Origin of the sequence: Pigmentiphaga litoralis (assembly GCF_048632615.1) — a bacterium.
GTDB lineage: Bacteria > Pseudomonadota > Gammaproteobacteria > Burkholderiales > Burkholderiaceae_B > Pigmentiphaga > Pigmentiphaga litoralis_B.
On the sequence record NZ_CP184479.1, the window covers coordinates 1,439,991 to 1,670,676 of the forward strand.

Consider the following 230,686-nt stretch of genomic DNA (forward strand, 5'->3'; position numbering starts at 1 on the left):
GATCCCGCCTTGGCTGGCCTGACGATCCAGCGTGCCCGAGATGACACCCGTTGCAGTATCGATGGTCAGTCCGGCAGGCAGGCCGCTGGCGCCGTAGGTAAAGGTGTCGTTGCGGTCCACATCCGCAAAGGCGGCGGCAGTGGGCAGGCTGACCGTCGTGCTGTCGGCGCGAACCACTGCCGGCAGGGTGCCGACCGCCGTCGGGGCATCGTTGCTGCCCGTGACGGTGATCGTCAGCGTGCTGAAGGCCGTGCCACCGTTGCCGTCGCTGATCGCGTAGCTGAAGGTGTCGGTGGCGGTCTGGCCTGCGCCCAGCGCGTCCGCCGCGGCCTGGTCGGCCACATAGCGATAGCTGCCGTCGGCGTTCAGGGTCAGCGTGCCCAAGGTGCCGACCAGCGCCGTACCCGTGTTGCCAGACCCGACAGCCGCCAGGCTGCCAGCCGTGCCAGTCGTCACACCCGTGACCACCAGCGTGTCGCCGTCCACATCGGTATCGGTGCCGACCGCGCCAAGAATCACGCCATCGCCTGCTCCCACGACCAGCGTGGCGTTCTCGCCCACACTGCCGACGTCCGCCGCCGCGACCGGTGCCGGATTGGTGACGGTGAAGTCAAAGCGCTGCGTGACCGTTGCGCCCTGGCTGTCGGTGGCCGTGACGACGACGCCATGGACGCCAGCCGTGCCGCCCTGGCTCGCCTGATGATCCAGCGTGCCCGATATCAGGCCCGTAGCCGCATTGATCGTCAGCCCGGCGGGCAGGCCGCTGGCGCTGTAGGTAAAGATATTGTTGCCGTCCACATCCGCAAACGCTGCCGCCGTGGGCAGATTCACGGAAGTGCTGTCGGCGCGCACCACGGGCGGCAAGGTACCGACGGCAGTGGGGGCATCGTTGCTGCCCGTGACCGTGATCGTCAGCGTGCTGAAGGCCGTTCCGCCATTGCCGTCGCTGATCGCGTAGCTGAAGGTGTCGGTGGCCGTCTGGCCAGCGCCCAACGCGTCCGCCGCGGCCTGATCGGCCACGTAGCGATAGCTGCCGTCCGAGTTCAGCGTCAAGGTGCCCAAGGTGCCAACCAACGCCGTTCCGGTGTTGGCAGACCCGACAGCCGCCAGACTGCCAGCCGTGCCAGTCGTCACACCCGTGACCACCAGCGTGTCGCCGTCCACATCGGTATCGGTACCGATCGCGCCAAGGATCACGCCGTTGCTTGCGCCCACCACCAGGCTGCCGTTCTCGACCACCGTGTTGGTATCGGGCGCCGCGACCGGTGCCGGGTTGGTGACGGTGAAATCGAAGCGCTGCGTGACCGCCGAGCCCTCGCTGTCGGTCGCCGTCACCACGACGGCATGGACACCGCCCGTGCCGCCCTGGCTCGCCTGGTGATCCAGCGTGCCCGTGATGGCGCCGGTGGCCGGATCGATGCGCAGACCTGCCGGCAAGCCCGTGGCGCCATAGGTGAAGCGATTGTTGCCGTCCGTATCGGTGAATGCCCCCGCCGTCGGTACGTTGACCCGCGTGCTGTCGGCCTGCGTGACCGGTGGCAGAACGCCCACCGCCGTCGGCGCATCGTTCACGCCGGTCACGGTGATCGTCAGCGTGCTGAACGCCGTCCCGCCGTTGCCGTCGCTGATCGCATAGCTGAAGGTGTCGGTCGCGGTCTGGCCTGCGCCCAACGCGTCCGCCGCGGCCTGATCGGCCACGTAGCGATAGCTGCCATCGGCGTTCAGGATCAGCGTGCCCAAGGTGCCGACCAGCGCCGTACCCGTGTTGCCGGACCCGACAGCCGCCAGGCTGCCAGCCGTGCCGGTCGTCACGCCCGTGACCACCAGCGTGTCGCCGTCCACATCGGTATCGGTGCCGACCGCGCCAAGAATGACGCCGTCGCCTGCACCCACGACCAGCGTGGCGTTCTCGCCCACGCTACCCACATCCGGCGTTGCCACCGGCGCGGGGTTGGTGACCGTGAAGTCGAACCGCTGCGTGATCACCGCGCCCTGGCTGTCCGTGGCGGATACGGTGACCGCATGCACGCCGCCGACTCCGCCCTGGCTGGCATCGCGGGTCAGCGTGCCCGAAATGACGCCGGTCGACGCATCGATCGTCAGTCCCGCAGGCAATCCGGCCGCACTGTACGCAAAGGTGTTGTTCTGATCGAGATCCGTGAAACCGCCCGCCGTCGGCACGTTGACCACCGTGCTGTCGGCCTGCGTCACGGGCGGCAAGGCGCCCACCGCTGTCGGCGCATCGTTGACGCCGGTCACGGTGATCGTCAGCGTGCTGAAGGCCGTTCCGCCGTTGCCGTCGCTGATCGCATAGCTGAACGTATCGGTTGCGGTCTGCCCTGCGCCCAGCGCGTCGGCCGCGGCCTGATCGGCCACGTAGCGATAGCTGCCATCGGCGTTCAGGGTCAGCGTGCCAAGCGTGCCCACCAGCGCCGTCCCGATGTGGGCCGTGCCGACGCCGCCCACGGACGCCGCCGTGCCGGTGCCGACGCCGATGACCGTCAAGGCATCGCCGTCCACATCGGTGTCGGTCCCGACCGTTCCAAGAATCACGCCGTCGCCGGCGCCGACGATCAGCGTGGCGTTCTCGTTCACGCTGCCGGTATCCGGCGTTGCCACCGGTGCGGGATTGGTCACGGTAAAGGTAAAGCGCTGCGTCACGCTGGCGCCCTGGCTGTCGGTCGCCGTGACGGCAACGGTATGCACGCCGCCCGTTCCGCCCTGGCTGGCCTGATGATCCAGCGTGCCGGAGATGATGCCCGTCGCCGTATCGATCGTCAGCCCAGCCGGCAAGCCGGCCGCGCTGTAGGCAAAGGTGTTGTTCTGGTCGACGTCGGCGAAGCCGCCTGCCGTCGCCACGGAAACGACCGTGCTGTCCGCCTGCGTGACCGGTGGCAAGATTCCCACGGTGGTCGGCGCGTCATTGGTGCCGGTCACGGTAATGATCAGCGTCGTGAAAGCGGTGCCGCCCTTGCCATCGCTGATGGCGTAGCTGAACGTATCCGTTGCCGTCTGGCCCGCTGCAAGGGCTTCCGCCCCCGCCTGGTCCGCCGCGTAGCGGTAGCTGCCATCCGCGTTCAGGGTCAGCGTGCCCAGCGCGCCGACCAGGGCCGATCCGGTGTTGGCCGTGCCGACGCCCGCCACGGTCGTTGCCGTGCCCGTCGTCACGCCGATCACCGACAGTGTGTCGCCATCCAGATCGGTGTCCGTGCCGCTGCTGACCGCGCCCTGGATCACGCCACTTGCCGCCGTTGTCGTCAGCACTGCGTTTTCGGTCACGGCCCCGGTATCCGGATTGGCCACGGGTACATCATTGACGTCAGTGATGGCTATCACGCTGGTCACGGCGCTGCTGCGTGCCGCACCCGCGCCATCCGAATCGGCGTCCACCACGGTCCAGGAAATCGTGCGCGTGGCCGAGGACTGCGCGGGGGTTTCACTGGTCGATGCGTAAGTGACCGTGCGCAGCGCATCGCGGTACTGCGCCAGGGTGGCCGTGCCGGACAGGGTCAGCACGCCCGTGGGTGCGTCGTAACTGCCGCTGATGCCCGATTGGTTGACGAATGCAAGCACATCGCCTGCCGTCAGGCCGGCAGCGATGCTGACGGTCGCGCCGGTCAGTTGCGTGTCGTCGGCGTCGGTGATGGTCAGTGTGCCGTCGATAACGGCAGCCGCCTGATTCTCGGTGTAGTTGAGCGTGGCGCCGGCGGTCATGACGGGTGCGTCCTGCGCCGGGGTCACGGTCAGGCTGGTGGTGCGCACCAGGCTGGTCGTTGCCGCCGCGTCCGATCCGGCGTCCGTGACGGTCCAGCGGATGCCGCGCGTGGTGGCGGTGCCATTGACCGTCGGGTCGTCACTGCTCGACAGGAACGTGACCGATCGCAGCGCGGCCTGGTATTGCGCCAGCGTCGCGGTGCCGCTCAAGCTGAGCACACCCGTCGCGCTGTCGTAGCTGCCGGTAATGCCCGATTGGTTGACGAATACAAGCGTATCGCCCGCCGTCAGGCCGGTGGCAATCGCTACCGACGCCGCGCTGATCTGCGTGTCGTCCAGGTCGGACACCGTCAGATTGCCATCGAGCACGACGGCCGTCCCGTTTTCAATGAACTCGGGCGCGGGCAAGGCGCCGCCCAGCACCGGCAAGTCATTGCTCGGGGTCAATGTCAGGCTGCTGGTCACGACCGCGCTGCTGGCTGTCCCGGCGCCATCCGAATCGGCATCCCGGACCTGCCAACTGATCGTGCGAGTCGCCGAGGTGGCCGTGGGATCGTCCGACGTCGATGCAAACGTGACCGAACGAAGCGCCGCCTGGTACTGCGCCAGGGTCGCGGTACCCGTCAGCGTCAGCACGCCATTGGTATTGCTGACCACGGTGATACCGTTCTGCGCCGTGAAGCCCAGGGTATCGCCCGCCGTGTACCCACTGCTGATCGTGATGGTTGCGCCGCTCAACTCGGTGTCATCGGCATCACTGACCACTGTCACGCTGCTGTCGATGACCTGCGCCGCCGCGTTCTCCGCATAGGTCGTGGACCCGCCGGCCGTCAGAACCGGCGCGTCCTGCGTGGCCGTGATGGCGATGGTCTTGGTGGCCGTGCCGAAAGCCGCGCCCGCACCGTCGGAATCCGCATCCGTCAGGCGGTACGTGATCACACGGCTGGGCTTGCTGCCGTTGTCGGTCGGGTCGTCACTGCTGTTGCGGTAGGTCAGGCTGCGCAGCACCGTCTGGTAATTTGCCAGCGTGTCGGTGCCGGTCAGGGTCAGCACACCCGTGGCCGCATTAAAGCTGCCGGTAATGTTGCTGCCTGCCACCACAACGGCCAACTCGTCCGACGCCAGGGCGCCGGTGGTGATCGTGATGGTGCCGCCAGTGATGAGCGTATCGTCGGCGTCGCTGACCGTCAGGCCCGTGTCGACGGCAATGGCCGATCCGTTTTCGGTGAACGCCGCCGACCCCGCCTGTGGCGTCAGCACAGGCGCGTCATTGACGGCCGTCAGGGTGATGGTGCTGGTGACGACGGCGCTGCTGGCAACGCCCGCATCGTCCGAATTCGCATCACGCACCTGCCAGCTGACCGTGCGGGTGGCCGACGTGGCCGTCGGGTCTTCCGACGTCGACGCATAGCCCACCGAACGCAACGCGGCCTGGTACTGCGCCAGCGTGGCGTTGCCGGTCAGGACCAGCACGCCATTGGCGTTGCTGACGATGCTGATGCCGTTCTGCGGCGTGAAGCTCAGCACGTCGCCCGCGGTATAGCCGCCGCTGATCGTGATGGTGGCGCCGCTCAAGTGCGTGTCGTCGGCATCGGACACCACCGCCAGGGTGGCATCGATCGCCTGCGCCGGCGCATTCTCGATATAGGTCGAGGATCCGCCCGCGGTCAGCACCGGCGCGTCTTGCGCCGGAACGACCGTCACGCTGGTCGCGCGCGTGCCGCTGCCTGCCCCTGCCCCATCGGAATCGGCATCGGTCACCGTCCAGGTAATGCCGCGCGTCGTGGCCGTGGCATTGGCCGTGGGATCGTCGCTGGACGACCCGAACGTAATCGTGCGCAGGGCCGCCTGGTATTCGGCCAGCGTGGCCGTCCCGGTCAGGCTGAGCAGCCCCGTGGCTGCGTCGTAACTGCCGCTGATGCCAGACTGGTTGACAAAAGCAAGTACATCGCCTGCCGTCAGGCCTGACGAAATGCGCACCGATGCCGAGGCGATCTGCGTGTCATCGAGATCGCTCAAGGTCAGTCCGCCGTCCAGCACGACGGCCGTGCCGTTTTCCGTAAAGGTCGGTGAAGGCAGCACGCCGCCCAGCACAGGCGCATCGTTGACCGCGGTCAGGGTGACGGTGCTGGTCACGGCCGTGCTGGTGGCGACCCCTGCATTGTCGGAGTTCGCATCGCGGACCTGCCAGCTGACGGTGCGCGTGGAAGACGTGGCCGTGGGGTCATCCGAGGTCGACGAGAAGGTCACCGACCGCAGCGCCTGCGTGTACTGCGTCAGGGTCGCGGTGCCGGTCAGCGTCAGCACGCCATTGGTATTGCTGACGATGCTGATGCCGTTCTGCGGCGTGAAGCCCAGCGTATCGCCGGCCGCATAGCCGCCGCTGATCGTAATGGTTGCGCCGCTCAAGTGGGTATCGTCGGCATCGGACACGACGGTAACCGTCCCGTCGATGACCTGCGCCGGCGCGTTTTCCACATATGTGGACGTGCCACCCGCGCTAAGCACCGGGGCATCCTGCGCAGGCGTCACCGTCAGGGTCGTGGTGCGCGCGACACTGCTTGCCGCTGCCGCATCCGAACCCGCGTCGGTGACCGTCCAGCTGATGCCGCGCGTCGTTGCGCTGGTATTGGCGGTGGGATCGTCGCTGGTGGACGAAAACGTGACCGAACGCAGCGCCGTCTGGTACTGCGCGATGGTGGCGGTGCCGGTCAGGCTGAGCAATCCCGTGGCGGCGTTGTAGCTGCCCGTGATGCCAGACTGGTTGACGAAACCAAGCGTGTCGCCGGCTGTGAAATTGGACGAGATCGCGACCGACGCGGACGCGATCTGGGTATCGTCGACATCGACGATCGTCAGATTGCCATCCAGCGCAACGGCGGTGCCGTTCTCGGTATAGGTCGGCGCAGGCAAGGCCCCGCCCAGCACCGGCGCATCGTTCACCGGCGTCAGGTTGATGGTGCTGGTCACGACGCTGCTGCTTGCCACGCCGGCGCCATCCGAATTGGCGTCACGCACTTGCCAGCTGACCGTGCGCGTCGCCGACGTCGCCGTCGGGTCTTCCGACGTCGACGCATAGCCGATTGAACGCAGCGCGGTCTGGTACTGCGCCAGCGTGGCATTGCCGGTCAGGGTCAGCACGCCATTGGTGTTGCTGACGATGCTGATGCCGTTCTGCGGCGTAAAACTCAGCACATCGCCCGCGGTGTAGCCGCTGCTGATCGTGATGGTCGCGCCGCTCAGCTGCGTGTCGTCGGCGTCCGACACCACGCTCACGGTGCCATCGATCGCCTGTGCCGCGGCGTTTTCGGTGTACGCCAGCGTGCCGCCTGCGCTGATGACCGGCGCGTCCTGCTGGGGCGTCACGGTCAAAGTGGTCGTGCGCGTCAGACTCGTGGCAGCCGCGGCGTCCGATCCGGCATCGGTCACCGTCCAGTTGATGCTGCGTGTCGCTGCGGTGCCGTTGGCGGTGGGATCGTCGCTGTCCGAGAAGAACTGGACCGACCGCAAGGCAGCCTGGTATTCGGCCAGGGTGGCTGTGCCGGACAGCGTCAGCACACCGCTGCTCACGTTGTAGCTTGCAACAATTCCGTTCTGGCCCGCGTACAGCAGCGCGTCGAACATTTGCAACCCCGATGCAATCGTGACAGTCGCCGACGAGATCTGCGTGTCGTCGACATCGCTCAGGGTCAGGCCGCCATCCAGCACCACCGCCGATCCGTTCTCGACAAAGGTCGGTGACGGCAAAGCGCCGCCAAGCACGGGCGCATCGTTCACGGCGGTGATGGCGATCGTGCCGCTCAGCGCCGCCGTCAGCGCGCCGGTGCTGGACGTCGCACCCTTGCTGTTGCCGCCATCGTTCAAGGTGATCGTCAAGGCGCGGCCCGTCTGCGTGCCGTTGACGGTCGGGTCATCACTGGTGGAGCTGTAGCGCAGCTGCGCCAGCAAGGCGCTGACCGCCGCCGGCGTGGCGGTGTTGGACGTAAAGGTCAGCACCAGGTTGGCGGCTGATCCGCCAGTCATCGTGGCGAACGCCGCGCCGCCATACGACACGGTGCTGCCCGACACGCCGATCTGGCCCGCAGCGGTCCCCTGATTCGCGACCGACAGCACGTCGCCGGTCTGATAGCTGCCCAGGGCGACCGTCAGCGACCCGATGTTGGCCCCACCGTTGTAGAAGTTCGCGACCGCATCCGGATCGGACACGGCAATAGGGCCGCCCAGCAATGCCACTGCCGTCCCTTGCTCGGTATAGCCGGTGCCGGCCACCGACCCTGCCGTCATGACCGGCGCGTCGTTGTCGCGCACGATCGTGACAAGCACCGTCTGCGTCTGCGCCGTGCCGGTGCCGCCATCGTTGAGGGCCAGCGTCAGCGTGCGCGTCGTCGTGGGCGCATCCGACGTATTGGCAAAATTCAGTGCACTGACGACCGCCTGCGCGACATCACGGGTCGTGTTGGCATTGAAGCCGATGGTCAACGTGTTGCCGGCGCCGCCGGCGATCGAGCCTACCGTGATCCAGGCGCTGCCGTTGTAGTACTCGACCGTGGCGCCGTTGCGCTGCACCGCGCCAACGACGGCGGGCACGTTGCTGCCCAGGGACACGATGTCCTGTCCCGCCACCAGTCCCGATACGGTCAGGCTGCCGCCGGCGAAGCTCGCGCTGTCCACGTCGGCCACCACCACTGCGCCGTCGATGATCGCGGCGGACTGGTTGATGGCGTTTTCAAAGAAGGTGACCGGATCGAGACCCGAGATGACCGGCTGATCATTGGCAGGCACCACGGCGATCGTCGCCGTGGCGACGTTGCCGGCCAGCTTGCCGGTCGATGCCGCCGTATCCTCGAAGCCGGCGTCGGTCACCTGCAGTGTGACGGTCCGGTTGCCGGCCGTGGGGTTGTCGCTGTCATTGACGTAGGCCAGACCGCGCACCAGCGTCTGCAGGGCCCCGGTCGTCGCCACACCCGACACGGGCGCAACGGTAAAGGTGCCCGTCGCGGCCACATAGGTGATCGTGTAGGCGCCGCTGGTGTCGTTGATGAGCTGGTCGGCATTCAGCGTGAAACTGCGCCCGCCCAGCACGATGCGTTCGCTGGCGCCATCGACCACGCCCGCGACGACCAGACGCAAGCCGGTCAGGTTGCTGTTGTCCACGTCGGTCACCAGCGTGCCCGCGACGAATGGCAAGGCCACGTGGGCCGCGTTGGACGGTTCGGTCCACGTAAAGGTCACGTCCGTGCCCGCGGCTGCGCCGTTCAGGTCGATCACGGGTGCGTCGTTGACCGGGGCAATCGTCAGACGGCCGGTGATCGGCGCGCTGTCGAGCGCGGTCGGACCGCCCGCATTGCCGCCGGCTTGCTGGTTGTTGCCGTCACTGACGGTCACGCTGTAATCGCGCGTCGTGCGCGAACCGTTGACCGTCGGGTTGTCGCTCGTGCTGCGATAGGTGATGGCGTCAACCAGTTGGCCGACCTGCGCCAGCGTCGTGCCCGCCGCCAGCGATATGACCAGATCGGCGCCCGATCCGCCCGACACGCTGACACCGGCAGGCAGCGCACCACCCGGCAGGCTGGCAAGATCCACCCCCAGCACGTCGCCCGCGACGTAGCCCGCCGCATCGGTGATCCGCACCGTGATGCTGCCCTGGCCGAAGATCGTGCTGTCCAGTCCGGCCGATGTGGCCAGGTCAAGGTCGGCGATGGCCGATCCGGCGTTGACGAGCTTGACCGGGTCGACCGACACACCGCTGCCCGTCGTTGCGTTTTCGGTTTGGGTCGGAGACGCGGCGGTGCCAGTCAGCACGGGCGCATCGTTCTGCCGCGCAACCGTGGTGCCCAGCGACACCGCGGTGGACCAATGGCTGGTGGCGCCCAGGCTGGCCGAAATGTCGCTGCTCGCGGTGGTCGTCACGGCGCTGTCGGACACGTACACCACCAGGCTGCCTGGCGTGCCGTTGTAGTTCGCAACGTTGGGCAGGAAGCGCAGGCTGGCGGTGGTCGACAGCAGCAAGGCCGATCCATCGGCCGGCGCGGACGCACCGCTGCCTATCGTCACCCACCCCGAGCCCGCGTTGTCGTTGTATTGCCAGACACCTTCGGTCGCGGCGCTGGCGGCGTTGCCGACGATGGCAATCCCCCGAAGGCCGTGGATGCATTTCCGCCGCCGGGAATGTTCGCGCCGCCCGTGCTCTGGTTATCGGTCACGTCGCTATAGCCAAAACCCAGCCCGGCCACCGTCGCGCCGGACGGATTGGTGGCGTCCTCGACCGTGGCGGTCAGGGTGGTGTTGGCGCCCGTCGGCCGATCGTTGACATTGGCAACGGTCGTGCCGATGGTGCGGGGCGTGCCGGTATTGCTCCATGCGCCCGTGGCCGACGTGCCGCCGTTGCTTGCCAGGGACTTGGTATCCGATGCGCTGTTGCTGGTGGTGATGGCGGCGCTTGCGTCCGCGGCCACCACGCTCAACGTGCCCGGCGTTCCAAAAAGTTGGCGGCCGGCACGAAGCGGATGTCGCGGCTCGACGAAAACACCAGCGCATTGCTGGCGGTCAGCCCCGAGGGCGGGATGGTGATCCAGCCGCCCGCGCCATCGGACACCTGCCACGCGCCCTGCGCGGCGGTATACGAGGTCGAACCGATGATCGCAAGGTAGGAGAAGGCCGTGGCCGTGTTGCCCCCGCTGACGCCGGTGCCGGCGTTGGTCACGCCCGACTGGTTGTCGGTCGTGTCGCTATATCCCAGCGCCAGGCTGCTGATGGTCGCGCCGGTGCCAGGGACTTCTTCGGTGCCCGCCGGCAGCGTCACGTTGCTGCTGATCGTGGGCCGGTCGTTGGCGGACGTGATGGCGATGTCCAGCCGGCTGTTCGTGGTCTGCCGGTTGCCCGACACGCCGTCCAGCGAAGTGTCGGTTGTCGACACCGCGATGCTGGCGATCCCCACGGCACCTTGCAGGTTGGCGGTCGGCGTGAAGGTCAGCGTGCGCAGCGCGGTATTGACGTCGGTCTTGCTGCCCGTCAGCGTGATCGATGCACCCGACAAGGCGCCAGCCACACCGGTCGTCGTGCTGCGCGCCAGCGTGCCGTTGGTTGCCGTCAGCACCACCGTCATGGTCGACCCGAAGTCGTCCGCATCGGTGATCTGGATGTACTGGTTCGAGCCGTCGCGCACCGCGGTCGCGCCGGCATCTTCGGCCACGGTGAACGACGTTGGCAACACATTGACCGGCGCATCGTTGACTGATGAGGCGCGCAGCTCGACGCTGCCCACGGCCACGTTGTACAGCGCGGTCGCGGTCGCGGTTGGCGTGTTTACCGGGTCGGCCGCGAACGTGTCCGTGGCCGGCACGGCCGGCAGGCCCGGCTGCTGATTGACCGCGCCACCATTGGCGCCGCCCGTCAGCACACCGTTGGCATCGCGCGTCCGGTCATCGGCCAGGACCTGTACACGATAGGCGGCGTCCCGGTCACCTGTCACGGACACCGTCAATCCGGCCAGCGCCGTATTCACCGCGGCCACGGTGCCACGCAGCACCAGTGGCGCGGCCACGCCGCCATAGGTCGTATCGATAGTCGCGCCGCCGGCCACCGCGAAGGTCATGCCCGTGTAATCGGTGATCGGGGCGCCGGCCGTATCCGTCAGCCGCACGGTGACCTGGATGAAGTCCGTTTCGCCCGGCTGCACGCCGGCGGAATTGCCACCGAAGTCGTTGGCGTCCCCTACCGACACGCCAGTAATGGCCTGGGGCGTGCCATCGCCCGTCACCGCGACCGGCGAGCCGGGCATGGTGACCGTGGCCTGATCGTTCACCGCGATCAGGTCGAGCGCCACGGTGCGGGTGACTGGCGCATTGGCCACGCTGCCGCTCCCGACATCGCCGCCGATGGCCGCCTGGCCTTCCGTCAACGTGACGGTCAGGGTATCGGTATCGTTGAATTGCGACTTGCCGGTATAGGTAAAGCCGGCATCGAGCCGGGACTGGATGTCTGCCGCGGTGCCGACCAGCGTCACCGTTGCCGTGCCGCTGCCCGTGACCGTGACGCCGGTCTGGGCGCCCACGTCCAGCACGCCGTCCGTGACCGTCAGGGTCAGCGTGACCGGCAGCTTGAAGACATCCGATTCGACGTCGCTGATCTGTATGCCATTGCCGTTGGCCGCGCTGAACGTGAACGCGGTGTCCTCGGCCGGCGTTTGCGCACCCGGCACCGTGACTGTCTGCGGATCATTCTGGTTCGAAGCCCACACCACCACTGACTTGGCGCCGATGTTCGGATGGTCGGCCGGCACGGCGGCGCTGTACCAGTCGTACTCGGTGGCAGGCACCACGGTCGGATTGCCTGGCGGCGTCTGCGTCTGGTTGAGCGCGCCGCCGTTGGCCTTGACCTGCACGCCCGCCGTGCCGGCATCGGTGTCGACGAGCGCGCCGCTGGCCACATCGCGGACGCGGTCATCGGCCAGCACTTCGACCTGATAGATCGCATCGCGGTCATTGGCGAACGTGACGGTCAGTCCCGCCAGCGCACCGTTGACCTGCGCCCGCGTCCCCCGCAGCGTCAGCAGGGCTTGGTTGCCATTCTGCGTGGCATCGACCGTCGCACCGGCGCCGGCGCCATAGCCCAGCGTGACGTCGCTGTATGCCGCCTGATTGAAGGCGACGCCGGCTTCGGTCAGCAACCGCACCGTCACCTGCAGGAAATCGGTTTCGACGGGCGCCAGCGACACCAGATCCGCATCGGCCACGCTGAAGCCGACAACCGGGTTGTTCGCGGGCGTAAGACTGTCGATCACAATCTGCCCGGTCGGCGCGGTCACCACCGGCGCATCGTTGGTGGGCTGCACATAGATCCAGAAGGCGTTGCCGGTCTGTTCCTTGTCGCCGTCGGCAATGGTGAACTGGAAGGTGTCGTCGGGCGTGCCCGGATAGCCCGTACTGCTTGGCTCCGTGCCGTCATGGATGTAGTAGATCCGGCCGCTGGCGATATCCTGCTGCGTAAAGGACGAACCCACCCCGATGGTGGCAAAGGTCACGCCGTTGTCGGTCGAATACGCAATGCGGCCCTGCGCCGGCGCGGCGGTGATGCGGTATTGCACCTGCATCGCCGTCGAGTCCGGATCGTAGGCTTGCAACATCGCCGGCGTCAGCTGGACGAAGTCGCCTTCTTCCACGATGGTGAGCGGATTGTTGGCCGGCGCGCCGCCGATATTGTTGGGCGAGCGGCCTGCCGTGGTCGGGTCCGCCTGGGTCGGGTCGCGGGCGATTTCGGGCGCGTCGTTGATGCCCGTCACCGCAATGGCGACCGTGCCCACCGTGCTTTCGGCGCCGCGGTTGTCGCGGGCCACCACCGAGAAGCTGTCCGCGTTCGCTTCCGATCCATCGTGCACGTAGCGCAGGCCGGACGTGCCGGCGGCGCCGGTCACCAGGCTGGCAGCGAACAGACGTTGGCCCGTCACATCGGCAGCGGTCACGGCACGCCAGGTGCCGTTGTCATTCCATTGCAGTTCGCCATGCGTCGGCAGCGCCGTCACCCGAAAGCGCAGCGGATCCGAGCCGCCCGCGCCGTTGTTCAAGGCAAAACTGTCGTCGGCGCCGCCAAAGGTGACGTTTTCAAGATAGCTCTCGGCGCTGTTCGCGTCGTCGGGATCGCCAAAGCTCAATTGCCCGGTCGTGATGACCTGCGTGCCGCCTTCCGGCATCACGATGTTCGCGCCGCCCGTCGCGGTCGGCGCATCATTGACCGGGGTGACGTAGAAGTGGAACACGACGTTATCGGCGATCAGGGGTGCGCCGGTCGAGCCGCCACCCGCCGAGATCTTGAAGGTGACGCTGGACTCGAAGTCTTCGCCGCCATCGTGCGTGAAGGTGACGATGCCGTCGTTCAGATCCTGTTGCGTGAAGGTGCCGTAGGTTGCCAGCGGAACGCCGTTCTTGGCGATGACGCCGGCGGCATCCAGATTCGTGATCGTGTAGACGACCTGCGACGGCGACACACCGGTCGCCGTGTAATTGAGCATGATCGGCGTGGCGGGATTCCCGTCATCCCCCAGCAACACGACGCTGCCGCCTTCGGTCAGTTGGCCGATCGGCGTGCCGGTGGCCGGATCCGTGCCTGCATAGGCGGTCGTCAGTGTGCTGGCAGGCGCCGGGGTCGGCGCTACGGAACCGCCGGGGGCCGTGTAGACCGGTGTGGTCTGTACGAGGTTGACGGTAAACGCAAAGGTCGTGAACGCGGCGTTGGCGGCGGGGCTGTCATAGATGCCGCCTGGCCGCTCGAACTGCGCGCCCGCGCCGTCCCAGTGCAGCGCCACGGCGTTGTCCCGCACCTGGAAGCGGAACTGGTCCGACGGATTGGCGTCATTGCGCGTGGCGGTCTGCAGGTACTGCACCCGACCGTTGCGAACGTCATCCATCGTGAAGGTGGACCCGACATCCAGCTGCGCATTGTTGAGCAGGATCAGGCCGCTGGCCGGCAACTGGGTCAGCACGAAACTGAGCTGCGAATCGCCCGAATCCACATCCAGCGCCTGCACCATGGCGGATGTCAGCGTGACCCGGTAATCGTCGGCAGTCGACGCGGTGTTGTCAGCGCCCAGCGCGGTGACGGTGGCTTCGCGCGTGCTCGACGCCACCCAGGTCGGATCGTCGTCAACCGCGCGCACATTGATGGTGATCGTGCCGTTGGCCGTGGCCGGCACGCCCGTGCCGCCGCCCGCATCCGTCACCGAAACGTTGAAGCCGTCGGCGGGTGGCTGGCCGCCGGGACCGTCCACGCCGTCGTTGCTATAGGTCAGGCCTGATCGACTCGCATACGCCATCACGAAGCCCGCGCCTGTCAGGTCGGCCGCGGTCAGGTCGCGGTCGATGGTCGTCGTGACACCATTGATCGTGGCCGTTCCTGAAAAATGCAGCGTCCCATGCGTGGGCAGCGACGTGATCGCGATCGTCAGCGCAGCGTCATCGCCCGGATCTCCGCCACCGGTCGCCGTAATGAAATCGCCCACTACCGAGCGTGGCACGCCGCCGTCAGTCGCGTCGCGCGGCTGGCCTTCGAACACGCTTCCGCTGCCGCCAACGGTTGGCGCCTGGTTCACGGGCGTGATGGTCAAGGTCACGGTGGCCGTGTCGGAATTGGCCTGCGGCGTCGCGCCATCGTTCACGGACACGCTGAAAGTGTCGGCCGTATTCTGCGTGGCGCCCGTGGCAGTGTGGGTATAGGTCAGGCGATTGGCCACCACATCGGCCTGCGTGAACACCGAGCCCACGCCCAGCCGCGTACCCGACAGGCTCAGGTAACCCTGGGTCGTCGCCGACGTCAGCCGATACACGATCTGCGCGTTCATCTGCGTGCCGGCGGCCACTTCCGGATCCACCGGCACCAGCGCGGACGAGATGACCGTGCTGCCGATTTCGCTGACCGCCTGGTTGCCGTCCGCAACCAATACCGGATCGTTCGATGGCGTCACCGTCACCTCGATCGTCTTGGACGTGCTGAGCGGCGTGGCCTCGCCATCGGTCACGCGGACAGTCAGGCTGGTGGTTGCCGCCGTGGCGCCCAGCTCGACATCGGCCGCGGTAAAGGTGATCTGGTTGATCCAGGCATTCAGGTCCGCAGCGGTGCCGGTCAGGCGATAGCCGCCCGTGATCGCGGTGCCCTGCCCGCTCGCGTCGCCCAGGGTGCCCTTGGTCGTGTCGGCCAGCGTCACATCCACGGACAGGGTTGTCGACCCCAGTCCGTCATCGGCCACCGCCCAGCCGCTCAGGGTCGCGGTCGACGCACCGGGCCCGCCCGGATTGAGCACGCTGGGCTCGACCACACGAATCCCCGTCGTTGGCGCGGTGACCGACGGCGCGGCCAGCAGGTCCGCAAAGCTGGTCGCCCGAATCGCGGTGGTCTCGATCCCGCCCGTCTGGAATTCCAGCGTCCAGTTGCCGCCTCGTGACGCGGCGCCCGTGGCGTCCGTGGACGCGGCGACATCCGCACCCGTGGCCCGCGACAGGGCATCGAGGAAAGCCGCGCCCGAGCCGCCTTCGGCGATCGAGCAGCCGTACAGCAAGATATCGCCGTCGGTGGTCAGGTGGCTGCCGATCTCGGCCAGGCGCGTGGCCTCGCCGGGCAGGGACGCCAGGTTCACCGCGGCGCCGCCCAGTTGCAGTTCGCCTTCGGAACCGTGCGAAATGATGTGAATGGCGTCGACAGGCGCGCCGCTGGAGACGGTTTCGGCGATCTGTTCCAGCGCGTTGCGGCTGGCGTCGAGCATCACCACGTCGACGTCGGGCCGCACATTGGCGACGATCTGCTCCCAGCCCGTCACGGCCGGGTCGACGAATACGATTTCACGCCGTGGCGACGCGGCTTCATCCGATGGCGTGCGCGCCGCATCCTGCGCCGGTGTGCGGTCCGGGGCCTGGGTTGAACGCGCCTGGGTATCGGTGGGCGTGTCCTTGTGCCCGGCGCCGGCATCCTGCGGCTTGTCGGCCGCGACCGCTCCCGCTCCGTCAAACAGGGTCCGGGCTTCCAATGCCAGCAACTGCGTCCTTGGCGCAAACGCCGCATTCGACGAGGGTGAACGGGGATGTGCAGGCAAGGCGCGAGGCTGGGTCATGAAGCGGATCTGGGTAGCGGAATGCGTCGCACGTCCCTACAGGAATACGGTCCGTGCCTGGCATGTCGATTACGGAATAAGGACTACAGAAATTTACGTAGTCCAAATGGCGGAAGGGACTATAAGGCAACCGACCAAGCCTTCCTTTCGCTGTTACATGCCGGGTGTTGCGACATTCACGACTGCACGGATATCTGCACGAGGTTCTTGACGGATCGCGCAGAAATCTCACCGAAATCTCTGGAATTGCTGCAAAGCCAGTCTAAAACTGTCGCAAACCTGAATGCCCTGTTTCTTGCCGGCTTGTTACGAGGAAAAAAATTGCCTGACTAAACACTGACGATCGGCTTCCGCTTTTTCTTACAGTTTTTCTCAACACGCACTTGCTCGTTCGCACCATCGGTCCCGCCCACGCCGTCAGGGTCGCCGGTCCATTCCGCACGACCGGGACGCGGCTGCGTCCGATCGTTCGCGTCAACTTTCGCTACAGTGTCGCTTCTTCGACGGGACGGTTACGCATCGCATCCGCCTCGTGGATTTACTCATTCATTGACGCAAGGTGGCTCATGACGCCGACACATCCTTCCCCGCCACCCGCTGGCTTCACCCTCAAGGCCTTCGGCTGGCTCGCGCTGATCGTTCTGACCGTCGGCATCATCGCGATATCGATCGGCATCTATGCCGACGACCCAAGCAACGGCTACCCCTATGCGCTGAACGGCGCCACGCTGCCCGCCGCCTTTGTCATCTACCCCACCGCCTGGCGCGTCGGCGCCAGCATTGCCGTCCTGGCCGGCTTCATCACGTTCCTGGTCATGCGCCGGCGCATCCAGCGCGGGCAGCCTTTCCTGTCCCAACGCGCCCAGTCCGCCATCATGCTGATCGTTGCGACAGGGACCTTGTACGGACTGGTCAGCACGATGAATGTCGACAAGGTCGAAGAAACGGCCAAGCCGATCGTGACGTCGATGGCGCGGTAAGGCGCCGGCAAGGGCACTGCGCTTGGAGACTCCTTATCCAGATCTCGCGGCACCGTGACGTCATTCAGGCAATCGTTTGCCTGAAGACTTAATGTGCATACAATAAATCCGCGAATCACGTTCGATCCGGCCAAGGAAAGCGCAAACCTTGCCAAACACAAGACTTCGCTGACCGAGGCCGCCTATTTCGAGTGGGACACGGCAGTCACCCTGGAAGACGTCCGCCACTGCTATGTGGAAGAGCGGCTGATTTCGATCGGTTATATCGGCGCGCGTCTACATTGCCTTGTCTATGTCGTGCGCAATGGACAGTGTCGAATCATCAGCCTTCGAAAAGCCAACACGAGAGAGGTCAAGCGCTATGCCGAAACTTAAGCCTGGGACAATTCTGCCTACACCGGAGGAAGATGCGGCGATCGACGCTGCCGCGGCCGACGACTCCGCCGCTTACGTCATGACCGATGCCGAATGGGATGTAGCAAGTCGGAAGGCGCGCATCGGCCGGCCCAAAGCAGAAACTACGAAAGAGCGCATCACCATCCGGCTCTCCTCAGAGGTCCTTGCGCAGTTCAGGGCGACGGGCCCAGGGTGGCAGACGCGCATCAATTCGGCGCTCGAATCCTGGCTCGCAAGCCGCTGAAAGCGACAGCCCGCACAGACAGCCGCGCTAACAGCGCAGAAATACGACAGCTTGCACTCACACCAAAAGTTCGGGGCGTTGCTTGATCGCCCTCGGGTAATATGGCGACCGCTGTCCGCCCACGCCGGACGCCGCGCCGCATGTGCGCGAACGCAGCCCACCAAGGACGTTGCCGTTGCCCCGAGTCAGGTCGTCCCGTCGTCCCTTGTCATTGCGGCTCCTGCTGATCCTGCTGATCGGCGCGGGGCTGCTTCCGCTGGCGCTGCTCGGCATGTGGGGCATCAAGGCCGTCGTCAACCAGCATCACGCCGATCTGGAACGCGCCACGCTCGACATGTCGCGGGCGCTCGCGTCCGCCGTGGACGCCGAGATCGAAAGCACCGTCGCGGCCCTGGTCACCCTCTCCTACCATCCCTACCTGGCCGGCGGCCGGCTCGAAGAATTCTACGAAGTGACGCGCGATGCGGTGCGCGCGCGGCCGTACTGGCGCTCGGTCATCCTGACCGACGGCAAGGGGGGCATCATTTTCCGGTCAAGCATGCCTTACGGTTCGAACGGAGTGCGGCTGACGGACCCCGACAGTCTGAAGCAGGTGCTGGAGGAAAAGCGGTCGGTCGTGGGACAGGTCGGTGCAGGACAGTTCGGCGGCCTGGCGATGCCCGTGCGTGTGCCCGTCGTATCGGGCGGTCAGGTGCAGTACGTCGTGTCGGCGGCCTTGCTGCCCGACCGCATCCACGAAATCCTGCTGCGACAGGACATTCCGCCAGGCTGGGTGATCACCGTGGCCGATCCGCAAAATCAACGCCTGGCGCGTGCCCCGGAACACAGCGCCTTCGTGGGCAAACCAATCACCCCGTCCCTCATCGATCTGATGGCGGGCGTCGAGATCTCAGGCAACGGTACGGCATTGAATGGCGAGGGCATCGAGTCCGTCGCCGGCATTACCAAGCTCCCCCGCTGGGGGATATCGGTCATCGTCGGCGCGCCCACGTCCTTGCTTGACCGCGCCCTGTGGACCGCACTGGCCATGTACGCCGCCGCGCTGTCGCTATCCCTGTTCGCCTGCCTGCAGGCGGCGCGCGCCATCTCCCGCCGCATCATTGCGGGCATCAACGATCTGCAACAGCAGGCGGGCGACCTGGGCCAGGGCCGGCCGGTCCGCGCCCATCCTTGCGGCATTCGCGAGATCGACCAATTGGCCACCTCGCTGCAGGCCGCGTCGGTCGACCGTCTGGCGGTCGAGCAACAACGCGAAGCGCTGCTTGGCAACCTCAACCGGTCGCTGGGGTCGCTGCGCGTTGCGCTGGACCAGGCGCAGCAAGCCGCGCGCGCCAAGGACCACTTCCTGGCCGTGCTTGGCCATGAACTGCGCAACCCCTGGCGCCTATCGTCTCCACGCTGGACCTGATGGACCTGCGCGGCGGCGACATCTATCAACGCGAACGGCAGATCCTTCGCCGCCAGGCCACCCACCTGCACCGCCTGGTCGACGACCTGCTCGACGTGTCGCGCATCGTGCAGGGCAAGCTGTCCTTGAACACCCAGCCGGTGCTGCTGAACGCGCTGGTGACGCGGGCGCACGAGTCCATTCTGGCGACCGTACCAAGGCGGTCCGCGCCCCTGACGCTGGTGCTGCCGCCGCACGACGTCTGGGTGCAGGGCGACGAAGCCCGCCTTCAGCAACTGGTGGTGAACCTGCTTGGCAATGCCGTGCGGCATTCGCCGGATGCGCCCGTGCAGGTTCGCGTCGATGGCAGCGGATCGACCGCGACCATCGTCGTGACCGATGCCGGCACCGGCTTGAGCGCCGACGTCCTGGAAAAGATCTTCACGCCGTTCTATCAGGCGCCCCAGTCGATTGCACGATCGACCGGCGGCCTCGGCCTTGGCCTGACCATTGCCCGCAGCATCGTCGACATGCACGGCGGCACGATCACCGCGCACAGCGCCGGCCTTGGCCAGGGATGCGAATTTCGCGTCGACCTGCCTTTGAGCGGTGAAGCCATTCCCGCCGCGCCGTCCGTACCCTGGTCCCCACCGCGCCAGGCCGCGCGCATCCTGGTGGTCGACGACAACATCGATGCCGCCGCCACCATTGCCGAAGCCCTTGCTGTCTCCGGCCACGACGTGCGTGTCGCGCACTCGGCCACCGCCGCCCTCGCCATGGCCGCCGAATTTGCCCCTGCCATCGCCGTGCTCGACATCGGCCTGCCCGACATGGATGGCTTGACTCTGGCTCGCCGGCTGCGCGCCAGCGGCCTGCCCAGCGACCTGGTGCTGATCGCCATTACCGGTTACGGCCAGCTGGAAGATCGCCAACGCGCGATGCAGGCCGGTTTCGACCTGCACTTGACGAAGCCGGTCGCGATCGGCGCGCTGCTGGACGGGATCGAGACCATCAGGGCGGCGCCAGGGACCTAAGCGCGTCCCACAGGCGCGTCCACACGCCCGTCCCACAGGCGCGTCCCGCAGGGCGCGTCCCGCAACGCGGGGGATCACGCGCCGCGCCAGCCTGCGCATGCGATCAATTCCGTGCGCCGACCGGCTTGTCCTCCAGTTCCCCGATGCGCCGCGACGCGTCCTGCAGGCGCGGCACGACGCCGAGCACGGTCTCGCGCTCCTTTTCGGTGTTGGGCGACAACAGCAGCAGGCTGCCCACGACCTGCCCGGCCACGGTCAGCACCGGCACGGCCAGCGCCAGCACCTTGGCATTGCGCCGCCCCACGGTCGCGGCATAGCCTTGTTTGCGGATCGCAGCGAGCGCACCGCGGAAACTTTTCCAGTCGTCACCCAATCCGGCGTCACGGATTTCGGCAGCCTTGGCCAGGTACAACGCACGGATCTGATGGGGCGCCAGATAGGCCAGGATGGCCTGCGATCCGGCGCCCTGGAACAAGGGCAGCACCGATCCCCGCCCGCGATAGATCGGCATCTTTTCCTTGTTGTAGACAATGTCGTTCGCGCCGACCTGATGCGTGCACAGCACCCGGTCCTTGAACAAGGTGCACAGCAGCAGCGTACGGTTCTGGCATAGGTCCGCCAGATCCGCCATCACGACCTTGCCGGCGTTCAGCAGCGGATCGGAATTCTGCAGCAGCCGTTCCAGTTCGATCACTCGCGGGCCCAAGGCATAACGACCCTTGCCCCGCTGGACCAGGAACCCGCGCTCCCCCAGTTCCTGCAGATAGCGATAGGCCGTCGACCGGCCCACCCCAAGATGTTCGGCAACGCCGTCGATCTGGATGACCGTGGCGTCGGGGGAGAACAGGTCGAAGATGTCGAGCATCCGGGACAGTGCGCTGCCCCCGCCGCCGGGGTCGGCCGGACTGGACAGTGCGTCCACCGGATCCGAAGTGTCTGAAGTCGTGGCAATACGTGGGGACATCGGAGGCCGCAGTCTGGAAGAAGGGCCCAATGATCGCACAGCGCTGCATCCTGAAAACGCCTCTCGCCGCGAAAAACAATTTTTCTCGTCTTGTAGGAAATAATTTCTTCCGATATTCTTGGAAAACCTAATCGGAGGCAACATGACCCAGAACAGACAGGAAGTACTGAACGACTACGAGGAATACAAGGCCCAGGGCCGCATCTGGGGCCAGGTGCCCGTTGAACGCATCACGAAGATCAAGTTCCCGCGCACGCCCAAGGAGGTCATCGACCGCTACCTGGCGCTGCCGGACCTGACCACGACCGTGTCCGATCTGCTGGACGGATTTGGTGTGCAGAGCGTCATTGCGGCGTCCTACATCAAGCCGTTGATCGAGGGAAAAAATCGTCGGCAATGCCGTCACGCTGCGCTCGATTCCGGAACGCAAGACGCCCACCCAGGGCTACATCGACAAAGAACCAATCAAGATGTCGACGCGCGAGATCTACTATCTTTCAGAGCCGGGCGACGTGCTGGTCGCGGACTTTGCGGGCAACCTGGATGTCTCGAACATGGGTGGACAGTCGGCCCTGGTGGCCAAGACCCACGGCTTTGTCGGTGCGATCGTGAACGGCGCCGTGCGCGACCTGCCCGCCATCCGCGAGATCGACTACCCCGTCTGGGCCGCCGGCGTGACCCCGATTACAGGCAAGTTCCGCATGGAAGCCATGGAGATCAACGGACCGGTGCGTGTGCACGACGTGGTCGTGTATCCCGGCGACCTGATCGTGGCCGACGATTCCGGCATATGTGTGGTCCCGGCCGAGCATGTCGTCCCGCTGATCGACGAGGCCGAGCGAGTGGGTGGCGCCGAAGACCATATGCGCGCCCTGATCGAGTCCAAGGCGCCGATCTCCGAATTGCGTCCGTTTTTCCGCAAGCGTTACGACTAGACCTGCTCCAGCAGGCAGGGGCCGTCCGCGCCCCGCTTTCCCTTCTCCAGGAGACACCCATGTTCTCAGCTATCCGCATGCTGGGCGCCCTTGCATGCCGCGCCCTGCCCTTGCTGGCCGCGGCGGTCACGACAGCCGCGCTGCCCGCCGCCGCCGTGGCGCAGCCATATCCTTCATCTCCCATCAAACTGGTAGTGCCCTTTGCCCCGGCCGGCGGGACCGACGCCGTGGCCCGGGCCGTCGCGCAGTCGCTGTCCAGGCAGTTGGGCCAGACGGTCGTGGTGGAAAACCGGCCTGGGGCCGCGGGCGCGCTTGGCACCATGAACGTGGTGCGCGCCAAGCCCGATGGCTACACCCTGCTGCTTGGAAGCAACGGTCCGATAGCGGTCAGCCCGAGCCTGGATCCCAAGCTGCAATACGATCCCGCCCGCGACCTGGTGGCGGTGGCCGGCATTGCCGCCGTGCCCTTCCTGCTCGCCGCGAACAAAGACCTGCCCGCCAACACAGTGGGCGAATTGCTGGCCCTGGCCCGTAGCAAGCCCGGCGCCATCAACTTTGCGTCCCCTGGCACGGGCACGACCAACCACCTGGTGGGCGAACTGCTCAATACCATGGCGAAGGTCAACATGGTCCACATTCCCTACAAGGGCGCGGCGCCCGCCATGAACGACGTGGCGGGCGGCACGGTGCAGTTCATGTCCGGCGATATCAGCACCCTGTTGCCCATGATCCAGGGCGGCCGCTTGAAAGCCCTGGCGGTGACCGGCGCTGCACGCAGTCCCTTGCTGCCATCGGTGCCGACCGTGGCCGAAAGTGGCGTACCCGGATTCGAAGCCAACGGATGGTTCGGTTTGTTTGCACCGAAGGACACGCCCAGGGACGTGGTGACCACCTTGTCGGGCGCGGTCCGGCAGGCCCTGGCCGACCCCGAGGTGATGGAGCGCATCGCCACCCTGGGCGGCGTCACGATGCCCATGCCGTCAGACACCTTCACGGACTTTTCCGCAAAGGAGCGGACCAAGTGGAAAAAGGTGATCGACACCAATCAGATCAAACCGGGCGAGTAGGCGGGGCTGACTATCCGCCTACCCCGGAAGCGCCGGTCAGTTGCGAGATACTGCAGCCGTTCTTGAATGAGTCACGACCCGTCCACGAGGCCGGCATGCGCCCTTGATCGGCGCGCATGCCGGCCTCGTTCAGCTTAAATTTAGAATGATCATTCTAAACTCGCGTATAGAAGAGCCAAGAGGTGGCCACATTGAGACGGAACACACGGGCAGCGAAAACGGTGGACGCCGCGCCGAACGTTGAATGGTCGAGAGCCGACGCGCGTCGCAACCAGGTGCTGGAGGCGGCGGCCGAATGTTTTCGAAAAGACGGCTTTCGCGGCACCAGCATTCAGCGCATTTCGACCGTTGCCGGGATGAGCCCGGGCCACATCTATCACTACTTTGACAACAAGGAAGCGATCGTTGATGGCATCGTGCGCCGCTACACGGACGAGCGGCTGGCCATTGCCGACCGCATAGAACCGGCATCCGAAAGCGTTGGCGTGCTGCAGGCCGCGGCGGACCTGTTCACCGACGCCATGCAGTTGCGGCTGGGTCACGAACGCGCGTCGCTCGCACTCGAAGTGCTGGCCGAGGGCATTCGCAATCCCGCCATTGGCGCCGTGCTGCAACAGGCCGATGCCAGTGCCGTGACCCGTGTGTGCCATCGGCTCAAGGATGCGCCCGAGCTGCGGCCCATGACCGAGGCCGAGCTCAAGGCGCGCCTGTCCGTCATCCACACCTTGCTCGATGGATTGACCGTGCGTACCGCAGTCGACCCCACGCTGGACATGGCCACCATCGCACCGGTCATGGCCGAGGTCGTCCGCTTCGTACTTCAGGGCCTTGCCGCGCCCGATCCGGAATCGCCGACAACGGCGGGTCCGCCCGTTTGACCCGGGCAAGAATTGCGCATGTGCTTCTTGCCCTTACCAGGATGACGCAAGAAGCCAACGATGTCCGACTATTCCCTTCCCAACGCCTTGCCGCGCGTTTCGCGGCGAACCGTGCTGTTCGGCGGCGCCGCGCTGCTGGGCAGCTATCTTGCCGGCGCCTCGCTGCCGTCCTTGGCCTTGCCGGCTTCGGCGCGGCCCGCGCCCGATCCCACGCAACTGGCGCGCTTCATGCGCCTGTCGAACCTGCTGGTCAATCACCGGCTCGACCCGCGCGTGGGCGCGCGCATCCTGCAGACAGCGGCCAGCGATCACGCCGACCTGCAGGCGCTGACCGACGAACTGATCGGCATTGCCGAGCGCAAGCAGGCCACGATCGTTGAAGACTTCTTCGATGACATTCCCGACGGCAAAGCCAAGGATCTGGCGCACTGGATCATTTTTGCCTGGTACACGGGCGTGTCGTCGGCCAAGCCCACCGCCACGGTCTTTACGTTCGAACAGGCGCTGACCTTCCAGACCACGATCGACGTCGTCACCATCCCGTCGTACGGCATCTCGGGCCCCAACCAATGGCGCCAGGTCACCGTGCCGCTGAGCCCCCTGCCTCGCTTCTGAGCGCCCTCTTCCGGAATAACCCATGACTCAACCTTCCTCCGCCGATGTCGTCATCGTCGGCACCGGCGTCGTCGGCATCGTCATTGCCGAAGAGCTGCTGGATGCCGGCGTCTCGGTCCTGATGCTCGAAGCCGGCCCCCGCGTGTCCCGCGCGCAGATCGTTGAAAATTTCCGCAATCTGCCGCTGGGCCTGAAGGGGAGCGCGTCGTCGTCCTACCCGCCAAGGCCCTGGGCGCCGCACCCGATGCCGCCCACCGGCAATCCCGACGATACGTATCTGCAGCTGACCGGTCCGGACTCGTACGACCAGACCTTCATCCGCTATGCGGGCGGATCGACCTGGCATTGGGCCGGCACCTGCTGGCGCATGACGCCCGACGACCTGCGCCTTCAGTCCCTGTATGGCGTGGGCCGCGACTGGGCATTCGACTACGACACGCTCGAACCGTACTACGTCCGCACCGAATACCGGCTGGGCATCTGCGGCCCGTCCGACCCGGCGCTGCAATGGCCGCCCCGGCGTTCGAAGCCCTACCCGATGGGACCGCTGCCCTTCAGCCCGGGCGAACAGCGCTTTACCGAGGTTGTGAAAACGCTGGGCTACACCAACATTCCGACCGCGCAGGCCCGCAACAGCGGCGTGCCCTACGACGAACGGCCGGCCTGTTGCGGCAACAACAACTGCGTGCCGGTGTGCCCGATCGGCGCCAAGTACGATGGCGCCACCGCGCTGGCCCGGCTCGAAGCCAAGGGAGCGGTCATCCTCAGCGACGCGGTGGCCTACCGCGTGGAAACCAATGCGCGGCAACAGGTGGAAGCCGTCCACTATTTCGACCAGAACAAGGTCAGCCACCGCGTGACCGGCAAGCACTTCGTGCTGGCCTGCAATGGCCTGGAAAATCCCAAGCTGCTGCTGATGTCGGCCGACGACCGCAATCCCAAGGGCGTGGCCAACCGCTCGGACCAGGTCGGCCGCAACATGATGGACCACCCGCAACTGGGACTGTCGGTCACCCTGGCCGAACCGTACTGGTCGGGCGTCGGCCCGGTCGTGAACAGCGGCATCATGGAAACGTCGCAGGGCGCGTTTCGCAGCGAACATGCCGGCGCGTACTTCCGCTTCAACAACTTTGCCCGCAACCGGTTCGTCACGTTCAACGCGCTCAAGACCGGCCTGGTCGGCAAGGCGCTGGACCAGGAAATCCGCCGCCAGACAGCCTGCACGGCCGACATCATCCTGGCGCACGAAATGCTGCCGCATGCCGACAATCGGTTGACGCTGTCCAGCAAGAAGGACTGGCTGGGCCTGCCCAAACCATCCATCCACTACGACGTGGGCGACTACGTGCGCAAGTCGGCCGAGCAGTATTCACTGCCCATCGGACGCACAATCGCGGCCGCGATGGGCGCGACCGACGTCAAGGTCACCCCAAAATTCAATCAAAGCAAACACATCATGGGCGGCACCATCATGGGCAACGATCCCGGCAATTCGGTGGTCGATCCCGACTGCCGTTCGCACGACCACGCCAACCTGTTCCTGCCGGGCGGCGGCGCCATGCCCAGCACCGCCTGCGGCAACAGCACCATTACCATGGTGGCGCTGGCCTTCAAGGCCGCCGACGCGCTGGTCAAACAGGCGAAGGGGGCGTGATGCGACGTTCGTACATAGGGTTATCGGGATCAAGCATCTCGCTCGTGGCGCTGGCGCTGATGACGGCAACGATGGCGACCCACGCTGCGGATCCCTCCGCAGCCGCGCCTGCTCTTGCTGCGCCGGTGAATCGGTCCGTTGCCGCTTCTGCCGACCCGGCCATGATCGATCGTGGCCGCTACCTGGCGACGGCATCGGACTGCATCGCGTGCCACACCACGCACCACGGCAAACCCATGGCGGGCGGCCTCGTCATGTCGTCCCCCGTAGGCGACATCGTCTCGACCAACATCACGCCCTCAACCACCCACGGCATCGGCAACTACACCGAACAGCAGTTCTCGAACGCCGTGCGCAAAGGCGTACGGGCCGACGGCGCGCACCTCTATCCCGCCATGCCCTACCCGTCCTACGCGGTGATGACGGACCAAGACATCCACGCGATGTACGTCTACTTCATGCACGGCGTGGACGCGGTCGACACCGAAACGGCCGCCACCACCCTGCCCTTCCCCATGAACCTGCGCTTCCTGATGACCGGCTGGAACCTGCTGTTCGTGCCCGACGCGCCGCTGGTTGCCGATGTCAACAAGTCGGAGGAATGGAACCGTGGCCGCTACCTGACCCTGGGCGCCGCGCATTGCAGCACCTGCCACACGCCGCGCGGCTTCATGATGCAGGAGCAACTTGGCAAGAGCCTGGCCGGTGCGCAAGTCGGCCCCTGGTACGCACCGAACATCACGCCCGACAAGGCCACCGGCATCGGCACCTGGTCGCAACAGGACCTGGTGACCTACCTGCGGACCGGCCGCGTCGAAGGCAAGGCGCAGGCAGCCGGGAGCATGGCCGAAGCCATCTCGTTCAGTTTCAGCAAGCTGACGGACGCCGACCTGAACGCGATCGCCACGTATGTGCGGGACGTGCCGGCCGTGCGAATGGCCGGGGCGGCGGGCGATGCGGCAGCCTCGGCATCGGCAGCCCCGGCATCGGCAGCCCCGGCATCGGCAGCGTCTTCTAAAGGGTCGGCGGATTCGGCCGCAGACAGTCCGGCAGCCTCGGCCTCGGAGGCCCCGGCACCGCACAGGTCGGCGGCAAGCACCCGCTTCGAACACGGTGCGCCCGCCAACGACCTGCCGGACTTTCGCGGCGAAGGCTACGTCAACGGCATGCAAGGCCGCAGCCCAGGCGGCCAATTGTTCTCGGCCAACTGCGCGTCGTGCCATGGCTACAACGCCCAGGGCACCCCGGACGCCTACTACCCCAGCCTCTTCAGCAATTCGGCCACCGCGGGCGCCAGCCCCAGCAATCTGGTCGCTACCATCCTGTACGGCGTGGATCGCAATACCCCGTCCGGCCAGGTGTTCATGCCTCCATTCGGCGGGCAACCCAACGCCTTGACCGCATTGAACAATGACGAGATCGCGCAGTTGGCAAACTACGTGTTCGACCACCACGGCGATCCGGCGCTGAAGGTGTCGGCGCAGGACGTCCAGCAGATCCGCGAAGGCGGCCCGCGATCCAACCTGGTGACGCTGGCGCGGATCGGCATGGCGGCTGGGGTTGTGGCGATCGTGCTGCTGGCCGCAATCGCAACGCGGCTGCGGCGCCGGCGGAAGCCGTCAGCACGCTGATCGTTGATGCGGGCAACGTCTTGGAGAGCCAACCCTGAACCCTTCACAGGGTTCATCAGCAGCACAACACCTTCTGTCAAGAAAAGCAAAGTTGGGTCGCCCATATGAATGCGAATGTAAATTACTCGCATTCACAGCTAGCGGCGTGTCGACGCACGTCGCTACCTGCCATTCGCTTTCATGTATTCCGGAGTGTTGTGTCATGCCTGTTCGTTACCCGGTCACCCGTATCCACCCGCTTGCGCTGGCGATCAGCATGGCCCTGGTATCCATGCAGTCCGTCGCCCAGACGCAACCGGCCAGGGTGGCGGCCACCGACCCCAAAGAACTGTCGGAAGTGCAGGTGCTCGGCACGGCCGAAGAAGAACTGAAACAAGCGCCGGGCGTCTCGGTCATCACCCAGGAAGACCTGGAAAAGCGCCCGCCTGCCAATGACTTGTCCGAACTGATCCGCACCATGCCGGGCGTCAACCTCACGGGCAACAGTTCGTCGGGCCAGTACGGCAACAACCGCCAGATCGACCTGCGCGGCATGGGTCCGGAAAACACCCTGATCCTGATCGATGGCATTCCTGTCAGCTCACGCAACTCGACCCGCATGGGCCGCAGCGGCGAACGCAACACGCGCGGCGACAGCAACTGGGTGCCGGCCGAAGCGGTGGAACGCATTGAAGTGTTGCGCGGCCCGGCCGCCGCGCGCTACGGGTCGGGCGCCGCTGGCGGCGTCATCAACATCATTACCAAACCGCCTACCGACAAGTACGCCGGGTCGGTCACGGTGTACTCGCTGTTCCCGGAACACAGTGCCGAAGGCGGATCGAAACGTCTCGGCTTCAACCTGAGCGGACCGCTGGCCGACAAGTTGTCGTTCCGCCTGTTCGGCAACGTGGCCAAGACCGAAGCGGACAGCCTGGCGCTGAACCAGCAGTTCGCCACCGGCATCACCCCCGGCCGGCCGGGAAGGTGTGCGCAATCGGGACATCAATGCCCTGGTGCGCTGGGCCCTGACCGACAAGCAGTCCATCGACTTCAATGCCGGCCTCAGCCGCCAGGGCAACATCTACGCAGGCGACCGCGCGGTCAGCACCGATGGCACGGCCGAAGCCACGCAACTCGCGCAGGCCGGCGCCGAAACCAATACGCTGTATCGCCGCACCGCATCGGTCACGCATCGTGGCGACTGGGGCGCCGGCCATCGTTCCCGCCTGACCTTCTCTTACGAAGGCACCGACAACACCCGTTTCAACGAAGGCTTGGCGGGCGGTCCGGAAGGCAGCATCCAGGCCGCGCTGCGAAAGTCGACGTCCGAACTGAACAACTACCTGGTCAACGGCGAATACAGCATGCCCTCGCAGCTGTTCGGCACCAGCCAGGTGTTCACCTTCGGCTTCGATCACCGGACGGAAAAACTGAACGACCCGTATGGCAACTCGCAGGCCGACAACACGGGGCAGCTGGTGAACGCGGCCAGCCGCAACGGCAAGGCCGACGCGTCGTTGACCGGCCTCTTTGCCGAAGACAACATCGCACTGACCGACACGCTGACCCTGACGCCCGGCCTGCGTTTCGATCACCACGACAACTTTGGCGCCAACTGGAGCCCGAGCCTGAATACGTCGTATCAACTGACCAATGAGATCACCCTGAAGGGCGGCATTGCGCGGGCGTTCAAGGCGCCGAATCTGTATCAGTCGAATCCGAACTACCTGTACTACACGATGGGCCAAGGCTGCCCGGTCAACTTCCCGAATGCGGGCGCCGGCTGCTACATCCTGGGCAATGCCGACCTGGCTCCGGAAACCAGCATCAACAAGGAAATCGGGATTGCCTACAACAGCCGCGGCTGGGTATCGGGGCTGACCTACTTCCACAACTACTACAACAACAAGATCGCCGCCGACATGTTCGACCAGGGCGCACCCATCGTCATCGGCGTGCCCGGCGCGCAGTCACAAGCCTTCCAGTGGTTCAACGCCGGCAAGGCCATCGTGCAGGGCCTGGAAGGCAACCTGACCGTCCCGCTGATCGGTGAACAAGGCAACGTCCTGAAGCTGATCAACAACGGCACCTACATGATCGAAAACGAGCAGAAGTCCACCGGACAGCCGTTGTCAATGATTCCGCGGTACACCGTCAATTCGACGCTGGACTGGACCGTCAACGACAAGGTCTCGGCGCAGATTTACGCCACCTTCTACGGCAAGCAGAAAGCCCGCACCCTGACACAAGCCGGCGCCGCGTCGACGGGAAATGCGTTGAGCGATCGCGGATCGTATTCGCTGGTGGGCCTGAGCGCTGGCTACAAGTTCAGCAAGTCACTGTCCTTCCGCGCCGGGATAAACAACATTTTTGACAAGCGCCTATTCCGCCAGAACAACAGCAGCGGCGCGGGCGCCAACACCTACAACGAGCCCGGTCGGTCGCTATACGTCACGATGACGGCTTCCTTTTAAAGCACAAGGCCGACCGCTCATGACGCGTGACACGTTCGACGATGCTGACGGCGCGCGGGCTGGCGCGGGGCAGGCTGCGGGTCGGACCGCACTCTCTGATGCTGCCCACGCGGACCCGTCCCGCCCGGATACCGCCCATGCCGTTGCGGCCTGCCCCGGCGCCGCCTATCCGGATTTCTTCCACCGCGAAATGACGCCGACATGGTTGCGCGCAGCAACCATCGCGCTTGGCCGCCAGACACCGCCGGACAACGAACCGTTCGTATGGATGGAACTGGGATGCGGCGCAGGCATGGGCGCCCTGCTCACCGCCGCCGCGCATCCCGATAGCCGCTTCATTGCCGTGGACATCGACCCGCGGCACGTGGCGGTCGCACGCGAACGCGCAGCCGCAAGCGGCGTCGACAACATCGACTTCGTTCACGCAGACGTCGCGGACATGGCCCGCGCAGCCGATGACGCCTATCCCCACTGCGACTTCATCGTGCTGCACGGCGTGTATGCGTGGGTCACGTCAGACACCCGCGCCGCGATCCGCAAGGTCATGCAACGCTGGCTCAAACCGGGCGGCCTGGTGTACGTGGCCTATATGAGCCACCCAGGTGCGTCAGGCCTGGCGGCGGCGCAACGGCTGCTGCGGCTGTCGGCAGAGGCAGCAGCCGGGGCGGCGGCCTCTTGTTCGGCAGCTTCAGGCACATCGTCTTCCAGTGCCTTACCGGCAAGCACGACGCCCTTTCCAGCGGCACGCACTTCGCAGGTCGAAACAATCGGCGCCGCGCACGCGGGACTTCGCCACGGGGTTGCGCTGCTCCGGCAACTGGAACGATCGGGCGCCGGCTACTTTATCGCCACGCCCGACATGGCGCGCCAGCTTGGTCATCTTGAACAGGAAGACGATGCCTACCTTGCCCATGAATTCATCAGCGCCGACTGGCAGCCCCTGCATGTCGCCGACGTCATGCAGGACTTCGCCGCCATCGGCTGCACGTACATCGGCAGCGCCACGCTGATCGAAAACATTGACGCGATATCGATTCCCGCGCGCGTGCAACCCATGCTGCGCGGCGTCCACGATCCCGCGACAGCCGAAACCCTGCGCGACCTGGCCCGCAATCAAAGCCTGCGGCGCGACATCTATCAGCGTACGGATGATGGACAAGATCATCGACTTGCCGCCGACGCCCATCGCGCCCGGCTGCTGAACCAGAACATTGCTGCCCTGCCTGGCGCACCCGAGCACGGACCGCTGCAACTCGACACCCGCATCGGCGTCATTGAAGCGCCCCATGCCTGGTTCACGCCCCTGCTTCGGGCTCTGTCACTTGGCCCCGCGAGCTACGCCAGCATCGCCCGACAGGCGCCTTACTCGGCGCAGCCCGGGTTTCTGAACCAGGCGTTCCTGACACTCTTCTGGGCACGGTGCGCGCATCCTTTGCCCACGCCGACCACTCCAACAGCCAACATCGCGGGCGCATCTGCGGACACGGCGCGATGGCAACGAGCCTGGCAACTGAACGCCTGGCTCGGCGAACAGCCCGGTCCGAGGCATTGGCTGCTTGCGCCCGCGCTTGCCACCGCGCTCGAGGTGCCTGCCTGGCAAGCCGCCGTCGGCCATACCTTGATTGGCCAACCCGCCCTGCGCAGTGCCGCGCTTGCGTCACGGCACCCGGACATCGATCCGGCAACCCTGGCGGCCTTCGAGGCCGAGGTGCTGCCCCGGTGGACACAGTACGGCGTCGTGCCGGACACGGCGGCCACGGCAGCGCATTTACCAACTCCGTAAGCGATCGATCCCGGTCATCCTTCGTCCGCCGGCGTGGCATGTGCCTGCCCGACACGCGGCATGCGCCAACCAAGGACGCGACCGCCCTCTACGTGGCGGTCAATTCCTTCAACACCGCATAGAATTCGGCGAAGCGCGCCTTGCCTATCCGCGCTTCCCACTCCTTCTCCACGTCGTGCACGGCGCTACGCTGAATCTTGGCCACTGCCCAGCCCCGTTCCGTCAACGAAATGCGGCGTGCAGTCGTGCCTTCTGCCGCGACCCGCTCGACATACCCCATCTCTTCCAACTGGACCAGCAGGTAGTTCATCGCCTGCTTGGTCATGCCAGCCCGCTGCGCAAGGTCGATCGGTCGTTCGTTCTCGGGCGGCGGAAAGCGCAGCACCTTGAAATGCGCGACCTGAATATCGGCGTAGCCCGCTTCAACAAGGGCATCAAGAATGCGCTGCTCGACATACGACAGGCCGAAACGCAGCCGCGCCCCGATCAAGGGGTCATCGGGATCGGGATCCTCGGGAAACCGAGAAGTCGAAGATGATTGTATTTTTGCATGCATTTGGTAAAGTCACTTTACCCTAAATATGTCAGGAGTTCCACGATGACCACGCATGCCATGCAGCAGGCCGCCACGGGGCGCGGCGACCTGATCACCATCGGATCGCTATCAATGCAGTTTCTGGTGGACGGGCGGCACACGACCGGCCACATGGCCATGGCCGAGATGGTCGTCCAGCCGCAGGCCAAGGTGCCACCGCCCCATCGCCATGTCGATGTCGACGAAACCATCCACATGCTGGAAGGTTCGTTGACCTACCGAGTCGACGGCGAGAGCCGCGTGCTCAACCCGGGCGACTATTGTTTTTCGCCGCGCGGCAGCGTGCATCACTTTTCGAACCCTGGCACTGTACCAGCGCGGGCGTTGGTGGTCTTTTCGCCCGCCAATATCGGGCCGGACTACTTCAATGAAGTCGCAGGCGTATTGGGCGCTGGCGGGCCGCCTGACCTGGCCGCACTAAAAGGCGTCATGCAGCGGCACGGCCTGGAACTGGCGATGTAAGCAGTTGTGGCAGTGCAGAAGGCGGCTTCTATGGACGCCTTGTTTTCGCGCTCGTCGAAGTAGCGATCGGTTACGCGGGACGTGGTGCGTAAGCCACTCGGCGGATGGCCCGCCACACTGGCTGCAGTAAATTGGTGTCATACGGATTTCTTGCCCGCACCATGAGCAACGCTCCCCAGTGGTCTACACGCACCATCAAACTTGACGACGGCCACCTGCTGCACGAATGCAGCATTCAGACGCCAACCGGCCTGACCCATTGCACCGGGATCATTTCCGACCGTCGCGGCCGCTTCACACGCCGCTTTGCGGCGACCGGACGTTCCTCATTTGAAGCCGCGCTTGAACTGTCCATGATCGCGCACGACACGCTGGACCGGGGCGACGCCCAGTTCTATTCAAGTCGCCGCGACTGACGGCTGGACAAACTTCACGGCGACCATTTTGCCGCTTTGTCAGCGATGGCCGATGTGTCGCTTTGCCCGGCTTGCGCAGTTTCACGCATCCCCAGTTTTTGCCATGACGCTTAGCATCTGACTTCCCGTAGACGATTCACGAGGAAGACGATGCGACACTGCTTGGATCAGACAGTGTTGCCGGCCGTTGGGGTGGCCACTACCGCCAGCACGGGTTTCTGGATAAAGCAGTGACTTACGACAATCGTCTGAAGAAACCCAACGACTATTTGCGGGACCGCCAGACCGAGATAGTTGGCGGCAAAGAGGTTTGCCGCTCGCGTGCAGAAAGTATAGGATTTAATCCTACACTTCCCAAAAGAGAGCCCACTATGCGCTCGACTCAACAATTCAGCATCACCTTGCCGAACGAAATGGCCGATGTGGTCAAAGCCAAGGTTGCCGCTGGCGAGTACGCGACCGAAAGCGAGGTCATCCGCGACGGCTTGCGCGCGCTCCTGGCCCGGGATCGCGCCATGGAATCCTGGCTGCGCGAGCAGGTCGTCCCGGCGGCTCAGGCACTCAAAGACGCCCCCGAGCGTGCGCTGTCGGCCGATCAGGTGCGAGAGCATCTGGCCGCGAAGCGCCGCAACCGCGCGAGTAAGGCGGCTTGAATTACTCCGTCCGGTTCGCGCCCCAAGCGATCACACAGCTCGACGCAATCGAAGCGTACATCGCGCACGCAGGTTCGCCGCACACTGCGGCCCGCTACGTCGACGCCATCGTCGCCTATTGTGAGAGCCTGACGACGTTTCCGCAGCGCGGCATCCAGCGCGACGACCTGCTGCTGGGGCTGCGTATCACGAACTATGGACGCAATGCCGTCATTGCCTTCATGGTCGAGGCTGATATCGAAACTGTGTCGATCATCGGCGTTTTCTACGGCGGACAGGACTATGAATCCCTTCTGCCGGACGTGTACGACGAATAAGCATCGTTCGTCACGCAGCGGCGCATGTCAGGCTTGCACCCTCATCGACGCCATACTGTAGTCGCCAGGAACGAGCCCGGGCGAAGAAGGCCAAGCTACCGCAGCTCCTGAACCGAATAGCTTCGCTGACCACATCACCGCGTCCAAGAACCTTGTACGAAGCGTACAAAAACATCCTGGAAAACAAAAAACCCCGAAATCCAAAGCAGGAGGATTTCAGGGTTTTTTCATTGACGGTCTTTAAAACCAACTGGCCGCCAAACAGGAATTGTTGGCGGACAGGGTGGGATTCGAACCCACGATACGTTTTCACATATACACGCGTTCCAGGCGTGCGCCTTCAACCGCTCGGCCACCTGTCCATGCTGGCGGCTTGGACGTGTCCCAGCCGCTAACAGCCGCGCAGTATATCAGATCCCCGGACGCCAATCACGCGTGAGTTTTTCGACGCACGGCGACGATGCGGAATTACACCCAAGGATGGCTCGGCACCATGGCTGCGCACCAGTGGACACACAGGACGCACGAAACGATGCAGCCTTGCAAGGCACCGATGCGAAAGATTTTAGAGCTTGCCTGACTCGGCAGAGACCACGCGTGACCGCTGAAGCCAGAAGAACACCAGCGCAGCAGAACAGGGAAAGTACAGGGGGAGTACAGCAGAGGAGATCAAACAACAGCAGGAAAATTATTGCACCGGCGGCCGATCTACTTATGGATCGGCCGCTCGGGCGTTTTGCTCTTCTAGTGACTGCAGGGGTTTGTCTCCTCCACTGCATAACGATATTCTGCGCCTGGATTGTGCGACTTACACTAGGTGTTGACCCCTATGTTGGTGCAAAATGCACCATCCTTTTGGTGGAAAACGCACCAGAGCTGTGCAGATTATCGCGCAAATCAGAGCGCTTTGCCTAGCTGATCCAAAATGGCGGGATTTTCCAGGGTGGAAACGTCCTGGGTCACCTCTTCTCCCTTAGCCACCACGCGCAGCAGCCGGCGCATGATCTTGCCCGACCGCGTCTTGGGCAGGTTGTCCCCAAAGCGGATGTCCTTGGGTTTGGCGATCGGTCCGATCTCGCGGGCTACCCAGGCTCGCAAGTCCTTGGCAATCTCGGCCGCTTCGGCGTCGTCGGGACGTGCCTTCTTCAGCACCACGAATGCCACGATGGCCTCGCCCGTCAGGTCGTCCGGCCGGCCCACGACCGCGGCTTCGGCTACGAGGGGGTGCGACACCAGGGCCGATTCGACTTCCATGGTGCCCAGGCGGTGGCCCGATACGTTCAGCACGTCGTCCACACGGCCCATGATCCAGAAGTAGCCGTCGGTGTCCCGGTTGGCGCTGTCGCCAGCCAGGTAGTACGTGCCGCCCAGTTCTTCGGGGTAGTAGCTTTTCTTGAAACGTTCCGGATCGCCCCAGATGTTGCGGATCATGGCGGGCCAGGGGCGCTTGATCACCAGGAAGCCGCCCTTGCCCAGTTCGACGTCCCCACCGGTCTCATCGACAATGGCCGCCATGATGCCGGGCAGCGGCGTGGTGCACGATCCGGGTTTGAGCGGCGTGACACCCGGCAGTGGGGTGATCATGTGGCCACCGGTTTCGGTCTGCCACCAGGTATCCACGATCGGGCAGCGTTCGCCGCCGACGTTCTTGTAGTACCACATCCACGCTTCGGGATTGATCGGCTCGCCGACCGACCCGATAACGCGCAGGCTGGACAGGTCGTATTTTTGGGGATGATGTTCGGGGCTGCCTTCGGCGGCCTTGACCAGCGAGCGAATCGCGGTGGGCGCCGTATAGAAGATGCTGACCTTGTGCTTCTGGATCATGTCCCAGAACCGGCCGGCATTCGGGAAGGTCGGCACGCCCTCGAACACGACTTGCGTCGCGCCGGCGGCCAGGGGGCCATACGCGATGTACGAGTGCCCGGTGATCCAGCCGACGTCGGCCGTGCACCAGTACACGTCATCGGGCTTCAGATCGAAGGTCCATTTGACGGTCAGGTGCGCCCACAGCAGGAAGCCGGCGGACGAATGCTGCACGCCCTTGGGTTTGCCGGTCGACCCCGACGTATACAGGATGAACAGCGGGTGTTCCGCATTGACGATGACCGGTTCGCACGTGTCCGACTGGCCGGCCTCGACGTCGTGCATCCAGACGTCGCGGCCTTCTGTCCAGTTGCCGGCAACGTCGGCGCGCTTGTAAACCACGACCTTGCGGATGGCGTCGCAGCCGCCCAGTGCAAAGGCTTCCTCGACTGCGGGCTTGAGCGGAATGGTCTTGCCGCCGCGCTGCTGCGCATCGGCCGTGATGACCAGCGTGGCGCCGACGTCAACGATGCGTTCCTGCAGGCTTTTGGCCGAAAAGCCGCCGAACACGACCGAATGCGTGATGCCCAGGCGGGCGCAGGCCTGCATGGCCACCACCGCTTCCACCGACATGGGCATGTAGATGATGGACCGGTCGCCGGTCTTGTAGCCCAGCGCCGTAAGGCCGTTGGCGAAGCGGCACACGCGGGCCAGCAGGTCGCGGTAGGTGACCTGGGTGATCTTGCCGTCGTCGCTTTCGAAGATGATGGCAACCTTGTCGCCGCGGCCGTTGTTCACGTGGACGTCAAGGCAGTTGGCCGACACGTTCAATTCGCCGTCGTCGAACCACTTATAGAAAGGGGCGTTGCTTTCGTCCAGGGTGCGCGTAAACGGCTTGGCCCACTGGATGTGTTCGCGCGCCAGCCGGGCCCAGAAGCCTTCGAAGTCGCGTTCGGCCTCGTCGCACAGGGCCTGGTAGCCTTCCGGCCCCGACACGTTCGCCTGGGCGACGAAGTCTTTACTGGGCGGGAACACCCGCGTTTCTGTCAGAACTGAATCGAGGTTGGCCATCGCCGCGTGTCCTTGTAGTCATTGTTGGAAGTGCGCCATGCGCCGCGCGCCCGGCATCTGGATGCGGGGCGTGTCTCGGCGTGCACGGCTCCAGTCGCTATTTTGCGACGCGACACCGTCATGCCGGAACGGTGTTAGCCATAGGTTACAGAAAGCGGGCCGAGTCCGTCCGCCGCGGCGCAGCATCCGCAAGCACCGTACAATCCCGCGCGGTAATCCAATTTCCTCAACAGGCAGCACATGTCAGACCCCAGCAAGCCTCGCTCCGAATTCAGCCCGCCCCGCGCGCTGCGCCCCTTGCCCAACCTGATTTTCATGAGCCGGTGGCTGCAGCTGCCGCTATATCTCGGGTTGATCGTGGCCCAGGGCGTTTATGTCTTCCATTTCTGGGTGGAACTGGTCCACCTGATCGAAGCGGCCTTCGGCAACCAGCACGCCATCGAACTGCTGGCCCAGGCCGTCATGCCCTTCGTGCCGGGCCAGACGCCCATGCCAGTGCCGACGGTCCTGAACGAGACGACCATCATGCTGGTGGTGCTGGGCCTGATCGACGTGGTGATGATCTCCAATCTGCTGATCATGGTGATCGTGGGCGGCTACGAGACCTTCGTGTCGCGCCTGCATCTGGAAAACCATCCGGACCAGCCCGAATGGCTGTCCCACGTCAACGCGTCGGTGCTGAAGGTCAAGCTGGGCACGGCGATCATCGGCATTTCGTCGATCCACCTGCTCAAGACCTTCATCAACGCGGCGCACTACGACAGCAAGACGCTGATTGCCCAGACCAGCATCCACATTGCCTTTCTGCTGTCGGCGCTGGCCATCGCTTACACCGACCGCCTGATGGCGCCCACCCACGAACGTATCCAGAATGGCGGCCACTGACGCATCGCGTTCGCCCCTCCTCTTTTTGTATCGACCCGGAGAGTTTGCATGACTACCGTCATCAAGGAAGAAGACCTGATTCAATCGATCGCCGACGCTGTGCAGTTCATCAGCTACTACCACCCGGTCGATTACATTCGCCACCTGGCGCGCGCCTACGAGCGCGAGGAAAGCCCCGCCGCCAAGGACGCGATCGCCCAGATCCTGACCAATTCGCGCATGTGCGCCGAAGGCAAGCGCCCGATCTGCCAGGACACCGGCATCGTCAACGTGTTCCTGAAAGTGGGCATGGATGTCCGCTTCGACAGCAAGTTCTCGCTGCAGGAACTCTGTGACCAGGGGTGCGCCGCGGCTATCTGAATCCAGATAACCTGCTGCGCGCCTCCGTGCTTGCCGACCCGCAATTTGCCCGGAAGAACACCGGCGACAACACGCCCTGTGTGGTCAACGTCGAACTGGTCCCTGGCAACGTCGTCGACGTGCAGGTGGCGGCCAAGGGCGGCGGTTCGGAAAACAAGTCCAAGTTCGCGATGCTGAATCCAAGCGATTCCGTGGTGGATTGGGTGCTGAAGACCGTGCCGCTGATGGGGGCTGGCTGGTGCCCGCCCGGCATGCTGGGCATCGGCATTGGCGGCACCGCCGAAAAAGCGATGCTGATGGCCAAGCAGTCGCTGATGGAAGACATCGACATGTACGAGCTGCTGCAACGCGGCCCGAACAGCAAGCTGGAAGAAATGCGGATCGAGCTGTACACCAAGGTCAACGCCCTGGGGATCGGCGCGCAAGGCCTGGGCGGTCTGACCACCGTGCTGGACGTCAAGATCAGCATGTTCCCGACGCACGCCGCGTCCAAGCCGATCGCCATGATCCCGAACTGCGCGGCCACCCGCCACGCGCACTTCACGCTGGACGGCTCGGGCGTGGCCCGCCTGGATCCGCCGTCGCTGGAAGAATGGCCCGATGTGAACTGGGCGCCTGACTACAACAAGTCGGCCCGTGTCGATCTGGATACGCTGACCAAGGAAGAAGTCGCCTCGTGGAAGCCGGGCCAGACCCTGCTGTTGTCGGGCAAGATGCTGACCGGGCGCGACGCCGCGCACAAGCGCATCCAGGAAATGCTGGCCAAGGGCGAATCGTTGCCCGTGGACTTTACCAACCGCGTCATCTATTACGTGGGCCCGGTGGATCCCGTGCGCGAAGAAGTGGTAGGCCCCGCCGGCCCGACCACGGCCACCCGCATGGACAAGTTCACCGACATGATGCTCGAGAAGACGGGACTGATCTCGATGATCGGCAAGGCCGAACGCGGCCCGGTCGCCATCGAATCGATCCGCAAGCACAAGTCGGCGTATCTGATGGCCGTGGGCGGATCGGCCTACCTGGTGTCCAAGGCGATCCGCAGCGCCAAGGTGGTTGGCTTTGCCGACCTGGGCATGGAAGCGATCTACGAATTCGACGTGAAGGACATGCCGGTGACGGTCGCGGTGGATTCGACGGGCACCTCGGTGCACGAAACCGGCCCCAAGACCTGGTCGGCCAAGATCGCGGGCATTCCGGTGGAAGTCGCGTAAATGCGGCGTTGAACGGTCTGGGAGGGCGCGCGATGCGCCGTCCCGTGCTGGCAGAAAAACGGACAGCATGCGCTGTCCGTTTTTTTGCCTGGTCTGGCATGGCGGAGCATGGTGGCGCCGTACCCCGCCTGCGGCCGGCGATCTGGTGTCCGGCAGACAAGTGCCTTGGCAGGGCGCGCCTTGTCGGAGGAGAAATCTGCGCGGTCGGCCCTGACGGGGGCCAACTCGGCAGGGCGCGCCGTGCCTTAGCCCTGCCTGGCCCGCGCGACCCGGAGGGCTTCGCCCCGGCGCATGTCGATGCGGGTCAGCACCAGCAGGCCGATCACGAAGAACACGCCGGTAATCAGGATTCCCAGACGATGATTGCCGTCGGTGATCCACGTCACCATCCCGTAGGTCAGCGGCCCGATGATGGCGGCCAGCCGCGTCGCAAACGTCCACAGTGCAAAGAATTCGCCCAGGCGCGTGGCTGGCGCCAGGGCGCCCGTCATGGCCCGGCCGGCGCTCTGGCTTGACCCCATGCACAGGCCGGCCAGGGCCGCGGCCGCCCAGAAGCCGCCGCTGGTCTGCGCGAAATAGGCCGTCAGGACCATGATGATCCAGCCGACCAGGGTGGCGCTGAGCGCGGCCCGGTGGCCGATCCGGTCCTGCACGAAACCGAACCCAAAGGCCCCTGCCGCCGCCGTGATGTTTACCAGGAAGACCAGCATCATGATCTGGGCCTGCTGGAATTTCATGACCTGCTCGGCGTACACGGCGGCCAGGGTAATGACCACCGCGATGCCCGCCTGGTAGAACACGCCGCAGATCAGCAGGTTGCGAAAATCAGGAAAGGCCTTGGTGGCGCGCCAGGAGGCGCCCAGTTGCCGCATGACGCCCATGAAGCCCAGGGCCTGGCCCGCCGCAGACGGTGGTGCGCCCAGGGCGCCCGCGGTGGCGGCGGCCGCGGCGGTCGTCGTTGCGGCGTGCGCTGGCGCGGTTGCGGAAGCCTTAGTGTGCGGTGGCGCCGACCCAGGCGCCGCGGCGGTCGCCCCGCCGGGCTGCGGTGCGGATCGCTCTTTCAGAAAAACGAAAACCGGCACCGCCGCGATCGCGAAGATCCCGGCCGTCAGCAACATCGTCAAGGGCACGAAATGCGCGGCCGTTCCGCCCGCCGCCTGCGACTTCATGACGACCAGCAGCGACAGACCGAGCGTCAACATCCCGCCGAAATACCCGAAACTCCACCCCCAGCCGGATACGCGCCCCAGCGCTTCGGGCCTGGCCAGCTCGGGCAGAAACGCGGCGATGACCGATTCCCCGATGCTGAAGCACACGTTGGATACGATCACCGCCGCGACACCCAGCCACAGCCCGCCCGGTCCCACCAGCGCCAGGGATGCCGTGGCCGCGATACAGCCCACGCTGCTGACCGCCAGCAGCCGCTTTTTGGCGCCCCGCGCGTCGGCCCAGGCGCCCAGGCCCGGCATGGCCAGCATGACGATCAGGTAAGACACGGACAGGGTGCCCGTCCAGGCCAACGTCGCCCACGACGCATTGCCCGCCACGACGCTCACGAAGTAGGCGTTGAATACCGCCGTCAACACCACGGTGGTGTAACCGGAATTCGCGAAGTCGTACAGCGACCATGCGAAGACTTCGCGTGGTCGCACGCCGGCATTGAGCGCGCCACGAAAGCGCGAAGAGGTCGGGGTCGAATGCATGGGGACGGCCCCGCTTGGGATAAAGGTAAGAAGGTACCTGAAAAGCGGCAAGGCCCGTCATGGACGCGCCGGGGCGATGCCGGTCCGGGGCATGACTGCCCGCGCCAGTGCATCCACCGCCACGCACGCCGCAGCGACGCACGCCTCAGCCACGCACGCCCGAGCCACGCACGCCTCAGCCACGCACGCCCCAGCCACACGCGCCGTGTCCACGCGCCTCCGAAGCCCCACGCCCCAGACGCAACGAACCCCGACCGCACCTGAACGCGCGGCCGGGGTTCGTTTTGCACAGCGCAAGCGGCCAGATGGCGCAGCTGTTGCCTTTGGCCGACAGCAGCAAAGCCGACCGTGGCCCGTCAGGCCAGGCTTACGCGCCCAGAGCGGCGATGCCTGCCTTGGCGATCTGGGCGTCTTCGTTCGACTTGACGCCGGACACGCCGACCGCGCCGATCGTCTGGCCTTCGACGATGATCGGCACGCCGCCTTCGAGCAGGCCGTCCAGCGGCGCCGACAGGAAGGCGGTGCGGCCATTGTTGACGATGTCTTCGTAGATCTTGGTTTCGCGTTGGCCGAGTGCCGCCGTGCGTGCCTTGGCGGGTCCGATCATCGAGGAGATCGGCGCGGCGCCGTCCAGGCGTTGCAGATTCAGCAGGTGGCCGCCGTCGTCGACGATGGCGATGGTGACGGCCCACTTGTTGGCCAGCGCTTCGGCCTCGGCGGCAGCGGCGATCTTCTTCACATCATCGGAGGTCAGGACGTGCTTGGTCTTCATGGAGGATCCTTGTTGGGGGGCTCGGTCGCCGCGGGTACACCGCGCGCGGGTCGGATGACGCGCAAATTGTAGGCCCTGTGCAGGCCGCTCTTTTGCACCTTCAACGCATAAGTGCATTGACCTGCTCGACAGCAGCCGGTATCTTAGCCACTCTTTTGGACGATTGACTTACTTTTGGTCACCCCTGACACGGCATGACACATTCCTCCTTCGTCCTGGCCTGGTGCCGCAAGCCCCTGCTCATCGCCGCGCTTGCCATGGTTTCGGGCCTCACGGGCTGCGCTACGACCGCTCCCACCGCTGGCGACGACGGCATCATGACCACTGCGCAACTGCGGGCCCGTCTCCAGAATCCGCAAGTTGCCCGCGCCACTGCCAACAAGCCGCTTCCCCGCTACCCCAACACCGCCTGGCAGGACCCGTTCGCTGCCGCGGCCGAAGGCATGCTGGGCCTGCCTGACACCGATATCGACCCTCGCGCCAACGCACGCGACCCGGCCATGATCCTGTCCGGACAGTGGCACGCGCCTGACAGCCTGCTTGCGCCAACGTCGGAACTGGCGTCGCAGGCGCTGGGGTATCTGGGTATCCGCTATCGGATGGGCGGCTCGTCACCCGATACCGGCTTCGATTGCAGCGGACTCGTGTCTTACGTGGCTCGCCAGGTGCTGGGCTTCAACCTGCCCCGCAAATCGGAAGAAATCAGCCGCATGGGCCAGAACATCGAACCATCCGACCTGCAACCTGGCGACCTGGTGTTCTACAACACCTTGCGCCGCCAGTTTTCGCACGTTGGCATCTATCTGGGTGAAGGCCGCTTCGTGCACTCCCCGTCCGCCGGGGGCGTCGTCCGTGTCGAACGGATGGATATGGCCTACTGGAAAGCGCGCTTCAATGGCGCGCGCCGGATCGCCGCGACCGTGGCATCTGTACCCTGATTTCGGCGGGGGCGGCGTCGGCACGGGCACATGGCTCGTTGCCCGCCGCGCCACACAACCCGCAGGTTTCCAGCGCCTGCTGCATCGCATACACTGACCGCCGGCACGCAACCACGCGAATGCCCGAGCGTTGTGCCGCCTGTCGGAACGCCTTCATGACGTTGTGACCAAGGAAATCGGTCAGCAGGATCAGGACCTCGGTGCCCGAGGGCAACTGCAACGTCTTTTTCTGATGGGACGGGTCGCGGCCACTGATGTGGTGCGTGATCGCGATATTGTGTCCTTTGAGCAGGTCAGGAATGTTCCCGAGCCGGTCTGCCCCGACGATGACAGCGCTGAGCGTCATGATGCCTCCGGTAATTGATACGAGCCAGATCAGATGATAATGATTCTCGTTATAGAGTCAACATGAATGAGACGAGTTCTCATTTGATTATCAAATCGACTTTGCGGACGGGATAGGAGAATCAGAAATCCGGCGCGCTTTCCAAGGAAGTATCATCGCCCGGTGGGGACGCGGGCAGACGTGGCGGAACGGCAAATGTCCCAGCGAACAGCTCCGGATGGACCAAAACGACCGCGTGTCAGGCCGGGGCCGGCCGCAACGCTTCCTGCACTACCTCGCGCGTGAGCGCCGGGGCCAGCAGTTCCACGAACGTGTAGACGTAATCGCGCAGGAAAATGCCCGATTTCATGCCAATCCGGCTGGTGTGCACGCCAAACAGGCGTCCGACCGGAATGCCGACCAGATTGGTATCACGCTTGGCGTCGTAGGCGACCCCCGCGATGATCCCTATCCCCATGTTCAGTTCCACGTAGGTCTTGATCACGTCGGCGTCGATGGCTTCGAGCACGAAGTCGGGATGCACGTCTTGCGAGCTGAAGGCCTGGTCGATCGCCACCCGGCCTGCAAACGCGCGGTCATAGGTGATCACCGGGTACTGAGCCAACTGCTCCAGCGTCAGCTTCTTGGATTGCGCGGGCGTCAGCTGGGCCAGCGGATGGTCTTTGGGCACCACCACGACATGTTCCCAGGTATAGCAGGGCAAGGTCACCATGCCCGGCGTCAGCGCCAGGGCTTCGGTGGCCACCGCCAGGTCGGCCTGTTCGTTCAGGACCATCTCGGCAAGTTGGCCGGGACTGCCCTGGATCAAAGACAGATGCACCTTGGGAAACAGCTGGCGAAAGGCCGGGATGACGATGGGCAGCGCGTAGCGTGCTTGAGTATGGGTGCACGCAATGGTCAGGCCGCCTTCATCGCGGCGGGCGAATTCATCGCTGACTTTCTTGAGGTTGTCGACTTCGCGCATGATGCGGTCGACGATCTGCGAGACGGCCTGACCTGGCTTGGTCAGACCCTTGATGCGCTTGCCATGGCGCTCGAAGATCTTGACTCCCAACTCGTCTTCCAGCTCGATGATGGCTTTGGAGACACCCGGCTGCGACGTGTACAACATGCGCGCCGCTTCGGTCAGATTGAAGTCGCGACGAACGGTTTCGCGGACGAACTTGAATTGCTGGAGGTTCATGGGTGGTGTGTTCTTATGAAAATCAGCGGGCTATGCCCAGTTGACTAAGATCATAAGGTAATAAGCGCCACCCGCTTAATTCTATTTGGCTATATGTAAAGTCGGGCCGTGCAGAAGGAGGGGCGGCGTTCAGCGGAGGGGCCGCGTCCGGCCCCCACCCCCACCGTTCAGGCTGTTGCAGCCTTGGGCGCGCGAAGTCGCATGCGGAAGTACATGAGAATGGCGGTCAGCAGCGCGACCGTGCCATGCAGCGCGATCAAGGCCACGAACACGTCGGCCCGCCCGTTGTTGACCCACGCCTTGGCCAGATTGACCATGTTCAGATAGAACAGTGCCACCAGCAAGGCGATCACGACGTCCCCCGAGCGGCCCAGGCGCGGGTTGACGGCCCCCAGCGGAATCGCCAGCAGGGCCAGGTTGATCGCCAGAAGCGGCAGGCTGACGCGCCACAGCAGTTCGCCGCGCGCCTTCAGGTCGGGGTCCCGCAGCAGGTCCATGGTAGGGCGAGACTTGGTCGACGGATCGTCGGACGCGGCTTCGTTCTTGCGTTCCATGCGCACGCCATACTTTTCGAAGCTCATGAGCCGGAATTCAGGGGACCCGGGCATCAGTTCATAACGATGCCCCGACGACAGCACCATGAAGCGGTCGCCATTGGCTTCCTCTTCGATCGTACCGGTGCCGGACGTGAGCACGTTCAGGCGGCCATTCTCGATCCAGCGCACGAACACATTGCCGACCTTGTCTGCCAGGTCGGTGGCCGATTCGACGAAGAACACCCGGTCGACGCCATTGGATTCCAGGAACTGGCCCGGCGTGATCTTGGCGACGTCGGACCGCGCTTCATACCGGTCGCGGTAATCGTTGATCTGGCGGTACGCCCACGGCGACGCGAACATGGTGAAGGCAGCCACCACCAGCGCGGTGGGAATGGCAAAGCGCAGAATCGGCTTGAACCAGTCGAGCAAGCTGAGACCGCTGGCGAACCAGACCACCATTTCGGACTCGCGATAGTTGCGGGTCACGGTGGTCAGCACGGCAATGAAGGCCGACACCGCGATGATGGTCGGCATCGAATTGATCGACGAGAACGCCGCGATGCCCATCACCACGTCCGCGCCGATGCGGCCCGCGGCGGCTTCGCCAAGCAGGCGCACCATGAGCACACTGATCCACACCACGACGAGCGTCGAGAACACGACGCTGCCATGGCTGGTGAGTTCGTCTTTGACGGAGCGCTGGAAAAGGGACAAGGGAATGCTTTGTGCGACGGATCCGCATCTGCGGGATAATTGGGAATCTCGCGACTACATATAGGAAGAATCGCGCATGGACTTTAGCACACAGACCTCGTCACCCGAGAAGATCAAAACGGCCGCGCTGGTCGTCGGCGTGTTCGCCGACGGCGTGCTGACACCGGCCGCCGACGTGGTCGACCGGGCGCTTGCGGGCGCCATTCGCGACGTGGTCAAGAACGAATTCAAGGCGCGCCCCGGCGAGACCCTGGTGCTGCGCAGCCTGACTGGCGTCGCCGCCCAGCGGGTCGTCCTGGTGGGCCTGGGTCCGCAGCCCGGCTACACGGCCAAGGTGCTGGCCAGCAGCTACCGCGCGGCGCTGCAGGCCGTCGTGGCCACCGGCGCGGCCGAAGCGGTGCTGACCCTGGCCGCGCTGCCGATCGAAGGGTGCGACGTGCGCACGCGCGCCCGCCTGCTGGCGATCGCGGCCGGCGACGTCACCTACCGGTACGACGGCACCTTCGGCAAGCGCGAGCCGGTCGTCCGTCCCAAGCTGGCCAGGCTGCTGCTGGCCGTGGACAAGGCCGACGCCAAGGAAGCCGAAGCAGGCATGGCCCAGGGCCGCGCCATTGCCAACGGCATGACGGTCGCGAAAGACCTGGGCAATCTGCCCCCGAACATCTGCACGCCTACCTACCTGGGCGAGACGGCCAAGAAGATGGCCCGGGCGCTCAAGTTCCGCGTCGAAGTGCTGGACCGCCGTCAGATCGAAGCCCTGAACATGGGATCGTTCCTGTCGGTGGCGCGCAGCTCTTACGAAGCGCCCAAGTTCATTGTGATGCGCTACGAAGGCAGCAAACTGGCGCCGCCCGTCAAGGCGCCGCGGGGCAAGGCTGCGGCCGCGGCTGCGGCGGCTGCCGGCGGCGCGGCGGGCAGCGCCAACGCGCCCGTCGTGCTGGTCGGCAAGGGCATTACCTTCGATTCGGGCGGCATTTCGATCAAGCCGGCATCGGGCATGGACGAGATGAAGTACGACATGTGCGGCGCGGCCAGCGTGTTCGGCACATTGAGCGCCGTGGCGGAAATGCAGCTGCCCATCGACGTGATCGGCGTGGTGCCCGCGTGCGAGAACATGCCGAGCGGCCGCGCCAACAAGCCTGGCGACGTGGTGACCAGCATGTCTGGCCAGACCATCGAAATCCTGAACACCGACGCCGAAGGCCGCCTGATCCTGTGCGACGCGCTGACCTATGTGGAACGCTTCAAACCGTCGTGCGTGATCGACATCGCCACGCTGACGGGTGCGTGCGTGACCGCGCTGGGCCACGTCAACACCGGTCTCTTCACCAAAGACGACGCTTTGGCCGATGCCTTGACGGCGGTTTCGCGCCAGGCGATGGACCCGGTGTGGCGCCTGCCGATGGACGACGAATACCAGGATCAGCTCAAGTCGAATTTTGCCGACATGGCCAACATTGGCGGCCCCCCGGGTGGCGCGGTCACGGCGGCGTGCTTCCTGTCGCGCTACGCCAAGGCCTATCGCTGGGCCCACCTCGACATCGCGGGCACGGCATGGCGCAGCGGCAAGGACAAGGGCGCCACCGGCCGCCCCGTCCCGCTGCTGTCGCAATTCCTGATCAGCCTGGTGTGATGCGCCGGGCGCCCTTCCCTGCCTGGACGGTCGCGGCATGACCGAGATCGACTTTGCCTTCGGTGCGCCCGACCGCCTGCGGACGGCCTGCCAGGTCGCGGTCAAACGCGTCAAGGCCGGCCAGAAGCTGGTGGTGTACTGCCGCGACACCACCCGGCTGGACCAGTTCGACCGGCTGCTGTGGGCCTTCGACGATCTGGCCTTCGTGCCGCATGTGGCCGTCGACGATCCCCTGGCGGCCCAGACGCCGGTGGTGCTGACCTCGTCGGATGCCGACACCCCGCATCATGAATGGCTCCTCAATCTCGACGACAGCTGGCCGCCGATCTACACCCGCTTCCGGCGGGTGATCGAGATCGTGTCGAACGACGCGTCCGAGCGCGAGGCAGCCCGCGCCCGCTGGCGCTTCTATCAAGAATGTGGCCACCAGATCGTCAAGCACGATCTGGCGACCCAGGACCTGCCCTGACATGCCTATCGACCCCCTGATTTCCCGCGACGACCCGAGCATTCCGGTGCTGACCGAGGTGATCGACGTGCCCGCTGCGTCGCCTGCCGGCGACCCCGAGCCATCGGCCTCGGCCACCGCGCCCGCCGCGCCGCTGCCGCTGATCCAGCAGGCGGCGGACATGCCGCGCAGCGGCGGTGTCGTTGACGAAACCCTGTTCAATGACATGCGCACTGCGCTGCTCGAAGACGTGCACCGACGCATCGAACCCATCCTGCGCGCCCGCATGCAGCAGCACATTGCCGCCGCCGTCGACCGGGTCATGGACGACGTAGCCGATCAGCTGCGCGATGAAATATCCCGCATGCTGGACGAAGGCTTGAACAGGGAATTGATCCGCCAGACCGCCGTCGTCGAGCAGCAACGCCCCCGTCCGCGCAGCGACGATCGCTTGCCCTAGGCGCCCCGCCGCCGCGTCCGATCGCCTAAAATGGTCGGTTGACTCTGGCGCCCCGTGCATCGGCGCGCCCTGACCTGCTTTTCCGGAATGTTGATGACCCAAGCTGACACGACCCCTCCCATCGCGACCGACGAACTCCCCAAGAGCTTCGAGCCCGCGCCGATCGAAGCCCGCTGGTACCCGGAATGGGAAAAGCGCGGCGACTTCGCGGGCGGGACCCACGTCACGTCGGACAAGAATGCCGAGGCCTTCGCCATCCAGCTGCCGCCGCCGAACGTGACGGGCACGCTGCACATGGGTCACGCCTTCAACCAGACCATCATGGATGGCCTGACCCGCTACCACCGCATGCGCGGCTACGACACCGTGTGGGTGCCGGGCACCGACCATGCCGGCATCGCCACGCAGATCGTGGTCGAACGGCAGCTGGACGCGCAAAAGGTCAGCCGTCATGACCTGGGCCGCGACGCCTTCATCAAGAAGGTGTGGGAATGGAAGGAATATTCGGGCGGCACGATCACCGGCCAGATGCGTCGGCTGGGCACGTCCCCCGACTGGACCCGTGAATACTTCACCATGAGCGACGACATGTCGCGTGGCGTGACCGAGACCTTCGCGCGGCTGTACGAGCAGGGCCTGATCTACCGCGGCAAGCGCCTGGTGAACTGGGATCCGAAACTGGGTACCGCCGTCAGCGACCTGGAAGTGATCAGCGAAGAAGAAGATGGCCACATGTGGCACATCCGCTATCCGCTGGCCGATTCCGATGAATCCGTGGTGGTCGCCACCACGCGTCCGGAGACCATGCTGGGCGACGTGGCCGTCATGGTCCATCCTGACGACGAACGCTACACCGCCTTGATCGGCCGCCAGGTCCGCCTGCCGTTGACCGGCCGCCTGATCCCGGTGATTGCCGACGACTACGTGGATCGCGAATTCGGCACGGGCGTGGTCAAGGTGACGCCTGCGCATGACTTCAACGACTATGCCGTTGGCCAGCGCCACAGCCTGCCGATGATTTCGGTGCTGACGCTCGACGCAATGATCAACGACGAGGCGCCCGAGGCCTATCGCGGCCTGGAACGCTTCGAAGCGCGCAAACGCATCGTGGCGGACCTGGAAGCTTTGGGCCTGCTAATCGAAGTCAAAAAGCACAAGTTGATGGTGCCGCGCGGCGACCGGACCAACTCGGTCATCGAGCCCATGCTGACGGACCAGTGGTTCGTGGCGATGAGCAAGCCAGCGCCCGAAGGCACGATCAACCCCGGCAAGTCCATTACCGACGTCGCCCTGGAAGTGGTGGCCGACGGCCGTGTCAAGTTCTATCCCGAAAACTGGACCACCACCTATAACCAGTGGCTGAACAACATCCAGGACTGGTGCATTTCGCGTCAGCTCTGGTGGGGCCACCAGATCCCGGCGTGGTATGCCGAAGACGGCCAGATCTTCGTGGCGCGTTCCGAAGCCGATGCGCAGGCCCAAGCGCTGGCGGCCGGCGTGACCGGTCCGCTGACCCGCGACCCCGACGTGCTGGACACGTGGTTCTCGTCGGCGCTGGTGCCTTTCACGACCATGGGCTGGCCCGAGCAGACGCCGGACCTGTCCAAGTATCTGCCGTCGTCGGTGTTGGTCACGGGTTTCGACATCATCTTCTTCTGGATCGCCCGGATGGTGATGATGACGACCCACTTCACGGGTCAGGTGCCGTTCCGCCACGTGTATGTCCACGGGCTGATCCGCGATGCGGAAGGCCAGAAGATGAGCAAGTCCAAGGGCAACACGCTGGACCCTGTCGACCTGATCGACGGCATCGGGCTGGACGGACTGCTGGCCAAACGCACCACCGGCCTGATGAATCCGAAGCAGGCCGAAAGCATCGCCAAGAAAACGAAAAAGGAATTTCCGGAAGGCATTCCCGCGTTTGGCGCCGATGCGCTGCGCTTCACCATGGCGGCTTACGCGACTCTGGGCCGCAACATCAATTTCGACTTGAAACGCTGCGAGGGCTATCGCAATTTCTGCAACAAGCTCTGGAACGCCACGCGTTTCGTGCTGATGAACGTGGAAGGCAAGGACTGCGGGCTGGACGAGTCGGCCGAGATCGAACTCTCGGTGTACGACAACTGGATCATCAGCCAGCTGCAGCGCACCGAAGCCGACATCGCGCGCGGGTTCGAAGACTACCGTTTCGACAACATCTCGACGTCTCTCTACCGCTTCGTGTGGGACGAATACTGCGACTGGTATCTGGAACTGGCCAAGGTCCAGCTGCAACGCGGTACCGACGCGCAGCAACGCGGCACGCGCCGCACGCTGATCCGCGTGCTGGAAACCGTGCTGCGCCTGGCGCACCCGATCATCCCGTTCATTACTGAAGAACTGTGGCAGAAGGTGTCGGTCGTGGCCGGCAAGCGCAGCGCGGATGTGGCTACGTCGATCGGCGTGCAGCCCTATCCCGTGTCGCAGCCCGAAAAGATCGACGAAACCGCCGAAGCCGCCATGGCGGAACTGAAGGCGCAGATCGATGCCGTGCGCGCACTGCGTGGCGAGATGAACGTGCCGCCGTCCCAGAAGGCCCCGCTGAACGTGACCGGCGACCGCGCCACCCTGGAACGCAACGGCCCTTACCTGGCCGCGCTGGCCCGGCTGAGTGAAGTCAACGTCATGGACACCCTGCCCGACGTGGGCGCGCCGGTGCAGGTGGTCGGCCAGGCCCGTCTGATGCTGCATATCGAAATCGATGTCGCGGCGGAACAGGCACGGCTCGACAAGGAAATCGCGCGCCTGGAAGGCGAGATTGCCAAGACCACGGCCAAGCTGAGCAACGCGAGCTTCGTGGAACGCGCGCCAGCGGCGGTGGTGGATCAGGAAAAAGCCCGGATGGCCCAGTTCAACGACACACTGGCCAAGGTCCGGGAACAGCGTCAGCGCCTGAAGTAAGGCGGCTGACCGGAAACCACGAAACGGGTGCATCGCGAAGGCGGTCACCCGTTTTTTTATCGACCCGCGTCGGGGCTGAGCGTTGCGCCGCGCGATTGACGACATGACGAGGCAAACACATGAAAAGAGTGACGATCTACGGCGCCGGCGCCGTTGGTGGCAACGTGGCAGTCCGATTGGCGTCGGCCGGTGTGGCGGAGGTGTCGGTGGTTGCGCGCGGCGCGCACCTGGCGGCGATCCGGGAACGGGGCCTGACCTTGGTGCAGAACGGCCAGCGCACCACCGTTCAGCCGGCAGCGGCAACGGATGACCCCACCGACCTCCCGCCGCAGGACCTGATCATCGTGACGCTGAAGGCCACGTCCCTGCCCGAGGCCGCGCCCGCCCTGGCCGCCCTGCGCGCACCGGGCGCGCCGGTCCTCTTTTGATCAATGGCATTCCCTGGTGGTGGTCTCATGGGCTGCCGGCGGGTCACCCGGCGTCGGTCGTCCCAATGGATCTGATCGACCCCGACCGTGCCTTGCGGGACGGCCTGGGCGCCGACGCAGCGCTGGGCGGCGTGATCTATTCGCCCAACGAAGTGACAGCGCCCGGCGAAATCACCAACCGCGGGCACAGCCGTTTCCTGCTGGGCGAGCCGGACGGCAGCCTGTCGCCGCGTCTGTCCGCAGTGGTCGATCTGTTCGCGGGGGCGGGCATCGAAGTGGCCGCCCGGACCGATCTGCGCCGCGACGTCTTCGGCAAACTGGTATTGAATGTTTCGGTCAATCCGCTGTGCGCCCTGACAGGACTGACGGCGCGTGAACGCCTGCTGGAGCCCGGCATCCGGGATCTGTCGCGAGCCCTGATCGACGAAGTCATTGCCGTGTCCCATGCGTCGGGGTTCCCGGTCGCCGACGGCCTGGACGTGGAAGCCTTGCTCGATCCAGCGCGGGTGCCCGAAGCCCGGCCATCCATGCTGCAGGACGTACTGGCCGGCCGGCCTATGGAAGTGGACGCCTTGTTGGGCCAGGTGCAGGTGCTGGCGCGGTACGGCAAGGTGGCGACGCCAGCGCTGGATGTGGTGCTGCCCCTGTTGCAGGGGCTGAACCGGCGGGTGACGCGGCAAGGGTGAAATTGTTGGGGCGTCCCACTTGTCCGTCCACCGCGCGGCCCTATATATGTATCCGGCATTACAAAATCATGCCGCACTATTGCCGGCAGGCCGCGTTTGGGAGCAGACTCGCTGTCTGTTCAACCCTCGGTTCTGTCGTATTGACAGTTCGTCCAGCAACCACTTCATGAGATTGCCATGACCCGAAAGACCCCTATTGAACGCTACCGGAACATCGGAATCAGCGCCCACATCGATGCCGGCAAAACCACCACGACCGAGCGCATCCTGTTCTACACCGGGGTCAATCACAAAATTGGCGAAGTGCATGATGGCGCCGCCACCATGGACTGGATGGAACAGGAGCAGGAACGCGGCATTACCATCACGTCGGCGGCCACGACTGCTTTCTGGCGGGGCATGGCGGGCAACTATCCCGAGCATCGCATCAACATCATCGACACCCCGGGGCACGTGGACTTCACGATCGAAGTCGAACGTTCCATGCGCGTGCTCGACGGCGCCGTGATGGTTTACGACTCGGTCGGCGGCGTGCAGCCCCAATCCGAAACCGTATGGCGGCAGGCGAACAAATACGCCGTGCCCCGGATCGCGTTCGTCAACAAGATGGACCGGACCGGTGCGGACTTTTTCCGCGTGCAGCGCCAGATCGGCGACCGGCTGAAGGGCCGCGCCGTGCCGCTGCAGATTCCCGTGGGCGCCGAAGACCACTTCGAAGGCGTGATCGACCTCGTCAAGATGAAAGCCATCATCTGGAACGATGCCGACAAGGGCGTGACGTTCGAATACCGCGATATTCCCGAAGACCTGCAGGCGACCGCCGCGGAGTGGCGCGAAACCATGGTGTCCGAGGCGGCCGAGGCTACCGAGGAACTCATGGACAAGTACCTCAATGGCGACACGCTGACCGAAGAAGAAATCAAGCACGGTATCCGCCTGCGGACCGTGGCGAACCAGATCGTGCCGATGCTGTGTGGCAGCGCCTTCAAGAACAAGGGCGTGCAGGCCATGCTGGATGCCGTCATCGATTACCTGCCGTCGCCGGTAGACGTGCCCGCCATCAAGGGCATGGACGAAGACGACAAGGAAATCGAACGCCACCCGGCCGACGACGAGAAGTTTTCCGCGCTGGCATTCAAGATCATGACCGACCCGTTCGTCGGTCAGCTGATCTTCTTCCGCGTGTACTCGGGCATCGTCAAGACCGGCGACACCGTCTACAACCCCTTGAAGGGCAAGAAGGAACGCCTGGGCCGGATCGTGCAGATGCACGCCAACGAGCGGATGGAAATCAAGGAAGTGCATGCCGGTGACATCGCGGCGGCGGTCGGCCTGAAGGACGTCACGACGGGCGACACCCTAAGCGATCCCGATGCCGTCATCATCCTGGAACGCATGATCTTTCCCGAGCCTGTGATCTCGCAGGCCGTGGAACCGAAGACGCAAGCCGACCAGGAAAAGATGGGCATCGCGCTGAACCGGCTGGCCCAGGAAGACCCGTCGTTCCGCGTGCATACCGACGAAGAATCCGGCCAGACCATCATTTCCGGGATGGGCGAGCTGCACCTGGAAATCCTGGTCGACCGGATGAAGCGCGAGTTCAACGTAGAAGCCACCGTCGGCAAGCCGCAGGTGGCGTATCGCGAGGCCATCCGTTCCAAGGTGTCGGATGTCGAGGGCAAGTTCGTCAAACAGTCGGGCGGTCGCGGTCAGTACGGTCACGTGGTGCTGTCGCTCGAACCCCAGCCGCAAGGCAAGGGCTACGAGTTCGTCGACCAGATCAAGGGCGGTGTGGTGCCGCGCGAGTTCATCCCGGCGGTCGACAAGGGCATCCAGGAATCGCTGAAGGCTGGCGTGCTGGCGGGCTACCCCGTGGTCGACATCAAGGCGACACTGACCTTCGGTTCCTACCATGACGTCGACTCGAACGAAAACGCGTTTCGGATGGCCGGCTCGATGGCGTTCAAGGAAGGCATGAAGCGCGCCACGCCCGTGCTGCTGGAACCGATGATGAGCGTCGAGGTGGAAACGCCTGAAGACTTCATGGGCAACGTGATGGGCGACCTGTCGTCGCGCCGCGGGATGGTGCAAGGCATGGAAGACATTGCGGGTGGCGGCGGCAAGCTGGTGCGCGCCGAGGTGCCGCTTGCCGAGATGTTCGGGTATTCGACCGGCCTGCGGTCGCTGACCCAGGGCCGCGCCACGTACACCATGGAATTCAAGCATTACGCGGAAGCCCCGCGCAATGTGGTGGAACAGGTGGTGGGGCAGCGGCAGTCGCGGTAAGCATGCTGCAGTAGTCGGCTGACGCCGGGCCAGGCCGGACGGCGTCGGCCACATCGAAAACGGATCCTTCGGGGTCCGTTTTTTTATGGGCAGTATTTGCAGCGCTTCATGCTACGATCCCGCACAAATAATAATAGTTCTCATTCAATATAGGGGTGCGTGTTGGTGCAGCAGCAGGGTGCGATTAAAGCAGTCAGGGTGATGGGATTGGCCGGCATGTCAGTAGGTATGCTGACCGTTTCGATGGCGGTGACGGCGCAGACGCCGGCGCCGGACGCCGGGGTCAGTCCGGGGACGGCGACGGTGCAAGGCGCGGGGGCGGCCGCCACCACATTGCCCGCCATCACCGTGCAGACCGGAAGCGCGGCCGAAGAACGCGCGGCCTTCAATCCGGTTGCCCCGCCCCAGGTCAACAAATCGACCTTTGGACTGAACGAAACGCCGCAATCGATCACCGTCGTTCCCCGCGCCGTACTGGACAGCCAGCAGGCCCAGTCACTGTCCGACGCACTGCGCAACGTGCCGGGAGTCGTGGCGCAGACGTTCGGTCGGCGGGGGTGGGACGATCTGATCATTCGCGGCCAGGTGGCGTCCGACGCCCTCTTCCTGGACGGACTGCGTACTGGCGCCAACAACCGCGTGGCCGAAGAGTTGTATGGCATCGATCGTGTCGAGGTCGTCAAGGGTCCCGCGTCGCTGTTGTACGGCCAGGTCCTGCCCGGAGGCCTGGTCAACATGGTCAGCAAGCGCCCCCAGGCAAGCGCCTTTGCCGACGCCGATCTGACCGTCGGCAGCTATGGCCTGCGCCAGGGAACGTTCGACCTGGGGCGGCCGCTGTCCGAGAACGGCAAGGCGGCGTTCCGGCTGAATGGCCTTGTCATGAACAGCGACGACCCGACCGACCCCGTGTATTTCCGAAATCGACATATCGCGCCGTCCCTGTCGTTCGACCTCGGTCCGCGCACCGACTTCACCCTGCTCGCCAGCTATCAGGAACGCGAGTATCTGCGGCAGCAAGGGTTGCCCCTGTCGGGCTCCGTGCTGCCCAACGTCAACGGCCGTCTGCCACGGGATCGATTCACCGGCGAACCGGGACAGAAACCCTACCGCGCGTACCAGTCGCGCGTCGGCTACGCCCTGACCCATCGCTTCGATTCAGGGTGGACACTGCGCCAGACGGTCCGCAGGCAGGATTACACGATGTCCGGGCAGTTCGTGACGACCACTTCTCTGTCCGCCGACAGCGCAAGCCTGCGTCGCGGTGCGACCGACCAAGTCCTCAATGGGGCGACGAGCGGCATCGACACCCATGTCCAGCGCGTCTTTGCCACGCGGTTTGGCACGCATGAAGTCACCCTGGGCAACGACTACATCCACTCCCAGGAAACCGCTTTGCAAAAGACGTGCACAGTGGCCAACCTGAATGTGTTCAACCCGGTTTACGGCAGTCCCGTCGTCTGCCCGGCAACCTTTCGCACCGACAACGTCACCACGATCCGGTCGCTGGGGGTGTATGCACGCGATCAAGTGAAGTTCGGCGACCGGTGGACCGTCGTGACAGGTCTGCGGCGGGACCATACGGCTACCTATACGACCAACAATCTGAACGGCAGCTATCAGTCCAATCCCGCATCCAAGACCACCGGATCGGCGGCGGTGATGATGGAAGTGGCGCGCGGCGTCCGGCCTTATGTCAGCTACGCCACGTCCTTCTACCCGAACACCGGCACCGACGTCCAGGCGCGGCTGTTCGCCCCGGAAAGCGGGCGTCAGTGGGAAGCCGGCGTCAAAGTCGACCTGGACGACGGCGCGACGGCCGTGACCCTTGCCGCCTTCGACCTGCGCCGTCGCAATGTGCTGCAAGCCGACCCCGTGAACACAGGCTATAACCTTGCCATTGGCGAGCAGCGGACGCGCGGCATGGAACTGGGAGTCGCGTCTGACCTGCGCAACGGCCTGAGTCTGTTCGGCGGCTACGCCTTTACCGCCGGCGAGATCACCGAGGATGGCGCAAGCACCGCTGCCACCACCACGGCCGGGCAGCCTTTGAACAACGTAGCGCGCCACCACCTGACGGTGTCGGGACGGTACCGATTCAAGGACGCACTACGGGGATGGGAGGTGAACGCAGGCGTCCGCGGCGAGGCGAAACGCTACGCCTACGGTTACGAACTGCCGGGGTATCTGGTGGGAGACGTGGGCGTGGGCTACCACGCCGATGCCTGGCGCGCCGCGTTGACAATCCGGAACGTGCTGGATCAGACGTATTACGCGGGTGGCCTGGCGGCGGCGGTGGCGGCGGGCAATCCCCGCACGGTGATGCTCACGGTGGGATATCGGTATCGCTAAGGGTGCTTACCGCCGCTTCAGGAAGTGCGTGTACACGCCCTCGCCGTCATCGGTCTGCGCCAGCAATGCATTGCCTGTCTGCTTGGCGAACGCCTGGAAGTCGCGCGTTGACGACGTGTCGGTCGCAATGACCTTCAGCACCTGACCACTGGTCAGCGTCGCCAATGCCTTCTTCGCCCGAAGGATGGGCAAGGGGCACTTCAGCCCCTTGGCATCCACTTCCAGGTCGAACGACAGATCTCCATCACTCATGCGATTCTCCTGGAGGGTTACAGGCGGGATTCCACCCAGGCCTGCACGCCCGCCAGGGCCGTATCCAGACCGGAAGGATCGGTGCCGCCGGCCATGGCCATGTCAGGACGGCCACCCCCTTGCCGCCGACCTGCTGCGCCACGAAGTTCACCAGTTCGCCCGCCTTGACCTTGCCCGACGCGTCGGCCGTCACCCCTGCCACCAGGCTCACCTTCGAGCCTTCGACAGCGGCCAGCACGATCGCGGCCGAGTGCAGCTTGTCTTTCAGCTTGTCCACAGTCTCGCGCAGCGACTTCGGATCCACGCCATTCAGCACCGCGGCCAGGACCTTCACGCCCTTGACGTCAACCGCCCCCGCAGCCAGATCAGCCCCGGCGCTGGTCGCCAGCTTGCTCTTGAGTTGCGCCAGTTCCTTTTCCAGCTGACGCACCTGATCCTGCACCTGACCCAGTCGCGCAGGGACTTCGCCCGGCTGCACCTTGAGGGTGTTCGCCGCCGTGTTCAGCGTTGCGTTCAGGTTTTGCACATACGCCAGCGAGTTGTCGCCCGTGATGGCCTCGACCCGGCGGATCCCCGCGGCTACGCCCGTCTCGGTCACGATCTTGAACAGGCCGATGTCGCCCGTGCGCGCCACGTGCGTGCCGCCGCACAGTTCGCGGGAAAAGCCGATGTCCAGCACCCGCACTTCGTCGCCGTACTTCTCGCCAAACAACGCCACCGCGCCGTCCTTGACCGCCTCGTCGTACGACACCATCTTGGTCGTGACGGGCGTGTTGGCCAGCACTTCCTTGTTCACGATGGCTTCGACACGGGCAATCTCGTCCGACGTCATGGGCGCGTCGTGCGCGAAGTCGAAACGGGTCTTGTCCGGATCGACCAGCGAGCCCTTCTGCTGCACGTGGTCGCCCAGCACGATCCGCAAGGCCTTGTGCAGCAAGTGCGTCGACGAGTGGTTGCGGCCCGTGCGCGCGCGGCGCTCGGCATCCACTTCCGACTTGACGGTCTCGCCCAGCTCCAGCCGGCCGCTTTCCAGCTTGCCGTGATGACCGAACACTTCGGACTGCACCTTCAGCGTGTCGTCAACAATGAACTTGCCCTGGCTCGCGTACAGCACACCCGAATCGCCCACCTGCCCGCCCGACTCGGCGTAGAACGGCGAGTGGTCGAGCACGACGACGGCTGACTGGCCCGCCTCGATCGATTTGACCGGCGTGCCATCGACATACAGTGCCGTGACCCGGCCTTCGCCCAGCAGTTCGGAATACCCCACAAACACGGTCTTGGCGCCGTCATACGACAGGCCCGCCGACTGCTTGAACTTGCCCGCGGCGCGCGCCTGGTCGCGCTGGCGCTTCATGGCGACCTCGAAGCCCGCCATGTCCACGTCGATGTCGCGTTCGCGGCAAATGTCGGCGGTCAGGTCCGTCGGGAAACCATAGGTGTCATACAGCGTGAACAGCGTATCGCCATCCAGGGCCTGGCCTGGCTTGAGACCCGCCAGCGCCACGTCCAGGATCTTCATGCCGTTTTCCAGCGTCTCGCCGAAACGTTCTTCTTCCTGGCGCAGCACCTGCTCGACGCGCGACTGGTTGGCCACCAGTTCGGGATAGGCCTCGCCCATCTCGGCCACCAGGTCCTTGACCAGGCGATAGAAGAAAGGCTTTTTCTGACCCAGGTTGTAGCCATGGCGCAGCGCGCGGCGGATGATCCGGCGCAGCACATAGCCGCGGCCTTCACTGCCAGGAATCACGCCGTCGACGATCAGGAACGAGCATGCGCGGATGTGATCGGCGATCACCTTGAGCGAATTCTCGTTCAGGTCCGTGCAGCCCGTCTCGCGCGCGGCGGCCTTGATCAGGTTCTGGAACAGATCGATTTCATAGTTGGAATGCACGTGCTGCAGCACGGCCGCGATCCGCTCCAGCCCCATGCCGGTATCCACGCAGGGCTTGGGCAGCGGCGTGAGCGTGCCGGCCGCGTCCCGCTCGAACTGCATGAACACCAGGTTCCAGATCTCGATGTAGCGATCGCCGTCTTCTTCGGGCGATCCCGGAGGGCCACCCCAGATGTCCGGACCGTGGTCATAGAAGATTTCCGTACACGGACCACACGGACCCGTGTCGCCCATCTGCCAGAAGTTGTCGGACGCGTAACGCGCGCCCTTGTTGTCGCCGATGCGGATGATGCGCTCGACCGGCACGCCGATTTCGTCCCGCCACAGCGCGTAGGCCTCATCGTCTTCCTGGTAGACGGTGACCCACAGCTTTTCCTTGGGCAGGCCATACACGCCTGTCAGCAACTGCCATGCGTACTGAATCGCTTCGCGCTTGAAATAGTCGCCAAAGCTGAAATTGCCCAGCATTTCGAAAAAGGTGTGATGCCGCGCCGTGTAGCCGACGTTTTCCAGGTCATTGTGCTTGCCGCCCGCACGCACGCTGCGCTGCGACGACGTCGCGCGCTTGTAGCTGCGGGTTTCGGTGCCCAGGAACAGGTCCTTGAACTGCACCATGCCGGAGTTCGTGAACAACAGCGTCGGGTCGTTCCCGGGAACCAGGGACGACGACGGGACAATCGTGTGCCCCTGGGATTCGAAGAATTGCAGGAATTTCTGACGGATCTCGGCGGATTTCATCGCAGCGCTCATGGGCGGGGATGAATCGCAAAAGACCGCAGTTTGCATCCCCAGGGGTAAGAATCGAACCTCTGATTATAGAGGGTCGCGCGCCCGGAAGGGGTCGCCCGTGCGCGCCAGCGTGGCTCGGTGGCGAAAACGCTGATGGGCCAAGGCGGAGGGGCAGGTCGGCCGGCCAGGCGGCCGGGCAGATCAGCGCGGGAAGGCCGTGCGGATCTTCTGGTCGGTCTTGTACTGACTCAGGGCATAGACCGCCCAGATGGCCGCGGGGATCCAGCCGATGACCGTGATCTGCAGGATCAGGCAGAGGATGCCGGCGAACGGGCGGCCGATCGTGAAAAACAGCAGCCAGGGCAACAGCAGGGCAATGACCAAACGCATGGAAACGAACCTTTTTGCTAGGACAAAACTGTCCATGTGACGGCCGTACAGGCTACCCCGCCGCGTTAGGCTGTGTAAAGCCGGGTGGTCCGGCGGACCGCGGCGAGGGTTTCGCCGTTGATGTGGGGATAGGAATGAAGATTGTGGGGAAGGACATGGCGAGGGGTTGCGTGACGGGGCTTGGTGGTTGGGCGGTGGGGGGCAGAGGCCGGGCGGTGGCGGGTAGAAGAGGCTGGGCGGTGGCTGGCGGAGGCCGGGCGGTCGCGGGCGGAGGCTGGGCGGTGGCGGGCATCGCTGCCATGGCGGCTGGCATGGTGGTCGCGGGGTGCGGTGGCGGTGGGGATGAGGGGCCTGCCCCGGGCGGGTCAGCAGCCGTGTCGACGGAGAAGCCGGTCGAGCAACCAATCCTGACGATGCCGACATCAACGTATACGGGGATGCATGCCGAGGCGTTCAAGCGGATCAACGAAGCGCGGATCGCGGCTGGAGTGAGTGCGTTGAAGCAGAGTGTGGAGCTGGATCGGGCTGCGCAGGCGCATTCGGATTATCAGGTGCGGAATAATGTGTTCGGGCATGAGCAGAGCAGCGGGCAGCCGCTATTCACCGGCGTTGACTACATCCAGCGTGCACGACAACAGGCATATCTGAACCTTCCGCAAACCGAGGTTCTTGCAAGGATAGGGTCGACCAGGAGCGGCGCCAACCACATCAATTCGCATCTGAACTCCGTCTACCACTTAGCGGCGATACTCACCCCCAACGCGAACGAGCTAGGAATAGGATTTGCGGTCGAATCAGGAGGGGCGCCGAGCGTCATCAGTTCTATCACCATAGGAACAAGCGACAGACGTTTGCCACCGGTAATTGAACCCTGGACATGGCCCGTGAAAGACGCGACCGATGTCCCAACGACGTTCGTTCCGTACTCGGAGACGCCCAATCCGCTACCGGATGTCGCATCCAACTACAGTATTCAAGTGGGTCCACCCATCATGTATTGCACGCGGGTCATCCGAACCGTTGGGATGCAAGTTGACTTCTCAGGGCTTAACGACGTTGCACGCGCGCGAGTCGTGCCGGGGTGGATCCTAAAACACTCATCAACACAAGTCACAGCTCCAAGCGGAACTGACGTTCGTAACGACTCTAACCTGATTAAAGCGCCTCACTGCGTCTTTGTTATACCGAAGGAGCCACTACAGAAAGGAACCCAGTACGAACTTACGCTGAAAGTCGTATATGAGGGCAGGTCCAGCCAGACGCGATGGTCTTTTACCACCGCCTCTTAACGGCAACGTCTGGGATGTCCTGCAACGTCAATCGTTAGATCCCACATCGGCGTAGCAGGATGCCCATAATGAGTCTCGCTGCAGTACCCAGTGCTTATCAACCGCGCCTAATCCACCCAACTGAACAAAATCTGTCCATTTAAATTCCGCGCTCCCGCCTGCATTTCCATTGAGCCCACCACACCCTCTCCTAGTGACCGTCAAACCCTCTGGTGACAAAAAAATCAGGTGATTGCCGTGAACACAACGCGGCATGCGGTCGTCCGCACTGCAGCCGTCATACCAATTCCAAAGTGCAGTGAACTGGGTTTGCATTTTTCCGCTGCTGAAACGAAAGCGAAGCTGTTCGAAAGCTCCTGCGCGATCATTACCAGGCATCTCGAGCAGAACCCCGTCGAATGCGGCCAAGAGTTCGGCTATGGTCGAGGGCGCTTTTAGAGGGGCTCCATCACGCCGTCCAACTTGCTCGCAATCTCCGGCATCACCCGCTCCGCCGTCCCCGTCACATGCGTCGAGTCCATCGCGGGGCGGGTCCATTGCGGGGCGGCGAGTTGCGCGGCGGCGGGCACGGCGAACGTTGCAGCGCCCATTACGGCGGCAAGCAGGGAAGTCTTCGCTATGGCAATCGATAGCTTGGTCATGACAATGTCCTCAGTACTTGCAATAAAGATGCGCGAGCGCGGTGGCTTGCGCGGAGAGTGGCGTGCCGTCGTAGTCGACCAGCTGCACTTCCCAGTGGGCACCCAAGTCACGGGCGCGGCGGGTGAAGGCGGAAGCTTTGGATGACTCAAGTTGGGGAATCAGATAAATCAGTGGCACGCCGGTGCCGGTGCCCAACGGCCCGCAGGCGGGTTTGGGCACGATGGCGGCGTGGCTGACCAGCACGGTCGAGACGAGCACGTAGCTGGACAGCAGGTCGTCGACGCGGCCCCAGACACCGAGCCGGCACAACAGCCCGGTGCCGCTGGCGGTGTCGGTGGCGATTGCGCCGTTGGGGGTGCAGGCATTGCCGGTGGCCGCCAGGGAGGCGAGCGCGCGCCATACGCCCTGGCTGCACACTGCCAGGCCGCCTGACGCGGTCCGTGCGTATTCGGCCGAGGCACCCGCCGCCAAGGAGATGGTGCTTTGGCAGGCTTGGTCCGGGACGGCAAGGTCCCGCAAGCCAAGGCGTCGCGTCGAGACGTTTCCTTGGGCTACCGCGTCCTGGCCATCGACCGTCAGCGCCAGGCCCTGGGCGGTGGCCAGCAGCATCTGCCCCGCATTGACGCGCAGGGTCGGTGTGGCGTCGGCGGTATCGAAAACCGTGCCTCGCCGCGTCGACAGCCCGGCGTCGGCGTGCACGCGTTGGCTCGACACGATGCCAGTGACGGGGTTGATGACGACGCTGTCGCCTTGGTCGGACACGAACGCGCCGGTCTTGGCGTTGAGCTTGCCCGCGCAGCGCAGGGTGATCGACCCATCGGGATTGGCCGCGACGCAGGTCTGTCCATCGGGGCCGCGCAGGGCGAGCGTATTGTCCGCAGTGATTTTGCCTTTGACGGTCAGGTCGCCACGCAGGTCGGGGTCGCGGCGGTCGCGCAGGCGGACGAATTCGTTGAAGAGGGTCGTATCCAGGCTCGCGAGAACCCCGACGATCCCTGGCACGCCACCCAACGGGTTGGGTACTGAGAAAGCCGTGCCGCGCATGATGGCGGGCTGTTCGGGATAGACGGCGCCGCCATGCCCCGCCGTGGCCATCATGACTTGCGCGATCAGATCGGTGTTGGGCGCGGGCGATCCGGGCAATTGCACGGGCGTGCTCGTATAAGCCAGCGCGTCCAGCCGGCAGCCGGTGCCGGGGCAGGTGCCGGACATCGCTATGCGGGTGGCGACGCTTTGATTGAGGGGTGTCAGGTCAGGGAAGCCGCCCTGCAGAAGACCCAGGGCGCGCAGTTCCGCCAACCTTGGCGCGTAGGGATTGGCGACGGCCGATACGTCTGACGCGCCAGGCGTCGAGCTGAGCCGGTCGTAGTGGCGCACGAGGTAGGTGTCCAGCGCGCTCTTGACGGCAAGCAGGTAGGTGCCGGTGGCTTCGGCAGCGGCGTCGTGAACGCCTTGCAGAAGTTTGCCGACGGACAGCACCGTGACGATGCTCAGGATGCTCGCCGTGATGGCCAGTTCGACCAAGGTGAAGCCGCGCTGAAGTGACGGTCGCCGTCCCGCCGCCGGATTGGCTGGCACTGGAAAGGTATCCGTCGGACGTGTTGCCCTGTTCATCGCCGTTCCTATCGCGCGGTGAACACGAAGCGGTTGCTGTCGCCGCCGGTGCACAGGGCTTCGGCGCCGGTCGCATCGTAGATGCCGATGGCACCGCCTGCCGCCGGCTCCTTGACCGTGGTGCCGTTGATCTGGATGCGTTCGGACACGCGTTGCAGCACGGCGGCCAGGCCGGGGCATGCGGCTTCGTTGACACGCGTGAAGGTCAGCGTGAACGCATCGCCCGCCGCGGTAATGCCGCCTGGGCTCAGCACGAGCAAGCCATCGGTTGCACCAAGACCATGGCGCACTGTGGCGTTGGCGCCCTGCCCTTCGACCGTCAGTACACTGCTGCTGCGCAATCCATTGGCAAGTTGCGCCATGCCGATACCGGCGTAGGGCGTCGGCCCCAGTCCTTGCATCGCGGACTTGCTGCGCGCGACGAAGCGCTGCAACTCCTGTCCCACGCTGGGCACCTTGTTTTCGATGATGTAGCCATTGATGGCGGGTATGCCAAGGATGGCGGCGATCAGGATGATGGCAGCCACGATGGCAATCTCGACCAGGGTGAAGCCCTGTTGACGGCATGGGGTGGCTGTCCTGGCAAGCGATGTGGGCACGGCACGCGCGGATGCCGAAGCGGGCGCGGCCGGCGCAACGCGCGCCGTTGCTGCAGGTGACGGATGACAAACGTTGGGCATGGAGGCTCTCATCGACTGGAGTAGAAACGGGTCATCGCCATACGCATGTCGTTGACGACGGCGAAGTGCCAGAAAAGAATGCCGAAGAGCACCGCAACAGCCACCAGCAGCATGACCCACCGTGCCACTGCGGCCTTGCGGGCGACGTCGTGCACGGCGCGGGTTTCGACGCGGGACCGGGCGCGGAGCAAGGCATCATCCATGCCGCGCGTTGCGATCAGATCGGTCAGGAACCACAGGGTCTCGCGATCGACGACACCGGTATCAAAGGTCGCGCTGCCCACCTGGCCGTCGTCGATGCGCGCAATCATCTGTTCGATGTGCCACCGTTGCCATGCGTTGGCGCCGACGGCCTGCACCTCGAGCACGTCACGCAATCCGGGGCTGACGTTGCCCCGCTTCTTGACCAGGGTGGCCAGCGACGCCAGGAAACGGATGCCCTGGAAGTCCCGGTACAGGCGCCAGATCAGGTGCTCGTCCAGCCAGCGCCGAACCGGGCCGACCAGGTTGGGCAAGGACCATGCGATCAGCCACAGCAAGCCCGCGCTGGTGATCGCCAGCACCATGGCCCAGGCTTCGATGAAGTCCGACAGGCCGTAGAGCCGTGCCGCCTGGCGGCCCACGAATTCCGCCGGCAGCATGCCGAACGCCTGCTTCAGGCGGGGCACCGTGAACGCCGGGATGGCAAGGACCGTGGCGACCATCACCACCATGGCCACGACGCCGACCGCGGCAGTGCGGATAAAGGTGCTTTGCGCCAGTTCCACGATACGCGTCACCGCGGCCACGTCACGCAGGGTCTGCTCGAGTGCGCCTGCCCCGCCGCGCTGCCCCATGCGGATCAGCACCAGATCGTCATCTGGCAAGGTGCCACGGAAGGTCTCGTACAGGTCGCCGCCGACCTCCTGATGCAGATCCGCCCAATGGTGCGACAGGATGCCGCGCGGGTGCCGCCGGCCATAACGATCGGCATCGCTGCGGAAGACGTCGCGCAGGGTCTTGCGCCCGCCCGTGCCTTCCATGACATCGGCCAGGTACTCGTAATAGTCGGCGCGGTCCTTGCGGAACGAGACGGCTGCCAGGCGTGCCGGCGACAAGCGATGCCGCAAACGGGTGAGCAGCGTCATGACGCGTCCCTTGCTGCCGCCCGCCCTGGCGTGGCCGCCGACCGCCGGCTGGCGAATGCCGTGATTGGCCGGCGAGCCACCCCCACGGCTGAGCGTGCGCGGCGCGTCTGGTGCGACCGCTGCAGCGCCACCGTCTCGAAACTCATGAAGCGTGGTTCGATGTCGCGCGGGTCGACCTCCCCCACCGAGGCTTTATAGACGGCGCATTCCATTGCGGTCTTGCCCGTCATGTCGGGACTCGTGAAAGGAGTACTTCGGTGCGAGAGGAAATGCGCGCGCAGGCCCAACGCGTCGCCCTTGCGGATCAACCGCAACACCGTTTCGTCCGTCGTGGGTTCAATCATCTCGGCCACGACGGTGCGGCCGCTGATGCCGCTCAGCTCGGGCAACAGTTCTGTCCGGCAATGCGTGCACCCTTCCGGATTGCGTATGCGCAAGGCGTTCACGTCGATGCCATACAGACGGACCAGACGCTCGGCATAACGCTGCCAGTAAGCGGACGCGTCCCCATCGAATAGCGATGCGAACGGCAGACGGCAATGCGGGCACAGGGTTGGCAGCAGCGTCTGGTAGACGAGCAACTTCAGGATGCCTGGGGTGGCAAGCAGGTCGCGCGATATGCCGATGAAATCCGACGACAGGCGGTCGGGAATCAGGATGGCCGAGCCCGCGTGGGTGGTGGTGTAGAGGTTGCTGCCGGAACTGGCCAGGTCCATGAAGGCACGACCGGTTTCGTGATCGCGGATCTCGCCGATCAACAGATCATTCATGGCAGACCGCTTGATGGTCTTGAGCTTCGCGTCGAATTCCCCGCTGCCGCTTCCATCAAGCGTGCGCGTCACGGTGTTCTGCAGCGCGTTCGGTATCAGGTATTCGACCGGATCTTCCAGCGTGATGACCTTGCGCGTCCTGGGCACCATCGACATCATGGTTGCGATGGTCGTGGACTTGCCCGACCCCACCACCCCCGCCAGCACCACCGCGCCACCTTCCGACAGCAGCGCGCGATCGATCAACGCGATCTGACTGGGCAGATAGCCCAGCGAGGCAAAACCATCGAGCTGCATCTCGGCATCCAGATGCAGAATGCGCAAGGTTACGGACGGCCCGCAATCCGCCGACAGGGACGCCCATCGCAGCATGTAGCCGCGGTCATCGACTTCATGATGAATGCGCCCTTGCTGTTCAATGGCCGGGTCGAAGACGGCGCCGTTGCCGCCCTGAATGTCCATGTAGGCCACGGCAAGAACCTCCATCAAGGTGGCGGTCTGCATGCGCTGGAAGCGGTATGGCGTCACGTACTTGCCGCCTACCGTGTACTTGATCTCGGACTCGGGCTCGAGCAGACGGATGTTGATGTGCAGGTCGCTGGCGCCGTGCCGCACGCCCCACGCCACGATGTCATGGAAAGCCGCCGCCATCGAACTCTTGAGCGGGTCCATCAGCACCCGCCGCCGGTTGCGCAGGGTATCGCCGGTGATCTGTTCCCTTGCGATCGAAAGCAGCAAGGTGGCGGGAACGACGATGCGCGACGCCTGCGCCAAGGGCCGCGGGCGGCGGCGCACCATCCGTTCGATCTCTTCGATGTGCTCGCTGTCGACATACTCTTCGACCGTCAGGATGGCGACCGACCCGTCTTCGAATTCCACGGGGCATAGCTTGTTGACCAGAGTTCCGATGTCGAACTCGGCGCGTAGGGCGCGGCGGAACGCCGGCGACAGACGCGCCAGTGCGTCACGGCTGTCGATCCGTATCGGGGGCGCGGGCGGTGCCGTTGTCGTGGTCGTCGCCGAAGGCGCCAGCACGTCGGATGTGGGCTCTGCCAACTGGATCGGCGACGTCCCGAGCGACAGGGCGGCGTAACGGGGTTTCCGGCCAAACAGGTTCATGGCGTTCTCTGCAAAATCGTGGAAAAAAGGAAAACTCAATCCAGGGGAAATCACTTCGGGATGGATGGCACGCCGGGCGCCGCGCCATGCGGCGGAAGCATCTGCGTGCCGAGAGGGAAAGTCATGGACGTTCCGGGCGAGCCTGGAAAGCCCGCCGCCGGCGCCATCCCCGCCGCATAACACGCCACCCGTGGCGTTCGCTCTCCGGACCGCGTCAAATGCACGCACAGGTCATCGATCTTCGCCAACTGGAACGAGCCCGATCCCGTGCCCGAAGCGGCGTTGCGTGCCTGCGCCTGGCCCTGGCGAAAGTGCAGCCGTTCTCCGTTCACCAGCACATCGGCTTGCAGCGCACCGGCCAGTCCATAGATGGCTGCAACCGTTATCCGGTCGGGCCGCTTGACCGGCGGCGTCATCACATTGGCCGCAGGCCGGCCCGACTTTGCGCGCTCCGCTTCAAGCGCGCGTTCGGCATCCAGGCGCAACATGTCCCGAACCAGGTTCAGCTCGGTTTGCGCCCGCGGACTGCTTGCCGGCAGCGACGCGCCAGCGAGCAGAAGCAGCAGACCAGTAAGCGCCAGGTGCCTGCATCGCAGAACGCCCGTCGGGAGCCTCCCTTGCAGAGCCCCCTTCCGGTGCGCGCAGCACAATGCCCCATCCGGCCGGCGGATCCTCGCCACCGGCGCATTGGCATGACCCGGGCAAAAACCTTCAACAACATCGACATCAACGAAGTGCATACAAAGTTCCTTGCAGGCTGGCCATCCAGCGGCTGCGGTTGAGTGCGGGTTCGGCGGTCTCGTGCAGACGGGCATCCAGAAGGCGCCAAGCCACCTGTCCTGACAGCGATGCCGGCACCAGGGCGAGCGATCGCAGCGGCCCATCGAGCGACAGCGACCGTTCGTGGACCGAGGGCATGCCGGGCAGCGCAGGCATGGGCACACCAAAGCCGTCGACAGGCGGCTCGATGCGCAACGCTGTGGGTTCCCCGATCGCAATGGAGGCGAAAGCGGGCAGCACACTTTGCAGCTGGCTGAAGGTGTTGGCGTCGTGGGTGGAAAGGGGCTGCAAGCGGTCGATGGCGAGCGGCTCGGCGCCGTCCGCCAGCGCGAACGATGCGGTAACGCCATCGAGCGGATGCCAGCTTTCGGTCCACCCTTGCGGCCGGGCCGCCAGGAACGTGGCATTGGTCGCGCTACGGCGTTGCCGCTGGTAATGCGCCCCGCACTGCCAGCCAACGGCGGTGTGCGGCTGACATTGCGCGCCGCGCAACTGCCATCCGCCGAGATCCATCGGCAAGGCCACGATGGCCGCCAGCACGGCTGACACGCCTTCGTCGGTGTGCACGCGCGTCTGGGAAGCCAGACGCGCAAAGGCCTCGCGCCAGGCCACTTCGGGCGAAACACCCGACAAGGCGGAAGGACCTGGCTGCGCCGCCGAGCGCCAGGACCGGATCAGGTCCCACCCGGCCCGTCCGCCAACTGTCAGCATGCAGGCCGCCAGCGCCACGATCATGGGCGTGGGAATGACCCGGCCCACTGACCGCAGGCTGTTGGCAGGCGACAGTTGCGCGCCCAGTTGCGTCAGGTCGAACGGTTCGGCCGGCGACGCCGGTACCTGGCCATGAAGGGTCAATGCGGCCCCATGCCGGTCCATCAATGCCTGCAACGCCACATGCGCATCGGCAGGCGTGGCATACACGCGGTCCGTCTGCGTCAGCACCTTGCCTTGGTGGGCAGCCACCAGCCATGCGCGGCCATCGGGCAGATCGACGCAGCAGGCATGCAGCCCGCGTGCATGCCCCTGCGCAAAGGCCAGCGCCGCGCAATACCGCGTCGTGCCGCGTGCGGGCCGGTCTCCGCGCGGAAAGCGCAGGACGCCCACCGCCTCGGCACGCTCGCCGCCATGCGCGTAATGCGTGGCGCGGTGCTCGCGGGCCTTCTTTTTGCGCGCACCGTCAATTCGCTGCCCAGGATGGTGTGCCAGCGCAAGCCGAGCACCAGTTCGGCGCTACGACCTGGCAGCGCGACGACGGCATAGTCGCTGGACATCAGAAGCCCTCCTCGACCTGCGCGGTGACGATGACTACCGTCGTTGCGCGCTGTTTCGTCGCCTTGCCCGATCCGCCAAACAGAATCGACGCGTCTTCATCCACCCGCCGGCGGTCGTATTGCGCATGGCTGCGGTCAAAGCCGGAAATGACCACGGGCTGCCCGGGCCGCAGTTCGACCTGCTGGACCGTGCCCATGCCTTCGATGGTCTTTTGCTGCAGCTGGACCTGGTTGCTTGACGAGCCGAAGGTCAGCGTCTTGAGCGGCTGCGCGACGGTGTTGTCATAGGCGATCGACAGCAGGATCTGCCCATCGTCCTGAGCATCGGGGATCAGCGTCAGGAAGGAACCGACCGTCTCTTCCTTTTGCGTGACCGAGGGCGCCGTTGACGTCCCGGCCGACGAGGCGACGGTGGTGACCTGCACCTGATCGATGTAGCTGAAGGTGGTGCGCACCGCATGCGTGACGGGCCGGCGGTTCAACGTCTGCAGCGGCACCGACGTGCGCCGCACGATGGTGCCGACCTCGCTGATGGCTTTGATGACCAGTGCGGTCCCTTCCCATTCACGACGCCCCGAGGCCATCGACGAACCGGCTCCGGCCACGCTGGATACCAGCGACGTCAGGGGCGACAGCCGCAAGGCCGCTTCGGTGCGCGCGTACAGCACGTTCCAGTCGATGCCTTGCTCATTGCTGTTGTTGGAGACGACATCGACCTCTTCGAACACCAGCCGCACGCGCCGCGTCAGCGCCTTGTTCTCGCGATCCAGATAGGTGGCGACACGATCGAGGGCATCCCGGGTATCGGTTACGACGACCAGCCCCGATGCATCGTTGTTTGCCACGACGACGCCTGCGCGGGTCAGAAACGGTTCGAGCTTGGCCTTAACGGCGTCGATGGGCGAACCGCCTTCGCTTTCGATCCGTGTGCCCGACGAACTTTCGAAAGCGCCGCCGGACGTCTTGCCGCTGCGACCCAGGCTGGCCGAGGCCGACGACTTGAGCGTCAGCGCGCGCACGTCGAACACCCGCGTTTCGGTGCGGTAGAAGCGGATCACCGAATCTTCGTATTTCCAGTAGACGCCCAGGCGATGCGCCGCCAGGTCCAGCAACCGCGGCAAGGGATGTGCGCCGATCGGCACGGCAACCGTTGACGACATGACCTGCGGGGATGCAGACGCAGCGGACGGCGCCGCCGCGCCCCCGGCCGCAGTGGCCAGCCGCGGCGAAAACCCGTCGGCCGGCAACAAGGCTTCGGGTGAAATCCTGACCTGTATGCCGGTGGCAAGAAACACTTGTTCGCCCAGCGTGACCAGATCGACCCGGCCGCCCGGGAACATCAATGCGGTCTGCACGTCGCCCCGCAATGCCGCCGGCAACGAGACCTCGCGCGCCACCGGCTGGGGCGCGCCCGCCAGCCAGGGACGATCGACTTCCTGCTGCGCCCGGCGGGCACTCGCGGCGGCCAGCTTGGCGTCGAAGCCCGCGCGCAGCGCCGCCGCATCGGCCGCGGCGCTTGCGGCTTGCGTGTCGACCTGCTGCCCAAGCCGCACGTGCGCGCAGCCGGATAGCACGGTGGCCGCCACGAGGGGCAGCAGACGGAAAGACACCGTGTTCATCGCTTGCTCGCCACGGTTGCGGCGCGGTTGCAGGCTTCGGCCAGAGGCACGACGCGCAGGACCTGATTCGAATAGAAGCAGGGCTGCAACGGCCGGGTCGACAGTTCCGTGGCGGCGAGCAACTCGCGGACGGCGCTTTTGAAGTCGGCACCGAACGAGGCCGTTCCGGCCAGAGGGATATCGACATCGACGGTCCAGTGCTGCGGATCGAACGACCAGCCCGCCAGCTTGGCCCATCGGCTCAACACGGCACGCATGGTGGGATCGGCGCTCGACGCATCGAAGGCCACGGACGAGCGCACTGGCGCCGGAGTGGCGTAGGCGGTGTGTGCGGCGTAGGCGGCGACGGCTGCGGGCCGCGTCGGCATCGCCTGCCCGCCCGCCGCCGCCGTCCGGACGCCCCGCGCATCGGACGAACCGCTTCTGCCGCCCGGGCCTGTGCCCGCCGGTAGCGGCGCCGCGCCACGTCCTTGGCTGATCAGGCCCGGCGAGCCACCTGGCGAGTCCGCCGAAGAAGATGACCACGCCGTGTCGTCGGCAACGACGAGCGCATTGCCGCGCGCAACCGTTGTGCCCCGGCCATCCCTTGCGTCCCCCTCGTACTGCGCGGCCGAGACCACGCTGCCGATACGCATGATCCATTCATGGGCCGTGCCCGCGAGCACGACATACCCACCGCGCAGCGTGCTTGGCACGAGCTGTTCGCCGTCGTCCCCCACGCGGAAAATCGCGGGCACCGTCTGGCCTGCCTTGAACTGTACAAAGGTGGATTGCCCGTCATCGAACACCTGCACGGGCGCGACACGGCGGTCTCCGGACACGCGGTACGCAAAGTCGTACAGGCCCGGCGCGGTGGCTTGCGCGAGCACTGGCGACGCGGGTAACAACGGGATTAACAGACTGGCAACAATGAAGCGCATGACCATGGACATTCCTTGCGATGACAGCGCCATCGCAAGGGCAATGCGATAGCATGGAGCCATCGTGCCCGACCGCCGCAACCACCCGGAAGCGGGTCAATTACGTACCTTGGGACGCGTTTTGTCCTAGGTCCCCAGCACTGGAATTTGCGCGCATGCGACTTCTTATCCTGTCCGATCTGCACCATGAAACTTTCGGCGGCGAACGCCCGATTCCCGCGGCGGACGCCGATGTCGTCGTCCTGGCCGGCGACATCCACACGCAACGTAACGGCCTGGCATGGGCGGCGCGGCGCTTTCCGAATACGCCCATCATCTACGTCGCGGGCAACCACGAGTACTACCACGCCCACCTGCAAAAACTGGAAGCGCAACTGCGCATGGACGCGCGGCGCCTGGGCATCCACTTCCTGGAAAAAGACGCGGTGATCATCGATGGCGTGCGCTTTCTGGGTACGACGTTGTGGACGGACTTCGACCTGTACGGACCGCAGGGCTCCGTCGCGGCGGCCAACATGGCAAGCCAGGTCATGCCCGACTTTCGTATCATCGAAACTGACGACGGCGACTACACGCCTTTAATGAGCGTGGCGCGTCATCGGCAGTCCCGCAACTGGTTGCAGATGCAACTGGATACGCCCTTTGAAGGCAAGACCGTGGTCGTCACACACCATGCGCCCAGCGCCCGGTCGGTACCCGAGCAGTTCAAGGGCGACACCCTGTCACCGGCGTTTTCATCGAACCTGGACGCGATGGTCGAGCAGGCGGATCTATGGATCCACGGCCATACGCACACCTGCTTCGACTACCGCGTCGGAAGGGGCCGGGTCGTCGCCAACCCCGGCGGCTACCCCAATGAAAACGCCGCATTCGATGCGGCGTTGGTGGTGGAAATCTGACTGGCAGGTCAAGCGCCGGACAAAGGCGAACTGGGCATCCCGTCATGTCCGGGGTCCAACTGGCCTAGCCTTATGTGAAGTCAGGCCCGATCAGATCGATGCGATCCGTGCAGAACGCATCGACGCCCCACAACAACAGTTCGCGGGCCCGATCCGGCTCGTTGACCGTGTAGCAGAACAGCCCGTACCCCGCTGCCTTGACCTGCGCCGCCAGGCCGGGCGTCAAATTCCGATGATTGCAGTGCAAGGCGATCGCGCCCACCGCGTCCAAACGCGCCTGCCAATCCGCCGGCGGCGCAGACAACAGCAGGGCACGCGGAATGTCCGGCGCCGCGCACCGCGCCGCCAGCAAGGCATCGACCGAGAACGACGACAGCAGCGGTTTCAAGGCAAGGTCGTCAACGCCCGCAAACACCTCTTGCGTCATGCGCCCGACCACCGTGCCGGTCGCGACGTCGGCTCCCGGTGAGGGCTTGATCTCGACATTCATCCACACGCCTTGCTGACGCAACCACGCCACGACGTCGACATAACGCGGGACGCGCGCCAACGAAAAACGCGGGGCCAGCCAGCTCCCCGCGTCGAAGGTCGTCAACACGTCGGAAGGCAGGTCCGCAACCGGACCCGCTCCCGCCACCGTGCGGCCCAGCACATCGTCATGCATCAACACCGGCACGCCGTCACCGGCCAGCATCACGTCGAACTCGACTGCGACGTGCCCATGAAAAACGGCGGCATCCATGCCCACCAAGGTGTTCTCGGGAGCCAGGATACCGCCGCCGCGATGGGCCACGACCCGCGGATAGTGCCAGCCCCGGGGGCCGGTCCATGCACGGGTGCGGTCACTGTCATCGCGCCATCATGCTTACTTGCTGCTGCGTGCCGCCGGCTTCTTGGTCGCCGCGGCCGTGGCCGGTCCGGGCGGATTCATCAGCAGCGAAGCGCGCGACACGCCATCATCCAGACCTTGTTTCGGCGGCTTCTTGCCGCTCCAGACATCGTCCAGTTCCTCGTCGAGCACGCGGCTGACGGCGTAATAGTTGTTCAGGCGGAAGCCGCGCGTGTATTGCGCCGGCACGGCCGCCATTTCACGCACGACGCTTTCGGCGCCCGGAATGCTCTTGTAGTACGAGACGCCGGACGCGCGGTACGCCGCTTCGGTCAGCGGAAGGAAGCCGGTCTTCTGGCTCCAGTCCGCCGCCACCACGGGCGAGGCCAGGTAGGCGATGAACTGCGCCACGGCCTTTTGTTCGGCGGCCGAATGGCCAGCCAACGCCCACAGCGACGAACCGCCCACGAAGGGGTTGCTCGGCTTGGTGGCTTCTTCTTCGTAATAAGGCAACGGCGCGACGCCATACGAGAACTTCGCATCGGCCTGCACCTTGGCCAGCGCGCCGGTTCCCGTGGTCAGGATGGCGCATTCGCCGGACGCAAATTGCGCATCGGCCTGGTCGCCCTCGCTACGCACCGGGAACAACTTGCTGCGCACCCAGCTCATCATCAGCGCCAGATGGCGCACGTGCAGCAGGTCGTTCGCCAGCAGGACCGCGCCGTTCGAGCCGTCCAGCCCATTGTTCTTCGACGCATAGGGCGTGTTGTGCAAGGCCGACAGGTTCTCGAGATGGATCCACGTCTGCGAACTGGTCGCGTACGGGCAGCTGACGCCCGCACCCGACAACGCGATCAGGTGCTTCTGCATGTCACGCCATGTCTTCGGCGGCGCGTCGGGGTCCAGACCGGCTTGCTTGTACAGGTCGCGGTTGTACATATAGACCGGCGCTTCGGCCATGAACGGCAGGGCCAGCAGGCGGTTCTTGGAATCGCGCATGGTGCCGGTGGTCTGCGGCAGGAACCAGCGCAGATCCTTGATCGGATACTTGTTCAGCAGTTCGAACATCGGCAGCACGGCGCCTTGCTGGGCGATCAGTTCGGGCGAATGGTTGTCGCTGATCTGGATCAGGTGCGGCTGGCGCTTGGCGCGGATCGACGCGATACCGTCCTGGATCAGCTTTTCCTGGGTCGGTTCGGTACGGACCTTCACGGTGAAGCCGATGTTCTGCGCGTTGAAGCGGTCCACCAGCGCGTTGAATTCCTGGGACTGCTCTTTATTGAGCGCGTGCCAGACTTCCAGTTCGATCGGCCCGCCGCTGGCGGGCTTGGAACCGTCGGCCGCCAGCGCGGAGCCCGCGGCGGCTGCCGCAGCGGCGCCACCGGCTGCCGCGGCAGCCTTGCCCTTGCCCGTCGACTTGGCGGGGGCCGCGGCCTTGGCGGGCGCCGCCTTCGCGGCCGGCTTGGCGGCAGCCTTGGCCGACGGCTTGGCTGCCGGCTTGGTCTGCGCCTGGACAGCCGACAGGCCGCCCATCATGAATATGGCGGCCGCCAGGGCGGAAACGCCCGCGGAACGCCACGAATTCGGTTGCTGCATTGATCCGTCTCCGAATGGGGATATGGAGTTATAGAAAAGGGAAATCGACCTCGGGACGGCGCCCGGAGATCAGATCGGCAATCGCCCTGCCCGAACCGCATCCCATGGTCCACCCAAGGGTGCCATGGCCCGTATTCAGATAGAGATTCGGCAATTTGGTTCGCCCGATCAGCGGAACGTTCGACGGCGTGAGCGGCCGCAGGCCCGACCAGTACGACACCTTGTCGAAATCGACCGCGTCGGGAAACAGCTCGCGGGTCAGCCGGGTCAAGGCTTCGCAGCGCGTCGGATTCAACGCCCGGGAATAGCCGTTGAGTTCTGCCGTGCCCGCGACCCGCAACCGGTCGCCCAGACGGGAAATCACGACTTTGTGCGCACTGTCGGTCAGGCTCACTTCAGGCGCCCGGAGGGGGTCGGTGACCGGAAAGGTCGCCGAATAGCCCTTGGCGGGATACACCTGGCAAGGCACGCCCAGCGGGCGCACCAGCTCTGGAGAGTAACTGCCTACTGCCACGACAAAAACGTCGGCGTCGAGTTTACCGTAAGCGCCGGATGAGTCTATGGTTTCCACTGCCACAACCCGCCCCCTTCCGCAATCAGCCGTGTGGCCTGGGTCAGGAAGCGAAAACGCACCCCGGCCAGCTTGGCCTTGTCGGCCAGGTGCTGGGTGAACAGATGGACATCCCCGCTTTCATCCGCGGCCGTATAGTCGCCGCCAACGATCGCCTGCCGGTGCGCGGCCAACGCCGGTTCGATGGCCAGCACCTCGTCGGTCGACAGCACCCGCCGGTCGACGCCCACGTCGCGCATCATGTCGGCCGCCTTCTGGGACGCCTCGAACTGCGCTTCGTCGCGGTAGAAATTCAGGATGCCCCGTTCCAGATGGTCGTAGTGGATGCCCAGTTCGCGCCGCATGCCCTGCAGCGTGTCGCGGCTGTACTGGGCCAGGCTGACCAGGGCGCGGATATTCCCGGGCAGGCGGCCGGGCAGGCATTCGCGTAGAAAGGCGAAGGCCCACAGCCATTGATGAAGGTCGGCGCGAGGCCGGAACAGCAGTGGCGCGTCGGGCTGGGTCAGCCACTTCAAGATCTTCAAGGGGGCATCGGGATTGGCCCAGGGTTCGGCGTACGAGACCGAAATCTGGCCTCCATTGCCGAAGCTGGTCTCTTGCGCCGGGCCGAACTGCCGGTCGACGACGGTCACGTCGTGCCCTGCCCGGTTCAGCCACCATGCGCTGGCAGTGCCGATAATGCCACTGCCAAGTACGACAACTTTCATCCTGACTCCTGGTGCGGACCGCTGAATGTGGACTCCCTGGGGCGGCCGCCTTGCGCCGACATTCTAGACCCGTCCGCGACTCGTCACGCCGCGTGCCAGCGGTTATGCTGACGCCAACGCAAGGAACCCGCTTGGAAACCCTACTTCAGCAAATCTTGAACGGCCTGGTCCTGGGCAGCGTCTACGCGCTGGTCGCACTGGGCTACACGATGGTCTACGGCATCCTGCAACTCATCAACTTCGCCCATGGCGACGTGCTGATGGTGGGCGCCATGACGGCCATGGTCACGGTCCGGTGGGTCATGACGACGTTTCCTGACCTGCCCGGCCCGCTGGTCTTGCTGGCCGGACTGGCCGCCGCCATACCGACCTGCATCATCGTCAATGTCCTGATCGAGCGGATTGCCTACCGGCCCTTGCGCAACGCGCCGCGGCTCGCGCCGCTGATCACCGCGATCGGCATCTCGATCATGTTGCAGACCATGGCCATGATCGTGTTCGGCCGCGAATACCACCAGTTTCCCAATCTGTTGCCGAGCGAGTCGATCAACGTGGGCGGCGCGCTGGTCACGCCCACCCAGATCGGCATCCTGGTCATCGCGGCGCTGGCCATGCTGGGGCTGACCCTGCTGGTCGAGCGCACCCGGCTGGGCCGAGCCATGCGCGCCACCGCCGAGAACCCGAAAGTGGCCGCGCTGATGGGGGTCAACGCCAACCACATCATCGTCATGACCTTCGCGCTGGGCGCCGCGCTTGCCGCCCTCGCTGGCGTCATGCTGGCGGCCAACTATGCCGTCACGCACTTCTACATGGGCTTCCTGCCCGGGCTGAAGGCGTTCACGGCCGCGGTGCTGGGCGGCATCGGCAACCTGTACGGGGCGATGCTGGGCGGCCTCTTGCTGGGACTGGTGGAATCGCTGGGCGCCGGCTACATCGGCGACCTGACGGGGGTTTCCTGGGCAGCCACTACCAGGACATTTTTGCCTTCATCGTGCTGATTCTGGTGCTGACCATCCGGCCGTCGGGCCTGATGGGTGAACGGGTGGCGGACCGCGCATGACCGACGATCGCAAACGACACCTGTGGCTGGGCGCATTTGGCGTGCTGGTCATTGCCCTGCCGTGGATCATGGGATCGTTCGGCAACAGCTGGGTCCGCATTCTGGACATGGCGCTGCTGTACGTGATCCTGGCGCTGGGCCTCAACATCGTGGTGGGTTTTGCCGGCCTGCTCGATCTGGGCTACATCGCCTTCTATGCCGTAGGCGCGTATCTGTACGCGCTGCTGGCGTCGCCCCATCTGGTCCAGAATTTCGAATGGATCGCGCAGATGTTTCCCGATGGCCTGCACCTGTCGGTGTGGCTGGTACTGCCCCTGTGCGCCGCCGTGGCCGCCCTGTTCGGCGTGCTGCTGGGCGCGCCGACGCTGAAGCTGCGCGGCGACTACCTGGCGATCGTCACGCTGGGGTTTGGCGAGATCGTCCGGATCTTCATGAACAACCTGAATGCCCCGCTCAATATCACCAACGGTCCGCAGGGCATTTCGCGCATCGACCCGGTCAGCCTGTTCGGCACGTCGCTGGCGGGTCAACGCGGCAGCCGGGGCATGGTCGAGATCTTCGGTTTTTCCGTGTCGGGCCTGACCGCGTACTACTACCTGTTCGTGGCGCTGGCGCTGGTCATCCTGGTGATTTGCCTGCGCTTGCAGAACTCGCGCATTGGCCGCGCCTGGGTCGCCATCCGCGAAGATGAAGTCGCGGCCAAGGCCATGGGCATCAACACCCGCAACCTCAAGTTGCTGGCCTTTGCGATGGGCGCGTCGTTCGGCGGCGTCGCGGGCGCCCTGTTCGCGGCCTTCCAGGGCTTCGTCAGTCCGGAGTCGTTTACGTTGATGGAATCGATCGTGGTGCTGGCCATGGTGGTCCTGGGCGGCATGGGCCATGTGCCTGGCGTGATCCTGGGGGCCTTGTTGCTTGCCGGCCTGCCCGAGTTCCTGCGGCACTTCATCGTGCCGGTGCAGGAAGCGATCCTTGGCCCGGGCGGCGCGATCCTGGATGCCGAAGTCGGCCGGACGCTGATCTTTGGTCTGGCCATGGTGCTGGTCATGCTGTTCCGGCCCAAGGGGCTGTGGCCCGCGCCCTTGCATGGTGTCGGGCGCGCGGTGCCCAAGGCGGCGCAAGCCAACGATACGGTGAACAGCCTATGAGCACGCCTTTGCTCAAAGTCGCCCACATCAACAAGCGGTTCGGCGGCCTGCAGGCCCTGTCGGACGTCGGCATGGAAATCCAGCAGGGCCAGATCTACGGCCTGATCGGACCGAACGGCGCGGGCAAGACCACCTTCTTCAATGTCATCACCGGCCTGTACCAGGCGGATACCGGCAGCTTCGAGCTGGGCGGCCAGCCGTACACACCGTCCGCCGTCCATGAAGTCGCCCAGGCGGGCATTGCACGAACCTTCCAGAACATCCGCCTGTTCGGCGACATGACCGCGCTGGAGAACGTCATGGTCGGGCGCCACGTCCGGACCCGCGCCGGCCTGTGGGGCGCCATGCTGCGTACCACCGGCGTGCGGCGCGAAGAAGCGGCCATCCGCGAACGGGCCATGGAACTGCTGGACTACGTCAAGATCGCGCACTACGCCGACTTTCGCGCCCGCACCCTGTCCTATGGCGACCAACGCCGGCTGGAAATTGCACGGGCGCTGGCCACCGATCCCAAGCTGCTGGCGCTGGACGAACCCGCTGCCGGCATGAACGCCACCGAGAAGGTCGGCCTGCGCGACCTGCTGGACCACATCCGCAGCGATGGGCGCACGATTCTTCTGATCGAACATGACGTGAAACTGGTGATGGGACTGTGCAACCGCGTGACCGTGCTGGATTATGGGAAGCGTATCGCCGAAGGTACGCCCGCCCAGGTGCAAAGCAACCCGGCCGTCATTACCGCGTATCTGGGCACCGGCCAACAGGGGACGCCATGACCGATCTGGCCTCAACTTGGCCCCGGCCCCCGGGGATTGCGACCGACGTCGTGCTCGACATTTCCGGCCTGCAAGTCGCCTACGGCGGCATCCAGGCAGTCAAGGGCATTGATCTGCAGATCCGCAAAGGCGAACTGGTCACCTTGATCGGCGCGAACGGCGCCGGCAAGACGACGACACTCAATGCGATCGCGGGCTCACTGACGCCGCTGAAAGGCGAGATCGCCTACTTCGGTTCATCGTTGAAAGGGCGCCGCACCGACCAACGCGTCGCTGACGGCCTGGTCATGATTCCTGAAGGCCGCGGCGTGTTTGCACGCATGACGATCACCGAGAACCTGCAGATGGGGGCGTACCTGCGCAACGATACCGCGCAGATCGCGCGCGACATCGAACGTATGTTCACGCTGTTTCCCCGCCTGAAAGAGCGCGCAGCGCAACTGGCCGGGACCATGTCTGGCGGCGAACAGCAAATGCTGGCCATGGCGCGGGCCATGATGAGCCAGCCGAAGCTGCTGCTGCTCGACGAACCGTCGATGGGCCTTGCGCCCATCATGGTCGACAAGATCTTTGAAGTGATCCGCGAGATCGCCGCCGAAGGCGTCACGATGCTGCTGGTCGAGCAGAACGCCCGGCTGGCGCTCATGGCCGCGGATCGGGGCTATGTGATGGAATCGGGCGTGATCACCATGGCAGGCGACGCCAGGGGCATGCTGGACGACCCGAAGGTTCGCGCGGCGTATCTGGGCGAGGACGTGGACGGGATGCCGGTTGCCCCCTGAGTGGGCCGAGGATGCGGCCGGCCAGGGTGCGGCCGGCTAAGCCATCGCAACGTCGCGTTTGCCCGGGTAACAGATGGCAATTCCAGGCCCGGCCGCCAGCGGGTCCGTGCTACTTCTCTCGGCATAGACCCCGATCGTTACGGGGCATTCGTTGCCGGGAGACCGTTATGCCTATCTCGATGAATTCATCTGCCATTCGCCAGCCACGCCATGACCACAGGATCGGCGTGCTGACCCTGTCGGTGGTGCTGGCCTGCGCCGCCTGGACCGTGTCCGCACATGCGGACACCCGTGCCGACACCGTGACCCCCGCTCCGGCAGCCCGCGTGGCCGCCGCCGAAAGCCGCAGCTACAACATTCCGTCCGGCACCCTGCCGCAGGTACTCCAGGCCTTTTCGCAGCAAGCCGGGGTGCGCGTGTCGTTCGACGCCGCGAAGCTCAGCGGCCTGACCAGCCCGGGGTTGCAAGGCCAGCACACCCCCCAGGCTGCACTGGATGCGATCCTGGCAGGCAGCGGCTACGTGTCGAAACCCGAGGGCGATGCCTTCGTCCTGGTCCCTGCCCCGCCCGCGTCCGCGATGCTGAGCCAGCCGGTGGCTAGGGCTGACTAGAAGCGCTCAAAGTATTGCCTGCAAGCCTTTGTCGGCAATGATGTTCAAGAGCTTGAGTGCAGGGCCTGCTGGCCGGCTTTCTCCCTGTTCCCATTTTTTGACGGTTGACGCTGTCGTGTGCAAATGGTGTGCAAACACGGGTTGACTGACATTCAGGCTTTCGCGCAAGGCCTTGATGTCAGCGGCGCTGAAGGCCCTGACAGGTGCAGGGAAGCGAGTCTGGAACTCGCGCATCGTTACCTTGTTGATGGCGCCGGCCTGGAGCAACGCATCCATGTCCTCGCGGACGGACTCAATGATCCTGCTCGTCACACTCGATCTCCAATAAAATCCCCTGCTCAATGGCAGCGTCGAAAGCGGCTGGCATCAGGTTCAGCAACACCTGGCCCAAATGCTTCAGCGCGAGCAGTTCGTCGTTGTTGATATTTCCAACGTCGCTTTTGGCGAAGCCTTCCAGGAATACGGCCCGGTGCGGCATTCGCGCCGAAATCAGCACACGGAAACCATCGCGTTTTCCGCTATGTGGCCGTGCCACGCGCTTCTTGTACAGATCGCCGCCGAGCCTTGCATCGACCAAGCCCCGTTCCATCTCTCCAATCGCATGACATAGCTCGACATCCGTAAGACGTTGGCACGCCTGCCATCGCGCGAAGCGTTTTCTCTTTACCACTCGTCGCTGCATGTTGCCTCCAATATACCCGCTACGGGTATATCTTTCACACCTGACACACACCCTCAAGCCGAGGCTCGTCGGGAGCACAGTCGGACAACATAGCGTAGCCAGGCCCATCCAGGAGGGGTCGCCAGGACACCAATGTCCAGGTTTCACGCCCGTGCAGACCTGCGCATCGCGACCCGTTGCAGCAATGACATGTCATGCACGCCCAAAAAAACGCGCCCCGAAGGACGCGTTTCTCATTCCACTGACAGCAATTTACTTGCAGATCCGCTCCACCAGCACGTCCAGCTGCTTCAGCATGCTGTCCATATCCTCGGCGCTGACGTTCAGCGCGGGCATGAAACGGAGCAGGCTGGGACGTGGGGCGTTGAGCAGCAGGCCCGCAGGGTTCTGATCGCGCGCGGCGTCGACGATGGCGGGGCCGTGGTCGGTGCCGAGCTTTAGGGCGCGGAGCAGGCCCATGCCGCGTTCGCCCTTCATGCTGTACTTTTCGGACAGCTGCAACAACCCATCGGACAGCTGCTTGCCGCGGGCATTGACGCCTTCCAGGAAGCCCGGCGCGGTAACAGCGTCGAACACGGCGATGCCGACGGCGGTCATGAGCGGGTTGCCGTTGTAGGTGCCGCCCTGGTCGCCGTGCTTGAACACGCACACGTCCTGGCGCGCCAGCAGTGCCGCCAGCGGGGCGCCGCCGCCGATACCCTTGGCCAGGGTCATGATGTCGGGCGTGATGCCGAACTGCTGGTATGCGAACAGCGAACCGGTGCGGCCCATGCCGGTCTGGACTTCGTCGACGATCAGCAGCAGCTTGTGCTTGTCGGCCAGCTGACGCAGCGCCTGCATGAATTCCTGGGTGGCGGGAATCACGCCGCCTTCGCCCTGCACGGGTTCGAGCATGATGGCGACCGTCTGGTCATCGACCAGGGCTTCGACCGACGCGATGTCGTTCAGGTCGGCCTTGGGGAAACCTTCGACCTGCGGCGCAAAGATGGTGCTCCAGCCAGGCTTGCCCGATGCCGACATGGTGGTCAATGTGCGGCCGTGGAAGCTGTGGTCGAACGTGATGATCTTGAACGCGCCGTTCTTGTTGACCTGCCCCCACTTGCGCGCAAGTTTGATCGCGCCTTCGTTGGCTTCGGCGCCGCTGTTGGCAAAGAAGACGCGGTCAAAACACGACGCGCCGGTCAGGCGGTCGGCCAGTTCCACCATGGGCTGGTTGTAGAAGGCCGGCGACGGGTTGATCAGCGTGCGCGCCTGCTTGTCCAGCGCGGCGATGATTTCTGGCGGGCAGTGGCCCAGGGTGTTGACCGCCCAGCCCTGGATGAAGTCGAGATAGCGCTTGCCCGCATGGTCTTCGAGCCACGACCCCTGCCCTCGGACGAACACGATTTCCGGACGCTGCGTGATCTCCATAAGGGCGTTGACGTTGAACTGGCCGAATTCCATGACTAAAACTCCTAGGTGCCCGACTGGGCGAATGACACAACGAAATGACCCGGCGACCGCCGGGTCGGCACGCGCAACCGTGACTACCGGACGCGCATGATCGGGTAGGAAACCTTACACCGTGTTGGCTGCAATGTCTGCTTCAGACGTAAACGAATCCGCATAAAACTCTTCGAACGGCAGCCCGGCTTCGGCGCCGAAATCGCGGCCGGCCGACTCGACCACGATCGGCGCGCCGCAGGCGTAGACCTGGAAACCCGACAGGTCCTTGAAGTCTTCCAGGACGGCGCGATGCACGAAGCCCGTGCGGCCGGTCCAGTTGTCGTCGGGCAGTGCGTTGGACACCACCGGCACATAGGTAAAGTTGGGCAGTTCCTGCGCCCAGCCCTTGGCCATGGCGTCCGCATACAGGTCGTGCGGACGGCGGCCGCCCCAGTACAGCGTGACCGGGCGCGTGATGCCCTTGGCCTTGATATGTTCGACCATCGCGCGGATCGGCGCGAAGCCGGTGCCGCTGGCGACCATGACGATGGGCTTGTCGGAATCTTCCCGCAGGAAGAAGGACCCGAACGGGCCTTCGAAGCGCATGATTTCGCGCTCTTTCATTTGCGTGGCGCCAGCGCCGAACACGTGGTCGGTGAACGCGCCGCCGGGCAGATGCCGCACGTGCAGTTCAAGCGGGCCTTCTTCATGCGGCGCGCTGGCCAGCGAATAGCTGCGGCGGCGGCCATCTTTCAGGATCACTTCGATGTACTGGCCGGCGTTGAAGCGCAGCTTTTCGGTCGCAGGCAGTTGCAACTTCAGGATCACGACGTCGGGCGCCACCTTTTCGATGCCCTGGACGCGGCACGGCAGCTTCTTGATCGGGATATCGCCGATGCCCTGGACTTCGCGGATCTCGATGGTCAGGTCGGTCTGCGGCTTGGCCACACAGAACAGCGACATGCCGCGCGCGATGTCATCCGGCGTCAGTGACGCGGACTGGTGCGGGCCGAGTTCGACTTCGCCTGCAGTAATCTTGCCCTTGCACGATGAGCAAGCGCCATTCTTACAGCTGTAGGGCAACATGACGCCTGCCTGAAGGGCCGCGTCGAGCACGGTCTGGCCGGCTTCGACTGCAAATTGATGGCCGCTTGGCAGTACGGTGACCTGATGACTCATCACCTGGATCCTAAAAATGGAAGTTCTATGAAACCCGGACCGACTTCAGCCGGAACGCACGTTTTTCCCCACGTCCAACCCGCCTTGGAAAGCCGCGCCTGCTGATCGTCGGCTGTGGCGACACCGGCATGCATGTGCTGGCGCAACTGGCCGGGCGCCTGCGGGTATTCGCCCTGACCTCGCATCCGGAACGCGCCGGGGACTTGCGCCGCGCCGGGGTGGTTCCGCTGGTGGGGGACCTGGATCAGCCCCGCAGCCTGGCACGACTGCGCGGATTGGCCGGCTGGACCCTGATGCTGGCGCCGCCACCCTCGCAGGGGCCCGAGGACACCCGGTCGGCCAAACTGGCTACGGTGCTGCGGCGGCCTGCGGCCAGGCTGCGGGCCGGCATGACCCGGTCTTCACAGCCTTGCAGCGGACAGCGCCACCTGCGACACGCCCTGATTGTAGCCAAACCCGCCTGGACCGGCGCGCGCTGGGCAGGGGCGCCCCGCCAATGGGCGTCGCAGCAACAGCTGGGGGGCCGGCTCGGAAGCGGCCGGCATACCGGGCGCGCACCGTCTATGCCGCTGGCCGGAATCCAGTACGGCCCGTCCTTGCCGCCTGCGCGCCGTCTGGTCTATGCCAGCACGTCGGGGGTGTACGGCAACGTCGGCGGCGCACGGATCGATGAAACGCGCCCGACCCGTCCTCAGACGGACCGCGCCCGCCGCCGCGTCAGCGCGGAAACCACGTGGCGCGCAGTCGGGCCGGACAGGGCGCGGCTGGCGCGCGGCGTGCGCGCCGACGTGGCGCCCTGGCGCAGCAGCATCCTGCGGATACCCGGCATCTACGGCCGTGACCGGCTGCCGCTGGAACGGCTGCGGAAGGGGCTGCCGCGGCTCCATCCTTCGGAAGACGTCTATACCAATCACATCGAGATCCATGACCTGGCCCGCTGCGTGATCGCGGCCTTGTGGCGCGGCAAGCCGCAACGCGTCGTGCACGCGGCGGACGGCCAGGAACTGTCGATGGGGGATTATTTTGATGCGGTGGCGGATGCCGCCGGCATGCCCCGTCCACCCCGGCAGTCGGCCGACGAGGTCAAAGCCGCGGTCAGCCCGGCCATGTGGTCGTTCATGAACGAATCGCGCCGGTTGATGAACGGTCGATTGATCAAGGAACTACGGGTGACACTGGCCCATCCGACCGTAGAGTCGGCATTGACTGCCTGGTATGGCAAGGCGCATGCGGACGAATGACGCGCGCGGGGCTGGCCCCGGCTGGCGTGGGAACGACGTTCAAGTCAGGTGCGGCGGGGCGCTGGCGGCCGACTGAGCGGGGGCCCGATGCTCGCAGGCGGCAACCCAGTGTGCGTCAAGCGTGAGTGAGGAGTAAGCCGTAGCCGGTCAATAGCAACCCTCCATCACGACGACCACACGATCCGCAGCGCCAGCAGCAGGAACACCACCCCGGCCAGGCGATCCAGCCACACGGCGGCGCCGGGCCGGCGCTGCAGCCATTCGCCCACATAGCCCGCGCCCCAGGCGATGGCGCCGAACACCACGGCGGTCTGCACGGCAAACACCGCGCCCAATATCGCCATCTGCCCATCCGGATGTCCGAGCCACGGATTGACGAATTGCGGCAGGAAGACGAGGAAGAACAGCGTGACCTTGGGGTTCAGCATGTTCGCCAGCACGCTCTGGCGATAGATCCGCCACCGCGAGACTGGCGCACCCGACGCCCCGACCGACAGGCCGCCGCGGCTGCGCAGCGCCTGCACGCCCAGCCACATCAGGTACGCGGCGCCCGCCAGCTTGATGGCGTCGAAGGCCATGGGCGATGCGCGCAATACGGCGGCAATGCCGACCACGGCCAGCGTCGTATGGAAGACGCATCCGGACGCAAAGCCCAACGCCGCCGCCACGCCCGCTGCCCTGCCCTGGCTCAGGGCCCGCGCCAGCACCTGCAGGTTGTCAGGCCCCGGCGCGATCGTGACGGCCAGCGATGCCGCCAGGAACAGAAGGAGGTTGGGCAACATGGGCGATCAGGGCGTCGGGGTGGGTTGCTGGCGGTCGGAGTGGCTGGTGCGAGCGCTAAGACCCGCAGACCCCGAAGCCCGCCGGCCCGAAGCGTTCGAGGCGCGTAGCTTGCGGCGCGGGCTCCTGGGAACCATCAGCCGTTCGAGTTCTTCTCGATGATTTCCTTGATGCGGTTGTTTTCGTCAACGAGGATGACTTTGGGCTTGTGGGCGTGGGCTTCTTCTTCGTTCATCGGGCCGTAGGTGCAGATGATCATGAGGTCACCGATCTGAGCCCGCCGGGCCGCCGCGCCGTTCAAGGAGATTTCGCCGGATCCACGCTTGCCTTTGATGACGTAGGTGGAGAAGCGCTCACCGTTGTTGATGTTGTAGAGCTCGATGCGTTCGTATTCTTTCATGTCGGCGGCGTCGAGGAAGTCTTCATCGATACCGCAGGAACCTTCGTAGTTCAGATCGGCCTGGGTCACCGCCACACGGTGGATCTTGGCGCGAAGCATGACGCGTTGCATAAAGAGGGGTCCAAAGTTGCTGTGTTAGACCGGGTTTATAACTTATTGGAGGGGTGAGGGGGTTGCTTGGGGGTTTGTCTTGCGCGGGGGTGCTGGCTTGGAGTAAGGATGGGGTGGGGCGGAAGGTCTTGTGCGTCGAGCCCGGACGGAGCGGACAGTCCCCTGGGAAGGCCGAGCTCGCGAAGTCCCGGCCTACGCCGGGCCTTGCATAGCAAGTACCTCCCCAGGGGACTGTCCGCTCCGTCCCTGCTTGCGCGTAGGTCAAGGCATTCGTAGGGGGCGGCTGCGTCACCTAACTGCTGGCGCCAAAATGCTTGTGCAAAGATGCGGTGCCAATATGCTGGCGCAAAGATGCTGTTGCAAAGATGCGGTGCCAATATGCTGGCGCAAAGATGCTGTTGCAAAGACGCAGGTGCCAATAAGCTGGCGCCAAGATGCCGCACAGCGCATCGAACGTGGAGACGAACCTAAGGCTGGGGCGGGGGCTCGGGTTGGGAGGCTTTGCTAAGCCCAGGCCCGGCGTAGGCCGGGACCCAGCGAGCTCGGCCTTCCAACCCGAGCCCCCGCCCCGGCCGCGCAAGAACTCAAACAACGATCGCGCGCCGCAACCGCTCAAACTCAGACAACGATCACCAACACCTGACAACCGCCACCCAAGCCCTGACGACAGCGCTCGGTCACTCCCCTACTTTCCGACCGCCCGCAAATACCCCGGCTCCACCGGCTTGATCGCGGCAAAGCTCTCCCGCGTCGCGATGAACTCGGGTCGTGGCGTCAATCCGAACTTCGGAGACCCCAAGGCGTTGTCCACCGAGTTGTAGACCATGAACACATTCGACCGGGGCGACGGCGAAATGTTGGAATTCGAACCATGCATCGTATTGCAATCGAAAAACACCACCGACCCGGCTGGCCCCATCAACGTCTCCACGCCGCCCTGGTCCGCCAGCAGCTTCAGGCTCAAGGTATCCGGCACGCCGTACTCCTGCTTCTTCAGCGACGCCTTGTAATGTTCCTCGGGCGTCTCGCCCACGCACGAAACGAACTGCTTGTGCGACCCGGGCATCACCATCAGGGGGCCGTTGCCCGCATCGTTGTCACTCAACAGCACCGAACAACTCAGGGCCCGCATTGCCGGCATGCCATCTTCCACATGCCACGTCTCAAAATCCGAATGCCAATAGAACTCCTTGCCCTTGAAACCCGGCTTGACGTTCGCGCGTGACTGGTGGATGTACACGTCGGACCCAAGAATCTGCCGCGCGATGTTCACCAGCCGCATGTCTTGCGACAGGCGCGCCAGTACCTTGCTGAGCTTGTGCACCATGAACACGGACCGCACCGCGTCACTGCCGCGTTCGGTGATCGCTTCTTCGCGGCGGCGGATGGCGGGGTCGACGGTCAGGCGTTGCACTTCGTGCAGCAGCGCCGCGGTTTCCTGTGCGGAAAAGAAATGCTTGAGCATGATGAAACCATCGTGCTCGTACGCCGCCAGTTGCGTCGTATCGAGCCCGGATGCCGGGGCGTCGTCGGGCCGGCCGTACACCACGGGGTCGTGGCGCTGGACAATGGCCGCGCCGCGATCCGAACGGCTCGCGTATCTATCTCGTGCTGGGGTAATCAATATCGTCTCCTGTGATGAAACATCGGAGGAAGGCAGCCTCGTCGCAAGAAAGGCTGCCCGGGAATCAGGCCGGCTTGCAGGCTCAGGCGGCCTTGGCGTCGGGCAAGGGGTAGACGCCGTCGGCGTCATGCACTTCCTTGCCGGTCAGTGGCGGGTTGAACACGCAGATCACCCGCAGCGGCGCCTTGCCGCCACGCAGGTAATGCTCGTCGTTGTCGTTCAACGCGTAGACCACGCCCGGTCCCAACGCATATTTCCTGCCGTCGGCCACCGTCTCGATTTCTCCATCACCTTCGATGCAGAACACGGCTTCGACGTGGTTCTTGTACCAAATGTGGGTTTCGGTACCCGGGAAGATGATGGTCTCGTGAAACGAGAACCCCATCCCGTCCTGCTTGAGCAACACGCGGCGGCTGGTCCAGGTGTCGGTCGACACTTCGTTGTCGGTGCCAACGATATCCTTCATGTTCCTGACGATCATCGTGCTTTCCCTCCAAATTTGATGACGCGGGCGTTGGCCTGCTTCTGCTCGGGCTGGGCGGCCACGACGTCGGCCACGCTTCGATCCAGCACGTCCAGCGCCTGGCGCAATTGCACTTCTTCAATCGTCAGCGCGGGCAGGAATTTCAGCACTTCGTCGTTCGCGCCCGATGTTTCGATGACCACGCCATGTTTGAACGCCTGCGCGGCTACCTTGTTGCTGAAGCCCGGAATGTCGCTGACCAGGCCCTGGATCAGGCCGCGGCCACGCACCGACAGACCCGCTTCCGGATGGCTGTGCACCATGTTTTCCAGGAAGTCGCGCAGCAGCGTCGCCTTGCCGGCAATGCTCTGCGTAAAGCGGTCATCGGCCCAGTAGGTTTCCAGCGCCTTGGCCGCGGTCACGAAGGCCAGGTTGTTGCCTCGGAACGTGCCGTTGTGTTCGCCGGGTTTCCAGACGTCCAGCTCGGGCTTGATCAGCACCATGGCCATGGGCAGACCGAAGCCGCTCAATGACTTGGACAGCGTGATCAGGTCGGGCTCGATGCCCGCGGCTTCAAAGCTGAAGAAGGTGCCGGTGCGGCCGCAGCCGACCTGGATGTCGTCGATGATCAGCAGCATGTCGTGGCGGCGGCACAGGCGCTGCAGCTCTTTGAGCCAACGCTGGGTGGCGACGTTGACGCCGCCTTCGCCCTGCACGGTTTCAACGATGACCGCGGCGGGTGCGTCCAGGCCGCTGCTGCGGTCTTCGAGCATGCGTTCGAAGTAGGACATGGTGTCCACGTCCGGACCGAAGTAGCCGTCGTACGGAATGAAGGCCGTGTTGGCCAGGCTCACGCCGGCCGCGTCACGGTATTTCGAGTTGGCCGTCATGGCGAGCGAACCGCCGCTGACGCCGTGGAAGCCGTGCGTGAACGACACGATGTTCTGGCGCTGCTTGACCTTGCGCGCCAGCTTGAGCGCGGCTTCGACGGCATTGGTGCCGGTCGGGCCGGTGAATTGCATCGAATACTGCATGTTGCGCGGCTTCAGGATCACGCGCTCGAAAGTCTCGAGAAATGCTTTCTTGGCAGAGGTGGCCATGTCCAGGCCATGCACCACGCCATCGGACGCAACGTAGTCGAGCAGGGGCTGCTTCAAGACGTCGTTGTTGTGGCCGTAGTTCAAGGTGCCCGCACCGGCGAACAGATCGATGTATTGCTTGCCTTCTTCGTCGAACAGCAATGAGCCCTTCGCCTTGCTGAACACCACTGGAAACGAGCGCACATAGCCGCGCACTTCGGATTCGAGGCGGTCGAAAATATTGAGATCCATCGGTTATTCCTTCTGTCTTGCTTTGTGAAAACAACGTTCGGCATACCCGGCATGGCGCCGGGACAGGTACATGGCGTACCCGGCCTCGCTTAAAACGGACCGATCCGCAACAGTCGTTCGTCGTCGTGATCGGCCCCCCAAACAACGTGGGTGGAAACAGCGCCTGCTCATCAAGCGGCGCGTGCAGGGCGTCGGCCAGTCGCGCGAACATGCGGCGCGACGCGGCGTTGTCGGGAGAAACAGTCGTTTCGACATACCGCACCGGCGCTGCGGCATCGCGCGCCAGAAGCTCGGTCAGCATGGCCGCGCCCAGGCGCTTGCCACGCGCGGCAGGATGCACGGCGACCTGCCAGACGAAGAGCACATCGGGATGTCGGGGGGCACGTAGGCGGAGATGAAAGCCGCCAGTTGACCGTTCTGTTCCGCAACCGCACAGGTGTCGCGGAAATGAAGGCAGAGAAGCAGGTAAGCGTAGGTCGAATTCACATCGAGTGGCGGGGCATCCTGGATCAACTGCTGGATGGCCGCGCCGTCGGACAACTCGGGCTTCCTGATACGGCACCCTGTTGCGGGGGCCGGCACACCATTCGGTACTGCTGTGACGGGGGTCGTGTCTATCGCGTTCAGACCGTGATCCTCCTTTTACTTTGCCGCCGGTGGCGCAAGGCTGCCGGCGTGGTTCATGTGGCCAAGGTCACACCGCCAGGCCGGACTCCGGTGACTGTTCCGATGCATGGATGTCCAGCAAGGGGGACGAGTCCGCCTGCCGGGCCTCCATCAGGTCGACGATGCGTTCCAGTGACAACGTGATCGTGGCCTGCTCGAGTTCGGGCAGGGCGTTCAAGGCGTCGGCCAGCGTCTTCTGCAAAGGCGACGGCGCGTCGGCAGCCAAGGTCCGCCCTGCATCGGTGGCCGTAATGAACACCGTGCGGCGATCCTCCCGGCTGCGTTCGCGGCGGATCAGCTGCTTGTCTTCCAGGCGATCCAGAATCCCGACAACGGTGCTGGGGCTGACGCTGATAAGGCGGCTGAGCGCGGTGGCGGTGACAGGACCGGATTCGATCACCGCCAACAGGCACACCAACTGGGGCGCGGTGATGTGGCTATACGCCGCCAACTGCCTGGAATGCAGGGCAACGTTGCGCGTGATGCGGCGCAAGGCACGCAGGATGCGCAGGTCGTAACTGCCGGGGTGGGATGCGGTGGGCTGGTCCATCTGGGTCAAGTCGTGTTTGAGTCCAATCTTATGGCGTCGAATCATTTCAACTCGAATGATTCTAACGCGATGAATCCCGCGTTGTCAAAAGTGCAGCCGCCGGCAAAGACCAGATCTGGACTTACAAAGTAGAGCAATGGGCCGGGAAAACGGCGATAACTCCTGTCATCGCCATCCAATTGCAAGTCAGGCCTTGAAGGCGTCGGTGCTCAGGCCGAGCCGGTGCATCTTATCGTAGAGGGTCTTGCGCGGCATGCCCAGCATTTCACTGGCGGCAGTCGCCCTGCCCGCACAGGACTTGAGCGCATCTTCGATCAGGTGGCGTTCGAACAGGGACACCTGTTCTTCCAGCGACCGGGATGGCGCCAATGGGGCCACCGGTGTCTTGTCCTTGAGCAGGCCCAGCACGTACCGGTCGGCGGCATTGCGCAGTTCGCGCACGTTGCCCGGCCACGTCTGCGACATCAGCTCGCCCATCAGGGCGCTCGACACGGTCGGCACGTCGCGGCCGTAGCGCAGTGCGCCCTGCATCAGGAAATGTTCGAACAGTTGGGGAATGTCTTCGCGGCGTTCGCGTAGCGGCGGCAGTTCGAGCACGGCCACGCTCAGCCGGTAGTACAGGTCGGCGCGGAAGCCGTCGCGCGCCGCCAGGGCCAGCAGGTCTGCCTTGGTGGCGGCCACCACCCGGCTTGTCATGGGCAGCGGGTCGTTGGAACCCAGCCGTTCAAAGCTGCGTTCCTGCAGGGTCCGCAGCAGCTTGATCTGCAGCACCATCGGCATAGTTTCGATTTCATCCAGGAACAGCGTGCCGCCTTGCGCATACTCGATCTTGCCGATGCGCCGCTTGGCCGCGCCCGTGAATGCGCCTGCCTCGTGGCCGAACACCTCGCTTTCGAACAGCGACTCGGGCATGCCGCCGCAGTTCAGCGCGGCAAAGTGCTGGTCGCGGCGCGCGCTGTAGTCGTGCAGGCAACGGGCCACCAGTTCCTTGCCGGTGCCCGTCTCGCCCACGATCAACACGTCGGCATCGGTATCGGCCAGGTCAAGAATCGTGCGGCGCAGGGTCTCGACCGCGGGCGATCGGCCCAGGATCAAGGACTCGATGGCCTGCCGGTTCGCCAGTTGCTGGCGCAAGGTCTGGACTTCCAGCGTCAGGCTGCGTTTATCCAGCGCGCGATGCACGACCTCGGTCAGGTGTTCGGACGAAAACGGTTTTTCGATGAAGTCGTAGGCGCCCAGCCGCATGGCTTCCACGGCCATGGAAATGTCGCCGTGCCCGGTCACCAGGATGACGGGCAGGCTGGCGTCGATCTGCAAGGCATGGCGCAGCAAGGCCATGCCATCCATGCCGGCCATCTTCACATCGGTGACGAGCACGGCAGGCATGCCCGGGACGAGGTGGCGCGCGACCTGCTCGGCTGACTCGAACACCTGCACGGTCAGGCCGGCCAGCTGCAGCGCCTGCTTGCCACCCAGTCGCACCGCGGGATCGTCTTCGACGAACAGGACGGTCAGGTTGTCATGCATCCGCGCTTTCCTCGATAGTTGCAGATCGCAACTGTATGACAAATTCGGCGCCACCGTCCGGATGATTGCGGGCTTTCAGGGTGCCGCCGAATTCGCGGACGATGCCGGCTGAAATCGCCAGGCCCAGCCCCAGGCCGGCGCCCTGCTCTTTGGTGGTGAAGAACGGTTCGAACAGCCGTGGCAAGTGTTCTGGCGCAATGCCCGCGCCGCGGTCGCGCACCGCGATCCGGACCACTGGCCCGTCTTCCCGGGCCGACACCGTCACCACTCGCGTTTCGGACTGCGCCATGGAATCGAGCGCGTTGCCGAACAGATTGACGAAGACCTGTTCGAGCCGGTTGGCATCGCAGTACGCATGCATGTCGGACGGCACGTCCGACGTGTCCAGATCCGTGTGCGCTTCACGGAAGCGTTGGCCCATCAGGAACACGGCATCCGCGATCACGGTGCTGACCGACGTCGGCCGCAGTTCCGCTGGCGACTTGCGCGCGAACTTCTTGAGCTGTCCGGTGATCTTGCCCATGCGGGTGATCAGGTCGCTGATCAGTTCCAGATTGGCTTCGACCTCGATCGTCTGGCCCCGCTGCAGCAGCACGATTGCGTTGTCCGACAGCGTGCGCAGCGCGGCCAGCGGCTGGTTCAGTTCATGCGTGACGCCGGCGGACATCTGGCCCAGCGCCGCCATCTTGCCGGCCTGCACCAGTTCTTCCATGGCCGCCTTCAGCACGACCTCGGCGCGTTTGCGTTCCGCGATTTCCGTCTGCAGGTGCAGGTTGGCGTTGCTCAGGTCGCCGGTGCGCAGCGCCACCTTGCGCTCCAGTTCGTCATGCGCCCGCTGCAATGCTTCCTTGGCCGCCACGTTCTGCGCGATCGCGCGGCGGCGTTGCCGGACATACAGTGCGCTGATTCCCAGGAACGCCAGCGCAAAGGCCACACTGATGGCGCTGATGCGCGCGCGGGATCGGATGGGCCCCATGTCGGACAGGACGATCAGCTTCCACCCCGTGCCCGGGATCGCCCGGCTTTGCGCCAGATACAGCGGGTCGATGAATGCAGACGGACCCAGGCGGGTAGCGGACCCGCCCGCCGGATCCCGCAGGCCGGCGTGCCCTTGCACGCCACGCTGCGCAACCCGCACCACGCTTGCGTCATCCGCCAGTACGCGGACTTCATTCAACCCGATCGGCCCCGGCTCGCCAGCTAGATGGTATTGGCGGGTCACGGCCAGTTGCGCCTGCGTGCTGGCGCTCAGCGGCGCCAACGCCTTGAACTTCCAGTCGGGCACGGACGTCAGGAACACGATGCCGTTTTCATCCACGACCACGACCCGTTCATCGGCGCGCAGCCAGGCGTCGTCGAGCTTGTCCAGGTCGACCTTGAGCGCGGCGACCCCCACCATCCGGTTGTCGCGATAGATGCCGTACGAAAAGTAATAGCCCGGCGCCTGGCTGACCGTGCCAATGCCATAGAAGCGGCCCGGCAGGCCCTTGACCGCGTCAGTGAAGTACGGGCGATACGAAAAATTCTTGCCGACGAAACTGTTCGCGGCGTTCCAGTTGCTGGCGGCCAGGGTCAGTCCTTCCATGTTCATCACATAGATGTCGGACGATCCGGCTTTTTGATTGACGGTATGCAGGTAGCGGTTGACCCGATCCAGCATGACGGTGTCATCGGGCGATTGCAGCAGCGCGATCACATCCTTGTTCAGGGACAGGATGCCCGGCAAGTAGTCGTAACGGGTCAGTTCGCTGTGCAGCCCCACGGCGTATACATCCAGCCGGTGCGCCATGGTCTGGCGCAACGCGCGCACACCGGTCTGCTCGCCCCATAGATAGGCCAGCACGACACCGGTGGCGATCAGAAGGGCGGACAGGCCGCCTGTGATCAGGCGGCGGCGCAAGGACATCGACGGCGGGGCCCCGGGCAAGGTGTCTCCATGCATGTCGGGAGGGATGGGCATTCAACCTCCCGCGAAATTTATCATGATGGAGACACCGCGCCGGGACCGCGGCCAGCCCGACATGACGTCCGGACCGGCCGATGCCGTTGGCTTACCTGCGACGCAGGCTCAAGGCGTTGCAGTCGGGTTGGTGATGTCGAACACCAGGTTCTTCTTCGACGGGCCGAACGAGGCCCAGGTCGACTTCAGTCCCTGCTGTTCCACCCCCGGCTTGGACCAGTCGCACACGCCCGCGGCAAAGGTCGCGCGCAATGCCGCGGCCTGAGCATCGGTGAACGTGACCGGCGCGTAGTCGGCCAGATTGACCGGCTTGAGCTGACACTTGACGATGTCATCGGCCAGGGGTCCACCAGCGACCAGGCGCGGCGTGGTGCCGGCCGGATAGGCGGTGTTGCACTGTCCGGCGCCCGCGGCGGTCGATGGCTCGATCACCTTGGTCGTGCCGATCCAGCATGCGTCCACCAGCGCGGCAGGCCGTGCCTTGATCAGCTTCTCACGCTTGGCCGCGGCTGACGTGTCGGCCAGCATGCCCGACAGCCACGTGTCCATCAGCCCCAGCGTGTCGTCCTGAATGTTGCCCGGTCCGACGATGACATGATTGTCGAAATTGCCGTTGGCCTTGGTCAGGCGTTCCCGCACCGAATACGAATGGATCTTCTGGTGGATGTCGCCCCCGACGGCGTCGTCGAAGTAATCGCGGCGGTCGATGATGGCCGTGGTGGCCAGGCCGCCGCCTCCGTTCAAGATCCGGCCCGACTGGTAGGCCCGGCGGATCGCGCCCAGGTCACCCGTCGTGCGCGCGGTCTGCGGCTTCATGTCCGGGTCCAGGCCGCCGATACGGGCATTCAGGTCCAGGAAGTCATCCACCGTGATGGCGCCCGCCAGCAGGGCTTTCAGGCCGTACTGCACACCCACGTTGTCGATCGGGCGCTGCGCGAAGCCCCGCGCATCCTTGCCGTACACATTGACCGTGTGGTCATACACGGTGGCGCGGGTGCCGGTGGGGTTGGTGGTCGGGTTGTACTTCAGCTCGTTCGGGAAGCCCGCCGGGAAGGACACGACCGGATCCAGACGCGCCGCGCTGCCGCTCATGTTCGAGATCTGGTTGACCTGCAGGTAACCCGAAATCGCCTTCTTCTGGTCAACCGTGAACGTGCGCCCGCTGGTGTTGAAGTAGTTGTTGAGCAGGCGGGAGTCGAAGATCTTGAAGATCGTGGCCGTGGTCACATCGGGGAACACCGAGTTCACGATGATGCCGTCGAACAGGCCAGGATAATTATCGGAGGTCTGGTAGCTCTGGTATGCGCCGCCCGATCCCCCGGTGCCGATGGTATAGGTCGGCTTGCCGTAGGCTTCGGTAAAACGTTCCTTGGTCATGGCCACCGTTTCGGACGACAGCAGGTCATTGCAGTTCGTGCCGAAGGTGTTGAGCGTGGACGTAACTGCCGCATACCCGCGCTTGAACCACGTGTCGTTGATCGACAGCGACACGTTGTTGCCCTGCATGTACCAGCCGCCCTGGCAGCCGCCACCCAGCGGGTACATCAACTTGCCGTTCCAGTTGGCCGGGCGGGTCGTGGGGCTAGGTGCCGGTTCGGTCAGGGGATCGTGCAGAATGATCGACTGATAGATACTGCGGTTGATGGTGCCGGTCTCGACGCGCACCAGGTAGGGCACCCGCTTGTTGGTGCCATCCATCACCAGGAATTCCATGTCAGCCGGGTAGACCGGGTTGGCGGTCGGGATGCCGGTGGTCGGCGGCGCCCAGGCCACGACCGGACGGCCCGCGGCGGTGCTGCGATACACGTACGTGACGCGGGTCGGCACCGAGCAGTTGGCGTCCAGCGGATTGCCCAGGCCGGTGCTGCCCACGGGAATGCCGGCGAACGTGGCGGTGGCGCACACATAAGGCGATTCATGCGGACCTGAAATCATCGGGCCGGTAACGGGATAGTTGGTCAACGTCAACGATCCGGTGGCCTCGCCCATCCGGGCTGCCAGCGTATGTTCGCCCACCGCCATGCCTTCGACCTTGCCCAGGTACGTACCGGTGGATGTGGCCTTGAAGGCGGCCGAGACGTCGCGCCCATCCAGCGTCACGACGGGCGTGCCGGTCGCGCCCGCAGGTGGCGCGATCTCGACCAAGGCGTCGCCGCCGCTCACATATTCGGGCATCGAAGACACGGTGCTGACGCGCAGGGATTGCGCGGGCGTATCCGAATCATCGCTCCCGCCGCAACCGGCAAGGAACAGGCTGGCGATCCCCGTGGCCAGCAGGGTCTGACCCCGCGTGAAGCCGCGCCGTTGCGTACGTTGGTGCTGTCTCATCCCAATCTCCTGGACTTCTATTTGGTGTTATGGATACGGCGATACCGCAGGTCAGCGGAGACGATGCCGTGAGTCGCCCCGCCCGAAAGACTGCGGGAAGGCAAAGCAATCGGCATGCCATGGCGCGAGAATCCGTGAAGAATGGCGCCAAGGCCAAGGCCTGCGCGGCCGGCCAGCAGGTGGCATGTCGGAGGCGCGAAGCAGGTGTGCAGGAATCCGGAATTGACCTCGCGGCAATGTCTGCCTTTCCAGACAGGTTGGCGGCTCCATGCCAAGGGATAACCCGACTGGGCGCCGTCCGTGCTCCTTGCCTGACGCCGATCCGGCCCCACTTGGTAGACTGAGTCCCCGCCGCACCTCCCTTCGCTCCCTGCCTTCCTCGATGTCCCTCCCCTTAGCCTTCGTCGACCTTGAAACCACCGGCACCACGGCCGCCTTTGACCGCATCACCGAAATCGGCATCGTGCGCGTCGACGAGAACGGCGTGAATGAATGGCACCGGCTCGTGAATCCTGGCCGGCCGATACCGCCGATGATCCAGTCGCTGACCGGCATTTCGAACGAGATGGTGCGGGAGGCGCCGCCGTTCGCGGCCGTCGCCGCCGAGGTCGCGGAACGCCTGCAGGGCTGCCTGTTCATCGCCCATAACGCGCGCTTCGACTACGGCTTTCTTCGTGCGGAGTTCGAACGCGTCGGCGTGCCCTTCCGGCCCGACGTGTTGTGCACCGTGCGGCTGTCGCGGCGGCTGTACCCCGAGCACCGGCGTCACAACCTCGATTCATTGATCGAGCGCCATGGCCTGGTGATCGCCGAAAAGGATCGCCACCGCGCGTTGGGCGACGCCAAGCTGGTGTGGCAGTTCTGGCAGTCCATCCATGGCCACTTTCCGGCCGAACATATCCAGGGTATTGCCGACGTGCTGTCGGCCCGGGTGAGCCTGCCGGATCATCTGGACCCGGCGCTGCCCGACGTGCTGCCCGATGCCCACGGCGTATACGTGCTGTACGGCGACCAGCGCGAACCGCTGTTCGTCGGCCGGGCCGACAACATCCGCAGCAAGGTGCTCGCGCACTTCAAGGTGGCGGGGGCGCCGGCCAAGGCCGTGCGGATGGCCGAACAGACGCGGCACATCGAATGGAAGGAAACCGGCGGCGCGATCGGCGCGCTGCTGCATGAATTGGAGATGGTGCAACGGCTGGCCCCCCGCCACAACCGGCGCGGCCGCAGGGCGACCGATGTCACGGCTGACTGGCCCTACGCCGGCGCCATCGGCATCCGGGAAGGGCATGCCATTCATGTGGTCGACAATTGGCGCTTTCTGGGCACGGCGTATCAGGACGAAGGGCTGTGGGCCTTGCTCGACAGTGGCCGACCCGAGTTCGACTATGAGGTGTACCGCATCCTGCGGGACCGTCTGGCGCTGTTGCGGCTGGTGGACCTGAGCCGGTCCGACAGCAGCGACTTCTAGCTTCGCTTTCAGCGGCGCCTTCTGCGCGCGGGTGCGGCGCGCATTGCCGCGTACCCGTCGAACCTTGCCCTGTTCCGGCGGTCGAACCTTCATGGTGTCTTCTGGATCGCACATGGAACTCGCGGGTCACCCTGCACCCCCGGCCCGCGCCACCCGGCGCGGTGTCATCTTCCCCTGCTGCTCGCCTTGACCGCGTGGCTGGGCTGGCCGGTAATCGAGCACGCGCTCGAACTCCCCATCTACACCTATCGCCTGCTGCGCATGCCCGCGCCCGAGCGCGTGGCCGTGCCGGTCAAAGGCGTGCGCCCGGGCAACCTGCGTGACTCGTGGGGCGGCGCGCGCAGTGGCGGCCGTCGTCATGAAGGCATCGACATCTTCGCGCGCATCGATACGCCCGTCATCGCGTCGACCGAAGGGATCGTGACGCGAGTCGGCACCAATTCGTTGGGGGGAAAGGTGGTCTGGGTGATGGGGCCGGGTGGCCAGCGCCATTACTACGCGCACCTGAACGACTACGCGAATATCCGTGCCGGGCAGCGTATCGATGTCGGCACCGTATTGGGATTCGTGGGGAACACCGGCAATGCACGCGGCACGCCCCATCACCTGCACTACGGGATCTACAGCAGTAAGGGGGCAGTCAATCCCTACCCCTGCTGGTCCCGAAATGACAGTCGGTTGGCGACAGCGTGCTTACTTGCCGCCGGGGCCGGCGATGTCGATGCCGCTGCCCGAGGTCTTGTTGGTGCGGCCCGAACGACTGCCGTAATCGGCCGAGGTATTCTTGTCGTTGATACGATCCACGATCTGCTGTTCGCGTTCATGATCCAGGTTCAGATCATGCTCGGGATTCATTTCCTTGGGCGTGGACTTCTTGGGTTGGACGATAGTGGTCATGGTGGCTCCTTCGTGTCAAAGACGGCGTTGCGATCACGCCGGAGAACCCACTCAGCAGCATCATTCGTGCCCGCCTACCCCTCAAGGAGACCCCGATGAACGCTTCTCCCGACACCAATCGCCGCATCGTGCTGGCGCGGCGCCCGGTTGGCGCACCCACGCTGCTCGACTTCCGGCTGGAATACGGCCCGGTGCCCGAGCCTGGCGAAGGCGAGGTCCTGCTGCGCACGCGCTACCTGTCGCTTGACCCCTACATGCGGGGCCGGATGAGCGACGCCAAGTCCTATGCGCCGTCGGTTGCCCTGGGAGCCGTCATGGTCGGCGGCACCGTGGCCGAAGTGGTCCGGTCCCGTCATCCCGACTTCCAGCCCGGCGAACTGCTGCTCGCCAACAATGGCTGGCAGGACTACGCCGTGTCGAACGGCAAGGACCTGATGCGCCTGCCGGACAACCTGGCGCATCCGTCCTGGGCGCTCGGCGTGCTGGGCATGCCCGGTTTCACCGCGTACATGGGGCTGCTCGACATCGGCGACCCCCAGCCTGGCGAGACCGTGGTGGTCGCCGCGGCCACGGGCGCCGTGGGCGCAAACGTGGGCCAGATCGCGAAACTGAAGGGATGCCGGGTCGTGGGCATTGCAGGCGGCGCGGCCAAGTGCCAGTACGCCGTGCGCGACCTGGGCTTCGATGCCTGTCTGGACCATCGCGAAGCCGACCTGGCCGGGCGCCTGGCCCAGGCGTGCCCCGACGGCATCGACGTGTATTACGAGAACGTTGGCGGCAAGGTGTTCGAAGCCGTCTGGCCGCTGCTGAACCGCCACGCCCGCGTGCCGGTCTGCGGCCTCATCGCGCAATACAGCCAGATGCCCACGGCAGACGCCCCGTCCACGCCCGACCTGCGCCCGCAGATGCTGCGCGACATCCTGACCCGCAGCATCCGTATCCAGGGCTTCATCATCTTCGACAGCTACGGCCACCGCTACGGCGAGTTCGCGCAACAGATGGGCGAATGGGTCGCGCAGGGCAAGATCAAGTACCGCGAACATCTGGTGGACGGACTGGAAAACGCCCCCCAGGCGTTCATTGGTCTGCTCGAAGGAAAGAACTTCGGGAAGATGGTGGTGAAGGCAGACGCCTGAGCGGCGATCGCCTTGCGGGGCCGACGCGTGCAGGCCGATCGTTCAGGCCGCGTGCGGCCTGCGCACCGCCCCGCTTTCATACAGCCGTGCCCGCGCGTCCACGTCATACCCGGCTTCTTCCAGCACACCTTCCGCATCCTGTCCCACGGTGGGCGCCGGACGGCGCGGGGCGGGCTCGTAGGCCGACAGACGCGTCACGTCCTGCAGATCCCACATGCGGCCTTCGGTGGGGTGATCGACACGTTCCAGCAGGCCGGACGCAAGCACCTGCGGGTCGTTCATCAGGCTGTCCAGGGTGTTGTAGCGCATGCAGGGAATGTCGGCGGCCTCGAGCAGTTCGAGCCATTCGGTGGACGTGCGGGTCAGCATGGCGTCGGCGCGCAGCTTGAAGTAGTCGGCGCTGTTGGCCGCGCGGGCGGCCTTGGTCGAAAAGCGCGGGTCGTTGCGCAGGTCGGGGTAGCCCATCACCTCCATCAGGCGGAAGGCCTGGGCGTCGGTGTTGGTGGTCAGGCACACGTAGCCGTCCTTGGTCTGCACCGGCCGGGCCTGCGGGTCGATCAGGCGCAAGTCGCCGGGGGGCGTCAGGGCGGGGTCGTAGGTGGCGCCGTACAGATGTTCGCTCAATACCAGCGACACCATGTTCTCGAACATGGGGACGTCCACCGATTGGCCGCGGCCGGTGCGCTCGCGCTGGAACAGGGCCATCATGACCGCATTCAGGGCCATGAGGCCGACCGTGCGATCAGCCACCACATAGGGCACATAACGCGGTACGCCGGTGTACATCTCGTTCAGCGCCGCCAGGCCGGACCCGCCCTGGATGATGGAGTCGTAGGCGGGCTTGTCGCGATAGGGGCCGGGACCGAAGCCGCTCATGGCGCAGTGAATCAGCCGTGGATGGTGCGGCGCCAGGCTGGCATAGTCCAGCCGCAGGCGCTCGATGGGGCGAGGCCGCATGTTGATCAGCAGCACGTCGGTGCGCGCGATCAGGCGCGTCACCACGTCGTGGCCGGCCTGGGATTTCAGGTCCAAAGCAATGCTGCGCTTGTGGCGGTTCAGGTGGACGAACTTGCCGGACATGCCGGGGCCCGGCGACGGGCCGGCGATCCAGCGGATGACGTCCCCGTCTTCCGCTTCGACCTTGATGACGTCGGCGCCATAGTCGGCCATGATCTTGGCCGCATAGGGACCGACCACGGCCGACGTCAGGTCCAGGACGCGGATGCCCGCGAGCGGCGCGCTGGCCGGGTCCGGGCTCATGGCGTCACCCGGTGCTTGCGCGCAAGGCCTTGGTCGAACGCACGGCGTCCACGCGCCGTTGCTGCTGCCGATCTCATCGTGTCTCCTGAACGGGTCCGTGGCCGGACCAACTAGTTGTGAAACGCAATCATAATCGAAGCGCGGCTATTTGATCCCCAGGCGTTTGGCCAGCCGGTTCAGGTTGGCGCGGTCCAGCCCCAGCCCCCGCGCGGCCGATGCCCAGTTGTGGCCATGGCGCGCCAGCGCATCCAGGATCAGGCGGCGTTCGTAGTCATCGACGGCGGCCCGCAGTCCGATCGATGGATCGATGGCGGGCGCGCGGACTGGCGCAGGGGCGGCGGTGTCGGCGGTTTCTTCCTCCTGTGCCATCACGGGCCCCGTGCGAGGCAGGTCGATGTCCACTTCAGACAGGCTGAGGATGCGCGGCCGGCGCCCCTGTCTTGCCAACGCCTTCAGGACACTGCGGCTCAGCAGATGTTCGAGCTCGCGCACGTTGCCGGGCCACGCGTAGGACAGCAAGGCGGCCTGCGCGTCGGCCGTCAGGCGCAGGCCGCTCAGCCCCAGCCGCACGCGGTTTTCTTCAAGGAAGAAGCCGGCCAGCATCAACACGTCGCGCTGCCGGTCGCGCAGCGGCGCGACATGAACCGGAAAGACACTGAGCCGATGGAACACATCGGCCCGGAAGCGCCCTTCCTGCACATCGTCGGCCAGGTCGCGATGCGTGGCGGCGATCACGCGCACGTTGACGCGATGTTCGCGGTCGGATCCCAGCCGTTGCAACTGGCCATTCTGCAGGACACGGAGCAATTTGGCCTGGATCGGCAACGACAGTTCGCCGACTTCATCCAGGAACAGCGTGCCGCCGTCGGCCAATTCGAACTTGCCGCGGCGGTCGCCCACCGCGCCGGAGAAGGCGCCACGCACATGGCCGAACAGTTCGCTTTCGACCAGGGTTTCCGGCAGTGCCGCACAGTTGATGCTGATCAGGGGCTGACCGCCACGGCGTGATGCCGCATGGATGGCCTGCGCGACCAGTTCCTTGCCGACGCCGGTCTCGCCGGTGATCAGCACGGTCAGGTCGCTGTCGGCCACCACAGCGATGTCCTGCAACAGGCGCTGGTTGGCGGGGCTGTTGCCGATCAGGTCGCGTGGCGGTTGCTGGCCGGCCGCAAGGCGGTAGACCTCGGCCCGCTGCCGTTCGTCTTCGACGCGCGACGCCAGCGAGTGGATGCGGTCGGCCACCGTGACCGTCGCGGCGGCCAGGCTTGCGAATGCCTGCACCGAGGGCAGGTCCACCGTGGCGAAACGTTCGGGATCCAGGGCGTCCAGCGTCACCAGACCCCATGGCTGTTCGCCCACCATCAACACGCAGCCCATGCAGTCATGGACTTCAAGCACGTCGGGTGGACCGTCGACCAGGCCATCATAGGGATCGGGCAGATCGCAGTCCGGCGGGAAGCGCAGCGGGCCGTCGGCCTCGAGCAGCGCCTTGAAACGCGGGTGGTCGTCAATGCGAAACCGCCGGCCCAACGTGTCGGTCGACAGGCCATCGACCGCGAGCGGTAATAGCCATTCGCCTTCGCGTTGCAGCAGCGCTGCGGCGTCGCAGGGCAGCACGGCCCGCATGGCCTGCAACAGCCGCCGGTAACGCTCGCCTTCGGGCAGGTCTCGCGACAGGTCGTCGACCAGGGGCACCAGCGCGGCAAGGAGGCCGCCGGTATTCATGGCGAGACGGTGGGGCCGTTGATGCGCAAGGGGCGATGAAAAAGGGCGACATGAGGGACTCCTGTTCGGTAACGGTAAGGCGGCTCGGCATAGGGTCGATCCGACACGCGACTGGTCATTATGACCTCAAAGCGGCATGTGTCGAATCGACTCGCCAAACGTAAGAATTGGCGTCAACGCTTGCGCTGCGCGATGGCACGGATCGTGAAAAGGTGGTGTACGCCTTTACCCAGCCCATGTCATTGGAGACCTTCCCATGCTTTCCGTTCCACACCGCAACATTGTCAAGGCAACCGTGCCCGTGCTAGAACAGGGCGGGGTAGCGCTGACCACCCACTTCTATCGCATCCTGCTGCGGGACCACCCCGAGGTCCGTCCGCTGTTCAATCCGGCCCATCAGAGCGACGGCGCCCAACCCCGGGCGCTGGCCAATGGCTTGCTGAAGGTGGCGCGACACATCGATCAGCTGGACGTGCTGGGCGACCTGTTCGCGGTCATCGTGAACAAGCATGTCTCGTTGCAGATCCAGCCGGAGCACTATCCGGCAGTGGGCGCGTCGTTGTTGCAAGCCATCCGCGAGGTGCTCGGGCCCGATCTGGCGACCGATGACGTCGTGGACGCGTGGGCCGCAACGTACGGGCTGCTTGCGGGCATGCTGACGTCGGCGGAAGGCCAGGCCTATGATGCGCTTGCCGCGGCGCCCGGAGGATGGCGCGGCGGGCGGGCCTTCAAGGTGGTGGACAAGCGCAGGGAAAGCGCGGAGATCACGTCGTTCACCTTCGCGCCGGTCGATGGCCTGCCGGTCCTGGCCTCCCTGCCGGGGCAATACATCGGACTGCGGCTGTTCGTGAACGATGCCGAGGTGCGGCGCAACTATTCGCTGTCGGCAGCGGCCAATGGGCGCGACTACCGGATCAGCGTCAAGCGGGAAGCGGGTGGGGTCGTGTCGAATCATCTGCATGACCACATCGGGATCGATGACACCGTCCACTTGTTTCCCCCGCAGGCCATTTCACGCTGCAGGCCGGCACACGGCCGGTCGTCCTTATCAGTGGCGGCGTGGGCATCACACCGATGCTGCCGCTGATGTCCGCTGCACTGGACGCCGGCCGCGAGGTCCGTTTCATCCACTGCGCGCGGCACGCCGGCGTGCATGCGTTTCGCCAGTGGGTAGACAGCCATCTCGAGCGCCATCCGGCATTGCACACCTACTACTGCTACGAGCGCCATGACGACATGGTTGGCGATGACAACGTTGACCATGGCAACGATGGTTCACGGCGCGCAGCGGCGCCCCACGCGGTCGGCCGGCTGACCCGGAATCGCCTGGCCGACTGGCTGCCCAGCCATCGCGACGTGGATGCCTATGTGATCGGTCCCAAGCCGTTCATGGCGTCGGTGCTGGAGGACCTGCGCGCGCTGGAGGTGCCGCCCGCGCAATGTCACTACGAGTTCTTCGGGCCTGCCGAGGTGCTGTGAGTTTTCCTGACCGGCTGTGAAAGCTTGTCGATGGATCGTTCGACGGCCCGGTCGCACACTGCGACCTGTGTCATTCGACTGTCCTGAGGGGTGTCTCGCATGCTGTCCGATTTTCGCGTTCTCGATCTGACCTGGGTGCTGGGCGGCCCGTTTGCCGGGCAGTTGCTGGCGCAATTGGGCGCCGAGGTGATCAAGGTCGAGCCGCTGGAAGGCGACCTGTCGCGGCAGGTGTCGCGCCACGGGTCCGAATTCGAAGGCGACTCGGGCTTCTTCCTGTCCGTCAATCGTGGCAAGTCCAGCATTGCGATGGACCTGAAATCGCCCGAAGGACGCGAGGTGTTCTATGACCTCGTCCGGGAATGCGACGCGGTGGTCTACGGTTTTGCGCCCGGCGTGCCGGCGCGATTGGGCCTGGACCGCGATGCCTTGCTGGCCGTGAATCCGCGCCTGTGCATCGCGCAGATGATCGGGCTGCACGATCAGCCGCCCTACGCGGATGCGCCCGCCTTCGATCTGGTGGTGCAGGCGCTGAGCGGCGTCATGAGCATTACCGGCGAACCGGGTGGCGCACCGGTGCGGGTCGGCTATCAGGTGGCCGACCTGGCGGGCGGACTGTATCTGGCGCTGGCCTGCCTGGGCGGCATGCTCAAGGCCCTGAAGACCGGGCGCGGCGAACTGGTGCAGGTGTCGCTGCTGGATTGCCAGCTGGCGCTGCTGACGTGGCAGGCGCAGAACTATTTCGTGTCGGGCGAGGTGCCGCACGCCAACGGCGCACGCCACCCGGTGATTGCCCCCAGCGACATCTACCGCTGCCTGGACGACAGGTTCATTGCGATCTCCCCCACGGGGCAGCAGTTCTGGCGGACCTTTTGCGCCGCGATCGACCGCAAGGACCTGATCGACGACCCGCGTTTTGCGCTGCCCAAGGACCGCGTCAAGCATGTCGATGACCTGACCGCGATCCTGCAGGACGTATTCCGCCGCTACACGGCGGCGGAGTGGCAGGAACGCCTGTTTGCGTCCCGCGTGCCGGCGGGCGCGGTGCATGACGTGGCGCAGGCGGTGGATCAACCCCTGGCGCATCTGCGCCAGATGGTGGAAGCGCTGCCCCACCCCGCCACCGGCGAGACCTTGCGATTCCTGGGCAACCCGTTCAAGTATCCGTCGGCGCATCCCCTGTCCTATCCTCCGTCGCTGGGATCGGATACGCAGGCGGTGCTGTCGCGGGTGTGCGGCTACGACGCCGCGCGGATTGCCGACCTGACCGGCCACCGCGTGGTGGCGACGGGCAAGCCCGTCTGAGTGTGGACGGTGCCCAGTGGACGGCACCACGGAGGGCACCATCAAACGGTGCTGGCCGCCTGCCCGGCCGGCGCCCGCCAGTTCATCACAGTTCCGTCCCAAGAGGCGGACCAAGGAGACATCGCCATGCCCTACGTTCCGTCCTTGCTGCCCGCCCGGCGGCCTTCCACCCGGCTGCCATCAGGGCTGCGTGCCGCCCTGGTCGCGCTGGCACTACCCCTGGCGGCCCGGGCCCTTGTTGCCCTCCCCTTGCTGCCCTGCCCCTGGCGGCCCAGGCCCAGCCGGCGGCCTTCCCCAGCAAGCCGATCCGGCTGGTGTGCGCGCATGCGGCCGGGGGCGCCGCGGACCAGTTGTCGCGCATCGTGTCGCAGCAGCTGTCGAATACGCTGGGCCAGCCCGTGGTGGTCGAAAACCGGCCCGGCGCCAGCACCATGATCGCCGCCGAACAGGTGGCCCGATCGCCCGCCGATGGCTACACGCTGTTGATGGCGACCGTCACCACGCTGTCGATCAACCCCGCGCTCTACCCCAAAATGCGCTACGACCCGATCAAGGATTTCGCGCCCATATCGATCGTGGCTTCGACGCCCTTCTTTCTGGGCGTGAATGCGGCCCTGCCGATCACGTCGGTGAGGGAGCTGGTCGCGGCGGCCAAGGCATCGCCGGGCGGGCTGAACTACGGGTCGTCGGGCCAGGGCACCTCGTCGCATCTGGCGGGCGAGCTGTTCACGTCCATGTCGAACACGCAGATGGTGCACGTGCCCTACAAGGCGACCGCGACCCGGAACACCGACCTGTCGGCGGGTTCCATACAAGTAGTGTTCGGCAACGACCTGCTGGAGTTCGCCAAGACGGGCAAGGTCAGGATTCTGGGGGTGACGTCAGCCCAGCGCCTGTCCGGATATCCGGACATTCCCACCGTGGCCGAAGCGGGCGGCATGCCTGGTTATGACGCCAGTGTCTGGTACGGCCTGGTCGCGCCGGCCGGCACGCCGCCCGCGATCGTTGCGAAGATCAACGACGCGCTGCGCACCGCCGTGGCGGACCCGGCGGTGCGCCAGCAGATCATGAGCACCCTGGGTGGCGATGCCGTTGGCAGCACGCCCGAAGCGTTTGCATCGGTGATCAAGAGCGACCGCGACAAGTGGACGCAGGTGATCAGCCGGGCGCACATCAAGGCTGAGGAATAGGCACTGTCCGGCTATCCTCTGCATCGGCACGATCATGCGACGGGGACAACCGATGGAACGGCGGGCATTGCCTTTGAACGCGCTGCGCACTTTCGAAGTGGTGGCGCGCAACCTGAGCTTCACGCGCGCGGCGGCGGAGCTGGGCGTGACCCACGGCGCGGTCAGCCGGCAGATCATTGCGCTGGAAACGGCGATGCGCATGCCACTGTTCCACCGCGACGGCTCGCGCATCCGGCTGACCCATGAAGGCTCGCGCCTGTTCACGGGTGTGGCGCCCGCCCTGGACCGGATCGCCGCAACCATGGACAGCCTGCAGGACAGCACCGCCGCGCGCGTGCTGTCGGTCAATGCGCCGCCCACCTTCACCATGCGCTGGCTGATCCCGAGGCTGACCGGCTTTCAGCGCGCGAATCAGAACGCCGAAGTGCGGCTGGCGACCGGCACCGGGTCGCCCCAGACCTTGAAGATGAACGACTACGACGTGGTCATCCGGCGCATGGCGGCCGATGACGAGACCGATGCGCTGCGGTCCACGCCGTTTCTGTCGGGCGCTCTGGTCGCGGTTGCGTCGCCGGACCTGATCGGCGCCGGTCCGGTGCAGACCCTGGATGACATTGCCCCCTTCCGCCTGATCGAAGCGGCCACCAATGTCGTGGGCTGGCCCGACTGGTTCGCCCGCGCGGGCGGCAGCCTGCCGACACCCACCCGTTTTTTGCGCCTGGAAGAAATGTTCTATGCGGTGCAGGCCGCGCTGGATGGCCTGGGCGTGGCGCTGGTGCCGTCGGCCCTGGTGGTCGATGACCTGGCCGCGGGGCGGCTGCAGCGGATCCTGGATGTACCCGGCGTGTTCGAGCGCGACTACTGCCACCTGGTGTCGCCGGTGACCCGCAATCCGGAGCTGGCCCGCGCGTTCTGCGCCTGGCTGGATCATGAGGGGCAAGAAGCCCGCCGCCTGTCGTTGTCGGTGATGGGCGACGGAATGACGTAACGCCGTGGAAAGACGCCGTGGAACGACGCCGTGGAACGACGCCGCCGGACAATGCCGGAGAACAGTGCCGCGGGACGACGCTGCAGGACAACGCCGTGGAACGTCTCGCCGACCGCCTGCCGGATCAGTCGTCTTCCGGCGGCTCGTAGCGCACCGCGGCCTTGCTTGCGCGCCAGATGGCCCGGGCCGACGGCCTGGCCGCTTCTTCCAGCAGATGCCCCGCCAGTCCTCCCGCGCGCGACACCACCGAAAAGCTGCGCATGGCCGCGATCGGCACGCCGATCTCTAGCAGCAAGGCGGCAATGGCGCCCGTGGCATTGATGGTCAGGTGCCGGCCCGACGCCGCATCGACCGCCGCGCCGAAGCGCTGCAGTGTGTCGACATGCGCCCCGGAAACCCCGGCCAGGCGGCCGACTTCGAACAGCCGGATCGCGCGGGGATCATCGGGTTTGTGGGTCGCATGGCCGAAACCCGGAATGGGACTGCGGCTGTCGCGGAAGGCTTCCGCGCGCAGCCGCAACGCATCGGTATTGCCCGCCGCTTCGTCGGCCTGCAGTTCGACCAGCAAGGCCGCGCACTGCTCGGTGGTGCCGGCAAACACACTGCCAATGGCCAGCAAGCCGGACGCGATCGCGACCTGCGGCTCGCCCGGCACGCTGTCGGCCATCAGCCGCGCAATCACGGCGCTGGGCGTCAGGCCATGTTCCATCAGCGTCACCAGGCAGGCATCCAGCACCCGCACCTGGGCCGCATCGGGCCGGCGGTGGCAGGTCAGGAAGTACAGCATTTCGGTATAGCTGTACTCGCCGATCAGCTCGTTCACCAGATCTTTGCCGCCTACCGTAATGGACGTGGCGTCAGAAGTGGAAATGCGGGTGACGGGCCGCGTATCGGCTGCGCGATCCGCGGCGGGGCCGGTGTCTGCCATGGTGTCTCTTCCTTATCGGGTCAATGTGGCGGACCCCACCAACGTCGTGCCGAATTGCGAACGGCATTCGGCTTTGCCATCGTCGGCCAGCGTGACCTCCAGCTCATCGCCGGGGCATACCGGCGCCACGAACTTGACGGTCAATTCGCCGCGGTAGTGCCAGTCGGCGCCATACTTTTTCGCGGCCAAGTCGGCCACATAGCCGGTGTACATCAGGCCGTGGCCCAGCGTGCCGCGAAAACCGCGTTCCTTGGCATAGGCATCGTCGTAGTGGAGGATGTCGTTATCGCCGTTGAGCTTACCGTAGTTGTCGAACTTTTCCTGCGTCTGCGCAATCGTCTTCTTCAGCATGCTGATCTCCTGGAACGTGGGCAAGGTCACTCGGCGAAGGCCGACGTGTGGCGGACGCTGCACAGCCGCGTGCCGTCGGCGCGATGGAAGTCCACCTGATAGCAGATGTACTTGCGGCCCTTCTTTTCGTATTTGTCCGTCAGCCGCCCGCTTCCCACGACGTCGGTGGACTCGTCGGCCCAGATGGGATGATAGAAATTGAAGGTGTTGCCGATCATGATGCCGCCCTGCTGCGGCGGATACTTGCGGTACATCACGGCCATCATGTAGACGGCCAGGACGTTGGGGGCGCCGCCCGCCGGCCATCGATCAGGTAGTTCGCCGGGTCGCCATCGACCACCGACAGATATTCGTCGACGATATCGGGCGTGACGGTAAAGGCGAGTTCGGGAAACTCGGCGCCTACCTGCCAGTCCTTGTACAGGGCCGCGGGCAGGTCTCCTTCACGGGGTTTGACTTCGCTGGGTCGTGTCATGGTGTCTCCTCAAGAGACGCCATGGTGCGATACGCACAACGGCCGGACAATCGATTAGATTTGCCCGGCCGTCAGGAAAACTCACAGTCCTTGGTCTTTAGTCCTCAATCACCCACGATCTTCTTGGCCTGGATGATCGCGCCAAAGCGCTTGGCGTCTTCCATCGCCTTGTCGTGGAATTGCGCGGGGCTCATCGGCGCGGGATCTCCGCCCAGGGCCAGCATGCGTTCCTTGAAAGCCGGCGTCGCGATGATGCGATTGATCTCGGTGTTCAGGCGCGTGACGACGTCTTGCGGCGTACCTGCTGGCGCATAGAAGCCGAATACCGTATCGGCGTCGAAGCCCTTCAGCCCCGCCTCGTTCAAGGTCGGAACGTTCGGGAACAGCGGCGAGCGCGTCATGCTGCCCACCGCCAGCATGGTCAGGCGGCCGGCCTGCACGTGCTGCATGGCGATACCCGGATCGAACGCAAAGTCGATCTGGCCGGCCAGCAGGTCCACCAGCGCCGGCGCCGCGCCGCGATACGGCACGTGCACGGCCGTGACCTTGGCTTCGCTCTGGAACATTTCACCGGCCAGATGGGGCGAACTGCCATTGCCGGGCGACCCATAGGTCAGCTTGCCGGGATTGGCCTTCAGGTAGTCAATGAAGCCCTTGATGTCACCCGGCAGCTTGCCCGGCTTGGTCACCAGAAACACCTTTACGCGCGCGGCAGCGGCGACCGGCACCAGGTCTTTCGACGGGTCGAACGACATCTTCGGATAGATGAAGGGATTGACCGATACCATGCCGCCCGAGCTCATCAGCAAGGTGTAGCCGTCGGGCGCGGAACGCGCGACCGATTCGCCGCCGATGTTGCCGCCAGCACCGCCCTTGTTCTCGACCACCACCGACTGGCCCAGGGTTTCCTGCAACGGGCCGGTAATGGCGCGGGCGATCTGGTCGGCGGCGCCGCCCGGCGGGAAGTTGACGACCACCTTGACGGGCTTGTTGGGCCAGGCCTGGGCCTGGACGACGGCAGGCAGTGCGAGCGCCGCGACGGCCGCCGCGCAGCCCAGCACCATCGCGCCGACACGCCCGCCGAGCGAGCGGCAAGTCTTGGGGTTATGCATGTTCTGTCTCCTGCTGAAGGTCTTGTGAGCCGCGGCACGAATCGGCCGCGTGCGGGAATCCGGCAGGCGCGCGAGAACGCGCCTGCTTCGAAAGGGGCAAGGGCATGGTCCGGGGGCGGTCGCGTCGCCTGGCTGGCGCCGCGAACCGCCCCCGCGCGATCAGAACGGGTAGTGACGCGGCGTGTTCTGCAGCGTGATCCAGCGCAGTTCGGTGAACTCGTGAATGCCGGCCTTGCCGCCGAAGCGGCCGATGCCGCTGGCCTTGACGCCGCCGAAGGGCATCTGCGCCTCGTCGTGCACGGTCGGGCCGTTGACGTGGCAAATGCCCGATTCGATGCGCTGCGCGACGAGCATGGCGCGCGACACGTCGCGGCCGAACACCGCCGACGACAGGCCGTATTCGGTATCGTTGGCGGACGCAACCGCTTCATCGACGCCGCTGACGCGCACCACGGCCTTGACCGGACCGAAGGATTCTTCGGAATAGATCTTCATGTCGGCCGTGACGTGATCCAGGATGGTTGCGGGCATCAACGTGTTTTCCGCCTTGCCGCCGCACACCAGTTTGGCGCCTTTGGCCAGGGCGTCGTCGATCAACGCGTTGCAGCGTTCGACCGTGCTCATGTCCACCACCGAGCCCAGCACGCCCGGTCCCTTGCGCGGGTCCTGCAGCGGCAGCGCGCTGGCCTTGGCCGCGAACTTGGCGACGAATTCGTCCGCAATCGCGCGGTCGACCACGATGCGTTCCGTCGACATGCAGATCTGGCCCGAGTTGGCGAACGCGCCAAAGGCCGCCGCATTCACGGCCGCGTCGATATCGGCATCGTCCAGCAGCACCAGCGGCGCCTTGCCACCGAGTTCCAGCACCACCGGCTTCAGGTACTTGGCGCAGGTCATGGCAATGATCTTGCCGACCCGTGTGGAGCCCGTGAAATTGACGCGGCGCACGGCGGGGTGGGCCACCACGGCTTCCACCACGGCGCCGGCATCGGCCGGGGCATTGGTGATGAAGTTGACGACGCCCTTGGGGAAGCCGGCCTCATCCAGCGCGTCGACGATCAGGCCATGGGTGGCCGGGCAAACCTCGGATCCCTTGAACACGACGGTGTTGCCGCAAGCCAGCGGCACGGCCAGCGCGCGCACGCCCAGGATCACCGGCGCATTCCACGGCGCCATGCCGAGCACGACACCGGCGCCCTGGCGCACGGCCATGGCCACGCTGCCCGGCACGTCGGAAGGAATGATTTCGCCACTGATCTGCGTGGTAAGCGCGGCGGCTTCAAGGAACATGCCGGCGGCCAGGTGCACGTTGAACCCGGACCACATGGCCGACGCTCCGGTCTCGGCGGCCATGGCCGCAATAAACGCATCGGTCTTGGCTTCAAGGGCGGCGGCGGCTTTCATGAGCAGCGCGCGGCGCTCGCTCGGACCCACGTGGCGCCAGGTTTCGAAGGCGCGCGCCGCGGCATCGGCGGCACGCACGGCGTCTTCGACCGTGGCGGCGGGCGCTTGCGTCGCGACTTCGCCATCCAGCGGATTGCGCCGTTCGAAGGTGGCGCCATTGCCGGCGGCCACACGGGCGCCGTCGATCAACATCGTGATTGCGGTCATCAGAGTTCTCCTTGTTGTAGGGTGCGTGCGCGAGCGATCAGCCAATCTGGATATCGACCAGGATAGGCTCGGGGCTGGCCAGTGCCTCGCGCAGCACATCGTGCAGCGTGGCCGGATCTTCGACACGCACACCGCGCATGGCATGCCCGCGGGCAAGCGCCACGAAGTCCAGATCAGGCAGGGCCGTTCCCACCAGCGGGTCTTCGGGCTTGAACCCGAAGGTGGATGCAAATTCCTGCAGAGCCGCGTACCGCCGGTTGTTGATGATGATAAAGGTGATGGGCAGACGCAGACGCGCCGCGGTCCACAAGGCCTGGATCGAATACATGGCCGACCCGTCACCGATCAGCGCAATGATTTTCTTGTCGGGCTTGGCCAGCGCCACGCCCACGGCCGCCGGCATGCTGTGGCCCAGTCCGCCGCTGCACATGGTGTAGAAGGTTTCGCTGTGCAGCATGGGCAGGTAGCGGTGCATGACCGGCCGGGCGCTGGGCGACTCTTCCACGATGATGGAATGCGCATCGCGCACTTCCGCCAGGGTCTGCAGGGCAAAGGCGGCCGACATGACCGGCGTGGGTTCCGCGCGTGGCGCCGGCACCCGCAGCGGCGGCAGATCGCGTTGCGATGGCTTGCTCAGGTCCAGCAGGTCGCGCACGCCCGCCTTGATGTTGCCGACCGCCGACGTGCCCACAGGCGCCCAGGCAGCGATGGACGGATCGTCGATCAATTGCACGAGTTCCGCGCCTTCCGGCAGGTGCGGGCCAAAGCCTTCGACGTGGTAGGTGAAGGCCGGCGCGCCCAAGGCAAAGACCAGGTCGTGACCGCTCAGCAGGCTGACGATCTTTTCACGCATGGCGGGCAGGAAGCCGCTGAACAGGCGATGGTCTTCCGGAAAGCCGCAGCGGCCCGACATGGGCGCCACGAACACCGCTGCGTTGTGGCGTTCGGCCAGTTGCAGGACTTCGGCCCACGCGCCACTGCGATCCACGGCGGCGCCGATCACGAAGGCCGGGCGCTGCGCGCCATCCAGCTTGGCCGCGATGGTGGCCAGTACACCGGCATCGGGCCGGACCACCGTGCTGACCAGGCGCGGAGCCACCGGCTCGCAGGCACGCGCCCAGTCGTCGGCCGGAACCGACACCAGCACCGGGCCTTGCGGCTCCTGCATGGCGATGTAATAGGCCCGCGCAATGGCCAGCGGCACGTCTTCGGCGCGCGCCGGCTCGCAGCTCCACTTCACGTAGGGCTTGGGCAGTTCGGTCGCCTGATTCGAAAAAAGGAAGGGGTCGAACGGCAGGATGGAGCGGGCCTGCTGACCCGCCGTGATGACCATCGGCGTGCGGTTCTTGTGGGCGGTAAAGATGTTGCCCATGGCGTTGCCGACGCCGGCGGCCGAATGCAGGTTCACGAACGCGGCATTGCGTCTGGCCTGCGCATAGCCGTCGGCCATGCCGACCACCACCGCTTCCTGCAGACCGAGCACGTATTCGAAATCATCCGGGAAATCGAGAAACAGCGGCAGCTCGGTCGAACCCGGGTTGCCGAAGATGGTGGTCATGCCAAAGGCGCGCAGCAGATCCAGGACGGCTTCGCGAACGGTGGTCGGTGGGGCCGAGGAAGCCGATGGGGCGGCGCCGGGGGCGGTGCCAATAGCGGCGCGTGCGGACACGGGGGCAGTCGCGGTCAAGCGTGTCTCCTGAAGGTGAGTGGGCGTCGTCTGGCGACGATCTGTGCCCGCAGTATGGCGATCGCTCCCTTGCTTGAATATTGCCTTTTCGACCAAAAGTCATTACCGTTTTGCATGACTTTGGATATCCGACAGCTGGGCGCCTTCCTGTGCGTGGCGCACCACGGCACCCTGGGCCGCGCGGCTCAGACGCTCAACATCACGCAGCCCGCCCTCAGCCGCACCATCAAACGGCTGGAAGACCAGGTGGGAGCGCCCCTGTTCGAGCGTCACACCACCGGCATGGTGCTGACGCCCTTTGGGCATGCCCTGCTGCCCCATGCCAAGGTGTTGCAGCACGAGGCCGATCAGGCCACCGAAGAAATCGATGCCTTGCGTGGCCTGGCCAAGGGAACGATACGGGTGGGCGCCGTCGCCAGCGCCATCAGCCTGATCCTGCCGCTGGCCATTGCCCGGGTGCTGGCGCGCTGGCCCAACCTGCAGGTTCACATCGTGGAAGGCGTCGGCGACCTGCTGACCGATGCGCTGCTCAAGCATGAGATCGACCTGGCGATTGGCGTGTCCCTGACCGAGAACGAGGCCATCCGCGCGATTCCGGATGCCGAATGGCACGACACCAGCGAAGTGATTGCGGCAGTCAACCATCCCCTGCGATCACGCGGCCCCTTGCGCGTGATCGATCTGAGCGGCCACAAATGGGTGCTGCCGCCACAAGGCACCGCGCCGTTTGCCGAAGTCGTGGCGCTGTTTCGCGAGCAAGGCTTACCCGGTCCGGACGTCGTGGTCGAGACGCGCTCGATCATCGCGATCAAGAGCCTGGTCACCCATGCCGGATTCTTGAGCTGGATGCCCCGGCCCATGTACGACGCCGAACGCCTGGCCGGTCTGGTGCAGGCATTGAGCGTCAAGGGCACGCCACGGGATCGCCGCTTGATGGTGTTCAGACGGCGCCAGGGCGTATTGTCGGGGCCGGCGGTCAAGCTGCTGGATGCGCTGCGGGAAGTGGCGGCGCAAGGATGATCAGTCGTTCATGAACGCCGCGGGGTAGCCCCTGCCATGGTCGATCGCAGATGCTCGACGAAGCACTGGACCGCACGCGGCACTTGATGGCTGCGAGGGCGCAAGGCGTAGATGCGTTCGCCAAAGAAGCCGTGGGCGCGCCAGCCGGGCAGCACGGCCACCAGGCGGCGTGAGCTGTGGCCCGCGTGGCCTGCGCGTGTGTTACCTGTGTTGCCTGCGTTGGCCGTGTTGCCGGCCGTCACGCTGAAGTCCGGCAGCAGCCCGATGCCCAGGCCATCGAGCACGGCTTCGCGCAGCACTTCGCTGTTGTTCGCCTTCAAAGGGCCCGACACCGTCACGCTGATCGGCTCGACGGCCTTGCGGGCGGCGGGCCGCGAGAACGTCCAGGTGTCGGCCTGCCCGCCCAGATATAGCAGGCAGTCATGCTCCGCCAGTTCGGAGGGGTGCGCTGGCGTGCCGCGCCGGTTCAGGTAGGCGGGACTGGCGACCAGCAGGGACCGGGTATCGGACAGCACCCAGGCCACGAAGGTGTCGGGTGGCGTGCTGGTGTGGCGGATCGCCAAGTCGAAGCCTTCCTGGGCAAAGTTGACGAAGCGGTCGGTCAGTTCCAGTTCGACCGTGATCTCGGGATAGGCGCGCAGGAAGTCGGCCAGGCGCGGTGCGATGTGCTGACGGCCCAGCGCGACCGGAGCCGTGACGCGGACCACGCCGCGGGGCGAGCCGGCCTGATCCTGCACGGCGGTGAAACTGTCATCGATCCGGCCGAAGGCGGGGCGGGTGTCGTTGACCAGCTGCTGCCCGGCTTCGGTCAGGCTGACCGACCGGGTCGTGCGGCGCACCAGCGGCACGCCTGCGTGGCGTTCCAGGTCGCCAATGCGCATGCTGACCGATGCCTTCGATATGCCCAGGCGCTGCGCGGTCTGCGTGAAGCTGCGGGTTTCGGCCAGCACGGTCAGCAGGTGCAGATCGGCCACCAGGGTGGCAAGGGTGGCGGTAGACATGGTGATGTTTCCTTGAAAGTCGGCCGCGCCTGAAAGGATGCCGCGATCCGGGCTGGCGCTTGTTGGCGGCAGGATACCCGCCAGCACTTCACTGTTCAATCGTTTGAACAATCAAATCAGGAATTGGCGGATTATCAAAGCCCCGCGACCGCCCTACACTTGCCTGGCTCGGGAACCCAGCGCAGGCGCCCGCCACCAACGACAAGGAAGCGACATGAACATCTCTGCGAAAAACGATCCGGTGAATACGGTTGCCCAGGTGGCCCATTGGGTGTCCGGCCAGCCATCGCCGGGCACCAGCGGCCGCAGCGGCCCCGTGTTCAACCCGGCAACGGGCGCCCTGCGTGCCGAAGTCGCGATGGCCAACGCGGCCGATGTGGATCACGCGGTGGCGTCCGCCCGCGCGGCGTTCCCGGCCTGGGCCGACACGCCACCGATCCGCCGCGCGCGGGTCATGTTCAAGTTCGTGGAATTGCTGAACGCGCACAAAGATGAGCTTGCTCATCTGATCACCGCCGAACACGGCAAGGTGTTCACCGACGCGCAGGGCGAAGTGGCCCGAGGGATCGACATTGCCGAGTTCGCCTGCGGCATTCCACAGCTCTTGAAGGGCGACTACACGGATCAGGTATCCACCGGCATCGACAACTGGACGATGCGCCAGCCGCTGGGCGTGGTTGCGGGCATCACCCCATTCAACTTTCCGGTCATGGTGCCGATGTGGATGTTCCCGGTTGCGATTGCCGCCGGTAATACCTTCGTGCTCAAGCCCAGCCCGACCGACCCCAGCGCATCCTTGATGCTGGCCGATCTGCTCAAGCGCGCGGGCCTGCCCGATGGCGTCTTCAACGTCGTGCAGGGCGACAAGGAATCGGTCGACGCGCTGCTGGCGCACCCCGACGTCGCCGCAATCAGTTTCGTCGGATCGACGCCGATCGCCAATTACATCTATGAAACCGGCGCACGCCACGGCAAGCGCGTGCAGGCCCTGGGCGGCGCGAAGAACCACATGGTGGTCATGCCCGACGCGGATCTCGACCAGGCGGTGGACGCCCTGGTGGGCGCAGGCTACGGGTCGGCGGGCGAGCGCTGCATGGCGATCAGCGTCGCGGTGCTGGTGGGCGACGTCGGCGCGCGGCTGCTGCCGAAGCTGATCGAACGGACACGTTCGCTGAAGGTGCTGAACGGCACGAACCTTGACGCCGAAATGGGGCCGATCGTGACGGCCGCCGCCAAGGCGCGTATCACCGGCTACATCGAACTGGGCGAAGAAGAAGGCGCGGCGCTGTTGGTTGACGGCCGCAACTTTGATGGCAGTACGGCGGGCGACGGCTGCACCGACGGCTTCTGGCTGGGCGGCACGCTGTTCGACGAGGTCACTCCCGACATGCGCATCTACAAGGAAGAGATCTTCGGCCCGGTGCTGTCGTGCGTGCACGTGAAGGACCTGGCCGAAGCGGTCGACCTGATCAACGCCCATGAATTCGGCAACGGCGTGAGCTGCTTCACGCGCGATGGCAACGTGGCCCGCGAGTTCGGCCGCCGCATCGAAGTCGGCATGGTCGGCATCAACGTGCCGATTCCGGTGCCGATGGCGTGGCACGGGTTTGGCGGCTGGAAGCGGTCGCTGTTCGGCGACATGCATGCCTACGGCGAAGAAGGCGTGCGGTTCTACACCCGCCAGAAAAGCATCATGCAGCGCTGGCCGGAAAGCATTGGCAAGGGTGCGGAGTTCGTGATGCCGACGGCGAAGTAATCAGCGAGCCTGGTTCCGGTCAATGCTCTGCTCGATGGCATCGAGCAGTCGCATCGACGGGATCACCGAGTGGATGTCGCTTTCGGGCGTGCTTTGGTTGCGGACCGCATCGATGAACGCGCGGTCCTGCCGGTCGAACGCCGTTTCGGCATCGAGCGCAATGATCTGGTCGTCCGACCCGCGCAGTTCATCGCGCCACGCCCGGTAGGTATCTTCTTCGCCAATGTAGCGATAGAAGCCGCCGAACGGCCCCTTGTTGTTGAAGGACATGGCCATCGTGAACAGCACGCCCGTACGCGGCGACCGCATCACGATGCTCATGTCCATCGGCACGCCCAGTTCCGGATGATCCGGCCCCTGCTGCGCCTGCACGACAAAGTCCGGTTCATCCAGCAGCCACACCGCCAGGTCCACGGAATGGCAGGCGTGATGCCACAACAGGCTGTCCACCCAGGTGCGGGGCTGGCCGAACATATTCAGATTCGTGCGGCGCAGGAAGTAGGTTTCCACGACCATGTGATGCAGCGTGAAACTGCCGTCGCGGATCCGGTCGCGGATGAGCCGGTGCGGCGCCCCGAAACGGCGGCTGTGGCAGACCATCAGCGGCACGCCCGACGCTTCCTGCGCCGCCGCCAATCGCAAGGTGTCGGGCAGGTTCAGCGCGGCGGGAATTTCCAGCAATACCGGTTTGCCTTCGCCGATCACGCTCAATGCATGTTCGGTGTGCAGTCCGGACGGCGTCGCCAGCACCACGGCGTCGACATCGGGCCGGGCAACGCAGTCGGCCAGGCTGGTGGAGTGGAAGGGAATGCCGTATTTCGCGGCGAACGCCGCGCCTTGCACCGGGTCACCGACCGCGGCTGCCGTCAGCCGGACACCGGGCATGGCAGCCAGCACTTTGGCATGCGTCTCGCCCATCGCGCCTTCGCCGGCAATGCAGATGCCTACGGTGGATGTCGTCATGGTCCCTTCCTCGGTCGATGATGAGGGCAGCGTGCGTCGCCGCCTGGTTGCGCCATGATAGGGGATTCGGAAGGAAGAGATTCATGAGCACGCTCAACCGGTGCGTAGGCGCAAGTGACTGCAACCGCAGGGGTGGAGAGCAGTGGGCAGTGGCAGTAAGCAGTAACGGTGACATTGGGCGGTAACGGTGGGTGGGCGGCGCCCTGGCGGCGGGTGCTTGTTGACGCGGGCCGTCCGCGCTAAGGTCAACGCCTCATTCCTGCCACCGGATTGCCGTGCCCGACCCCTCACGCTTTCCCCGCCCTGACCCGCCGCCGCCCTTCCCATCCCCCGCAAGCCCGGGTCCGGGTTCCCGTCCGGACGCATCTCGTGCGCGCCCTGCCGGCCTGCTGCCCCACGAGCGCCCCGCCGTGGCTGCCGGCTTCCTGCTCTTCTTCTGTCTGTTCGCCGGCTACTTCATGTTGCGGCCCGTGCGCGAAACCATGGGCATCACGGGCGGCGTGCAGCACCTGCAATGGTTGTTTACCGCAACTTTCGTCGTCATGCTGGTGGCCGTGCCGATCTACGGCGCGTTTGCGGCCAGGGTGCGCCGGTCGCGGCTGGTGCCCTGGCTCTACGCGGCGTTCATGATCCAGCTGGCGGCGTTTGCTGCCGCCTTCCAGGTGGCGCACGACAGCGTCGTGCTTGCCCGCGTCTTCTATGTCTGGGTATCGGTCTACAACCTGTTCGTGGTGTCGGTGGCGTGGAGCTTTCTGGCCGACGTGTGCCAGCCTGGTCAGGCGCGCCGCCTGTTCGGGCCGATCGCCGCCGGGGCCAGTGTCGGCGGTCTGGCCGGTCCGGTGCTCGGCGGGCTGCTGGTTCGCGCAATCGGCTTTTCGGGGTTGTTGCTGCTGTCGGCCGCGTTGCTGGGCGCCAGCCTGGCCTGCGTCGCGTGGCTGCTCGGCTGGCGTACGCGGCATGGCGCCGCGGCAAACAGTGAAGCGGCAAACGGAGGAGCAGCAAATGGAGCGACCGCAAACCGCGGGACAGCAGACGGCGCGGCAGCAGATGGTAAACCGGCGGACGACAAAGCAGCGAAGGGCATCACTCTAAGCGGCAAGCCCGACAGCCCCGGGCAGCCCTTGGGCGGATCGTCGTGGGCGGGATTCGTCAGCCTGCTGCGCTCCCCTTACCTGCTTGGCATCAGCGCCTTCGTGATCCTGCTCGCCACCGCCAGCACCTTCCTGTATTTCGAGCAGGCGCGCATGATGGCCGAACGGTTTCCCGACCGGACGCGGCAGGCCGAGATTTTCAGCACCATCGACGCCGTGGTGCAGGCATTGACCATCCTGATCCAGCTGGGTGTGACCGGGAGACTCGCGCAGCGCTTTGGCGTGCGGGTGCTGCTCGCGGCCATCCCGCTCGCGATCGCGGCGGGCTTCATTGCCCTGGCCGTGATGCCGGCCTTCAGTGTGCTGGTGATCGTCATGATCGTGCGGCGCGTGGGGGAATACGCCTTGATCCGGCCCGGCCGGGAAATGCTGTTCACCGTGGTGGATGCCGAGACCAAGTACAAGGCCAAGAACGTGATCGACACGGCCGTGTACCGCGCGGGCGATGCCGTGAGCGGATGGGCGAAGGCAGGGATCGACGCACTGGGTGCCGGCGCCGGACCCGCCGCGTGGGTGGGCGCGGCGCTGGCGCTGCTGTGGGCGGGATTCGGGATCGGCCTGGGTCGGGCCTATGCCAGGCGGCTACGTGACCCGCGATGATGGGACGGGTCTTTTCGCGACCCGCCCTTTGCGTTTCTTCCACCACACATACACGCCGGTACAGGACAGCATCGCCGCCACCAGCCCTGCCAGACTGATCAGCACTCGCCCGGGCAGTCCCGCCACCTGGCCTGTATGCAGCGGATATTGCCAGGCCAGGACGGTGTCGCCCGTTGTGCCGCGGTCATACCCCACGCTGGCCTGCAGCGCGCCGGTATCGGCATCGACAAAGACCTGCTCATAGGCCACACGAGGCAGGCGATCCCTGTCCGGTGGCGGCCGAAAGTACGCGTAATAGCTCCGGGAAGCTTGCAGGTAGCCGATGATCGAAGGCTCGACGCGCCGTCCCTCTGTTGGCAGGTGAGATGTCGCGGCGGCCAATGCCCGGTCGAAACCCAGCCGGGGCGGCGACCGGGTGTCGGCCGAGGCCGGCAACGTCTCGAACGGCGACGGCGTGACGTCGCCAAACTGCTGCAACACGGGCCTGACCCACTGCAGGTTCAAATGCACGCTGGTCAACGCCAGCACGAAAAACACCCCCACAGCCACAGCCCGGCCGCGCGGTGCAGGTCGAACTGCGTTCGGTAGAAGCTGGCGCCGCGTTTGATCTGCCAGGCGGGCTTCCAGCGCCGCCACCATGTCTTCGCTGGCGGCTCGGCCTGCACACCCGGCCTGGGCAAGGCAGCGACAGTCCTGGCCAAAGGGGCGGCCTTGCGCCCCGACGCAACCGGCAAGGTCAGGTAGAAGCCCACAAAGCTGTCCAGCATCCACACGAACGCAATGATGCCCAGGAACCACTTTCCTATTGGTCCCGCCAGCAGGGTGCGGTGCACTTCGTAGATCACGGGCAGGATCTGCGTGCGAAGCGGGCTCTCGCCGATACCACGACGCTTGCGCTGACCCAGCACCTTGCCGGTGTAGGGATCGACAAAGACCTCGTCATACGCCAGCGAGACACGTTTGCCGGTCGCCGGATCCCGGCCGCCCTGCACCAGCACGCGGGTACTGTGGCCAGGCTGGGCGCCCAGGAAGATGAAGGCAGCGCGTGCGGCCGGAAGCGCCGCTTCAACGCCCGCGGCAAGCGCGCTTGGCCCCAACATGGGTTCGGCTCGCGCGGGCACCCGGTACAGGTCGGGGTTGATCAGCGCATCGAGTTCTTCTCGGAACGCGATGATGCTGCCGGACAGGCCGGTCACGACGATGAAGACGGCAATCGCCAACCCCGCCCAGCGGTGCAAGGGCACCCATGCAGCGCGCTTCATGCGCGATTACCAGCGATAGCTGACGGTGGCGATGACGCTGCGCGGTTCGCCATACCGGCAACCCGTCGCCACCGTGCACTGTACATATTCCCGGCCGAGCAGATTCCTGGCGTTCAGGCGGACCAGTGCGCCGCGCAAACGCGGATCCACGCGCTGCAGGTCATACGACAGCATCGCGTCGAACAGCAGGCGGCCAGGAATGTTGGTGGCCTTGCCTGCCGAGGTCGTGATGGGCGACTCGCTCAGGTAGCGCGCGCCCAGGCCGGCCTGCATGCCGGGGACGCCCATCCCGGCCAGATCGTAGCGGCCCCAGACGGATGCGGTATGGAAAGGCACGCCGTTGGTGCGTTGACCGATGTCCGCCGGCACGCTGCTGGCCGTGGTTCGCACATCGGTGTAGGCGTAGTTGGCGATCAGTTCCAGCCGGTCGAGCCGGGTGCGGGCTTCCAGTTCGACGCCGCGTGATCGCAGGCCCGCCGTCTGAACCGAAAACGTGGTGTCGACAGGGTCTGCCGACAGGCCATTCTTCTGTTTGATCTCGTACACCGAGCCGCTCAACAGGGTGGAAGAGCCGGCCGGTTGATAGCGGATGCCCAGTTCATACTGGTCGCTTTCGGTAGGCTGGAAGCGATTGCCCAAGCGGTCACTGCCTGCCTGCGGCACGAAGGATTGACCAAAGCTGGCGTACGGTGCGAGCCCGTTATCGGCCAGATACACCAATCCCGCGCGGCCCGTGAATGCATGGTCCTTGGCGTCGGTGTCGAGGCGTGTCCGGTAGTTGGTCGACGTGCTGTCCACCCAATCCTGGCGCCCGCCAAGCACGAACACCCACTTGTCCGACAGCTTCATCTGGTCCTGAAGATAGATGCCGAGCTGATCGGACTCGGTCCGCGTGCCGTTGTCGATGCCCTTGTTCAGCGCGGGCAGCGAGCCGTACACCGGGTTGTACAGCGACAGTGGCGACGCCGTGCCTGCATAGCGATGGGTGTCGTAGGTGCTGCGGAAGTAGTCGAACCCGGCCAGCAGCTTGTGGTCGAGCCCGCCGGTGCGGAAGTTGATTTCCATTGACGTGTCCGCCGCAAGCCCGTCCGACTGTTCCGTGCGGTTGACCACGCCGCGCGAAAAGATGTTTGCCGCGCTGAGCGTGCCATACGACAGGTAGTTGAACTTGGCCGACGAATTGAAATAGCGCAGGTTGTGGCGGATTTTGACCTGGTCATTCAACGCGTGCTCGAACAGATAGCCCGCCGAAAACACATCGCTGTCGTACCGGTCGTACCCCGGCTCGCCAATGAAGAAGCTGCGGGGAATCCGGCCGTTGACCGTGTAGTCGTAGCGTGCGGGCGCGACGAACCGGGTCCGCATTTCCTGGTAGCTTGCCAACATCGTGAGCGACGTGCGTGCGGACGGCCGCCAGGTCAGCGCGGGGGCAATGTACCGCTTGTCGTCATTGATGTAGTCGACCGACGTGTTGGCCTCGCGCAGCAGACCCGTCACGCGATAGCTCCACACGCCGTCTTCCGTCAGCGGGCCACCGAAGTCGCCCGTGACCTGCCTGCGATCATGGTTGCCGATATCGGCGGTCAGTTCGCGCAGCGGGTCGAGCGTGGGCCGTTTGCTGACGGCGTTGATGATTCCTCCGGGGCTGAGTTGTCCATACAGCACCGACGCGGCGCCCCGCAACACCTCGATCCGCTCCAGGCCATACGGTTCCTGCGATCCGTCATACACACTGGGCTGGTACTTCATGCCATCGCGCAGCATGCCGGTGTTGGCATTGGCCAGATTGAAACCCCGCACGCGCACGTCATCGACCATGCGGTTGAAGGTGGATGCCTGACTGACCACCCCCGGCGTGTACTCCAGGGCATCCGAAAGCGATTGCGACTTGGTGACTTCGATCTGGTCGGCCGTGGCCACCGACACCGATTGAGGCGTTTCGCGGATGGGCGTATCGGTCTTGAACGCCGACGCCGCGCGCGTCGCGACGACGCCCGCCAGCGGACCGGTGGGGCTCTCGCGTTGGGCGGCGCCTGTCACCACGACCTGCGGCAAGGTTGCTGCCGACGCCGCCGCGCCCCGGGCGGCGGGTGTATTGGGCGCACCGGGTGCCGCGAGCAGCGCGTATCCCCCATCCGCCCGCAAGGTGGCCTGCAGACCGGTGCCTGCCAGCAATGCGGCAAAGCCTTCCGGCACGGAATAGGCACCTGCCAGGCCCGGACTGCGGCGGCCATCGGCCACGGCCGGGTCGAACGACAGCAGCACCCCCGCGCGGCGCGCGAACTCGGTCAACGCGCCGTCCAGCGGGCCGGCTGGAATGGCAAAGACAGTACGCGCGGCAGGCGCCTGCGCCTGGACGGACGCCATCGGGGCAGCGGCAAGCAGGCCGGTTGCGAGGCTGCGTAGCGCCGTCCGCAGGGCGCGGTCCAGCGTCCTGGCCGGTAATCGTGGAAACGCCAGCGTCTGCAAGGATGCGGGACGGCGGCCGGCAAGCGGTTGTGGCGTGGAGCGGGATGTCGTCGTCATTCTGGGTCCGGATTGATAGAGGTGCTATCAGGTAGACCGGACGAGATTCAAGAACCTGCAGAATTAAATTTGGTTCAGGCGGGCGAACCCCTAACCGGCCGCCCGCACCGTGATCCAATATGGCGTCAGCGCCTCCATGCGGACCGGCAAGGTGCGCGCAATGGCCGCCAGCACACGAGCGGGGTCGTCGAGCGGAAAGACGCCGGAAATCTCCAGGTGCGCCACCGCCGGATCGCAGCGCAATTTGCCCCAGTAGTACCGGTCGAGTTGCGCCACGAGCGATCCGAGCGGCAGTCGCCGCGCGACGATCACACCGTCCACCCACGCCATGCCGTCCGGGTCGGCCATCGTCTTGGCCAGGCTCGTCTCGCCGCCAAACATCCATTGCTCGCCGGCATTCACGCGCAGCGGACCCGCGTGGCCCAGCGGCCTGACCTCGACCGCGCCTTCATACACGGCGACCAGCGTCGTCCCGTCGCGGTCCTGCACAAGAAAGCGCGTGCCCAGTGCATGAATGGCGCCCTGCCGCGCATGCAGGGTGAAAGGACGGTGGCGGCCCGCCACGTCCGGCGCGGTGGTCACCAGCACCTCACCCCGGTGCAGCCGCACGCTCCTTTGTGTGTCGTCGTAGCGGGTATCGATGGCCGTGCGTGTGTTGAGATCCAGCCGCGTGCCGTCCGCCAGCGTCAGGGTGCGCCGTTCGCCAGTGCCTGTGGCGACATCGGCCAGATAGGCACGCCAGGCCGCGGGCGGGTCGCCAGACATTGCCAGCCACCCCGCGCCGCCGGCCGCCCCCAGTACCCCCAGGATCTTGAGGGCGTCGCGTCTGCCATGGCGGCGGCGTACCGCAGTGGCGTCACCCAAGGTGGCATGCGCGATCCGGGACGGCAGGGTTTGAACCCTGGCGGTCAGACCCTCGAGCCGCGCCCACGCCTGTTCGTGATCGGCCCGCGCGGCGCGCCAGCGGCGGCAGGCATCCACGTCGTCGGGTGTGGCGGCGCCGGATTGAAGGCGTACGCGCCAGGCGATGGCTTCCTGGACCACCTGCTCGTCCGGCACGGATTCGGCAGTGACAGGCGCCATCAGGCCGGATACTGCGCGCGATAACATGCCGTGTAAGCGCGCGTCATGTATTGCTGTACCGAGCTGACCGACACCTTCAATTCGACTGCGATATCCGCGTAGGTCAGGCCGTCGAGTTGCGACAGCAGGAAGGCCCGCCGCACCTTGGCAGGCAGGCCATCGAGCAGCGTGTCGACCTGAACGAGCGTTTCAAACACCAGCAGTCGGGCTTCGGGTGACGGGGCATGAGCTTCGGGCAAGGCGGCCAGTGCTTCAAGAAAGCTGGTTTCAAGCGCCCGCCGCCGATAGTGATCGACCACCAGCCCGCGAGCGATAGTGGCGAGCAGCACCTTGGCTTCCGTGATGTACAGGGAGTCACGCGCCGTCAGGACCCGGGCGAAGGTGTCCTGCGCCAGATCGGCTGCACTATCGGCGCAGTGCAGCCGCTGCCGCAGCCAGCCAAGCAGCCACCGATGGTGGCCGGCACACAGCTGTCCGATCGCGTCGGGAGTAAGAGAAGGTGCCGGAACCATGCCGCCAGCGTTATGAAATAAGAATTGTTCTCATCATATCTGCGGACACATCGACGCGGCAATCAGGCCGGAAGAAGGATGTTGTTTCGGACACCACGTAGCCAGCATGCTTGCCGCATGCTCGCTTGGTTACTGCGCCAGCCTTGCCTGGGCAAGGACAAGGCCATGGCCACGCCGCGTGCGGGTCTCAGTCCACCTTCAGATTGGTGTCCTTGACCAGCTTGCTCCACTTGCCCGCTTCTTCCCTCAGGAACGCGCCGAACTGCGCCGGCGAAATCGGCGTCGGCTCGGCCGCCATCTCGACGAACCGCGCCTGGATCGCGGGTTGCCCCAGCGCGTCGTTCAGTGCTTTGTTGAGGGTCGCAACCACCGGCGCGGGTGTCTTGGCCGGTGCGCACAAGCCCCACCACTGGATGGCGCTGAAGCCCGGAAAGCCCTGCTCGGCAACCGTCGGCACGTCGGGCGCGGCCGGGTCGCGCGCTTCCGATGCAACGGCCAGCGCGCGAAGCTTGCCGCTCTTGATGTGCGGCAAGGCAGTGGTCAGGCTGGGGAACATGGCATCGACCCGGCCGGCCAGCAGGTCCTGCATGGCAGGCGCGGCGCCTTTGTAGGGGATATGGGTCAGGTCCACCTTGGCCTGGTTTTCCAGGTATTCCATGATCAGGTGAGTGGCCGATCCCGCGCCCGCCGACGAAAAATTCAGCACGCCGGGCTTGGCCCGCGCCAGGGAAATGAAGTCCTGCAGGGTTTTGGCCGTGGAGTCGCTGCTGACGACCAATACGTTGGATGTCTTGCCCATCATGCCGACGGGTGCGAAGTCGGCAATCGGGTCGTAGCTCAGTTTGAGGACGGCGGGATTGGTGCTGTGGGTGGCGACATAACACTGCACCAACGTGTAGCCGTCGGGCTCGGCCCGGGCGACTTCGATGGACGCGATCGACCCGGATCCGCCTGCCTTGTTCTCGACGACGATGGTCTTGCCCAGGGATTGCGACATTCTGTCGGCCACCATCCGCGCGACGGCGTCGGCGCCGCCACCGGGCGCCACCGGCACGATCATCTTGATCGGGCGGTTGGGGAACGGGCCGGTCTGGGCGTGGGCGGCAAGTGGAACCGCGATACAGGCTGCGCCTGCTGCGAGCAGGCATACGGTGGTGTGGAAGAAACACGTTTGGTGCGTGGTCATGGCAGCCGTCCCCAATCTGATTGTTATGTCCCGGGATTGTCACTACCCTGCCGCGACACTAATAGTAGGCACTTACCCTCGGCAAGACCGCGACGTAGCCAGATGGAATGTTGTGGAACCTTGCCCTGTGTGGTCCGGCCCTGGTGGTCGCGGCGTGGGCGCGGCGACCTGGGGCCGCGTGCCCTGCCCAACCGGCTGCCGCCTACCGTTTGCTGCGCCGCGTCCGCTCGTAGAAACCGGGGGCTTGTTGCGGACCCACTTCACGAATCGCCGGATCGCGTCGTTCGTCATCAACGCGTCGATCGTCGCGTAATCGTGCGCCAGTTCGCTTTCGGTGAACAGGGCATGGATCTGGCGGTGGCAGATCCGGTGAAGGACAGCCGTTTCCTTGCCACCCTCGGACTTGGGAATCAGATGATGTTTGTCGCGCTGATCGTCCGGCACGACCCGGCCGCAAAGCGCGCAGCGCTCTTCGACAGGCGGGTGGTACCAGGGTTCGGTGACGCGTTTGGCCATGCCGAAAAGTGTATCCCTGTGCGGCGCGGCCTGTCGGGCTGGAGCACGTCTCGGTTACTCTCGGCAGCATGCGCAACACGAACCCCGACATCACCGATGCCGACCTGGCCGACCGCATCGTCGCGTTGCTGGCGGAGCGCCGCCCGGACGTGTCGATCTGCCCGTCGGACGTGGCCCGTTCGCTGTCGGATGACGAGGCCACGTGGCGGGGGCTGATGCCGCGGATCCGGGACGTGGCGGCACGACTGGCGGATGACGGAGTGATCCGGGTGACGCAGGGGCAGACGACCATTGACCTGAATCAACCGGTGCGGGGGCCGATACGGCTGCGCCGGGCTGGCAGGTTCGGCTCGACAACCTGAAGCCAGGTGCTTGCCGCTCATGCGCCGACTGGACCGGTCGTATGCGGTACCTGCCTTCGTGGGCCGCGCAAGGCTGGAGTAAACTCCCGGCCATGCATGCGCCTTCTTCCCTTCCAAACCGCCCGGTCAGCCCGCCCTGACACGTTGATCCAGTGTCATGCCGGCCCGCTGCGCTGAGTTCGACGCGTCGGCGCCACCACGCGCGACACGTCCGCGCTTGTGACCTGATGCCGCGTTGCTACCGCCCTGCCCTGCCACCGGCCTGCTCTGCTTTCGGCCTGCCGTCCTGGCCGACCTCGCGTGCATCCCTTCCTTTGCTCCTGTATTGCTTCTGACGCGCCGCTGCTTCGTGCACCGGCCAGGTGATTCCATGTTCTCTTCCCACTCTTTCCGCCAGGACTGGCTATCGAACGTCCGTGGCGATCTGCTGTCTGGCATCGTGGTCGCGCTGGCGCTGATTCCCGAGGCCATCGCGTTTTCCATCATCGCGGGCGTGGACCCCAAGGTGGGCCTGTATGCCTCGTTCTGTATTGCCGTGGTGATCGCCTTCGCAGGCGGGCGGCCGGCCATGATCTCCGCTGCGACGGGGTCGATGGCGCTGGTGATGGTGACGCTGGTCAAGGACCATGGCCTGCAGTATCTGCTTGCGGCGACCTTGTTGACCGGGGCGCTGCAGATCGTGGCGGGCCTGATGCGGCTGGGCGTGCTGATGCGGTTTGTCTCCCGTTCCGTGGTCACAGGCTTCGTCAACGCGCTGGCCATCCTGATCTTTGCCGCGCAACTGCCTGAATTGATCGGCGTGTCATGGGTGGTGTATGCGATGACGGCGGCTGGCCTGGGCATCATCTATCTGCTGCCCTACGTGACGAAAGCAGTGCCCTCGCCGCTCGTCTGCATCGTAGTGCTGACGGCGGTGTCGATGTTTCTGGGGCTGGATATCCGCACGGTGGGCGACATGGGTCAGTTGCCCGACAGCCTGCCGATCTTCTTGCTGCCTGATGTTCCTTTCACGCTGGATACGCTGTGGATCGTCCTGCCGTATGCCTGCACGCTGGCGATCGTGGGTCTGCTCGAATCGTTGATGACCGCAACAATCGTCGACGACATGACGGACACCCCCAGCAACAAGAGCCGCGAGTGCGCGGGTCAGGGCATTGCCAACATCGCATCTGGTCTGCTGGGCGGGATGGCGGGTTGCGCAATGATCGGGCAGTCGGTGATCAACGTGCGGTCGGGCGGACGCACGCGTCTGTCCACGCTGGTGGCGGGCGGGTTGCTGCTGGTGATGGTGGTGTTTCTTGGACCGTGGGTGGCCCGCATTCCGATGGCGGCGTTGGTGGCCGTAATGATCATGGTGTCGATCGGCACGTTCAGCTGGGCGTCGCTGCGCAACCTGCGCACGCATCCCGCCAGTTCCAGTGTGGTGATGATCGCCACGGTGATCGTCACGATCGCAACCAACGACCTGGCCAAAGGGGTAGGCACTGGCGTGGTGCTGAGCGCGCTGTTCTTTGCCAGGAAAGTCAGCCGCCTGTTCCGGGTGGAAAGCCAGCTGTCGGGCGACGGACGGCAGCGCGATTACCGCGTGCGTGGCCAGGTGTTCTTTGCGTCGGCCGATGCGTTCGCCGATGCGTTTGACGTCAGGGAAGCGCTGGCTCGCGTCACCATCGATGTCAGCCAGGCGCATTTCTGGGACATTACGTCGGTGGGCGCCCTGGACAAGGTGGTCATGAAGTTCCGCCAGGCCGGCACGCAGGTGGACGTGACGGGGCTGAATGAGGCCAGCAGCACGCTGGTGGAAAAGTTTGGCGTGCACGACAAGCCCGATGCAGGTGAACGCATCCTCGGGCACTGAACCTGCGCGCGGGTGAAAAAACCCCGGCGGCGACACAGGGTCGACGCCGGGGCGGGTCCATGCTGAACGAACGTTACACCGGCACTTGGGCAGGCTGCTGCATCTGGGGAGCAGGCTCGCCGTTATTGGGAGCGCCGTTGGGGGCGTTGCCGGGGGCGCTGGTGTTGCCGGGGGCGCTGGTGTTGCCGCCATTGCCGCTACCGGCGTCGGCCGGAGCGTTGCCCACGACGCCATTGTTCGATGCGTCCCCGCCATTCGTCGCCGGCACGGCCAGCGTCGAATTGTTGACCGGCGCAACCGGATTGTTGACCGGCGCCATGGTGTCGACGGATGCAGGCGCGGATACAGGTGCCGATGCAGACGCAGGGGTCGATGCGGCCGCGGGCGCGGCATCGGCGTTCAGCGGCGGCGCCGAAGTACCCGCATCTGCCGGCGCGGCTGGCGCCGGCGCATCACCCACCGCCGCCGCGCCGTCCGGCGTGGAACTCGGCCCCAGGTTTTGGCCCTCATTGTTCCCCATGCCGTCCCCTTGCGATTGACCGGCATCGCCCTGCTCTTGCGTCTGCTGGTTCTGCAGTGCGGCGGCGCCCGCCATCAGCGTCGGTTCCTCGATCGTCACGGCCACGGTCTCGTCACGGCTGACCTGCTCGCTGCCGGCCTTGACCACGCGGTGGATGAACTGCAGTTTGCCGACCACCGGCGCCGGCAGAACGAAGGGGTAGAAATCGCGCTGGCCCATGGCACGCGACAGTTCATTCAGCACGCCGGTCAGTGCCACCCACGCGTTCACGATCCGCAGGAAGTCCTGCGCCGACGGATCGTCGGGATCGGTCAAGACGGCCTCGGTGAATGGCTCGTAGTCACGCTGCACGGCCTTGGGCGAGATGCCATAGCTCAGTGCGGTGTCCACCGTGTCCATCATGTGCAGGTAGTGGGCCCACGTTTCGGCCCAGTCTTCCCAGGGATGCGACGACGCATACGTGCTGATGAAGTGGTTGGCCCAATCCGGCGGCGCGCCATTTTCATAGTGCACTTTCAGGGCTTCGCCGTAGTCGATGCGCTCGTCGCCAAACGCCTTGCGGTAGTGTTCGAGGAAGGGGCCGTCGGCAATCAGCACGTCCCAGTAGTAGTGGCCGATTTCGTGACGGAAATGGCCCAGCAGCGTGCGATAGGGCTCGTGCATCTGCTCGCGCATCTTGGCGCGTTCGGCGTCGTCCGCCTCTTTGATGTTCAGGGTGACAAGGCCACTGGCATGGCCTGTCAGCGGCGCCACGCCGTCGGCGGATGTACCCAGGAAATCGAAGGCCAGACCGCCATCGCCTTCTTCGACCATGGGCTTGACCGGCAGGCCCAGCGTCAACAACTGTGCGACCAGCAGCCGCTTGGCCGCTTCGATCTTGCGCCAGAGTTCGCCGTTTTCAGGCACCGACAGATCGGGAATCGTGCGGTTCAGCTGGCACGCCAGACACAAGGTCTCTTCCGATTCGGCGGGCAACAGCCAGTTGCACGCAGCCGGGGTGTGCAGATTGCCGCAACGCTTGAAGACCCGGCCTTGGGGCTGGGACGCCAACACCCAGGTGTCGGGTTCCGTGCCTTCGGCCAGCGACCGCACTTCACCCAGGTCGGGCTCGTAGCCCAGTTGCGCCTGGCACGCCAGGCAGGCGGTATTGTGGAAAAACACGGGCTGGCCGCAATCGCAATGGAAAATCTTGCCGCGGGAATTGTCGCGTTTCCTCTTGCCGGAGTCGGCCACGCGGGCGCTGATGGAATCGAAGAAACTGCTCATGGGGGTGCCTTGCGCGATGGTGTATCAGGGCGCGCCTGCCGGTCGGCAAGCGCGTGATGTCGAGAATGCACTGTAAAGAGCCGCCTGCCGCCAGGGTGTAAGCAAGCATGTGCAACTGTCAGTAGATCACCGCGCTGAAAGCCCGATGCATCGGGCTTTTCGGCTCATCGTCACACGCCGATACGTTCGAATTCAGCGTAGGTCCGGTTGAGCCAGCTCTTGATGCGCTGGCGCTCGAGCAAGCCCACCTGGCTGGGCGACGACGAGTGCGTGACCGCCCAGAAACTGCTGCTGTGCGCGTCGATCTTCTGCATGGTGCTGTCCTGCAGACGGCGCAGGGTGATGACCTTGGCGCCCATGGTCAACGCACGTTTCAGCTCGGCCGACGCGTCCAGCACCTGGAAGTCGCCGCCGCGCACTTCGTTCTTGACCAGCACCAGGTCCAGCCGGCCACCAACGGTGTCGAGCAATTTGCGCAGCAGGTCCACCGAGTCGCGTCCGGTGTCCATGACGTGCCAGTAGGTCAGCGGCAAGTCCATTTCCGACGCCAGTTCCAGCAGATTGGATTCTTCGATCCAGTGCAGCAGCGCATCCTGTGTCTGCGCGGCCAGGTCCACCAGCACGTCGGATTCGGGCTGGGCCACGGCTGTCTCCACGATCCGGTCCAGGCTGTCGTATTGGTCGGTCCGCACCGGCGACGTGTAATCGGCGTAGAAGCGCATGAGCGCGCCGTGTGACGGGTCCGCATCGAAGCCGACGAACGGACGTTCGCGATCGATGAAGTATTGCGCCAGGACGCGAGCGACCAGCGACTTGCCTACCCCGCCTTTTTCGCCGCCGATGAAATGCAGATGACTCATGGTGTGTCCTGTGAGTGTTGCGATGGTTGTTGCGTGTGTTGTTGCGACGCTTGCTGCGTTTGTCGTTGTGTCTGTCCGATCATTTCGTGGTCGGGCGCGACCGTGACTCGCACGGTCAGGTCGTGGCCGCCGCCACCGCGGATCACGCCGCGCAAGGGCGTCACATCGCCGTAGTCGCGGCCCCACGCCAGCATGGCGTGGCTGGCAGCCGGCACCATGCCGTTGGTCGGGTCCAGGTCGAGCCAGTCGTCGTGCCTTCCCAGGCCGGGACAGTGCACCGCCACCCACGCATGCGATGCATCCGCACCGATCAGGCGCGCCTGCCCGGGCGGCGGCTGCGACATGAGGTAGCCACTGACGTATCTTGCGGCCAGCCCCATGGCGCGCAGGCAGCCAAGCATGACGTGCGCGAAGTCCTGGCACACGCCGCGCCGCTGCGTGAACGCGTCGATCATGGGCGTCGAGACGTCGGTGCTGCACGAAGCATAGGTGAAGTCCTGATACACCCGCTGCATGAGGTCCAGGGCTGCCTCGGCCACCGGCCGGCCGGCGGTGAAGGACGCGAGCGCGTATTCCCGCAAGGGCGACAGGATGGCGACGTACGGTGACGCGAATGTGAATTCGACTTCACGGCGGAAACCGCCCCCGGCGACATACCGCAGCGCGTGCGCGACCTCCTCCCAGGGCTGGGTGGCTTCCGGCGCGATGCCTTCGAAGCGCGGACGCACGATGACCCGGCTGGTCGCGCTGACGCGCAGGGCATCGTGCGGCGCATACATCTCGAAAATGCTGCGGGCGTTGCCGTAGACGTCGGTTTCGGTCGTGCAGTGCGACGGCTCCGGCTCGATATCCAGCGTGAACGATTCGAGGCGCTGGCACGGCTGGTCCAGCGGCTTCAGGTAGGCCAGATGATGCGCCTGTTCCACCCGCGCGGCGTAGTGGTAGAGCGTCTCGTGGATGATGGTGAGCGCGACACTGCCATCGCCGGAGGACGGCCGGTTTGGCGGCGCCAGACCATCCAGCGGCGGCAACGGGTCAAGCGGCACGATGGGATCCATTGCCGTCATGCGCGCACCGCTCGCGGAAAGTCGACGGCATGGCTGAAATACCGCCGGCCGATTTCGTCGGAGATGCTGCTGGCGGCGCGTGTCAATTGCGCGGCCAGCGCCAGCACGGCGGCATAGCGGCCGTCGGCATCACGCTCGCACAGGGAGGACAGGGTCACGCCGAGCCCTTCCGGCGGCAGGAGGGCCAGCACGGGATCGGGCCGCGCCGGGTCGCTTTTGGTGAAGCGCGCGAGTTCGCTGCGCAATTCGCCGACGATGCACGCCAATGACCGGGGGTTGTCTTCGTCCAGCACCAGCAGATTCAGCAGCACCGGGATTTCATGCCGGCTCTGGAAGTACGCGCGAAAGGTGATCGTGCTGTCGAACACGTCGAGCAGCAAGGCAAAACCGGATTCGAGCAACACGGCATTGTCGGCAAACAGGCAGTCCAGCGACCGCGACATGACCGACAGGCGTTCGGTCTGCCGGCCGATGGTCAGCAGACGCCAGCCGTCGTCGCGGGTCATGCGGTCGGCCTGCGCCCCCGTAATGGCGGACAGCCGCGTACCCAGCCGCTGCAGCGCTTCCTGAGCGCGCAGGGCCGAGTAGTCGGCGCGATCGTCTTCATCCGGATCACCGGCCAGGTCGGCGCTGAAATCTTCCCCCGCGACCAGGATCAGCCGCCAGTGATCGGGCGACAGCCGATCACGGATCTGCCCGGCCGAGCTGGCCAGGGCGCGCAGGTTGTACCGCACGCCCATGGTGGCCGTATCGTCGGCCAGGTACTTGAGCAGGCCCTGCTCGAACGCACGTGGCGAATCGATTGGGGCGGGAAACGGAATGAGGCCGTTGCGCTCGCACAGCCGGGCCAACGCCGCGAACATCTCGCCGGAATCGACGGCGCCGCTGCCGACCCGTTCCAAGGTGATCCGGCACAGTCGCACGCCCGTGTCCGCACGTTCGGTATAGCGGCCCAGCCAGAACATGTTTTCGGCGGACCGGCTGGAAACTGGCCGGCGCTTCTGCGACAGGTCTTCGGGGCTGAGCTGCTCGGGCAGCATCGAGAACGTATCGACCTCGCCCGACGTCATCACCCAGGTGTCGACGCTGCTGCCCCCGCTCTGCATCGACACGACGCGCTGGTCGCGCCCGCCCACCCGGGTCAGGCCGCCGGGGACGATACTCCAGCCGCCCCGCCCGTCGGCCACGGCGAACATGCGCACCATGGCCGCCCGAGGCAGCAGATGCCCGCCGCTCCAGACCGGCGCCTGCGACAGCGGCAGATAGGCCTGCAACGTAAAGGCGTCGGGGTCCGCGGCGATCCGCTCGCGAAGCGCATCCAGTTCCTCGGGCGACGCATAGGCGCCGATGATAGGCTCGAACGCCGCGTTGGCCTTGCGTTCCGGATAGGTCGGCTTGATGACCAGCGTGGACAGGTAAGGCAGCACCTGCTTGAGCGCGGCTTCTTCGCCGCACCACCATGACGCCAGCGACGGCAGGGTCAGTTCCTCGCCCATCAGCCGCTGCGCGATGGCGGGCAAAAAGCCGTTGAAGGCAGGCGATTCCAGGAAGCTGGTGCCGAGCGAGTTGGCGACCAGCACATTGCCCGCGCGCATTGCCTGCAGCAGGCCGGGAATGCCCAGCGTGGAGTCCGATCGCAATTCCAGCGGGTCGCAGAAGTCGTCATCCAGGCGGCGCAGCACGGCGTGCACCCGTTCCAGCCCGTGCAGCGACTTCAGGAAAAGCTGGTTGTCGCGAACCGTCAGGTCGCCGCCTTCGACCAGCGTCAGGCCCAGGTAGCGCGCCAGGAACGTTTGCTCGAAGTAGGTCTCGTTGTACGGCCCCGGGGTCAGCAGCACGATGCGCGGCGGGGTGCCCGGCGCCAGGTTCAGCGGGCTGAGCCGGTACAGCATGTCGACCAGGGTACGGTAGCTGGCCGCCAGATGCTGCACCCGCAGTTCGTGAAACGCCTCATTGAACAGGTTGGAAATGGCCAGCCGGTTTTCAAGCGCGTAGCCCATGCCCGAGGGCGCCTGGGTACGCTGCGAAACGACCCACCACTTGCCATCGGGCGCGCGCGCCAGATCGAACGCCACGATGTGCAGGTAGGTGTCGCCCGGCGGCCGGAAGCCGCACAGGGGCCGCAGATAGCCCGGATGGCCGTAGACCAGCGCCGACGGCACCAGCCCTTCGGTCAGCAATTGCTGCGGCCCGTAGATGTCGGCGACGATGCGGTTGAGCAGCGTGGCGCGCTGGGTCAGCCCGGCTTCCAGCCCCTGCCATTCGTGGTCGGGAATGATGAAGGGCAGCAGGTCGAGCGACCACAGCCGGGTGGGGCCATCGGCATCGGCATAAATGTTGTAGGTGATGCCGTTTTCGCGGATCTGACGCGCGACCGCGTCGGCACGTTCGTCGAGATCCGAAAAGCCGGCGGGGCCCAGATGCTCGAAAAAGCTTTGCCAATGCTGACGCAGCGCCTTGCCGCGCGCCGCATCGCGAAGTTCGTCGTAATGACCGGTGCGTGCCGCCAGCGCCAGATGCAGCGCAGTCGCCACGGCGTCCTGAGACGCCTCGGTCGGAAAAAGCAAAGAAGCCATCGTCTACTCGGTGTGCTTGGGCGCCGGGGAGCAAGCCCTGGCGTTTCCCTCGGAACGGATCCGGATGGCGGCGCGGCGGGCCATGCCGCCGCCCTGCCCTCGGGTCAATCGTGCCGCAGATCGAGCGAATAGGGGAATTCACGTCCGGGGATGGCCGGTTCGACCACCATGCGCCCGGCCGTGTGGCCCATTCTAAGGAAGCGCGCCAAGCGCCGGCTTTCGGCTTCGTACGAATTGACGGGGAAGGTTTCAGGATTGCGCCCGCCCGGATGCGCCACATGATACTGGCAGCCGCCCAGCGAACGCTGCGTCCAGGTGTCGACGATGTCGAAGGTGAGCGGCGTGTGGATCGGGATGGTCGGATGCAGCGCGGTCGGCGGCGCCCAGGCCTTGTAGCGCACGCCCGCCACGAATTCGCCCACGCGGCCGGTCGGCTGCAAAGGCAGCGCGCGGCCGTTGACCGTGATGACGTAGCGGTTGTCGTTCAGTCCGGTGACCTTGACCTCGATCCGTTCCAGCGACGAATCCACGTACCGCGCCGTGCCGGTGGACGAGCTTTCTTCGCCCATGACGTGCCAGGGTTCCAGGGCCGACCGGATCTGCAACTGCACGCTGCGTGCCGCCACTTCGCCGAAGAGCGGGAAACGGAATTCGAAGTGCGGGGCGAACCAGGCGCGATCGAAGGCATAGCCGGCCTCGTTCAGCTCGTCCAGCACGTCGTCGAAGTCCATGGCCACATAGGTGGGCAGCAGGAAACGGTCGTGCAGTTCGGTGCCCCAGCGCGTGATCCGGGCCTTGTAGGGCCGCTTCCAGAAGTAGGCGACCAGGGCCCGCAGCAGCAATTGCTGCGACAGGCTCATGCGGGCATGCGGCGGCATTTCGAACGCGCGCAACTCCAGCAGGCCCAGGCGGCCCGTGGAACTGTCGGGCGAGTACAGCTTGTCGATGCAGAATTCGGACCGGTGCGTGTTGCCGGTAACGTCGATCAGGATGTTGCGCAGCGCGCGGTCGACCATCCAGGGTGGGCAGTGGCCCCCGTGGGCGGCCATCTGCTTGTCGATTTCCTGGATGGCGAGTTCGAGTTCGTAGATCTGGTCATTGCGGGCTTCGTCCACCCGCGGCGCCTGACTCGTCGGCCCGATGAACATGCCCGAGAACAGATAGGACAAGGACGGGTGGTTGATCCAGTAGGCGATCAGGCTGGTCAGCACGTCCGGACGCCGCAGGAACGGGCTGTCGGCCGGCGTGGCCCCACCCAGCACGAAGTGGTTGCCGCCGCCCGTGCCCGTGTGGCGGCCGTCCAGCATGAATTTTTCGGTGGACAGCCGGGTTTCGAACGCCGCCTGATACAGGAATTCGGTGTGGTCGACGAGGTCGGCCCAGTTGCTGGAGGGGTGGATGTTGACTTCGATCACGCCCGGATCGGGCGTGACGGCCAGCAGCTTCAGGCGCGGATCGCGCGGGGGCGGATAGCCCTCGATCACGATGCGCATGGCCAGCTTGCGGGCCGTGGCTTCCACGGCCGCGACCAGCTCCAGGTAGTGTTCGACATCGGCCAGCGGCGGCATGAAGATGTAGAGGATGCCCTGGCGCGCTTCGACGCACAGCGCCGTGCGGTTGATCCACGAGGCGGACTCGAAGGGAGCCGGCATGCGGTCGGCGCCGGGCTCGGTCGAACCTGCATCTGCACCCCCGCCACGCTTGCGCCGTCGCGGCCGGCGATGCCCGTTCCGGCATTGCGGCCGGCATCGGGGCCACGGCCGGGCGCCGGCACCGCTGCGCTGCCGCGCGACGGATCGCCCGCCCCGTTGCGTTCCGCGGCCATGCCCGGCAATTGCGCCCGGATCTGCACCGGGTCGGCCAGGCCGCCGCGCGGTGCAAAGGGATCACGGTCGAACTGCTGCACGGCGTCGGCTTCGGACACCCAGGGCAGCGAATCGAGTGGCAGGCGATAACCCATGGGCGAATCGCCTGGGAACAGGTACATCCGTTCGTCCCGGAAGAACCACGGTCCGGTCAGCCACGCCGGGCCGGTGGCGGCGTCATTGCGGCGGATGGGCAGTGTGTAGCCGACGACCTTGTCGAGCTTCTGCTGGAACACCTTGCGCAGACGCGCCCGTTCCATTTCGTCGTCCAGCCGCGCGTCGAACGGGTCGACGTTGACCGGCAGGCGGCGTTCACGCCACAGGTAATAGAAGACGTCTTCATACCCCGGCGCGATCGTGCCGGTGCCAAGACCCAGCAAGGTCGTCAGGCTTTCGATGAAGCGCTTGGCGTCGGCTTCGGTATAGCTGCCGGGTTCACGTTCGTCGGCAAACAGGGAAGGATCTTCCCAGCACGGCTTGCCGTCGGCGCGCCAGTAGATCGACAAGGCCCATCGGGGCAGTTGTTCGCCGGGATACCACTTGCCCTGGCCGAAGTGCAGGAAGCCGCCCGCGCCATATCGGGCGCGCAGCTTGTGCACGAGTTCGGTGGCAAACCCCCGCTTGGTCGGGCCCAGTGCGGCAATATTCCATTCGGCGCCGTCGCGGTCATCCACCGAGACGAAGGTGGGCTCGCCGCCCATGGTCAGGCGCACGTCCATGGCCTTCAAGTCGGCATCGACCTGTTCGCCCAGCTTCAGCACCGATTGCCACTGGTCTTCGGTGTACGGCTTGGTGACCCGGGGCGTCTCGAACACCCGCGTGACTTCCATGGTGTGTTCGAACACGACCTCGGCCTTGTCGACCGCGCCCGTTACCGGGGCCGCACTGCTTGGTTCGGGTGTGGCGGCCAGCGGAATGTGCCCTTCGCCCGCGAACAGGCCCGACGTGGGGTCCAGACCCACCCATCCCGCGCCCGGCAGGTAGACCTCGCACCAGGCGTGCAGATCAGTAAAGTCGGCCTCGGCGCCCGACGGGCCGTCCAGCGACTTGACGTCGGGTTTGAGCTGGATCAGGTAGCCCGACACGAAACGTGCGGCCAGGCCCAGCTGGCGCAAGGCTTCGACCAGCAGCCAGCCGGAATCGCGGCAGGATCCCGCCGCCAGTTCCAGGGTTTCTTCGGGCGTCTGCACGCCCGGTTCCATGCGGATGAGGTAACTGATGTCGTCGTGGACCTGCTGATTCAAGGCAACGAGGAAATCGATGGTGCGGCGCGGTGTGACGTCGATGCGGTCGACAAAGGCTTTGAAGCGCGGCGTCAGTTCGCCCTTGACGAGGTAGGGCGCAAGTTCGCGCGCAAGGGCCTCGTCGTAGGTAAAGGGAAATTCTTCGGCGTCGGGTTCAAGAAAGAAGTCGAAGGGATTGAGCACCGACATTTCGGCGACCAGATCGACAGTGATCTTGAATTCGGTGGTCTTGCTTGGAAAGGTCAGCCGCGCCAGATAGTTGGCGAACGGGTCCTGCTGCCAGTTCACGAAGTGTTCGGCCGGGTCGATCGTGAGCGAATACGACAGGATGGGTGTGCGGGAATGTGGCGCGGGACGCAGCCGCACGACTTGCGGCGACAGGGTAACGGGGCGATCGTAGCGGTAATGCGTGACGTGTTTTAAGGCAACTTGAATGGCCACGAGCGGCTCCGAGGGTGACGATACCGTTAAGACAAGAGCGTGGATTCAAGCAGAAAGCATGCCAATCCAGACCACGCACGCGGACCTTCCGCGCGCACTTGGGCATAGTACGGTGACCCGGGGCGCAAGTGGCGGTGCAGCATGGGCAAATCTGTCCTGGGCCCGATTTTTTGAATCAAATGCCACGATGTCTGGCCTTGACGGCCCAGCCTGGGGGACACTGAGAAGGCTTGCGCCGGCCCTGCGCACCGCCCTAGTGCGATCACCGGCTGCCAGAACAGTCAGGAGATGATCATGGAAAAGATGACGGCACACACCGCACACGTTCAATTGGCCAGCCTGCCACAGTGGCATTTCGACGAGGCCCGGGGCGCCATTACCCGCGACTTCAGATTCAAGGATTTTGCGCAGGCGTTCGCCTTCATGACGCAGATCGCCATGGCCGCCGAAAAGCGCGACCATCACCCCGAATGGTCCAACGTCTACAACAAAGTCCATATCCTGTTGACGACCCACGAAGCCAACGGGCTGACGCATCGGGACATCGACCTGGCCAGATATGCCGATGACGCGTACGCACGGTTTGCGCGCTGACCATCATGCGTATGCCGACGCCCCCCGCGGACAAACACGGCCTGGCTGCCGCCGACGCCCCGCCGCCCGGCCGGCCTGACTGGACCATCCCGCAAGACTGGTCCGGTTACGGGCCGGAAGACCATGCCACCTGGAAGACGCTGTTCGAACGGCAATCCCGGCTGCTGCCGGGGCGGGCCTGTGACGCATTCGTGCAAGGCATGCGCGACCTGCCGATCGCGGCCGACCGGATCCCGGAATTCGATGCGCTGAGCGAGGTGCTGATGGCTCGGACTGGCTGGCAGGTGGTGGCTGTGCCGGGCCTGGTCCCCGACGAGGTGTTTTTCGATCATCTGGCCAATCGCCGCTTTCCTGCCGGGCAGTTCATCCGCCGGCCCGACCAGCTCGACTATCTGGAAGAGCCCGACATCTTCCATGATGTGTTCGGCCATGTGCCGATGCTGCTCAATCCGGCCATTGCCGACTTCATCCAGGCGTATGGCCTGGGCGGCCTGCGCGCGCGGCAGTTGGGCACCCTGGCGCAGCTGGCACGCGTCTATTGGTACACGGTCGAATTCGGCCTGGTGCGCGAAGCCGGTGGGCTGCGGATCTACGGCGCCGGGATCGCTTCATCGTTGACCGAGACGCGCTTTGCCTTGGAAGACCCGTCGCCCCACCGCGTGCGGTTCGACCTGGACCGGGTGATGGCGACGCGCTATCGCATCGACGATTTCCAGGAAATCTACTTTGTGGTCGACAGCCTGGACGCCGTACTGGATCTGGCCGCCATCGACTTTGCGCCGGTCTATGACAGGGTGCGCCGACGCGACGAACTATCGCCCGGACAGCTGCTGCCTACCGACGCAGTCCTTACGCGCGGCAACGGCTACTACCACCGGTAAGTGCTTGTGAGCCTTCGTATGCACGCCGTGAGAACTGGTTGCATTTGGTCTTGAATGATCGCGTTTACCCCTGCATCTGATTGATAACGCCGTGGGTAGGATCCCCTACCGACACCGGCCCGCCCGAGCCGGCGCCTTGCCTTGCACCGCCAATGCAACGCGCTACCCGGACCCGTCTGCGCCTGGCACGCCATCCGGCGGAAGAGACCTCAGCGCCCTTGCGCACGCGTCTCTAAGTGAGTTCTCAAGGAGTATCCACGATGTTCCAGAACGACAACGACAATGCCATCATCGACCTGCTCGACAAACGGGTTCGCAAACAAGAACAACGCCGCCACTTTTTTCGCAAGACCGCCGGCCTGACCGCCGGGTTGGCCACCGGGGTGGTCCTGGGCGCTTGCGGCAGTTCGGGCGACGACGCCGTCGCGCAGACGGGCCCGACCGATCCCGAAATCCTGAACTTCGCGCTCAACCTGGAATACCTGGAAGCGCAGTTCTATCAGATGGCGGCCTATGGCCGGACCCTGCCGGCCAATTTGCTGACGGGCACGGGACGTCAAGGCGCGGTCAGCGGCGGACATATCGTTCCGTTCAAGGATCCCCTGGTGGCGGCCTATGCGAAGGAAATCGCCGATGACGAAGTGGCACACGTCGCGTTCCTGCGCGCCGCACTGGGCTCGGCTGCCGTCGCACAACCTGCCATCAACATCGATGGCGCCAGTCCGACCGGTGCATTCTCGGTCGCAGCGCGCGCAGCCGGCCTGATCCAGGCCGGCCAGACCTTCGATCCCTACGCCGACGACAATAGCTTCCTGCTGGGCGCCTATATTTTTGAAGACGTGGGCGTGACGGCGTACAAAGGCGCGTCCCCACTGATCCAGAACAAGACCTTCCTGGAAGCCGCCGCCGGCATCCTGGCTGCGGAGGCCTACCATGCCGGCCTGGTCCGCACGGTGCTGTACGCCAAGGGCCTGACTTCGCAGGCGCAAGCCATTTCGGACGCCCGTGATTCGCTGGATGGCGCCACTGATCTGGACCAGGGCATCGGGACCTCCACCGTGGCCAACATCGTGCCGCTGGACGCCAATGGCGTCGCCTTCAGCCGCACGCCGGGTCAGGTGCTGAACATCGTGTTCCTGAACAAGGCGGCCGTGACGCAGGGTGGGTTTTACCCTTCAGGCGTCAACGGAACCCTTGCGATGAGCGCGCCCAACTGATCAGATGACGCTGTCGTTCCGCTGAAGCCGGGCGCGCCGCATGGACTTACCACGCAGCGCGCCCTGCCCGCTTTCTTCCTTGATGTTTCCCCGCACACCCTGACCACCCGTCAGCGAGGAGCCCGACATGGACAGCTCTGCCCTGGAGTCTTCCGGTAAACGCCCGGGTCATCCGCCCGCCTGGACCTGGCGGCGGCTGCTTGGCTTCGGCATTGTCGCCGCCGGTGTCCTGATAGTGCTGGGAGACGGGTACGGTTGGCTTGCGGCGCAGAATCCGCATGTGCGGGACGCATTGCTGGCGGGCTCGCTCGCCGCTTTTGCCACTGCCCTGGGCACGGTGCCGGTGGCGCTGTCCCAGACCTTTTCCCAACGCGTGTCCGACTCCGTCATGGGCTTTGGCGCGGGCGTCATGCTTGCGGCCAGCGCGTTTTCGCTGGTGATCCCCGGCATTGCCGCGGCCAAGGCGCAAGGTGCCGGCGCCTGGGGTGCGGGCGGTATCGTGGGCGGCGGCATTCTGGTGGGCGCCTTGCTGCTGTTGCTGCTGGACCGGCTGGTCCCGCACGAACACTTCGTCAAGGGGCTGGAAGGCCCAAGCGCCCGGGCGATGAAACGGGTGTGGCTGTTCGTCCTGGCCATTACCTTGCACAACCTGCCCGAAGGCATGGCGATTGGAGTGGCCTTTGGGGGCACCGACGCGTTGGGGGCCCAAGCGCTTGCCACGGGCATCTCGATCCAGGACATGCCGGAAGGCCTGGTCGTCGCCATGGCGCTGCGGGGCGTGGGCTACCGCAAGCTGACGGCGGTGGGATTGGGCATCCTGTCGGGTCTGATCGAACCGATCGCGGCGGTGTTTGGTGCGGCGGCGATCGGCCTGTCAGCCGGACTGCTGCCTTGGGGACTGGCCATGGCGGCGGGCGCCATGCTGTTCGTCATCAGCCACGAGATCATTCCGGAATCGCATCGCCAGGGCCACGAAACCTGCGCCACCGTGGGCCTGATGCTGGGCTTTGTGGTGATGATGCTGCTGGACACGGCCCTGTCATGAATCACGACCGCGACAGCAAGGCTTCCCACGAATTTTCCGATCTTGCGCAATCAAATCGCTTGACATTAGATCGTGCGCTATCTAGTATGCCAACCATGGACACCAAGACATTGCCCGACCCGGCAACCCGCAACCTTCTGGCGCTGGATGGCCAGCTGTGTTTTGCCCTGTATTCGACCTCGCTGGCCATGAGCAAGGTCTATCGCAAGCTGCTCAAGGATTTGAACCTGACTTACCCGCAGTACCTGGTCATGTTGGTGCTGTGGGAAAAAGATGGCGTGACGGTGTCCGAGATCGGCGAACACCTGTTCCTGGATTCGGCCACCTTGACTCCGCTGTTGAAGCGCCTCGAAGCGGCTAGTCTGGTCAGCCGGGTGCGGGCCGCGCATGACGAACGTCAGGTGATCGTGTCGCTGACCGACGCCGGGCGGGACCTGCGGGAGCAGGCCATCGCGGTGCCCACGGGGGTGTTCTGCGCCACCGAATGCAGCATTGATGAACTGGACACCATGACTCGCCAACTGGCGGGGCTACGTGCCCGATTGATCCAGAACGGCTGACCGGGCCTTGCACGACCGGTTTCTTGACCTATTTAAATAGCACGCGATTTATTCATCAACGATACACTCTGACAAAGGAATCACCATGTCGCTCGATAAAGTCCTCTACACCGCCAACGCCACCGCAACCGGAGGCCGTGAAGGTCGCGCGGTGTCTTCCGACAAAGTGCTCGACGTCAAGCTGACCACCCCGCGCGAACTGGGCGGCAACGGCGCCGAAGGCACCAATCCGGAACAGTTGTTCGCGGCAGGTTATTCGGCCTGCTTCCTGGGCGCCATGAAGTTCGTTGGCGCGCGTGACAAGATCACCGTTCCAGGCGCGACCAGCGTCCATGGCGCAGTCAGCATCGGCCCGATCCCGACCGGCTTTGGCATCCAGGTCGAACTGCAGATCGCCCTGCCCGGCCTGGCGCGCGACGAGGCGGAACGCCTGGTGAACGCCGCCCACATCGTGTGCCCGTATTCGAACGCAACGCGCGGCAATATCGACGTGACGCTGACGATTCTGTAAAAAGCCAGCGGACACGGGTCAGGCGCCGCGGCAAGCCTTCAAGGCTTGCCCTGATAGTCGCGAACAAAGGCGTCGACGTCGGACGCGGGAATCGGCCGCGACAGGTAATAGCCCTGCGCTTCGTCGCAGCGCCAGTCCTGAAGCAGGCGCAGGGTGCGCGCATCTTCCACGCCCTCGGCCACCGTGCGGTAGCCGAGGTCTCGTGCCAGATCCAGAATGGCGCGCGTGATCCGCTGGTCGCGCAAGGTATCGGGCAAGTGCCGCACCAGGCTCTGGTCCAGCTTGATGATGCGGGCCGGGATGTCGCTCAGGTAGCCAAAGTTGCTGTAGCCGGTGCCAAAGTCATCGATCGCCAGGTTGACCCCATCGGCCACCATGTCGGCCAGTTGGCGCGCCACGGACGCACTGCGGTACAGCCACTCCCCCTCCGTCACCTCGACTTCCAGCCGATCAGGCGCGATGCCGTGCCGCGCGCAGGCGTCACGCAAGGCCTGTGGCAAGGCGTCCCCGTCAAAGTCCCGGGCAGACAGGTTGACCGACACGCGCAGGTCCGGGCACGCGGACGACCAGCGGGAGAGTTGCGCCAGGGCCGCGTCCACGACCCACAAGGTCAGCGGCTGCATGAGGGCCGTGCGCTCGACGACAGGAATGAATTCCGCCGGGCCGATTTCCCCCAGGTCCGGATGCGTCCACCTCAGCAAGGCCTCGACCGCCGTCACGCGGCCCAGGGTCAGGTCCACGCGCGGCTGGTAGACCAGGTACAGCTGATGCTCGGCCAACGCTTGCGGCATGTCGACGGCAAGCCGGAAATTGCGGCGGAACCGGGCGTCGCGGTCCGCGTCGTACCAGGTCCACGGGCGGTTTTCCTTCAACGACGCAGTGACTGCGCTCATGGCCTGCCTGAGCGCATCGCCCACGCCGCCTTCTTCCAGCCGCAGTTCGACCAGGCCCAGGTGCGCATCGGGCCGCAGCGGCACCGATTCAATGATCAGCGTGCGGCTGGCCACGGCAATCAGTTCCGTCAGGAATGCGTGCTGATCCGTCGCACCGTCATCCGCCATGACAAAGGCGTAGCGGCTGGTACCCACGTGATACAGCGTGGCAATGCCGGCCAGATGATTGCTGACGTTGACGCCCACTTCATAAATCAGGGTTTCGACCGCCTTGATGCTGAGCGCCTGCCCCATGTCGATGGCACGCGCAAGGTCCATGACTTCGATCAGCACCAGAAGCCGGTCCTCGCCGGGATACAAGGCTGGCAGGGCTTGCAGATGCCGCACGAATTGCTGGCGGTTGGGCAGACCGCTGACCGCGTCGCGGTGGCCGACCACCTGGCGCAGCGCCACCTGCGTCATGACCATCTGCGCCAGGGCAAGCAAGTGGGTGCGCTCGGTGGGCGTCAGCGAGCGGGGGCGAAAGTCGATCAGGCAGAGCGTGCCGATGGCATGACCCGATTCGGTCACCAGCGGGGCGCCGGCATAGAACTGGATTCCGGGGCTGTCGACGACCAGGGGGTTGCTGGAAAACCGGGTGTCCGTCGTCAGGTCGGCCACTTCGAACAGGCCGCGTTGCCGGATGGCATGAGCGCAGATGGAGACGTCGCGCGGCGTTCCGGTCAGATCGGTCCCGACGCGGGACAGGAACTGCTGCCGGTCTCGATCCACCAGCGAGATAAGCACGACCGGCATGTCGAAGCAGAAGGACGCCAGGCGGGTGATCTGGTCGAAATTCTCGTCATGCACGACATCCAGCAGATCGAGCGCATGCAAGACATTCAAGCGCGCCTGTTCTTTTTCTACATCGTCGCGCATGGTGTCCTGGTGGTGTCCACTGATGGCAACCGCAAGGATAGTCCATCATGGAAACAGGATGAAGCCGGTGCGCAGCGGTATGCCGGCAAATCAACGTCATTCGAGTGGTCGCGAGCACACACTGGCCCCGCCGTTACTGCATTCCGCACGGATGAGCCAGGTCAGGCATGGCCCCGCAGCGGAGCGGCCGGTGTTGCGCCGCTGCCTAATTCGCGCGATGCATCCGGCCGGGCGCACACGTCCTGGCACCAGGTCTGATGCTGATGGATCGCCGTGTCCGACCAGGCGCCCGCGCGCAGCAGGGTGCCGATCAACGCGTGCAGCTCGGTATCGGACAAGGGGCATTCGGGATCGCCGGGGGCGTCTGGCGCATCGAAGGGGTGGGTCGTGCCGTCCGTCAGGGTGATCAGCAGCCGCGCCCCAAAATGCGCGGGGTAGGTCTGCGCAATGGCCGGCAACACCGTCAAGGTGACCTTGGCGCGCAGGGTGGCGACATCCGGATCCTGGCGCGCGCCGGCTTCGAAGGCATCGAAACCCGGAGCGCCGCGCAGCAAGGTCACCGCCACGGCATGCTGGAGGCTGAAGCGGGCCTGTTGCAGGTCCGCGGGCGCCGGGGCGTCACAGAAGGCGATGGCATCGGGGTAGGTCTGCACGTCGATCGCGGCGATGGCGGCAGCGGGTGCGGTCGATGCGCCCCGACCTTGCGGCCCCGCCAGACCGAGCGTCGCTCGCGCCGCCAGCGCCGCGGCAATGGCCGGATGCGCGTGGCGGCAGGCGGGCCAGGGCTTGAAGCTGGTTTCATGCAGCCGCCATGCACCCTGCGGATCCGCCGGCAATTGTTCGGGCCGCGCGTCGGGACACATGACCGTGAAAAACCCTTTGGCGCCCTCGAACGCATGCGCCGGACCGCGCAGGCCGGCGCGGGCCATCCCGGCGGCGGCCAGGCCAAGCTGGCTTGCCTGCGACGTATGCCACGGCTTGCCGTCGCTGGCTTCCAGCCGGATCTGCCACAGGCCGGACGCCCGCGTCGCGGCCAGCGCCAAGGCGTGCGCGGTAGCCGCGGCATCCAGGCCGAACATCGACGCCGCGGCGGCGGCAGCGCCGAATCCCCCGCAGGTGGCGGTGGTGTGCCAATGGACATAGTGGGCCGGGCCGACCGACAGGCCGGTCCGGATCGTGGCTTCATATCCACGGACAATCGCATCGGCCATGTCAGCGGCCGAACTGCCCAAGACTCGGGCCAGGTGGCGCACGACCGGAATCACGACGGGGCCGGGGTGCACCAGCGCTGCGCGGTGCGTGTCGTCCAGTTCGTCGAGGCTGCCCAACGACGCCTCGAACAGGAAATGCGCGGTGTCGGTGGGCGAATTGACCGGCAGGCCCAGGCTCGCGGCCTGCCACAGAGGCTCGCCCAGGTCGGCGGCGGCCACGCGCGCCGCGGCACCGGTCCAATACGACAGATGCCGGAAGGCGCGGCGGCGATCGTCGTCGCCCACCGGCCGGGCCAGAATGTCGGCCAGCTGGCGGGCCAGCGGCAAGGCGCCCACCGTCATCCCCGCAGCCATCCCGTCAGTGCCGCATCTTTTGCAGGATGTCCCGCTTCAGCTCGTTGAACACGTCGCCCGTGATCAGGTCGAGCGTGCGCGGCCGTTCGATCGGCACGGGAATCCGCGTGGCGATCCGCCCCGGCCGGACCGACATCACATAGATGGTGTCGGCCAGCAGAATGGCTTCATCGATATCGTGCGTGACGAACACCACCGTGGTCCGCAAGTTCTGCCACACCGACAGCAGCAACTCCTGCATGGTCAGGCGGGTCTGGGCATCCAGCGCGCCAAAGGGCTCGTCCATCAGCAGAACCTGCGAACCCAGCGTCAGCACCCGGGCGATGCCCACGCGCTGGCGCATGCCGCCCGACAGCTGCACGGGCAAGGCTTTGGTGAACGCCGACAGGCCCGTGATTTCGAGCATGTCCTTGGCCCGCTGTTCATACTGGGCCTTGGGCAGGCCCGCCGTCTTGGGCCCGAAGATCACGTTCTCCCACACGTTCAGCCAGGGGAACAGCGCGGCTTCCTGGAACACCACGCCCCGTTCCGGACCGGGCCGGGTCACGGGTTTGCCCCCGACCAGCAAGCTGCCGCCGGACGCCGATTCGAAGCCGGCGATCATGTTCAGCAACGTGGACTTGCCGCAGCCCGACGGCCCCAGCAGGGCCACGAATTCGCCCGCCTGCACGTGCAGGTCGATGTTGTCGAGGGCGTGGACCGGCGTCGCGCCAGGATAGGTCTTGCTCAGTTGCGAGATGGAAATGTCTGACATCTGGAACTCAATGATTTTGCAGAATGCGCCAGACCAGCACGCGACGTTCGATGAGCACGATCAGCCGGTCACTGATGAAACCCATCAGGCCGATCGACACCATGTCGGCCAGCACGATATCCATGCGGCCCACGTAATACGCGTCCCACAGCACATAGCCGAGGCCCGACTTGACCGCAACCATCTCGGACACGATCACGGCCGTCCACGAAATGCCCAGGCCGATCCGCAGCCCCGTGAAGATGGAAGGCATGGCTGCCGGCAGCACCACGCGGCGCAGTACCTGTCCCGACGACGCGCCCATCATGCGGGCGGCACGGACCAGATTGCGGTCGACATCGCGCGCGCCCTGGGTGGTATTGACGATGATGGCGTAGAAGCCGCCCAGGAAAATCAGGAAGATCGAGCCCATGTCACGGATGCCGAACACGGCGATCGAGAACGGCAGCCAGGCGGTGATGGGAATCGGGCGCATGCCCTGCACCAGCGGGTCCAGCATGAGGGACGTGATGCGGCTCCAGCCAATGGCCAAGCCAATCGGAATGCCGAGCACCATGGCCAGGATGAAACCTTGCGCGACACGCATCGTGCTGTATTGCACATTGCCGAACCACGTGCCCAGGTACGGATTGAGACCCATGCCCGGATCGCCGAACATCCAGTCATACCAGGCGCGGCCGACCTGCATCGGAACGGGCACGACGCCCGACATGGCGCTCGATTGGCCCACCAATTGCCAGAGCACCAGGATCAGCACCGGCACGCAGGCGCCCAATGCGAAGCGGCCCAGCGCGCGGCTCGACCCACCCCAGGCGCGGGTCGGCACGGTGGCCGGTTTCAATACGGAAGTGGTCATTCAACGTCTCCAGAAGCGCGGCCGGAAATCGGCCGCGCAATGGCAACCGGCCGCATGTCGCCATGCCGCCCGGTTGCCGTACGACTTGCTCAGCGCTTCATGACCGCGTCGGCCAGCGACGGGTCCCACACCGTGTTGACCGTACCGCTCACGTCCTTGGGAATGATGCCCAGCGTGTTGAAGGTCTTGGCCTGGCGCTGCAATTGCGGCAGGTCCAGCACGCCGCCAAGCTTGATCAGCTTGACCGACTCGCGCGTGACTTCGATCGGCAGGCCGGTGTACTTGGCATAGGCCTGCGCAAACCCTTCGGGGTCCTTCGCCATCTTTTCTTCGGCGCTCTTGTAGGCCCACATGAAACACTTCATGGCTTCGGGCTTGTTCTTGAGGGCTTCGCGGGTCGCGGCCAGCAGGCCCAGTTCCGCGCCCACGGCCTTGGACTGGCTGTATTCGATCTTGCGCGCGAAGAAGGCGGTGTTCTTGGCCACCAGTTGCGATTCGAACGGTTCCCACACGGCGACCGCATCGACATCGCCCCGTTCCAGCGCCTGCACGAACGCCGTGCCGCCGCCCTGGATGTTGACGGCCGTGAAGGTCGTGTACGGAATGTTCTTTTCGGTCAGCGTCGCGGCCCACTGGAACCACACGGCCGATCCCGGTGCAATGCCGATGCGCTTGCCTTTCAGGTCGGACCAGTCTTCCAGCTTCACGCCTTTCTTGACCACCAGGTACTTGGGCGACGACGCCACGCCCGACAGGCCGACGATACGATCGCTGCCTTGCGACAGCGCGATCGCCAGGTCGGCCGGGCCGATGCCTGACACGTCCACCGACCCCGACAGCAAGGCAGTGCGCGCATCGGCGTAACGGACGAACTCGACCGGCTTGACCTCGACGTTGCAGGCCTTGAGCGGCTCGGCCACGTCCATCATCGGCGACAGGTGGCCAACCTTCACGTAGCCGATCGTCAGGGTTTCCTTGCGCGGCGACGGAGCCGGCTGGGGACCGACCGCAAAGGCGCCACCGGCGTAGACGGCGAGGAGTGCAATGCTCAGTACACGGTGCTGGATGGTCATGCCTTACCCCTGGTTCTTATCTAAGGAATGGAAACGCCGGCGCGTCGTCAGGACGGGCCGGCGGTACAGCAGATGGTGCGGTGGCGGCAGCGATCAGAATTCGGCGAACAGACGGCCGTAGCCTTCCTTGCGATCCTGGATGCCGATGCTGCGCAGGGCGTTCCAATAGGTGGCGACGTTCACGCCGATCAGCGGCTTGCCGCTTGTCTTTTCGATCTCTTCGGTGATCGCGCTGACGGGCAGGTTGGTGCCCACGTGCACGAAGGCTTCGGCATCGGAATGGTCCAGTTCCACGAAGGCCTTGCGAATGGTGTCCAGCGACGTGCGCGCCACATTGGTGGGGCCCTGGCACTTCAGGCCGACCTGCGACACGACGTCGTAGCCGCTGTCGACGAAGAAGGAACGGATCAATTCATCGGCCGGGGGCCAGTACGGGGTCAGCACCGCAATGCGCTTGATGCCCATGGCTTCCAGGCCGCGCACCACCGACACCGACGGCGTCATGAAGGGCACGCCCGCCAGTTGCGCCAGGCGGTCCTGGTCGGCCTGCGCGCGGTCGATGTTGCCGCGGAAGGAATGGATCGAATGCCCGTGCGCGATGACGTCCGGCTCGCAGTTGACGAGCAGGCGCACCGCTTCGGCCAGATTGCCCTCTTCCGTGTCCAGCGCCTCCCGATACTTCTTCATGTCGTCGTACGGGCGGACCGGCAGCTCCATGCGCATGACGTGGTTGGTCACGCCGGGCACGCGCATGCCTTCGTATTCAGGCTGCACCACCGTGTTGGTGGACGGGACGATCGCGCCAAGAATGGCGCGGTAGCCAAGGGTATCGGGTATCGGGGAGGACTTAGCCATGGTTCATTCCACTTTCAGGTTGGCCGCCTTGACCGCATCCGACCAGACGTCGATGTCGGTCTTGATGGTCTGGGCAAAATGTTCGGGTGTGTCGGCAACGATGTCGACGCCGAAATTGGTCATGCGTTCGATATAGACAGGATCCTTGGCGATCTTCTGCACTTCACGGGCGATGCGCTCGACGATCACGCGCGGAGTGCCGGCCGGCGCCATCAGGCCGTTCCACGTTTCGGTGCGAAAGCCGGGATACGACTCGGCAATGGTCGGCACGTCGGGGAATTGTTTCGACCGCTTGTCGCTCGACACGCCGATCAGGTGGATCGCACCGGACTTGGCCTGCGGCGCCAGCGCCGAGAAATTGCCGAAGTACATGGTGACTTCGCCGCCGATCAGGCCTGCCATGGCGGGGGCGTCCCCCTTGTAATTGATATGCATCATGTCCAGGCCGGCCCGCTTCTGGAACAGCGCGCCCGACAGGTGCGACACGCTGCCCGACCCGCCCGAGGCAAAGTTGTACTTGCCCGGCGCCGCCTTGACCATGTCGACGAATTCCTTGACGTTCTTGGCGGGCACGTTCTTGTTCACGCCCAGCACGAAAGGATTGCTGCCGAGGTTGGTGACCGGCACGAAGTCCTTGATCGGGTCGTAGGGCACCGCCGAAATCTTGGGCAGGATGGCGATGACGGGCATGGCCGCCACCAGCAGCGTGTAGCCGTCCGACGGCGCGCGCTGCACCTGTTGCGCGGCGATCATCCCGTTGGCGCCCGGCTTGTTTTCGACCACGACGGTCTGGCCCAGCGCGTTGGTCAGGCGTTCGGCGGTCACCCGCGCGATGCCATCGGTATTGCCGCCGACCGCGAACGGAACGATGAGGCGGATCGGACGTTGCGGCCATTCCTGCGCGTGGCTGGCCGAAGCCGCCCCCAGCAGACAGAGCGTTGCGGACAGAGTGAAGAAATGCCTGAATGTCATGCTGCTTCCAAGTTGAGTGAACCCACGTGTTTCGTCAACGCCTCCAGCCCTCGCACCGCTTCTTCTTATGGGGTCGTGCAGCCCGGCATCATTGCCACGGCGTCATTCGATCTCGGCCGCGCGGCGCAGACTCATCATCATCGAGCTCTGCATCAGGAACGGCAGCGCCGACTTGGGATCGGACGCCTGGGCGCGCAGTTCGTCGAAACGCTGCGCACGCACGGCCGGATCGTTTTCTTCCAGCATGCGTTTGTTGCGGATCGAATTGGCCTGGACGAACTCGATGTTGGTGGTGCGGCGCTGGCGCACATAGCGGTCCAGCAGGGATACGTCCGCATCCTTGCGCCACACCTTGCCCAGCTTTTCGGCCAGGTTCATGGCGTCGTGCAGCCCGCCGTTCAAGCCGAAGGCGCCCAGCGGGTTGTTGACGTGGGCCGCGTCGCCAGCCAGCAGCACGCGGTTGACACGCCAGTCCTTGGCCACGCGCTGATGCACCCGGTAGATGCTGGAATACGGCACGTGATAGCGGTCCTGCCAGGGCATGAAGCCGCGCAGGCGCGCCTGCGTTTCCGCATCGGACAACACTTCTTCATCGGGCTGATCGGCATTGGCGATCGGGAAGACGGCGCGCCACAGCCCCGGCGGGCCGTTGTGCGGCACGCAGAACACGGCCACCCATTCGGTGGGATCGGCAATGTAGGCATTCATGGCGTAGCCATGCTGCGCCAGGTCGTAATCGGTGCTGATGACGGCGAAACGTTCCGGCCAGGTAAAGCCTTCGAATTCCGTGCCGATCGCCTTGCGGGTAAAGCTGCGGCCGCCGTCACAGCCGATCAGCCAGTCGGCGGTCAGGGTGATGTCTTCGCCGTTCTGCGTCACGGTGGCGCGCACGCCGTTCTCATCCTGCTCGATGCCGCTCAGGGCAGCGCCGAACATCACCTTGGCATGCGGATAGGTCGCCAGCTTGTCCACGATGATGCGGGCCAGCTTGTGCTGCTCCAGATGCAGGCGGTACGGATAGGGCGTGATGTCGGACATGACACTCATGTCCCATTCGGCGATCACGCCTTCCTTGCGATCGCGCACCTGCCACACCGGCACCTTGATGCCCTGTTCCAGCATGGTGGCCGTCACGCCGTAAGGCGCCAGCATTTCCATGGTGGGCGGATGGAAGGTGCCGGCGCGCAGGTCGTGCTGCAGTTGGGGCTCGGATTCGAGCACCGTCACCGGGATGCCCTGATCCGCCAGGGCCACCGCGGCAGCCAGTCCGACCGGACCTGCGCCCGCCACGATGACGCCCGGATTGTGTTGATGCGCTGCCATGCAAACTCCAAGGATGAGGGCCTGGACGCGCGCGGTGCGCACCCCGAGTCAGGCGGTCACGACCCGTCGCAGTGCGAGAGCCGTGATGATTTGTGTTGATAAATATATTTGAATTAACTATAAATATACGGACGACGCAGTGTCAATATTTTTATAGCCGGGGAAATAACGATGATGGATGCTCATCCCGAGCTGACTGCCAGGCCGGATGCGATGGCATGCATGGCGGTGGCGGCGCGTGCCGGCGTCGTATTGACGCTGCCGGAGGCCACGGGCGTGGCCAAGGCGCTGGGTCGGTTGCAGCCGATGGAAGCGGATGCGGCCTACAGGGATACCGCGTCAGCCCCCGCTTGGCTATCCAGACAAACTCGGTTGACGGGTCGGGGGATCCGGTGTCGGACCGGCGGGCGGCGTTTGCCGCGCTGTTGAGGAAACTGGCGTGACGCAGGCATCACCCCCTTGCGCGCGGCCGATCGTGGTGCACCGGCACCCTTGCACCCGGATGATGCAAGGACCTTGCCAGCGGATATCGCGGGCCTGCGCGACGAGCTGCGCACGGGCCGCCTGTCGAGCGCCGAGGCGCTTGCCGCGCAGTGGGCGCGGGCCCGCGCGGCCGATGCGGCATGCCAGTCGGTGGTGCGTTGGCACGAAAGCGGTGCATGCAGCGTTACCTCCGCTGCCGCAGGGCCAGACACCCCGACCGACGGTCCGCTGACCGGCGTCGCCCTGGCGCACAAGGATATTTTCGCGATTGCGGGCCAGCAGGCCGGATGCGGTCGCGATCAGGCGCCCGACCCCGTTGCAGACCGGGATGCCGACGCACTGACCCGCCTTGCCCAGGCCGGCGCCACGAATCTGGCGGCGCTGTCGATGGCAGAACTCGCCTGCGGGTCCACCGGCGAGTCGCCCTGGTCACCCCGGCCCGTGAATGCGGTTTCAGCCGACGCCGTGGTGGGCGGATCCTCCGGCGGGTCGGCGGCTGCCGTCGCGGCGGGCCTGTGTTACGCGTCGCTGGGCACCGATACGGCAGGTTCCGTGCGCATCCCCGCCGCCACTTGCGGCCTGATCGGCCTGAAGCCGACCTGGGATGCGATCTCGCGCCAGGGGTGCATCCGCTGGCCCCGTCGCTCGACACGGTCGGCGTCATTGCCCGGACCGTGGCCGATGCCGCCGTGGTGTACGCCTGCGCGGCGCAGGCCGCGCCGCCTGAGCTCGTCCATGCCGCCGCGACGCCGCATGGCATGGCCGACTGGCTGTCGATGCCGGCCCGTTTGCGCATCGCCACGCATGTGCCCCCGGCTCCGCCTGATGATGAAGTCATTGGCGCACTGCAGGCATTCATTGACCGGGCCAGCGGCGATCACGACGTCCACGCGGTCGAACTGCCGCAGCTCGACGCGCTGTCCCGGCTCGCCCATGTCGTGCTGCACGCCGAAGCCGCCGCCGCGCATCGCGCCTTGCTGCAGGACCCGGCTGCGCACCTGGGCGCTTCCGCGCGCGCCGTGCTGGTCCCGGGCGCCGCGATGCCCGAGGCCTGGTATCACGACGCCATCGCGCAGCGGGGTGCCCGCCTGCAAGCCTTCGTCGACACGGTGTTTGCCAAGGCCGACGTGTTGCTGGTGCCTGCCCTGTTCCGCCCCGTGCCCGACTGGGACACCGTCACCCCGGGCGCGCCCGGCTTCGACGTGCACCAGTTGCTGGCCCTGCACCGCTGGATGCCCTTCGTCAATTACCTGGGGCTGCCCGCCTTGGTTTTCCCGATAGGCCACGATCGCCGCGGCCGTCCCATTACCGCGCAAGCCGTCTCGCGCCCCCACGCCGAAGCCGTGCTTCTCGCCTTCGCCCATCGGTATGACCGCGGCGCTGCCAGCCTGTCCATACCCTCCCCCTCCGCCCGCTCTTCGTCGGCGACTCTTCGATAGATCACCATGCCCAAGATTTCCGCCTCCAAAGCCTTGTCCCGATTTCGCGTGCTCGACCTGTCGCGCGTGCGTGCCGGCCCGACCTGCGTCCGCATGCTTGCCGACTTCGGCGCTGACGTGATCCGGGTCGAACCGCCCCCGGGTGTGGACCCGAACGAAGCCATGTTCGCCGCCGACCGGCTGGGCGGCGACTTCCAGAACCTGAACCGCAACAAGCGATCGCTGACGCTGAACCTGAAAAAGCCGGAAGCGCTCGAGATCATCAAGCGCCTGGTCAAGGACGCCGATGTGCTGGTCGAGAACTGGCGGCCGGACGTCAAGGCGCGGCTGGGCCTGGACTATGAATCGCTCAAGAAGATCAACCCGCGCATCATCCTGGCCAGCATTTCGGGCTTCGGCCAGGACGGCCCATACGCCGGCCGGCCCGGCTTCGACCAGATCGTCCAGGGCATGGGCGGCCTGATGTCGGTCACCGGCCATCCGGACCAGGGCCCCGTGCGCGCGGGCCTGGCGGTGGCGGATTCCAGTTCCGGCCTGTATGCCGCGCTGGGTATCATGACCGCGCTGCTGGAACGCGAAAAGTCCGGTGTCGGCCAGTGGGTGCACGTGTCGCTGCTGCATGCGCAGATCGCGATGATGGACTTCCAGGTCGCACGCTATCTGAACGATGGCGACATTCCGGTGCAGGTCGGCAACGACCATCCCACCAGCAGCCCGATGGGCCTGTTCAGTGCGTCCGACGGCTACTTCAACCTGGGCGCATCCGGCGAAGGCAGCTGGGTCCGCTTTGCCAAAGCCGTCGGCAAGGAAGACTGGCTGAACGACCCGGAATTCAAGACCGAAAAGCTGCGCGTCAAGCACCGTGAACGCCTGAACCGCGAGATCCAGGAGATCTTTGCGCCCAAGACGGTGGCGCACTGGGTGGACCTGCTCAACGAAGCGAGCGTGCCGGCCGGCCCCGTCTATTCGGTGCCGCAACTCTTCGACGATCCCCAGGTGCAGCACCTCCGGGTCGTTGCCGAATCCACCACGCCGCAGGGTCCGACCAAGCAGTACATCACGCAGCCCGTGCATCTGGAACGCACGCCGTCGGCCATTGCGCGATCGGCGCCGGATTGGGGCGAGCACACCGACGAGATCCTGAAAGAAATCGGGTTCGATGACGACGCAATCCGTTCCATGCGTGCCAGCGGCGCGGTCTGACCATAAAGGAATTCCCATGAGCCAGGTCGACCTGACCCTGACCGACGGCATCGCCCGCATCACGCTGTCGAATCCCGCCAAGTACAACGCCATGAGCTTCGGCATGTGGACCGGCCTGGGCGACATTGTCGAATCGCTGCTGGGCCGCGATGACGTGCGGGTGCTGGTGCTGCGCGGCGCGGGCGAAAAAGCCTTTGTGTCGGGCGCCGACATTTCCGAATTCGAAACCCAGCGCGGCAGCGCCGATGCGGTTGACGCCTACAACGCCGCCGTGGCGCGCGCGCAGAATGCGCTGACCGATTTCCCGCTGCCCGTCATCGCGCACATCCACGGCGTATGCATGGGCGGCGGCATCGGTCTGGCACTGGCGTGCGACCTGCGTTACTGCGCGCGCACCTCGCGCTTTCGCATGCCGGCCGCGCGGCTGGGGCTGGGCTATGGCTTCGATGGCATCCGCCATACCGTGGATGCCATAGGCGCCGCGCGCACTGCCGAACTGTTCTACACCGCGTCCACCTTTGACGGAGCCGAGGCCGAACGGATCGGCCTGGTCCACCGCGCGCACGACGCCGAGGCGCTCGATGCCGAAGTGCATGCGGTCGCCACGGCGATCGCCGGCAACGCGCCGCTGACCCTGCGCGCCGCCAAAATGGCGATTGCGCATGCGCTGCGCGATCCAGCCGACCGTGACGCCGCGGCGGTGGACGCCGCGGTCGACGCGTGCTTTGCCAGCGCCGACTATATCGAAGGCCGCCGCGCCTTCATGGAAAAACGTCCGCCCGCATTTACGGGCAAGTAGAGCGGCGTCGCGATCGCCGGCGGGCGCCTGCCTGCCAGCGACCTCGTCCCCGCGCTCCAGGCATCCGAACCTTTACATTTTGACAAGGCAGCATTCGATGGCCAACCCCCGCGTTCCCTATCGTTTCTCCGACGACCGCCGGCCGCTCACGGCCCACCCCAAGGGCCGCATCATGGTCCACCTGGTGGTGAACGTGGAGCACTGGCAGTTCGAGAACGCCATGCCCCGCACCATCATCACGCCGCCGCACGGCAAGGAAACCGTGCCCGACGTGCCCAACTTCAGCTGGGTCGACTACGGCATGCGGGCTGGCCTGCCGCGCATCATCCGCGCGATCGCCGACCGTGGCCTGCCCGCATCGACCAGCTTCAACGCCAGCGTGATCGACGCCTACCCGCGCGCCGCGGCCGCCATGCACGAAGCCGGCTGGGAATTCATCGGCCATGGCCTGCACCAGAAATCGATCAACCATGCGGGTTCCGAGGCCGAACTGATCGATGCCACGCTGAGCAAGATCGAGGGCTTTACCGGAACGCGTCCGCGCGGCTGGCTCAGCCCCGGCCTGCGCGAAACCGTCGACACGCCCGAGCTGCTCAAGGCCGCCGGCGTGGACTACGTTTGCGACTGGGTCATCGACGACCTGCCCGACTGGCTGACGACGACGAAGGGGCCGCTGCTGGGCCTGCCCTACAACCTCGAAATCAACGACTCGATCATCTACGCGATTGAAAAGCATTCATCGCCCGAAATGCTGCTGCGCTTGCAGAACACGCTGGCCCTGTTCGAACGGGAATCGGCCCACCGCCCCCGCGTGCTGGCCCTGGGGCTGCATCCGCACCTGATCGGCGTGCCGCATCGTTTCGGTTACCTGGAACAGATGCTGGACCTGCTGCAACGGACCCCGGGCGTAGGCTTTTTCACCGGCAGCGAAATCGCTGACTGGTATGCCGAACAATCGCCAGCCGACAAGGACTGATATGGATCTGCAACTGAACGGCAAACGCGTGCTGGTGACCGGCGCATCGCAGGGCATCGGCTATGCGTGCGCGCTGGCCTTTGCCCAGGAAGGCGCCACGCCCATCCTGGCCGCGCGCGACCCGGCCAAGCTGGACCAGGCCGCCGCGGCGATCGCGGCCGCCACCGGGATCACGCCGGCATGCATTCCGGCCGACCTGGGCCAGGAAGGCGCCGCGCAGCGCCTGGCCGACGCGGCGGGCGAGGTCGATATCCTGGTCAACAATGCCGGCGCGATTCCCGGCGGCTCGCTCGACAAGGTGGACGATGCCCGCTGGCGCGCCGCCTGGGAACTCAAGCTGTACGGCTACATCAACCTGGTGCGGGCCTGCCTGCCCGGCATGCAGGCCCGTCGCAGCGGGGTCATCGCCAACATCATCGGCATGGCCGGCGCCGAACCGCGCAACGAATACGTGGCGGGCAGCACCGCCAACGCGGCATTGATGGCCTTTACCAAGGCCGTCGGCGGCGCATCCCCGCGCGACAACGTGCGGGTGTTCGGCATCAACCCCAGCCAGACCCGCACGCAGCGTATCGTGTCGGTCAGCAAGGACCTGGCCGCCACCCGGCTGGGCGACAGCGACCGGTGGGAAGAACTGACCAAGGGCCTGCCCTTCGGCCGCCTGATGGAACCGGAAGAAGTGGCCAGCATGGTCGTGTTCTGCTGCTCGCCGCGCGCCGCGTACCTGAGCGGATCGGTCATCGACCTGGATGGCGGACAGGCGAACGCCACGCCAGGTTGAGTCGAAGGTCAGGCAGGTAACCGACTGTAGGACCTGCCAGCCGAGGCTTGCGCAGGTCCTGTCCGATCGACTATCTTGAATCGTCGACTCAACGACCGCGCAGAAGAGTCCGGCCTCGTGCCGGCGCCGAAGGAGCAACCACCCCGGAATCTCTCAGGCAACCAGGACTGCGCGGGACAGACGATCTGGAGAGAGATGCCTTTGCGGCATCCACCGAAGGGGAACCGGCCTGTTGCATGTCAGGCCGGTGAAGCTCTCAGGTAACAGGACAGATGGGGTGATCCGTGGCAACACGGCCATCCACCTCTACGTCCTGCGAGTGCCCTCATGTCCCGTATCGCCATCATCGGCGCCGGCATTACCGGCGTCACATCCGCCTACGCGCTCAGCAAGCTCGGTCACGACGTGACCGTCATCGACAGGCACCGCTATGCCGCGATGGAAACGTCGTTCGCCAACGGCGGCCAGCTGTCCGCCAGCAATGCCGAAGTCTGGAACCACCGCAGCACCCTCATCAAGGGCCTGAAGTGGATGACCCAACGCAACGCCCCCTGCTCTTCAATCCGCTGCCCAGCGTGCACAAATACCTGTGGGTCGCGCAGTTCCTCAGCCACATCCGCGACTACCGCAGCAACACCATCGCCACCACCCGCCTGGCCATCGAATCGCGCAAGCATCTGTACCAGATGGCCGCCGACGAGGGCATCGACTTCGACCTGGAACAGCGCGGCATCTTGCACATCTATCACGACAAGGCCAGCTTCGACGCTGCCGGTCTGGTGAACCAGCTGCTGGTCGAAGGCGGCCTGGAACGTCATGCCGTCACCTCGGCCGAGGCGCGCGTCATCGAACCGGCCTTGGGCCGCGACTGCTATGGCGGCTACTTCACGCCGTCGGACGCGACCGGCGACATCCACCGCTTCACGCGCGGCCTGGCCGATGCGTGCGCGCGCCGTGGCGTGCGCTTTGTCATGGACACCGACGTGCAGGCCATAGCCCGGCCTGGCGACGGCGGCTACCGTTTACGCGTCGCGCGCAGTCCCACCCAGGACGGCATGACCCAGCAAGCCGCAGCCGTGCAGCGGGCCGACACGCTGAGCGCGGACGCGTCCACCCCGGCCGCGCAGGGCGATGCCGGCCACGATGACCTGATCCAGGCCGACGCCGTCGTCATCTGCGCCGGCGTCGCCAGCCGGCGTTTTGCGGCCATGCTGGGCGACACGGTCAACATCTATCCGGTCAAGGGCTACTCGATCACCCTGGACCTGGACACCGACGACGGCCGCGCCGCCGCCCCGTGGGTCAGCCTGCTGGACGAATCCGCCAAGATCGTGACCAGCCGCCTGGGCGCGAATCGCCTGCGCGTGGCCGGCACCGCCGAATTCAATGGTGAAAATCATGACATCCGCGCCGACCGCATCGCGCCGCTGGTGGCCTGGACCCGCCGCGAATTCCCGGGTGTTCCGACCCACCACATCTCCCCTTGGGCGGGCCTGCGTCCGATGATGCCGGACATGATGCCGCGCGTCAGCCCCGGCCGCCTGCCCGGCGTGTTCTACAACACCGGGCACGGGCACCTGGGCTGGACCCTGTCCGCCGCCACCGCGCAGATCCTGGCCGTGCAGGTGGAAGCGGCAGAGCGGGCATTGATGGCGAAAAGCCCGATCGTACAAGCGGCAAGGGAGACCACGGCGGATCTGCATGGGCTGGGTTTCGTCAACAGACCAAAGTAGCAACGGCCCCGGAGCGGCCAAAAGGTCTGCTCTGCACTGTTTTGGCACGACGCCAACGTGCGGGCACCACGGCGGCGCACGCGATTCGATGATGGTCGGGCGCGCCCGCTGGCGTGGCCTTGTGACGCAGAAGGAAAGCGTCGGCCAGCACTAGCACGGATATTGCTTCGTTCCTTGTCTCAAGCCGACGCGCGCTTTCCGGCCCGTCGGCTCCCGAACAAGGAATGCAATGACCCTCGCCGTACCTGCTGTTTCGACACCTGCCCACCGCCTTGTAAACCGTCTGCGCCTGACCACCGTGGCCGGCGCACTGATCGCCGCAACAATCAGCAGCATTGCCATCGCGGCCTACCCTGACCGGCCCATCACCGTCATCATCTCCTTCCCACCCGCGGGCGCAACCGACGTGCTCGCGCGGGCCATCGGCCAGCAACTGGGCGTCGAACTGAAGCAGACCGTGGTGATCGAAAACCGTCCGGGCGCAGGCGGCGCCATCGGGCTGGGCGCGGCGGCCCGCGCGGCGCGCGATGGCTACACGCTGCACCTGGCCGCGGTCACCAACCAGGCCATCGCGGCCAGCATCTACAAGAATCAGCCCGTCAGCCTGGTGGACGATTTCGTGCCGATCGCCGGGGTCGGCAACGTGCCGCACGCGGTCGTGGTGCCGACGTCCTTGCCGGTCAAGGACGTGGCCGGGTTGATCGCGTTGCTCAAGGCCGCGCCGGGCAAGTACAACTTTGCGTCGCAGGGCACGGGCACGCTGTCGCATCTGGAATCCGAACTCTTCGCGCTCAAGACCGGCGTGTCCATGACGCACATCCCCTACAAAGGCAGCGTGCAGGCCCTGCCCGAACTCGCCAACGGATCATCGTCAATGATGTTCGACAGCATTCCGGGTTCGATGCCGCTGGTGCAGGCCGGCAAGCTCAAGTTCCTGGCCGTGGCCTCCACCACGCGCGTCACGCTGTTGCCCGATGTGCCGACCATGGCCGAAGCGGGCGTCAAGGGCGTCGAAGCCAACAACCTGTTCGGCTTTACCGCGCCCAAAGGCACGCCCAAGGAAGCGCTCGACACCATCGAAAACGCGCTCAAGAAAGTGCTGGCCTCGCCCGATCTGAAGAAATCCCTGGCCGCGCAGGGCGCCGAACTCATCTACACCCCGGCCGACGCCTTTGGCCAGATGATCCGCCAGGAACACAAGACGTGGGCCGACGTGGTGTCCGCCGCGAAGGTAACCGTGGAGTAAGACGGGTCGATTCCCCGGGGGAGTTGACCTATCATGACGCGTTGCGCCGGTCTTGCCAGGCCTGTTGGCGCGTTTTCTCGATGGCCCGACACCATGTCTTCTTCCCCCGATCTGCTGTCCTATCCCTATCCCTCCCAACGCATGCCCGTGCTGGCCGACAACGTCGTCAGCACGTCGCAGCCGCTCGCGTCGGCCGCCGGCCTGCAGATGTTCCATCGGGGAGGCAACGCGGTCGATGCGGCGCTGGCGACCGCCATCGCGCTGACCGTGGTCGAACCCTGCATGAACGGCATTGGCGGCGACGCCTTCGCCATCATCTGGGACGGCAAGGAACTGCATGGCCTGAATGCCAGCGGCCGTGCCTCGCGCCATTGGACCAGCGACCGTTTCGCCGGTCTGGACAGCATGGCGCCGCGCGGCTGGGGCAGCGTCACCGTCCCCGGCACCGTGTCGGCGTGGAAAGCCGTGTCCGACAGGTTCGGCACCCTGCCTTTCGAAACGCTGTTCGAACCTGCGCTGCGTTATGCCCGCGACGGCTTCATCGTGTCGCCCACCGTGCATCGCCAGTGGCAGGCGCAGGTGGCCGACATGTCGGCGCAGCCCGGCTACAAGGAGGCTTTCGCGCCGCAGGGCCGCGCGCCCTTGCCTGGTGAACGGTTCATCTGTCCAGGCCAGGCCGATACGCTGGAAAAGATTGCGCGGACGGGGGGCGAAGCCTTCTATCACGGCGACCTGGCCAAGGCGATTGCCGACCATGCCCGCAACACGGGCGGCCTGATCGACGAGCAGGACCTGGCCGCGCACAAGCTGGACTGGGTCACGCCGGTGCGCATGGCGTACCGCGACCTTGAATTGGTCGAGATCGGCCCCAGCGGCCAGGGCATTGGCGCGCTGATGGCGCTGGGCATGCTCGACAGCCTGGACCTGTCCGGCGTGCCGGTCGATTCGGCGCAGATGCTGCACCTGCAGATCGAGGCGATGAAGCTCGCATTTGCCGACATGTACGCCTATGTGGCCGATCCCGATCACATGCTGACCGTGACCAAGGAACACCTGCTGGACCGCGACTACCTGGCGCGCCGCGCGCAGGCCATCGATTGGAACGAAGCGCGTTATCCGGGCCCCGGCACGCCGCATCAGGGCGGCACGGTCTACATGACCGCAGCCGACAGCAAGGGCATGATGGTTTCGTTCATCCAGTCCAACTTCAAGGGCTTCGGATCGGGCGTGGTGGTGCCGAACACCGGCATCGCGCTGCACAACCGGGGCTGGGGCTTCAGCACCCAGGCCGGTCACCCGAATCAGGTCGCACCGAACAAGCGGCCGTTCCACACCATCATTCCGGGCTTCCTGATGCGCGACGGCAAGCCGTTGATGAGCTTCGGCCTGATGGGCGGATCCATGCAGGCGCAGGGCCACGTCCAGGTGGCCTGCCGCATTGCCGACTTCGGCCAGAACCCGCAGGCCGCAAGCGATGCGCCGCGCTGGCGCGTCAAGGACGACAACCGCGGCGTGGCGGTCGAATGGAACATGCCCGAAACGACCGTGGCCGGGCTGCGCGAGCGCGGTCACGACATTACCGTGGCGCCGCGCTTCGATACCGAATTCGGCTGCGCGCAGATGGCCATGCGGCTGGATGGCGGCGGCTATGTGGCCGCGTCGGATCACCGCAAGGACGGGATCGCGCTGGGGTATTGAATGGCGGGCCGGCGTCGGCGCGGCGCGCCGGAAGTTCCGTGCGTGCAGGCGTGCGGGCATCGACGCCCCCGTGCCGCGGCGTCTTGGAAGCGCCCTGTCTAACCGTGCAGCGGCAGCGCCGTCTTGTAGCGCACCTGCTTCAGCGCAAAGCTGGAGCGGATCTTCTCGATCTCGGCAATCGGCGACAGGTGTTCAAGAATGAAGCTTTCCAGCGCCGGCATGTCGGGCACGGCAACGCGGATCAGGTAGTCCGCGTCGCCGGTCATCAGATAGCACTCCATCACTTCTTCGCGGGCGCAGACGGCATCTTCAAATGCCTGCAGCGCCTGCCGGCTCTGCTGCTTCAGGCTGATCGAAATGAACACGTTCAAATGCAGGCCCAGCTGTTTCGGGTCCAGCAGCGCCACATACTGACGGATCAGCCCCGCCGCTTCCAACGCGCGCACGCGGGCCAGACAGGGTGATGGCGACAGATGCACCCGCCGGGCCAGTTCCACGTTCGACAGGCTGGCGTCCGCCTGCAAGGCATCCAGAATGCGGCGATCGGTGTCATCCAGCGTCATCGTGCTGCTCCAAGGGTAAATCACGGCACATTGTGCTGACGATCGCGCGTTCGCGCCACTGATTCAGCGCCCTATGCGGACCACTCAGGCATAAACTTTTCCGCTGGACCGACGCATCCCACGGAGACCGCAGTGAAAGACGACGCGCGCCAACCCGCCTTCCTTGCCCACCTGTCCCTGGAAGGCGCCAACGACCCGGATCCGCAGGAAACCGCCGAATGGCGCGACGCGCTGGCGTCGCTGCTGCAGGCAGCGGGTCCGGGGCGTGCCCGGCAGATCCTGGATCGGCTGGCGGCGGACTGCCGAGCGGCAGGTGCACCCTGGACCGGTCCGCGCGGCACCCCGTACGTCAACACCATTGCGCCCGAACACGAACCGGCCTTTCCGGGCGACCTGGCGATCGAAGAAAAACTGGCCTCGACCATGCGCTGGAATGCGCTGGCCATGGTCGTGCGCGCCAATCAGGCCTATGGCGACCTGGGTGGTCACATTGCCAGCTATGCCAGCGCGGCCGACCTGTTCGAGGTCGGCTTCAACCACTTCTTCAAGGCAGGCGCGGCGGCCCAGGCCGACCTGGTGTTCTTCCAGCCGCATTCGGCCCCTGGCGTGTACGCGCGGGCCTTCCTGGAAGGCCGGCTGGAAGAGCGTGACCTGGCCATGTACCGGCAGGAAATCACCGCACGCCATCAAGGCACGCGCGGCTTGTCCAGCTATCCGCATCCCTGGTTGATGCCGGACTTCTGGCAGTTCCCGACTGGGTCGATGGGCATCGGTCCCATCAGCTCCATCTACCACGCGCGTTTCATGCGCTACCTGGACCATCGCAGCCTGCTCGATACGGCGGACCGCACGGTCTGGGGCGTGTTCGGCGATGGCGAGATGGACGAACCGGAAAGCATGTCCGCCCTCACTCTGGCCGCACGCGAAGGGCTCGATAACCTGACCTGGGTGGTCAATTGCAATCTTCAACGACTGGATGGGCCCGTGCGTGGCAACGGCCGCATCATCGATGAACTGGAGACCCTGTTCGGCGGCGCGGGCTGGAACGTCATCAAGCTCGTATGGGGCGCCGACTGGGATCCGCTGTTTGCACAAGATGTGACCGGCGCCTTGGCGCGAGCTTTCTCCACGACCGTCGACGGGCAGTTGCAGACCTTTGCAGCAAAAGACGGCGCCTTCAACCGCGAACACTTCTTTGGCCAGTCGCCCGCCCTGCAGGCGCTGGCGGCCGGCCTGACCGACGCGCAGATCGACCGCCTGAAACGCGGGGGACATGACCTCGCCAAGATCCATGCGGCCTACGATGCGGCGCGCCGCCATCGGGGCGCGCCCACGGTCATCCTGGCGCAGACCAAGAAGGGCTACGGCATGGGCGATGCGGGCCAGGGCCGCATGACCACGCATCAGCAGAAGAAGCTGGACCGCGACGCCCTGCTCGCCTTTCGCGACCGCTTCGACCTGCCCCTGTCCGACGAGGCGACCGAGTCGCTGACCTTCTACAAACCGGCCGCCGACAGTCCGGAAATGCAGTATCTGCATGCCCGCCGCGCGGCGCTGGGCGGCAGCCTGCCGGTCCGCGCCGTGGGCGCCCCGGCGGTACCGGTGCCGGCGATCGGCAGCTTCGCCACGTTTGCGTTGCAGGCCGACGGCAAGGACATGTCGACCACCATGGCCTTCGTGCGGATGCTGACGCAACTGCTGAAAGACACGCGGCTTGGACCACGCATCGTGCCGATCGTGGCGGACGAAGCCCGCACCTTCGGCATGGCGAACCTGTTCAAGCAGATCGGCATCTACTCCCGCTCAGGTCAACAATACGAGCCCGAAGACATCGGGTCGGTACTGAGCTATCGCGAAGCGCGCGACGGCCAGATCCTGGAAGAAGGCATCAGCGAAGCCGGCGCCATCAGCTCGTGGGTCGCGGCGGCGACCAGTTACAGCGTGCATGGCCTGGCCATGCTGCCCTTCTACATCTACTACTCCATGTTCGGCTTCCAGCGCATCGGCGACTTGATCTGGGCGGCGGCCGATCAGCGCGCGCGGGGCTTCCTGCTTGGCGCCACCGCGGGCCGCACGACCCTGGGCGGCGAAGGACTGCAGCACCAGGATGGCAGCAGTCACCTCGTGGCGGCAACAGTGCCGAACTGCCGGGCCTATGATCCGGCGACCGCGGGCGAACTGGCCGTGATCCTGGACCACGGCATGCGGCAGATGCTGGAAGAACAAGTGGATGTCTTCTACTACCTGACCTTGATGAACGAGAGCCTGCCGCAGCCCTCGTTACCCGACGGGGTCGAGGTGGGCGTGATCAAGGGGATGTATTGCGTGCGCGGCAGGGGCGAAGCGGGGGCCGAGAGCGGGGCGGGAATCGGAAGCGAGGCTGGCGCCGGAAGCCGGGCGGGAACCGGTAGTGGGGCTGGGGTCCGGAGCGGTGCTGGAACCATCCGCAAGACTGACACTGGACCTGGCGGCGCAGCGGTGCGTCTGCTCGGGTCCGGCGCGATCCTGGCCGAGGTGCTTGCCGCCGCCGACCTGCTGGCCAATGACTGGGGCATCGACAGCGAAGTGTGGAGCGTAACGAGCTACAGTGAACTGTCGCGCGATGCGGCCGAAGGCGCGCGCCATGCCCGCCTGCATCCGAATCAGCCAGCGGGCCGCAGCCATGTCGCGGCCTGCCTGGAAGGCGACGCGCCGGTGATCGCCGCTACCGACTACGTGCGCGCCGTGCCGCAGATGGTTGCGAATGACATCGATGCGCCGATGACGATTCTTGGCACCGACGGCTTTGGCCGCAGCGACAGCCGAGCGGCCCTGCGCCGGTTCTTTGAAGTGGATCGGCACCACGTGGCGCTGGCCGCGCTGGATGCCTTGCGGGTCAAGGGAGTGGTGTCAGCGGACCTGTGTGCGCAGGCCATCGTTGCCTATGGCATCGATACGAATGCGCCGTCGCCGTGGACGTGCTGAGGCCCTAGCCGGGCCGCCGCCAGCTCAAGGCATGGTCGGACCCGGGGCCGGGGCCGGTGCCGGCTGCTGGCTGCTGGCCGCTGGCACCCGGCGGTACTGGCAACGCCGCTTGCCTTCAAGCCTCGAACTGCCGCTTCAGATACGGCGCGGTCTTGCTCTCCTCGACCCCGCACACCTCCTGCGGCGTACCGGCAGCCACGATGCGCCCGCCGCCCTCACCCGCGGCGGGGCCGACGTCGATCACCCAATCCGCATCGGCCACCACGCGCATTTCGTGTTCGACCACGATCACGGTGTTGCCCGCATCCACCAGGCCATTGAGCTGCGCCATCAGCTTGTCCACGTCCGACGGATGCAGTCCCGTGGTCGGCTCATCCAGCACATACAGGGCATCGCCGCGCTGGGCGCGCTGCAGCTCGGTCGCCAGCTTGATGCGCTGCGCCTCGCCGCCCGACAATTCGGTGGCGGGCTGCCCCAACCGCAAATAACCCAGGCCGATATTCCGCAGCAAGGTCAAGGGACGTGCCACGGCGGACTCGTCCGCAAAGACGTCCACGGCCTCCTCCACCGTCATGCCCAGCACGTCGGCAATCGTCTTGTCATGCCAGGTAATGGCAAGTGTGTCGGCGTTGTAGCGCGCGCCATGGCAGGTCGGGCACGGCGCATACACGCTGGGCATGAACATCAGTTCGACGCTGACAAAGCCTTCGCCTTCGCACGTTTCGCAGCGGCCCTTGGCCACGTTGAACGAGAACCGGCCGGCATCGAACTTCTTCTTGCGCGCGGCGGGCGTGGCCGCGAACAGCTTGCGCACGTGATCGAACAGGCCGGTGTAGGTCGCCAGATTGGACCGTGGCGTGCGGCCGATCGGCTTCTGATCCACCCGCACCAGCCGCTTGATGTGCTCGATGCCGGCGTGGATATGGCCCCCACTGCGCGCAATCACCTGCGGCTCGCCATCGTCCGACTCGTCCTCCTGCTCGGCCGCATCCTCGCCAAAGTGGTCCTGCACCAGTTCCACCAGCGCCTGGCTGACCAGGCTCGACTTGCCGGAGCCCGACACGCCGGTCACTGCCGTCAGCACGCCCAAGGGAAATGCCGCATCCAGCCCATTCAGGTTGTTGCGCGTCACGCCGCGCAGTTCCAGCCATGCCGTGGGCGCGCGCGGGGTGCGCCGCACGGAGGCGGCGTCCGCGAACAGGTATCTGGCGGTGGTGGATTCGGCCACCCCGCGCAGGCCTTCTGGCGGACCGCTGTACAGCACGTGTCCTCCGCGCTCGCCCGCTTCGGGTCCGACATCCACCAGCCAATCCGCGCGGCGCATCATGTCCAGATCATGTTCCACCACGAACAGGGAATTGCCCGCCGCCTTCAACTGGGCCAAGGACTGGATCAAGGCTTCGCCATCGGCCGGATGCAAGCCGGCTGATGGCTCATCCAGCACGTACACCACCCCGAACAGGTTGGACCGGATCTGCGTGGCCAGACGCAACCGTTGCAACTCGCCGGGCGACAGCGTCGGCGTGCTGCGCTCCAGTGACAGGTAGCCCAGGCCCAGGGCCTGCAAGGTCGCCACGCGTGACACCAGATCCTGCGTGATGCGCTGCGCGGCCAGGCGCTTTTCTTCGGACAGGTTGGGCGTGCGCCGCACGTCGGGCGCGGCCTGATGCGCCGACCCGCCCGCCGCCACCCGCCGCGCCGTATCGGCCTTCGCGGTGGCGCGGTCAAGCACGGCGGCGTCCAGAGCCTTGGCCTTGGCGGCGCCCTTGCCTGCGTTCTCGCGCGGCACCCCGTCATCCTCGAAACGCCCTTGTGCAAACGGCGCCAGCACGTCGGCCAAGCGATCCATCGACAATGCCGACAACTCCCCGATATCCAGACCCGCAAAGGTGACCGACAAGGCCTCGCGCTTGAGCCGCTTGCCATCACACACCGGACACAGGCTGCCCACCATGTAGCGCGACACGCGCTTCTTCATCAGGGCGCTTTGCGTGGTCGCAAAGGTCTGCAGCACATACTTGCGCACGCCGGTAAACGTGCCCTGATAGCTCGGCTCCAGCTTGCGGCGCAGCGCGGCCTTGGTCTCGGCGGGGCTGAAACCCGCATACACCGGCACGGTCGGCTGCTCTTCGGTAAACAGGATCCAGTCGCGATCCTTGCGCGGCAGGTCGCGCCACGGCGTGTCCACGTCGTAGCCCAGCGTGACCAGAATGTCGCGCAGGTTCTGGCCATGCCACGCGGGCGGCCACGCCGCGATCGCGCGTTCGCGGATCGTCAGGCTGTCGTCGGGCACCATGGAAGCCTCGGTCACTTCATATACCCGGCCCAGCCCGTGGCAATTGGGACACGCACCTTGCGCCGTGTTGGGAGAAAAATCTTCCGCATACAGCATGGGCTGCTTCGCGGGGTAGCTTCCGGCGCGCGAGTACAGCATGCGGACCAGGCTCGACAACGTCGTCACACTGCCCACCGACGACCGCACGCTGGGTGTGCCGCGTTGCTGCTGCAATGCCACGGCGGGCGGCAGGCCATCGATGGCGTCCACGTCGGGCACGCCCACCTGGTCGATCAGGCGGCGCGCATACGGCGCGACCGATTCGAAGTAGCGGCGCTGCGCTTCGGCGTACAGCGTGCCAAAGGCCAGCGACGACTTGCCGGATCCCGACACGCCCGAGAACACGACCAGCGCATCCCGGGGAATATCGACGTCAACGTCGCGCAGATTGTGTTCACGCGCGCCGCGCACGCGCACGAAACGATGGGTATCGGCGGGGTCGATGGCGGGCTTGGCTTGTGGCCTGGTTGGGGTCGTGGCTTTGGTCATACGCCAGTGGATCAGTTGCCGGCCTCTTGCACAACGGCGCTTTGCAACAGATTGATCTGCCGTGGCTCGCTGCGTTACCCCCTGTGACTACCCCGGCGATGCGGCCGCCGGCAGCGCTGCCGCCAACGCCTCCCGGAAGTCCGATGCGGTCTCGGTCTCCTTGATGCCGCGACGGCTGACCAGATACAGGCTCAATTCGACCGCTGGGTCTACCAGCAGGTCGGTCGTGACGCGATGCCGGTGGCAGGCGGCCAGCGCAAACGACGGGATCACCGCCGTGCCCATGCCCGCCTCCACCATCGCGATCAGGGTATTGAAGAAGTTGAAGGTGGGCCGTTCTTCGTCCCCCGGCCAATGGCAGCCAGATGCGTCTCCACCAGCTTCTGAATGGGGTTGCTGGCGGGCAGGCTGATCAACGCTTCATGTTGCAGGCTGGCCCATGGCGCCGACCCCGTGGAAAAGTCCTGCGGCCCACCCGCTGCCGCCACCCGCATCAGCCGGAAGGTCCCGACCGGCGTGCGCACGATCCCCGGCATCTGCTTGAAGAAAAAGCCCAGGCCGAGATCCACGTCGCCCGCGCTGACCATGGCCTGGATCTGATTGAGGTCGGCATCGGTCAGGCGCAGTTCGACATGGGGATGGCTGCGCCGAAACTGCGCGAACAACCCGGGCAGGATGTTGGACGACACCAGCGGCGTGGCCGCGATACGCAAGGTCTGACGCGCCTTGCGGCCGCTTTCGCCCAGATGCGCGACCACGCCATCGATGTCCGCAAGGACCCGCTGCGCCACAGGCAACAGGTCCCGCCCGCATCGGTCAGCACGACCATGCGGGTCGTGCGGTCGAACAGCCGGCAGTCCAGCTGCTTTTCCATCTCACGCATCATGATGCTCAGACCCGCCTGGGTCATGTGAGCCTGCTCGGCTGCCCGCGTAAAGTTGCCGATGCGGGCAACGTGGACGAACACACGCAATTGGCGAAGCGACAGGTTCACGAAAGGGTCTCGGCAAGAGAAAAGGACGGACGAACATGTTGCCGCTTGCGCGGCGAGGACCTGGCGGCCATGCCCTGTGGACCGGCTCCGGCACTCATAAGGAATCACTATTTATGCATATGATATCTAAATTTCCCAAATGCCCGGATTCGGTTCCTAATGGCGCCATCGTTCAATTCCATTGCGAGTCCTTTACATGTCCCAAGACGTCGACGTCCTCATCATCGGTTCTGGCATTGGTGGCCTGACCCTGGCCCTGAGCCTGCACCAGGCCGGCATCTCGTGCCGCATCTACGAGGCCGTGCCCGAGCTCAAGCCCCTGGGCGTTGGCATCAACGTGCTGCCGCATGCCGCGCGCGAGCTGGCCGAACTCGGCCTGCTGCCCGAACTCGACAAGGTTGGCGTGCGCACCGCCGAATCGGCTTTCTTTACCGAGCATGGCCAGTTCGTCTACAGCGAACCGTCGGGCACGGCGGCCGGTTACGACTGGCCCCAGTACTCGATCCATCGCGGCGACCTGCAGACCGTGCTGCTCACTGCGGTGCGGGAACGCCTGGGCGCCGACAGCGTGGTCTGCGGCTACAAGTGCACCGGCGTCACGCAGGATGGTGAACGCGCCACCGCGCATTTCGTGTCGCCCGAAGGCAACGCTCTGCCGGACGTCAGCGCCAAGGTGGTCGTCGGCTGCGACGGCGTGCACTCGGCCCTGCGCAAGCAGCTCTACCCCAACGAGGGCGCCCCGCGCTATTCCGGCGTCAACATGTGGCGCGGCACCGCCAAGCTCAAGCCCTTCCTGAGCGGCGCAAGCATGACGCGTATCGGCTGGCTCGAAATCGGCAAAATGGTGATCTACCCCATCCGCAACGACATCGATGAAGATGGCAACCAATTGATCAACTGGGTTGCCGAGATCAACGACGAGACGCCCGCGATCCGCGACTGGAGCCGCCCCGGCCGTCTCGAGGACTTCCTGCCTGCGTTCGAAAACTGGAAGTTCGACTGGCTGGACGTGCCTGCCATGATCAAGTCATCGGACTCGATCCTGGAATATCCGATGGTCGACCAGGACCCCCTGCCCACCTGGACCGACGGCCGCCTGACGCTGCTGGGTGACGCCGCCCACCCGATGGTGCCGCGCGGTTCCAACGGCGCCGGCCAGTCCATCATCGACGCGCGTTACCTGGCCGGCCGCCTGAAGGAACTGGGCGTGGGTCCGGAAGCCTTGAAAGCCTATGACGATGTGCGTGTGAAGCAGACCACCCAAGTCGTGCTGACCAACCGCGTCAACCCGCCCGACACCGTGCTGCGTGTCGTGTTCGATCGCACCGGCGGCAAGCGGGTCGAGAATTTGGACGAAGTGGTCACGCAAGAAGAACTGCAAGAGATCACGAGCAACTACAAGAAGATTGCCGGCTACGCCCCCGAAGAGCTGCGCGCCCGCCCATCGTTTCTATAAAGGCCAACGGTGGAGGAGACATCACCATGAAAAAAGCCATTGTCATCACCGGCGCGGCCCGTGGCATCGGCTTTGCGTTCGCCCAGCGCCTGGCCACGCAGGATTACCACCTGGCCCTGGTCGATGTGGGTGACGTCGACGCCGCGGCCAGCCGCCTGGCGGCCGGCGGCGCCAGCGTCTCGGCCTATCGTGGCGACGTCACGAAAGCCGACGATTGGAAAGGCATCATCGGCGACGTGGCCGCGCAGCACGCGGTGTACGGTCTTGTAAACAACGCGGCCCTGTTCGCCAGCCTGCAGGTGCAGGCCTTCGACACGGTCGACCCTGCCGAGTGGATGAAGGTCATGGAGGTCAACACCCTGGGCCCCTATCTGGGCGTCCGCGAAGTCGTGCCGCACATGCGCCAGCATGGCGAGGGCCGCATCGTGAACGTGGCGTCGACGTCCCCGTTGAAAGGCGTGACCGGCATGCTGCATTACGTGGCGAGCAAGGGCGCGGTGATTGCCATGACGCGGTCACTGGCGCGCGAACTCGGCGCCCATGGCATCACCGTGAACGCGCTGGCGCCGGGCTTCACGCTCAGCGACGGCATCATGACCAATACCGAGCACGTCGAACTGTTCCGCGACATCGGCAAGGCCGGCCGCGCACTGAAGCGGGATCAACAACCGGACGACCTGGTGGGCACGGTGGCATTCCTGCTGGGCAAGGATGCGGCATTCATGACCGGCCAGACGTTGGTCGTGGATGGTGGGTCGACCTTCGTGTGACGAGCAAGACAGGCCACGCCTGCACCGAGTGAAGGCAGTAACAGAGACGGCGGTACCGATCCATTGCCGTGCACCTGCCGCAATTTCAGATCCGCCCGACGCGGACACAACGATTGCAACGTTCAACTATCTCGTGGGGGAGACACCATGACATTGACCCGCCTTACCGGTACGCCAGGCGTGACCCGCCTTGCCGCATCCTTTGCCGTGTCCCTTGCCGCGATGGCCGGCCTGCCCTCGCTCGCCACCGCCGCCGATGCGAACTGGCCCACCCGGCCGGTCCGCGTCGTGTCGGCGTTTTCGACCGGGTCGGGCCCCGACGCCATGTTGCGGCTGGTGGCCGACCGGCTGTCGCGCACCTGGGGCCAGCAGGTCGTGGTCGAGAACAAACCGGGTGGCAGCGGCTTCATCGCCGCCAATGACGCCAAACGCGCCGCACCCGACGGCAACACCCTGTTCCATGCGGATGGCCTGAACTTCACGGCCATCCCGCACATGTACAAGAAGCTGCCCTATGACCCGGTCAAGGATTTCACGCCGGTGATTCCGCTGCATCACAGCTACTTCTTCGTGGCCGTGGCAGCCAATTCGCCCTGGAAGACCGCTGGCGACATGCTGGCGGCCGCCAAGGCCAAGCCGGGCACGGTCACCTACGGCTCATGGCAGATCGGCAGCGTGGCCCACCTGGGCGGCGCGCAGCTCGAAGCCGCATCCGGCACCCGCATGACGCACGTCCCCTTCAAGGACAATAGCCAGCTCTACACGTCGGTGGCCAACGGCGAAGTGGACTGGGCCTTCGGCACGGCGGGCAGCGCCGGACCGCTGCAGAAGTCCGGCAAGCTGCGCTTCCTGGCGCTGGCGGGTCCGGAACGTCTGTCAACGCACCCCGATGTGCCGACCCTGGGCGATGCGGGCGGACCCAAGGGCTTCGAGACCTCGGGCTGGGTGGGATTGTTCGCACCGGCCGGCACGCCGACCGACATCGTTGACAAGATCAACCGGGACATCGCCGCCATCGTGGGCACGCCCGACATGCAGCCACGCATGATGGACTTCGGCTACATGCCGCTGGCCATCAAGCCGGCCGACGTGCGCGCCCTGATCGACAAGGAATCGGCCCAGTACGCGAAAGTTGTGAAAACAATCAATCTGTCGCTGGATTGAGCGCGGTCGATATTGAGCACGGCAGGTTTTGCGGCGCGGCCAGGTCACATGGCAGGCTGCGGCGTAGCGGCCGTTTGCGGTCGGTAGCGCGGCGGCTGGTGTCTGCTTACTTCGCCGCCGCGCGTCGTTCGGCGAACAGCTGCGACAGCACCTGCGACGCGGCAATCGCCTTCGGAAATCCCGCCGGCACCGTGATCAGGTAGATGATCTCTTTCAGCTCGTCTTCGGTCACGCCCACATTCAAGGCGTAGCCTGCATGGATCTTCATAGTGGCGGTCTCGCCCATCGCAGCCATGGCGGCCACGGTCGCCAGTTGGCGGGTGCGATGATCCAGGCCCGGCCGGCTCCACACATCGCCCAGGGCATAGGCCTCGGTCGCTTCGGCCAGAAAGGGAAACTCGCGGCGCATGGTTTCCAGCGCAGGCTGCGGCTGGCCGCGGTTCAGCTCCGTGATGACGGCCGCACCGCGCTGGGCGCGTTCTTCGGTAGTGGATGCGTGCACGGCGGGCGATGCGCCCATGGATGCCGTGACGACGATGGCGGCTGCGCAAGGCAGCCTGGCAAGCCGGCCGACGATTCGATCCGCGGCACGGTCGATGGCATCGTTTGCGGCTTGCGCGATGGTCTTGGCGGTCCCTGCTGCGAACGCGCGGGCAACCTCGGTGGCGGCGTCAACGCCCGCCCGGGTGCTGACCCGGACAGCGTTGCAACGGTGCGGCGGCTTCATGACTTTCCTTTGTTGGGGGAGTGTCATGCCATGCTAGGCAATCCTGCCTGGCCCGGATAGCCGCTTTCGTCTGCCATCCTTGCCTAAAGCTATTGGAAAGGCTGCCACCCGTACCCGCAGCGCCGGTGCAGGCCGCCTGGACCCGCGCAGCAACCTGATCAGAACTGGTACAGCCGTGCCGGGTTGTCCACCAACACCCGCTGCCGGATGGCGGCATCGGGCATCCATGCCAGCGCCGCCTCGACCAGGCCATCGATCTTGCGATAGGCGCTGACCTCCAGCGGCCCTTTGCCTGGCTCGCGATTGGTGTGCGGCCAGTCACTGCCCCACAGCACGCGTTCGGCGTTGGCGCCAATGAAGGCCGCAGCCAGCCGCGCGACGGCCGTCGCATCGCCTTCCGACGGGTCCACCGGCATGATCCGGTAGGCCGCCGACAGCTTGATGTAGGCGCGGCCGTCCCGCACCAATCCCAGCACCGTCGTTACGTCCAGCGCGCTCAGTGGCGTGCCAGCCGGCACCATCGCAAAGTGATCCAGCACGATGGGCGCCGGCAAGGACGGCAACAGCGGGATGGCCGCGGCCAGTGCCGTCAAGGAGGCATAGACCTGCACATGCCACCCCAGCGGCGCCACCTGCCCTGTCCAGTGCACCAGGGCATCGACGATACGCTGCGGGTCACGTGCCCCCGCGCTTTCGACATTGACCCGCAGTCCGCGCACACCGGCCGCGTGCAGATCCTTCAGCCCGGCCAGATCGATGTGATCGTCAACCACCGCCACGGCCCGGCCTGCATCACCCAGCCGGCGCACGCTGTCCAGCGTGCATCGATTGTCGGTGCCATACACGCTGGGCTGGATGATCACCGCCCGCGACAGGCCATTGCGCGCCATGTGCGCCAGCAGGTCCTCGTGCGACGCCAGCCCCGGCGTGTAGTGCCGGTCTGGCACCATGAGGTAGGCGTCGGCGGGGCCAATGACGTGCACGTGGCAATCGCAGCTGCCGGCGGGCAGAACGCTCGCCGGCCTGGCCAATGCGCCCGATGACGACGCTGCCGCTGCCGGATCCGACGCGGCCCCCCGGACGATGTCGCGCCCGTCATGCTCAGCCCGCAGCCAGGCGGCGCACGACCGCTTCGCCCGTTTCCTTGGTGCCCAGTTTGCCGCCCACGTCGCGCGTGGCTTCGCCCGCCGCGATGGCATCCGCCACGACATCGAAGATCGCCGCCGCCGCATCGTTGAACGCCTGCTGGCCCTTGCGCTGGCCGTACCAGCCCAGCAGCATCGCCGCCGACAGGATCAGCGAGAACGGATTGGCAATGTTCTGGCCCGCGATGTCAGGCGCCGAGCCATGCGCGGCCTGACCCATGGCATGGTCGGTCCCGGCATTCAACGACCCGCCCAGACCCAGGCTGCCCGACAGTTCCGCCGTCAGGTCGGACAGGATGTCGCCAAACATATTGGTCGTGACGATCACGTCGAAACGCTGGGGTGCACGCACCACGTGCGCCATCATTGCGTCAACGATGAAGTCATCGATCGTGACTTCCGGAAATTCCTTGCCGACCTGGTGGCAGATATCGATGAACATGCCATCGGCAATCTTGAGCACGTTCGCCTTGTGGACGATCGTGACGTGCTTCTTGCGCGTCATGGCCAGTTCGAAGGCCGAGCGCGCAATCCGTTCGCAGCACAGGCGCGTGATCCGGCGCAGCGAAATCACCACGTCCGGCGTGATCAGCATTTCGCTGCCGCCCGACTCGACGTTGCGGTCCGCGTAGAAGCCTTCGGTGTTCTCCCGCACCACCACCAGATCGAACTCGCCCAGGCGCGCCGGCATGCCGGGATAGGTCCGGGCCGGGCGGATGTTGGCGTACAGATCCAGGCTCTTGCGGAAGAACTTCGACGGATTCACTTCACCCTTGGCTTCGTCCTTGAAGTCGTAGGTGGCCATCGGGCCAAGCATCAGGCCGTCGGCCGCGCGCACCTTTTCCAGCAGTTCGGGGGTGACCGTCGCGCCATGGCGCTTCAGGCTTTCGTGGCCCGCAATGTCGTGCTGCAGGTCAAGGTTCAGATTGAAGCGCTTGGACGCGGCTTTCAGAACGTCGACCGTGGTGGCCATGGTTTCAGGACCGATGCCGTCGCCGGGAATCACTACGATTTTCATGGTCTAGCCTTTCAGGGAAATAAGGGGGAATTCAATCGGCCTGGATGCCGGTGGCTTTGACGAGACCTTGATACTTGGCCGCGTCACGCTTCACGAAGTCGGCAAATTCAGCCGGGGTGTTCTGGCGGACTGCGCTGCCATCGGCCTCCAGGCGGCTGCGGATCGCGGGTTCGGCCAGGATGGTGTTGATCTCCGTATTCAGGCGGGTCACGATCGCATCAGGCGTGTCAGCCGGCGCAAACACGCCGCCCCACAAGCTGAAGCTGAAGTCAGGCACGCCGCTTTCGGCCACGGTCGGCACGTTCGGCAGCGTCGGCATGCGCTTGGGCGTCGATACGGCCAGGGCGCGCAGGCGATTGCTGGTCACATAGCCCATCACGGCCGACGCACTGGAAAAGAAGAAGTCGACCTGGCCGCCCAGCAGGTCCGTCATGGCCTGCCCGGCGCCCTTGTAGGGAACGTGAACCATGCTCGACTTGACGCCCAGCGCCAGCGCGGCGGCGGCCAGGTGCCCTGGCGTGGCCGTACCCGACGATGCGTAGGCAACAGCTTCAGGCTTGACCTGCGCGGCCTTCACCAGATCCTGCAAGGTCTTGTATTTCGAGTTGGCAGGCACCGCCATCACCAGGGGCGCATCGCCCACCAGCACGACGGGCTTGAAGTCCTTGAGCGGGTCGTAACCCAGTTCCTTGACCACGAACTGGTTGACGGCCATCTCGCCGGTCTGGCCCAGCAGCAGGGTGTAGCCGTCACCCTTGGCGCGGGCCGCGATGCGGGTACCGAGCGCGCCCGATGCCCCCGGGCGGTTATCGACGATCACCGGCTGCTTGAGCGCCGTGCCCAGGCGCTCGCCGATCAGGCGCGCGAACACATCGCCCTGCCCGCCCGGGGCGTAGGGAACGATGATGGTAATGGGCTTGGACGGATAGCTGTCTTGCGCCAGCACCGCGCCGCTGAGCGTGCTCAACATCAGCGCGCCCGCGGCGGCGGCCAGCACATGGCGGCGGGCAGGTTGGAAAGTACGGTTCATGGGATATCTCCTGTGTTGTTCTGGTCGTTACTGCAGCTTCATGCCCGACGTCTTGACGACGCCCTTCCACAGCGCCAGTTCGCTGGACAGCGCGCGCTTGAAGTCGGCGGGCGAGCCGCTGATCGGATCGGCGCCTTCATGGACCAGGCGATTGCGCACCAGGTCGGCAGCGGCCACCTCATTGATGGCCTGATTCAATTGGTTGACGAGCGCAACCGGCGTCTTGGCCGGGGCCAGCACGCCCCACCAGGTCGTGATGTTGAAGTTCGGCACACCGGCTTCCGCCATGGTCGGCACGTTGGGGAACAACGGCGAACGTTTGGCGCCCGTCACGGCCAGCAGGTCCACGCGATTCGATTGCACGTGCGTCAGGATGGTCGGCACCGTGGCAAAGAACAGCTGCACGCGGCCGGCCAGCAAGTCCACAGTGGCGGGGCCGCTGCCCTTGTAGGGCACGTGCGTCATGTTCAGGCCGCTGCGCTGATGGAACAGCTCGCCTGCCAGATGGTTGATGCTGCCATTGCCTGCCGAGCAGAAATTGATGCCGTCGGCGCGAGCCTGTCCCAGCGCACGCAGTTGGGTAATGTTCTTGACGCCCAGCTCCTTGCTGGTCACCACGAACAGCGGACCGCGGCCGATCATCGCGACCGGGGCATACGACTTTTCGACATCGTAGGTCGCGTTGATTTCCGACGCCGCGTTGGTCACAAAGGTGGACGTCGCGAACAGCAGCGTGTAGCCGTCGGGCTTGGCGTTGGCCACCATCGTGGCGCCGATCGATCCGCCGCCACCGCCCCGGTTGTCCACCACCACCGTCTGGCCCAGCTTGTCGCCCAGCGTCTTGGCCACGTCACGCGCAATGCTGTCGGTGCCGCCGCCGGCCGCGAAGGGCACGACCAGCGTGATCGGGCGAGTCGGGTAGCTCTGCGCCGAGGCCAGCGCGGGCAGCACGGCCAGTGTGGCGGCGGCGGTCCAATGCAACAAGGGGGTACGGTTCATGAATCGTGTCTCCAGAAGGATGTGGGTGTTCTTGATCTTTTGGGATGGCTTGCCGGGCGCGGTCAGCGCTGCCTGAGCATCTTCAGCCGTTCCAGCAAGGCTTGATGGATATGGGCGCGGGCCACCGCATCGGCGCGCTGCGGATCGCGCGTGCGGATCGCGTCGACGATCGCGCGGTGTTCGATCAGCGCCTTGTCGGCGCGAGCCGGCGTCATTAACGTGCTGCGTCCGAGCAGATAAGTGGTGTCCGTCAACGATTGCAGCGAACGGATCAGATGGCGGTTGTGCGCCGCGCTGTAGATGGCCTGGTGGAACTGCAGGTTCAACGCGACCGGGTCGGCGTCGTGATCGGCTTCATCCAGGATCGCTTCCATGTTGGCGATCTCGGCATCGGTTGCGTGCCGCGCCGCAAAGCCGGCGGCGGCGCCTTCCAGCACCTCGCGCATCGCATACAGCTCGGACACGCCCTGCTGGTCCATTTGCGTGACGACCAGACCGCGACGCGGTTCGTGCGTCAGCAGCCCTTCGTCCTGAATACGCTTGAGCGCCTCGCGAACGGGGGTGCGCCCCATGTCGAGCTGGTTGGCAACGTCGATCTCGCGCAGCCTGTCATGGGCCGTGAACAGGCCGGTCAGAATGCGCTGCTTGATCTCGTTATAGGCGGCCAGCGCCTGCGTGTTGGTCTTGGCTATAGGCATATTCGTCTCTGGGTATATTTTTGCATACAAAAATATATGCTGCAAACAACTGACGGTTTTCCTCGGGAAACCCCGTAGGATTGAGGTTTGCGAAATTAATTAAGCGACCGATTATGAATGCAGTGACCGGCCGCCGCGGCGACGTGGCCGCGCAGCCTTCGCGCAAACCGAAGCGTGGCACCCAGAAAGGCCCGGGCCGCCCGGAAGGCACCAGCGTCGTGCGCGAAACGATCCTGAACGCCGCCGAAGGCATCTTCGCCAACCTCGGCTACGCCGGCACCACGCTGCGCGAGGTGGCCAACGAAGCCAATGTGACGCAGGCGCTGATCAACTACTACTTCGGGTCCAAGTATGGCCTGTTCGAAGAAGTCTTTCTGCGCCGTAGTCAGATCATTGCGGACGCCCGCACCGAAAATCTGGCGGCCTTGCAGGCAAGCTCGGACAAGCCGTCGGTGCGCGACATCGTCCAGGCCTTCCTCATGCCCACGCTGGCCTTTCGCGACACGGCCGAAGGCCGGTCCTTCCTGCGCCTGCAGGCCCGCCTGCATACCGAACCGCCGCAGATCTCGTACCAGTTGCGGACCAATGCCTACGGCACGTCCACGCGCGACTATGTGAACGCCCTGCGCGCGGCCCTGCCCCACCTGTCGGAACTGGATGCGACCTGGCGCGTGACGTTCATGGTCGGGACGTATCTGTATGCGTTTTCTGATACGCACCGGATGGAAGAGATGATGCCGCCGGGGGTCTATGACCCCGAGGACACCAACGACCTGATCGAACAGGTCACGCGGTTCGTGACGGCGGGGTTGCTCGCACCGTAAGCCGCTGTCAGGCCGTCGTCACGCCTTTCCCGAATGCACCGTACAGGGCCCGCGGGTTGTCCACCAGAATGCGCTTGCGCACGGCCGCGTCCGGCGCCCAGGTCGCCAGCAGATCGAACAGGTCGCCGTCATTGGGCATGCCGCGGCCGTTCATGTTGACGTGCGGCCAGTCGGTGCCCCACACCAGACGTTCCGGCGCCGCGGCAATCAAGGCCTGCGCGATCGGAGTGACGGGATCGTAAGGATAGTCGCCATCAATGCACCGCATCGGGCCTGACAGCTTTACCCAGAACCGGCCGGTATCCAGCAGTTGCAGCAGCCGATGCATGGCGGGCTGGTCCACGCCGCCGCGTGCGGGCACCGCAGCGAAGTGATCCAGCACGACAACCATGTTCAGGGCTTCGAGCGCATCGGCATGCTCAAGCAGGTCGGTGCCCGACGGGTAGTACTGGATGTGCCACCCCAGGTCCGCCACGCGTCCGACCATGGGTGACGGCAGGCGCGGCAGGTCGCCACGATGCCCCGGGCTCACGAACCGCGCGCCGACCACCCCCAAGGCATCCAGCCGTTCCAGCGCCTGATCGCTGATGTCGTCGGGCAGCAAGGCCACGCCTTTGAATCGGTCCGGATGTGCTTCCAGCACCTGCGCCAGATGCGTGGTGCTGCGCCCATATCCGCCGCCACTGACCACGACCGCGCCGGCCAGTCCCAAGGTGTCCTGCAAGGCGATATTCGTTTCGGGCAGCGCGTCGTCCGACACGTACCTGCTGTCCGGATGGAACGGGTGCTGCGCCGCCGGGCCGAACAGATGCACATGGCAGTCGATGGCGCCAGGCGGACATGCGGTACGCGGACGACGGGGATGGGGGTCGGGCGGCTGGGTGCGCGGCGGGGAAGGCCGTGACACTGACGACGTCGCGGCGGCTGCAGGCGACATGGCGAATGCGGGGGTCGGAGCTGCGGAAGATACGTCGGCCGGCAATCGTGAAGTCATGCTCATTGCGCCTTGATGTTCGACTTGCGCACCACGTCCGCCCACTGCCCGATCTCTTGATGGATCAGCGTACGAAAGGCGTCCGGCCCCGTGACGACGGACTCGACGCCCGCCGCCTCCAGTTGCTTCTGGTAGGCCGGCTGGCGTGAGACCGCGGTGATCGCGGCATTCAGCGTACTGACGATCGCGGGCGACGTTCCCTTCGGCACCAGCATCCCCATCCATAGCGTAGCCTGATAGCCAGGCACGCCGGACTCCGCCACGGTCGGCACGTCGGGCATCAACGGTGACCGCTTCAGGCTGGCGATCGCCAGCGGCCGCAGCTTGCCGGTTCCGATCTGCGGCGCCGACGTGGCAATGGTGTCCATCTTCAGCGCGACCTGCCCGCCCAGCAGATCGTTCATGGCCGGGGCCGCGCCCTTGTACGGAATGTGTGTCACCTTGATGTCCAGCTTTTGCAGCAGCAGTTCCATGGTCACATGCGGCAGCGTGCCCGCACCCGCCGACGCGTAGTCGAGCTTGCCCGGATGGGCGCGCGCATAGGCCACGAAGCCTTTGAAGTCGGTGAACGGTTGGTTGCCATTCGCAACCACCAGTTCGGGTATCTGTGCGACCAGCGACACCGGCACCAGGTCCTTTTCGGTATCGAAGGGCAGCTTGGCGATGATCGATGGGTTGATGGTGTGATTGGGCGTCGTGAACAACACGGTGTAGCCATCGGCCTCGGAACGCGCCACGCGCGCGGTGGCGATGGTGCCGCCCGCCCCCGGCACGTTCTCGACCACGAACTGGGTATGCAGCTGCTGGCCCAGGTTGGCCGCCACCAGGCGCGCCACGACATCTACCGTGCCACCCGCCGGAAACGGTAAGATCAGCCGCACCGGCCGGTCGGGGTACGCAGCCTGCGCCTTACTGGGAACTGTCACTGCAAGGGCCGACATCACTGCCGCAACGCATGCCGCGGCGAAAGGCGCCTTGATTGCCGAAGCGAGTGAGGCCGTGAATGACGCAACGGATAAAGCAAGGAATGGCGCGCGCACCGGCGCACCGGTAGCCGCATTCCTTGCCGCAGCCTGGCCCCCGGACGCCTTTCTTCTGCCGGGTAAAAGCGCGGGCCCTTCCTGCTGGCGCATGTCCTGTCTCCTGGGGATATCGGTCTTGTCCTGGCAGTACAGCATCGGCATGCACCCCCGACAAATGATTTGTATGCAGCTATCGATGAACCTTTTTCACCTCGGACGCCATGTCGTCGCAGATTGATTTCCTGGGCATCCAGGCCTTCCTGGCCATCGTCGAAACGGGCAGCTTCCAGCTTGCCGCGTCGCAGCTGAACCTGTCGCAAACGGCCATCAGCCACCGCATGCGCAAGCTGGAAGACAGCCTGGGCGTGCGGCTCGTCGTCCGCACCACGCGCGAGGTGACCCTGACCGAGGCCGGCCGCGCGCTATTGCCCCGCGCCCGCAGCGCTGTCAAGGAACTGGCCAGTTCGTGCGACACGGTGCGCAAACATGGACAGCACGCCAACGACTGGCTCACCATCGCCTGCCTGCCGACCGTGGCCATCGGCATCCTGACGCCGCTCCTGCTGGCTTGCCGCCAGCGCTGGCCCGAGGTGCCCGTGCGGGTCTTCGACAATTCCGTGATCGAGATCGCCGAGCTGGTGGCGTCACGCACCGCCGCATTCGGCATCACGGTGTTGCAAAGCGCGCGGCCCGAGCTTGCGGTGGAACGCGTGATCGACGAACCCTTCGTGCTGGTTTGTCCCGACGGCCATGAACTGGCCTCGCGCGAGCATGTCACCTGGCGCGAGCTGCAACACGAATCCTTGATACGCATCAGCCTGCCGTCGGGCAACAGCATGACGATCGACGACACCCTGGGCGCGCAACGCGACACGCTGCGCTGGCGATACGAGGCGCAGCACAACGGCATGGCGCTGGAAATGGTGCGGGGCGGGCTGGGCTTGACGATCGTGCCCAAGCTGTCGGTGGTGGGTGGCCAGGGACTGCGCACGCTGGCGATCACGGATCCGCCGGTCGTCCGCGCCCTGTGCGTGGTCACGCGGCGCGATACGGTACTGAGTGCCGAAGACACCTGGGTCAAGGATCGCGCCGTGGCGCTGATCAAGGCACGTGTCCAAGGTGATGCCGCCGACAGGTGATGCCGTCAACAGGAGAGGCTGCCGACAGGTGATGGCCTCAGGGGTGCGGGACAGCGGGTGACTGCCGCCCAGCGGCTATGACGCCCCGCCCAGGCGCTGACATGAATCTGGCGCATGGGTCGGCACGAAACATTCATTTGTTCGCGTCCCCTGCCCTACCTACACTTTCTCCGTGGCCCGACAGGCCCCCTGGCAGACCTGCCAGGCATATCAACGGAGACCGTGCATGCCCACCTTTTTCAATGCGCCGCCGCATCGCGGGCGGCGCACCCTGCTCAAAGGCCTTGCAACAGGCGTCCTCACAAGCGTTGTCAAACCTATCGCCACGCGCGTTGCGACGGGCGCCGCGCTTGGCGGATCCGTGGCCACCCCGTTCCGCGCCGCCTTGGCCCAAGGCACTTACCCGTCGCAGCCGATACGCGTGATCGTGCCCTTCGGTCCGGGCGGCCTGGCCGATATCTCCATGCGACTGATCGGACAGAAACTGGGCGAGCGGCTGGGCCACCCGATCATCGTCGACAACCGCCCCGGCGCAGGCGGCGTGGTGGCGGCAACGTCCACGCTGGGCGCACCCAAGGACGGGCACACCCTGATCCTGTTCACCAACGGCACTGCCATCGGCAAGTCTCTGTTCAACCTGAAATACGACCCTGAAAAAGATTTCACGCCGATTTCGACCCTGGCCTACTTCGACCTGATCCTGCTCACCAAAAAAGACGGTCCCATTACTGACCTGCAGGCCTTGCTGGCCGTGGGCAAGACACGCCGGCTCACCTTGGGCACCATCAATCCGGGCAGCACGCAGAACCTGTCGGGCGAACTGTTCAAGTCGGTTGCCAGACTCAATGCCGACCTCGTGCCTTACAAAAGCACATCCGAAGTCCTGGCCGCATTGATGCGCGGTGATGTGGACGTCGCGTTCGAATCCTATGCCGCGTTGAAGGGCGCCGTCGATGCAGGCCAGGTGACCGTCATTGCCGCGACCGGTCCCACGCGATCGTCATGGCTTCCGAAGGTACCTACCGTGCGTGAAGCGGGTCTGCCAGGATATGAAGTCACCGGCTGGAACGCCTTGTACGCGCCCGCTGGCATACCCGCTGCGGTCATCGAGACCCTGAACCGCCACATGCGGGAGGTCCTGGCTCAGCCCGACGTGCGCCAGCGCCTGCTGGACCTGGGCACGGACCCGAAGCCGAGCAGCCCTGCCGAATTGGCGGAGGTGTTCCGCCGCGACACGGCCAAGTGGGCCGCCGTGATCCGGCAGGCCGGCATCAAGCCACAGTGAATGAATGAACTGGACAAGGACCCTACCCATGACCGACACCCCAGCCGGCGATCGCCCCTGGTCGATACGCACGTCCACATCTTCCGCAAGAACATGCCGCTCGTGCCCGATCCCAGGCACGCCCCGACCTACGAGTTCACGGCCGAACAATTGCAAGGCGTGCTGGATGCGCATGGCGTGCAGTTCTGCGTGATCGCCGCGGCCAGCCCGTGGGGCGACTGCAACGACTACGTGATCCGGTCACTGAGGACGCGGCCGCGGTGGCGCGGCACCGTCATCCTGGAACCGTCGACCGACCTGTACACCATGGAACAGATGACCCGGGACGGCGTCGTTGGGGTGCGCCTGCCCTTCATCAGCATGAAGACGCTGCCTGACCTGGACAGCTGGGACTACCGCAAATTTCTCTATCGCATTGCCGAACTGGACTGGCACGTGCACCTGCACCTGGACGGCCCGCGCATCCCCCAGGTGCTGCCGCAACTGGAACGGTCAGGCGTCAAACTGGTGCTCGACCACATCGGCCGGCCCGACCCGGTGCAAGGCATTCACAGCGAAGGCTTCAAGGCCATGGCCCGCGCCATGGAAAACGGCCGTACGTGGGTCAAGCTGTCGGGCGCCTATCGCCTGGGCCCGCAAGCCGCCGAACAGGCCCGCGAGCTATGCCGCCAGGTCGGCACCGACCACATGGTGTGGGCCAGCGACTGCCCGTTCGTGGGCGACGAAGCCACCAAGTACCAAAGCACCATCGACTGGCTGGCCGGCGTCGTCCCCGACGCCGCCGAACGCCGCAAGATCATGGGCGAAAACGCTTTGCGGCTGTATTTTTCGTAAGGCGCTTCAGTAGCCTGCTTCTCTTTGATGGCGAACCGCGAGAATGGCGACAGCGTCGCCCTTGGTTCGGTACAGCGTCACATAGCCACTGTCCCCGAACTCGATCAGGCACTCTCGAAAGTCGGTATCCAAGTCAGCGATCGGACGCCCCAGGTGGGGCTGTGCGGCAAGGACTTTGACGCCGCTTCGGATTGCCTTGACGGCTCGCCGTCCGGCGACAGCGTCTTTCAGAACCAGGAAGCGATAAAGGCGCTGGACATCTGCGAGCGCGGCCGGCGTCCAGATCAACGATGGCACGTGGGCGGCTCGATGTCGTCACCGGCCTCAAGCCGTTCCAGCCAGGCGTCGGCTTCTTCACCCGTCAGATGCAAGCCGTTGTCTTGATAGTTTTCCCAAGCCTTTAGCGCGCTTTGCTTGTAGGCCTCGTGTTTTTCTTCACGGTCGACGTACTGGACAATGGCTTCGCGCATGATCCAGTGCGAGCTGCGTCGGCGTGATTCAGCAAGTTGCTGCACGCGTCCTTTCAATTCTTCATCTAGTTTAATTGACGTGACGACCGGCATGAGGACGCTCCTGGTAGCGAGAGGTATTACCTCTCGCTACTATAACCCGCGCTCCCCATAGCCCACTTGATCGTGCGACCGGATCAGCTTGCGCCCCCCATCGCCTCTTCCACCACCTTCCCCGCCACCACCACCTCCTTGCCATCCACCGTCACGGTGCAGCGGCGCAGTGGAATATCCATGTGGCAGGCGGTGGTGCGCGATCCGCCCACTTCGTTGTTCGGTCCGAGCGAGAACAGGAAGTTGCCGGCAAAGGCGCGCGCGTCCATGCCGATCGTGGCCTCGCGGTCGTACAGGCCCAGGGTCGACCAGCGTGCGCGGTCCTGCACGCCCCAGCCGATATGCGACATGGCATAGGCCTCGGGGTCGTTGAACGATTCCATATAGTCGTTGAGCAGATCGGCATCCATGCCGCCCGTGATCGACCGCACGTAGCCGCCACGCACTTCCATCACGATGCGTTCATTCACATACGACTTCATGGGCAGCAGGATGTCGCCCTTGTCGACCACGATGCGGCCTTCGGTGCCGCCTTCGTTGGGCCAGGTCAGCGCAAAGCCGCTGGGCCAGTGGTCCCATCGGCCAGGCTCATCCACAAAGCCGTATTCCTTGACCACCGGGAATTCGCCCAGCGGGCAGGTCAGGTCGGTGCCGGCTTCCGACGTGATGCGCATGCTCTTGGCGCCTTCGAGCAGCGCGGCCGATGCCTTGACGCGCTGCCGGTCGGCCTCGGTGGGCACCATGCGCAGCAGGATCTCGGGTGGTTCGACGGCCAGCAGGATCTTGCCGCCGCCTTGCAGGATGTCGTGCTGCTCGGGCGAGAACAGCAGCGTCATCAGGTCCAGCACCAGGTCGCTGGCCTTGAGCGCGGCGATCGCTGCGCGGTTGCCGGTCAGCGGCGTGGTGCCCAGATAGGCCAGGGTGTCGCGGCTCAGGGACTTCTCGCCATTGACAGGCGACAGGTCGAGCCGGTTCACGGTGGCGCCCAGCAGGCCCGCCGCCGTCATGGCGGTGCGCAGGGTCTGAGGGTGGGTCACGCCTTCGGTCGTCAGTACAGTGACGATATCGCCGGGCTTGAGGTTGGACAGGGTCAGGACCTGGGTCCAGGCCTTGACCATGTCGGCATCGCTGACAGCCATAGTGGGCTCCTAACTCAACAAGGTGATGGCCAAAGATTCGGGCAGGCGCTCAGGCCGTCACGGCCTTCTGGACCGGCGCGGTCTTGCCGAAGCGTTCGGCGCAGGTGGTGGCGTCATACGCGTACACCCAGTTGGCCTGGATGCCGACGGCGTTGGGGTTCATCCACTCGCGCCAGCGGTAAGCCAGGTCGCGCTTGAACTGCGCCCACGGCGACGGCAGGTGATAGGTACGGCCGCGTTCGCGCGCTTCGAGCTGCACGCGACTGGTGCGCGGCAGGCGTTCCGCCTCGTAGGCCTTCAGTGCAGCCGGAACGTCGCGGCCATATTTGGCCAAGGCTTCGGCCAGCACATAGCCGTCTTCGATCGCCATGGCGGCCCCTTGCGACAGGAAGGGCAGCATCGGGTGGGCGGCGTCACCGAGCAGCGTGATGCGGCCCTTGGACCAGGCGGTCATCGGATCGCGATCGAACAGCCCCCATTTGAAAACGTTTTCGGTGCGGCTGAACAGCTTGATGATGTCTGGATGCCAGCCGGTGTAGGCGTTCATCAATTCTTCGCGGCTGCTGGGCTTGTTCCAGGACTCTTCCACCCAGTCCTTGCTCTCGTTCACGGCAACGATGTTGACCGACTTGCCGCCGTTCACGTAGTAGGTGACCAGGTGACCGTGCGGTCCCATCCAGAATGCCGAATCCGGGCTCACATAGGGCAGCGGAAAGTGATCGACCGGGACCAGCGCACGCCAGCACATATGGCCGGTGAACTTGGCCGTTTCGGCGCCCCACAGCGCGTCGCGCACAATGGACCGCAACCCGTCCGCGCCCACGATCAGATCGGCCTCGTACTCGGTACCGTCGTCGAACACCGCCACCGATTGATGGCCGTCGTCCCGCACGGACACGCAGCGCACGCCAAGGGTCGCGCCGCCTTGTTCGAGGTGTGACGACAGGATCGCGTGCAGGTCGGCACGGTGCACGTGATAGAAGTCCGCGCCGTACAGTTCAGGGCAGTGGCCCTTCAGCGGCGTGCGAAACAGTTCACGCCCCGACCGCCAGTTGCGCCCCACCATGGCTTGCGGCAGGAAGCCCACCTTGGCCAACGGTTCGGCCAGGCCCAGCGCACGCAGCACCTTGACGCCGTTCGGCGTCATCTGCACCCCGGCGCCGACTTCACCGAAGGCCGACGCGCGTTCGAATACGTGGCATTCGATGCCGCGCAGCATCAGCGCGCGTGACAGCGCGACCCCGCCGATGCCGCCGCCGATGATGCCCACACGCAATGGCCTGTCCACGGGTTTGTTCATGTCGTTCTCCTTGCTGCTTGACTGGCGGCCCTGGCGCGTCGTTGGCGCCGCGGGTCCGCGCTGTGATTCATGATGGAAGCGGACGGGCAGGCGCCCTCACCCGCCCAGATAGGCGCTCAACAATTCCGGATCCTGAAGCAGGCCGGCGGCATCGCGGTCGGCAACCACACGGCCGGTCTCGAATACATAGGCACGCGACGCGGCCGACAGGGCGTTGTGCACGTTCTGCTCCACCAGCAGCACGGTCACGCCATGGGCATTGATCTCGCGCACCACGTCAAAGACCTCGTCAGCCATCTTGGGGCTCAGGCCCAGGCTGGGCTCGTCCAGCAACAGCAGCTCGGGCTCGGACATCAGCGCGCGGCCGATCGCCAGCATCTGCTGCTCGCCGCCGCTCAGCGTGCCGGCTAGTTGCTGATGCCGTTCCTTGAGGCGCGGAAAGCGGTGATACACCATGCCCACGCGCTGCTGCACGACTTCACGCGACTTGCACAGGTAGGCGCCCAGGGTCAGGTTTTCGTACACCGTCATGGCCGACCACACGTGACGCTCTTCGGGGCTTTGCGCAATGCCCAGGCCGACAACACGATCGGCCGGCATGCCGCCAATATCCTTGCCCTTGAAGCGGATGCTGCCGCGGGTCGGCTTGAGCAGGCCCGAGATCGCACGCAGCGTGGTGCTCTTGCTGGCGCCATTCGCGCCGATCAGGGCGACGACTTCGCCCGGCTGCATCGACAGCGTCACCCCATGCAGGGCGGCTGTTTTGCCGTAGCTCACGTGCAGGTTGTCGATCTCCAGCAGCGGCGTGCCCGTCGGCACGGCGGGCCGCGTTCCCGACACCGCGCCGGGCGCATTCAGAACGGCGCTCATGCCTGGGCTCCCCGGCCCAGATAGGCCTCGATCACTTGCGGATGGCGCTGCACTTCCAGCGGCGTGCCTTCGGCCAGCTTCGCGCCAAAGTGCATCACCACCACGCGATCGGACACCGCCATCACCAGTCCCATGTTGTGCTCCACGATGAGAATCGACTGGACCATCGTGCCGCGCAGCCGCTTCAGGATGTGGCCCAGTTCCGCCGCTTCCTGGCTGTTCAGGCCCGCGGCCGGTTCATCCAGCATCAGAATGTCCGGTTTCGCGGACAATGCCAGCGCGACTTCGAGCAGGCGCAATTCGCCGCAGGACAGCAGGTACGCCGGGGCGTTCATGCGCGCGCCCAGCCCCATCACCTGCACGATGCGCTCCGCGCTGTCGCGGGCGGCCTGCTCGGCCTCGCGCACCGCCTTGCCCGGAAAGAACGTCCGCAGCAGGCTTTGGTGCGCATTCAGGTAGTGCCCGGTCAGCACGTTCTCGAACACCGTCAGCGACTTCAGGATGTTGGTCTTCTGGAAGCTGCGGACGATGCCCCGGCGCGCCATGCGGTATGGCTTTTCCCCGGTCACGTCCTCGCCCTTGAAATGCACCTTGCCGGACGTCGGCGCGTAGAAACCGGTGATCAGGTTGAAGCAGGTCGTCTTGCCCGCGCCGTTCGGGCCGATCAGGCCGACGATCTCGCCAGCGCCCACATCGAAGCTGATGTCCTGCACGGCCTTCAGGCCACCAAAGGTTTTCGACAGGCCGCGCACGGCCAGCATCGGCGCAGTCGTTGAAGACATCGTCATGTCAGGCTCCCTGGCGGCGCGCGACGGCCGCCGGTGGTGGAGGGGATGATGCCGACGAACCGGCCTCCGGCGTGCTGTTGCGGCTTTCACGGCGATGCGTCAGGAAGCCCATCAGCCCCCGTGGCAGGAACAGCACGATGGCCATCACCGCCAGTCCGAACAAGGACAAACGCAGTTCCTTGGCTTCGCGCAGGTACTCTTCAAGGAAGGTCACCAGCAGCGCGCCGATCAGCGGTCCCACTAGCGTCCCCTTGCCGCCGATCAGCACCATGATGATCATGCTGGCCATGAAGGCGAAGCGGAACACTTCCGGACCAACGAACGAGATGTAGTGCGCGTAGAAGCCGCCCGCCATGCCGGTCAGGAAGGCACCGAGCACCAGGGCCAGCATGGCGTAGGTGAACGGACGGATGCCGATCGACTGCGCCACGTAGCGGTTCTCGCGCACCGCCACCGCGGCGCGGCCCGCATTCGAATACACGAAGCGGTACGACAGGTACATGGCCAGGGCCAGCACGGCCCATGCAATGTAGAAATAGAACTGCTTGGCGCCCACATTGCTGGCCTCCGCCAGCACCGATGGCTGCGGCACGCCGGCGATGCCCATCGGGCCGTTGGTCAGGCCGATCCAGTTGTCCGCCACCAGACGCAGCACTTCGGCAAAGGACAGGGTCACAATCACAAAGAACGGCCCCTGCAGCCTCAGCGTGATGGCGCCGATGACCAGGCCGGTCACAGCCGCGATCACGCCCGCAACCGGGATGGTGGCCCACATGGGCCAGCCATATTGGGTCGACAGGATGGCCGCGGTATAGGCGCCCATGCCCAGAAAGGCCGTGTGGCCCAGCGAGAACTCGCCCACGTAGCCGACGACCAGGTTCAGGCTGGTCGCCAGCACGGCAAAGAACAGCACCATGATGGCGATGTGCAGTACGTACTGGTCTTGCACCACCACGGGCAGCAAGGCGGCGATCAGCATGAAGCCCAGGATCGCGTTTCGTTCGAAGGTCATGTCAGGCCCGCTCCGCACGTTTTGAAAACAGCCCGTAGGGCCGGAACACCAGGGTCAGGATCACGATGGCAAAGCCGATGATGTCGACCCAACCTGTTGCGATGTAACCGCCCCAGATCGCTTCGGCCAGCCCCAGCACCAGACCGCCCAGGATCGCGCCGGCAAAGCTGCCCATGCCACCCAGGATCACCACCACGAACGCCTTCATGCTGACCACGCCGCCGATCGCCACCTGCGCCGAATAGATCGACCCCAGCAGCATCCCGGCCATGGCCGCGATCGCGCTGCCCAACGCGAAGGTGCATGCATAGATGTTGGCGGTCTTGATGCCGGCCAGTTGCGCCGCCATCGGATCCTGGAAGGTTGCGCGCATCGCGCGGCCCAGCCGGGTCTTCTGGATCAACAGCCAGGCGCCCAGGATTAGCACCGCGCAAACCGCCACCGCGAACAGGCGCAGCTTGGTCACCACCACCGGCCCGAAGAACAGCGGACCGCTGGCCACCGGGCTTTCGATCTTGAGCGGGGCCGTGCCCACCACCAGCAGCGCCGTGTTGGCCAGGAAAATTGACAGGCCGATGGTCAGCAGGATGCCCGCCTCTTCACCCTGTCCGCGAATGCGTTCGATCAGGAACCGATCGATCAGCCACCCGAAGGCGGCCATGGTGATCGCAACGAGCGCCAGGCCGGAAAAGAAATCCAGGCCCAGCCAGGTGGTGGCCCACCAGCCCATCACGCCGCCCAGCATGTACAACTCGCCGTGCGCGAAATTGACGACGCGCATCAGGCCCAGGATCAGGGTCAGCCCCAGCGCCGACAGCGCATAGAACGACCCCGTCACCAGCCCGTTGGCAAGCAACTGCGGCAAAAAATCCATCGTGCCTCCGTACCTTTCAATGCAGGAATCGTGCTGCCTTACGGCTTCTCGGTCGGGGCTTCCGCGACGACTTTCGGTTCCTTGTTCTGGATCTGCACCAGCACGACATCAAAGCCGTAGCCCTCACCCTTGTCGGTGAACCGGTAGGTGCCGTTGGGCGCCTGGTACTCGGTCTTGCGCAGGGCATCACGGATCGCATCCGATTGCGTATTGCCCGCGCGGGCCACGCCTTCCATCAGGATGTTCATGGCATTGAAGCCGGCCGCGCCGTACTTGCCGGGCTTTTCCTTGTAGGCCTTCTGGTATTGCTCGACGAAGACCTTGTTGCGGTCGCCGGGCATGCTCGATGCATACGGCACGGCCGCGTAGATGCCTTCGGACGCGTCGCCCGTCAGGCCGATGAAGTCCGCCGTCGCCCACGATCCGACACCGAAGATCTTGGTCTTCAGACCGAATTCCTTGAACTGCTTGACCAGGATCGAGCCGTCCTGCGTTTCGGCCGCCACGAACACGCCGTCCACATTGGCCGAGCGCAGCTTCGTCAGCAGCGTGTAGAAGTCCGTTGCGCCGTGATCGAAGTACTCCTTCATCACGGTCGTCACGCCCAGCGCCGCCATGTCTTTCGAAAAGTCCTCGACACCGCCGCGGCCCCAGTCATCGTTCACGCCGATATAGGCGACCTTCTTGAGCTGGAGCTTGTCGACCAGGATCTTGCTGAAGGTCTTGGACATCAGGCGATCGGTCTCGGCCGACCGGAAGAAGTACTGCATGCCCTTCTCGGTCAGGTCGGCCTTGGACGACACGCCCGTCAGGAACGGCATCTTGTACTTCTCGGCCACGGGCATGACGGCTGCGGTCGCCGAGCTGCAGAACGCCCCGCTCAGCGCCACGACCTTGTCCCGCGCGATCAGCTTCTCTGCCGCGTTGACGGACTTGGCCGGCTGGCACTGGCCGTCTTCGATCACGAGTTCGACCTTCTTGCCCAGCACGCCCCCGGCGGCATTGCGGCGTTCCACCGCGAGCTTGGCGCCATTGACATAGGTCAGCCCGTTGTAGGCGACCGAACCGGTGAGCGGCTGGATCACGCCGATCTTGATGGTTTCCTGCGCGGACGCAGCGGACATCGTTCCACCGGCAAGACCCGCCAGCACCAAGGCTATGGACAACTTACGCATGACAACCTCTCGAGGATGAATGTTCAGGGGAAACGCCATACCGCCCAGACCCGGTCACCGACCCGGCCGCTGCATTAATTAAACATATAATTAATTAAGCGGCACGGCCATGTCCAGCGGTTTTTGCGGCTGAATCGCAAATTAATTAATCAGGTCAATAATTCCGATTGCTGCAGCTTTCCAAAGCAGAAACTGTGCCAGTGAGGTGAGAGTTGGCGCTTGCTGAGGCGTGTGCCCCGGGCCGTCGCGACGACGCACCAGTATCGATCGCGCCCGCACCACCACAGCGACCATTCACGATCCGTTGTGGGGAGGAGAGCGTGTGCTATCGGGTGTGACGGTGGCAACGCACATACAATCGCCTATCGATCGGGATCCGGTTGACCTGCGTGATGCATGACCTCGACGCTATCCCTTCTCAAGCACCGTTTTGACGACTTCCCCTTCCAAGGTTCGCATGCCCGCAAAGCCGCAAGCAGAAGACCAGGCCACTCCCAAGGTTCGCGCCAAGCCTGCTATAACAAGCGCCGCCAAGAGCGCCAATCAGAAGGTTGCCAAGACTCCCACCAAGACCGCCACACGCGCGCGCAAGACTGCCGCTACCGGCGCGCCGACCCGCCCTGCCAAGAGCCGGCGCAGTCCCGAAGAACTGAACGCGCGCATCCTGGATGCGGCCATCGTGGAATTTTCGGAGCATGGGTTTTCGGGCGGGCGCATCGACCGCATCAGCAAGCGGGCCAAGACGGTGGATCGCATGCTGTACTACTACTTCGGCAACAAGGAGCGGCTGTACCAGGCGGTGCTGGAACACGTGTACGCCGCAATGATCGGCGCGCAACGCACGTTCGTGACGCCACCGGACGACCCGGTGGCCGGCATGCGTCAGCTGATCGCGCATTCCTGGGAACACTACAGCGCGCACCCGGAACTGGTCCGCCTGCTGATGACCGAGAACCTGATGCGCGGTAAACACATCCGCAAGTCACCCACCATCAAGGACGTGTCTTTTCCGTTGGTTGAGACGGTCAACGGCATCCTGACGGCGGGTCAGGCCCGCAAGGTGTTTCGCAACGATGTCGAGCCCGAGTTCGTGCTCATGAGCATCATGTCGCTGGCGTTCTTCTACGTGTCGAACCACTACACGTGTTCGCAGTGGCTGGGCGTGGACCTGGCCGACGACGCGCGGCGCGCGGCGTGGCTGGAGCACATTACCGAGGTGGTGTTGACGCACCTGGAGCCGGGCGCGAAGGGATCCGGCGTCAGGGGGTCGGGCGCCAAGGGGTCCGACGTCAGGGGGTCGGGCGCAACGCGTCCCACGTCTCGCGGATGAAGCGGGCGATCGCGGCGTTCTGCCCGATCAACGAGAACTTCGCGTTCAACGCGTAATCGGGCAGCGTGATCATTTCGGTCGTGATGAGCCGCAAGCGCGATGACGGCGTGCGGTCGTGGTGGGCCAGCACCTTGCGCACCACTTCCTTGGTCGGCTCCAGCAAGTAGGCATTCCAGGGGAATGCCATTCACCAGGCGCGGGTTTCATGAACGGATAGAGGATGCCCCGCCCTGGATCGCCACGCTTTACTGGCAGACTGGGGTAGCGCGGCAAGGCCGCCACCTGGGCATCGGGATCATGGCGCGCCCACGCATTGCGCGGCCCGTTCGGCACTGCCGCGCGCACCTGCATCCAGCGCACAATGCCCAGTGCCAGCCACTCGTCCACCAGATTGCCGGGTTCGAACGGGTCGAGCACCACCCGGCCCGCGTGAACGTCATCGCGCATGCCTGCCACATCCAGCTCTTCATCGTTGCCGATCTTGTAGAGCACATGGCTGTAGTCCAGCGTGAAGTTGAAGGGCACGCCCCGCCGCATGACGGCCTCGGCCACCGGCGTCACGCGGCGCGGATCCTCGCTCACATATTGGTGTGCAATTCGAAGCTGGGCTCCACGCCCTGCTTCATGCCTTCGTCGTACACCCGCAGATAGCAGTCGACGATCTCGTCGTTGGTAACGACACGGCCATCGGCGTGGCGCGCGTACACCATGACGTTGTGCGTGCGGGCGCCGACACGTGCGCTAAGCCGAAGATTGTCAGCGTACTTCGCATCGTCGGTGCCCATCTCGTAGAACCAGCTGGTGGTGTGCACCGGCAGGCCATACGTGTCCATGCAGGCCAGGAAAGTGTCGACTTGATCAGGCAACGGCAACCGGTCGAAGCAGTCGAATACGCCGGCGCGCCGGACCAGGCGGAACTGCTCCTCGATCGACGGCTCGTCCATCGAGACGGGCGACACCATCGACGAGTCCTGCACGCCGCGGCCGTTGCAGCCGATGGGGCACAACGAGCGCACGGCGCCGACGCTTGCGTAAGTTCGGTCGCTGGGCTGAGCGCTGGCTGGACGCCCGATTCGCGCCGCGGCTTGGTGACTGACCTGCTTCATGGCGCCGTCCGCCATGCACGCACCTGATCATCGGTCGGCTGCAGCGTCGCGCCATCGATATAGGCGGCGGTCTTCATATAGCCCTTGCCCGCCTTGACGCCCAGCCGGCCCACGTAGATGCCGAAGGTGGACTGGTTGTCGATTGCACGGAACATGGACGGACCGAACGGCGTGTCGAACGTCAGTCCACTGAAGGCCGTCGCCAGCTTTTCGCTGTCCGTGGAACCCGCCTTCTTGATGCCGGCCGCAATCGCTTTCACGGTGGCGTAGCCCACCACCGAATTCAAGCGCGGATAGTCGTTGTACTTTTTCTGATAGGCCGCCACGAAGGCTCTGTGTTCCGGCGTGGCGATGCTGTAGTACGGGTAGCCGGTGGTGATCCAGTTGTCGGGGGCATCGTCTTTCAACGGGTCCAGGTACTCGGGCTCACCCGTCAGCAGGCTGACGACTTCCCTGCCCTCGAACAGACCGCGTGTCTTGCCTTCGCGGGCGAACTTGGTCAGGTCCACACCGAACAACACGTTGAAGATGGCATCGGGTTTGGCATCAGCCAGCGCCTGCGCGACCGCGCCCGCGTCGATCTTGCCGTAGGGCGGCGCCTGCTCGGCAACGAATTCGACGTCGGGTTGCGCCTTCTTCAGCGCCTCCTTGAAGGTCTTGACCGCAGCCTGACCGTACTCGTAGTTGGGGTACACGATGGCCCAGCGCTTCTTTTTCAGCTGGGCCGCTTCGGCCACGACCGACGCCGCCAGCACATGCGTGCCGGACCGCAGCCGGTAGGTGTAGCGGTTGCCGTTTTCCCAGACCATCCGGTCGCTGAGTGGCCCCGACGCCAGAAAGAAACGCTTGCGCTGCTTGGCAAAGTCCGCGACCGCCAGCCCGACGTTGGACAGCGTCACACCCGACAGCACGTCCACGTTTTCGCGCACCAGCAGTTCGTCGGCCACGCGCACGGCATCGCCGGGGTTGGCGTTGTCGTCACGAAAGACGGTTTCCAGCTTCTTGCCCAGCAGGCCGCCACTCGCATTGATTTCGTCTTGCGCCAGCTCCCACCCTTTCTTGTAGGGCACCATCAGCGCGGGCAGCGCCTTGTAGCTGTTGATTTCGCCAATCTTGATGACGCCCTGGGCATGCGCCAACGGGCTCACGCTACAAACCGCGGCGGCCAGGCACACCGCGAACACCGCATGGAAACGAGGCATGGAACTCTCCGGAAGAAGACGTCGGGAAGCGGCCGGATGGCCGTAAATGGGAAAGCGATCACGATCAAAGGAGCGACGACGCCAGGGCAGCGGGTGCGGTGCCGGCAGGCAGCGGGTGCGGTGCCGGCAGGCAGCGAGCGCGATACCGGCAGGCAGCGACGCTCAAGCACCTGGCAATGCTCAGGTAGCCGCCACGGACGCTTGGGCCGACTGCTCGGCCTGGATCATCTCGTCGACCATGCGCCGCATGCGCACCGACGACACGTCGATCGCCAGCTTGACGGGCCGGGTCGAGCGCTGCTTTACCTCATTGCGCTGGATGGCTTCGAGCAAGGCCTTGTCCTCATCGAAGGCAAGACGCAGGCCGGCGGCCAGACGACGATCGGTCGCCGGGTCGGACGGCAGGTTCTTGATGCACAGCCAGTGCTGCACGCAAGTGGTCGCATCCACGGGCGTGATGAAGTGGCAGGCATACATCTGAATTGCATCCCGCCGATTGCCCTCGGGCGCACCGGTGCCCGTAGGCGCGGACCCGAAATCGATCACGGCAATGCACGGCGCGTAGTAGTGGTAGTAATGCCAGCGATCGACATTGCCTTCAAAAGGCTTGAGGCCCTGGAAGATCGGAATGAGCGGCGAGTCGATGATCCAGCGCCACGTCACGACCTTGCCGTCCTGCCGTTCATACATGACCGGCACGTCGCCATGCTCGGGATTGGACAGCGTGGATTTGTGGACAAAGGCCACATGCGATGGATCGCACAGGTTGTCGGCCAGGTTCAGGTAGCTGGCTGCCACCGGCAGCGCATCGCCCTCGACCACGCTATAGGACGGGTCGTGATATTCCGGCAGGTCGAATACGGTGGATGGATCCGCCAATGCCGGATCGCCCATCCAGACCCACACCATGCCCATGTTCTCCACAGTCGGGTAGGCCCGCACTTTCAGGCTGGCTGGCACGTTGGCCTGCCCGGGCACGCGGGTACACGACCCGCTGCAATCGAAGGTCAGGCCGTGGTAGCCGCATTCGACCGTGTCGCCCTTCAGGGTGCCGATCGACAGCGGCGCCAGCTTGTGCGGACACGCATCTTCCAGCGCGACAGTCTTGCCGGCTTCGGTCCGGTAGACGACCAGGTCTTCTTCGATCACGACGTGCCGGGCCAACGCACGGCCGACGTTGCGGGACCAGGTCAGTGGATACCACGTGTTGCGAATAAACATGGAGCCCCCCAGGCGCTTCGCGCCTCCCCGGGGGCGGCACTGGTCGGCTGGCGGAGCCAGACCGACGGTGCCCCGAAGGGGTTGGTGCACTCTGAAGCGATGTCTTGGTTACGGTGTAAGTGAAAGCTTAACTAATGGAGTGTTTACTCCATTTTTTGCAGCGTAGATCTTGCAGGATCGGTTTAGCAAGAAAAAATGCAGGGATTTACAAGGTGCTGGGGTGTGGTGCAGCGGTGCACCAGGATGGCCGGGAATGCACACCGGTGGACGCCTTTTCAGTGCGCGTTGACGTGGCCGCGCACAAAAAAGGCCCGGACTGAGCCGGGCCTTGAAGCGATGCAATGAGGGGGACGTTGATGACATTGCGCCTGCCACCCGTCAGGAATCGCCCTAGCGCTGCATGCCCCACTTGCGGACGGTTGCCCGCTCCAGCAGGTTGAACACCAGGTTCTCGACCACCAGACCGATCACGATCACCATGGCCAGACCGGCAAACACCTTGTCGGTGTAGAGCTCGTTGCGGTTCTGGAAGATGTACCAGCCCAGGCCGCCCTTGCCTGACGACGCGCCAAACACCAGTTCGGCCGCGATCAGCGTGCGCCAGGCAAAGGCCCAGCCGATCTTCAGGCCGGACAGGATGGCTGGCAAGGCGGCGGGCACCAGGATTGCGAGCACGTAACGCAGGCCGCGCAGTCCGTAGTTGCGGCCCCCCATGCGCAGCGTGTCCGACACGCCCTGGAAGCCCGCGTAGGTGTTGAGCGCCAGGGGCCACAGCACGGAATGGATCAGCACGAAGATCAGGCTGCCATTGCCCAGGCCGAACCACAGCAGGGCCAGGGGCAGCAGCGCGATGGCCGGCAACGGGTTGAACATGGAAGTGAGCGTGCTCAACAGGTCGCGGCCGAACTGCGTGGACACGGCCAGCGTAGTCAGCACGAAGGCGAGCACGATGCCGGCCACATACCCCTGCAGCAGCACCCACAAGGAGGCCTGCACCCGCGTCAGCAGTTCACCGGTCGCGACGCCGTCAATGAAGGCTGCGGCGGTCTGCACGAAACCGGGCAGCAGCAGGTCGTTGTCCTGCCAGCGGGCAATGCCTTCCCACAGTACGGCCAGCAGCACCAGGATGACGGTCTTGCGCAGCCACGCCTGCCGCCACAGGCGCTGGGCCAGCGGCAGGTCCCGCTTCAGGGGCAGATCGCCGACCGGGGCGAGCGGCAGCTCGTATTCCGGACGGATGGGAGGAGACACGGTTTGGGTAGTCATTACTGCTCGATCAAAGGTCGTCGGAAGTTGTTGAAGCGGGGGAAAGGTCGCATGCACCGCGGCACGTTTGCACGGCAGGCGCCGCAGTCACACCGCAGCGCGTTTGCACGGCAGGCGCCGCAATCACACCGCGGCACCTCCGCACGCCACGCATTGCAATCACACCGCCGCCAGTCGCGCGCGCCCCGGCACGTGCGCAGCGGGCGGCTCGGCCGCCGCGCCCTGCGCATCCGGCGCTGGCGTGTCAAACAACAAACGGTGGATCCGCTGCGCCGTCGACTGGAATTCCGCGCCGCCCTGGCTATGCAGCCCGAACTGATGGGCATTGATCTCGGCGCGCACGCGTCCTGGATGCGGAGACAGCAGCAGGATGCGATTGCCGACGACCAAAGCCTCTTCGATCGAATGCGTGACGAACAGCAGCGTGAAATGGATGTCGTCCCACAAGGCCAGCAATTCTTCCTGCATCTTGCGGCGCGTGAGGGCGTCCAGGGCGGCAAAGGGCTCGTCCATCAACAGCACCTTGGGCTGCATGGCCAGTGCCCGGGCAATCGCCACGCGCTGTTTCATGCCGCCCGACAGGGTGTGCGGGTAGGCGTCGGCAAATGCCGAGAGGCCCACCTTGGCCAGATAATGCCGCGCGCGTTCTTCCGCTTCCTTGCGGCCCAGCGTGCGCGAGGCGCGCAGCGGGAACATGACGTTCTGAAGCACCGTCTTCCACGGCGGAAGCTGGTCGAATTCCTGGAACACGACGATGCGATCGGGACCAGGCTCGGCCACACGTTCACCGGCCAGGGCGATCTCGCCTTGCGAGGTCGGATGGAAGCCGGCAATGGCCTTGAGCAGCGTCGACTTGCCACAGCCCGACGGCCCAAGCAGCACGAAGCGGTCCGCCTGGTAGACATTGAAGTCGACCTGATGCGTCGCGCGCACTACGGTGTTGCCGGTGGTGTAATCCAGGCTCACGCCGCGGACCTGCAGCAAGGGCGAGTCGGCGGGACGCGTTGCGGCGCGGCCGTCGTTGGCTGACGCCAGGCTCAGTGCGGGGGTGTCATCTCAACTGCCTCCGGCGGTTTGCGCATCGTCAAAGAAATAGTCTTTCCACGAAGCGGGCTTGTTCTTGATGGCGCCGACGCGGTGCAGGAACTCGGCCATCGGGTAGGTGTTCTTGGGCACGGTGCTGAATTGCACTTGCGGGTCGGCCAGGATGCGCAGCAGTTCGGCGCGGTCGGCCTTGCCCCCGTCACGCGCAGATAGGTGTCCGCGGCGCCTTCGTGGTTCTTCTGGATGTACTGCGCGGCTTCCTGCAAGGCTTGCTGGAACGCCTTGTAGGTCTTGGGATTCTGCTCACGGAATTTTTCGGTCGCGAACAGCACGGTCGGCGAATTGGGCCCGACCACGTCGTACGAATTGAGCACCACATGCACGGCCTTGTTGGCCTGCGCCTGGTACTGGAAGGGTGGATTGGAAAAGTGCGCGTTGATTTCGGTGCCGCCTGCGAGCAGCGCATTGGTCGCGTCCGGATGCGGAATCGCCACCGAATACTTGTCGAGGCGGTTGAAGTCCTTGTCCCCCCACAGCTTGGCCGACGCCATCTGCAGGTAACGCGACTGCACCGACACACCCACGGCGGGCACGGCAATGCGGTCTTTCTCGGTGAAGTCGGCAATGGTCTTGACCGCCGGGTTGCTGCTCAACAAGAGATAGGGAAAGTTGCCCAACGACGCCACGCCCTTCACGTTCTGCTTGCCCTTGGTGCGGTCCCAGACCGTCAGCAGCGGCCCCACGCCCGCGCCGGCCACATCGATCGCGCCGGTCAGCAGCGCATCATTGACCGACGCTCCCCCCGACAGCTGCGTCCATTCCACTTTGACGTCCACCCCGGCCTGCTTGCCGTATTTCTCGACCAGCTTCTGGTCGCGCACCACATTCAGCAGCAGGTAGACGATGCCGAACTGCTCGGCCACACGCAGCTTGCCTTCCGCGTGCGCCACGGTGGGCGTGGCCACGCCGGCCGAGAGCAGGCTCAGGCTGACGCCGAAGGCACCGGCCACACGCCGCCAGCTGGCGCGATCGGGAGATGTCGAAAAAGTCATTGCAGCGGTGCTCCGTAGGGGTAGGCGGAATGGCTGCGTCATGCACGGGGTACCGGCGTGACGGGCCGCATGCCGGTTGTCGGCATGGTGGAAGGTCGGGGTAAAGGTGGCGGAAATGGACCCGGTGCAGCGGAAGGCAGGGTGCTGCGAAGGTCAGGTCCGGTCAGCAATCAGGCCAGCGGCTCGGGCCGCCGAAGCCGGACGGTGTCGCCGGCCCGGCGCCAACCGGTCAGTCGTCAGAACGGGCGATCGCCTTCGATCGTCGTACGGAACAGCTTGCGGCGCAGGTGGTCCGGACAGCCGGCGGCCAGGTGCGTGACCGACCGGTTGTCCCAGAACACCAGATCGTGGTCGGCCCACTGGTGGCGATACACCAGTTCGTCGCGCGAGCTCAATGCGAACAACTCGTTCAACAAGGCCTGGCTTTCGTCTTCAGGCAGTCCGACCACCCGGGTCGTGAAATGCTCGCTGACGAACAGCGCCTTCTTGCCGGTTTCCGGATGCGTGCGCACGATGGGATGCACGACCGCCTGCACCTCGGCAATCTGCGCTTCGGTCAGCTTCGGGCGCCATGGGGCGTTCTTTTGCAGTTCGGCGTACTTGGCCAGATAGGAATGTTCGGCGCTGCGGCCTTCGATCGCCGTGCGCAGGTGCGCAGGCAGCTCGTCATAGGCCAGGTGCTGGTTGGCGAACAGGGTGTCGCCGCCTTCGGAAGGCAGTTCCTGCGCGTGAAGCAAGGATCCGAGGCTGGGCAGTTCTTTGTACGACAGGTCGGAATGCCAATACTTGCCAGCGTCGCCCAGGCCGATCGGCTTGCCGTCTTCGACCACGTTGGACACGATCAGGATCTCGGGATGGCCTGCCAGCGCGAACTGCTTGAGCACGTGGCGCTGCAGCGGACCGAACCGCGCGCTGAACTGCACATGCTGCTGGGGAGTGATGCGCTGGTCGCGAAACACCACCACGTGGTAGTCCAGATGGGCACGATGCACCCGGGCAAAATCGCTGTCCGACAGCGGCACGGACAGATCGATGCCAACGATCTCGGCGCCCAGCGGCGCATCGAACGCGCGAACGTCGAAGTCCTGGTTGCGCGTGATGGGGTGCGTGGCTTGCTGCTGAAGAACCGCCGACATAGATGCTCCGTGTGAGTTGCGTTGCTGCTGAACGGGAACAGCGCCATGCGTGATGGGTGCTGCCCCAGGTCACCAATATAGGCAGTCAGCCTAACAACTCAAACAACGAATTCTTTCTATGGTTAGATCAATAACTGAATAAGGTTGCTCAGTTCAACCGCTTGCGCCGCCGCATGGCCGTCGCCAGGGCAATCGTCACCATCGGCATCATCACCATCGCGAGGGCGAACGCCCAGGACACGCCCACGTGCGCATCGATCTGCGACACTGCCCACACACCCAGCGATTGGCCAGTGAACAGAAAGGACGCAAACATGGCCACCGCCGTGCCTCGGATCTGCGGCGCCATCTGCGTGGCCTGGGTCTGCAGCGTGCTGTGCACCAGGTAGTACCCGAAGCCGCACAGCAGCCCGGCCGGCAAGGCAAAGGTCCACGACCATCCGACCAGCAGCGTCAGGAAGGCCACCGCCAGCACGAAGCCGCCAGTCAAGACCATCTTGCGTTCGCCCAGCCAGGGCACGAACCAGTTCGCGACAGCGACATACAGATAGCCGCCCACCGCGAACACGGCGCCCGTGGCGCCCGCGACCGTGGCCGATACACCGAAACGCGTCTGCAGATAACTGGGCACGAAGGCCAGAATGCCGAAGACGATGGCGCCTTCCAAAAGCCGGCCAGGATGATGACGCGCGCCCACTTGACCGAGAACAGATGAGCAACGGTCGAAAACAAGTGACCCGGACGCTTTGGCGGCACGATCTGCCCGGCCGGCCGGAAGACATGCAGCGCAACCCCCGCGCACAGATACATGGTGGCCAGGAAGACGAAGCCCGACCGCCAACCCAGGGTGTCCGCGAACATGCCGCCAATCACTTGCCCACCTGCAATGCCAGTGATCGAGCCAACCAGGAAGCGCGCCATGGTGGCCTGCCGCCGTTCATAGGGCACGCTGTCGCCCAGCCATGCCAGCGCCAGCGGCATCACTCCCGCGCCGCCGATGCCCGACAGCACGCGGCAGAACACCAGCACATCCAGGGACGGCGCCAGCGCGGCGCCAATGCTGCCGACCGAACAGAAGAGTGTGGCCAGCGTAATGGTGCGGTACTTGCCGATACGATCGCCCAGCGGCCCGTAAAAGAACTGCGCGATGCCATAGGCGATCGCGAATACGGTAACGACGTGCGCGGCGCTGCTGGGCGTGGTGCCGAATTCGACGGACAGTTGCGGCAGCAGCGGATCGCCGATACGAAAGGCGCACGCGCTGGCGAATGACGCCATGGCCAGCAGGAAAACGGAAAGGCGGGTCGGTACCGGCGGGACCGACTGAGCCACTGGCTCGGCAAGCGGAGTTGTCATTATGAAAGCGCGGGAGCGGGTCCCAAAAACCATCAGTACCCTGAAGGTTCAAGAGCATACACCGCCCACCGCCCTCTCTGCCCTAGCCTATCCTGCCCGGCAGCCAGGTGGCGATGCCGGGAATGAAGAACACTGCCGCAAGCAACAGCAGGCTCATCACCACGTAGGGCACCACCGCCACGAAGATATGCGCCATGGTGACCTGGGGCGGCGCCACGCCCCGCATGGTCATCAGCAGCAGCCCGTGCGGCGGCAGCAGCAGGCCCAGCTGCATGCAGATCAGGAACAGCACGCCGAACCACACCGGGTCGATCCCCAGGGCCTGCACCACCGGCATGAAGATCGGCAGCGTGATCATCATCATGCTGACCTGATCGACGAAAATGCCTAGAAAGATAAGCATCAGCATCATGCCGGCCACGATCATCCCGGTGGAGAGCCCGTGCCCGGTGATCATCTCGACCAGCCCATTGCTCGCGCCCGAGAACGACAGGATCTGCGCAAAGGTGGTCGCGCCCAGGATGATGAACAGGATCATGCCCGAGATGCCCGCCGTGCCGCGCAGGGACTTCAGCACCGCGTCCCACGTCAGCACCCGGTAGGCCAGCGCCAGGATCATGGTGGCGAACGCCCCCAAGGCGGCGCATTCGGTCGGCGTCGCCCACCCCGCGGCCAGTGCGCCGACCACCACGCCAAAGATCGACAGGGTTGGCAGCACGTACGCAAAGAACAGGCGCCAGCGGTCCCATCCCCTGTGGCGCGCGCCTTCACCGTCATCGGGCGCCAGATGCGGGCTGATCTTGACGCGGATCACGATCCACATCACGAACGAGATCGACAGGATCACGCCCGGCATCACGCCCCCGATGAGCAGCTTGGAGATCGAGATGCCCGACAGCGAACCCAGCAGCACGGTCAGCGCGGATGGCGGAATCAGCATGTCGACCGCGCCGATCGCCATGATCGGGCCGGTGGCGATCTTGGGGTGATAGCCGCGCGCCAGCATGACCGGCAGCATCAGCGATCCCAGCATGGCAGTGGTGGCGATGGTGGACCCCGAGATGGCCGAGAACACCGTGCCGGCCACGACCGCCACCACGGCCAGCCGGCCTGGCAGGCGGGTGATCAGGCGCTCGACGCCGTCGATCACCTTCATGGCCAGCCCGGTATGGAAGAGGATCTCGCCCATCAGCACGAAGAGCGGAATCGGGGTGAGCGAGAACGCCGCGACCGAACTGACGCTGCTGCGCGCCAGTTGCGTCAGACCGACTTCGCCGCCCATATACAGCCACGCGCCCACGATGTTGATCGTGATGAAGGTCAAGGCCACCGGCATGCCGATGAACAGCAGCACCGTCGACCCGCCCAGCAGCAACCACGCCGCGACTTCCCAGCTCATGCCGCGCTCACTGCGTCGCTGCGCGGCGCGCGTTCGCCCTGCCACAGCCGATGCATGCGGAACACCATTTCGATGGCCAGCAGCACGAAGGCGATCGGCAAGGGCGCCAGCGACCACCACTCGGGCGTCACCAGCGTCTTGATGTTGACCGATCCGGCAAGATAACTGGACCAGGCCGACCCCGCGCCGACCCAGGCGATCACCAGGCAACAGGCCAGGCCGATCGTGTCGCCGATCCCCTCCAGCGTCCAAGCCAGGCGCTTGGGCAGCGCCTGCAGCAGGATGTCCACGCGGATGTGCTGGCCCTGGCGCAGCAGCCACGGCGCGACGCACATCGTCATCAGATAGAGCATGAGCTCGGACACCTCGTTGCTCCAGGCCAGGCCTTGCGGCCATCCCGGAATGGCCAGATTGCGCAGCGCCACGTCGGCCACGATGATCAGCATCATGGCAAGCAGCAGCGCAAAGCCGACCATCGCCAGCGCTTCCAGCGCGCGGCCATAGCGGACCGACGCCCGCGCGATCGCACCTGGCTTCGTCATTTGGCGGCAGGCGATGAGAACAGGGGCTTGAAGCGCGCCGCGATGTCGGGGCTCTGCTTGGCGGCGCCCGCCCAGCCGATCTCGTAGGCCTTGTCGCGGAAGCTCTTGGCGGTCGCGTCATCGAAGCGGATGGTCTGGATGCCGGCCTTTTCCTGGCGCGCGGCTTCGTCCTTGCCGTATTGCGTCCAGAAGGCATTGCCGGCTTCATAGGCTGCCAGTTGCTTGTCGAGGAAGGCGCGCTGCGCGTCCGTCAGTTTCTTGAACGACGGCAGGTTCATGATCAACGACACCTCGGCATCGTAAAAGCCCGGCTCGACACGAAACTTGGTCTTTTCCTGCCAGTTCAGATCGAAGATGCCGCCGATCGGCCAGCCGTAGCCATCGACCACCCCGCGTTCCAGCGCGGTGTAGACCTCGCCCGGCGCGGTGGTCACGACGTTGGCGTTCAGGGCCTGGAAGAAGTCGCGGTACACCGGCGTGATGCGGATCTTCTGGCCGGTCAGATCGGGCTTGTCGATCTTCTTGTTGGTGTACAGATGGAAGGGCTGGTTTTCGACCACGCGGGCCAGATACTGCATGTTGCCCTTCTCGTTCCAGACCTTGTTGATGGCTTCGAACGCGCCGTTCTTGCGCTGCTCGACCACCGATACCTGCGTCAGCTTCAGGAAGTCCGCTTCGGGCATGACGTTGGTGTAGAACGCGCCGGTCGTCAGCGCCATGTCGACCACGCCCGTCTTGACCGCATTGCCGACTTCGAATGCCGGGATGGCCTTGGGGCCGCCCAGGAAGTTGATCTGCAGCACGCCCTTGCCTTCGGTATTGAACTGCTTGATCCACGGCAGCAGGCGCTGCACGTAGATGCCGTTTTCCGGAAAGCCGCTGACCAGGCGCAGCGTGCGTTCCTGGGCGACCGCCCCGGCAGACACCGCGGCGGCGGCAAGCAGGACGGCAAGGCGGGTCAGCAGGCCGGAAGGCAGGACGCGAGAAGTCGGAACGCGGGATGTCATCGAAGTATCTCCATCATTGTCATGTGCAACGATCATCGGGAACTGCGGCAAGGCGGTCAATCGGCACTTACGTGCGTGGTGCGTGGTGCAAGCTCGGTGATGCGGGTTCGGGGTGACGTGGCCGGGCCGGCCTATCAATGCGCGAAGGCTGGCGCGGGCCGCTGGACCGGGGCGCTGGCCAGCGCGTCGATCGCCGTGGCCAGCGTGCGGCCGCTGTCGTCGGCCAGCGCCGCGGCGATCAGCGCCTGCATCTGCGCCGCGCCGTCGGGCAGGGTTCGCAGCGCGGGCAGCATCGCGGTCACGCGTTGATAGCTGTTCCAGCCGCGGTGGTGCGTGTCGCCGTAACCTTTGACCAAGCGCTGTGCGCGCACCACCTGTTCGGCCAGCGCCGGGTGGTCGGGCAGCAGGCCGGTCACGGCCGCCAGCCAGTCGTCGATGCGTTGGTGTTCGACCTGGAAGCGCAAGGATCTGGGCCGCATCCCCCGCATGGACGCGATCGCGTACAGCAGCAGAAAGCCGCGGATCGATGTGGTCTGCACCACCCTGCCTTGCTTCAGGAAGGGTTCGACGCAGGCCCGGGCTGCGCGGGACCCGAGCAGCCAGCGTCCCAGCCCGGCGGGCAAGGTGTCCGCGATCTCTTCAAGGCGCGGGTGCAGGAATTCGTTGATGTCCAGTTGCTGCTTGGGGGTCAGCCGCACTTCGCCGCTCACCCGGGCAAACCTTGAGCGGCGGGTTTTCAGGTCGGCCACTCTGACGGTGTCTTCGTAGGTCATCCATAGGGCCAGATGGCGGGCGGCTTCGTTCAGCAAGGTGTGCGATGCCGCGCCGGTCTGCGTTCGATCCGACGTGGCCGGAATGGCCGGAATGGCCGACTGCAGGGCGGCCAGGCGATCCAGATAGGCCACGGCGTACGGCACGTCCTGGTAGTCGGCGCAGCGCAGGATGCCGGCATGCAAGGTCTTGTGCACGGCCGCCGGAAAGTCGCGGAGGATGCGGTCGGACAGAGGTGCGAGGCGCGCGCCGACGCGAGGAAGGTCCTGAGGAATGGCGTCCGCAACGTTGCGGTCCGCAAGCATCGCCGCATCGAATCCCGCGCCGAACGCGTTCAGGCTCGGTTTGACGCCCACGCCACCCCGGCGGATAGTGTCTTCGAACTGGTCGCGCGTGAACGGCAATGCGCCGGTCGCGGCCAGCGCGCCATACAGCGCAGGACTGATCGGGCTGCCGGTACGTTCGGCCAGCGTCGCAAAGTCGGCCGTCACGAACCGTCGGGCGGCGGCCCGGCCCCCTTCGATCAGCTTGTTCGAGTCGACCCGGTCATCGCCCATGGCGGTGCGCTCGGTCATCGAATACACCCGATGGCTGGACGCGATGAAGGTCGTCCGATCGGGCGTCACCAGGCCCCGCTGCACCGCGCGGCCCGCCTCCATCAGTTCCGATGCAATGACGATATCGACTTCGCCCGGGACGGGACTCAGCCCCAGCACGGGCGCATCGCCCGCGGGCACGGCGCTTTCCGGAAACATTTCCAGGTAATAAATGGTGGCGCCGGTGCGCTGGGCGACGCCAGGCACCGACGTGGTCTGGGCCAGATAACCATTGGCTTCGGCCAGGTCCACCAGCCAGTCGGCAAGCACGCCGCCGCCCTCGCCCCCCATGGCCAGGATCGCAATCGTAATGGCGCGGGGCGGGGTCATGCTGCGATTCCTTCCAGACGGCGGGCGATGCGGTCCTGCAGGGCGCCGATCACGGCGGTGCGCAGGCGCAGCTTGAAGCGGTCCCAGCGGGTGGGGTTGTTGATGATGCCGGCGCGGTAGAACGACGGGCACAGCACGGCGGCATGCGCCACTTCACCGCACAGGCCGCAGCCCACGCAACTATCGATCACGGTCGCGATCGGATCGGTGCGCAGCGGATCGGGATTGGGCTTGATCGTCAGCGACGGGCAGCCCGACAGGCGGATGCAGGAATGGTCGCCGGTACAGGTATCGGGATCGATGCCGAAACGTTCGCGCACCACGCGGCCGCCGTCGGCGATCTGCTTGCGCACCAGGGGCTTTTCGCGGCGTTGGCGATTGAGCATGCATTCGCTCTGCGCCACGATGACCTTCGGCCCTTTCGATGGCGTCGTCAGGGCGTCGCGCAGCGCATCACGCATGCGGGTCAGGCTGTAGGTGTTGTCGACCGTGCGCACCCATTTCACGCCCACCCCGCGCACCGCCTTTTCGATCGGGTTGTTGGTGCTGCGGATCGCGTTGGCGGCCTTGGACGACAGTACGTCCTGCCCGCCCGTGGCGGCGGAATAGCCGTTGTCGATCACAACCAGAACGTTGTCGGTCTCATTGAATACGGCATTGCCCACGCCGCTGGTCAGGCCGTTGTGCCAGAAGCCGCCGTCGCCCATGATCGCGATCGTGCGTTTGGCGGTGTCGCCGCTGTTGAATGCTGACGCCCCAGCCCACCCCAGCCCGTACCCCATGGTGGTCGCGCCGATGTTGAACGGCGGCAGCACCGAAAACAGGTGGCAGCCGATGTCGCAACTGACGTGGTGCGTGCCCAGCTCGCGTTCGATCAGCTTCATGGCGGTAAAGATCGGCCGTTCCGGACAGCCTGTACAGAACGACGGCGGGCGGCCCTGGACCTGGCTGGCCGCGGCCTGGATCGCGAAGGCCTTGGGATTGCCTTCAAGCCGCGCGGGGGCGGCGCGGGCCGGGCGGCGGCCGGCAACTGGCGGTCGTGCAGGCTCCCGGGCAGATGCTTGTTCAGGAACGCCGCCAGACCCTTGACCACCACGCCGCCGGTGTATTCGCCCGCCAGCGTCAGCATGTCCTTGCCATGCACCTTGGTCTGCACGTCAGCCCGGCGCAAGATGGCATGCACCGCCTGTTCGATAAAGTCCGGCTGCCCTTCTTCGACGATCAGGATCGCTCGCTTGCCGGCGCAGAAAGAGGTGAACTCGGCATCGACCAGCGGATAGGTCACGTTCAGCACGTACAGCGGGATCCGCGTATGGCCGAAGGCATCGGCCAGGCCCAGCAGTTCCAGCCCGCGCAGCACCGCGTTGTACAACCCGCCCTGCATCACGATGCCCACGTCGGCCGTGCCCTCCCCAAAGAATTCGTTGAGGTGATGGTCCTGGATGTACTGGATCGCGGCCGGCCAGCGGCGGCTGATCTTCTCCTGTTCGTGCAGATAGCTGGCGGGCGGCAGCACGATGCGGTTGACATCGCGCACCGGCGCGTCGATCGCGTCTTTCAGGGTGAACGCCGGCCGCACGTTGTCGCGTGTCGGAAAGCGCCCGTGCACATGACAGGCGCGGATGCGCAGTTCCAGCATGACCGGGGTGTTGCTGGCCTCGGACAACTCAAAGCCGTGCTGCACGGCGTTGACCATGCTGACCAGGTTGGGCCGAGGATCCAGCAGCCAGACCTGTGACTTCATCGCGAACGCATGCGAGCGTTCCTGCATGATGCTGGACCCTTCGCCGTAGTCCTCGCCCACGATCAGCAGCGCGCCGCCCGTGACGCCGCCCGAGGCCAGGTTGGCCAGCGCGTCGGACGCCACGTTGGTTCCGACCGTCGACTTGAAGGTGACTGCGCCGCGCAGCGGGTAATTAACCGACGCCGCCAGCGTTGCCGTGGCCGTGGCTTCCGACGCGCTGTGCTCGAAGTGCACCCCCAGTTCGTTGAGGATGTCATTCGCATCGGTCAGCACATCCATCAGGTGCGAGATGGGCGCCCCCTGATAACCCGCCACGTACGACACGCCCGATTGCAGCAGCGCCTTGGTCACGGCCAGGATGCCTTCGCCGCGGAATTCATCGCCGTCACCCAGGCGCAGTTTTTCCACTTCCTTGGCGAATGAACGTTCTGCCATGACGGCCTCCTGAGAATGCGAACGGTGGATCGGGCGCTGCGGCGCCAGTGAAATTTACGGAGGCCGCTGTCATCTGACTAATGGTTTTTTCACATGCGCTACATTGATGCGGTGAATAATCCGGACCAACCCTGAGACGCGTCCGGCGGCCTGGAGACGCCATGAATTTTCGTCAGCTGGATCTGAATCTGCTTCGTGTGCTGGCCACCATCCACCGCACCCGGTCGGTCACGGCCGCGAGCAAGGCGCTGTCCTTGTCGCAGCCCGCGACCAGCAATGCGCTGGCGCGGCTGCGCCACTTCTTTGACGACGAACTGTTCGTGCGATCACCCACCGGCCTGAAGGCGACGCGCCTGTGCGAGCGTGTGGCGCCCGCCGTGCTGGCGCAATTGCAGGCGCTGGAAATCGCGGTGGCCGGCCATGACGCCTTCGACCCGGAGACCAATCCGATGCGCTGGCAGATGTCGATGTCGGACCTTGGCGAAATGATGTTCCTGCCCCCGCTGGCCGCGGCGTTGCGCAGGCAGGCCCCGCATGCGCATCTGTCCAACATTTCGGTGGGCGCGGCCGATGTCGCGGCGGCGCTCGACAATCGCGAGATCGACTGTGCGATCGGCATTCTGCAGCCGCGCCATCGTGGCATCCGCACGGACCTGCTGTTCCGCGAACGTTATGTGGCGATCGCATCGCCGTCGTGGCGGCCGGCGGCGGGCAAGCCTTCGCCACGCCGACGCAGCCGCGTGCTGACGCGCGGCGACCTGGCGCAGGCGGCCCTGGTGGTGTCATCACCGACCGCGACCTTCCACAGCGGCGTCGAAGAAATGCTGGCGCACATGAAGATGTCGGACCGGATCGTGATGCGCGTGCGGCACTTTGGCGCACTGCCCGAGATCGCGCTGACCACTGACATGCTGGCGATCGTGCCCGACATGTACGCGCGCAGCCTGCAGCAGCGGCACGATTTGTCGACCTGGGAACTGGCCGATGCGCCGGCCTACGAAGTGCGGCTGGTGTGGCACGCCAGCACCGAAAAAGACCCGGCGCACCGGTGGATGCGGGAGTTGATCCACGAACTGTTCGCGCGGGCGGACTGAGGCGCGTGCCGAGAGCGATCCCGGCCTGACGCGGGCGGCCCGCGCGAGCAGGCGCGGCGCACGATCTGGTGATCCCCGACCCGACAGCCATGCGACAACCCCGATCAAGACCAACAGCGCAGCTCGCTTAAACCGCAAAAATGAAAACGGTTTTTGAATTCGCTTGTGGCGCCTGGTGGCGTCTTTTATGGTCGGATCTCTTCGCTCCGAGTCCGCCATGCGCCGTCATACTGTTCCGCCCATCCCCGTCAACGCACTCGAACGCGGCTTTGCCGTGCTCGAATGTTTTGCCGCCGCGGGCAGGCCCCTAGGCAACGGCGAAGTGGCGGAGGCGACCGGCATTCCACGGCCGACGGCCTACCGGCTGATCTCCACCCTGGTCGCGCTGGGCCAGCTGCGGCCCTGTCCTGACTCCGAAAAGTACGAACTGGCCGCTGGCGTGGTCCGGCTGGCGCAATCCTTTCTGGGCAAGATCGACGCGCGGCGCTGGGTGCGGCCCCATCTGGTCGCGCTGGCCGAAGCGTGCAGCGCGTCGGCCTTCCTGGCCCTGCGCGACGGCAAGGACGTGCTGGTGGTCGAAGCGGCGCGCGCCCGGTCGGCCGTGGCCTATCTGGGCGCCGATGTCGGCACCCGTATGTCGCTGGCCACGTCGGCACTAGGCCGTGCGTGGCTGGCCGGCGTCGACGCACCGACCCGCCAGGCCGTGCTGGCCGAGCTGCAGGCCGGCGGCCACCTTGCCGGGCACCCGGACCTGGCGCCCCGGCTGGAGGCCGCGCTCCGCAAGGCGCGCCGCGTCGGTTACGCCGTCTCGCTGGGCGAATGGCAGGCCGATACCAACGCCGCCGCCGTGCCGATCCGCGTGCCAAGCGGCGAAGTGTTCAGCCTGAACTGCGGCAGCCCGTCCTTCCTGACCAATCCCGACAAATTGCGCGATGTCGTCATTCCCCGGCTGGTCGAGGCCGCGGCCGCATTCGCTGCCGACGTCGGCGGCCTGTCGGGCCGTGAGCTGATGGCGTGGCAGGACACGCAGGCAGCGGCAGTACCCGAATTCCCCTCCCTTTCCCCTGCCTCCTCAAAGCAAGGACGGCGTCGTTCCATCCCACAAGGAGACAGTCATGGAGACCCCCTGTCGCAATGAAGGGCACCACGCCGGACGGCGGCGCATCCTGAGCCTGCTGGGCGCGAGCCTGGCCCTGCCCGCCACCGGCTTGCCTGGCTTGGCGCGCGCCCAGCCCGACGCCGCCTGGCCCACCCGGCCCGTCAAACTGATCGTGCCTTTCGCGCCCGGCGGCCCGACCGACATCATCGCGCGGCTGATGGCCGAGAAGATGCAGGCGGCTTGGCAGCAACCTGTCGTCGTCGAATACAAGCCCGGCGGCGGCACCATCACGGGCATCAACATCGTGGCCAAGTCGCCACCCGATGGCTACACCCTCGGCATGGCCGTCAGTGCGCTGATGATCAATCCCAGCCTGCAGCCGGCGATTCCCTACGACACCAAGAAGGACATTGACGCGGTCTCGCAAGTCGCCTTGACGCACTTCGGCCTGTTCGCGCATCCATCGCTGGAGATCAACTCGATTCCGGAATTGATCGCCTACGCCAAGAAGCATCCCGGCAAACTGAGCTACGCAACCGCGGGCGTAGGCACCGGCCCGCACCTGGCAGGCGAGATGCTCAATGACATGGCCGGCATCGATCTGGTCCACGTGCCTTACAAGGGCAGCAGTCCGGCGCAGCAGGATGTCGTGGGTGGACGGGTGCAGTTGCTGTTCGATGTCATGTTTTCGGCGCTGCCCTTCGCTGACGAACGCAAGCTGAAGCTGATCGCGCTGGCCAGTCCGACCCGCGCCGCTATTCGCCCCGACGTGCCGCTGATCGGCGACACGGTCAAGGGCTTTTCGGCCATGAGCACCATCGGCATTGTCGAGCCTGCCGGCGTGCCGGCCGCACTGCGCCAGCGTATCAGCGCGGACATTGCCGCCCTGGTCAAGGCGCCGGAACTGAGCGCCCGCATGATGCAGCTGGGCATGGAGCCGGTCGGTTCGACCGCCGAGCAGTACACGACGCTGATTCACAGCGAGATCGAAAAGTGGCGCAAGGTGGTCGCCAACGCCCACATCAAGCCGGAATGACGCGGCCGCCGCGGCCGCGGCTGCCGATCTATCGATTCCCGAATCCCATTCGTTTCCCTTTTCCTGGAGCCTGACATGAGCTTGCAACTCACTCCCCTGACCCCTGGCTTTGCCGCCGAAGCCACCGGCATAACGATTACCGAGCCGCTGGACGACGCGCAGGTGCGCGCGATCGAGGCGGCCATGGACCAATATGGCGTGCTGGTCTTTCGCGGCCAGCCGGTGACCCAGGCGCAGCAGATGGCCTTTGCCACCTCGTTTGGTCCGCTGGACCTGGGGCTGCGCAAGGTCAAGGGCGGCGCCCACCGTTTCGACTATGCGGAACTGGCCGACATTTCCAACGTGACGCCTGATGGCGCCCTGGCGGATCGCAATCATGCCAAGATCATCGGCAACATCGCCAATCAGCTGTGGCACAGCGACAGTTCCTTCCAGCGCCCACGCGCCAAGTATTCGATGCTGTCCGCCGTGTCGCTGCCCGGCTCGGGCGGCAACACCGAATTCGCGGACCTGCGCGCCGCCTATGACGCGCTGCCCGCCGCACAGAAGGCTGCGCTGAAAGACCTGAAGGCCATCCACTATGCGCTGCATTCGCGCTTCCTGCTGGGCGATACGCAGTACACGGAAGAACAGCGCAAGGCGATCCCGCCCGTGGCCTGGCCGCTGGTGCAGACCGATCCCCGATCAGGCCGCAAGATCCTGTTCGTCGGCATCCATGCCTGCGAGATCGAAGGCATGACGGTGGCCGAAGGCCGCATGCTGCTGCTGGATCTGCTGGAACACGCGACCCAGCGTCAGTTCGTGTACGCGCATGAATGGCAGGTGGGCGACCTGGTGATGTGGGACAACACCGCGACCCTGCACCGGGGCCGCGCCTTCGACATGGCGACCCGCCGCGAACTGCGGCGCGCCACAACAGAAGAAACGGTGACGTCGCCGGAAGCCGCAACGGCGTAGGCCCTGCCGCTTTGTTGCAAGCCCGGCGTAGCCTTCCCGCAAACCCGCGGCATATCATGGACGCTCCATGTCGCGGAGTCGTCCATGAGCGTGTTCCGAACCAAGAGCATCGACCTCATGCTGGCGCAGCGCGCCGACGCGGGGCTCGTCAAATCCCTGACCACACTGGATCTGATCCTCCTCGGCGTCGGGGCCGTGGTGGGTTCGGGCATCTTCGTGCTGACCGGCACCGGGGCGCTCACGGCGGGGCCGGCCCTGTCCCTGTCCTTCGTGCTGGCGGCCGTTGCCTGCTTTTTCTGCGCGCTGGCCTATGCCGAGTTTGCATCCACGGTGCCCATCGCCGGATCGGTCTACACCTATACCTACGCCACGTTGGGCGAGCTCGTCGCGTGGATGGTGGGCTGGGTGCTGATCCTGGAGTTCGGGCTGGCCACCGCGGCCGTGTCGGCCGGCTGGTCGGGCTATTTCCAGTCCCTGATCGCCGGTTTCGGCTGGCACCTGCCATCCACCTTGACGGCGGCGCCCAATGCGATTCCCGGTCGCGACACACTCTTCAACCTGCCCGCATTCCTGGTGATGACGGCGATCACCGGTCTGCTGTCCCTCGGCATCAAAGCGTCCAAGCGCGTCAACAACATCATGGTGGCCATCAAGCTGGCCGTGGTGCTGCTGTTCATCGGTGTGGGCGTCTTTCATGTCAAACCCGAGAACTGGCAGCCTTACATGCCCTTTGGGATGCAGGGGGTCTACACCGGGGCGGCGCTGATGTTCTATGCCTTCGTCGGCTTCGATGCCGTGGCATCGTCCGCCGAAGAGGTCCGCGATCCGCAGCGTGCCTTGCCGCGCGGCATCCTGGGGTCCCTGTTCGTGTGCACCGTGCTGTATGTGTCGGTGGCCGCGATCATGACCGGCATCGTGCCTTATGCCGAATTCGCGCGGAACCTGGACCATCCGGTGTCGCTTGCCTTGCAGGTGGCGGGCCAGGGGTGGCTGGCGGGCTTCATCGACCTGGGCGCCATCATCGGGATGACAACCGTCATCCTGGTGATGGGCTATGGCTTGACGCGCATCCTGTACGCCATGGCGCGCGACGGACTTCTACCCGCGTCCTTGGCAACCCTGCATCCGCGCTACGCCACGCCCACGCGCCTGACCTGGACGGTCGGCATGGCCTCGGCGCTGATCGCTGGCTGGGTGCCGCTGGGTGTGCTGGCCGAGTTGATCAACATCGGCACCCTGGCGGCCTTCTCGCTCATTTCGATTGCGGTGGTGGTGCTGCGCCGGACCCGGCCCGACCTGCCGCGGGGCTTCCGCTGCCCCGGCGTGCCGGTGATTCCTGCTTTGGGGGTGGCCAGCTGCGTCTTCCTGATGGCGCATCTGGGACGGGTCACGTGGATCGCGTTCGGCATCTGGGTCGCGGTCGGGCTCGTGGTTTACGCGATGTATTCACGGCGGCACTCCGTGCTGCACAATCCGGGTCAGCCGCAATGATCGTTGCCACATCAACAGCAGCACACTGATCGTCAGCACCAGGAAGATCAGTGCCCTGACGATCCGCGTACTGACGATGACCGTTCAGTCTTTTGTAAGCTTTCATGAACGGACATGACGGGGTCGCGCCTCGACAGGCATAGTCGCGGGTGGACCAGCCCCCACCCACTGCGAGCGCCCTGCCCCATGCGTCCTGCGACTTCCGAGACCTCCGGGTCGGCCATGCCTGCTTCGGGCGCCCTGCCATCCGGCGTGGGTGACACCACCGCCAACAATCAGCCGCGTCCCCAGCTGTCCACTTTGGACACCATCGCGCTGGTGGTCGGACTCGTGATCGGCGCGGGCATCTTCAGCGCACCGGCCCTGGTGGCGGGAAACGCCGCCACCCCCAGCCACATGCTGATGGCCTGGGTCTTTGGCGGCCTGCTGTCGCTGGTAGGCGCCATGTGTTACGCCGAGCTGGCCACCGCCCATCCCCACGCGGGCGGCGACTACCACTACCTGCGGCTGGCCTTCGGCGACAAGGTGTCCTTCCTGTTCGCCTGGGCGCGGCTGACCATCATCCCGACCGGATCGATCGCGCTACTGGGTTACGTGTTTGGCGACTATGCGTCGCAGGTGATCAACATCGGGCCCTATTCGTCGGCGATCTACGCCGCGGTCATGGTGATCGTGCTGACCGCCATCAACATCATCGGCCTGAAGTCAGGCAAGTGGACGCAGAACCTGCTGACCCTGCTGGAAGTCGGCGGTGTCGTGCTGATCATCGTCGCCGGCCTGCTGCTGTCCCCTGCCGAAGCGCCCGCCGCCGCGGCCTCGGCCGCCCCGACCACCCCCGCCGTCACCCAATGGGGACTGGTGCTGATCTTCGTGATGCTGACCTATGGCGGCTGGAATGAAGCCGCCTACGTGTCGGCCGAAGTCATCGGGCCGCGCCGTACCTTGCCGCTCGCGCTGTTCTGGAGCCTGTGCATCGTCACGGCGCTCTACCTGCTGGTCAACCTGGCCTACCTGAACGGCCTGGGCATGAGCGGCATGGCCGGCTCGTCCGCCGTGGCCGCCGACACCATGCGCGCCCTGGTCGGCCCGCAAGGCGCCGGGTGGATCAGCACGCTGATCGCCATTTCGGCCCTGACGTCGGCCAACGCCACCATCCTGACCGGGGCCCGCACCAACTTCGCCTTTGGCCGCGACACGCCCATGTTCCGCGCGCTGGGTGTCTGGAACACCCGCAAGGGCGCACCCGTGAATGCACTGCTGGCCCAGGGCGCGATTGCGCTGGGCCTGGTGATGCTCGGCGCGGTCACGCGCAGCGGCTTTGCCACCATGGTCGAATACACGGCGCCCGTGTTCTGGTTGTTTTTCGTGCTGACCGGCATTGCCCTCTTCGTGCTGCGCCGCCGTATGCCCGACCTGCCACGCCGGTTCAAGGTTCCGCTCTACCCGCTGACACCGCTGGTGTTCTGCGCCAGCAGCGGCTACCTGCTGTACGCCAGCCTGGTGCACACCGGCATTGGCGCGCTGGTTGGCCTGGGCGTGCTGGCTTCGGGCGCGGTGCTGCTGCTGTTTCGTGGCCCGTCGTCCACCACGGCCGACGCCAACCACGGATCGTGAACCCGACCGACCTGCCATTGAACGCCAAGCCAAGGAGATCGCCATGTTGACTGCCCGTCTGGGCTGGCCCGCCGCCCTAGTCGTCCTTGCCCTGCTGTCTTTCGCACCGCCCGCCGCGGTGCAGGCCGCGAGCCCGCCCGAAGCGGCCCGCAGGCCGGACGTCATCTATGTGCCAACGCCGCCGGAAGTGGTCGATGCCATGCTCAAGGTGGCCAATGTCGGCCCGAACGACGTGCTGTACGATCTCGGGTCGGGTGACGGGCGCATCCCGATTACGGCCGCCAAACGATTCGGCACACGGGGCGTGGGATTCGACATCGACCCGCAACGCATTGCCGAGGCCAATGCCAACGCCAAGGCAGCCGAGGTCACCGACAAGGTGCGTTTCGTGCAGGGTGACCTGTTCCAGCAGGACCTGCGGGCCGCCACCGTGATCAGCCTGTATCTGCTCCCAGGCCTGAACGCCAGGCTCAAGCCCACGCTGCTCAAGCTCAAGCCGGGCACCCGCATCGTGTCGCATGCGTTCCAGATGCCCGATTGGGAACCTGAACAGACCGTGGACATCAACGGACGCAAAGTCTATTTCTGGACGGTGCCCCAGCCGAAATAGGAGGAACCCAGTCTTTCGATTGGGCTGCGGGAGGAGTAGACCGCGACACTAGGACGCCCGTTCTACGGCGCGTCAGTAGTACGTTCTCACGATGCACCAACGGTTACATAGCGTTTACGGTAGAGCCCAATGTCAATTGCGATGAGGGGCGCGCTTCCCCTCCAATCTGGGGAGACCAACGTGGGCACTGCGGCCTTGCTTTCCGAACAAGAACTCAACGATTATCGAACCAAAGGCTTTATGCGCCGCGAGGGCATCTGCCCGCCCTCCGAAGTCCAGCAAATCCGCGACACGCTGCTTGGTCTGTTTGCCCGTAAAGCGGGTTACGAAGAGGGTGCGCAATACGATTTCTCGGGGCGCGATGAGCCGGGCAAGATGCAGAGCTTTCCAAGCATGCACGACCCGAGCCACTATGTACCCGAACTGCGCAAGACCACCTTCCATCGCCGCGCGCTGGCGCTGGCGAAGGAACTGCTCGGCGAAGACGCCGCGCTGTACGGCGAGCATGCCCTCCTCAAGCCGGCGTTGTACGGCCCGGAAACGCCCTGGCACCAGGACGAGGCCTTCCGCTCGCCCGACTTCGAATACAAGGAACTGAGCATCTGGATGGCCCTGCAGCCGGTCACCGAAGCCAATGGCTGCATGCAATTCCTTGAAGGCTCGCATCTGGGCGACGTGCTGGAACACCAATCGCCCGGCGGCGACCGTTCGCTCCACCCGCTCGAATGCATCGGCGACTTCCCCAAGTCCGAAGCCATTGCCGTCCCGCTGGAACCTGGTGACTGCACGATCCACGACGTCCGCACGCTGCACTACACGGCGGCCAATACGTCGACCGCGCCGCGTCTTGCCTACATCCTGATCTTCAACGTGCCGCCGGTCTACAAGCCCGGTCTGCGCAAGGCGGACTGGCTGATCGGCCGTCGCACCGACAGCCAGGAACGCCGTCGTACCTGGTACCGCAAGGGTGGCATTGCCGTCGAAGTCCTGCGTCGCCTGCCCCAGGTGCGCGTGACCAATCGCCGCTGGCTGGCATGGGCGGCCATCCGCCTGTCGAGCAAGATGCGTCAGCGCGCAAGTCGCCTCCGTCCGTAAGGAAGCGCCGGCCCCCCAGGCCGGCAGACTGACCCACGATGAACAGCCGGCCTTTGCCGGCTGTTCGTTTTTCCGCGCCGCATGGGCACGCACCTTGCTGTCCTTGGGACACACGAAGGCTCGCTCACCAAGGATTCCCATGGACGCACAAGTCACCCCCAGGCCCAGCGTGGCGCCCGCTGCCGCGCCGCGCTACCCCATCACCCTGCGCATCAACGGCCAGGAAACACAATTTGAGATCGAAGCATGGGTCAGCCTGCTGGACCTGTTGCGGGAACACCTGCATCTGACCGGCAGCAAGAAGGGATGCGACCAGGGCCAGTGCGGCGCCTGTACGGTACTGGTCGACGGCAAGCGCATCAATTCCTGCCTGACGCTGGCGGTCATGCAGAACGGACGCGAAATCACGACGATTGAAGGACTGGCCGACGGCGACACGTTGCATCCCTTGCAGCAGGCGTTCATCGACCACGACGCGTTCCAATGCGGCTACTGCACGCCCGGCCAGATCTGCTCCGCGGTCGGCCTGATGAATGAAGGCGAAGCCAGGAACGCCGATCAGGTCCGGGAGCTGATGAGCGGTAATGTGTGCCGCTGTGGCGCCTACCCGCAGATCGTGCACGCCGTGACCCAGGTCATGAACATCCCGGTCGTCATCGAAACCACCGATCGCAGCGTCGTCGTCGGGACGGTGCCAGTATGAATCCCATCACCTACCTGGCGCCCGCGGATGCGGCAGAGGCGCTCGATGCATTGGGCGGGCATGAAGGCAACAGCATGGCGGTGGGCGTGGCCAAGTTCATTGCCGGCGGGACGAACCTGATCGACCTGATGAAAGAAAACGTGATGCGGCCGGTGCGTCTGGTCGACATCAATGGCTTGCCTTACAACCAGATCGAAGAGACCGGGAACGGTGGCCTGAAGCTGGGCGCGCTGGTCCGCAATGCCGACACGGCCTATCACCCGCTGGTGCGTTCCCGCTACCCGCTGCTGACCGCCGCCATTCTGGCCGGCGCGTCTCCCCAGCTGCGCAACATGGCCACCAATGGCGGCAATCTGCTGCAACGCACGCGCTGCTATTACTTTTACGACTCGCAGGTGCCCTGCAACAAGCGCGACCCGGGTACCGGCTGTTCGGCGATCGGCGGCCTGAGCCGTCAGCACGCGATCCTGGGCGCCAGTGAACACTGCATTGCCACCCACCCCTCGGACATGTGCGTGGCGCTGGCGGCATTGGGCGCCATCGTGCATGTGCAGTCGCCGTCGGGCACCCGCCAGATCCCCTTTGCGGAGTTCCATCGTCTGCCCGAGGATCGTCCCGACAAGGACACGACGCTGGCGTTCGACGAATTGATCACGCATCTGGAACTGCCCGATGCACGGGCGTTTGCCGGTCATTCGGTGTACCTGAAGCTGCGTGAGCGCGCGTCGTATGCGTTTGCGCTGGTCTCGGTCGCGGCGGCGCTGGACCTGGCCGACGACGGCACCATTCGTGAAGCCCGGCTGACGCTCGGCAGCGTGGCGCACAAACCCTGGCGCGACTTGCAGATCGAAGCCGGCCTGGTCGGCGCCCGGCCCGATGCCGCCGTGTTCAGCCAGGCTGCCGAAGCCCTGCTAAGCAATGCCAAGGGCCAGGGCGCCAACGATTACAAGATCCCGATGGCCTATCGCGCCATCGTTCGCGCATTGACGCTGGCCGCTGAAGGCACCGTGACCAATACCGGTGAACCCTACATTTCCGAGGTAACCGTATGACTGACCTGATCGAATCGCTGAAAGCGCCTGTGGCCCCGGAAGGCACGGGCTATGTGACCAAGGGCATGTCAGTGTCACGCGTCGACGGCCGCGCCAAGGTCACCGGGACCGCACACTATGCCGCCGAACATTTCGCCGACGACCTGGCCCATGGTGTCGTGGTCAACAGCAGCATTCCCAAGGGCCGCGTGACGGTGTTTCATCTGGAAGAGGCCCTGGCCGTTCCCGGAGTCATTGACATCATCACCTATCAGAACCGGCCCAAGATGCGGTCGTTCGACCTGTCGTACAAAGACATGACCGCCCCGGGCGGCTCGCCGTTCCGTCCGCTGTATGACGAGAAGGTGTTGTACAGCGGCCAGCCGATCGCGCTGGTCGTCGCCGAGACCTTCGAAGCCGCCCGCCATGCTGCATCGCTCGTGAACGTCGAGTACGCGATCGAACCGCACGAAACCAATCTGATGGACAACCTGCATCGCGGCTACAAGCCCAGCCGGCTGAAGGCGGGCTATTCTCCGCCACCCGACGAACGCGGCGATGCGCAGGCCGCGTTCGATGCGGCCCCCGTCAAGATCGCGGCAACCTACTACAACGGCGTGGAGCACCACAATCCGCTTGAATTGTTCGCGTCCACGGTGATCCGTGATGCCGATGGGCATCTGACCATCTACGACAAGACGCAAAGCTCGCAGAACAGCCGCTGGTACGTGTCGCACGTGTTCGGCCTGTCGAAGGACAAGGTGACCGTGCGCAATCCGTACGTGGGGGGCGCGTTCGGGTCGGGGCTGCGTCCGCAATACCAGCTGACGCTCGCGGTCATGGCCTCGCTCAAGCTGGAACGGTCGGTCCGCGTCGTGCTGACCCGGCAGCAGATGTTCACGTTCGGCCATCGGCCCGAAACCCTGCAGCATGTGAAGCTGGCCGCCGAGCGAGACGGCACGCTGCGCTCGATCATGCACGAAGCCATTGCCGAAACCTCGCGGATCGAGGATTACGTTGAAGTGGTGGTGAACTGGTCCGGCCAGCTCTACGCGTGCGACAACGTGCGGCTGGGCTATCAGCTGGTCGACCTCGATCAGTACACGCCAATAGACATGCGCGCACCCGGCGCGGCGCACGGCGTGCACGCGCTGGAAGTCGCCATGGATGAGCTGGCCTATGAACTGCACATGGATCCGCTGGCCTTGCGCTTGAAGAACTACACCGAACGCGACCAGATGAATGACCTGCCCTTTTCCACCAAGGAATTACGGGCCTGCTATGAACAGGCGGCCGAGCGCTTTGGCTGGTCGCGCCGTCCGCTCGCGCCGCGATCGATGCGGGAAGGCACCGAGCTGGTGGGCTGGGGCATGGCGACCGGCCAGTGGGATGCGATGCAGATGTTCGCGCGCGCCAGCGCCGTGCTGCATGCGGATGGCCGGCTCGTCGTCAGCAGCGCGGCGACCGATATCGGCACCGGCACGTACACCGTCATGGCGATGATTGCGGCGGCAGCGATGGGCCTGCCGCTGGAAAAGGTGACCTTCCAGCTGGGCGATTCGACGTTGCCGGTGGCGCCGATCGAAGGCGGATCGTCGCACGTGGCCACCGTCGGCTCGGCGGTGGAAGGCGCCTGCGAGAAGCTGCAAAAGCGTCTGTACAAGATGGCCAGGTCGCTCGAAGGCCAGCCGTTCGAGCACTCCAGCCTGAATGACGTGGAATTCGTGGAAGGCCACATGCGCTTGAAGCTGGACCCGACGGTGTCGGTCACCCTGCCCGATCTGCTCGCCGCCGCGAAAGAGACTCGCATCGAAGAAAAGTACCTGCTGCTGCCCAACGTGCTGAAGCAGAAGAAGTACACACGTTCGACCCACTCGGCGGTCTTTGCCGAGGTCAAGGTGGACGAGGAGTTCGGCACGGTGCGCGTGACGCGGGTGGTCAGCGCCATTGCCGCCGGCCGCATCATGAGCCTGAAGACCGCGCACAGCCAGATCACCGGCGGGGTCGTGTGGGGGATTAGCGAGGCCTTGCATGAAGAGACGCATGCGGATCATCGCCTGGGCCGCTTCATGAACCACAACCTGTCCGAATACCATGTGCCGGTGAATGCCGACATTCACGACATCGACGTCATATTCGTGGACGAAGACGACCGCATCGTCAGCCGGCTGGGTGCCAAGGGAGTGGGTGAGATCGGGCTGGTCGGTGTTTCGGCCGCCATCTGCAACGCGATTTTCCATGCCACCGGCAAGCGGGTGCGCAGTACGCCCATGACGCCCGACAAGGTCATGACCGATCGTCCGGGCTACTGAAGCGCATGGACGGGCAAGGAAATAAACCTGGAATCGGCGTGCTCAGCAGGAAGCTATTTTGACAAGGGCGTCCTAGAATCGGTAGCTCGATGACCGCTCCGACGACAGGGGACGCCACGATGCAGCATAAAGAACTCCTCATAGAAATGGCGCACGCCATGCAGGAACTCGAAGCGCGTCAGATCGTGATGGCCGAGGCGCTCGAGACCCTGCTGGGCACCTTGTCGGTGCGCGCCCAGCGCGAATCCGCTGAATTGTTCCGGTTACGCATGGAACGCGTGTTGAGTGCGCAAGACGACCAGCCTGCCACGATCGGCATGCGCCAGCCGATGGCCGAACAGGCTGCCGCTTTTCTGGCCGCGCTGGGGGAACGCTTGCCGCGTCCCTGAACTGGCCATCCGCAATGGCGCGTCCAGCGCATCCGCCCGTTATCTGGCCACCTGTTCAGCCCGCTTTCGCCAAGGCCGGGCCGTCACATCGCGTGACAACCGCAGTGGCACAACCGCGCGCCAGCGGCTAGATTGTCTGCTCTTCGATTACGTCCTGGAGCACCACCATGCGCATTCTCATTCCCGCCCTGCTTGCCGGCCTGCTGGGCGCCGCCGCCGCCCATGCCGACACGACCGTCCCAATGTACATGGCGACGGAAAAGGGTCAGGGTCAGGCCATCGGCGACGTGACGCTGTCGGACAGCAAGTACGGTCTCGTCTTGACCCCCAAGCTGACCGGGCTGCCTGCCGGCGTTCACGGCTTCCACGTGCATGCGATGGGCAGCTGCGATGCCAAGGAAGATGGCGGCAAGATGGTCCCGGCCGGCGCGGCCGGCGGCCATCTGGATCCGCAGAACACCAAGAAGCACGGCCATCCGTGGGATGACAGCGCCCACCTGGGCGATCTGCCGCCCCTGATCGTGGATGCCCAGGGCAACGCCATGCAGCCCGTGCTGGCCCCCCGCCTGAAGCTGGCGGCCGTCAGCGGCAAGGCCCTGATGGTGCATGCCGGCGGCGACAACCACAGCGATCACCCCGCGCCGCTGGGCGGCGGGGGCGCGCGTCAGGCGTGCGGCGTCATCAAGTAATCGACGCCTTGTTCCATGCCGCCAGCGCCGCGTCGACCGCGGCGCCCGGCGGGCAGGCGTACCCTTCGGCGCGCAGCACCGATTCCAGCGCGCCAAGGGTGATCAGGATCTTGTGCTTCATGGCGTTGTAGCCCATGGCGCCGATCCGCCAGATCTTGCCCTGCAGCGGGCCAAACGCCGACCCGATCTCGATTTCGAAATCCTCGCGCATGCGGCGGCGAACCGCTTCGCCATCCACCCCTTCCGGAATGAGGATGCCAGTCACGTTGGTCATCTTGTGACGTTCGTCCCCGAACACCGTCAGCCCCATTGCCCGAACGCCCGCCATCATGGCCTGGCTTGCGGCCGCATGCCGTGCGTAGCGTGGCGCCAGCCCTTCGCCCAACGCCACCCGGGCGCATTCCCGCGCGCCGTACAGCATGGTCGTGGCTTCGGTGTGATGGTTCAGGCGTTTTTCGGACCAGTAATCCATGATCATGGCCAGGTCGAAATAATTGGACCCGATGCGGATGCCGGTGCCGTCGGTGATGTCATCGCGGCGGATGCCCTCTTCGACATGACGGCGCGCGAAAATGGCTTCGGCCGCGCGGTCCGAGATGGTGATAGGCGAAGAGCCCGAGGGCCCGCCCAGGCACTTCTGCAGGCCGCCGGTCACGACGTCCACCCCCACCGGTCGGCGGCGATTTCCATTCCGCCTATGGTTGCGGTGGCGTCCACATACGACAGCGCACCCGCGGCGCGGCACAGGTCGCCCAGGCCGTCGAGCGGCTGGGCCATCGTGGTGGACGTGTCACCATGCACCGTGGCCACGACCTTGGGCTGGAAGCGTTCGATTGCCGCCGCCACCGCGTCCATGGGCACCACTTCGCCCCAGGGGGCGTCAACTGTTTCAACCACGGCGCCGATACGCGCCAGGATCTCGGTCAGCAACAGGCCGAAGCGGCCGAAATTCAGCACCAGCACCCGGTCGCCCGGCGCCACCATCGACACCAGTGAGGCTTCGATGCCTGCGCGCGCGGTACCGTCGACCAGGAAGGTCCACCGGTTGCCGGTGCCGAATACAGGGCGATACAGGGCCATGACCTCGTTCATGTACGACGTCATTTCCGGATCGAATTGCCCCAGCAGATCCGCCGCCATGGCGCGCAGCACGCGCGGATGGGCGTTGACCGGGCCGGGTCCCATCAATAGCCGTTGAGGGGGATCGATTTCGCCGATGGTGTGAGGCAACAAGGAAGTTCTCCGGTTAGGTTGCGTTGCAACATGCATTATCGCCTCATCCCGTCCGGCCGGTGTAGTCCGTGTCACCTATGTTCAACGCCGGGACCCCGGCGATAGCATGTGCCATCGATATCGAGGGCTTGCCCATGAAACAGTCAGAACTGGATGCATTGACCGATTTTGCGCATGCGTCGCGCGATATGGTCGATGCGTACATCAAAGCCAGCAAGGCGGGCGCCGACCCTGTGCTGTGGGATACCTTCCTGGAAGCCCGCGAACGCATGGGCATGTCCGGCCATCGGCTGTATCGTTTTGGCGTCAAGCTGCGCGTGGGCGAAGCGATCTGATCACCCGACGCCGGTGGGCCCCTTCATGACGATCTTCACTTTCTTGGACAGATCGCCGCGGCTGTAGGGTTTGTAGAGAATGTCGAATTCGGACGCCCGTTCACCTTTGCGATTGAGCTCCGTGTCCGCAAACCCCGTTGTCAGCAGGATGCGGATCCTGGGGCGCAACAGACGGGCTTCACGCGCCAGCATCACGCCGTTCATCTTGCCCGGCATGATCACGTCGGTCAGCAGCATATCGATCTTTGCGTCGCTGGCCAGGACGGCCAGCGCGTCGTCCGGCGTATAGGCCACGATGGCATCGTAGCCAAGCTGGTCGAGCAGCGCCTTGCTCACATCGGCCACTTCCGGCCGGTCGTCCACCACCAGAATCCGTTCCTTGCCGATTTGCTCGACGATCTTGATTGGCGTCGGCAAGGGGTTTTCGTCGGCGTCCAGCGCGGGAAAATACAGGGTAACCGTCGTGCCGACGCCTTCCTGAGATTCGATGTTCATGGCGCCGCCTGACTGCTTGACGAAGCCATAGACCATGGACAGCCCCAGGCCGGTGCCCTTGCCCAATTCCTTGGTCGTGAAGAAGGGGTCCACGACCCGATCGACCACTCCGGGCGGAATGCCGCTGCCATTGTCCGAAACCTTGACCGTCACGTACTGGCCTTCATTCAATTCGGCAAAGCCAACCAGCTGATGATGATCGATGGTGACGAGCTCGGTGCGCACTGTGATGGTGGCATCCTGCGTGTCGGCCAGCGCATCGCGCGAGTTGACCAACAGGTTGAGCATCGCAACTTCCATTTGCGTCGAATCCACCCTCACGTTCGGCAGGTTGGGCGCGTATTCGTTGCGGATGCGGACATGCTCGCCCAAGGTCCGGTCGCTCAGGCTGACAATGTCTTCCACCAATCCGTTCAGGCTCAGCACCCGGCCGCTCAGGCTTTGCTTGCGCGCGAAGGCGAGCAGTTGCTGCGTGAGCCGCGACGCCTTGTCGATCGCGTCCTTGACCCGATCCAGATTGGCGCCGACCCGCGCCGCCCCCGCGCCGGATTCGAGCCCGACACGGGACAGCTCGACGTAGCCGGACATGACTTGCAACAAATTATTGAAGTCGTGGGCGATGCCGCCAGTGAGTTGACCCAGGGATTCCATCTTCTGGGCCTGCCGCAACGCATCTTCGGCGTCGCGGCGGCGGCTGACATCCAGCTGGGACGCGAAGAAATAGATGACCTCGTCGGCTTCGTTCACGATGGGCGAGATGAACAACGCATTCCAGAAGGTCGAGCCATCCTTGCGATAGTTCAGGATTTCGGTAGCGATTTCCTGATTGGCCTGAACGGCCTTGCGCACCTCATCCACCGTGGATCGATCGGTATCCGGCCCCTGCAGGAAACGGCAGTTGGTCCCCAAGATTTCATCTTCGGTGTAGCCCGTCATCATCAGGAACGCATTGTTGGCGAACACGATAGGGTTGTCGTGCTGCTTCGGGTCCGTGACGATCATGGGCATGCGCGTCGTCGACACCGCGGCCGCGAAGATTTCGTGCGAACGGCGGTCGATGGTCTGCGTTGCGTTGGGCAGATGAAATGGCTTGGGGTTGTCGTTCATGCTGTTCCCAGTGGATGAGCTAAAAATTTAGCACGCGGCTTTTAGGCGAAATGTAAGCGTGAGGTGCTGGCCGATCCGTTCTTTCGCTGCAACACGCGAATTACGATACGGTAAGGATGACGCCCCGGGGCAGTGGTGCATGCTGAAATCCGGCTGACATTGATTGCCAGCCGCAACGATCTTGCGGCCCCCTGATCCCCTA

186 protein-coding genes, 1 tRNA gene, 15 pseudogenes and 2 riboswitches (1 of these 204 running past the window's edge) are annotated in these 230,686 nt (G+C 65.2%); of the genes and pseudogenes, 86 read left to right on the forward strand and 116 right to left on the reverse strand.

Annotation, left to right across the window (positions count from 1 at the left end):
* The 3 genes in view from ACNANG_RS06360 to ACNANG_RS06370 are tightly spaced (at most 41 nt apart) and all read right to left on the reverse strand, a layout consistent with a single transcriptional unit that may run on beyond the window.
* A protein-coding gene (locus ACNANG_RS06360) for a VCBS domain-containing protein (protein WP_420226476.1) crosses the window boundary here: on the reverse strand, nucleotides 1-9,723 show its 5' portion. It extends 3,531 nt beyond the left edge of the window; the window shows 9,723 of its 13,254 coding nt (coding positions 1-9,723); its start codon is at nucleotides 9,721-9,723; the stop codon falls past the left edge of the window.
* A 41-nt stretch (nucleotides 9,724-9,764) separates the two neighbouring features.
* Nucleotides 9,765-10,178 carry a hypothetical protein gene (locus ACNANG_RS06365; RefSeq protein ID WP_420226477.1) on the reverse strand — a complete coding sequence of 138 codons (414 nt, stop codon included), beginning with the start codon at nucleotides 10,176-10,178 and terminating at the stop codon, nucleotides 9,765-9,767.
* Entirely contained in the window at nucleotides 10,175-16,309 is a 6,135-nt protein-coding gene (locus ACNANG_RS06370) for a cadherin-like domain-containing protein (protein WP_420226478.1), read from the reverse strand. The genes ACNANG_RS06365 and ACNANG_RS06370 overlap by 4 nt, the downstream gene beginning before the upstream one ends.
* A gap of 566 nt (nucleotides 16,310-16,875) precedes the next feature.
* On the opposite strand from ACNANG_RS06370, the gene ACNANG_RS06375 reads away from it, so the two are divergent.
* From ACNANG_RS06375 to ACNANG_RS06395, 5 genes are all read left to right on the forward strand, one after another.
* A complete protein-coding gene (locus ACNANG_RS06375; protein WP_420226479.1) occupies nucleotides 16,876-17,289 on the forward strand; it encodes a hypothetical protein in 414 nt (137 codons plus the stop codon).
* Between the two features lie 93 nt (nucleotides 17,290-17,382).
* On the forward strand, nucleotides 17,383-17,664 hold the full coding sequence (locus tag ACNANG_RS06380) for a BrnT family toxin (protein WP_420226480.1): 282 nt from the start codon (nucleotides 17,383-17,385) through the stop codon (nucleotides 17,662-17,664).
* Complete coding sequence (locus ACNANG_RS06385) at nucleotides 17,651-17,929, forward strand: BrnA antitoxin family protein (protein ID WP_420226481.1); 279 nt, start codon at nucleotides 17,651-17,653, stop codon at nucleotides 17,927-17,929. Before ACNANG_RS06380 ends, ACNANG_RS06385 begins: the two co-directional genes overlap by 14 nt.
* Nucleotides 17,930-18,134: 205 nt before the next feature.
* Nucleotides 18,135-19,337, forward strand: a complete 1,203-nt coding sequence (locus tag ACNANG_RS06390; RefSeq protein WP_420226482.1) for a hypothetical protein — start codon at nucleotides 18,135-18,137, stop codon at nucleotides 19,335-19,337.
* A complete protein-coding gene (locus ACNANG_RS06395) occupies nucleotides 19,337-20,350 on the forward strand; it encodes an ATP-binding protein (protein WP_420226483.1) in 1,014 nt (337 codons plus the stop codon). The genes ACNANG_RS06390 and ACNANG_RS06395 overlap by 1 nt, the downstream gene beginning before the upstream one ends.
* Before the next feature lie 103 nt (nucleotides 20,351-20,453).
* Here the strand turns inward: ACNANG_RS06395 and ACNANG_RS06400 are convergent, their stop codons facing one another.
* Nucleotides 20,454-21,314: an IclR family transcriptional regulator gene (locus ACNANG_RS06400; RefSeq protein ID WP_420226484.1), complete on the reverse strand. Its 861-nt coding sequence runs from the start codon at nucleotides 21,312-21,314 to the stop codon at nucleotides 20,454-20,456.
* A gap of 127 nt (nucleotides 21,315-21,441) precedes the next feature.
* On the reverse strand, nucleotides 21,442-21,720 hold the full coding sequence (locus tag ACNANG_RS06405) for a hypothetical protein (RefSeq protein WP_420226485.1): 279 nt from the start codon (nucleotides 21,718-21,720) through the stop codon (nucleotides 21,442-21,444).
* A 10-nt stretch (nucleotides 21,721-21,730) separates the two neighbouring features.
* Here ACNANG_RS06405 and ACNANG_RS06410 point away from each other — a divergent pair, with 10 nt between their 5' ends.
* The 9 genes and pseudogenes from ACNANG_RS06410 to ACNANG_RS06450 all read left to right on the forward strand — a co-directional run bounded on the left by ACNANG_RS06410 (nucleotide 21,731) and on the right by ACNANG_RS06450 (nucleotide 32,330).
* Nucleotides 21,731-22,249, forward strand: a complete 519-nt coding sequence (locus ACNANG_RS06410) for an RraA family protein (RefSeq protein ID WP_420227465.1) — start codon at nucleotides 21,731-21,733, stop codon at nucleotides 22,247-22,249.
* Between the two features lie 59 nt (nucleotides 22,250-22,308).
* Nucleotides 22,309-23,316: a Bug family tripartite tricarboxylate transporter substrate binding protein gene (locus tag ACNANG_RS06415; RefSeq protein WP_420226486.1), complete on the forward strand. Its 1,008-nt coding sequence runs from the start codon at nucleotides 22,309-22,311 to the stop codon at nucleotides 23,314-23,316.
* Nucleotides 23,317-23,498: 182 nt separating this feature from the next.
* The gene (locus ACNANG_RS06420; RefSeq protein ID WP_420226487.1) at nucleotides 23,499-24,194 is read left to right on the forward strand and encodes a TetR/AcrR family transcriptional regulator; all 696 of its coding nucleotides are present in this window, start codon (nucleotides 23,499-23,501) and stop codon (nucleotides 24,192-24,194) included.
* Between the two features lie 60 nt (nucleotides 24,195-24,254).
* Complete coding sequence (locus ACNANG_RS06425) at nucleotides 24,255-24,809, forward strand: sugar dehydrogenase complex small subunit (RefSeq protein WP_420226488.1); 555 nt, start codon at nucleotides 24,255-24,257, stop codon at nucleotides 24,807-24,809.
* 22 nt (nucleotides 24,810-24,831) lie between these two features.
* Nucleotides 24,832-26,463, forward strand: coding sequence for a GMC family oxidoreductase (locus tag ACNANG_RS06430; RefSeq protein WP_420226489.1), 1,632 nt, complete (start codon nucleotides 24,832-24,834; stop codon nucleotides 26,461-26,463).
* Entirely contained in the window at nucleotides 26,463-28,094 is a 1,632-nt protein-coding gene (locus ACNANG_RS06435; RefSeq protein WP_420227466.1) for a c-type cytochrome, read from the forward strand. Before ACNANG_RS06430 ends, ACNANG_RS06435 begins: the two co-directional genes overlap by 1 nt.
* A 271-nt stretch (nucleotides 28,095-28,365) precedes the next feature.
* Nucleotides 28,366-28,761: pseudogene (locus ACNANG_RS06440) on the forward strand (TonB-dependent receptor plug domain-containing protein); the annotation flags it as partial.
* A gap of 298 nt (nucleotides 28,762-29,059) precedes the next feature.
* The gene (locus tag ACNANG_RS06445) at nucleotides 29,060-30,547 is read left to right on the forward strand and encodes a FepA family TonB-dependent siderophore receptor (protein ID WP_420226490.1); all 1,488 of its coding nucleotides are present in this window, start codon (nucleotides 29,060-29,062) and stop codon (nucleotides 30,545-30,547) included.
* Nucleotides 30,548-30,566: 19 nt separating this feature from the next.
* Complete coding sequence (locus tag ACNANG_RS06450; protein ID WP_420226491.1) at nucleotides 30,567-32,330, forward strand: class I SAM-dependent methyltransferase; 1,764 nt, start codon at nucleotides 30,567-30,569, stop codon at nucleotides 32,328-32,330.
* An 88-nt stretch (nucleotides 32,331-32,418) separates the two neighbouring features.
* On the opposite strand, the gene ACNANG_RS06455 is transcribed toward ACNANG_RS06450, so the two are convergent.
* Nucleotides 32,419-32,820 carry a MarR family winged helix-turn-helix transcriptional regulator gene (locus ACNANG_RS06455; protein WP_420226492.1) on the reverse strand — a complete coding sequence of 134 codons (402 nt, stop codon included), beginning with the start codon at nucleotides 32,818-32,820 and terminating at the stop codon, nucleotides 32,419-32,421.
* 108 nt (nucleotides 32,821-32,928) lie between these two features.
* Between ACNANG_RS06455 and ACNANG_RS06460 the strand changes: the two genes are divergently transcribed.
* The 4 genes from ACNANG_RS06460 (at nucleotide 32,929) to ACNANG_RS06475 (ending at nucleotide 34,773) form a co-directional block, all read left to right on the forward strand.
* Complete coding sequence (locus ACNANG_RS06460; protein ID WP_420226493.1) at nucleotides 32,929-33,387, forward strand: cupin domain-containing protein; 459 nt, start codon at nucleotides 32,929-32,931, stop codon at nucleotides 33,385-33,387.
* Nucleotides 33,388-33,548: 161 nt separating this feature from the next.
* Entirely contained in the window at nucleotides 33,549-33,803 is a 255-nt protein-coding gene (locus ACNANG_RS06465; protein ID WP_420226494.1) for a hypothetical protein, read from the forward strand.
* Nucleotides 33,804-34,174: 371 nt separating this feature from the next.
* The gene (locus ACNANG_RS06470; RefSeq protein ID WP_420227467.1) at nucleotides 34,175-34,456 is read left to right on the forward strand and encodes a ribbon-helix-helix domain-containing protein; all 282 of its coding nucleotides are present in this window, start codon (nucleotides 34,175-34,177) and stop codon (nucleotides 34,454-34,456) included.
* Nucleotides 34,453-34,773, forward strand: coding sequence for a type II toxin-antitoxin system RelE/ParE family toxin (locus tag ACNANG_RS06475; protein ID WP_420226495.1), 321 nt, complete (start codon nucleotides 34,453-34,455; stop codon nucleotides 34,771-34,773). Before ACNANG_RS06470 ends, ACNANG_RS06475 begins: the two co-directional genes overlap by 4 nt.
* Nucleotides 34,774-35,045: 272 nt before the next feature.
* Here the strand turns inward: ACNANG_RS06475 and ACNANG_RS06480 are convergent.
* Nucleotides 35,046-35,135: transfer RNA gene (locus ACNANG_RS06480), tRNA-Ser, on the reverse strand.
* Between the two features lie 535 nt (nucleotides 35,136-35,670).
* The gene (gene acs, locus ACNANG_RS06485) at nucleotides 35,671-37,650 is read right to left on the reverse strand and encodes an acetate--CoA ligase (protein WP_420226496.1); all 1,980 of its coding nucleotides are present in this window, start codon (nucleotides 37,648-37,650) and stop codon (nucleotides 35,671-35,673) included.
* A gap of 240 nt (nucleotides 37,651-37,890) precedes the next feature.
* Here acs and ACNANG_RS06490 point away from each other — a divergent pair, with 240 nt between their 5' ends.
* Complete coding sequence (locus ACNANG_RS06490) at nucleotides 37,891-38,535, forward strand: YqhA family protein (protein ID WP_420226497.1); 645 nt, start codon at nucleotides 37,891-37,893, stop codon at nucleotides 38,533-38,535.
* Between the two features lie 48 nt (nucleotides 38,536-38,583).
* Nucleotides 38,584-40,106 (forward strand): annotated as a pseudogene (locus ACNANG_RS06495) (fumarate hydratase).
* 245 nt (nucleotides 40,107-40,351) lie between these two features.
* Here the strand turns inward: ACNANG_RS06495 and ACNANG_RS06500 are convergent.
* Both ACNANG_RS06500 and ACNANG_RS06505 read right to left on the reverse strand, forming a co-directional pair.
* Nucleotides 40,352-41,809: an MFS transporter gene (locus ACNANG_RS06500; RefSeq protein WP_420226498.1), complete on the reverse strand. Its 1,458-nt coding sequence runs from the start codon at nucleotides 41,807-41,809 to the stop codon at nucleotides 40,352-40,354.
* Nucleotides 41,810-42,176: 367 nt separating this feature from the next.
* A complete protein-coding gene (locus ACNANG_RS06505) occupies nucleotides 42,177-42,581 on the reverse strand; it encodes a heme-binding protein (protein WP_420226499.1) in 405 nt (134 codons plus the stop codon).
* A 500-nt stretch (nucleotides 42,582-43,081) separates the two neighbouring features.
* Here ACNANG_RS06505 and ACNANG_RS06510 point away from each other — a divergent pair, with 500 nt between their 5' ends.
* Nucleotides 43,082-43,519 (forward strand): C40 family peptidase, encoded by a 438-nt coding sequence (locus ACNANG_RS06510; RefSeq protein WP_420227468.1) that lies wholly within the window; start codon nucleotides 43,082-43,084, stop codon nucleotides 43,517-43,519.
* On the opposite strand, the gene ACNANG_RS06515 is transcribed toward ACNANG_RS06510, so the two are convergent.
* From ACNANG_RS06515 to lptF, 3 genes are all read right to left on the reverse strand, one after another.
* Nucleotides 43,473-43,865 (reverse strand): DUF2325 domain-containing protein, encoded by a 393-nt coding sequence (locus ACNANG_RS06515; RefSeq protein WP_420226500.1) that lies wholly within the window; start codon nucleotides 43,863-43,865, stop codon nucleotides 43,473-43,475. The genes ACNANG_RS06510 and ACNANG_RS06515 overlap by 47 nt on opposite strands.
* A gap of 238 nt (nucleotides 43,866-44,103) precedes the next feature.
* Nucleotides 44,104-45,048: a CysB family HTH-type transcriptional regulator gene (locus tag ACNANG_RS06520; protein ID WP_420226501.1), complete on the reverse strand. Its 945-nt coding sequence runs from the start codon at nucleotides 45,046-45,048 to the stop codon at nucleotides 44,104-44,106.
* 167 nt (nucleotides 45,049-45,215) lie between these two features.
* Nucleotides 45,216-46,301, reverse strand: coding sequence for an LPS export ABC transporter permease LptF (gene lptF / locus ACNANG_RS06525; RefSeq protein ID WP_420226502.1), 1,086 nt, complete (start codon nucleotides 46,299-46,301; stop codon nucleotides 45,216-45,218).
* Between the two features lie 76 nt (nucleotides 46,302-46,377).
* Here lptF and ACNANG_RS06530 point away from each other — a divergent pair, with 76 nt between their 5' ends.
* The 8 genes from ACNANG_RS06530 (at nucleotide 46,378) to ACNANG_RS06565 (ending at nucleotide 57,531) form a co-directional block, all read left to right on the forward strand.
* Nucleotides 46,378-47,934 carry a leucyl aminopeptidase gene (locus ACNANG_RS06530; RefSeq protein ID WP_420226503.1) on the forward strand — a complete coding sequence of 519 codons (1,557 nt, stop codon included), beginning with the start codon at nucleotides 46,378-46,380 and terminating at the stop codon, nucleotides 47,932-47,934.
* 37 nt (nucleotides 47,935-47,971) lie between these two features.
* The gene (locus tag ACNANG_RS06535; protein ID WP_420226504.1) at nucleotides 47,972-48,403 is read left to right on the forward strand and encodes a DNA polymerase III subunit chi; all 432 of its coding nucleotides are present in this window, start codon (nucleotides 47,972-47,974) and stop codon (nucleotides 48,401-48,403) included.
* A 1-nt stretch (nucleotide 48,404) separates the two neighbouring features.
* The gene (locus tag ACNANG_RS06540; protein ID WP_420226505.1) at nucleotides 48,405-48,842 is read left to right on the forward strand and encodes a hypothetical protein; all 438 of its coding nucleotides are present in this window, start codon (nucleotides 48,405-48,407) and stop codon (nucleotides 48,840-48,842) included.
* Nucleotides 48,843-48,935: 93 nt separating this feature from the next.
* Nucleotides 48,936-51,782 (forward strand): valine--tRNA ligase, encoded by a 2,847-nt coding sequence (locus tag ACNANG_RS06545; protein ID WP_420226506.1) that lies wholly within the window; start codon nucleotides 48,936-48,938, stop codon nucleotides 51,780-51,782.
* 119 nt (nucleotides 51,783-51,901) lie between these two features.
* Nucleotides 51,902-52,210 (forward strand): ketopantoate reductase family protein, encoded by a 309-nt coding sequence (locus ACNANG_RS06550; protein WP_420226507.1) that lies wholly within the window; start codon nucleotides 51,902-51,904, stop codon nucleotides 52,208-52,210.
* Nucleotides 52,211-52,275: 65 nt separating this feature from the next.
* Nucleotides 52,276-52,896 (forward strand): ketopantoate reductase family protein, encoded by a 621-nt coding sequence (locus tag ACNANG_RS06555; RefSeq protein WP_420226508.1) that lies wholly within the window; start codon nucleotides 52,276-52,278, stop codon nucleotides 52,894-52,896.
* Nucleotides 52,897-53,073: 177 nt separating this feature from the next.
* Nucleotides 53,074-55,182, forward strand: a complete 2,109-nt coding sequence (gene fusA / locus ACNANG_RS06560) for an elongation factor G (protein ID WP_420226509.1) — start codon at nucleotides 53,074-53,076, stop codon at nucleotides 55,180-55,182.
* Between the two features lie 228 nt (nucleotides 55,183-55,410).
* Nucleotides 55,411-57,531, forward strand: a complete 2,121-nt coding sequence (locus ACNANG_RS06565; protein ID WP_420226510.1) for a TonB-dependent siderophore receptor — start codon at nucleotides 55,411-55,413, stop codon at nucleotides 57,529-57,531.
* Nucleotides 57,532-57,537: 6 nt separating this feature from the next.
* Here ACNANG_RS06565 and ACNANG_RS06570 read toward each other — a convergent pair whose 3' ends face one another.
* From ACNANG_RS06570 to ACNANG_RS06580, 3 genes and pseudogenes are all read right to left on the reverse strand, one after another.
* Complete coding sequence (locus ACNANG_RS06570; RefSeq protein WP_420226511.1) at nucleotides 57,538-57,783, reverse strand: sulfurtransferase TusA family protein; 246 nt, start codon at nucleotides 57,781-57,783, stop codon at nucleotides 57,538-57,540.
* 17 nt (nucleotides 57,784-57,800) lie between these two features.
* Nucleotides 57,801-60,415, reverse strand: a pseudogene (alaS, locus tag ACNANG_RS06575) (alanine--tRNA ligase).
* A 192-nt stretch (nucleotides 60,416-60,607) separates the two neighbouring features.
* Nucleotides 60,608-60,796 carry a YqaE/Pmp3 family membrane protein gene (locus ACNANG_RS06580; RefSeq protein WP_420226512.1) on the reverse strand — a complete coding sequence of 63 codons (189 nt, stop codon included), beginning with the start codon at nucleotides 60,794-60,796 and terminating at the stop codon, nucleotides 60,608-60,610.
* Nucleotides 60,797-61,077: 281 nt separating this feature from the next.
* On the opposite strand from ACNANG_RS06580, the gene ACNANG_RS06585 reads away from it, so the two are divergent.
* Nucleotides 61,078-62,085 carry a CAP domain-containing protein gene (locus ACNANG_RS06585; RefSeq protein ID WP_420226513.1) on the forward strand — a complete coding sequence of 336 codons (1,008 nt, stop codon included), beginning with the start codon at nucleotides 61,078-61,080 and terminating at the stop codon, nucleotides 62,083-62,085.
* Nucleotides 62,086-62,112: 27 nt separating this feature from the next.
* On the opposite strand, the gene ACNANG_RS06590 is transcribed toward ACNANG_RS06585, so the two are convergent.
* The 10 genes from ACNANG_RS06590 to ACNANG_RS06635 form a co-directional block, all read right to left on the reverse strand.
* Nucleotides 62,113-62,493: a hypothetical protein gene (locus tag ACNANG_RS06590; RefSeq protein ID WP_420226514.1), complete on the reverse strand. Its 381-nt coding sequence runs from the start codon at nucleotides 62,491-62,493 to the stop codon at nucleotides 62,113-62,115.
* 26 nt (nucleotides 62,494-62,519) lie between these two features.
* On the reverse strand, nucleotides 62,520-62,726 hold the full coding sequence (locus ACNANG_RS06595; protein WP_420226515.1) for a hypothetical protein: 207 nt from the start codon (nucleotides 62,724-62,726) through the stop codon (nucleotides 62,520-62,522).
* 10 nt (nucleotides 62,727-62,736) lie between these two features.
* Nucleotides 62,737-64,341, reverse strand: a complete 1,605-nt coding sequence (locus tag ACNANG_RS06600) for a type II secretion system protein (RefSeq protein ID WP_420226516.1) — start codon at nucleotides 64,339-64,341, stop codon at nucleotides 62,737-62,739.
* Between the two features lie 8 nt (nucleotides 64,342-64,349).
* Entirely contained in the window at nucleotides 64,350-65,021 is a 672-nt protein-coding gene (locus ACNANG_RS06605) for a type 4 pilus major pilin (RefSeq protein WP_420226517.1), read from the reverse strand.
* Between the two features lie 8 nt (nucleotides 65,022-65,029).
* On the reverse strand, nucleotides 65,030-66,148 hold the full coding sequence (locus tag ACNANG_RS06610) for a hypothetical protein (RefSeq protein WP_420226518.1): 1,119 nt from the start codon (nucleotides 66,146-66,148) through the stop codon (nucleotides 65,030-65,032).
* Nucleotides 66,145-68,037, reverse strand: coding sequence for a GspE/PulE family protein (locus tag ACNANG_RS06615; protein WP_420226519.1), 1,893 nt, complete (start codon nucleotides 68,035-68,037; stop codon nucleotides 66,145-66,147). Before ACNANG_RS06615 ends, ACNANG_RS06610 begins: the two co-directional genes overlap by 4 nt.
* A gap of 50 nt (nucleotides 68,038-68,087) precedes the next feature.
* Nucleotides 68,088-68,525, reverse strand: a complete 438-nt coding sequence (locus ACNANG_RS06620) for a hypothetical protein (RefSeq protein WP_420226520.1) — start codon at nucleotides 68,523-68,525, stop codon at nucleotides 68,088-68,090.
* Between the two features lie 238 nt (nucleotides 68,526-68,763).
* Complete coding sequence (locus tag ACNANG_RS06625; RefSeq protein WP_420227469.1) at nucleotides 68,764-70,023, reverse strand: hypothetical protein; 1,260 nt, start codon at nucleotides 70,021-70,023, stop codon at nucleotides 68,764-68,766.
* 64 nt (nucleotides 70,024-70,087) lie between these two features.
* On the reverse strand, nucleotides 70,088-71,707 hold the full coding sequence (locus ACNANG_RS06630; RefSeq protein WP_420226521.1) for a hypothetical protein: 1,620 nt from the start codon (nucleotides 71,705-71,707) through the stop codon (nucleotides 70,088-70,090).
* Nucleotides 71,704-72,633, reverse strand: coding sequence for a TrbG/VirB9 family P-type conjugative transfer protein (locus ACNANG_RS06635; protein ID WP_420226522.1), 930 nt, complete (start codon nucleotides 72,631-72,633; stop codon nucleotides 71,704-71,706). The genes ACNANG_RS06630 and ACNANG_RS06635 overlap by 4 nt, the downstream gene beginning before the upstream one ends.
* A gap of 149 nt (nucleotides 72,634-72,782) precedes the next feature.
* Here ACNANG_RS06635 and ACNANG_RS06640 point away from each other — a divergent pair, with 149 nt between their 5' ends.
* Entirely contained in the window at nucleotides 72,783-73,526 is a 744-nt protein-coding gene (locus ACNANG_RS06640) for a metallophosphoesterase (RefSeq protein WP_420226523.1), read from the forward strand.
* Nucleotides 73,527-73,596: 70 nt separating this feature from the next.
* Here the strand turns inward: ACNANG_RS06640 and ugpQ are convergent, their stop codons facing one another.
* From ugpQ to ACNANG_RS06655, 3 genes and pseudogenes are all read right to left on the reverse strand, one after another.
* Nucleotides 73,597-74,319 carry a glycerophosphodiester phosphodiesterase gene (gene ugpQ / locus ACNANG_RS06645; protein ID WP_420226524.1) on the reverse strand — a complete coding sequence of 241 codons (723 nt, stop codon included), beginning with the start codon at nucleotides 74,317-74,319 and terminating at the stop codon, nucleotides 73,597-73,599.
* 72 nt (nucleotides 74,320-74,391) lie between these two features.
* On the reverse strand, nucleotides 74,392-75,951 hold the full coding sequence (locus ACNANG_RS06650; RefSeq protein ID WP_420226525.1) for an extracellular solute-binding protein: 1,560 nt from the start codon (nucleotides 75,949-75,951) through the stop codon (nucleotides 74,392-74,394).
* Nucleotides 75,952-75,979: 28 nt separating this feature from the next.
* Nucleotides 75,980-77,229: pseudogene (locus tag ACNANG_RS06655) on the reverse strand (D-amino acid dehydrogenase).
* Between the two features lie 131 nt (nucleotides 77,230-77,360).
* Here ACNANG_RS06655 and ACNANG_RS06660 point away from each other — a divergent pair.
* From ACNANG_RS06660 to ACNANG_RS06680, 5 genes and pseudogenes are all read left to right on the forward strand, one after another.
* Nucleotides 77,361-78,289: pseudogene (locus ACNANG_RS06660) on the forward strand (branched-chain amino acid ABC transporter permease).
* Nucleotides 78,286-79,434 (forward strand): ABC transporter permease subunit, encoded by a 1,149-nt coding sequence (locus tag ACNANG_RS06665; protein WP_420226526.1) that lies wholly within the window; start codon nucleotides 78,286-78,288, stop codon nucleotides 79,432-79,434. Before ACNANG_RS06660 ends, ACNANG_RS06665 begins: the two are co-directional and overlap by 4 nt.
* Nucleotides 79,431-80,210, forward strand: a complete 780-nt coding sequence (locus ACNANG_RS06670) for an ABC transporter ATP-binding protein (protein WP_420226527.1) — start codon at nucleotides 79,431-79,433, stop codon at nucleotides 80,208-80,210. The genes ACNANG_RS06665 and ACNANG_RS06670 overlap by 4 nt, the downstream gene beginning before the upstream one ends.
* Nucleotides 80,211-80,260: 50 nt before the next feature.
* Entirely contained in the window at nucleotides 80,261-80,992 is a 732-nt protein-coding gene (locus ACNANG_RS06675) for an ABC transporter ATP-binding protein (RefSeq protein ID WP_420227470.1), read from the forward strand.
* A gap of 167 nt (nucleotides 80,993-81,159) precedes the next feature.
* Nucleotides 81,160-81,603 (forward strand): STN domain-containing protein, encoded by a 444-nt coding sequence (locus ACNANG_RS06680; RefSeq protein ID WP_420226528.1) that lies wholly within the window; start codon nucleotides 81,160-81,162, stop codon nucleotides 81,601-81,603.
* Nucleotides 81,604-81,609: 6 nt separating this feature from the next.
* Here the strand turns inward: ACNANG_RS06680 and ACNANG_RS06685 are convergent, their stop codons facing one another.
* From ACNANG_RS06685 to ACNANG_RS06700, 4 genes are all read right to left on the reverse strand, one after another.
* A complete protein-coding gene (locus ACNANG_RS06685; protein WP_420226529.1) occupies nucleotides 81,610-81,879 on the reverse strand; it encodes a helix-turn-helix domain-containing protein in 270 nt (89 codons plus the stop codon).
* A 16-nt stretch (nucleotides 81,880-81,895) separates the two neighbouring features.
* Complete coding sequence (locus tag ACNANG_RS06690) at nucleotides 81,896-82,285, reverse strand: type II toxin-antitoxin system RelE/ParE family toxin (protein WP_420226530.1); 390 nt, start codon at nucleotides 82,283-82,285, stop codon at nucleotides 81,896-81,898.
* A 252-nt stretch (nucleotides 82,286-82,537) separates the two neighbouring features.
* Nucleotides 82,538-83,728 carry an acetylornithine transaminase gene (locus tag ACNANG_RS06695; protein ID WP_420226531.1) on the reverse strand — a complete coding sequence of 397 codons (1,191 nt, stop codon included), beginning with the start codon at nucleotides 83,726-83,728 and terminating at the stop codon, nucleotides 82,538-82,540.
* 114 nt (nucleotides 83,729-83,842) lie between these two features.
* On the reverse strand, nucleotides 83,843-84,889 hold the full coding sequence (locus ACNANG_RS06700) for a CDP-6-deoxy-delta-3,4-glucoseen reductase (protein WP_420226532.1): 1,047 nt from the start codon (nucleotides 84,887-84,889) through the stop codon (nucleotides 83,843-83,845).
* A gap of 128 nt (nucleotides 84,890-85,017) precedes the next feature.
* Here ACNANG_RS06700 and ACNANG_RS06705 point away from each other — a divergent pair, with 128 nt between their 5' ends.
* Nucleotides 85,018-86,130: an SDR family NAD(P)-dependent oxidoreductase gene (locus tag ACNANG_RS06705; protein WP_420226533.1), complete on the forward strand. Its 1,113-nt coding sequence runs from the start codon at nucleotides 85,018-85,020 to the stop codon at nucleotides 86,128-86,130.
* A gap of 164 nt (nucleotides 86,131-86,294) precedes the next feature.
* On the opposite strand, the gene ACNANG_RS06710 is transcribed toward ACNANG_RS06705, so the two are convergent.
* From ACNANG_RS06710 to ACNANG_RS06755, 10 genes and pseudogenes are all read right to left on the reverse strand, one after another.
* Nucleotides 86,295-86,909 carry a LysE family translocator gene (locus ACNANG_RS06710; RefSeq protein ID WP_420227471.1) on the reverse strand — a complete coding sequence of 205 codons (615 nt, stop codon included), beginning with the start codon at nucleotides 86,907-86,909 and terminating at the stop codon, nucleotides 86,295-86,297.
* A 137-nt stretch (nucleotides 86,910-87,046) separates the two neighbouring features.
* Nucleotides 87,047-87,421 (reverse strand): aspartate 1-decarboxylase, encoded by a 375-nt coding sequence (gene panD / locus ACNANG_RS06715; protein ID WP_179589357.1) that lies wholly within the window; start codon nucleotides 87,419-87,421, stop codon nucleotides 87,047-87,049.
* A 685-nt stretch (nucleotides 87,422-88,106) separates the two neighbouring features.
* Complete coding sequence (thpD, locus tag ACNANG_RS06720; protein ID WP_420226534.1) at nucleotides 88,107-89,045, reverse strand: ectoine hydroxylase; 939 nt, start codon at nucleotides 89,043-89,045, stop codon at nucleotides 88,107-88,109.
* An 82-nt stretch (nucleotides 89,046-89,127) separates the two neighbouring features.
* Complete coding sequence (locus ACNANG_RS06725; RefSeq protein WP_420226535.1) at nucleotides 89,128-89,526, reverse strand: ectoine synthase; 399 nt, start codon at nucleotides 89,524-89,526, stop codon at nucleotides 89,128-89,130.
* The gene (ectB, locus tag ACNANG_RS06730) at nucleotides 89,523-90,839 is read right to left on the reverse strand and encodes a diaminobutyrate--2-oxoglutarate transaminase (RefSeq protein ID WP_420226536.1); all 1,317 of its coding nucleotides are present in this window, start codon (nucleotides 90,837-90,839) and stop codon (nucleotides 89,523-89,525) included. The genes ACNANG_RS06725 and ectB overlap by 4 nt, the downstream gene beginning before the upstream one ends.
* An 89-nt stretch (nucleotides 90,840-90,928) precedes the next feature.
* Nucleotides 90,929-91,466, reverse strand: a pseudogene (gene ectA, locus ACNANG_RS06735) (diaminobutyrate acetyltransferase).
* A gap of 67 nt (nucleotides 91,467-91,533) precedes the next feature.
* Complete coding sequence (locus ACNANG_RS06740) at nucleotides 91,534-92,055, reverse strand: MarR family winged helix-turn-helix transcriptional regulator (protein ID WP_420227472.1); 522 nt, start codon at nucleotides 92,053-92,055, stop codon at nucleotides 91,534-91,536.
* 186 nt (nucleotides 92,056-92,241) lie between these two features.
* The gene (locus tag ACNANG_RS06745) at nucleotides 92,242-93,582 is read right to left on the reverse strand and encodes a sigma-54-dependent transcriptional regulator (RefSeq protein WP_420226537.1); all 1,341 of its coding nucleotides are present in this window, start codon (nucleotides 93,580-93,582) and stop codon (nucleotides 92,242-92,244) included.
* Nucleotides 93,575-95,542 carry a sensor histidine kinase gene (locus ACNANG_RS06750; protein WP_420226538.1) on the reverse strand — a complete coding sequence of 656 codons (1,968 nt, stop codon included), beginning with the start codon at nucleotides 95,540-95,542 and terminating at the stop codon, nucleotides 93,575-93,577. The genes ACNANG_RS06745 and ACNANG_RS06750 overlap by 8 nt, the downstream gene beginning before the upstream one ends.
* Before the next feature lie 108 nt (nucleotides 95,543-95,650).
* Nucleotides 95,651-97,870 (reverse strand): DUF6351 family protein, encoded by a 2,220-nt coding sequence (locus ACNANG_RS06755; protein WP_420226539.1) that lies wholly within the window; start codon nucleotides 97,868-97,870, stop codon nucleotides 95,651-95,653.
* 382 nt (nucleotides 97,871-98,252) lie between these two features.
* Between ACNANG_RS06755 and ACNANG_RS06760 the strand changes: the two genes are divergently transcribed.
* Nucleotides 98,253-99,338, forward strand: a complete 1,086-nt coding sequence (locus ACNANG_RS06760; protein WP_420226540.1) for an exonuclease domain-containing protein — start codon at nucleotides 98,253-98,255, stop codon at nucleotides 99,336-99,338.
* 261 nt (nucleotides 99,339-99,599) lie between these two features.
* Nucleotides 99,600-99,926, forward strand: a pseudogene (locus ACNANG_RS06765) (M23 family metallopeptidase); the annotation flags it as partial.
* A 105-nt stretch (nucleotides 99,927-100,031) separates the two neighbouring features.
* On the opposite strand, the gene ACNANG_RS06770 reads toward ACNANG_RS06765, so the two are convergent.
* Entirely contained in the window at nucleotides 100,032-100,235 is a 204-nt protein-coding gene (locus ACNANG_RS06770; protein WP_420227692.1) for a hypothetical protein, read from the reverse strand.
* A gap of 95 nt (nucleotides 100,236-100,330) precedes the next feature.
* On the opposite strand from ACNANG_RS06770, the gene ACNANG_RS06775 reads away from it, so the two are divergent.
* On the forward strand, nucleotides 100,331-101,371 hold the full coding sequence (locus ACNANG_RS06775; protein ID WP_420226541.1) for an NADP-dependent oxidoreductase: 1,041 nt from the start codon (nucleotides 100,331-100,333) through the stop codon (nucleotides 101,369-101,371).
* 42 nt (nucleotides 101,372-101,413) lie between these two features.
* Here ACNANG_RS06775 and ACNANG_RS06780 read toward each other — a convergent pair whose 3' ends face one another.
* Both ACNANG_RS06780 and norR read right to left on the reverse strand, forming a co-directional pair.
* Entirely contained in the window at nucleotides 101,414-102,631 is a 1,218-nt protein-coding gene (locus tag ACNANG_RS06780; protein ID WP_420226542.1) for a CaiB/BaiF CoA transferase family protein, read from the reverse strand.
* 144 nt (nucleotides 102,632-102,775) lie between these two features.
* Entirely contained in the window at nucleotides 102,776-104,356 is a 1,581-nt protein-coding gene (norR, locus tag ACNANG_RS06785; protein ID WP_420226543.1) for a nitric oxide reductase transcriptional regulator NorR, read from the reverse strand.
* Nucleotides 104,357-104,612: 256 nt separating this feature from the next.
* On the opposite strand from norR, the pseudogene hmpA reads away from it, so the two are divergent.
* The 4 genes and pseudogenes from hmpA (at nucleotide 104,613) to ACNANG_RS06805 (ending at nucleotide 109,315) form a co-directional block, all read left to right on the forward strand.
* A pseudogene (gene hmpA, locus ACNANG_RS06790) lies at nucleotides 104,613-105,835 on the forward strand (NO-inducible flavohemoprotein).
* Nucleotides 105,836-105,934: 99 nt separating this feature from the next.
* Nucleotides 105,935-107,137, forward strand: a complete 1,203-nt coding sequence (locus ACNANG_RS06795; protein ID WP_420226544.1) for a CaiB/BaiF CoA transferase family protein — start codon at nucleotides 105,935-105,937, stop codon at nucleotides 107,135-107,137.
* Between the two features lie 314 nt (nucleotides 107,138-107,451).
* Complete coding sequence (locus tag ACNANG_RS06800; protein ID WP_420226545.1) at nucleotides 107,452-108,327, forward strand: Bug family tripartite tricarboxylate transporter substrate binding protein; 876 nt, start codon at nucleotides 107,452-107,454, stop codon at nucleotides 108,325-108,327.
* A gap of 34 nt (nucleotides 108,328-108,361) precedes the next feature.
* Entirely contained in the window at nucleotides 108,362-109,315 is a 954-nt protein-coding gene (locus ACNANG_RS06805) for a LysR substrate-binding domain-containing protein (RefSeq protein WP_420226546.1), read from the forward strand.
* Nucleotides 109,316-109,439: 124 nt separating this feature from the next.
* On the opposite strand, the gene ACNANG_RS06810 is transcribed toward ACNANG_RS06805, so the two are convergent.
* The 7 genes from ACNANG_RS06810 to mdlC form a co-directional block, all read right to left on the reverse strand.
* Nucleotides 109,440-110,243 (reverse strand): citryl-CoA lyase, encoded by an 804-nt coding sequence (locus ACNANG_RS06810; protein ID WP_420226547.1) that lies wholly within the window; start codon nucleotides 110,241-110,243, stop codon nucleotides 109,440-109,442.
* Nucleotides 110,244-110,255: 12 nt separating this feature from the next.
* A complete protein-coding gene (locus ACNANG_RS06815; RefSeq protein WP_420226548.1) occupies nucleotides 110,256-110,594 on the reverse strand; it encodes a MaoC family dehydratase in 339 nt (112 codons plus the stop codon).
* Nucleotides 110,595-110,620: 26 nt separating this feature from the next.
* Complete coding sequence (locus ACNANG_RS06820; protein WP_420226549.1) at nucleotides 110,621-110,860, reverse strand: hypothetical protein; 240 nt, start codon at nucleotides 110,858-110,860, stop codon at nucleotides 110,621-110,623.
* Nucleotides 110,857-111,069, reverse strand: coding sequence for a hypothetical protein (locus tag ACNANG_RS06825; protein WP_420226550.1), 213 nt, complete (start codon nucleotides 111,067-111,069; stop codon nucleotides 110,857-110,859). The genes ACNANG_RS06820 and ACNANG_RS06825 overlap by 4 nt, the downstream gene beginning before the upstream one ends.
* 104 nt (nucleotides 111,070-111,173) lie before the next feature.
* Nucleotides 111,174-112,181 (reverse strand): Bug family tripartite tricarboxylate transporter substrate binding protein, encoded by a 1,008-nt coding sequence (locus ACNANG_RS06830; protein WP_420226551.1) that lies wholly within the window; start codon nucleotides 112,179-112,181, stop codon nucleotides 111,174-111,176.
* 159 nt (nucleotides 112,182-112,340) lie between these two features.
* Nucleotides 112,341-113,792 carry an aldehyde dehydrogenase gene (locus ACNANG_RS06835; protein WP_420226552.1) on the reverse strand — a complete coding sequence of 484 codons (1,452 nt, stop codon included), beginning with the start codon at nucleotides 113,790-113,792 and terminating at the stop codon, nucleotides 112,341-112,343.
* 37 nt (nucleotides 113,793-113,829) lie between these two features.
* Nucleotides 113,830-115,350, reverse strand: a complete 1,521-nt coding sequence (mdlC, locus tag ACNANG_RS06840; protein ID WP_420227473.1) for a benzoylformate decarboxylase — start codon at nucleotides 115,348-115,350, stop codon at nucleotides 113,830-113,832.
* A gap of 243 nt (nucleotides 115,351-115,593) precedes the next feature.
* Between mdlC and ACNANG_RS06845 the strand changes: the two genes are divergently transcribed.
* The gene (locus ACNANG_RS06845; RefSeq protein WP_420226553.1) at nucleotides 115,594-116,499 is read left to right on the forward strand and encodes a LysR family transcriptional regulator; all 906 of its coding nucleotides are present in this window, start codon (nucleotides 115,594-115,596) and stop codon (nucleotides 116,497-116,499) included.
* Nucleotides 116,500-116,507: 8 nt separating this feature from the next.
* Here ACNANG_RS06845 and ACNANG_RS06850 read toward each other — a convergent pair whose 3' ends face one another.
* Entirely contained in the window at nucleotides 116,508-117,500 is a 993-nt protein-coding gene (locus tag ACNANG_RS06850) for a LysR family transcriptional regulator (RefSeq protein ID WP_420226554.1), read from the reverse strand.
* Nucleotides 117,501-117,714: 214 nt separating this feature from the next.
* Here ACNANG_RS06850 and ACNANG_RS06855 point away from each other — a divergent pair, with 214 nt between their 5' ends.
* A complete protein-coding gene (locus ACNANG_RS06855; RefSeq protein WP_420226555.1) occupies nucleotides 117,715-119,256 on the forward strand; it encodes a CoA-acylating methylmalonate-semialdehyde dehydrogenase in 1,542 nt (513 codons plus the stop codon).
* Here the strand turns inward: ACNANG_RS06855 and ACNANG_RS06860 are convergent, their stop codons facing one another.
* Nucleotides 119,257-120,219, reverse strand: coding sequence for a Gfo/Idh/MocA family oxidoreductase (locus ACNANG_RS06860; RefSeq protein ID WP_420226556.1), 963 nt, complete (start codon nucleotides 120,217-120,219; stop codon nucleotides 119,257-119,259).
* A gap of 410 nt (nucleotides 120,220-120,629) precedes the next feature.
* On the opposite strand from ACNANG_RS06860, the gene ACNANG_RS06865 reads away from it, so the two are divergent.
* Nucleotides 120,630-121,970, forward strand: a complete 1,341-nt coding sequence (locus tag ACNANG_RS06865; protein WP_420226557.1) for an NTP/NDP exchange transporter — start codon at nucleotides 120,630-120,632, stop codon at nucleotides 121,968-121,970.
* Here ACNANG_RS06865 and ACNANG_RS06870 read toward each other — a convergent pair.
* The 7 genes from ACNANG_RS06870 to ACNANG_RS06900 form a co-directional block, all read right to left on the reverse strand.
* On the reverse strand, nucleotides 121,953-122,498 hold the full coding sequence (locus ACNANG_RS06870) for a PepSY-associated TM helix domain-containing protein (protein WP_420226558.1): 546 nt from the start codon (nucleotides 122,496-122,498) through the stop codon (nucleotides 121,953-121,955). The genes ACNANG_RS06865 and ACNANG_RS06870 overlap by 18 nt on opposite strands.
* Nucleotides 122,486-123,232 (reverse strand): PepSY-associated TM helix domain-containing protein, encoded by a 747-nt coding sequence (locus tag ACNANG_RS06875; RefSeq protein WP_420226559.1) that lies wholly within the window; start codon nucleotides 123,230-123,232, stop codon nucleotides 122,486-122,488. Before ACNANG_RS06875 ends, ACNANG_RS06870 begins: the two co-directional genes overlap by 13 nt.
* Before the next feature lie 6 nt (nucleotides 123,233-123,238).
* Complete coding sequence (locus ACNANG_RS06880) at nucleotides 123,239-125,758, reverse strand: TonB-dependent siderophore receptor (protein WP_420226560.1); 2,520 nt, start codon at nucleotides 125,756-125,758, stop codon at nucleotides 123,239-123,241.
* Nucleotides 125,759-125,848: 90 nt separating this feature from the next.
* The gene (locus ACNANG_RS06885; protein ID WP_420226561.1) at nucleotides 125,849-126,841 is read right to left on the reverse strand and encodes a FecR domain-containing protein; all 993 of its coding nucleotides are present in this window, start codon (nucleotides 126,839-126,841) and stop codon (nucleotides 125,849-125,851) included.
* A complete protein-coding gene (locus ACNANG_RS06890) occupies nucleotides 126,841-127,353 on the reverse strand; it encodes a sigma-70 family RNA polymerase sigma factor (RefSeq protein ID WP_420226562.1) in 513 nt (170 codons plus the stop codon). The genes ACNANG_RS06885 and ACNANG_RS06890 overlap by 1 nt, the downstream gene beginning before the upstream one ends.
* Before the next feature lie 187 nt (nucleotides 127,354-127,540).
* Nucleotides 127,541-128,539: a Bug family tripartite tricarboxylate transporter substrate binding protein gene (locus ACNANG_RS06895; RefSeq protein ID WP_420226563.1), complete on the reverse strand. Its 999-nt coding sequence runs from the start codon at nucleotides 128,537-128,539 to the stop codon at nucleotides 127,541-127,543.
* Between the two features lie 72 nt (nucleotides 128,540-128,611).
* A complete protein-coding gene (locus ACNANG_RS06900; RefSeq protein ID WP_420226564.1) occupies nucleotides 128,612-129,055 on the reverse strand; it encodes an HNH endonuclease in 444 nt (147 codons plus the stop codon).
* A 68-nt stretch (nucleotides 129,056-129,123) separates the two neighbouring features.
* Here ACNANG_RS06900 and ACNANG_RS06905 point away from each other — a divergent pair, with 68 nt between their 5' ends.
* Both ACNANG_RS06905 and ACNANG_RS06910 read left to right on the forward strand, forming a co-directional pair.
* Entirely contained in the window at nucleotides 129,124-129,417 is a 294-nt protein-coding gene (locus ACNANG_RS06905; RefSeq protein WP_420226565.1) for a DUF3253 domain-containing protein, read from the forward strand.
* A 370-nt stretch (nucleotides 129,418-129,787) separates the two neighbouring features.
* Nucleotides 129,788-131,272: a SulP family inorganic anion transporter gene (locus ACNANG_RS06910; protein ID WP_420226566.1), complete on the forward strand. Its 1,485-nt coding sequence runs from the start codon at nucleotides 129,788-129,790 to the stop codon at nucleotides 131,270-131,272.
* A gap of 73 nt (nucleotides 131,273-131,345) precedes the next feature.
* On the opposite strand, the gene ACNANG_RS06915 is transcribed toward ACNANG_RS06910, so the two are convergent.
* The 5 genes and pseudogenes from ACNANG_RS06915 to ACNANG_RS06935 form a co-directional block, all read right to left on the reverse strand.
* Entirely contained in the window at nucleotides 131,346-133,058 is a 1,713-nt protein-coding gene (locus ACNANG_RS06915; RefSeq protein WP_420226567.1) for a zinc-binding metallopeptidase family protein, read from the reverse strand.
* Between the two features lie 170 nt (nucleotides 133,059-133,228).
* Nucleotides 133,229-133,918 carry a mobilization protein gene (locus tag ACNANG_RS06920; protein ID WP_420226568.1) on the reverse strand — a complete coding sequence of 230 codons (690 nt, stop codon included), beginning with the start codon at nucleotides 133,916-133,918 and terminating at the stop codon, nucleotides 133,229-133,231.
* Nucleotides 133,915-134,985, reverse strand: a complete 1,071-nt coding sequence (locus ACNANG_RS06925; protein WP_420226569.1) for a transglutaminase family protein — start codon at nucleotides 134,983-134,985, stop codon at nucleotides 133,915-133,917. The genes ACNANG_RS06920 and ACNANG_RS06925 overlap by 4 nt, the downstream gene beginning before the upstream one ends.
* Nucleotides 134,982-137,561, reverse strand: a complete 2,580-nt coding sequence (locus ACNANG_RS06930; RefSeq protein ID WP_420226570.1) for a circularly permuted type 2 ATP-grasp protein — start codon at nucleotides 137,559-137,561, stop codon at nucleotides 134,982-134,984. The genes ACNANG_RS06925 and ACNANG_RS06930 overlap by 4 nt, the downstream gene beginning before the upstream one ends.
* 104 nt (nucleotides 137,562-137,665) lie before the next feature.
* Nucleotides 137,666-141,111: pseudogene (locus tag ACNANG_RS06935) on the reverse strand (DUF2126 domain-containing protein).
* A 291-nt stretch (nucleotides 141,112-141,402) separates the two neighbouring features.
* Between ACNANG_RS06935 and ACNANG_RS06940 the strand changes: the two are divergent.
* The 3 genes from ACNANG_RS06940 (at nucleotide 141,403) to ACNANG_RS06950 (ending at nucleotide 143,803) form a co-directional block, all read left to right on the forward strand.
* On the forward strand, nucleotides 141,403-141,705 hold the full coding sequence (locus ACNANG_RS06940) for a 4a-hydroxytetrahydrobiopterin dehydratase (RefSeq protein WP_420227474.1): 303 nt from the start codon (nucleotides 141,403-141,405) through the stop codon (nucleotides 141,703-141,705).
* Nucleotides 141,706-141,716: 11 nt separating this feature from the next.
* Nucleotides 141,717-142,586: a phenylalanine 4-monooxygenase gene (gene phhA, locus ACNANG_RS06945; protein WP_420226571.1), complete on the forward strand. Its 870-nt coding sequence runs from the start codon at nucleotides 141,717-141,719 to the stop codon at nucleotides 142,584-142,586.
* Between the two features lie 260 nt (nucleotides 142,587-142,846).
* Nucleotides 142,847-143,803: a ferritin-like domain-containing protein gene (locus tag ACNANG_RS06950; RefSeq protein ID WP_420226572.1), complete on the forward strand. Its 957-nt coding sequence runs from the start codon at nucleotides 142,847-142,849 to the stop codon at nucleotides 143,801-143,803.
* Here ACNANG_RS06950 and ACNANG_RS06955 read toward each other — a convergent pair whose 3' ends face one another.
* Nucleotides 143,804-143,932 (reverse strand): hypothetical protein, encoded by a 129-nt coding sequence (locus tag ACNANG_RS06955; RefSeq protein ID WP_420226573.1) that lies wholly within the window; start codon nucleotides 143,930-143,932, stop codon nucleotides 143,804-143,806.
* Between ACNANG_RS06955 and ACNANG_RS06960 the strand changes: the two genes are divergently transcribed.
* The 3 genes from ACNANG_RS06960 to ACNANG_RS06970 all read left to right on the forward strand — a co-directional run bounded on the left by ACNANG_RS06960 (nucleotide 143,931) and on the right by ACNANG_RS06970 (nucleotide 145,919).
* Nucleotides 143,931-144,848, forward strand: a complete 918-nt coding sequence (locus ACNANG_RS06960) for a ZIP family metal transporter (protein ID WP_420226574.1) — start codon at nucleotides 143,931-143,933, stop codon at nucleotides 144,846-144,848. The two genes, ACNANG_RS06955 and ACNANG_RS06960, sit on opposite strands and share 2 nt — an antisense overlap.
* A 95-nt stretch (nucleotides 144,849-144,943) precedes the next feature.
* A complete protein-coding gene (locus tag ACNANG_RS06965; protein WP_420226575.1) occupies nucleotides 144,944-145,408 on the forward strand; it encodes a MarR family winged helix-turn-helix transcriptional regulator in 465 nt (154 codons plus the stop codon).
* Nucleotides 145,409-145,493: 85 nt separating this feature from the next.
* Entirely contained in the window at nucleotides 145,494-145,919 is a 426-nt protein-coding gene (locus tag ACNANG_RS06970; RefSeq protein ID WP_420226576.1) for an organic hydroperoxide resistance protein, read from the forward strand.
* Between the two features lie 38 nt (nucleotides 145,920-145,957).
* Here ACNANG_RS06970 and ACNANG_RS06975 read toward each other — a convergent pair whose 3' ends face one another.
* The 8 genes from ACNANG_RS06975 to ACNANG_RS07010 form a co-directional block, all read right to left on the reverse strand.
* The gene (locus ACNANG_RS06975; RefSeq protein WP_420226577.1) at nucleotides 145,958-147,730 is read right to left on the reverse strand and encodes an EAL domain-containing protein; all 1,773 of its coding nucleotides are present in this window, start codon (nucleotides 147,728-147,730) and stop codon (nucleotides 145,958-145,960) included.
* Between the two features lie 161 nt (nucleotides 147,731-147,891).
* Nucleotides 147,892-149,295, reverse strand: coding sequence for an MmgE/PrpD family protein (locus ACNANG_RS06980; RefSeq protein WP_420226578.1), 1,404 nt, complete (start codon nucleotides 149,293-149,295; stop codon nucleotides 147,892-147,894).
* A 4-nt stretch (nucleotides 149,296-149,299) separates the two neighbouring features.
* Complete coding sequence (locus ACNANG_RS06985) at nucleotides 149,300-150,049, reverse strand: ABC transporter ATP-binding protein (protein ID WP_420226579.1); 750 nt, start codon at nucleotides 150,047-150,049, stop codon at nucleotides 149,300-149,302.
* Nucleotides 150,050-150,056: 7 nt separating this feature from the next.
* A complete protein-coding gene (locus tag ACNANG_RS06990) occupies nucleotides 150,057-150,905 on the reverse strand; it encodes an ABC transporter permease (protein WP_420226580.1) in 849 nt (282 codons plus the stop codon).
* Nucleotides 150,906-150,994: 89 nt separating this feature from the next.
* Nucleotides 150,995-151,978 carry an ABC transporter substrate-binding protein gene (locus ACNANG_RS06995; protein WP_420226581.1) on the reverse strand — a complete coding sequence of 328 codons (984 nt, stop codon included), beginning with the start codon at nucleotides 151,976-151,978 and terminating at the stop codon, nucleotides 150,995-150,997.
* Nucleotides 151,979-152,071: 93 nt separating this feature from the next.
* Nucleotides 152,072-152,833, reverse strand: a complete 762-nt coding sequence (locus ACNANG_RS07000; RefSeq protein WP_420226582.1) for a maleate cis-trans isomerase family protein — start codon at nucleotides 152,831-152,833, stop codon at nucleotides 152,072-152,074.
* A gap of 3 nt (nucleotides 152,834-152,836) precedes the next feature.
* Nucleotides 152,837-153,805 (reverse strand): Bug family tripartite tricarboxylate transporter substrate binding protein, encoded by a 969-nt coding sequence (locus tag ACNANG_RS07005; RefSeq protein ID WP_420226583.1) that lies wholly within the window; start codon nucleotides 153,803-153,805, stop codon nucleotides 152,837-152,839.
* 102 nt (nucleotides 153,806-153,907) lie between these two features.
* A complete protein-coding gene (locus ACNANG_RS07010; RefSeq protein ID WP_420226584.1) occupies nucleotides 153,908-155,128 on the reverse strand; it encodes an FAD-dependent oxidoreductase in 1,221 nt (406 codons plus the stop codon).
* 636 nt (nucleotides 155,129-155,764) lie between these two features.
* On the opposite strand from ACNANG_RS07010, the pseudogene ACNANG_RS07015 reads away from it, so the two are divergent.
* From ACNANG_RS07015 to ggt, 8 genes and pseudogenes are all read left to right on the forward strand, one after another.
* Nucleotides 155,765-157,050: pseudogene (locus ACNANG_RS07015) on the forward strand (amidase).
* Nucleotides 157,051-157,056: 6 nt separating this feature from the next.
* Entirely contained in the window at nucleotides 157,057-158,253 is a 1,197-nt protein-coding gene (locus tag ACNANG_RS07020) for a CaiB/BaiF CoA transferase family protein (RefSeq protein ID WP_420226585.1), read from the forward strand.
* 16 nt (nucleotides 158,254-158,269) lie between these two features.
* Nucleotides 158,270-159,052: an enoyl-CoA hydratase gene (locus ACNANG_RS07025; RefSeq protein WP_420226586.1), complete on the forward strand. Its 783-nt coding sequence runs from the start codon at nucleotides 158,270-158,272 to the stop codon at nucleotides 159,050-159,052.
* Nucleotides 159,053-159,149: 97 nt separating this feature from the next.
* On the forward strand, nucleotides 159,150-160,028 hold the full coding sequence (locus ACNANG_RS07030; protein WP_420226587.1) for a polysaccharide deacetylase family protein: 879 nt from the start codon (nucleotides 159,150-159,152) through the stop codon (nucleotides 160,026-160,028).
* Nucleotide 160,029: 1 nt separating this feature from the next.
* Nucleotides 160,030-160,809, forward strand: coding sequence for a short-chain dehydrogenase/reductase (locus ACNANG_RS07035; protein WP_420226588.1), 780 nt, complete (start codon nucleotides 160,030-160,032; stop codon nucleotides 160,807-160,809).
* Between the two features lie 90 nt (nucleotides 160,810-160,899).
* A riboswitch (glycine riboswitch) is annotated at nucleotides 160,900-160,989 on the forward strand.
* Nucleotides 160,990-160,992: 3 nt separating this feature from the next.
* A riboswitch (glycine riboswitch) is annotated at nucleotides 160,993-161,083 on the forward strand.
* A gap of 53 nt (nucleotides 161,084-161,136) precedes the next feature.
* Nucleotides 161,137-162,542, forward strand: a pseudogene (locus ACNANG_RS07040) (D-amino acid dehydrogenase).
* A gap of 229 nt (nucleotides 162,543-162,771) precedes the next feature.
* Nucleotides 162,772-163,788, forward strand: a complete 1,017-nt coding sequence (locus ACNANG_RS07045; RefSeq protein ID WP_420226589.1) for a Bug family tripartite tricarboxylate transporter substrate binding protein — start codon at nucleotides 162,772-162,774, stop codon at nucleotides 163,786-163,788.
* A gap of 93 nt (nucleotides 163,789-163,881) precedes the next feature.
* Nucleotides 163,882-165,486, forward strand: coding sequence for a gamma-glutamyltransferase (gene ggt, locus ACNANG_RS07050; protein WP_420226590.1), 1,605 nt, complete (start codon nucleotides 163,882-163,884; stop codon nucleotides 165,484-165,486).
* A 98-nt stretch (nucleotides 165,487-165,584) separates the two neighbouring features.
* Here ggt and ACNANG_RS07055 read toward each other — a convergent pair whose 3' ends face one another.
* On the reverse strand, nucleotides 165,585-166,049 hold the full coding sequence (locus tag ACNANG_RS07055) for an Lrp/AsnC family transcriptional regulator (RefSeq protein WP_420226591.1): 465 nt from the start codon (nucleotides 166,047-166,049) through the stop codon (nucleotides 165,585-165,587).
* Between the two features lie 132 nt (nucleotides 166,050-166,181).
* Between ACNANG_RS07055 and aceE the strand changes: the two genes are divergently transcribed.
* Entirely contained in the window at nucleotides 166,182-169,013 is a 2,832-nt protein-coding gene (aceE, locus tag ACNANG_RS07060) for a pyruvate dehydrogenase (acetyl-transferring), homodimeric type (RefSeq protein WP_420226592.1), read from the forward strand.
* A gap of 115 nt (nucleotides 169,014-169,128) precedes the next feature.
* Here aceE and ACNANG_RS07065 read toward each other — a convergent pair whose 3' ends face one another.
* The 4 genes and pseudogenes from ACNANG_RS07065 to ACNANG_RS07080 all read right to left on the reverse strand — a co-directional run.
* Nucleotides 169,129-171,837 (reverse strand): excinuclease ABC subunit A, encoded by a 2,709-nt coding sequence (locus ACNANG_RS07065; RefSeq protein ID WP_420226593.1) that lies wholly within the window; start codon nucleotides 171,835-171,837, stop codon nucleotides 169,129-169,131.
* 87 nt (nucleotides 171,838-171,924) lie between these two features.
* Nucleotides 171,925-172,122 (reverse strand): hypothetical protein, encoded by a 198-nt coding sequence (locus tag ACNANG_RS07070; protein ID WP_420226594.1) that lies wholly within the window; start codon nucleotides 172,120-172,122, stop codon nucleotides 171,925-171,927.
* A gap of 20 nt (nucleotides 172,123-172,142) precedes the next feature.
* Nucleotides 172,143-172,628, reverse strand: coding sequence for a LysR substrate-binding domain-containing protein (locus tag ACNANG_RS07075; protein WP_420227475.1), 486 nt, complete (start codon nucleotides 172,626-172,628; stop codon nucleotides 172,143-172,145).
* Between the two features lie 74 nt (nucleotides 172,629-172,702).
* A pseudogene (locus ACNANG_RS07080) lies at nucleotides 172,703-172,939 on the reverse strand (helix-turn-helix domain-containing protein); the annotation flags it as partial.
* Between the two features lie 88 nt (nucleotides 172,940-173,027).
* On the opposite strand from ACNANG_RS07080, the gene ACNANG_RS07085 reads away from it, so the two are divergent.
* The 3 genes from ACNANG_RS07085 (at nucleotide 173,028) to ACNANG_RS07095 (ending at nucleotide 176,221) form a co-directional block, all read left to right on the forward strand.
* A complete protein-coding gene (locus tag ACNANG_RS07085) occupies nucleotides 173,028-174,287 on the forward strand; it encodes a flavin-dependent oxidoreductase (RefSeq protein WP_420226595.1) in 1,260 nt (419 codons plus the stop codon).
* A 26-nt stretch (nucleotides 174,288-174,313) separates the two neighbouring features.
* Nucleotides 174,314-175,057 carry an SDR family NAD(P)-dependent oxidoreductase gene (locus ACNANG_RS07090; RefSeq protein WP_420226596.1) on the forward strand — a complete coding sequence of 248 codons (744 nt, stop codon included), beginning with the start codon at nucleotides 174,314-174,316 and terminating at the stop codon, nucleotides 175,055-175,057.
* A 147-nt stretch (nucleotides 175,058-175,204) separates the two neighbouring features.
* Nucleotides 175,205-176,221 (forward strand): Bug family tripartite tricarboxylate transporter substrate binding protein, encoded by a 1,017-nt coding sequence (locus ACNANG_RS07095; protein ID WP_420226597.1) that lies wholly within the window; start codon nucleotides 175,205-175,207, stop codon nucleotides 176,219-176,221.
* Between the two features lie 106 nt (nucleotides 176,222-176,327).
* Here the strand turns inward: ACNANG_RS07095 and ACNANG_RS07100 are convergent, their stop codons facing one another.
* The 6 genes from ACNANG_RS07100 to ACNANG_RS07125 all read right to left on the reverse strand — a co-directional run bounded on the left by ACNANG_RS07100 (nucleotide 176,328) and on the right by ACNANG_RS07125 (nucleotide 181,838).
* Nucleotides 176,328-176,948: a carboxymuconolactone decarboxylase family protein gene (locus ACNANG_RS07100; RefSeq protein ID WP_420226598.1), complete on the reverse strand. Its 621-nt coding sequence runs from the start codon at nucleotides 176,946-176,948 to the stop codon at nucleotides 176,328-176,330.
* Between the two features lie 158 nt (nucleotides 176,949-177,106).
* Nucleotides 177,107-177,931 carry an amidohydrolase family protein gene (locus tag ACNANG_RS07105; RefSeq protein WP_420226599.1) on the reverse strand — a complete coding sequence of 275 codons (825 nt, stop codon included), beginning with the start codon at nucleotides 177,929-177,931 and terminating at the stop codon, nucleotides 177,107-177,109.
* 118 nt (nucleotides 177,932-178,049) lie between these two features.
* Nucleotides 178,050-179,111: an isocitrate/isopropylmalate dehydrogenase family protein gene (locus tag ACNANG_RS07110; RefSeq protein ID WP_420226600.1), complete on the reverse strand. Its 1,062-nt coding sequence runs from the start codon at nucleotides 179,109-179,111 to the stop codon at nucleotides 178,050-178,052.
* Between the two features lie 31 nt (nucleotides 179,112-179,142).
* Nucleotides 179,143-180,141, reverse strand: coding sequence for a Bug family tripartite tricarboxylate transporter substrate binding protein (locus tag ACNANG_RS07115; protein WP_420226601.1), 999 nt, complete (start codon nucleotides 180,139-180,141; stop codon nucleotides 179,143-179,145).
* Nucleotides 180,142-180,168: 27 nt separating this feature from the next.
* Nucleotides 180,169-181,140, reverse strand: a complete 972-nt coding sequence (locus tag ACNANG_RS07120) for a tripartite tricarboxylate transporter substrate binding protein (protein ID WP_420226602.1) — start codon at nucleotides 181,138-181,140, stop codon at nucleotides 180,169-180,171.
* 62 nt (nucleotides 181,141-181,202) lie between these two features.
* Entirely contained in the window at nucleotides 181,203-181,838 is a 636-nt protein-coding gene (locus ACNANG_RS07125; protein WP_420226603.1) for a GntR family transcriptional regulator, read from the reverse strand.
* Nucleotides 181,839-181,951: 113 nt separating this feature from the next.
* Here ACNANG_RS07125 and ACNANG_RS07130 point away from each other — a divergent pair, with 113 nt between their 5' ends.
* Nucleotides 181,952-182,662 carry a TetR/AcrR family transcriptional regulator gene (locus tag ACNANG_RS07130; RefSeq protein WP_420226604.1) on the forward strand — a complete coding sequence of 237 codons (711 nt, stop codon included), beginning with the start codon at nucleotides 181,952-181,954 and terminating at the stop codon, nucleotides 182,660-182,662.
* Between the two features lie 7 nt (nucleotides 182,663-182,669).
* Here the strand turns inward: ACNANG_RS07130 and ACNANG_RS07135 are convergent, their stop codons facing one another.
* Together ACNANG_RS07135 and ACNANG_RS07140 are read right to left on the reverse strand one after the other, a co-directional pair.
* The gene (locus ACNANG_RS07135) at nucleotides 182,670-183,656 is read right to left on the reverse strand and encodes an amidohydrolase family protein (protein WP_420226605.1); all 987 of its coding nucleotides are present in this window, start codon (nucleotides 183,654-183,656) and stop codon (nucleotides 182,670-182,672) included.
* A 2-nt stretch (nucleotides 183,657-183,658) separates the two neighbouring features.
* Nucleotides 183,659-184,582 carry a Bug family tripartite tricarboxylate transporter substrate binding protein gene (locus tag ACNANG_RS07140; protein WP_420226606.1) on the reverse strand — a complete coding sequence of 308 codons (924 nt, stop codon included), beginning with the start codon at nucleotides 184,580-184,582 and terminating at the stop codon, nucleotides 183,659-183,661.
* Between the two features lie 317 nt (nucleotides 184,583-184,899).
* Between ACNANG_RS07140 and ACNANG_RS07145 the strand changes: the two genes are divergently transcribed.
* From ACNANG_RS07145 to ACNANG_RS07155, 3 genes are all read left to right on the forward strand, one after another.
* Nucleotides 184,900-185,817: a LysR family transcriptional regulator gene (locus ACNANG_RS07145; protein WP_420226607.1), complete on the forward strand. Its 918-nt coding sequence runs from the start codon at nucleotides 184,900-184,902 to the stop codon at nucleotides 185,815-185,817.
* A gap of 226 nt (nucleotides 185,818-186,043) precedes the next feature.
* Nucleotides 186,044-187,102: a Bug family tripartite tricarboxylate transporter substrate binding protein gene (locus tag ACNANG_RS07150; protein ID WP_420226608.1), complete on the forward strand. Its 1,059-nt coding sequence runs from the start codon at nucleotides 186,044-186,046 to the stop codon at nucleotides 187,100-187,102.
* Nucleotides 187,103-187,936: an amidohydrolase family protein gene (locus ACNANG_RS07155; protein ID WP_420226609.1), complete on the forward strand. Its 834-nt coding sequence runs from the start codon at nucleotides 187,103-187,105 to the stop codon at nucleotides 187,934-187,936. It begins immediately after the preceding gene.
* Nucleotides 187,937-187,942: 6 nt separating this feature from the next.
* Here ACNANG_RS07155 and ACNANG_RS07160 read toward each other — a convergent pair whose 3' ends face one another.
* From ACNANG_RS07160 to ACNANG_RS07200, 9 genes are all read right to left on the reverse strand, one after another.
* On the reverse strand, nucleotides 187,943-188,233 hold the full coding sequence (locus ACNANG_RS07160; RefSeq protein ID WP_420226610.1) for a type II toxin-antitoxin system RelE/ParE family toxin: 291 nt from the start codon (nucleotides 188,231-188,233) through the stop codon (nucleotides 187,943-187,945).
* Entirely contained in the window at nucleotides 188,221-188,499 is a 279-nt protein-coding gene (locus ACNANG_RS07165; protein WP_420226611.1) for a CopG family ribbon-helix-helix protein, read from the reverse strand. Before ACNANG_RS07165 ends, ACNANG_RS07160 begins: the two co-directional genes overlap by 13 nt.
* A gap of 83 nt (nucleotides 188,500-188,582) precedes the next feature.
* Nucleotides 188,583-189,638: a 2,5-dihydroxypyridine 5,6-dioxygenase gene (locus ACNANG_RS07170; RefSeq protein ID WP_420226612.1), complete on the reverse strand. Its 1,056-nt coding sequence runs from the start codon at nucleotides 189,636-189,638 to the stop codon at nucleotides 188,583-188,585.
* Between the two features lie 49 nt (nucleotides 189,639-189,687).
* Entirely contained in the window at nucleotides 189,688-190,938 is a 1,251-nt protein-coding gene (locus tag ACNANG_RS07175; RefSeq protein WP_420226613.1) for an FAD-dependent monooxygenase, read from the reverse strand.
* A gap of 96 nt (nucleotides 190,939-191,034) precedes the next feature.
* The gene (locus ACNANG_RS07180; RefSeq protein ID WP_420227476.1) at nucleotides 191,035-191,739 is read right to left on the reverse strand and encodes an ABC transporter ATP-binding protein; all 705 of its coding nucleotides are present in this window, start codon (nucleotides 191,737-191,739) and stop codon (nucleotides 191,035-191,037) included.
* Nucleotides 191,740-191,804: 65 nt separating this feature from the next.
* Entirely contained in the window at nucleotides 191,805-192,596 is a 792-nt protein-coding gene (locus tag ACNANG_RS07185) for an ABC transporter ATP-binding protein (protein ID WP_420226614.1), read from the reverse strand.
* 1 nt (nucleotide 192,597) lies between these two features.
* The gene (locus tag ACNANG_RS07190) at nucleotides 192,598-193,608 is read right to left on the reverse strand and encodes a branched-chain amino acid ABC transporter permease (protein WP_420226615.1); all 1,011 of its coding nucleotides are present in this window, start codon (nucleotides 193,606-193,608) and stop codon (nucleotides 192,598-192,600) included.
* Between the two features lies 1 nt (nucleotide 193,609).
* On the reverse strand, nucleotides 193,610-194,482 hold the full coding sequence (locus tag ACNANG_RS07195; protein WP_420226616.1) for a branched-chain amino acid ABC transporter permease: 873 nt from the start codon (nucleotides 194,480-194,482) through the stop codon (nucleotides 193,610-193,612).
* A gap of 38 nt (nucleotides 194,483-194,520) precedes the next feature.
* Nucleotides 194,521-195,657 carry an ABC transporter substrate-binding protein gene (locus ACNANG_RS07200; RefSeq protein ID WP_420226617.1) on the reverse strand — a complete coding sequence of 379 codons (1,137 nt, stop codon included), beginning with the start codon at nucleotides 195,655-195,657 and terminating at the stop codon, nucleotides 194,521-194,523.
* A 457-nt stretch (nucleotides 195,658-196,114) separates the two neighbouring features.
* Here ACNANG_RS07200 and ACNANG_RS07205 point away from each other — a divergent pair, with 457 nt between their 5' ends.
* The gene (locus ACNANG_RS07205) at nucleotides 196,115-196,987 is read left to right on the forward strand and encodes a TetR family transcriptional regulator (protein WP_420226618.1); all 873 of its coding nucleotides are present in this window, start codon (nucleotides 196,115-196,117) and stop codon (nucleotides 196,985-196,987) included.
* Nucleotides 196,988-197,056: 69 nt separating this feature from the next.
* Here ACNANG_RS07205 and ACNANG_RS07210 read toward each other — a convergent pair whose 3' ends face one another.
* The 15 genes and pseudogenes from ACNANG_RS07210 to ACNANG_RS07280 form a co-directional block, all read right to left on the reverse strand.
* Nucleotides 197,057-197,569 carry a hypothetical protein gene (locus ACNANG_RS07210; RefSeq protein WP_420226619.1) on the reverse strand — a complete coding sequence of 171 codons (513 nt, stop codon included), beginning with the start codon at nucleotides 197,567-197,569 and terminating at the stop codon, nucleotides 197,057-197,059.
* Nucleotides 197,566-198,093 carry a hypothetical protein gene (locus ACNANG_RS07215; protein ID WP_420226620.1) on the reverse strand — a complete coding sequence of 176 codons (528 nt, stop codon included), beginning with the start codon at nucleotides 198,091-198,093 and terminating at the stop codon, nucleotides 197,566-197,568. Before ACNANG_RS07215 ends, ACNANG_RS07210 begins: the two co-directional genes overlap by 4 nt.
* Entirely contained in the window at nucleotides 198,090-199,295 is a 1,206-nt protein-coding gene (locus ACNANG_RS07220) for an ABC transporter substrate-binding protein (protein ID WP_420226621.1), read from the reverse strand. The genes ACNANG_RS07215 and ACNANG_RS07220 overlap by 4 nt, the downstream gene beginning before the upstream one ends.
* A gap of 180 nt (nucleotides 199,296-199,475) precedes the next feature.
* Nucleotides 199,476-200,516, reverse strand: coding sequence for a Rieske 2Fe-2S domain-containing protein (locus ACNANG_RS07225; protein WP_420226622.1), 1,041 nt, complete (start codon nucleotides 200,514-200,516; stop codon nucleotides 199,476-199,478).
* A gap of 390 nt (nucleotides 200,517-200,906) precedes the next feature.
* Nucleotides 200,907-201,782 carry an ABC transporter permease gene (locus tag ACNANG_RS07230; RefSeq protein ID WP_420226623.1) on the reverse strand — a complete coding sequence of 292 codons (876 nt, stop codon included), beginning with the start codon at nucleotides 201,780-201,782 and terminating at the stop codon, nucleotides 200,907-200,909.
* A 159-nt stretch (nucleotides 201,783-201,941) separates the two neighbouring features.
* A complete protein-coding gene (locus ACNANG_RS07235; protein ID WP_420227477.1) occupies nucleotides 201,942-202,817 on the reverse strand; it encodes an ABC transporter ATP-binding protein in 876 nt (291 codons plus the stop codon).
* Between the two features lie 21 nt (nucleotides 202,818-202,838).
* Nucleotides 202,839-203,878, reverse strand: a pseudogene (locus ACNANG_RS07240) (ABC transporter substrate-binding protein).
* Between the two features lie 236 nt (nucleotides 203,879-204,114).
* Nucleotides 204,115-205,014, reverse strand: coding sequence for a TauD/TfdA dioxygenase family protein (locus ACNANG_RS07245; RefSeq protein WP_420226624.1), 900 nt, complete (start codon nucleotides 205,012-205,014; stop codon nucleotides 204,115-204,117).
* Nucleotides 205,015-205,162: 148 nt separating this feature from the next.
* Nucleotides 205,163-205,816, reverse strand: coding sequence for an MFS transporter (locus ACNANG_RS07250; RefSeq protein ID WP_420226625.1), 654 nt, complete (start codon nucleotides 205,814-205,816; stop codon nucleotides 205,163-205,165).
* Nucleotides 205,747-206,403: pseudogene (locus tag ACNANG_RS07255) on the reverse strand (MFS transporter); the annotation flags it as partial. The pseudogene ACNANG_RS07255 and the gene ACNANG_RS07250, both read right to left, overlap by 70 nt.
* A gap of 49 nt (nucleotides 206,404-206,452) precedes the next feature.
* Nucleotides 206,453-207,769 (reverse strand): TRAP transporter large permease, encoded by a 1,317-nt coding sequence (locus ACNANG_RS07260; protein ID WP_420226626.1) that lies wholly within the window; start codon nucleotides 207,767-207,769, stop codon nucleotides 206,453-206,455.
* A complete protein-coding gene (locus ACNANG_RS07265) occupies nucleotides 207,766-208,311 on the reverse strand; it encodes a TRAP transporter small permease (protein WP_420226627.1) in 546 nt (181 codons plus the stop codon). Before ACNANG_RS07265 ends, ACNANG_RS07260 begins: the two co-directional genes overlap by 4 nt.
* Nucleotides 208,308-209,318, reverse strand: coding sequence for a TRAP transporter substrate-binding protein DctP (gene dctP / locus ACNANG_RS07270; RefSeq protein ID WP_420226628.1), 1,011 nt, complete (start codon nucleotides 209,316-209,318; stop codon nucleotides 208,308-208,310). The genes ACNANG_RS07265 and dctP overlap by 4 nt, the downstream gene beginning before the upstream one ends.
* Nucleotides 209,319-209,452: 134 nt before the next feature.
* The gene (locus ACNANG_RS07275) at nucleotides 209,453-211,015 is read right to left on the reverse strand and encodes an indolepyruvate oxidoreductase subunit beta family protein (protein ID WP_420226629.1); all 1,563 of its coding nucleotides are present in this window, start codon (nucleotides 211,013-211,015) and stop codon (nucleotides 209,453-209,455) included.
* Nucleotides 211,012-213,194: pseudogene (locus tag ACNANG_RS07280) on the reverse strand (thiamine pyrophosphate-dependent enzyme). The gene ACNANG_RS07275 and the pseudogene ACNANG_RS07280 overlap by 4 nt, the downstream one beginning before the upstream one ends.
* A 161-nt stretch (nucleotides 213,195-213,355) precedes the next feature.
* Between ACNANG_RS07280 and ACNANG_RS07285 the strand changes: the two are divergent.
* The 13 genes from ACNANG_RS07285 to sodC all read left to right on the forward strand — a co-directional run bounded on the left by ACNANG_RS07285 (nucleotide 213,356) and on the right by sodC (nucleotide 227,314).
* Nucleotides 213,356-214,288, forward strand: a complete 933-nt coding sequence (locus ACNANG_RS07285; protein ID WP_420226630.1) for a LysR family transcriptional regulator — start codon at nucleotides 213,356-213,358, stop codon at nucleotides 214,286-214,288.
* Between the two features lie 217 nt (nucleotides 214,289-214,505).
* Complete coding sequence (locus ACNANG_RS07290) at nucleotides 214,506-215,426, forward strand: IclR family transcriptional regulator (protein WP_420226631.1); 921 nt, start codon at nucleotides 214,506-214,508, stop codon at nucleotides 215,424-215,426.
* On the forward strand, nucleotides 215,404-216,423 hold the full coding sequence (locus ACNANG_RS07295; protein WP_420226632.1) for a tripartite tricarboxylate transporter substrate binding protein: 1,020 nt from the start codon (nucleotides 215,404-215,406) through the stop codon (nucleotides 216,421-216,423). Before ACNANG_RS07290 ends, ACNANG_RS07295 begins: the two co-directional genes overlap by 23 nt.
* 75 nt (nucleotides 216,424-216,498) lie before the next feature.
* Nucleotides 216,499-217,380, forward strand: coding sequence for a TauD/TfdA dioxygenase family protein (locus ACNANG_RS07300; protein WP_420226633.1), 882 nt, complete (start codon nucleotides 216,499-216,501; stop codon nucleotides 217,378-217,380).
* An 84-nt stretch (nucleotides 217,381-217,464) separates the two neighbouring features.
* The gene (locus tag ACNANG_RS07305) at nucleotides 217,465-218,871 is read left to right on the forward strand and encodes an amino acid permease (RefSeq protein WP_420226634.1); all 1,407 of its coding nucleotides are present in this window, start codon (nucleotides 217,465-217,467) and stop codon (nucleotides 218,869-218,871) included.
* Nucleotides 218,872-219,093: 222 nt separating this feature from the next.
* Nucleotides 219,094-220,485, forward strand: a complete 1,392-nt coding sequence (locus ACNANG_RS07310) for an APC family permease (RefSeq protein ID WP_420226635.1) — start codon at nucleotides 219,094-219,096, stop codon at nucleotides 220,483-220,485.
* Nucleotides 220,486-220,528: 43 nt separating this feature from the next.
* A complete protein-coding gene (locus ACNANG_RS07315) occupies nucleotides 220,529-221,095 on the forward strand; it encodes an SAM-dependent methyltransferase (RefSeq protein WP_420226636.1) in 567 nt (188 codons plus the stop codon).
* A 240-nt stretch (nucleotides 221,096-221,335) separates the two neighbouring features.
* Nucleotides 221,336-222,190 (forward strand): phytanoyl-CoA dioxygenase family protein, encoded by an 855-nt coding sequence (locus ACNANG_RS07320; RefSeq protein WP_420226637.1) that lies wholly within the window; start codon nucleotides 221,336-221,338, stop codon nucleotides 222,188-222,190.
* Between the two features lie 139 nt (nucleotides 222,191-222,329).
* Complete coding sequence (locus ACNANG_RS07325) at nucleotides 222,330-222,893, forward strand: (2Fe-2S)-binding protein (protein ID WP_420226638.1); 564 nt, start codon at nucleotides 222,330-222,332, stop codon at nucleotides 222,891-222,893.
* Nucleotides 222,890-223,945, forward strand: coding sequence for an FAD binding domain-containing protein (locus tag ACNANG_RS07330; protein ID WP_420226639.1), 1,056 nt, complete (start codon nucleotides 222,890-222,892; stop codon nucleotides 223,943-223,945). Before ACNANG_RS07325 ends, ACNANG_RS07330 begins: the two co-directional genes overlap by 4 nt.
* A complete protein-coding gene (locus ACNANG_RS07335) occupies nucleotides 223,942-226,236 on the forward strand; it encodes a xanthine dehydrogenase family protein molybdopterin-binding subunit (protein WP_420226640.1) in 2,295 nt (764 codons plus the stop codon). The genes ACNANG_RS07330 and ACNANG_RS07335 overlap by 4 nt, the downstream gene beginning before the upstream one ends.
* A 119-nt stretch (nucleotides 226,237-226,355) precedes the next feature.
* Entirely contained in the window at nucleotides 226,356-226,625 is a 270-nt protein-coding gene (locus tag ACNANG_RS07340) for a hypothetical protein (protein ID WP_420226641.1), read from the forward strand.
* A 167-nt stretch (nucleotides 226,626-226,792) separates the two neighbouring features.
* The gene (sodC, locus tag ACNANG_RS07345; RefSeq protein WP_420226642.1) at nucleotides 226,793-227,314 is read left to right on the forward strand and encodes a superoxide dismutase [Cu-Zn] SodC; all 522 of its coding nucleotides are present in this window, start codon (nucleotides 226,793-226,795) and stop codon (nucleotides 227,312-227,314) included.
* Here sodC and ACNANG_RS07350 read toward each other — a convergent pair.
* Both ACNANG_RS07350 and ACNANG_RS07355 read right to left on the reverse strand, forming a co-directional pair.
* On the reverse strand, nucleotides 227,307-227,978 hold the full coding sequence (locus ACNANG_RS07350; protein WP_420226643.1) for a pyridoxal-phosphate-dependent aminotransferase family protein: 672 nt from the start codon (nucleotides 227,976-227,978) through the stop codon (nucleotides 227,307-227,309). The genes sodC and ACNANG_RS07350 overlap by 8 nt on opposite strands.
* Complete coding sequence (locus ACNANG_RS07355; RefSeq protein ID WP_420226644.1) at nucleotides 227,966-228,547, reverse strand: pyridoxal-phosphate-dependent aminotransferase family protein; 582 nt, start codon at nucleotides 228,545-228,547, stop codon at nucleotides 227,966-227,968. The genes ACNANG_RS07350 and ACNANG_RS07355 overlap by 13 nt, the downstream gene beginning before the upstream one ends.
* Nucleotides 228,548-228,681: 134 nt before the next feature.
* On the opposite strand from ACNANG_RS07355, the gene ACNANG_RS07360 reads away from it, so the two are divergent.
* On the forward strand, nucleotides 228,682-228,882 hold the full coding sequence (locus ACNANG_RS07360) for a hypothetical protein (RefSeq protein ID WP_420226645.1): 201 nt from the start codon (nucleotides 228,682-228,684) through the stop codon (nucleotides 228,880-228,882).
* Here ACNANG_RS07360 and ACNANG_RS07365 read toward each other — a convergent pair whose 3' ends face one another.
* Nucleotides 228,883-230,484 (reverse strand): histidine kinase famiy protein, encoded by a 1,602-nt coding sequence (locus ACNANG_RS07365; RefSeq protein ID WP_420226646.1) that lies wholly within the window; start codon nucleotides 230,482-230,484, stop codon nucleotides 228,883-228,885. It abuts the gene before it with no gap.
* Between the last annotated feature and the right edge of the window lie 202 nt (nucleotides 230,485-230,686).

What these genes read in the sequence shown, in the direction of transcription:
- ACNANG_RS06520 (WP_420226501.1), bottom strand. Translation starts at nt 45,048, where the DNA reads ATGAACCTCCAGCAATTCAAGTTCGTCCGCGAAACCGTTCGTCGCGAC.
- fusA (WP_420226509.1), top strand. Translation starts at nt 53,074, where the DNA reads ATGACCCGAAAGACCCCTATTGAACGCTACCGGAACATCGGAATCAGC.
- ACNANG_RS06975 (WP_420226577.1), bottom strand. Translation starts at nt 147,730, where the DNA reads ATGCGCGACGATGTAGAAAAAGAACAGGCGCGCTTGAATGTCTTGCAT.
- ACNANG_RS06425 (WP_420226488.1), top strand. Translation starts at nt 24,255, where the DNA reads ATGTCCGACTATTCCCTTCCCAACGCCTTGCCGCGCGTTTCGCGGCGA.
- ggt (WP_420226590.1), top strand. Translation starts at nt 163,882, where the DNA reads ATGTCTTCTTCCCCCGATCTGCTGTCCTATCCCTATCCCTCCCAACGC.
- ACNANG_RS07005 (WP_420226583.1), bottom strand. Translation starts at nt 153,805, where the DNA reads ATGACATTCAGGCATTTCTTCACTCTGTCCGCAACGCTCTGTCTGCTG.
- ACNANG_RS07220 (WP_420226621.1), bottom strand. Translation starts at nt 199,295, where the DNA reads ATGCCTCGTTTCCATGCGGTGTTCGCGGTGTGCCTGGCCGCCGCGGTT.
- acs (WP_420226496.1), bottom strand. Translation starts at nt 37,650, where the DNA reads ATGGCCAACCTCGATTCAGTTCTGACAGAAACGCGGGTGTTCCCGCCC.
- ACNANG_RS06845 (WP_420226553.1), top strand. Translation starts at nt 115,594, where the DNA reads ATGACTTTGGATATCCGACAGCTGGGCGCCTTCCTGTGCGTGGCGCAC.
- ACNANG_RS06680 (WP_420226528.1), top strand. Translation starts at nt 81,160, where the DNA reads ATGCCTATCTCGATGAATTCATCTGCCATTCGCCAGCCACGCCATGAC.
- ACNANG_RS06695 (WP_420226531.1), bottom strand. Translation starts at nt 83,728, where the DNA reads ATGGAATTCGGCCAGTTCAACGTCAACGCCCTTATGGAGATCACGCAG.
- ACNANG_RS07200 (WP_420226617.1), bottom strand. Translation starts at nt 195,657, where the DNA reads ATGCGTAAGTTGTCCATAGCCTTGGTGCTGGCGGGTCTTGCCGGTGGA.
- ACNANG_RS07100 (WP_420226598.1), bottom strand. Translation starts at nt 176,948, where the DNA reads ATGAAGCCGCCGCACCGTTGCAACGCTGTCCGGGTCAGCACCCGGGCG.
- ACNANG_RS07195 (WP_420226616.1), bottom strand. Translation starts at nt 194,482, where the DNA reads ATGGATTTTTTGCCGCAGTTGCTTGCCAACGGGCTGGTGACGGGGTCG.
- ACNANG_RS06690 (WP_420226530.1), bottom strand. Translation starts at nt 82,285, where the DNA reads ATGCAGCGACGAGTGGTAAAGAGAAAACGCTTCGCGCGATGGCAGGCG.
- ACNANG_RS06635 (WP_420226522.1), bottom strand. Translation starts at nt 72,633, where the DNA reads ATGGTCATGCGCTTCATTGTTGCCAGTCTGTTAATCCCGTTGTTACCC.
- ACNANG_RS07065 (WP_420226593.1), bottom strand. Translation starts at nt 171,837, where the DNA reads ATGACCAAAGCCACGACCCCAACCAGGCCACAAGCCAAGCCCGCCATC.
- ACNANG_RS07300 (WP_420226633.1), top strand. Translation starts at nt 216,499, where the DNA reads ATGAGCTTGCAACTCACTCCCCTGACCCCTGGCTTTGCCGCCGAAGCC.
- ACNANG_RS07010 (WP_420226584.1), bottom strand. Translation starts at nt 155,128, where the DNA reads ATGGCAGCGCATCAACACAATCCGGGCGTCATCGTGGCGGGCGCAGGT.
- ACNANG_RS07175 (WP_420226613.1), bottom strand. Translation starts at nt 190,938, where the DNA reads ATGAACAAACCCGTGGACAGGCCATTGCGTGTGGGCATCATCGGCGGC.
- ACNANG_RS06515 (WP_420226500.1), bottom strand. Translation starts at nt 43,865, where the DNA reads ATGACGCTCAGCGCTGTCATCGTCGGGGCAGACCGGCTCGGGAACATT.
- ACNANG_RS07120 (WP_420226602.1), bottom strand. Translation starts at nt 181,140, where the DNA reads ATGAACCGTACCCCCTTGTTGCATTGGACCGCCGCCGCCACACTGGCC.
- ACNANG_RS06950 (WP_420226572.1), top strand. Translation starts at nt 142,847, where the DNA reads ATGTTCCAGAACGACAACGACAATGCCATCATCGACCTGCTCGACAAA.
- ACNANG_RS06535 (WP_420226504.1), top strand. Translation starts at nt 47,972, where the DNA reads ATGACCGAGATCGACTTTGCCTTCGGTGCGCCCGACCGCCTGCGGACG.
- ACNANG_RS06755 (WP_420226539.1), bottom strand. Translation starts at nt 97,870, where the DNA reads ATGAGACAGCACCAACGTACGCAACGGCGCGGCTTCACGCGGGGTCAG.
- ACNANG_RS06955 (WP_420226573.1), bottom strand. Translation starts at nt 143,932, where the DNA reads ATGTCGGGCTCCTCGCTGACGGGTGGTCAGGGTGTGCGGGGAAACATC.
- ACNANG_RS06750 (WP_420226538.1), bottom strand. Translation starts at nt 95,542, where the DNA reads ATGCCCATCCCTCCCGACATGCATGGAGACACCTTGCCCGGGGCCCCG.
- ACNANG_RS07155 (WP_420226609.1), top strand. Translation starts at nt 187,103, where the DNA reads ATGAATGAACTGGACAAGGACCCTACCCATGACCGACACCCCAGCCGG.
- ACNANG_RS07085 (WP_420226595.1), top strand. Translation starts at nt 173,028, where the DNA reads ATGTCCCAAGACGTCGACGTCCTCATCATCGGTTCTGGCATTGGTGGC.
- ACNANG_RS07095 (WP_420226597.1), top strand. Translation starts at nt 175,205, where the DNA reads ATGACATTGACCCGCCTTACCGGTACGCCAGGCGTGACCCGCCTTGCC.
- ACNANG_RS06960 (WP_420226574.1), top strand. Translation starts at nt 143,931, where the DNA reads ATGGACAGCTCTGCCCTGGAGTCTTCCGGTAAACGCCCGGGTCATCCG.
- ACNANG_RS07045 (WP_420226589.1), top strand. Translation starts at nt 162,772, where the DNA reads ATGACCCTCGCCGTACCTGCTGTTTCGACACCTGCCCACCGCCTTGTA.
- ACNANG_RS06890 (WP_420226562.1), bottom strand. Translation starts at nt 127,353, where the DNA reads ATGGTTCCGGCACCTTCTCTTACTCCCGACGCGATCGGACAGCTGTGT.
- norR (WP_420226543.1), bottom strand. Translation starts at nt 104,356, where the DNA reads ATGAATACCGGCGGCCTCCTTGCCGCGCTGGTGCCCCTGGTCGACGAC.
- panD (WP_179589357.1), bottom strand. Translation starts at nt 87,421, where the DNA reads ATGCAACGCGTCATGCTTCGCGCCAAGATCCACCGTGTGGCGGTGACC.
- ACNANG_RS07360 (WP_420226645.1), top strand. Translation starts at nt 228,682, where the DNA reads ATGAAACAGTCAGAACTGGATGCATTGACCGATTTTGCGCATGCGTCG.
- ACNANG_RS07205 (WP_420226618.1), top strand. Translation starts at nt 196,115, where the DNA reads ATGCCCGCAAAGCCGCAAGCAGAAGACCAGGCCACTCCCAAGGTTCGC.
- ACNANG_RS06910 (WP_420226566.1), top strand. Translation starts at nt 129,788, where the DNA reads ATGTTCTCTTCCCACTCTTTCCGCCAGGACTGGCTATCGAACGTCCGT.
- ACNANG_RS07320 (WP_420226637.1), top strand. Translation starts at nt 221,336, where the DNA reads ATGCGCCGCGAGGGCATCTGCCCGCCCTCCGAAGTCCAGCAAATCCGC.
- ACNANG_RS06700 (WP_420226532.1), bottom strand. Translation starts at nt 84,889, where the DNA reads ATGAGTCATCAGGTCACCGTACTGCCAAGCGGCCATCAATTTGCAGTC.
- ACNANG_RS07150 (WP_420226608.1), top strand. Translation starts at nt 186,044, where the DNA reads ATGCCCACCTTTTTCAATGCGCCGCCGCATCGCGGGCGGCGCACCCTG.
- ACNANG_RS06725 (WP_420226535.1), bottom strand. Translation starts at nt 89,526, where the DNA reads ATGATCGTCAGGAACATGAAGGATATCGTTGGCACCGACAACGAAGTG.
- ACNANG_RS06490 (WP_420226497.1), top strand. Translation starts at nt 37,891, where the DNA reads ATGTCAGACCCCAGCAAGCCTCGCTCCGAATTCAGCCCGCCCCGCGCG.
- ACNANG_RS06595 (WP_420226515.1), bottom strand. Translation starts at nt 62,726, where the DNA reads ATGACCAAGCTATCGATTGCCATAGCGAAGACTTCCCTGCTTGCCGCC.
- ACNANG_RS06500 (WP_420226498.1), bottom strand. Translation starts at nt 41,809, where the DNA reads ATGCATTCGACCCCGACCTCTTCGCGCTTTCGTGGCGCGCTCAATGCC.
- ACNANG_RS06415 (WP_420226486.1), top strand. Translation starts at nt 22,309, where the DNA reads ATGTTCTCAGCTATCCGCATGCTGGGCGCCCTTGCATGCCGCGCCCTG.
- ACNANG_RS06835 (WP_420226552.1), bottom strand. Translation starts at nt 113,792, where the DNA reads ATGACCGCAATCACGATGTTGATCGACGGCGCCCGTGTGGCCGCCGGC.
- ACNANG_RS06650 (WP_420226525.1), bottom strand. Translation starts at nt 75,951, where the DNA reads ATGCAGCAACCGAATTCGTGGCGTTCCGCGGGCGTTTCCGCCCTGGCG.
- ACNANG_RS06770 (WP_420227692.1), bottom strand. Translation starts at nt 100,235, where the DNA reads ATGACCACTATCGTCCAACCCAAGAAGTCCACGCCCAAGGAAATGAAT.
- ACNANG_RS07170 (WP_420226612.1), bottom strand. Translation starts at nt 189,638, where the DNA reads ATGGCTGTCAGCGATGCCGACATGGTCAAGGCCTGGACCCAGGTCCTG.
- ACNANG_RS06465 (WP_420226494.1), top strand. Translation starts at nt 33,549, where the DNA reads ATGAGCAACGCTCCCCAGTGGTCTACACGCACCATCAAACTTGACGAC.
- ACNANG_RS06825 (WP_420226550.1), bottom strand. Translation starts at nt 111,069, where the DNA reads ATGACACGACCCAGCGAAGTCAAACCCCGTGAAGGAGACCTGCCCGCG.
- ACNANG_RS06615 (WP_420226519.1), bottom strand. Translation starts at nt 68,037, where the DNA reads ATGAACCTGTTTGGCCGGAAACCCCGTTACGCCGCCCTGTCGCTCGGG.
- ACNANG_RS06685 (WP_420226529.1), bottom strand. Translation starts at nt 81,879, where the DNA reads ATGGATGCGTTGCTCCAGGCCGGCGCCATCAACAAGGTAACGATGCGC.
- ACNANG_RS07295 (WP_420226632.1), top strand. Translation starts at nt 215,404, where the DNA reads ATGGAGACCCCCTGTCGCAATGAAGGGCACCACGCCGGACGGCGGCGC.
- ACNANG_RS06460 (WP_420226493.1), top strand. Translation starts at nt 32,929, where the DNA reads ATGACCACGCATGCCATGCAGCAGGCCGCCACGGGGCGCGGCGACCTG.
- ACNANG_RS07335 (WP_420226640.1), top strand. Translation starts at nt 223,942, where the DNA reads ATGACTGACCTGATCGAATCGCTGAAAGCGCCTGTGGCCCCGGAAGGC.
- ACNANG_RS06400 (WP_420226484.1), bottom strand. Translation starts at nt 21,314, where the DNA reads ATGTCCCCACGTATTGCCACGACTTCAGACACTTCGGATCCGGTGGAC.
- ACNANG_RS07305 (WP_420226634.1), top strand. Translation starts at nt 217,465, where the DNA reads ATGAGCGTGTTCCGAACCAAGAGCATCGACCTCATGCTGGCGCAGCGC.
- ACNANG_RS07000 (WP_420226582.1), bottom strand. Translation starts at nt 152,833, where the DNA reads ATGGCTAAGTCCTCCCCGATACCCGATACCCTTGGCTACCGCGCCATT.
- ACNANG_RS06810 (WP_420226547.1), bottom strand. Translation starts at nt 110,243, where the DNA reads ATGGCAGACACCGGCCCCGCCGCGGATCGCGCAGCCGATACGCGGCCC.
- ACNANG_RS06915 (WP_420226567.1), bottom strand. Translation starts at nt 133,058, where the DNA reads ATGAGCAGTTTCTTCGATTCCATCAGCGCCCGCGTGGCCGACTCCGGC.
- ACNANG_RS06815 (WP_420226548.1), bottom strand. Translation starts at nt 110,594, where the DNA reads ATGCTGAAGAAGACGATTGCGCAGACGCAGGAAAAGTTCGACAACTAC.
- dctP (WP_420226628.1), bottom strand. Translation starts at nt 209,318, where the DNA reads ATGACATCCCGCGTTCCGACTTCTCGCGTCCTGCCTTCCGGCCTGCTG.
- ACNANG_RS06530 (WP_420226503.1), top strand. Translation starts at nt 46,378, where the DNA reads ATGGACTTTAGCACACAGACCTCGTCACCCGAGAAGATCAAAACGGCC.
- ACNANG_RS06990 (WP_420226580.1), bottom strand. Translation starts at nt 150,905, where the DNA reads ATGACCACTTCCGTATTGAAACCGGCCACCGTGCCGACCCGCGCCTGG.
- ACNANG_RS06665 (WP_420226526.1), top strand. Translation starts at nt 78,286, where the DNA reads ATGACCGACGATCGCAAACGACACCTGTGGCTGGGCGCATTTGGCGTG.
- ACNANG_RS06630 (WP_420226521.1), bottom strand. Translation starts at nt 71,707, where the DNA reads ATGAACACGGTGTCTTTCCGTCTGCTGCCCCTCGTGGCGGCCACCGTG.
- ACNANG_RS06385 (WP_420226481.1), top strand. Translation starts at nt 17,651, where the DNA reads ATGCCGAAACTTAAGCCTGGGACAATTCTGCCTACACCGGAGGAAGAT.
- ACNANG_RS07265 (WP_420226627.1), bottom strand. Translation starts at nt 208,311, where the DNA reads ATGACGAAGCCAGGTGCGATCGCGCGGGCGTCGGTCCGCTATGGCCGC.
- ACNANG_RS06705 (WP_420226533.1), top strand. Translation starts at nt 85,018, where the DNA reads ATGCATGTGCTGGCGCAACTGGCCGGGCGCCTGCGGGTATTCGCCCTG.
- ACNANG_RS07165 (WP_420226611.1), bottom strand. Translation starts at nt 188,499, where the DNA reads ATGCCGGTCGTCACGTCAATTAAACTAGATGAAGAATTGAAAGGACGC.
- ACNANG_RS06925 (WP_420226569.1), bottom strand. Translation starts at nt 134,985, where the DNA reads ATGACGGCAATGGATCCCATCGTGCCGCTTGACCCGTTGCCGCCGCTG.
- ACNANG_RS06970 (WP_420226576.1), top strand. Translation starts at nt 145,494, where the DNA reads ATGTCGCTCGATAAAGTCCTCTACACCGCCAACGCCACCGCAACCGGA.
- ACNANG_RS07330 (WP_420226639.1), top strand. Translation starts at nt 222,890, where the DNA reads ATGAATCCCATCACCTACCTGGCGCCCGCGGATGCGGCAGAGGCGCTC.
- ACNANG_RS06900 (WP_420226564.1), bottom strand. Translation starts at nt 129,055, where the DNA reads ATGGCCAAACGCGTCACCGAACCCTGGTACCACCCGCCTGTCGAAGAG.
- mdlC (WP_420227473.1), bottom strand. Translation starts at nt 115,350, where the DNA reads ATGACCACCATCTTCGGCAACCCGGGTTCGACCGAGCTGCCGCTGTTT.
- ACNANG_RS07030 (WP_420226587.1), top strand. Translation starts at nt 159,150, where the DNA reads ATGGCCAACCCCCGCGTTCCCTATCGTTTCTCCGACGACCGCCGGCCG.
- ACNANG_RS07285 (WP_420226630.1), top strand. Translation starts at nt 213,356, where the DNA reads ATGAATTTTCGTCAGCTGGATCTGAATCTGCTTCGTGTGCTGGCCACC.
- ACNANG_RS07315 (WP_420226636.1), top strand. Translation starts at nt 220,529, where the DNA reads ATGTTGACTGCCCGTCTGGGCTGGCCCGCCGCCCTAGTCGTCCTTGCC.
- ACNANG_RS06820 (WP_420226549.1), bottom strand. Translation starts at nt 110,860, where the DNA reads ATGATGGCCGTGATGTACCGCAAGTATCCGCCGCAGCAGGGCGGCATC.
- ACNANG_RS06550 (WP_420226507.1), top strand. Translation starts at nt 51,902, where the DNA reads ATGAAAAGAGTGACGATCTACGGCGCCGGCGCCGTTGGTGGCAACGTG.
- ACNANG_RS07225 (WP_420226622.1), bottom strand. Translation starts at nt 200,516, where the DNA reads ATGTTTATTCGCAACACGTGGTATCCACTGACCTGGTCCCGCAACGTC.
- ACNANG_RS06780 (WP_420226542.1), bottom strand. Translation starts at nt 102,631, where the DNA reads ATGAGCCCGGACCCGGCCAGCGCGCCGCTCGCGGGCATCCGCGTCCTG.
- sodC (WP_420226642.1), top strand. Translation starts at nt 226,793, where the DNA reads ATGCGCATTCTCATTCCCGCCCTGCTTGCCGGCCTGCTGGGCGCCGCC.
- ACNANG_RS06795 (WP_420226544.1), top strand. Translation starts at nt 105,935, where the DNA reads ATGCTGTCCGATTTTCGCGTTCTCGATCTGACCTGGGTGCTGGGCGGC.
- phhA (WP_420226571.1), top strand. Translation starts at nt 141,717, where the DNA reads ATGCCGACGCCCCCCGCGGACAAACACGGCCTGGCTGCCGCCGACGCC.
- ACNANG_RS06985 (WP_420226579.1), bottom strand. Translation starts at nt 150,049, where the DNA reads ATGTCAGACATTTCCATCTCGCAACTGAGCAAGACCTATCCTGGCGCG.
- ACNANG_RS06505 (WP_420226499.1), bottom strand. Translation starts at nt 42,581, where the DNA reads ATGAAGACCAAGCACGTCCTGACCTCCGATGATGTGAAGAAGATCGCC.
- ACNANG_RS07275 (WP_420226629.1), bottom strand. Translation starts at nt 211,015, where the DNA reads ATGACCCCGCCCCGCGCCATTACGATTGCGATCCTGGCCATGGGGGGC.
- ACNANG_RS06805 (WP_420226546.1), top strand. Translation starts at nt 108,362, where the DNA reads ATGCGACGGGGACAACCGATGGAACGGCGGGCATTGCCTTTGAACGCG.
- ACNANG_RS06395 (WP_420226483.1), top strand. Translation starts at nt 19,337, where the DNA reads ATGGACCTGCGCGGCGGCGACATCTATCAACGCGAACGGCAGATCCTT.
- ACNANG_RS07215 (WP_420226620.1), bottom strand. Translation starts at nt 198,093, where the DNA reads ATGAAGCAGGTCAGTCACCAAGCCGCGGCGCGAATCGGGCGTCCAGCC.
- ACNANG_RS06830 (WP_420226551.1), bottom strand. Translation starts at nt 112,181, where the DNA reads ATGCATAACCCCAAGACTTGCCGCTCGCTCGGCGGGCGTGTCGGCGCG.
- ACNANG_RS07185 (WP_420226614.1), bottom strand. Translation starts at nt 192,596, where the DNA reads ATGACGATGTCTTCAACGACTGCGCCGATGCTGGCCGTGCGCGGCCTG.
- ectB (WP_420226536.1), bottom strand. Translation starts at nt 90,839, where the DNA reads ATGGATCTCAATATTTTCGACCGCCTCGAATCCGAAGTGCGCGGCTAT.
- ACNANG_RS06930 (WP_420226570.1), bottom strand. Translation starts at nt 137,561, where the DNA reads ATGGCTTCTTTGCTTTTTCCGACCGAGGCGTCTCAGGACGCCGTGGCG.
- ACNANG_RS06580 (WP_420226512.1), bottom strand. Translation starts at nt 60,796, where the DNA reads ATGCGTTTGGTCATTGCCCTGCTGTTGCCCTGGCTGCTGTTTTTCACG.
- ACNANG_RS06540 (WP_420226505.1), top strand. Translation starts at nt 48,405, where the DNA reads ATGCCTATCGACCCCCTGATTTCCCGCGACGACCCGAGCATTCCGGTG.
- ACNANG_RS07130 (WP_420226604.1), top strand. Translation starts at nt 181,952, where the DNA reads ATGAATGCAGTGACCGGCCGCCGCGGCGACGTGGCCGCGCAGCCTTCG.
- ACNANG_RS07230 (WP_420226623.1), bottom strand. Translation starts at nt 201,782, where the DNA reads ATGACTACCCAAACCGTGTCTCCTCCCATCCGTCCGGAATACGAGCTG.
- ACNANG_RS07115 (WP_420226601.1), bottom strand. Translation starts at nt 180,141, where the DNA reads ATGAACCGTACTTTCCAACCTGCCCGCCGCCATGTGCTGGCCGCCGCC.
- ACNANG_RS07260 (WP_420226626.1), bottom strand. Translation starts at nt 207,769, where the DNA reads ATGAGCTGGGAAGTCGCGGCGTGGTTGCTGCTGGGCGGGTCGACGGTG.
- ACNANG_RS07025 (WP_420226586.1), top strand. Translation starts at nt 158,270, where the DNA reads ATGAGCCAGGTCGACCTGACCCTGACCGACGGCATCGCCCGCATCACG.
- ACNANG_RS06760 (WP_420226540.1), top strand. Translation starts at nt 98,253, where the DNA reads ATGTCCCTCCCCTTAGCCTTCGTCGACCTTGAAACCACCGGCACCACG.
- ACNANG_RS06565 (WP_420226510.1), top strand. Translation starts at nt 55,411, where the DNA reads ATGCTGACCGTTTCGATGGCGGTGACGGCGCAGACGCCGGCGCCGGAC.
- ACNANG_RS06430 (WP_420226489.1), top strand. Translation starts at nt 24,832, where the DNA reads ATGACTCAACCTTCCTCCGCCGATGTCGTCATCGTCGGCACCGGCGTC.
- ACNANG_RS06470 (WP_420227467.1), top strand. Translation starts at nt 34,175, where the DNA reads ATGCGCTCGACTCAACAATTCAGCATCACCTTGCCGAACGAAATGGCC.
- ACNANG_RS06965 (WP_420226575.1), top strand. Translation starts at nt 144,944, where the DNA reads ATGGACACCAAGACATTGCCCGACCCGGCAACCCGCAACCTTCTGGCG.
- ACNANG_RS06885 (WP_420226561.1), bottom strand. Translation starts at nt 126,841, where the DNA reads ATGGCGCCTGTCACTGCCGAATCCGTGCCGGACGAGCAGGTGGTCCAG.
- ACNANG_RS06450 (WP_420226491.1), top strand. Translation starts at nt 30,567, where the DNA reads ATGACGCGTGACACGTTCGACGATGCTGACGGCGCGCGGGCTGGCGCG.
- ACNANG_RS06370 (WP_420226478.1), bottom strand. Translation starts at nt 16,309, where the DNA reads ATGACCCAGCCTCGCGCCTTGCCTGCACATCCCCGTTCACCCTCGTCG.
- ACNANG_RS06510 (WP_420227468.1), top strand. Translation starts at nt 43,082, where the DNA reads ATGATCCTGTCCGGACAGTGGCACGCGCCTGACAGCCTGCTTGCGCCA.
- ACNANG_RS07110 (WP_420226600.1), bottom strand. Translation starts at nt 179,111, where the DNA reads ATGAAAATCGTAGTGATTCCCGGCGACGGCATCGGTCCTGAAACCATG.
- ACNANG_RS06435 (WP_420227466.1), top strand. Translation starts at nt 26,463, where the DNA reads ATGCGACGTTCGTACATAGGGTTATCGGGATCAAGCATCTCGCTCGTG.
- ACNANG_RS06855 (WP_420226555.1), top strand. Translation starts at nt 117,715, where the DNA reads ATGAACATCTCTGCGAAAAACGATCCGGTGAATACGGTTGCCCAGGTG.
- ACNANG_RS06740 (WP_420227472.1), bottom strand. Translation starts at nt 92,055, where the DNA reads ATGGACCAGCCCACCGCATCCCACCCCGGCAGTTACGACCTGCGCATC.
- ACNANG_RS06860 (WP_420226556.1), bottom strand. Translation starts at nt 120,219, where the DNA reads ATGACGACATCCACCGTAGGCATCTGCATTGCCGGCGAAGGCGCGATG.
- ACNANG_RS07190 (WP_420226615.1), bottom strand. Translation starts at nt 193,608, where the DNA reads ATGACCTTCGAACGAAACGCGATCCTGGGCTTCATGCTGATCGCCGCC.
- ACNANG_RS06545 (WP_420226506.1), top strand. Translation starts at nt 48,936, where the DNA reads ATGACCCAAGCTGACACGACCCCTCCCATCGCGACCGACGAACTCCCC.
- ACNANG_RS06605 (WP_420226517.1), bottom strand. Translation starts at nt 65,021, where the DNA reads ATGCCCAACGTTTGTCATCCGTCACCTGCAGCAACGGCGCGCGTTGCG.
- ACNANG_RS07145 (WP_420226607.1), top strand. Translation starts at nt 184,900, where the DNA reads ATGTCGTCGCAGATTGATTTCCTGGGCATCCAGGCCTTCCTGGCCATC.
- ACNANG_RS07340 (WP_420226641.1), top strand. Translation starts at nt 226,356, where the DNA reads ATGCAGCATAAAGAACTCCTCATAGAAATGGCGCACGCCATGCAGGAA.
- ACNANG_RS06610 (WP_420226518.1), bottom strand. Translation starts at nt 66,148, where the DNA reads ATGACGCTGCTCACCCGTTTGCGGCATCGCTTGTCGCCGGCACGCCTG.
- ACNANG_RS06600 (WP_420226516.1), bottom strand. Translation starts at nt 64,341, where the DNA reads ATGAACAGGGCAACACGTCCGACGGATACCTTTCCAGTGCCAGCCAAT.
- ACNANG_RS06905 (WP_420226565.1), top strand. Translation starts at nt 129,124, where the DNA reads ATGCGCAACACGAACCCCGACATCACCGATGCCGACCTGGCCGACCGC.
- ACNANG_RS06670 (WP_420226527.1), top strand. Translation starts at nt 79,431, where the DNA reads ATGAGCACGCCTTTGCTCAAAGTCGCCCACATCAACAAGCGGTTCGGC.
- ACNANG_RS06375 (WP_420226479.1), top strand. Translation starts at nt 16,876, where the DNA reads ATGACGCCGACACATCCTTCCCCGCCACCCGCTGGCTTCACCCTCAAG.
- ACNANG_RS06640 (WP_420226523.1), top strand. Translation starts at nt 72,783, where the DNA reads ATGCGACTTCTTATCCTGTCCGATCTGCACCATGAAACTTTCGGCGGC.
- ACNANG_RS06880 (WP_420226560.1), bottom strand. Translation starts at nt 125,758, where the DNA reads ATGACGACGACATCCCGCTCCACGCCACAACCGCTTGCCGGCCGCCGT.
- ACNANG_RS07070 (WP_420226594.1), bottom strand. Translation starts at nt 172,122, where the DNA reads ATGGGCACGGCGGTGATCCCGTCGTTTGCGCTGGCCGCCTGCCACCGG.
- ACNANG_RS07055 (WP_420226591.1), bottom strand. Translation starts at nt 166,049, where the DNA reads ATGACGCTGGATGACACCGATCGCCGCATTCTGGATGCCTTGCAGGCG.
- ACNANG_RS07290 (WP_420226631.1), top strand. Translation starts at nt 214,506, where the DNA reads ATGCGCCGTCATACTGTTCCGCCCATCCCCGTCAACGCACTCGAACGC.
- ACNANG_RS06875 (WP_420226559.1), bottom strand. Translation starts at nt 123,232, where the DNA reads ATGAAGCGCGCTGCATGGGTGCCCTTGCACCGCTGGGCGGGGTTGGCG.
- ACNANG_RS07325 (WP_420226638.1), top strand. Translation starts at nt 222,330, where the DNA reads ATGGACGCACAAGTCACCCCCAGGCCCAGCGTGGCGCCCGCTGCCGCG.
- ACNANG_RS07090 (WP_420226596.1), top strand. Translation starts at nt 174,314, where the DNA reads ATGAAAAAAGCCATTGTCATCACCGGCGCGGCCCGTGGCATCGGCTTT.
- ACNANG_RS06995 (WP_420226581.1), bottom strand. Translation starts at nt 151,978, where the DNA reads ATGACCATCCAGCACCGTGTACTGAGCATTGCACTCCTCGCCGTCTAC.
- ACNANG_RS06980 (WP_420226578.1), bottom strand. Translation starts at nt 149,295, where the DNA reads ATGGCTGCGGGGATGACGGTGGGCGCCTTGCCGCTGGCCCGCCAGCTG.
- ACNANG_RS07035 (WP_420226588.1), top strand. Translation starts at nt 160,030, where the DNA reads ATGGATCTGCAACTGAACGGCAAACGCGTGCTGGTGACCGGCGCATCG.
- ACNANG_RS06570 (WP_420226511.1), bottom strand. Translation starts at nt 57,783, where the DNA reads ATGAGTGATGGAGATCTGTCGTTCGACCTGGAAGTGGATGCCAAGGGG.
- ACNANG_RS07310 (WP_420226635.1), top strand. Translation starts at nt 219,094, where the DNA reads ATGCCTGCTTCGGGCGCCCTGCCATCCGGCGTGGGTGACACCACCGCC.
- ACNANG_RS07125 (WP_420226603.1), bottom strand. Translation starts at nt 181,838, where the DNA reads ATGCCTATAGCCAAGACCAACACGCAGGCGCTGGCCGCCTATAACGAG.
- ACNANG_RS06895 (WP_420226563.1), bottom strand. Translation starts at nt 128,539, where the DNA reads ATGACCACGCACCAAACGTGTTTCTTCCACACCACCGTATGCCTGCTC.
- ACNANG_RS07365 (WP_420226646.1), bottom strand. Translation starts at nt 230,484, where the DNA reads ATGAACGACAACCCCAAGCCATTTCATCTGCCCAACGCAACGCAGACC.
- ACNANG_RS06775 (WP_420226541.1), top strand. Translation starts at nt 100,331, where the DNA reads ATGAACGCTTCTCCCGACACCAATCGCCGCATCGTGCTGGCGCGGCGC.
- ACNANG_RS07135 (WP_420226605.1), bottom strand. Translation starts at nt 183,656, where the DNA reads ATGACTTCACGATTGCCGGCCGACGTATCTTCCGCAGCTCCGACCCCC.
- ACNANG_RS06850 (WP_420226554.1), bottom strand. Translation starts at nt 117,500, where the DNA reads ATGTCTACCGCCACCCTTGCCACCCTGGTGGCCGATCTGCACCTGCTG.
- ACNANG_RS06555 (WP_420226508.1), top strand. Translation starts at nt 52,276, where the DNA reads ATGGATCTGATCGACCCCGACCGTGCCTTGCGGGACGGCCTGGGCGCC.
- ACNANG_RS06920 (WP_420226568.1), bottom strand. Translation starts at nt 133,918, where the DNA reads ATGAGTCATCTGCATTTCATCGGCGGCGAAAAAGGCGGGGTAGGCAAG.
- ACNANG_RS07245 (WP_420226624.1), bottom strand. Translation starts at nt 205,014, where the DNA reads ATGTCGGCGGTTCTTCAGCAGCAAGCCACGCACCCCATCACGCGCAAC.
- ACNANG_RS06620 (WP_420226520.1), bottom strand. Translation starts at nt 68,525, where the DNA reads ATGTTGCGCCTGGATGCCGAACGCGCGCTTGAAGCGGAGCGCGCAAAG.
- ACNANG_RS06745 (WP_420226537.1), bottom strand. Translation starts at nt 93,582, where the DNA reads ATGCATGACAACCTGACCGTCCTGTTCGTCGAAGACGATCCCGCGGTG.
- ACNANG_RS07020 (WP_420226585.1), top strand. Translation starts at nt 157,057, where the DNA reads ATGCCCAAGATTTCCGCCTCCAAAGCCTTGTCCCGATTTCGCGTGCTC.